Source organism: Pseudomonas auratipiscis, from assembly GCF_036324085.1.
Taxonomy (GTDB): domain Bacteria; phylum Pseudomonadota; class Gammaproteobacteria; order Pseudomonadales; family Pseudomonadaceae; genus Aquipseudomonas; species Aquipseudomonas auratipiscis.
In genome coordinates this window covers 402,977-572,036 of sequence record NZ_JAZDCU010000001.1, presented here as the reverse complement: position 1 = coordinate 572,036, position 169,060 = coordinate 402,977, and the positions used below count along the sequence as shown (strand labels likewise).

151 protein-coding genes and 3 pseudogenes (1 of these 154 only partly in view) are annotated in these 169,060 nt (G+C 59.2%); 89 read left to right on the top strand and 65 right to left on the bottom strand.

Annotated elements, in window-relative coordinates:
- The 3 genes from V0R60_RS02450 to V0R60_RS02440 all read left to right on the top strand — a co-directional run.
- Nucleotides 1–1,155 (top strand): autotransporter outer membrane beta-barrel domain-containing protein (locus V0R60_RS02450; RefSeq protein ID WP_330078450.1); only part of this gene is annotated, 1,155 nt, incomplete at its 5' end.
- 60 nt (nt 1,156–1,215) lie between these two features.
- Complete coding sequence (locus V0R60_RS02445; protein WP_330078451.1) at nt 1,216–2,784, top strand: EAL domain-containing protein; 1,569 nt, start codon at nt 1,216–1,218, stop codon at nt 2,782–2,784.
- 44 nt (nt 2,785–2,828) lie between these two features.
- On the top strand, nt 2,829–3,122 hold the full coding sequence (locus V0R60_RS02440) for a hypothetical protein (RefSeq protein WP_136475999.1): 294 nt from the start codon (nt 2,829–2,831) through the stop codon (nt 3,120–3,122).
- 139 nt (nt 3,123–3,261) lie between these two features.
- On the opposite strand, the gene V0R60_RS02435 is transcribed toward V0R60_RS02440, so the two are convergent.
- From V0R60_RS02435 to V0R60_RS02405, 7 genes are all read right to left on the bottom strand, one after another.
- Nucleotides 3,262–5,568, bottom strand: a complete 2,307-nt coding sequence (locus V0R60_RS02435) for a lipase family protein (RefSeq protein WP_330078452.1) — start codon at nt 5,566–5,568, stop codon at nt 3,262–3,264.
- On the bottom strand, nt 5,565–6,413 hold the full coding sequence (locus tag V0R60_RS02430) for a hypothetical protein (RefSeq protein ID WP_330078453.1): 849 nt from the start codon (nt 6,411–6,413) through the stop codon (nt 5,565–5,567). The genes V0R60_RS02435 and V0R60_RS02430 overlap by 4 nt, the downstream gene beginning before the upstream one ends.
- Nucleotides 6,410–7,252, bottom strand: a complete 843-nt coding sequence (locus V0R60_RS02425; RefSeq protein WP_330078454.1) for a hypothetical protein — start codon at nt 7,250–7,252, stop codon at nt 6,410–6,412. Before V0R60_RS02425 ends, V0R60_RS02430 begins: the two co-directional genes overlap by 4 nt.
- Nucleotides 7,249–8,067: a hypothetical protein gene (locus tag V0R60_RS02420; protein ID WP_330078455.1), complete on the bottom strand. Its 819-nt coding sequence runs from the start codon at nt 8,065–8,067 to the stop codon at nt 7,249–7,251. Before V0R60_RS02420 ends, V0R60_RS02425 begins: the two co-directional genes overlap by 4 nt.
- Entirely contained in the window at nt 8,043–8,891 is an 849-nt protein-coding gene (locus tag V0R60_RS02415) for a DUF4123 domain-containing protein (RefSeq protein WP_330078456.1), read from the bottom strand. Before V0R60_RS02415 ends, V0R60_RS02420 begins: the two co-directional genes overlap by 25 nt.
- Entirely contained in the window at nt 8,888–10,906 is a 2,019-nt protein-coding gene (locus tag V0R60_RS02410) for a type VI secretion system Vgr family protein (protein WP_330078457.1), read from the bottom strand. The genes V0R60_RS02415 and V0R60_RS02410 overlap by 4 nt, the downstream gene beginning before the upstream one ends.
- 193 nt (nt 10,907–11,099) lie before the next feature.
- Nucleotides 11,100–11,540, bottom strand: a complete 441-nt coding sequence (locus V0R60_RS02405; protein ID WP_203541225.1) for an Rrf2 family transcriptional regulator — start codon at nt 11,538–11,540, stop codon at nt 11,100–11,102.
- A 208-nt stretch (nt 11,541–11,748) separates the two neighbouring features.
- On the opposite strand from V0R60_RS02405, the gene V0R60_RS02400 reads away from it, so the two are divergent.
- The 9 genes from V0R60_RS02400 to V0R60_RS02360 all read left to right on the top strand — a co-directional run bounded on the left by V0R60_RS02400 (nt 11,749) and on the right by V0R60_RS02360 (nt 23,521).
- The gene (locus tag V0R60_RS02400) at nt 11,749–13,350 is read left to right on the top strand and encodes an ABC transporter substrate-binding protein (RefSeq protein WP_136476005.1); all 1,602 of its coding nucleotides are present in this window, start codon (nt 11,749–11,751) and stop codon (nt 13,348–13,350) included.
- Nucleotides 13,351–13,401: 51 nt separating this feature from the next.
- A complete protein-coding gene (locus V0R60_RS02395) occupies nt 13,402–14,361 on the top strand; it encodes an ABC transporter permease (protein ID WP_330078458.1) in 960 nt (319 codons plus the stop codon).
- Nucleotides 14,362–14,364: 3 nt separating this feature from the next.
- Entirely contained in the window at nt 14,365–15,192 is an 828-nt protein-coding gene (locus V0R60_RS02390) for an ABC transporter permease (RefSeq protein ID WP_136476007.1), read from the top strand.
- A 2-nt stretch (nt 15,193–15,194) separates the two neighbouring features.
- Nucleotides 15,195–16,841, top strand: a complete 1,647-nt coding sequence (locus tag V0R60_RS02385; protein WP_136476008.1) for an ABC transporter ATP-binding protein — start codon at nt 15,195–15,197, stop codon at nt 16,839–16,841.
- Between the two features lie 12 nt (nt 16,842–16,853).
- Entirely contained in the window at nt 16,854–17,555 is a 702-nt protein-coding gene (locus V0R60_RS02380) for an NAD(P)H-dependent oxidoreductase (protein ID WP_330078459.1), read from the top strand.
- Nucleotides 17,556–17,864: 309 nt separating this feature from the next.
- The gene (locus V0R60_RS02375; protein WP_330078460.1) at nt 17,865–18,836 is read left to right on the top strand and encodes a WD40/YVTN/BNR-like repeat-containing protein; all 972 of its coding nucleotides are present in this window, start codon (nt 17,865–17,867) and stop codon (nt 18,834–18,836) included.
- Between the two features lie 9 nt (nt 18,837–18,845).
- The gene (locus tag V0R60_RS02370; RefSeq protein WP_330078461.1) at nt 18,846–21,266 is read left to right on the top strand and encodes an efflux RND transporter permease subunit; all 2,421 of its coding nucleotides are present in this window, start codon (nt 18,846–18,848) and stop codon (nt 21,264–21,266) included.
- A 145-nt stretch (nt 21,267–21,411) separates the two neighbouring features.
- On the top strand, nt 21,412–22,647 hold the full coding sequence (locus V0R60_RS02365; protein ID WP_330078462.1) for a helix-turn-helix transcriptional regulator: 1,236 nt from the start codon (nt 21,412–21,414) through the stop codon (nt 22,645–22,647).
- Nucleotides 22,648–22,687: 40 nt separating this feature from the next.
- On the top strand, nt 22,688–23,521 hold the full coding sequence (locus V0R60_RS02360) for an SDR family NAD(P)-dependent oxidoreductase (protein ID WP_330078463.1): 834 nt from the start codon (nt 22,688–22,690) through the stop codon (nt 23,519–23,521).
- Nucleotides 23,522–23,594: 73 nt separating this feature from the next.
- Here the strand turns inward: V0R60_RS02360 and dmpG are convergent, their stop codons facing one another.
- The 4 genes from dmpG to V0R60_RS02340 form a co-directional block, all read right to left on the bottom strand.
- Nucleotides 23,595–24,617 carry a 4-hydroxy-2-oxovalerate aldolase gene (dmpG, locus tag V0R60_RS02355; RefSeq protein ID WP_136476014.1) on the bottom strand — a complete coding sequence of 341 codons (1,023 nt, stop codon included), beginning with the start codon at nt 24,615–24,617 and terminating at the stop codon, nt 23,595–23,597.
- A gap of 11 nt (nt 24,618–24,628) precedes the next feature.
- On the bottom strand, nt 24,629–25,555 hold the full coding sequence (locus V0R60_RS02350; protein WP_330078464.1) for an acetaldehyde dehydrogenase (acetylating): 927 nt from the start codon (nt 25,553–25,555) through the stop codon (nt 24,629–24,631).
- Nucleotides 25,556–25,594: 39 nt separating this feature from the next.
- Complete coding sequence (locus tag V0R60_RS02345) at nt 25,595–26,386, bottom strand: fumarylacetoacetate hydrolase family protein (RefSeq protein WP_330078465.1); 792 nt, start codon at nt 26,384–26,386, stop codon at nt 25,595–25,597.
- A 72-nt stretch (nt 26,387–26,458) separates the two neighbouring features.
- Entirely contained in the window at nt 26,459–27,232 is a 774-nt protein-coding gene (locus V0R60_RS02340; RefSeq protein ID WP_203541237.1) for a glucose 1-dehydrogenase, read from the bottom strand.
- A 186-nt stretch (nt 27,233–27,418) separates the two neighbouring features.
- Here V0R60_RS02340 and V0R60_RS02335 point away from each other — a divergent pair, with 186 nt between their 5' ends.
- The 5 genes from V0R60_RS02335 to V0R60_RS02315 all read left to right on the top strand — a co-directional run bounded on the left by V0R60_RS02335 (nt 27,419) and on the right by V0R60_RS02315 (nt 32,585).
- Nucleotides 27,419–29,050 (top strand): DUF1302 domain-containing protein, encoded by a 1,632-nt coding sequence (locus tag V0R60_RS02335; RefSeq protein ID WP_330078466.1) that lies wholly within the window; start codon nt 27,419–27,421, stop codon nt 29,048–29,050.
- A gap of 14 nt (nt 29,051–29,064) precedes the next feature.
- On the top strand, nt 29,065–30,276 hold the full coding sequence (locus V0R60_RS02330; protein ID WP_330078467.1) for an NADH:flavin oxidoreductase: 1,212 nt from the start codon (nt 29,065–29,067) through the stop codon (nt 30,274–30,276).
- A gap of 146 nt (nt 30,277–30,422) precedes the next feature.
- Nucleotides 30,423–31,166, top strand: a complete 744-nt coding sequence (locus V0R60_RS02325; RefSeq protein ID WP_330078468.1) for an SDR family NAD(P)-dependent oxidoreductase — start codon at nt 30,423–30,425, stop codon at nt 31,164–31,166.
- A gap of 10 nt (nt 31,167–31,176) precedes the next feature.
- Complete coding sequence (locus V0R60_RS02320; RefSeq protein ID WP_330078469.1) at nt 31,177–31,950, top strand: SDR family NAD(P)-dependent oxidoreductase; 774 nt, start codon at nt 31,177–31,179, stop codon at nt 31,948–31,950.
- The gene (locus V0R60_RS02315) at nt 31,950–32,585 is read left to right on the top strand and encodes a nuclear transport factor 2 family protein (RefSeq protein ID WP_371922286.1); all 636 of its coding nucleotides are present in this window, start codon (nt 31,950–31,952) and stop codon (nt 32,583–32,585) included. The genes V0R60_RS02320 and V0R60_RS02315 overlap by 1 nt, the downstream gene beginning before the upstream one ends.
- A gap of 498 nt (nt 32,586–33,083) precedes the next feature.
- Here V0R60_RS02315 and V0R60_RS02310 read toward each other — a convergent pair whose 3' ends face one another.
- Complete coding sequence (locus tag V0R60_RS02310) at nt 33,084–34,271, bottom strand: acyl-CoA dehydrogenase family protein (protein ID WP_330078470.1); 1,188 nt, start codon at nt 34,269–34,271, stop codon at nt 33,084–33,086.
- Entirely contained in the window at nt 34,268–35,437 is a 1,170-nt protein-coding gene (locus V0R60_RS02305; protein WP_330078471.1) for an acyl-CoA dehydrogenase family protein, read from the bottom strand. The genes V0R60_RS02310 and V0R60_RS02305 overlap by 4 nt, the downstream gene beginning before the upstream one ends.
- A 184-nt stretch (nt 35,438–35,621) precedes the next feature.
- On the opposite strand from V0R60_RS02305, the gene V0R60_RS02300 reads away from it, so the two are divergent.
- The 7 genes from V0R60_RS02300 to V0R60_RS02270 all read left to right on the top strand — a co-directional run bounded on the left by V0R60_RS02300 (nt 35,622) and on the right by V0R60_RS02270 (nt 44,198).
- Nucleotides 35,622–36,512: a VOC family protein gene (locus V0R60_RS02300; RefSeq protein WP_136476025.1), complete on the top strand. Its 891-nt coding sequence runs from the start codon at nt 35,622–35,624 to the stop codon at nt 36,510–36,512.
- A gap of 161 nt (nt 36,513–36,673) precedes the next feature.
- Entirely contained in the window at nt 36,674–37,648 is a 975-nt protein-coding gene (locus V0R60_RS02295; RefSeq protein ID WP_330078472.1) for a WD40/YVTN/BNR-like repeat-containing protein, read from the top strand.
- 7 nt (nt 37,649–37,655) lie between these two features.
- Nucleotides 37,656–40,019 carry an efflux RND transporter permease subunit gene (locus tag V0R60_RS02290; RefSeq protein WP_178084184.1) on the top strand — a complete coding sequence of 788 codons (2,364 nt, stop codon included), beginning with the start codon at nt 37,656–37,658 and terminating at the stop codon, nt 40,017–40,019.
- Nucleotides 40,020–40,100: 81 nt separating this feature from the next.
- On the top strand, nt 40,101–41,285 hold the full coding sequence (locus V0R60_RS02285; RefSeq protein ID WP_330078473.1) for a helix-turn-helix transcriptional regulator: 1,185 nt from the start codon (nt 40,101–40,103) through the stop codon (nt 41,283–41,285).
- Nucleotides 41,286–41,372: 87 nt separating this feature from the next.
- On the top strand, nt 41,373–42,773 hold the full coding sequence (locus tag V0R60_RS02280) for a DUF1329 domain-containing protein (RefSeq protein WP_330078474.1): 1,401 nt from the start codon (nt 41,373–41,375) through the stop codon (nt 42,771–42,773).
- 137 nt (nt 42,774–42,910) lie between these two features.
- Nucleotides 42,911–43,951, top strand: coding sequence for a Rieske 2Fe-2S domain-containing protein (locus V0R60_RS02275; protein WP_330078475.1), 1,041 nt, complete (start codon nt 42,911–42,913; stop codon nt 43,949–43,951).
- A 73-nt stretch (nt 43,952–44,024) separates the two neighbouring features.
- Nucleotides 44,025–44,198 (top strand): hypothetical protein, encoded by a 174-nt coding sequence (locus V0R60_RS02270; protein ID WP_330078476.1) that lies wholly within the window; start codon nt 44,025–44,027, stop codon nt 44,196–44,198.
- Between the two features lie 28 nt (nt 44,199–44,226).
- Here V0R60_RS02270 and V0R60_RS02265 read toward each other — a convergent pair whose 3' ends face one another.
- Nucleotides 44,227–47,040 carry an HD domain-containing phosphohydrolase gene (locus V0R60_RS02265; protein ID WP_330078742.1) on the bottom strand — a complete coding sequence of 938 codons (2,814 nt, stop codon included), beginning with the start codon at nt 47,038–47,040 and terminating at the stop codon, nt 44,227–44,229.
- Between the two features lie 316 nt (nt 47,041–47,356).
- On the opposite strand from V0R60_RS02265, the gene V0R60_RS02260 reads away from it, so the two are divergent.
- Entirely contained in the window at nt 47,357–48,337 is a 981-nt protein-coding gene (locus V0R60_RS02260) for a DNA-binding protein (protein ID WP_330078477.1), read from the top strand.
- Here V0R60_RS02260 and V0R60_RS02255 read toward each other — a convergent pair.
- A complete protein-coding gene (locus tag V0R60_RS02255; RefSeq protein ID WP_330078478.1) occupies nt 48,312–48,593 on the bottom strand; it encodes a hypothetical protein in 282 nt (93 codons plus the stop codon). The genes V0R60_RS02260 and V0R60_RS02255 overlap by 26 nt on opposite strands.
- 217 nt (nt 48,594–48,810) lie before the next feature.
- On the opposite strand from V0R60_RS02255, the gene V0R60_RS02250 reads away from it, so the two are divergent.
- The 8 genes from V0R60_RS02250 (at nt 48,811) to V0R60_RS02215 (ending at nt 57,873) form a co-directional block, all read left to right on the top strand.
- Nucleotides 48,811–50,130 (top strand): flavin-containing monooxygenase, encoded by a 1,320-nt coding sequence (locus V0R60_RS02250; protein WP_330078479.1) that lies wholly within the window; start codon nt 48,811–48,813, stop codon nt 50,128–50,130.
- The gene (locus V0R60_RS02245) at nt 50,130–50,540 is read left to right on the top strand and encodes a RidA family protein (protein WP_003201555.1); all 411 of its coding nucleotides are present in this window, start codon (nt 50,130–50,132) and stop codon (nt 50,538–50,540) included. The genes V0R60_RS02250 and V0R60_RS02245 overlap by 1 nt, the downstream gene beginning before the upstream one ends.
- 12 nt (nt 50,541–50,552) lie before the next feature.
- Nucleotides 50,553–51,227, top strand: a complete 675-nt coding sequence (locus V0R60_RS02240; protein ID WP_330078480.1) for a DUF1028 domain-containing protein — start codon at nt 50,553–50,555, stop codon at nt 51,225–51,227.
- Nucleotides 51,220–52,383 carry an acetylornithine deacetylase gene (argE, locus tag V0R60_RS02235; RefSeq protein WP_136476034.1) on the top strand — a complete coding sequence of 388 codons (1,164 nt, stop codon included), beginning with the start codon at nt 51,220–51,222 and terminating at the stop codon, nt 52,381–52,383. Before V0R60_RS02240 ends, argE begins: the two co-directional genes overlap by 8 nt.
- Before the next feature lie 16 nt (nt 52,384–52,399).
- Nucleotides 52,400–53,893, top strand: coding sequence for an aldehyde dehydrogenase (locus V0R60_RS02230; protein ID WP_330078481.1), 1,494 nt, complete (start codon nt 52,400–52,402; stop codon nt 53,891–53,893).
- A 64-nt stretch (nt 53,894–53,957) separates the two neighbouring features.
- Nucleotides 53,958–55,382 carry an APC family permease gene (locus tag V0R60_RS02225; RefSeq protein WP_330078482.1) on the top strand — a complete coding sequence of 475 codons (1,425 nt, stop codon included), beginning with the start codon at nt 53,958–53,960 and terminating at the stop codon, nt 55,380–55,382.
- 11 nt (nt 55,383–55,393) lie between these two features.
- Nucleotides 55,394–56,776 (top strand): aspartate aminotransferase family protein, encoded by a 1,383-nt coding sequence (locus V0R60_RS02220; RefSeq protein WP_330078483.1) that lies wholly within the window; start codon nt 55,394–55,396, stop codon nt 56,774–56,776.
- Nucleotides 56,777–56,832: 56 nt separating this feature from the next.
- Entirely contained in the window at nt 56,833–57,873 is a 1,041-nt protein-coding gene (locus V0R60_RS02215) for an ABC transporter substrate-binding protein (protein WP_136476038.1), read from the top strand.
- A 2-nt stretch (nt 57,874–57,875) separates the two neighbouring features.
- Here the strand turns inward: V0R60_RS02215 and V0R60_RS02210 are convergent, their stop codons facing one another.
- Complete coding sequence (locus tag V0R60_RS02210; protein ID WP_136476039.1) at nt 57,876–58,787, bottom strand: LysR family transcriptional regulator; 912 nt, start codon at nt 58,785–58,787, stop codon at nt 57,876–57,878.
- 192 nt (nt 58,788–58,979) lie between these two features.
- Here V0R60_RS02210 and V0R60_RS02205 point away from each other — a divergent pair, with 192 nt between their 5' ends.
- Nucleotides 58,980–59,195, top strand: a complete 216-nt coding sequence (locus V0R60_RS02205) for a hypothetical protein (RefSeq protein ID WP_330078484.1) — start codon at nt 58,980–58,982, stop codon at nt 59,193–59,195.
- Here the strand turns inward: V0R60_RS02205 and V0R60_RS02200 are convergent.
- Nucleotides 59,192–59,899, bottom strand: a complete 708-nt coding sequence (locus tag V0R60_RS02200; protein WP_330078485.1) for an MgtC/SapB family protein — start codon at nt 59,897–59,899, stop codon at nt 59,192–59,194. The genes V0R60_RS02205 and V0R60_RS02200 overlap by 4 nt on opposite strands.
- 465 nt (nt 59,900–60,364) lie before the next feature.
- Here V0R60_RS02200 and V0R60_RS02195 point away from each other — a divergent pair, with 465 nt between their 5' ends.
- The 5 genes from V0R60_RS02195 to V0R60_RS02175 all read left to right on the top strand — a co-directional run bounded on the left by V0R60_RS02195 (nt 60,365) and on the right by V0R60_RS02175 (nt 65,169).
- Nucleotides 60,365–62,512, top strand: coding sequence for an FUSC family protein (locus V0R60_RS02195; RefSeq protein ID WP_330078486.1), 2,148 nt, complete (start codon nt 60,365–60,367; stop codon nt 62,510–62,512).
- The gene (locus V0R60_RS02190; RefSeq protein WP_136476043.1) at nt 62,502–62,702 is read left to right on the top strand and encodes a DUF1656 domain-containing protein; all 201 of its coding nucleotides are present in this window, start codon (nt 62,502–62,504) and stop codon (nt 62,700–62,702) included. Before V0R60_RS02195 ends, V0R60_RS02190 begins: the two co-directional genes overlap by 11 nt.
- Before the next feature lie 4 nt (nt 62,703–62,706).
- Nucleotides 62,707–63,648, top strand: a complete 942-nt coding sequence (locus V0R60_RS02185) for an HlyD family efflux transporter periplasmic adaptor subunit (protein WP_136476044.1) — start codon at nt 62,707–62,709, stop codon at nt 63,646–63,648.
- 80 nt (nt 63,649–63,728) lie between these two features.
- Nucleotides 63,729–64,220 (top strand): sterol desaturase family protein, encoded by a 492-nt coding sequence (locus V0R60_RS02180; protein ID WP_330078487.1) that lies wholly within the window; start codon nt 63,729–63,731, stop codon nt 64,218–64,220.
- Nucleotides 64,221–64,251: 31 nt separating this feature from the next.
- Nucleotides 64,252–65,169, top strand: coding sequence for a pyridoxal-phosphate dependent enzyme (locus V0R60_RS02175; protein WP_136476046.1), 918 nt, complete (start codon nt 64,252–64,254; stop codon nt 65,167–65,169).
- Nucleotides 65,170–65,209: 40 nt separating this feature from the next.
- Here V0R60_RS02175 and V0R60_RS02170 read toward each other — a convergent pair whose 3' ends face one another.
- Entirely contained in the window at nt 65,210–66,103 is an 894-nt protein-coding gene (locus V0R60_RS02170) for a bile acid:sodium symporter family protein (protein WP_136476047.1), read from the bottom strand.
- A 148-nt stretch (nt 66,104–66,251) separates the two neighbouring features.
- Between V0R60_RS02170 and V0R60_RS02165 the strand changes: the two genes are divergently transcribed.
- Nucleotides 66,252–67,130: a Dyp-type peroxidase gene (locus V0R60_RS02165; RefSeq protein WP_330078488.1), complete on the top strand. Its 879-nt coding sequence runs from the start codon at nt 66,252–66,254 to the stop codon at nt 67,128–67,130.
- Nucleotides 67,131–67,250: 120 nt separating this feature from the next.
- Nucleotides 67,251–69,152, top strand: coding sequence for a potassium transporter Kup (locus V0R60_RS02160; protein WP_136476049.1), 1,902 nt, complete (start codon nt 67,251–67,253; stop codon nt 69,150–69,152).
- A 56-nt stretch (nt 69,153–69,208) separates the two neighbouring features.
- Here the strand turns inward: V0R60_RS02160 and V0R60_RS02155 are convergent, their stop codons facing one another.
- The 3 genes from V0R60_RS02155 to pdxR all read right to left on the bottom strand — a co-directional run bounded on the left by V0R60_RS02155 (nt 69,209) and on the right by pdxR (nt 73,183).
- A complete protein-coding gene (locus tag V0R60_RS02155) occupies nt 69,209–70,477 on the bottom strand; it encodes an MFS transporter (protein WP_136476050.1) in 1,269 nt (422 codons plus the stop codon).
- A 32-nt stretch (nt 70,478–70,509) separates the two neighbouring features.
- Complete coding sequence (locus V0R60_RS02150; RefSeq protein ID WP_330078489.1) at nt 70,510–71,571, bottom strand: sugar phosphate isomerase/epimerase family protein; 1,062 nt, start codon at nt 71,569–71,571, stop codon at nt 70,510–70,512.
- Nucleotides 71,572–71,683: 112 nt separating this feature from the next.
- Nucleotides 71,684–73,183 carry a MocR-like pyridoxine biosynthesis transcription factor PdxR gene (pdxR, locus tag V0R60_RS02145; protein WP_330078490.1) on the bottom strand — a complete coding sequence of 500 codons (1,500 nt, stop codon included), beginning with the start codon at nt 73,181–73,183 and terminating at the stop codon, nt 71,684–71,686.
- Between the two features lie 214 nt (nt 73,184–73,397).
- Here pdxR and V0R60_RS02140 point away from each other — a divergent pair, with 214 nt between their 5' ends.
- From V0R60_RS02140 to V0R60_RS02110, 7 genes are all read left to right on the top strand, one after another.
- Nucleotides 73,398–74,378 carry a quinone oxidoreductase family protein gene (locus V0R60_RS02140; RefSeq protein WP_330078491.1) on the top strand — a complete coding sequence of 327 codons (981 nt, stop codon included), beginning with the start codon at nt 73,398–73,400 and terminating at the stop codon, nt 74,376–74,378.
- A gap of 13 nt (nt 74,379–74,391) precedes the next feature.
- Nucleotides 74,392–75,240 carry a TauD/TfdA dioxygenase family protein gene (locus V0R60_RS02135; RefSeq protein WP_330078492.1) on the top strand — a complete coding sequence of 283 codons (849 nt, stop codon included), beginning with the start codon at nt 74,392–74,394 and terminating at the stop codon, nt 75,238–75,240.
- Nucleotides 75,241–75,298: 58 nt separating this feature from the next.
- Nucleotides 75,299–76,351 (top strand): BKACE family enzyme, encoded by a 1,053-nt coding sequence (locus V0R60_RS02130; RefSeq protein WP_136476055.1) that lies wholly within the window; start codon nt 75,299–75,301, stop codon nt 76,349–76,351.
- A gap of 108 nt (nt 76,352–76,459) precedes the next feature.
- A complete protein-coding gene (locus V0R60_RS02125) occupies nt 76,460–77,782 on the top strand; it encodes an MFS transporter (protein WP_330078493.1) in 1,323 nt (440 codons plus the stop codon).
- Complete coding sequence (locus V0R60_RS02120) at nt 77,779–78,438, top strand: DsbA family oxidoreductase (RefSeq protein ID WP_330078494.1); 660 nt, start codon at nt 77,779–77,781, stop codon at nt 78,436–78,438. Before V0R60_RS02125 ends, V0R60_RS02120 begins: the two co-directional genes overlap by 4 nt.
- Entirely contained in the window at nt 78,435–78,761 is a 327-nt protein-coding gene (locus tag V0R60_RS02115; protein ID WP_136476058.1) for a Rieske (2Fe-2S) protein, read from the top strand. Before V0R60_RS02120 ends, V0R60_RS02115 begins: the two co-directional genes overlap by 4 nt.
- On the top strand, nt 78,758–79,768 hold the full coding sequence (locus tag V0R60_RS02110) for a YeiH family protein (protein WP_330078495.1): 1,011 nt from the start codon (nt 78,758–78,760) through the stop codon (nt 79,766–79,768). The genes V0R60_RS02115 and V0R60_RS02110 overlap by 4 nt, the downstream gene beginning before the upstream one ends.
- 26 nt (nt 79,769–79,794) lie before the next feature.
- On the opposite strand, the gene V0R60_RS02105 is transcribed toward V0R60_RS02110, so the two are convergent.
- Nucleotides 79,795–80,802 carry an AraC family transcriptional regulator gene (locus V0R60_RS02105; RefSeq protein ID WP_330078496.1) on the bottom strand — a complete coding sequence of 336 codons (1,008 nt, stop codon included), beginning with the start codon at nt 80,800–80,802 and terminating at the stop codon, nt 79,795–79,797.
- A gap of 277 nt (nt 80,803–81,079) precedes the next feature.
- On the opposite strand from V0R60_RS02105, the gene V0R60_RS02100 reads away from it, so the two are divergent.
- From V0R60_RS02100 to V0R60_RS02060, 9 genes are all read left to right on the top strand, one after another.
- Nucleotides 81,080–81,646, top strand: a complete 567-nt coding sequence (locus V0R60_RS02100; RefSeq protein ID WP_330078497.1) for an RBBP9/YdeN family alpha/beta hydrolase — start codon at nt 81,080–81,082, stop codon at nt 81,644–81,646.
- Between the two features lie 83 nt (nt 81,647–81,729).
- Entirely contained in the window at nt 81,730–83,685 is a 1,956-nt protein-coding gene (locus V0R60_RS02095) for a DUF1302 domain-containing protein (RefSeq protein WP_136476061.1), read from the top strand.
- A 40-nt stretch (nt 83,686–83,725) separates the two neighbouring features.
- Nucleotides 83,726–85,084 (top strand): DUF1329 domain-containing protein, encoded by a 1,359-nt coding sequence (locus V0R60_RS02090; protein WP_136476062.1) that lies wholly within the window; start codon nt 83,726–83,728, stop codon nt 85,082–85,084.
- A gap of 69 nt (nt 85,085–85,153) precedes the next feature.
- Nucleotides 85,154–86,236 carry a WD40/YVTN/BNR-like repeat-containing protein gene (locus tag V0R60_RS02085; RefSeq protein ID WP_330078498.1) on the top strand — a complete coding sequence of 361 codons (1,083 nt, stop codon included), beginning with the start codon at nt 85,154–85,156 and terminating at the stop codon, nt 86,234–86,236.
- A gap of 15 nt (nt 86,237–86,251) precedes the next feature.
- Entirely contained in the window at nt 86,252–88,726 is a 2,475-nt protein-coding gene (locus V0R60_RS02080) for an efflux RND transporter permease subunit (RefSeq protein ID WP_330078499.1), read from the top strand.
- The gene (locus tag V0R60_RS02075) at nt 88,719–90,497 is read left to right on the top strand and encodes an acyl-CoA dehydrogenase C-terminal domain-containing protein (protein ID WP_330078500.1); all 1,779 of its coding nucleotides are present in this window, start codon (nt 88,719–88,721) and stop codon (nt 90,495–90,497) included. Before V0R60_RS02080 ends, V0R60_RS02075 begins: the two co-directional genes overlap by 8 nt.
- Before the next feature lie 11 nt (nt 90,498–90,508).
- Nucleotides 90,509–92,158, top strand: coding sequence for a fatty acid--CoA ligase (locus V0R60_RS02070; protein WP_330078501.1), 1,650 nt, complete (start codon nt 90,509–90,511; stop codon nt 92,156–92,158).
- A gap of 102 nt (nt 92,159–92,260) precedes the next feature.
- Complete coding sequence (locus V0R60_RS02065) at nt 92,261–92,695, top strand: YeeE/YedE family protein (protein ID WP_136476067.1); 435 nt, start codon at nt 92,261–92,263, stop codon at nt 92,693–92,695.
- Nucleotides 92,696–92,697: 2 nt separating this feature from the next.
- Nucleotides 92,698–93,117 (top strand): DUF6691 family protein, encoded by a 420-nt coding sequence (locus V0R60_RS02060; protein ID WP_330078502.1) that lies wholly within the window; start codon nt 92,698–92,700, stop codon nt 93,115–93,117.
- Nucleotides 93,118–93,119: 2 nt separating this feature from the next.
- Here V0R60_RS02060 and V0R60_RS02055 read toward each other — a convergent pair whose 3' ends face one another.
- Nucleotides 93,120–93,680 (bottom strand): type 1 glutamine amidotransferase domain-containing protein, encoded by a 561-nt coding sequence (locus V0R60_RS02055; protein ID WP_330078503.1) that lies wholly within the window; start codon nt 93,678–93,680, stop codon nt 93,120–93,122.
- A 176-nt stretch (nt 93,681–93,856) separates the two neighbouring features.
- Between V0R60_RS02055 and xth the strand changes: the two genes are divergently transcribed.
- The 4 genes from xth (at nt 93,857) to V0R60_RS02035 (ending at nt 98,256) form a co-directional block, all read left to right on the top strand.
- Nucleotides 93,857–94,651: an exodeoxyribonuclease III gene (xth, locus tag V0R60_RS02050; RefSeq protein WP_330078504.1), complete on the top strand. Its 795-nt coding sequence runs from the start codon at nt 93,857–93,859 to the stop codon at nt 94,649–94,651.
- Between the two features lie 114 nt (nt 94,652–94,765).
- Nucleotides 94,766–96,133: an iron-containing redox enzyme family protein gene (locus V0R60_RS02045; protein ID WP_330078505.1), complete on the top strand. Its 1,368-nt coding sequence runs from the start codon at nt 94,766–94,768 to the stop codon at nt 96,131–96,133.
- Between the two features lie 18 nt (nt 96,134–96,151).
- Nucleotides 96,152–97,132 (top strand): class I SAM-dependent methyltransferase, encoded by a 981-nt coding sequence (locus V0R60_RS02040; protein WP_330078506.1) that lies wholly within the window; start codon nt 96,152–96,154, stop codon nt 97,130–97,132.
- Complete coding sequence (locus V0R60_RS02035; protein ID WP_330078507.1) at nt 97,132–98,256, top strand: carboxylate-amine ligase; 1,125 nt, start codon at nt 97,132–97,134, stop codon at nt 98,254–98,256. Before V0R60_RS02040 ends, V0R60_RS02035 begins: the two co-directional genes overlap by 1 nt.
- 65 nt (nt 98,257–98,321) lie before the next feature.
- Here the strand turns inward: V0R60_RS02035 and V0R60_RS02030 are convergent, their stop codons facing one another.
- From V0R60_RS02030 to V0R60_RS02020, 3 genes are all read right to left on the bottom strand, one after another.
- A complete protein-coding gene (locus tag V0R60_RS02030) occupies nt 98,322–99,197 on the bottom strand; it encodes a universal stress protein (RefSeq protein ID WP_330078508.1) in 876 nt (291 codons plus the stop codon).
- 250 nt (nt 99,198–99,447) lie between these two features.
- The gene (locus V0R60_RS02025; RefSeq protein WP_330078509.1) at nt 99,448–100,968 is read right to left on the bottom strand and encodes an MFS transporter; all 1,521 of its coding nucleotides are present in this window, start codon (nt 100,966–100,968) and stop codon (nt 99,448–99,450) included.
- A gap of 4 nt (nt 100,969–100,972) precedes the next feature.
- Nucleotides 100,973–102,130 carry an HlyD family secretion protein gene (locus V0R60_RS02020; RefSeq protein ID WP_136476076.1) on the bottom strand — a complete coding sequence of 386 codons (1,158 nt, stop codon included), beginning with the start codon at nt 102,128–102,130 and terminating at the stop codon, nt 100,973–100,975.
- 315 nt (nt 102,131–102,445) lie between these two features.
- Between V0R60_RS02020 and V0R60_RS02015 the strand changes: the two genes are divergently transcribed.
- Nucleotides 102,446–103,231 carry an NAD(P)H-dependent flavin oxidoreductase gene (locus V0R60_RS02015; RefSeq protein ID WP_136476077.1) on the top strand — a complete coding sequence of 262 codons (786 nt, stop codon included), beginning with the start codon at nt 102,446–102,448 and terminating at the stop codon, nt 103,229–103,231.
- Nucleotides 103,232–103,344: 113 nt separating this feature from the next.
- Here V0R60_RS02015 and V0R60_RS02010 read toward each other — a convergent pair whose 3' ends face one another.
- Entirely contained in the window at nt 103,345–104,256 is a 912-nt protein-coding gene (locus V0R60_RS02010; protein WP_330078510.1) for a LysR substrate-binding domain-containing protein, read from the bottom strand.
- A gap of 11 nt (nt 104,257–104,267) precedes the next feature.
- On the opposite strand from V0R60_RS02010, the gene V0R60_RS02005 reads away from it, so the two are divergent.
- On the top strand, nt 104,268–105,731 hold the full coding sequence (locus V0R60_RS02005; protein ID WP_330078511.1) for a serine hydrolase domain-containing protein: 1,464 nt from the start codon (nt 104,268–104,270) through the stop codon (nt 105,729–105,731).
- A gap of 247 nt (nt 105,732–105,978) precedes the next feature.
- Here V0R60_RS02005 and V0R60_RS02000 read toward each other — a convergent pair whose 3' ends face one another.
- The 3 genes from V0R60_RS02000 to V0R60_RS01990 all read right to left on the bottom strand — a co-directional run bounded on the left by V0R60_RS02000 (nt 105,979) and on the right by V0R60_RS01990 (nt 108,931).
- Nucleotides 105,979–107,274, bottom strand: a complete 1,296-nt coding sequence (locus tag V0R60_RS02000; protein WP_330078512.1) for an NAD(P)/FAD-dependent oxidoreductase — start codon at nt 107,272–107,274, stop codon at nt 105,979–105,981.
- A gap of 62 nt (nt 107,275–107,336) precedes the next feature.
- On the bottom strand, nt 107,337–107,759 hold the full coding sequence (locus tag V0R60_RS01995; RefSeq protein ID WP_136476080.1) for a RidA family protein: 423 nt from the start codon (nt 107,757–107,759) through the stop codon (nt 107,337–107,339).
- Between the two features lie 32 nt (nt 107,760–107,791).
- Nucleotides 107,792–108,931: a tyramine oxidase subunit B gene (locus tag V0R60_RS01990; protein WP_330078513.1), complete on the bottom strand. Its 1,140-nt coding sequence runs from the start codon at nt 108,929–108,931 to the stop codon at nt 107,792–107,794.
- 216 nt (nt 108,932–109,147) lie between these two features.
- Here V0R60_RS01990 and V0R60_RS01985 point away from each other — a divergent pair, with 216 nt between their 5' ends.
- Entirely contained in the window at nt 109,148–110,026 is an 879-nt protein-coding gene (locus V0R60_RS01985) for an AraC family transcriptional regulator (RefSeq protein ID WP_330078514.1), read from the top strand.
- A gap of 34 nt (nt 110,027–110,060) precedes the next feature.
- Here the strand turns inward: V0R60_RS01985 and V0R60_RS01980 are convergent, their stop codons facing one another.
- The 6 genes from V0R60_RS01980 to V0R60_RS01955 form a co-directional block, all read right to left on the bottom strand.
- Entirely contained in the window at nt 110,061–110,996 is a 936-nt protein-coding gene (locus V0R60_RS01980) for a helix-turn-helix domain-containing protein (RefSeq protein WP_330078515.1), read from the bottom strand.
- 85 nt (nt 110,997–111,081) lie between these two features.
- Nucleotides 111,082–112,398 carry an alginate export family protein gene (locus V0R60_RS01975; protein WP_330078516.1) on the bottom strand — a complete coding sequence of 439 codons (1,317 nt, stop codon included), beginning with the start codon at nt 112,396–112,398 and terminating at the stop codon, nt 111,082–111,084.
- A gap of 132 nt (nt 112,399–112,530) precedes the next feature.
- Nucleotides 112,531–113,979, bottom strand: coding sequence for an APC family permease (locus tag V0R60_RS01970; RefSeq protein WP_136476084.1), 1,449 nt, complete (start codon nt 113,977–113,979; stop codon nt 112,531–112,533).
- A gap of 279 nt (nt 113,980–114,258) precedes the next feature.
- Nucleotides 114,259–115,746 (bottom strand): aldehyde dehydrogenase family protein, encoded by a 1,488-nt coding sequence (locus V0R60_RS01965; RefSeq protein WP_330078517.1) that lies wholly within the window; start codon nt 115,744–115,746, stop codon nt 114,259–114,261.
- Nucleotides 115,747–115,760: 14 nt separating this feature from the next.
- Nucleotides 115,761–116,285, bottom strand: a complete 525-nt coding sequence (locus V0R60_RS01960; protein ID WP_330078518.1) for a nuclear transport factor 2 family protein — start codon at nt 116,283–116,285, stop codon at nt 115,761–115,763.
- The gene (locus V0R60_RS01955) at nt 116,282–117,406 is read right to left on the bottom strand and encodes an amidase (protein WP_330078519.1); all 1,125 of its coding nucleotides are present in this window, start codon (nt 117,404–117,406) and stop codon (nt 116,282–116,284) included. The genes V0R60_RS01960 and V0R60_RS01955 overlap by 4 nt, the downstream gene beginning before the upstream one ends.
- A 232-nt stretch (nt 117,407–117,638) precedes the next feature.
- Between V0R60_RS01955 and V0R60_RS01950 the strand changes: the two genes are divergently transcribed.
- The gene (locus tag V0R60_RS01950) at nt 117,639–118,115 is read left to right on the top strand and encodes a MarR family winged helix-turn-helix transcriptional regulator (RefSeq protein ID WP_330078520.1); all 477 of its coding nucleotides are present in this window, start codon (nt 117,639–117,641) and stop codon (nt 118,113–118,115) included.
- Nucleotides 118,116–118,210: 95 nt separating this feature from the next.
- On the opposite strand, the gene V0R60_RS01945 is transcribed toward V0R60_RS01950, so the two are convergent.
- The 7 genes from V0R60_RS01945 to iacA form a co-directional block, all read right to left on the bottom strand.
- Nucleotides 118,211–118,708, bottom strand: a complete 498-nt coding sequence (locus V0R60_RS01945; RefSeq protein ID WP_136476089.1) for a flavin reductase — start codon at nt 118,706–118,708, stop codon at nt 118,211–118,213.
- Between the two features lie 11 nt (nt 118,709–118,719).
- Nucleotides 118,720–119,679, bottom strand: coding sequence for a PDR/VanB family oxidoreductase (locus V0R60_RS01940; RefSeq protein ID WP_136476090.1), 960 nt, complete (start codon nt 119,677–119,679; stop codon nt 118,720–118,722).
- A 51-nt stretch (nt 119,680–119,730) separates the two neighbouring features.
- A complete protein-coding gene (locus V0R60_RS01935; RefSeq protein ID WP_330078521.1) occupies nt 119,731–120,471 on the bottom strand; it encodes an SDR family NAD(P)-dependent oxidoreductase in 741 nt (246 codons plus the stop codon).
- A gap of 12 nt (nt 120,472–120,483) precedes the next feature.
- Nucleotides 120,484–120,960: an aromatic-ring-hydroxylating dioxygenase subunit beta gene (locus tag V0R60_RS01930; RefSeq protein ID WP_330078522.1), complete on the bottom strand. Its 477-nt coding sequence runs from the start codon at nt 120,958–120,960 to the stop codon at nt 120,484–120,486.
- A 14-nt stretch (nt 120,961–120,974) separates the two neighbouring features.
- Nucleotides 120,975–122,249, bottom strand: a complete 1,275-nt coding sequence (locus V0R60_RS01925; protein WP_136476093.1) for an aromatic ring-hydroxylating oxygenase subunit alpha — start codon at nt 122,247–122,249, stop codon at nt 120,975–120,977.
- 121 nt (nt 122,250–122,370) lie between these two features.
- Entirely contained in the window at nt 122,371–122,733 is a 363-nt protein-coding gene (locus V0R60_RS01920) for an IacB protein (protein ID WP_136476094.1), read from the bottom strand.
- Between the two features lie 16 nt (nt 122,734–122,749).
- The gene (gene iacA, locus V0R60_RS01915; RefSeq protein ID WP_136476095.1) at nt 122,750–123,922 is read right to left on the bottom strand and encodes an indole-3-acetate monooxygenase; all 1,173 of its coding nucleotides are present in this window, start codon (nt 123,920–123,922) and stop codon (nt 122,750–122,752) included.
- 411 nt (nt 123,923–124,333) lie between these two features.
- Here iacA and V0R60_RS01910 point away from each other — a divergent pair, with 411 nt between their 5' ends.
- The 5 genes and pseudogenes from V0R60_RS01910 (at nt 124,334) to V0R60_RS01895 (ending at nt 129,246) form a co-directional block, all read left to right on the top strand.
- Complete coding sequence (locus V0R60_RS01910; RefSeq protein ID WP_136476096.1) at nt 124,334–125,266, top strand: LysR family transcriptional regulator; 933 nt, start codon at nt 124,334–124,336, stop codon at nt 125,264–125,266.
- 206 nt (nt 125,267–125,472) lie between these two features.
- Nucleotides 125,473–126,102 carry an NIPSNAP family protein gene (locus V0R60_RS01905; RefSeq protein WP_330078523.1) on the top strand — a complete coding sequence of 210 codons (630 nt, stop codon included), beginning with the start codon at nt 125,473–125,475 and terminating at the stop codon, nt 126,100–126,102.
- 9 nt (nt 126,103–126,111) lie between these two features.
- Nucleotides 126,112–127,392 (top strand): annotated as a pseudogene (locus V0R60_RS26910) (HAMP domain-containing protein); the annotation flags it as partial.
- A gap of 102 nt (nt 127,393–127,494) precedes the next feature.
- Nucleotides 127,495–128,250, top strand: coding sequence for a methyl-accepting chemotaxis protein (locus tag V0R60_RS26905; RefSeq protein WP_408005538.1), 756 nt, complete (start codon nt 127,495–127,497; stop codon nt 128,248–128,250).
- Between the two features lie 141 nt (nt 128,251–128,391).
- Entirely contained in the window at nt 128,392–129,246 is an 855-nt protein-coding gene (locus V0R60_RS01895) for an SDR family NAD(P)-dependent oxidoreductase (RefSeq protein ID WP_136476099.1), read from the top strand.
- A 141-nt stretch (nt 129,247–129,387) separates the two neighbouring features.
- Here V0R60_RS01895 and catA read toward each other — a convergent pair whose 3' ends face one another.
- Genes catA through V0R60_RS01880 form a run of 3 tightly spaced genes read right to left on the bottom strand, consistent with a single transcriptional unit; the run spans nt 129,388 to nt 131,786 of the window.
- Nucleotides 129,388–130,323 carry a catechol 1,2-dioxygenase gene (gene catA / locus V0R60_RS01890; RefSeq protein ID WP_330078525.1) on the bottom strand — a complete coding sequence of 312 codons (936 nt, stop codon included), beginning with the start codon at nt 130,321–130,323 and terminating at the stop codon, nt 129,388–129,390.
- Nucleotides 130,324–130,358: 35 nt separating this feature from the next.
- The gene (gene catC / locus V0R60_RS01885; protein ID WP_136476101.1) at nt 130,359–130,649 is read right to left on the bottom strand and encodes a muconolactone Delta-isomerase; all 291 of its coding nucleotides are present in this window, start codon (nt 130,647–130,649) and stop codon (nt 130,359–130,361) included.
- A 15-nt stretch (nt 130,650–130,664) separates the two neighbouring features.
- The gene (locus V0R60_RS01880) at nt 130,665–131,786 is read right to left on the bottom strand and encodes a muconate cycloisomerase family protein (RefSeq protein WP_330078526.1); all 1,122 of its coding nucleotides are present in this window, start codon (nt 131,784–131,786) and stop codon (nt 130,665–130,667) included.
- A 136-nt stretch (nt 131,787–131,922) separates the two neighbouring features.
- On the opposite strand from V0R60_RS01880, the gene V0R60_RS01875 reads away from it, so the two are divergent.
- A complete protein-coding gene (locus V0R60_RS01875; protein ID WP_136476103.1) occupies nt 131,923–132,801 on the top strand; it encodes a LysR family transcriptional regulator in 879 nt (292 codons plus the stop codon).
- Between the two features lie 46 nt (nt 132,802–132,847).
- Here the strand turns inward: V0R60_RS01875 and V0R60_RS01870 are convergent, their stop codons facing one another.
- The gene (locus V0R60_RS01870) at nt 132,848–133,882 is read right to left on the bottom strand and encodes an ABC transporter substrate-binding protein (protein ID WP_330078527.1); all 1,035 of its coding nucleotides are present in this window, start codon (nt 133,880–133,882) and stop codon (nt 132,848–132,850) included.
- Nucleotides 133,883–133,959: 77 nt separating this feature from the next.
- Nucleotides 133,960–134,733 carry a class II aldolase/adducin family protein gene (locus V0R60_RS01865; protein WP_136476105.1) on the bottom strand — a complete coding sequence of 258 codons (774 nt, stop codon included), beginning with the start codon at nt 134,731–134,733 and terminating at the stop codon, nt 133,960–133,962.
- Nucleotides 134,734–134,905: 172 nt separating this feature from the next.
- On the opposite strand from V0R60_RS01865, the gene V0R60_RS01860 reads away from it, so the two are divergent.
- Both V0R60_RS01860 and V0R60_RS01855 read left to right on the top strand, forming a co-directional pair.
- Nucleotides 134,906–136,306: an aminotransferase-like domain-containing protein gene (locus V0R60_RS01860; protein ID WP_330078528.1), complete on the top strand. Its 1,401-nt coding sequence runs from the start codon at nt 134,906–134,908 to the stop codon at nt 136,304–136,306.
- 187 nt (nt 136,307–136,493) lie between these two features.
- A pseudogene (locus tag V0R60_RS01855) lies at nt 136,494–136,607 on the top strand (NUDIX domain-containing protein); the annotation flags it as partial.
- Between the two features lie 44 nt (nt 136,608–136,651).
- On the opposite strand, the gene V0R60_RS01850 reads toward V0R60_RS01855, so the two are convergent.
- Complete coding sequence (locus tag V0R60_RS01850; protein WP_330078529.1) at nt 136,652–136,789, bottom strand: hypothetical protein; 138 nt, start codon at nt 136,787–136,789, stop codon at nt 136,652–136,654.
- A gap of 263 nt (nt 136,790–137,052) precedes the next feature.
- On the opposite strand from V0R60_RS01850, the gene V0R60_RS01845 reads away from it, so the two are divergent.
- From V0R60_RS01845 to V0R60_RS01835, 3 genes are read left to right on the top strand one after another with little or no spacing between them, the layout of a single operon-like run.
- Nucleotides 137,053–137,580, top strand: a complete 528-nt coding sequence (locus V0R60_RS01845; RefSeq protein ID WP_330078530.1) for a CinA family protein — start codon at nt 137,053–137,055, stop codon at nt 137,578–137,580.
- Complete coding sequence (locus V0R60_RS01840; protein ID WP_330078531.1) at nt 137,567–138,073, top strand: hypothetical protein; 507 nt, start codon at nt 137,567–137,569, stop codon at nt 138,071–138,073. The genes V0R60_RS01845 and V0R60_RS01840 overlap by 14 nt, the downstream gene beginning before the upstream one ends.
- A gap of 9 nt (nt 138,074–138,082) precedes the next feature.
- The gene (locus V0R60_RS01835; RefSeq protein WP_330078532.1) at nt 138,083–138,526 is read left to right on the top strand and encodes a DUF421 domain-containing protein; all 444 of its coding nucleotides are present in this window, start codon (nt 138,083–138,085) and stop codon (nt 138,524–138,526) included.
- Between the two features lie 108 nt (nt 138,527–138,634).
- On the opposite strand, the gene V0R60_RS01830 is transcribed toward V0R60_RS01835, so the two are convergent.
- The 4 genes from V0R60_RS01830 to V0R60_RS01815 all read right to left on the bottom strand — a co-directional run bounded on the left by V0R60_RS01830 (nt 138,635) and on the right by V0R60_RS01815 (nt 143,163).
- Nucleotides 138,635–139,597, bottom strand: coding sequence for a bifunctional GNAT family N-acetyltransferase/nucleoside diphosphate kinase regulator (locus tag V0R60_RS01830; protein ID WP_330078533.1), 963 nt, complete (start codon nt 139,595–139,597; stop codon nt 138,635–138,637).
- Between the two features lie 93 nt (nt 139,598–139,690).
- Entirely contained in the window at nt 139,691–141,010 is a 1,320-nt protein-coding gene (locus tag V0R60_RS01825) for an aspartate aminotransferase family protein (RefSeq protein ID WP_136476111.1), read from the bottom strand.
- Nucleotides 141,007–142,074 (bottom strand): phosphotransferase, encoded by a 1,068-nt coding sequence (locus tag V0R60_RS01820; protein WP_330078534.1) that lies wholly within the window; start codon nt 142,072–142,074, stop codon nt 141,007–141,009. The genes V0R60_RS01825 and V0R60_RS01820 overlap by 4 nt, the downstream gene beginning before the upstream one ends.
- Before the next feature lie 57 nt (nt 142,075–142,131).
- Nucleotides 142,132–143,163, bottom strand: a complete 1,032-nt coding sequence (locus tag V0R60_RS01815; RefSeq protein ID WP_136476113.1) for a polyamine ABC transporter substrate-binding protein — start codon at nt 143,161–143,163, stop codon at nt 142,132–142,134.
- Nucleotides 143,164–143,347: 184 nt separating this feature from the next.
- Between V0R60_RS01815 and V0R60_RS01810 the strand changes: the two genes are divergently transcribed.
- Both V0R60_RS01810 and V0R60_RS01805 read left to right on the top strand, forming a co-directional pair.
- Nucleotides 143,348–144,082 carry an SDR family NAD(P)-dependent oxidoreductase gene (locus V0R60_RS01810; protein ID WP_136476114.1) on the top strand — a complete coding sequence of 245 codons (735 nt, stop codon included), beginning with the start codon at nt 143,348–143,350 and terminating at the stop codon, nt 144,080–144,082.
- A gap of 67 nt (nt 144,083–144,149) precedes the next feature.
- Nucleotides 144,150–144,818, top strand: a complete 669-nt coding sequence (locus tag V0R60_RS01805) for a GntR family transcriptional regulator (RefSeq protein ID WP_136476115.1) — start codon at nt 144,150–144,152, stop codon at nt 144,816–144,818.
- A 119-nt stretch (nt 144,819–144,937) separates the two neighbouring features.
- On the opposite strand, the pseudogene V0R60_RS01800 reads toward V0R60_RS01805, so the two are convergent.
- From V0R60_RS01800 to V0R60_RS01780, 5 genes and pseudogenes are all read right to left on the bottom strand, one after another.
- Nucleotides 144,938–145,186 (bottom strand): annotated as a pseudogene (locus V0R60_RS01800) (DUF1993 family protein); the annotation flags it as partial.
- A 22-nt stretch (nt 145,187–145,208) separates the two neighbouring features.
- Nucleotides 145,209–146,465: an OprD family porin gene (locus tag V0R60_RS01795; protein WP_136476116.1), complete on the bottom strand. Its 1,257-nt coding sequence runs from the start codon at nt 146,463–146,465 to the stop codon at nt 145,209–145,211.
- 47 nt (nt 146,466–146,512) lie between these two features.
- Entirely contained in the window at nt 146,513–147,226 is a 714-nt protein-coding gene (locus V0R60_RS01790) for a sulfite exporter TauE/SafE family protein (protein WP_136476117.1), read from the bottom strand.
- Nucleotides 147,227–147,246: 20 nt separating this feature from the next.
- Complete coding sequence (locus V0R60_RS01785; RefSeq protein ID WP_330078535.1) at nt 147,247–148,644, bottom strand: amidohydrolase family protein; 1,398 nt, start codon at nt 148,642–148,644, stop codon at nt 147,247–147,249.
- Nucleotides 148,645–148,665: 21 nt separating this feature from the next.
- Nucleotides 148,666–150,015, bottom strand: coding sequence for a uracil-xanthine permease family protein (locus V0R60_RS01780; RefSeq protein ID WP_330078536.1), 1,350 nt, complete (start codon nt 150,013–150,015; stop codon nt 148,666–148,668).
- A 253-nt stretch (nt 150,016–150,268) separates the two neighbouring features.
- On the opposite strand from V0R60_RS01780, the gene V0R60_RS01775 reads away from it, so the two are divergent.
- Entirely contained in the window at nt 150,269–151,291 is a 1,023-nt protein-coding gene (locus tag V0R60_RS01775) for a substrate-binding domain-containing protein (RefSeq protein WP_330078537.1), read from the top strand.
- Nucleotides 151,292–151,366: 75 nt separating this feature from the next.
- Here the strand turns inward: V0R60_RS01775 and V0R60_RS01770 are convergent, their stop codons facing one another.
- On the bottom strand, nt 151,367–152,290 hold the full coding sequence (locus V0R60_RS01770; protein WP_136476120.1) for a LysR substrate-binding domain-containing protein: 924 nt from the start codon (nt 152,288–152,290) through the stop codon (nt 151,367–151,369).
- 209 nt (nt 152,291–152,499) lie between these two features.
- Here V0R60_RS01770 and V0R60_RS01765 point away from each other — a divergent pair, with 209 nt between their 5' ends.
- Genes V0R60_RS01765 through V0R60_RS01740 form a run of 6 tightly spaced genes read left to right on the top strand, consistent with a single transcriptional unit; the run spans nt 152,500 to nt 158,660 of the window.
- Nucleotides 152,500–153,663: an acyl-CoA dehydrogenase family protein gene (locus V0R60_RS01765; RefSeq protein WP_330078538.1), complete on the top strand. Its 1,164-nt coding sequence runs from the start codon at nt 152,500–152,502 to the stop codon at nt 153,661–153,663.
- A 39-nt stretch (nt 153,664–153,702) separates the two neighbouring features.
- On the top strand, nt 153,703–154,905 hold the full coding sequence (locus V0R60_RS01760) for a CaiB/BaiF CoA transferase family protein (protein ID WP_330078539.1): 1,203 nt from the start codon (nt 153,703–153,705) through the stop codon (nt 154,903–154,905).
- Nucleotides 154,906–154,921: 16 nt separating this feature from the next.
- Complete coding sequence (locus tag V0R60_RS01755; protein ID WP_330078540.1) at nt 154,922–155,764, top strand: FAS1-like dehydratase domain-containing protein; 843 nt, start codon at nt 154,922–154,924, stop codon at nt 155,762–155,764.
- The gene (locus V0R60_RS01750; RefSeq protein ID WP_330078541.1) at nt 155,761–156,585 is read left to right on the top strand and encodes an HpcH/HpaI aldolase/citrate lyase family protein; all 825 of its coding nucleotides are present in this window, start codon (nt 155,761–155,763) and stop codon (nt 156,583–156,585) included. The genes V0R60_RS01755 and V0R60_RS01750 overlap by 4 nt, the downstream gene beginning before the upstream one ends.
- 22 nt (nt 156,586–156,607) lie before the next feature.
- On the top strand, nt 156,608–157,240 hold the full coding sequence (locus V0R60_RS01745; RefSeq protein WP_330078542.1) for a TetR/AcrR family transcriptional regulator: 633 nt from the start codon (nt 156,608–156,610) through the stop codon (nt 157,238–157,240).
- 19 nt (nt 157,241–157,259) lie between these two features.
- Nucleotides 157,260–158,660, top strand: a complete 1,401-nt coding sequence (locus V0R60_RS01740) for an MmgE/PrpD family protein (protein ID WP_330078543.1) — start codon at nt 157,260–157,262, stop codon at nt 158,658–158,660.
- A 75-nt stretch (nt 158,661–158,735) separates the two neighbouring features.
- Here V0R60_RS01740 and V0R60_RS01735 read toward each other — a convergent pair whose 3' ends face one another.
- Nucleotides 158,736–159,260, bottom strand: a complete 525-nt coding sequence (locus V0R60_RS01735; protein ID WP_136476127.1) for a hypothetical protein — start codon at nt 159,258–159,260, stop codon at nt 158,736–158,738.
- A gap of 297 nt (nt 159,261–159,557) precedes the next feature.
- On the opposite strand from V0R60_RS01735, the gene V0R60_RS01730 reads away from it, so the two are divergent.
- The 3 genes from V0R60_RS01730 to V0R60_RS01720 all read left to right on the top strand — a co-directional run bounded on the left by V0R60_RS01730 (nt 159,558) and on the right by V0R60_RS01720 (nt 162,006).
- Nucleotides 159,558–159,737, top strand: a complete 180-nt coding sequence (locus V0R60_RS01730; protein ID WP_136476128.1) for a hypothetical protein — start codon at nt 159,558–159,560, stop codon at nt 159,735–159,737.
- Between the two features lie 226 nt (nt 159,738–159,963).
- The gene (locus V0R60_RS01725; RefSeq protein ID WP_330078544.1) at nt 159,964–161,031 is read left to right on the top strand and encodes an aromatic ring-hydroxylating dioxygenase subunit alpha; all 1,068 of its coding nucleotides are present in this window, start codon (nt 159,964–159,966) and stop codon (nt 161,029–161,031) included.
- 24 nt (nt 161,032–161,055) lie between these two features.
- The gene (locus tag V0R60_RS01720) at nt 161,056–162,006 is read left to right on the top strand and encodes a PDR/VanB family oxidoreductase (protein WP_330078545.1); all 951 of its coding nucleotides are present in this window, start codon (nt 161,056–161,058) and stop codon (nt 162,004–162,006) included.
- 6 nt (nt 162,007–162,012) lie between these two features.
- Here the strand turns inward: V0R60_RS01720 and V0R60_RS01715 are convergent, their stop codons facing one another.
- The 5 genes from V0R60_RS01715 to mdlC form a co-directional block, all read right to left on the bottom strand.
- Entirely contained in the window at nt 162,013–162,726 is a 714-nt protein-coding gene (locus V0R60_RS01715; protein WP_136476131.1) for a GntR family transcriptional regulator, read from the bottom strand.
- A 114-nt stretch (nt 162,727–162,840) separates the two neighbouring features.
- Nucleotides 162,841–164,094, bottom strand: coding sequence for an OprD family porin (locus V0R60_RS01710; protein ID WP_330078546.1), 1,254 nt, complete (start codon nt 164,092–164,094; stop codon nt 162,841–162,843).
- A 120-nt stretch (nt 164,095–164,214) separates the two neighbouring features.
- On the bottom strand, nt 164,215–165,690 hold the full coding sequence (locus V0R60_RS01705) for an aldehyde dehydrogenase family protein (protein WP_330078547.1): 1,476 nt from the start codon (nt 165,688–165,690) through the stop codon (nt 164,215–164,217).
- Between the two features lie 26 nt (nt 165,691–165,716).
- A complete protein-coding gene (locus tag V0R60_RS01700; RefSeq protein WP_330078548.1) occupies nt 165,717–167,057 on the bottom strand; it encodes an MFS transporter in 1,341 nt (446 codons plus the stop codon).
- Nucleotides 167,058–167,121: 64 nt separating this feature from the next.
- On the bottom strand, nt 167,122–168,708 hold the full coding sequence (gene mdlC, locus V0R60_RS01695; RefSeq protein ID WP_330078549.1) for a benzoylformate decarboxylase: 1,587 nt from the start codon (nt 168,706–168,708) through the stop codon (nt 167,122–167,124).
- Between the two features lie 126 nt (nt 168,709–168,834).
- On the opposite strand from mdlC, the gene V0R60_RS01690 reads away from it, so the two are divergent.
- Nucleotides 168,835–169,060: the start of a LysR family transcriptional regulator gene (locus tag V0R60_RS01690; RefSeq protein ID WP_330078550.1), read on the top strand. The gene runs 671 nt beyond the window's last position; 226 of the gene's 897 nt are visible here — the first part of the coding sequence; its start codon is at nt 168,835–168,837; its stop codon lies beyond the right edge, outside the window.

Here is a 169,060-nt window from a genome sequence, read left to right as displayed (position 1 = left end):
ATACCGCAGCCCATTACCAGCAATGTTGCGATGACCCCGCTTAACCCTGCGATGAAACCGCAGGCGATACCGCAGCCTATTACCAGCAACGTTGCGATGAGCCCGCTTAACCCTGCAATGAAACCGCAGGCGATACCGCAGCCTATTACCAGCAATGTTGCGATGACCCCGCTGACGCCAGCGCAACCTCCTCAGCCGCGCGTTTCCCGAGCCTTGCCGGCCCGATTGCCGCAAGCCCAGCGTCTGTCCAAGGGCGCCAATGCCGCCCTGGGCATGCAGACTGCCGCCGCCAACCTGTGGCAGAACGAGATGGGCACCTTGAGCCGACGCTTGGGTGAGTTGCGTTTGGGCAAGGACCAAGGAGGGCTCTGGACCCGGGCCATGGACGCAAGGCTGAACGTCGACAGCGGTGACAGCCGTGCGTTCGACCAACGGCTTAGCGGTATCGAAGTGGGCGCTGACCGCGCCATTGAATTCAATGATGCAACGCTCTACCTCGGCGGCATGTTGGGCATCGGCCACGCCGACCAGGACTTTGCCGAGCACAGCAGTGGTGATATCGATAGCCGTTCAGTGGGGCTATACGCCACGTACCTGCAAGACAACGGCGTCTATCTGGACACCGTGCTGAAATACGATCACCTCAAAGGCGATGTGAAGGTGTCGCAAAACCTGGGCGATCAAGTGAGTGGCCACTATGACGCAAACGTTTACGGGGCCAGTGTTGAACTTGGCCGCCAGATTGTTCTGGCTGATGGTTGGTTCATAGAGCCCCAGGCGCAACTGTCCGCTGCCCATCTGCAAGGGCCTCGCTACACCAGCAGCGACTCGCTGGAAGTAAAAGCACAGGACCAGGACTCGGTCCAGGCCCGGGTAGGGGCGCGCGCGGGCCGCAACTTCATGCTGGCTTCAGGCACCCAGGTACAGGGATACCTCAGCGTGTCGCAAATTGAAGAGCTGGCGGGTGACAGCCACGTATCGGTAGATGGGCATGCCCTGGACAATTCACTGCCAGGCACGCGCACCGATTATGGAGCAGGCACCGCTTTGCAACTCAGCGCCCGGCAAAAGCTGATGGTCGAGACCCACTACGTGCACGGCAGTGAAATCGAACAACCTCTGCAAGTTACCGTCGGCTATCGAATCCTCTGGTGACAGCAGGCTGCAAGCAGCTACCCAGCGATAAAACAAAGAATCAATGCTGTTGGAGGTTTCATGAAACGCTCACGGATACGTGTATTCGGAGTCTTGGCCGGTGCTTTGTGTGTAATGGTGTGCTTAACCAGCAGCGCGTACCTCGGCTGGTTGCTGGTGCTGCACGACACCGAGGCGCAGTTGGACGATCTGGCCGAACTGGCGGTACGCAGGGCGGATAGCACCGTGGCTCAGGCAGGCGAGGCACTCAGGCAACTGGCAGACTCAGGGTTGCCGGCCTGTTCGCCGTCGGGCATTGAACAGATGCGCCTGATTGCATTGAACACCTTGTTCGTAAAATCGGTCGGCTATACCGAAGAAGATGTCTACGCCTGTAGCTCCAGCGGAGCATGGGCGCCGGAGGGGCCAACCTTCGCGGAAGATTTCCAGACATCCGAAGGGGTCTACGTATCGTTGAACGGGCATACAGACGTTAATGCCGTTAATGGCAAGCTTACCCTGCAGTACGCCGCGTTTCGGCTACTGGTAGACCCCGAGCCGCTTCAGGACACCTCGTTGAAACCGGGTTTTCGCCTGGCGTTGGGTGCCGGTGCCGGTCGTTGGATGGAGCAGCGCCACGCCGACGGTTTCACCCAGTTGCTGACGCTGGTCCATGAAGGCCGCCGGCCGATGTTGGTCGGCGACTACATCTACAAGTGGGTGACGCACGGCAATTGGCAGGCAGTGGTAGCCCTGTCCAGGGAGGCGCTACTTGCCAATCTATGGCGCAAGCAACTTATCGCGCTGCCGATCGGAGCGGCAGTGGCACTCTACGGATTGCGGGAAATAGCACGCTATACCAACGCTCGTCTGTCACCGATGGCCGAACTGCGAGGCGCCATTGGACAAGGCAATATTCATGCGTTTTATCAACCCATCATTGACCTGCATAGCGGTCGTTGCGTGGGGGCTGAAGCGCTGGTGCGATTGAAACAAAGCGATGGCACCTGGGCGACGCCCGAACGCTTCCTGACGCTGGCAGAAGAGAGTGACCTGATCGAGGACATCACCGAGAAAGTCCTCCTCGCTGTGTGTGACGACTTAGGCGAGTACCTGCGTTCGGACCCTTGCAAGCATGTCTCGATAAACCTTGCGGCCAGGGATATCTGCAGCGGTCGATACCTTGACGTGCTGAGTAATGCGATTGCCCGCGCAGGCATCAATGCGCATCAAGTCTGGCTAGAAGTTACCGAGAGCAGCCTGTTGGACTTTGAACCTGCGTGTGAGCACCTGACAGTCAGCCGCCAGCGCGGCCACCCGATAGCCCTGGATGACTTCGGCACCGGTTATTCCAGCTTGCAGTACGTGCAGCATCTGCCCATCGACCTGCTGAAAATCGACCGCACCTTCGTGGCGCGAATTGACGACGACAAAGCGTGCCCAGTGCTGGAACTGACTATCGCCCTGGCTCAGGAAATGGGGCTGGTCATGGTAGCCGAGGGCATAGAGACACAGCAGCAAGTGGCCTTTTTGCGCACCCGCGGCATTGAATTTGGCCAGGGCTGGCTATTTGGCAAACCCATGCCGGTCGGTGAGTTCATCGCCTACAGCGAACACAGGGCGGCTACTCGGCAACTAATCAACGTTTAAACCCACCGAAAATGCTCGTCGATCAGACGAGTCAGGAGAGCAGTATGAAAACGGCACTACTACCACTGGTTCTGCTTGCAGCATCCGGCATTGCCAACGCGGGCATCCCGCAATTGAACGCCACCTGCCCAGGCAATCTGGACATCCATGCCGATCAAGGTGGACCTGTCTACATAAATGGCAAGGAAGGAAAGCTGAAAAAAATCAATGACGAGAACTTTGAAATCAAAGGTGCTGGCGTAACCATCAGCCTGGGCATCAACCCGGACGGTACGCCGTGGATGTCCTATACGGGCAAACACAGGGCCAATGGTATTTGCACGATAAAGAACAGCTGAGTTCAGGGCATCTGGATGCTTGGGCCGTGTCGGTCACGACTCGCAAGAAGGCGAGGCTGCATGGCCCGAAGCAGGTGAGGTTGGGGCTTGGGAGAGCGATAGCTCATTGCACCATGCTGGGGGCGTGCTTTGAGGTTCACTACAGCGACTCAATATCAAAATTATAGGGCTGACCCGGTACGTATCCGCCAACGATAGAGGCAATTGCCGCATCATCGTCGGCAGCAGACTGGGGAATCATTGCCAAGGGGGCCGGTGCGAGGTTTTCAAGGTGTTCACGCCAGCGCAGAAGAACCTGCGCGAGTAGCTCAGGCTGGGAGGCAAACTGGCCATAAACATCGGCCTGCGTTATGGTCTTTTCGAGTAACGTGCGCAGTCGGGTTTGGGTCATGTACAGCTTACGGATCTCCCGATCCAGTTTACTTATCTGTGTATTCTTTACTTGAACATCGCCTCGCAGGCGCGGGCCAGATTCTGCCTTCAAGGTGTTCAACTGCCTGATCACGCTGTTTAAAGCGCCGCTGACGCGGTCAAACTCGCTGTCTGTAATGCGCTTGAGGTTGTCTTCACGTGCCTTTTGCCAGCGTCGAAGGGTTGCCCAGCAATTGGGGATATAGCTACCGGTCATTGAGTGGTTGGCGTTGTCGAGCAACTGCTGCCAAAAAGACCCTCGTACAGGTAACCCATCAATTTCCTGTAGCACGCGTGCACAGCCACGATCAGTGATCGTACGACATCCCGGTTCCCAGAGAATGGATGACTGCCCCACCAGTCCTAAATCCACCGCCATGAAGTGACGCAGCTTGCCGTGGTGTGTGTAAGATTCCCCGGTCAAGTTGGTGTTGCCCGTGATCAAGAACAGCGTTCCGATTGCCGTACTGAGTGGAAGGACCTCAAAACCCTTCGCAATTCTTGCCATTGAAAAATACATCCACGGGGCCGGCAAGCTTGGCACCGGATCGTTGTGGTTAACGATGCGGTGATGGACCAATGCGCTTGCACCTTCAACAAATGTAGCGTCGCCTGCTCGTGGGGCACCGTAGGTGTAGAGCAGAATATTGAGCTCAAAACGGTCGTCACGTCGTAGTATTTCCGCCAGTATCAGTGCTATTGCACCGCCTAGACTATGCCCGGTAATGACTAGTTTTTGTCCGCTATGGAATCTTTTCAGGTATTCAAACACAAACTTAGCGACGACCCGAGCTGCCTCATAGAAGCCGTTATGTACGTTGCCCACCCCTTCATCGAAAAGTACTTGGCGTGCGTCAGCATCACGTAAGCCGTCTGGTAGTACTTCGCTCGTTCCGCGTACGGAGATTAAAATCAACTCGTCGTGATGGGTAATGAAGGCCTGAGTATCCGTACCTTGGGATTCCAGTCGATCATCCAGCCAATGCAACTTTGCCGGATGCTCCTGTTCCTGCCCTAGTTTTGGGTCGTTTAGTTCGGGGTAGAGCTGCGGATCGAAGGGCACCACTTCCAGGCGCTTGGAATAGGGTACTTCTTCATACAGGGGGTAATACGCCTTACCCTCGTGCTGGGCAGCATCTACTTGCCACAGCTCGTCAAACTGCGCCAAGGCATGGCCGAACCAGTTTCCGCTGCTGGGTTGTGTCGGAAAACTCACGGTTCCGGTTTCAACCGGGTGGGTGGCGGGGTTCTGACTGAAGTCGGTGTAGCTCAGGGTCGCCATCAGCGCCAGTTGATACATGTTTAGCGCACAGAACTCGTCGGCTGTCGACAACATTGGCCGCAGTGCCCGCAAAGGCCGAACCTCGAGCACGTAGTGTCGGTTGGGTAGCAGGGCAATTCCTCTCGCGGTAGGCGGTGAAGGAGCCGCCCCCCGCTGAGTTGCAGGGGTATCCCCATTGAGGATGTGCGCAGATACGTGATTGACCTGTTCATGGCTGCCCACAGCCGTTTCAGCGGGCTGACGGAACAGCGCATGTACATACTTGTCAGGTGGGAAGGTTCGGCTGACGAGGGGTGGCAGGTGCGCGATGTGCTCCACCAGTTCACTGACTTCAACCTGGTAGAAGACACTTGCGCTCTCTTGGGCGGGGTTTGAGCTTGTTCTTGCGCCGGTTGTGTTGAAAAAGCGAGTTTGTTCTGCACGTACTTGTAGTTCGGTAATAGGGAGGGGGTAATGATCTCTATCTTTTAAGTATTCGTAATATTTGTTTTCTCCAGTGTAGGATTGGTTCAGTTTAAGAGTAATCGGGCCGCAAAAGTGATGATTTATTTTGCCTTGCCCTGACTCGTCCAATCTTTCGGTATAAATCGTACCTTCGTAATCGATGACTTCATAAAGCAAGTTGGCATAGGCTCGGCCATCGCCAAATTCATCAACTAAGTGAAAGCTGGTCGCATGTTCGCGGTAAGGGCAAATATGAATTGCGCCAGTGAAAGGTTTAACACCCGTATCTAATATTGGAGTGAAATTCATGGGGTCGAGTCCTTGCTCTCGGTGCAACCGGGGTAGATTGTGCAGATGCGTCCGTCAATCATTCTGAATGTGCTGAAGTCTTTATTGTTGCCGCGGCAGAAAGCATATTGATCTTCAAAGCTTTCTCCCATGCAGCGCTTCCATCCCTCGGGTACTTTTACCCACGTGCCTTTCAAGTAGGGACGCTCTACGTCGGCTAATTTGATCTTCAGCCTCACAGCCTTTCCCGGAAGTTGATCCAATGTATAACCCGAGAAAGGCTTGCCGATGTCAATTTTTCCCAGTTCATTCGTTTTCCGACAGGAAAGAATTCTTACTATGTTTCGCTTACGGCTAACGGTTCGAAATAGCCATTGGCACTGCCCATAAAACTCACTCAAGCCAGTATCATTGAAGGTGCCTATTACACGTTTTGGCAGATCATCACCTACCGCCAGCTTGGCGTAATCAGAAGAGGTGTATGCGCGCTTTTGACTCACGCTGCTAATTCCGATTATGTCGATTTCTAAATCGTACAACATCAATGAGCAACCGCTCACCGTTCTGAATAGCAGCACCTCAGAGATCGGTTTGTATTCTTTACCCAGACGATTGAAAGCTACTTTTGTATTTCTTCCGCCCGGCACACTACAGGTTTCTCCGGTAGCAGGCACGTACGTAGCGATTAAGCTGTAGGTAAAGTCGGGTGGTAGGTCTGCAGTAAAAGTAAAACTTTTCGAGGGTGTTAGTAGCCAGTAGATTAAAACTGAAATTAGGAATATGCCAACGATCATAAATATTAAAATAGCCTTCCTGCGATTACCAGATTTTTCTTTGCAAGCTACAGGTGGAGAGGTGGCCGTCATGGCGTTACCTCCTTGCTTTCAGTACAACCTGGATAGATGGTGCAGACGCGACCATCTACCATGCGAAACGTGCTGAAGTTTTCATGGTTGCCATAACAAAATGCGTGTTGATCTGCAAAGCTTTTACCCATGCAACGCTTCCAGCCACCTCGAACCTTAACCCACGTATCTTTCATATAGGGTTCTTCTACATCAGCTAGTTTAATTTTCAGCTTTACGGTTGTGCCCGGAAGTTGATCCAATGTATAACCCGAGAAAGGCTTGCCGTTGGCAATTTCTCCCAATTCATCTGTTTTCCGGCAGTAGAGGGTTCTTAATAGGTTCCGCTGGCGACTAACGGTGCGAAATAGCCATTGGCACTGCCCATAAAACTCACTCAAGCCAGTATCATTGAAGGTGCCTATTACACGTTTTGGCAGATCATCACCTACCGCCAGCTTGGCGTAATCAGAAGAGGTGTATGCGCGCTTTTGACTCACGCTGCTAATTCCGATTATGTCGATTTCTAAATCATACAACATCAACGAGCAACCGCTCACCGTTCTGAATAGCAACACCTCAGAGATCGGTTTGTATTCTTTACCCAGACGATTGAAAGCCACTTTTGTATTTCTTCCGCCCGGCACACTACAGGTTTCTCCGGTGGCAGGTACGTACGTAGCGATTAAGCTGTAGGTAAAGTCGGGTGGTAGGTCTGCGGTAAAAGTAAAGCTTTTCGAGGGTGTTAGTAGCCAGTAAGATAAGATTAGGGATATGCCCAAGGCCATAAATATAAAAGCAGCCTTCCTGTAACTACCATATTTTTCTTTGCAAGCTACAGGTGGAGAGGTTGCCATCATGGCGTTACTTCCTTGCTTTCAGTACAACCTGGATAGATGGTGCATACGCGACCATCTACCATGCGAAACGTGCTGAAGTTTTCATGGTTGCCATTACAAAATGCGTGTTGATCTGCAAAGCTTTTACCCATGCAGCGCTTCCAACCACCGGGAACTTTAATCCAGGTATCTTTCATGTAGGGTAACTCCACATCGGCCATCTGTATGTTCAGTTTTATCGTATTCCCTCTAAGTTGTTCCAGGTTGTACGCCGAAAATGGTCGGCCGTTCGCTATGTTTCCATGCGCATCTGTTTTTCGGCAGAACAGGATTTTTGTAATGTAACGCTCAGGACCGATGGTGCGAAAAAACCATTGGCACTGCCCGTAAAACTCATTTAGTGAAGAATTATTGAATTTGTGTTCAAGGTGTTTTGGTAGTTTCGCCGTGACCGAAAATTGGGCGCGGTCAAAGCTGGAGTAGGCACGTTTTGCGTTTCTGCTATGTATGCCAAAAATCTTTACCTCCGCATGATTCAACATGAGCGCGCATCCGCTCACGGTTCTGAACAGTTGAACCTCGGAGATGGGGTTGTATTCTTTGCCTAGACGATTGAAAACCACCTTTGTATTTCTCCCGCCCGGCACGCTGCAGGTTTCGCCGGTGGCAGGCACGTACGCAGCGGTTAACCTGTAGGTAAAGTCGGGGGGTAGGTCTGCGGTAAAAGTAAAGCTTTTTGCTGGTTCTGATAGCGCCCAAACCAGGGCTGAGGTTATGCAGGCGCCCAAGCCCAAGGCTTTAGTAAATGGCCTCACAGCGGCAATTTCCCTTGCCAATACAGGACTTCCGTTCGCATACGTTCAAAGTGAGCTTGTGGCACTTCGTTGGGCTGAGGCTTCCAGGCCGGTGGTAGGGTGAAGTTTTGCGCTTGTAAGCTCTGGATTAACAAGAAATGGATATGTTCAGGGGCGTGCAAGCCCCAGGTGTGCGCCAAGGCCAGTACTTCGCGCAGCCAGGAGTCGAGATCGCGTTGCTTGGCCAGCTTGACCAGGGTGTCGGTATGTTCGCGCATCAGGTAGCGGCGGCAGTTGTCGAACAATATTTGCGCGTAGGTGGTCTCGGGCGTGGGTGTCGCCAACCACGCAGGGGTCACAGGAAGTGGGTGCTCAGCGGGATCGAGGTTATCGGTAACCTTCCAGCCATCGGTCTGCCAATAGCATACGCTCGCCATGGGGCCGAGGTATTCGGGGAGCTGTTCCGGTTGCAGGTGAGCCAAGGCGCGACCCAACACACGGTTATCGTGCATGCGGTAGATCGCCTGGTTTGGACGCTCTCCGGTTACCAGACGATTGCGCCAATGGCGGGTCAGTACGTCAATCGGAATATCACCAGCGCTGGCCAGCCAGCCCCAGTGCCGCTGGGGTGTAGCGAGGAGTGCATGCAACGCGGGATGTTCTGCCGACTCCAGGTGAAAGAGGTAGGGCGCGACGTTGACCAGCGATTGCGCCGCTGTGGCTACGTAAAAGTTGCGGTACCGGTTGGGCCCGAGCGAATTGATCAGTGCGTTGCGCTCATCAAGGTGACCCACGGAGTCCAGCACCAGGTACAGGTTCCGTTCGAGGGATGCTTGGGTATCGAGCCATTTTTCAGGCGTGGTCATACGCGATCTCCGATGCTGCACAGGCCATCGCGACAGGCTTCGCAAAGCGGGCAGTAGTCCGCTGCGTTTTGCTTGGCACTGGTAACGATGGACAGGGGGCTGGCAAGGCTGGCGACTGCGTCCTGGGCGGTCTGTGACGGCGAAAGTGCGACGACTGGAGCCCCACCGAGCTCGATTGCAGTGCTGCTGAAAATTCCTCCGGGCGTTATGACGATATGCTGGCCTGCAGCTTTCAAGCTGATGCTGACCCCAGCCTCAAGGATCAGTTGGGCGCCTGCCTTGAGATGAGCTTGTTGTCCTGCTTCAATTGCGAGCGTTTGACCGATGCGGGTGTGGCTACTGTTTGCCACGTGCAGATTGTCGTTGGCCTTGAGCTCGACTTTGCGATCAGCCGTGACGGTCTGCTGATCTTCCGCCTCCAGCACCGCAATACTGTTGCCCTTGATGGTTTCCAGGCGCTGGTTGCCGACCTCCAGGCAACTGTCGTTCTCGATCTTTTGCTCCAGGTCGCGCTGGGCGCGCAGGTAGATCAGCTCTGCGCCACTGCGGTCTTCGATCGACAATTCGTTGTAGCCACCACCGTGCGGTGAGCTTTGGCTGCGCAGCACGGTCCTGGTTTTGTTGGCAGGTAAGGGGTAGGGCACGGCCGTCACCTTGTTGGCCACACAGCCGGTGATCAGTGGGTGATCGGGGTTGCCCTCCAGGTAGGTGATCACCACTTCCATGCCGACGCGTGGAAGAACCACAGCACCAAAGCCCGTGCCAGCCCACGCGGAGGATACGCGCAACCAGCAACTGCTCTGGTCGCTGTTCAGCTCGGTGCGGTCCCAATGGAACTCGACGTGGACCCGGCCGTATTCATCGCAATGGATTTCTTCTCCAGGCGGTCCTGTAACCCGAGCAGTCTGGCTAACCAGAACCGATGGGCGCTCGACAAGCGCAGGTCGATAGAACACGTCCCAGGGAATCGCCCTGAAGCGGTTGCGGTAGCCCTGGTTGAATCCGTCCTGGGCTTGGCTGTCGTGGCTAGCCGACTCTTCCAGCACCTGCGGCTGTTTGCCCTGATGGGTCACGCTGAGCAGCAGCCACAACGCGTTGCAGCGCGCGCGCGGGTGTTCGCTCAAGGTGAAGAAGTGACCACTGCGCAGTGCTGGCTGATCACTTTCGCCTTCGCTCAGTTGGGCGTCGTGGCGATGCTGTTCCAGGGCTTGACGGGCAAGTTGTTGGCCGCGTGCTTCGGTGTCACGCTGCTGCGGGTAGCGATAGTCTTCAAGGGTGGGGCTCGACCCGCTGCGCCAGCGGCTTTCCAGCAAGCGGCTTGGCCGTTGCAGGTCGTAATCGCGGCGGCTGACGCTGCCGGTTCGGGTGCTCAAACGCTGGGAAAACTGGTGAACCACCGGATGCTCGGCGACCATGCCGCTGCCTTGCAGATAGGGCGTGGTTCCCAGGCGCGGGAAATAGGTCTGATCGGCGCTGAACACCAGCTTGTGGCCATCGACGCTGTGCTGGTAATGCCAGGCAATGCCTTCTTCGCTGCATAGCCGTTGGATAAAACCAAAGTCGCTCTCGAAATACTGTGTGCAGTATTCGCGCTTGGGACAGGTGCTGACATGCATGCTGAACGCGTCGGCAAGAATGCCATGGCCCTTGAGCACTTCGGTAACAATCTCCGGCACGCTCAGACCCTGGAAAATCCGCTGGTTGTGGCTGAACTGCAGATAGTGCAGGGCGGGCACCAGGGTCAGTTGGTAATGGGTCAGGCGCTTGCCGACTTCGCCGACCTGGAACTCTTCGATCAGTCCATGCAGCCCTTCGCCGTTGAGGTCAAAGCGCAAAAAGGCCGGCTGCCCGAGCAGGCGCTCGAGATCGAAATTGGCATGCTCGCTGACCAGTTCGATGCGAATCGCGTACAAGCTGCTGATGGCTTCGGTACCCTCGAATGCCCGCACCTTGAAGTCGTTGCGAACAGAGGGAATGAGCAGTTCAAACTGCGCGGTGTTGGCCGAGGCGAACATAGGCTAGTCCTTAAGCGGGGCGTGCAGGTCATCGACGCCCACCTGGGAAGCGCCATACCCGCAGCACCCTAATAAGGACTGCAATAAAATGATGTAGGACCGCTCCTAAAGCCAGATCAGAAGTTTCAATTTCTCCATGAACTGGCTGAAAACCAGCACCGAAAACCGATGTAAACGCGCCCCAGAGACAACTTCAAGCCTGCTCGGCTTTTTCCAATGGCGGGTCGAAGGCGACGAACAGTTGGTCGGCGCTGATTGCACCGAGGTCCAGGCGCATGTTGGCTTCGAGCATGGCAAACAGGCGGGTGAACACCTCGAACACCTTGCAGTGGTCTTCCATGCCGGAGAATGGGTTGTCGATTTTCTCGGCGATCAACGAGCTTTCCTGCACGGCGTCATACACCTCGCGCAGGGTGATTTCGCTCGCCGGACGCGCCAGGGTCAAGCCGCCGTGCGCGCCGCGCCAGGATCTGAGGATGTTGGCCTTGACCATCAGCGAGACCAGGCTGCGCACGCGGGTAGGGTGAGTCTTGACCCATTTGGCAATGGTCTCGGTACGCAGTTTCTGCGGGGCGTTGGCGGCCACGAACGACAGAATGTACGAGGCGGTTATCAAGCGGGTCGACTGGCTCATGGCTTGCTCAATCCTGTGAAAGTGTTCACTCAAACTCAGTAGCAACGGGGTGTAGCTGGCCGCATTAGGCCCCTGCAAAAAGGTGCTTGGCAACCGTGTGCTGATGAGTCTAATGTAATTGTCACGATGACAAATACAAATATTTGCAGCATCGATGCGTGCGAGGTCGGCAAAATCCTTTTCTCTGCGGTTCAACAGGGGCAATGCCATGAGCGATAACAACAACAAAATTACTCAAGCGATGCACGACAGCGGCTTGCCGCGTCGCGATTTTCTGAAATACAGCGCCGCTGCGGCGGCCGTGGCCGGGGCGTTTTCCCTGGGGTTGCCGATGCAAGGCTGGGCCGAGGAGGCCACACCCAAGGCCGGTGGTGTACTGCGCATGGGCTTGGCCGGTGGCAGCACCACCGATTCGCGCGATCCCGGCACCTGGAGCGATACCTTCACCTTTGTCGGTTTTTCTGCGGTGTACAACACCCTCAGTGAAATCGACGTGGACGGTAGCGTCATTCCTGAGCTGGCCGAGCGCTGGGCGTTGAGTCCCGACGCGCGGATCTGGACGTTCACCCTGCGCAAGGGCGTTACCTTTCACAACGGCAAAACCCTCGATGCCGATGACGTGGTGGCTTCTATCCAGCATCACTTGGGCGACACATCTACCTCGGCGGCCAAGACCGTGCTGGGTGACGTCGCCCAGGTGCGTGCCGAAGGTACCGATACTGTGGTGTTCGAATTGCATTCGGGCAACGTCGACTTTGCCTATGTGGTTGCCGACTATCACTTGGCGATCATGCCGGCCAAGGACGGTGTGGTTGACTGGCAGTCTGGCGTTGGAACCGGCGGCTATCGTCTCAAGGGCTTCGAGCCCGGTGTGCGCATGGACCTGGAGCGCAGCCCGGATTACTGGAAAGCAGGCAGGGCGCATTTCGCCAGTGCCGAACTGCTGGCCATTGCCGACGGCGCTGCGCGGGTCAACGCGCTGGTTACCGGCCAGGTCGACGTGATCAACAAGGTCGACCTGAAGACCGTGGCCCTGCTCAAGCGCAACCCGAACCTGGCCATCGAGGAAACCAAAGGCGCCCAGCACTACACCTTTCCGATGCTCACCGACAGTGCGCAGTTTCAGGACAACAACGTTCGCCTTGCGCTCAAGCATGCGATCAACCGTGAAACCTTGCTGGCCTCGGTGCTCTATGGTTATGGCCAGATCGGCAACGATCACCCGATCCAGCCCGGCAGTCGTTTTATCAATACTGCCCTGGAACAGCGCAGCTATGACCCGGACAAGGCGCGTTTCTACCTGCGTCAGGCGGGGCTCGACTCGCTCAAGGTACGCCTGCAGGCCTCCGATGCCGCTTATACCGGCGCAGTAGACGCTTCAGTGTTGTTCAAGGAACAGGCACGCCAGGCCGGTATCGACATCGATGTCGTGCGCGAACCGGCTGACGGTTTTTTCACCAACGTCTGGATGAAGCAACCGTTCACTACCTCATTCTTCTACAGCAGCCTGACCGCCGACCGCATGTTCAGCATCGGCTACGCCAAAGGCGCGGCGTGGAACGAGACACACTGGGACAACCCGCGTTTCAACCAACTGCTCAATGCCGCCCGTGGCGAGATGAACGCGCCACTGCGCCAGGAAATGTACAACGAAATGCAGGCACTGTGCCGCGATGACGGCGGCGCCATCGTGCCGCTGTTCGCAAGCTCAGTGGCGGCACGCTCCAAGCGTGTGGCCCATGGCGGGCTTACTGCGCCCTATGGCGAGCTCGATGGCCTGCGCTTGATCGAGCGTTGGTGGCAGGCCTGAGTTCGGGCCCGAGCCATCACCTTTCGTTGTGCCTGTTGGAGGAGCTGTTCGGTGAATAGTCTTTATAAACTGCTTGTGCAGCGCCTGGCCCTGGGGTTGTTGTCGCTGTTTGCGGTATCGGTAATCATCTTTCTCGCTGTGGGGATGCTGCCCGGCGATGTCGCCCAGGCCATGCTTGGCCAGGCCGCGACGCCAGAAACCGTGGCAGCGCTGCGCGCACAACTGGGCATGGATGTACCGGCGTTGACCCGCTTCGGCCATTGGGCCTGGCAATTGCTGCAGGGCGATCTGGGCGTGTCGCTTGCCAACCAGCGGCCGATTGCCGATCTGATCGGTGCGCGCCTGGCCAATACCTTCAGCCTCGCCGCGCTTGCCGCTTTGATTTCGGTGCCGCTGGCGTTGCTGCTGGGGATGCTTGCCGCGTTGTATCGCAACAGCTGGTTTGATCGGCTGCTCAATACCAGTGCCTTGAGTGCGGTGTCGTTTCCGGAATTCTTCGTTGCCTACATCCTGATCCTGGTCTTTGCAGTCAAGCTCAACTGGTTGCCGAGCATCTCCAATTTGAGTCCAGGGGCGAGCTTCGCCGAGGTCCTGGAACGCTCGCTACTGCCGGTGCTGACCCTGAGCCTGGTGGTGGTCGCGCAGATGATGCGCATGACCCGTGCGGCACTCATCAACCTGTTGGCCAGCCCGTACATCGAGATGGCCCGGCTCAAGGGCATCAGCCCGGCACGCATCATCTTCTACCACGCCTTGCCCAACGCCCTGGCACCGATCATCAACGTCGTCGCCCTGAACCTTGCTTACCTGGTGGTTGGCGTGGTGGTGGTCGAAGTGGTGTTCGTTTACCCAGGCCTGGGCCAGTTGCTGGTCGATTCGGTGGCCAAGCGCGATATTCCGGTGGTGCAGGCCTGCAGCCTGATCTTTGCCGCCACCTACATCGTGCTCAATACCACGGCCGATGTGCTGTCGATTGCCAGCAATCCACGCCTGATGCATCCGAAGGGGTAACGCATGAGCATGATCAAACAACTGTCGCGTGCGCCCTTGAGCGCCAAGTTCGGCCTGCTGGTGATTGTCGTGTATGTGCTGGTGGCCGTGTTTGCCCCGGTACTGGCGCCCTATGGCGAAACCCAAGTGGTGGGCGAGGGCTTTGCGCCTTGGGGCGGTGAATTCCTGCTGGGCACCGATAACCTCGGGCGAGATATGTTCAGCCGCCTGGTCTACGGCGCACGCAATACCTTGGGCATCGCCTTTCTGACCACGGTGCTGGCTTTTGCTCTCGGTGGCTTTTGCGGCCTGGTGGCCGCGATCAAAGGCGGCTGGATCGATCAGGGCCTGTCGCGGGTGGTGGATATTCTGATGGCCATCCCGCAACTGATTTTTGCCTTGCTGATTCTCAGTGTGGTGGGCACCACGGCCACCTCGCTGGTTCTGGTGATTGCGCTGCTCGATGCCACCCGCGTGTTTCGCCTTTCGCGGGCGGTGGCCATGAACGTGGTGGTACAGGACTTTGTCGAGGCCGCACGCCTGCGGGGTGAAGGGCTGTGGTGGCTGGTGAGCCGCGAGGTGCTGCCCAATGCTGCAGCGCCGCTGATTGCCGAGTTCGGCCTGCGTTTTTGCTTTGTGTTTTTGTTCATCAGTGCGCTGTCGTTCCTGGGCCTGGGCATTCAGCCGCCAACGGCCGACTGGGGCAGCATGGTGCGTGACAACGCGGTGTTGATCACCTTTGGGGACATTAGCCCGCTGTTGCCAGCGCTGGCGGTGGCGTTGATCACAGTCAGCGTCAACTTTGTCGTGGATTGGGTCCTGCACGCATCCAGCGGCCTCAAGGAGTGCTGAAAATGACTGGCATTACGAACCAAGCGCCGTTGCTGGAAATCCGCGATCTGCGTATCGAGGGTCACTACGAAGATGCCTGGCATCCGTTGATCAAGGGCATCGACCTGACCCTGCAACGGGGTGAGGTATTGGGCCTGATCGGCGAGTCGGGGGCGGGCAAGTCGACCCTGGGCCTGGCCGCGATGGGGTATGTGCGTGACGGCTGCCGGATCACGGGCGGCTCGGTACGTTTCGATGGTATGGAGTTAGTCGGCGCCCGTGCCGAAACCTTGCGTGGGCTGCGCGGTCTGCGCATCGCCTACGTCGCGCAAAGCGCTGCTGCCTCATTCAACCCGGCCCATCGCCTGATTGACCAGCATGTCGAGAGCGCAGTGAAAAATGGCGGAATAAGCCGCACCCAGGCCGAGGCCGAAGCGGTGCAGCTGTACCGGGTGTTGGGGCTGCCTAACCCCGAGCAGATCGGCCAGCGCTACCCGCATCAGGTGTCTGGCGGTCAGTTACAGCGGGTGATGACCGCCATGGCCATGGCCTGCCACCCCGATCTGATTGTATTTGATGAGCCCACCACGGCACTCGACGTCACCACCCAGATTGAAGTGCTGGCGGCGATTCGAGATGCGGTCAAGACCTACGGCAGTGCTGCGCTGTACATCAGTCATGATCTGGCCGTTGTCGCGCAGATGGCCGACCGCATCATGGTGCTGCGCCACGGCAAACTGGTCGAAGAAGCCGACACCCGCAGCATGCTCGACGCACCCACGCAGGAATACACCAAGTCGTTGTGGGCGGTACGCAGCTTCCACACCGAGCCAAAACCAAGCCCCGCGCAGGGCGAGCCCTTGCTTGAGGTTCGCCAGGCCTGTGCCAGTTACGGCCAGCAGCCGGTGCTGCATGATGTGTCATTGAAACTGCACCGGGGCCAGACGTTGGCGGTGATCGGCGAGTCGGGCAGCGGCAAAAGCTCAACGGCCCGCTTGATCACTGGCCTGTTGCCGCCCAGCGCTGGACAGGTGTTGTACGCAGGCCAGGCATTGCCGGCTGACTTTCGTCAACGGAGCAAGGAGCAATTGCGCCGCGTGCAGATGATCTATCAGATTCCCGACACCGCGCTCAATCCGCGCCAGCGCATCGTCGACATCATCGGCCGGCCATTGACGTTCTACCTGGGACTCAAGGGCCAGGCCATGCGCAAGCGGGTCGCCGAGTTGCTGGAGATGATCGAACTTGACCCGGCGCTGTACATGGAGCGGCAGCCGCGAGAGCTGTCTGGCGGACAAAAGCAGCGAATTTGCATTGCCCGGGCGCTGGCTGCCGAGCCTGAGCTGATCATTTGCGATGAAGTGACCTCGGCCCTGGATCAGTTGGTCGCCGAGGGCGTGTTGAAGTTGCTCAACCGTATCCAGCAGCAGTTGGGCGTTGCGTATCTGTTCATAACCCACGATGTTGCCACGGTGCGTGCCATCGCCGATGAAGTGCTGGTCATGCAACGGGGAAGGGTGGTCGATCATGGCAGCCGCGAACACATCTTTACTCCACCTCATCAGGACTACACCGGCCTGCTGTTCTCTTCCGAGCCAGAAATGGATCCGGACTGGTTGGACCGACTGTTGGCTTCACGTGCAGCACCTTCTACCGTGCAACCTGCTTAAAGGAATGTTTTCATGAAAGTATTGATCGTCCATGCCCATCCAGAACCGCAATCGTTCACTGCTGCCTTGCGCGATCAGGCGGTGCAGACGTTCGAGGCCCAAGGGCATCAGGTTCAGGTCAGTGATCTGTATGCGATGAACTGGAACCCGGTGGCCAGTGCCGAAGACTTCAGCGCTCGAGAAAACCCCGAGTACCTGGTCTATGCCCTGGAACAGCGCCTTGGGGTTAAAAGTGGATCGATTGCCGCTGATATCCAGCAGGAACTGGACAAGTTGCTCTGGGCCGATCTTGTCGTGTTCAACTTTCCGATCTTCTGGTTTTCGACGCCGGCGATCCTCAAGGGCTGGTTCGATCGGGTACTGGTGTCCGGGGTTTGCTATGGCGGCAAGCGTTTCTATGACCAGGGTGGCCTGGTGGGCAAAAAAGCCCTGGTGACCGTCACCCTTGGCGGGCGCGAGCACATGTTTGGCGAAGGTGCGATTCACGGTCCGCTGGAAGACCTGTTGCGCCCGCTGTTGCGCGGCACCCTGGCGTATGTCGGCTTTGAGGTACTCGAGCCGTTCGTGGCCTGGCATGTACCGTACATCAGTGAAGATGCCCGCAAGGCGTTCTTGCACAGCTACCAGCAGCGTCTGGAGCATTTGTCGGATGACCTGCCGCTGACGTTCCCGCGCCTGTCGCAATTCGATGAGGCGCTGTACCCCTTGGCCTGACGCGTTTTCAGGCACTTTCGCGGGGCAGCGTCCGCTCGCCCCCAGCACTCTTACCCCTATCTACTGCCGCAACTGCGTTACGCGTTGCGGCACGCTCATGATCAGAGTTGGCAAACAATCGCCACAGGACAAAAGCGACTTTTTGTAAGCCATATGGACGATGCTGCCAGGCTATCCAGGCGTGATTATTCAGTGCAGGCAATGCCCCCTTTACGTTTCGCGCAACCCGCGTGAAGCGCAGCAGAACAAGAGGATTGGCCGCATGAATGTCCTTGTGTACCTGAGTCATGCCACAACGGAGCGACCACTATGCGCTCGTTGATCGGATATCTGGTTTGCCTGGTGGTGGCGGCAACCATCGTCTTCGCTTTCGCCCCAAGGCCGGCGCCTGAACCCGGGGACGACCCCTTGCGCACTGATCGCATGCAAATCAACGCGCTGCTCAAGCTGAACGATCGGGTGCTGGCGGTAGGCGAGCGTGGCAGCATTTTGTTCAGCGATGACCAGGGCATCAGTTGGCACGCCGCTGAGCTTACGCCACAACGCAATGTCGCCCTCACCGGGTTGGTCGACCTGGGCCAGCAACGGCTGTTGGCGGTGGGGCATGACGGCTGGATTCTGCGCTCTACCGACGGCGGTAGCCATTGGCAGGAAGTACGCCATGACCAAAACCTTGGCGAGCCGCTGCTGGGCGCCTGGGCTGCAGGTGCTGAGCGGGTGTTGGCCTATGGCAGCTTTGGCAAGTTCTACCAGTCCGACGACGCCGGCCTGAGTTGGCGCACCTTGGAACTGGAAGTCGACAACGCGCATTTGAACAGCATGGATGGCGGCGCAGACGGGCGGCGCATGCTGGTTGGCGAGCAGGGCCTGGTGTTGCGCAGCAGCGATGCCGGCCAGCATTGGCAGGCGCTGCCGGCGTTCTACAACGGCTCGCTGTTTGGCGTGGTGCGGTTGAGTGCCGATCGCTGGGTCAGCTACGGCATGCGCGGCCACGTGTTTGTCAGTCAAGACTTTGGCAGCAGTTGGACGCAGCTCAAAGTGGGCAACACCTTGCCGCTGTATGGCCATGTGCGCCTGCCCGAACAGGGTGGCTTGCTGATCGTCGGCGCCGGGGGTTCGTTGGTGCGCCTTGATGAGCGCGGCCAGTTGGTGGGTGTCGGTCGCCTGGCCGGGCTTGGCACCTTGACCTCTGCGGTAACGCTCGGCTCGCGCTTGTTGGTCGGCGGCGAGCGTGGCGTATTCCAGGATTCCGGTGGCAGCGTTGCCGCCCTTGGCAAGTGAGAGGCGGCAATGAATCAAGCTAAAAGCTGGGTAGCGCGCGGAGTCGAACGTATTGCCGACTACCTGATGACATGGCGCAAGGGCCTTCTGCTGCTGTTCGTGCTGTTGACCCTGGCCCTGGGTTACAGCGCCACGCACACCCATCTGGATCCAGGCTTCAGCAAGCAGATTCCGGTGCGCCATGAGTACATGGTCAACTTTCTGCGCTTCAGCCAGTATTTTACCGGCGCCAACCGCTTTCTGGTCAGTGTGCGCTGGAAGGGTGAAGGCGACATTTATAACGCGCAGTTCCTCGATACCTTGCGCAAAGTCAGCGACGAGGTGTTCTTCATTTCTGGAGTCAACCGCGCCAGCGTGACGTCGCTGTTTACCGCTAACGTGCGCTACATCGAAATCACTGAAGAAGGGTTCTTTGGTGATGTGGTGGTACCGCCACGCTTCGACGGTTCACCCCAGGACCTGGCCCAGGTGCGCAGCAATGCCGCAACTTCCGGGCAGATCGGACGGCTGGTGGCCAATGACCTGAAGTCGGCGATGGTTCGTGCCGACCTGCAGGATCTGGATCCGCAGACCGGTAAACCAGTGGATTACGCCAAGGTCGCGCAGCACCTGGAGGAGATTCGCGCCAAATACGGCAACGAGCAGATTGAAATCAACATCGTCGGCTTTGCCAAGCTGGTCGGTGATGTCGTGGAAGGGCTGAACACGGTTATCGGCTTCTTTGTCATTGCCTTTCTGATCACCGGCGCCTTGCTGTGGCTGTACTCCCGCTCCTGGCGCCTGACCGTGGTAGCGCTGGTGGTGGCACTGCTGCCGGTGGTCTGGTTACTGGGCCTGCTGCCGTTGCTGGGCCTGGGCATCGACCCAATGTCGATTCTGGTGCCGTTCCTGATTTTCTCCATTGGTGTATCCCATGCGGTGCAAATGACCAACGCGTGGAAGCAGGAGGTGCTGGCCGGCCGCAGTTCAGTGCAGGCCGCTCACGGCGCCTTCTGCAAAATTTTCATTCCCGGCTCCCTGGCGTTGTTGATGAACGCCCTGGGTTTTGCCGTGATCATGCTCATCGATATTCCCATCGTGCACGAGCTGGGGGTAACAGCCTGTATCGGCGTGATGCTGATGATCATCACCAACAAATTGATGTTGCCGGTGATCATCGCCGATCTGCGCCTGGAGCCGTCGGTATTGCGCCGCGCCAAGGCCGACAGTGGCAGCCGCCATCGATTGTGGTGGAAGTTGTCGGCGCTGGCCGAGCCCAAGCCTGCGTTGAGCGTGTTTGCCTTGAGCCTGTTGCTGCTGGCAGCGGGGGCCTACAAGGCACGCGACCTGGCGGTGGGTGATATCGGCGCCGGTGCGCCGGAACTGCGCGCCGATTCACGCTACAACCTCGATAACGAGAAGATCGTCGGCAGCTACTCCATCGGCCTGGATGTGCTCTCGGTGTTCGTCGAGGTCAAGGGTATTGAGGAAGGCTGTCTGTCGCCTGAGGTGATGCGCGCGGTTGAAGCCTTCGACTTTCGCATGCGCGCGGTCAAAGGCGTGCAGTCGGTACAGAGCGTGGCAGGCATGGGCAAGGTGATCATTGCCGGCAACAACGAAGGCAACCCGCGCTGGGCAGCCATTCCGGGTTCGGCCCGAGGCTTGAGCCAGGGCGCCCGCGCCTACATGCCGGACGACGGATTGGTCACGGACGGCTGTCAGCAGATGCAGATTCTGGTGTTTCTCGCCGATCACGAGGGTGCCACGGTCAGCCATGTGCTTGCCGAGGCGCGGCGTATTATCGACCAGGTCGGCACGCCTGAGTTGACGTTCTACCTGGCCGGCGGCAACGTCGGGGTTATGGCAGCCTCCAACGAGGCGGTCAAACATGCCGAGATTTTCATGCTCGCGGCATTGTTTGGCTCGGTCGCGCTATTCTGCTGGCTGACGTTCCGCTCCATTCGCGCGGTGTTGTGCATCCTCGTGCCGCTGGCAATTGTCGCCATCCTCTGCAATGCGCTGATGGCGCTGCTGGGCATCGGTCTGAAAGTGGCCACTTTGCCGGTGATGGCGTTGGGGGTTGGGGTTGGGGTCGACTACGGCATCTACTTGTACGAACGTATCCAGCATGAAATGGCTGCCGGTGCGAGTCTGCGTGAAGCCTTTTACCAAGCGATGTGCCAGCGTGGTACGGCGGCGGTGTTCACGGCCCTGACCATGTCCATCGGGGTCATCACCTGGGCCTTCGCACCGTTGAAATTCCAGGCCGACATGGGCGTGCTGCTGTCGTTCATGTTCCTGGTCAACGTACTTGGGGCAATTTTTCTTTTGCCGGCGCTGGCCGCCTGGTTCAACCGTGGCCGCCGACTGGTGGCCAGCAAGCCCGCAGCACCTGCGCCACAAGGGGAATACCCGTTGAAATCGAGCCCGGCTGCACGTGATTCACAGTGACCTGAAAATAAACTTGCGCGGCATATTGTCGCGGCAAGCGCCAACGTGCAATTTGTACACGCGTTACCGCGGGCTTGCCCCGCTGCCAAAACAATAAAAATAACAAGGGGAGGCCAGTGGGCCTTACCCGAGCAAGGAGACGACAGTGGAAAATTCTGTGTTGACTCACGATGCACTGGCCCAATTGGGCCTGGACCTTGCTGGCTACGACCGTCTGGTTGGCGACATCTACGATGGCGCACTCGATCCCAAGCCGATGGCCCGTACCCTGGAAAACCTGCGTATAGCATTCAAGGCCAACTACGTCACTTTGATTCTGCGGGTTCCCGATCAGCCCGACATGGGTGTGATGATCATCGCCGGAGATATCGAAGGCGAGGGCGAAGTCATCTACATGGCCTACCCGCAAACCCATACACCCTTTACCAACCAGGCGCCGGACCAGGTGTTCACCGTCGATGACATCATGTCCTCGGCGCAGTGGGAGCAAAACGCCTACTTCAAGATGTATTGCAGCCAGCAGAACGTCTATCACGTGATGGGCGCTGACATTTCCACGCCAGATGGCGGCAAGTTGCGCTTTCGTATCACCCGGCCCAAGTCCTCGCCCAACTTCTGCGCCAAGGAGCGTGCCCTGTGCAGCATGTTCGTGCCGCACCTGCGCCGAGCCCTGAACATTCACAACCTGCTCGATCGCAGCGAGTCGCTCAGCGAACTGTACGCCCAGGCTATCAGTCGTCTGTCGGTGGCTACACTGGTGCTGGATGAATGCGGCAGTGTGCTGCGGGTCAACCCGGTGGCGCAGAGCATTCTTGCCAGTGGCGATGGCCTGAAACTGGTAGGCGGGCGCCTGGAGGCGACGTACCCAAGCGATAATCGCGAGCTGCAGCGTCTGATTCGTGCCGCCTTTGCCGAGGGCACCGCAAAAAGTGCCGATGCGATGTCGGTGAGCCGCCCATCCGGGCAAGTCAATCTGGGGTTGGTGGTCGAGCCGATACCCTCACTGGATTGGGCTGACGAGAAGGGCAAGCCGGCTGCTCTGGTGTACATCCGCGATGCGGCGAGCAAATCCCTGGCCAGCGATGTGGTGACCAAGCAACTGTTCAACCTGACCAAGGCCGAGACGGCCCTGGCGATGGAACTGGCCAACGGTTTGTCGCTGGAAGAGGCTGCCGAGTCGTTGAATATCCGGCGCAACACGGCACGGGCGCACCTGCGTTCGATCTTCTCCAAGACGGGCGTACGCCGCCAAACCGAGCTGGTGCGCATTCTGCTCAACAGTGTGGTGGCCCTGGGTAAGCCGCAGGCGACCCTCAAGGTCGCGGCTAAAGCCACGCTTCAAGTACCCCCCTTGACCTTGGCAACGCGCCGACAGGCCTAGGTGGCACCTACGATTCGCAACGTTTCTAGAAGGAAGCCCCATGAACAAAGTGGCATTCATCACCGGCGCCAGCCGTGGCATCGGCCGTGAGGCGGCGCTGGCATTTGCCCGCGCCGGTTTCGATGTGGCGATCAGCGCTCGTACTGTCGATGAAGGCGAGCAGCACGAGCATGCCTTGCGTGATGCATCGGGCGCGCCGCTGACCGGCAGTTTGAACAGCACCGCCGCCGAAATCCGGGCCCTGGGTCGCAAAGTGCTGGTGGTGCCGATGGACCTGCTTGACAGTGCTTCTGCACTGGATGCTTGTGCGCGCGTGATCGCCGAATTTGGCCGCATCGATGTGCTGGTCAACAACGCAATCTATCAGGGCCGCGACCTCAACAGCGGCTTTCTGACGTTGCAAGCCGAGACGCTTGAGCGCGTTTTCCACGGCTACCTGCTCACGCCCTTCCTGCTGACCCGGGCGGTGGCGGAGCAAATGTTGCAGCAAGGTGGCGGAGTGGTTATCAACGTGACCTCCGGCGCCGGCGAGAGCGACCCTCCGGTGGCGGCAGACAAAGGTGGTTGGGGCTATGCCTATGGCGCTGGCAAGGCTGCGGTGTCGCGGTTGGCAGGCGTACTGGCGACGGAGTTGGGCGATCGCGGTATTTGCGCCTATACCCTCAACCCCGGTGTGGTGAGTACCGAGGCGCTCAAGGCGACTATCGGTGACCAGGGCGTGATTGCCTTGCGCGCGGGCATTGCCCCGCCAGAAGTACCGGCCCAAGTCATGCTGTGGCTGGCCACTGCACCCGAGGCACCCAACTATCAACGCCGCACCATCGCCGCGCAGTCACTGGCGCTGGAGCAGGGGATTGTTGCGGATTGGCGCTGATCGGCCAGCGCACATTACAGTTGAAGTAACAGCGCCGGCTGTCAACAGCCGGCGTTTTTGACGACCCAGCAGGTCAAGCCCGCAGCCGCGCCAATGTCATCGCGGTATCCTCGATCATGTCCTCTTGCCCACCGACCATTCCGCGGCGTCCCATCTCCACCAGAATCTCCCGCGCCGGCACGCCGTATTTCTGCTCGGCACGCTTGGCAAACAGCAGGAACGATCCATAAACCCCGGCGTAGCCCATGGTCAATGCATCGCGGTCGCTGCGGATCGGGAAGTCCATGATCGGCACCACCAGATCTTCGGCCACGTCCTGAATGCCAAACACGCTGACGCCGGTCTCAATGCCCATGCGGTCACACACCGCCACCAGCACTTCCATCGGTGTATTGCCCGCACCGGCACCCAGCCCGGCACAGGCGGCGTCGATTCGCCGAGCGCCTGCTGCAATCGCTGCGATGGAGTTGGCGACGCCCATGGACAGGTTATGGTGACCATGAAAACCGATCTCGGTCTGCGGTTTGAGCGCTGCGCGCATGGCGGCTACCCGTGAGCTGACATCATCGGGCAGCAGGTAGCCGGCCGAGTCGGTGAGGTAGATGCAGTTGGCGCCGTAGCTTTCCATCAGCAAGCCTTGCTTGACCAGGCCCTCGGGGCTGTTCATGTGCGCCATCATGAGAAAGCCGACGGTATCCATGCCCAGCTTGCGGGCATGGGAAATGTGCTGCTCGCTGACATCCGCCTCGGTACAGTGGGTGGCCACACGGATGGTGTTGACGCCCAGTTCGTAGGCCATTTTCAAGTGATCGACGGTGCCGATACCGGGCAGAAGCAGCGCCGACACCTTGGCGTTCTTCATCAACGGAATCACCGCCGACAGGTATTCCTCATCGCTGTGCGCCGGAAACCCGTAGTTCACCGAGCTGCCACCCAGGCCGTCGCCATGGGTCACTTCAATCAGGGGCACACCGGCCTGGTCCAGGCCGCAGGCGATGTCTTTCATCTGCTGCAAACTGATGCGGTGACGTTTGGGGTGCATGCCGTCACGCAGGCACATGTCATGAACGGTGATTTGCTTGCCGCTAAGTTCCATGAGCGTTTTCCTTAAGCAGTGGCGGGTTCGGCGCTGGCGCGCAGCACCAGTTCACCCTTGATGATTTCTTCTGCAAACATCTCGGCCGTGCGTGCTGCTGCGGCAGTCATGATGTCGAGGTTGCCGGCGTACTTGGGCAGGTAGTCGCCCAAGCCCTCGACTTCCATGAAGATCGATACCCGGTTGCCATCGAACACTGGGCCATTGACCAGCTTGTAGCCAGGCACATAGCCCTGAACCTGTTCGATCATTGCCGCGATGGCGGCGCGAATGGCTGCCTCGTCCGGGGTGTCGGCGGTCAGGCAATGCACGGTATCGCGCATGATCAGTGGCGGCTCGGCCGGGTTGACGATGATGATTGCCTTGCCCTGTTTCGCGCCGCCAACCTGCTCGACCGCACGCGCGGTAGTGCGGGTGAACTCATCGATGTTCTTGCGCGTGCCAGGGCCGACCGACTTGGAGGCGGCGGTGGCGATGATTTCGGCATAGTCCACCGGCTGCACACTCGACACCGCCGCGACCAGCGGAATGGTCGCCTGGCCACCACAGGTGACCATGTTGACGTTCATCTCGCCACGGGCGAGGTTGGCCTTGAGGTTGACCGGCGGTACGCAGTAGGGGCCGATGGCGCACGGGGTCAGGTCGATCATCAACACACCGAGGGCGTTGAGCTTGCGCGAGTTTTCGGCATGGACGTAGGCGGAGGTGGCATCGAAGGCAATCTGCACCTGGTCTTCCAGCACATGGGGCAACAGCCCGTCGACGCCATCGGCGGTGGTTTTCAGGCCCAGCTCACGAGCGCGCTGCAGGCCTTCCGATCCGGCTTCGATACCCACCATCCAGATCGGCTCCAGCACCTCGCTGCGCATCAGTTTGTAGAGCAGGTCGGTGCCGATATTGCCCGGCCCGATCAGCGCACATTTGATCTTTTTGCTCATGGTTTATCGCTCCTGGAATGAGGAAAGGAGGGTTGCCTGTCAGGCGACAAAGCGCAGGCTGGCGTTACCCAGGCCGCTCATCGACAGGTTGATGCGATCACCGGGGATCAACGGCACCAGGGGTGCCAAAGCGCCGGAGAGAATGATTTCGCCTTTGCGAAATGGAATGCCCAGCTCGCCAAGGGTATTGGCGAGCCACGCCACGGCCTCGCATGGGTGCCCCTGGACTGCCGAACCGAGGCCGCTACCGGCAGGTTGACCGTTCTTGAGCATGTGCATCTCGACCCGGGACAAGTCCAGGCCACGCGGATCGATGCGCTGCTCACCCAGTGCGAACACGCCGCACGAGGCGTTATCGGCCACGGTGTCCTGGATGCGGATCTGCCAGTTGTCGATGCGTGAATCAACAATCTCGAAGCACGGCGCCACCGACTGGCTTGCGGCCAACACGTCCGCGGCGCGAATGCCGGGGCCTTTGAGGTCTTCGCCGAGAATGAACGCTATCTCACCTTCGGCCCTTGGCTGGATCAGCTGATAGCGGGTAAAACTGATTTCGCTGCCATCGTCCACTTGCATGGCATCGGTAAGAAAGCCGAAATCGGGTTGGTGCACATCAAGCATCTGTTGCACGGCGCGGCTGGTAACGCCGATTTTTTTGCCGATAACCCGTTCACCCAGGGCTTCACGCCGCTGCAGAAAACGCAGCGAAATGCGATAGGCCTGGTCCAGGCTGATGGCCGGGTGGCGCTGAGTAAGCGGCGCGAGGGTGGTGCGCCCACGCAAGGCATTGAACAGTTCATCGCCCAGGGCGGTGATCAGGGAGGCATCCATGGCGGCTTCGCTCTGTGGAAGGAATAAAAAAGCCGGTCCCAAGGGGCCAGGGCACCGGCGCAAAAAGGGTTCTCAGGCAGGCCAGACGCTACTGTCGGCGCCGCCATCGACATCAATGATTTTGCCGGTGACCCAGGCCGAAGCCGGGCTGGCCAGGTAGAGGGCAGCGGCAGCGATGTCTTGCGGGCTGCCCAGGCATTTGAGCGGGGTGTTGGTTTCCATCGCCTCACGCATGGCTGCCGGCATGACCTTGTTCAAGGCTTCAGTCATGGTTGGCCCCGGGGCAACGGCGTTGACGCGCACCTGGGGGGCGAAATCCTGGGCCAGCAGGCGGGTCAGGTGGCTCAAAGCTGCTTTGGCAGTGCCATAGGCGCTGAACTGGCGTTGGGCATAGCGCGCCGCCACCGAGCTTACGTTGATGATGTTGCCGCCCCCGGCTTCACGCATCAGCGGCACACACAGTTGGCACAAGGCATAGGTACTGGTGACGTTGAAGCGCAGGATCTGCTCGAACTGCTCCGGGCTCATCTGCAGGGCATCGTTGGGGCCACCGCCGCCGGCATTGTTCACCAGGTGGGTGATGCGCCCGAACTGTTCCTGGCTCTGACGCACCAAGGCCAGGCGTTGCTCGCTGTCGTTGACGTCGCAAGCAATGGCCAGGGCGCGGCGTCCAAGGCTGCGCACCTCGTCGGCAACCCGCTCGATGTCCTCGGCGCTTCGCGCACTGCAGATCACATCGGCGCCGGCTTCGGCATACGCCAGGGCAATGGCGCGACCGATACCGCGACCACTGCCGGTGACAATGGCAACACTGCCGGGCAGTTGAAAGCGTTGCAGGATACTCATGGACTGTTCTCCCCTTGGACGATGACGGGAGTATTCCCCGCGCCTCGGGCAGGCGGCATCGTCTCAACGGACTAACGCCAGGCGGGTCGAAGGGTCAGTTGGCCTAGGCCAAATGGATGATGCTCACCCCGATACGGCGTTTCACTCTGCGCAGGTCACCCTAAAACAACAAAAAAGGATTGTTGCATGTCTAGGTACAACGCAACGCATGGTGGGCTGCTGCTGACATTGACCGTAGCCTGTTGCCAGGCCAATGCCGGGCCACGCCTGGAGCTGGGTGAAAACACCACCCTGGACTCATCGCTGACGGTCAACTACACGGCGTCAATGCGTACCGCCAAGCCCGCCCACGAATATCTCAACGACCTCAACAATGATGACGGTACACGTAACTTCGACCGTGGTGCGCTGATCACCAACCGCGTCAGCCTGTTCGGTGAGCTGCTGCTCAAGCACGACAACCTCGGTGCGGTGCTGCGCGGTAGTCACTTCTATGATGACGTTTATCACAACCGCAACGACAACGACTCGCCCGACACCGTGAACAAGATCGGTCGACATGACGGCTTTGTCGAAGACACCCGGCGCCTTAGCGGCAGCAAGGCTCGCCTGCTCGATGCTTATGTGTACGGCAACTTCGATGTGACCCAGAACCAGTACCTGTCGATCAAGGCCGGGCGTCATCTGGTGGCCTGGGGCGAGAGCCTGTTCTGGGCCAACATCAGCCAGGGCCAGGCACCGGTTGATGCGACCAAGTTCAACGTACCCGGCACCGAGGCCAAGGACGCGTACCTGCCCGTCGGGCAAATCTCGGCGTCCTGGTCGCTCAACGAAGACCTCGCGCTGGTGGGCTTCTACCAGTACGAATGGGAAAAAACCCAACTCAACCCGGTTGGCGATTATTTCGGCAGCGATACGTTCGGGCCAGGCGCCGAGTTCTACCGGCTTGGCGCCGGGGTGATCAACAGTTTGCCAGACACCAGCTTCACGGCAGTCAATTACGCTGGCGATGTCGAACCGCGCGACAGCGGCCAATGGGGCCTGGGTGTGCGGTATCGGTTAACCGAGAACACCGAGGTCGGGCTGTTTCACTACCGTTATCACGAGCGCGTCGGGGCGCTGTTCTTCGACTTCAGCGGCCAGACGCAATATTCCTCGCTCAGCGGTGTAGGCAAGTATGCCCGTGCCGGCAGCGGCCCGGCCTATCGCATCGGCTACTTCGACGACGTCGAACTGACCGGCGTGAGCTTCAGCTCCAAGGTCGGTGACTCGGTGCAGTTTGCCGGCGACCTGAGCTACCGCGATGGCGCTGCGGTGTACCTGGATAACGGCGCGCCGGCCCGTGGCCAGTTGTGGCAGGGCAACCTCAATGGCAGCTACATCCTTGGCCCCAGCCTTCTTGCGCAGCAGACCACGGTCATGGCCGAGGTGGTGCACCAGCGTATCGATGGCGTCGACACCCTGCACATCAGCGGTGGCGGAGCGGGTGTCGATGGCAGTTTCGACAACTTCGAGTCGAAAACCCAAACCCGCGGCCAGACCCTGCTCGGTATAGGTACTTATATGGATTACCTGGGCATTGCCGATGGCCTGGACCTGACCACGCGCCTGGTGTGGACGCAAAACATCGATGGCAGTGCCTATCAGGGCCTGGGTCGAGATGAAAAGCGCCTCACCGTCGGTGGCGACTTCAAGTACCTGGGCAACTTCCAGGTTGGCCTGACCTACGTCGCCTACCTCAGCTCACCCGACATCGCCCAAGGCCGAATGCTGGCTGACCGCGACTACCTGTCGTTCAACGCTAAATACACTTTCTGAGGAAACGGCCCGCCATGCACACTTCACCCTTCAGCCCGATCGATATCGGGCCGCTGACGTTGAAAAACCGCTTCATCAAGGCGGCGACCAACGAAGGCATGAGTACCCAGGGCCTGCCTTCCAAGCTGCTGGTCAAGCTACATGCTGGGCTTGCTCGCGGCGCGGTGGCAATGACGACTGTGGCCTATTGTGCGGTCAGCAAGGATGGGCGCACCTTGCCCAATCAGCTGACGTTGACGCGTGAAAGCCTTCCTCACTTCAAGGCGCTGACCGATGCCGTGCACCAGCAGGGTGGCCTGGTCAGTGCGCAGATCACCCACGGTGGCTGCTTCACCTTCCTGCGCGAGCGCAGCAGCCGTTACCCGCTGTCAGCCAGCGGTGGCTTCAACAAGATCGGCATGATGAGCGGCATGTTCTTCAAGCAGGCCATGACCGAGACCGACATGCGCGAGGTGATAGAAGACTTTGCCAACGGAGCGCGCCTGGCCCGGGAAGCCGGTTTTGACGCCGTGGAAATCCATATGGGCCATGGCTACCTGCTCAGCCAGTTCATCTCGCCGATGTACAACAAACGCCGGGACCATTACGGCGGCTGCCTGGAAAACCGCCTGCGCTTTCCGTGTCGAGTGCTGCGGGCGGTACTCGACGCAGTCGGACGTGACCTTGCGGTTATCTGCAAATACAGCGTTACCGAAGGCGTACGGGCCGGCAACAGCGCCGAGGACGGGGCGCAGATAGCGCGGATGCTGGAGCGCGAGGGCGCCCACCTGTTGGTACTCAGTGCCGGAATGAACGCCGAGTCGATCACCACCATGTTTGGTTCTTCGTTCCCCAAGGAGAATCGAGTGCAGCAGAAGAACCCGCTGATCGCCCTGGCCATGAAGATTCAGCGCCTGCGCGACCCCACGGTGGAGTTTCGCGAACTGTACCTGCTTGAACATGCACGCAAGGTGCGCGCGGCGGTGAGGATGCCCTTGGCCTACCTGGGTGGCGCCAAGAGCCTTGCCAGTATCGAGCAAGTCATGGCCGAAGGTTTTGATCTGGTGGCCATGGGGCGGGTGCTGCTGGCTGAGCCGGACTATGTCGAGAAACTCGCCACCGGCGCCAGCAAAAACTCGATCTGTACCGCCTGCAACCGCTGCGTGGCGATGATGTATACACCGGGAGGCACGTCCTGTGTGTTGGGCCAACCTGGCGATGCCGAACTCAACCGCCAGCCGGCTTGAGCAGTAGGTGCGGTGTTGGGTGTTGGTTGTGTGCGGGCGCTAGTCCTATCGGACGATGTTTGCAGCGAGTCGGCACTCAATCATGCAGGTGACCGGCCTGCTGGGTGTTCAGCGGGCTTCTAAGCACGGTACTGCAGGAGATCGCTATGAAGTTGCTGAACAAAGTCGCCTTTGTCACAGGCGCGGGACAAGGAATGGGCCAGGCCATGGTTCGCCGTTTTATCGCTGAAGGCGCCAAGGTGGTTGCGGTAGACCTTAATCAGGCGGCATTGCTCGACAGCCTGGCGGACTTGACCGACCTCGATGACCGCGTCCTGGCCCTGGCATGCAACGTGGCTGACGCAGCCTCGGTGGCAGATGCCATGGGCCAGGTCGAGGCGCGTTTCGGGGGGCTCGATATTCTCGTCAACAATGCCGGTGTCGGTGCCTTCGACAGCTTTCTTGAAACCCCGGACGAGAGCTGGGCTCGCGTGATCGGGGTGAACCTCGGCGGGACATTCCTGTGCTGCCGCGAGGGCGCGAAGTTGATGGTCAAGGGCGCGCGCAAAGGGGTGATCATCAACCTTTCCAGCACCGCCGCACTTACCGGTGAGGGACCCAGCCACTACTGCGCTTCCAAGGCCGGCGTCATGGGCCTGACCCGTTCGATCGCGCGCGAACTGGCGCCCAGTGGTATCCGCGTCAACAGCCTGGTGCCGGGTCCAACCAACACACCGATGATGGCCGGTGTCGCTGAAGAACACATGCAGGCGATGCTGAAAAACGTGCCATTGGGGCGTTTGTGCGAAACCGAAGAGATCGCCGGGGTTGCGGTATTCCTGGCGGGTGACGATGCCAGCTTCATTACCGGCCAGAACATTGCGGTCAACGGTGGCATGGCCTTTATCTGAGGGGATATCAATGAACAAACGACTAGCAGGCAAAATCGCGTTCATCACCGGTGCCGGTTCCGGTATCGGTCAGGCCACGGCGTTGCGCTTTGCCGAAGAAGGCGCCACGGTTGTGCTGTGCGGGCGCCGTCAGCAACCATTGCAAGATGTGCTGGAACAGATCCAGGCTGCGGGCGGGCAGGGCGATATCGCCGTGGCTGATGTCAGTGACGAACACGCCTATGTCGGCGCCCTGGAAGCTGCAGCCCGGCGCCACGGGCGCCTGGATATCCTCGTTAACAACGCCATGGCCTACACTTGGGGCGGCGTTGATACGCTGTCGACCGCCGACTGGCATGCCAATTTCAGCACCACGGTTGATGGCACCTTCTGGGGTACCCGCACGGCCATGCGCCTGATGAAGGACCAGGGTGGCGGCGCTATCGTCAATATCGCCTCGATCTGCGGTCTGTTCGGCACCGCCTGGATGGCAGGCTACTCGGCCGCCAAGGCGGCGGTGATCAACTTCAGTCGCGCAGTGGCCAGCGAAGGTGCAGCGCACAACATTCGTTGCAACGTGGTTATCCCCGGGGTTGTCGATACCCCGGCCACCGCCGGCATGCTGACGGATGAAAAAACGCGCCGCAATACCGAGAAAGTCATTCCGATGAAGCGCGTCGGGCTGCCGCTGGAGCTGGCCAATGCGATCCTGTTCCTGGCCAGTGATGAGGCGTCCTACGTTACCGGTGCCAGCCTTGCGGTGGATGGCGGGCGCAGTTCGGACCTGTACACGGTGCTGGATTGATGACTATGGACACGACCTCGCTGCACGAGCGCATTGACCGCCTGGAGTCGCTGGATGCGATCCGCCAACTGGCCGGCAAGTATGCCCTGGCCCTGGACATGCGCGACATGGACGCCATGGCTAACTGTTTTGTCCCGGACGTCAAGGTTGGTCGCGACAAGCAGGGCCGTGGGCACTTCAAGGCCTGGCTGGACGAAACCATGCGCCGCCAGTTTCACGGCACTTCGCATCATTTGGGCCAGCACATTATCGAGTTCAGCGATGCCGACCATGCCACGGGTGTGGTCTATTCCAAGAATGAGCATGAGACCGGGGCTGAGTGGGTGATCATGCAGATGTTGTACTGGGATGATTACGAGCGGGTAGACGGGCGTTGGTGTTTTCGTCGTCGCTTGCCGTGCTACTGGTACGCTACCGATCTCAACAAGCCGCCGATTGGGGGGATGAAAATGCGTTGGCCAGGGCGGGAGCCCTATGCCGGTAGTTTTCATGAGTTGTTTCCGTCCTGGGATGCGTTCTGGGCTCAGCGGCCGGACAAGGATGCGTTGCCGCAAGTTGCCGAACCTGCTCCGTTGGAGGCGTTTCTGCTGACGATGCGGCGTGACGCTTCGGAGCCGAAGATTCGGGTGAGGTAGTTGGGGTCGCCTGCGGTTTTGATTTTTTTCGCTCTGGCTTTTTAGCAGGGCGAATTTAATTTGGGGAGGCGGGTTTGTTTCGCGATGTGGCTCTTCAATTGGGGGCTGATCCATTTGCGTTGGCGGCGCTGAGTCACCTTTGCGCCCTTACGGCGCCTTACTTTGGCAGTCGCCCCAAAGTAAGCAAAGGGCTTGCCCCACCAGGGGCCCTACGCTGCGCTTCGGGTCCCCTCGCTACGGTGTCGCTACAGGGCATTGCGATCTACGCGTTGCAAGCAACACTACGATTCGCAACTTCGGCCAAGGCCGAAGGCGCTGCGCGCTAGCCCTTTCGCAACACCTTCACTCGGCCCTTCTGGTTAACGGGGCGGGTAGATCAAGATCAAAAGCAAATCAAAAGCAAATCAAAAGCAGGTCAAAAGCAGATCAGTGCAGATCAGGCGCATATCTGGAGTGGGTTGAGGTGTCCCTCTCTGGTGGGAGAGGGCTGCGCGGGGTTCAGGCTCGGGGTTCGCGGGGCATGTTCAGGGCGCGTTCGGCGATGATGTTGCGCTGGATTTCATTGCTGCCGCCATACACGGTGTCGGCCCGGCTGAACAGAAACAGGGCCTGCAATCGGCTCAGTTGATACGGTGCCCCTTCAAGCACTTCGGCTTCTTCGCCCAGTACATCCATTGCCAGTTTGCCCAGCGCTGCATGCCAGTTGGACCAAGCCAGTTTGTAGATCATCGCTTCGCGCCGCAGGCTGCCGTCCTGGGCACCGGAAAGCATGCGCAACGAGTTGTAGCGCAGTACTTTCAATCCGGCCCAGGCCTGGGCGATACGCTGGCGCATCAGCGGGTCTTGCGCTGCGCCATTGCGTTTGGCCACGGCGATGATTTCTTCCAGTTCGTTGTGAAACTGCATTTGCTGGCCCAGCGTCGAAGCGCCACGCTCGAAACCCAGCAGGGCCATGGCTATCTTCCAGCCTTCGCCCGGCAGGCCAATCATGTTGTCGCTGGCGGTGCGCGCCTGGTCGAAGAACACTTCGTTGAACTCACTGGTACCGGTCAGTTGCTGGATTGGCTGTACGCGAATCTGCGCCTGATCCATCGGTACCAGCAAGAACGACAACCCGTGATGACCCTGGCTACCCGCTTGGGTACGGGCCAATACGAAGCACCAATCAGCTTCGTGAGCGAGTGAGGTCCAGACTTTTTGCCCGCTGATCAACCAATGCTCGCCACTGTCATCCAGCCGTGCACGGGTTTGAACGTTGGCCAGGTCCGAGCCCGCACCCGGTTCCGAATAGCCCTGGCACCAGAACTGCGTACCACTGAGGATGCCTGGCAGAAAACGCTGCTTTTGCGCCGCGCTGCCGAACGCAGCCAAGGTTGGGCCAACCAGGCCTTCACCGATGTGGCCCATGCGCCCTGGTCCACCAGCTCGGGCGTACTCTTCGTGGAAGATTACCTGACGGCTCAGGCTTAACCCGCGACCACCGTCGGCCTCGGTCCAACCCACGCCGATCCAGCCACCGGCTGCCAACGCACGCTCCCAGGCTTTGCGTTGTTCGGGAAAACTGTGCTCATCCCCCGGTCCGCCGCGAAAGCGCAGGGCGGCAAATTCGCCTTGCAGGTGTTCGGCCAGCCACTGGGCGACCTCTGTGCGGAACGCTTCATCAGCGGCGCTGAATGCGATCTTCATTGCAATTCTCCCAATAACTGCGCCGCCAGGCGTTCACGGTGCAAGGCAGGGCTGCCCAGCAGTTGCTCGCTGGCGCGGGCGCGTTTGAAATACAGGTGCGGGTCATATTCCCAGGTAAAGCCGACACCGCCGTGTAGCTGGATCGACTCGGCCGCGCAGTTGAAGAAGGTTTCACTGGCGTGTATCTGTGCGGTGGCCGCGGCCTCCAGAAGTTCACTGGCAACGCTGCTATCGCCATTGCGGTCAAGACGTTCCTGGGCGACGCAGGCGCCATACCACGCCGCAGATCGGGCGCATTCAAGCTGCAGCATGAGATCGGCGCAACGGTGCTTGATGGCCTGAAAACTGGCGATGGTCCGACCGAACTGGCGCCGCTCGCCGATGTAGTCCAGGGTCAGTTCCAGCACCTGCTGTGCGCCACCGCTTTGCTCGGCGGCCAGACCGATTGCGCCGATCTGCAGTACGTCACGCAACAGCGGCCAGCCTTGGCCTGCATCGCTGAGCAACTGCGCAGGACTGACGCTGACGTCGTGCAGCTCGATGCGCGCCAGGCGGCGGGTCTGGTCGAGGGTTGGAAGCGCGTGACGTTGAACGCCAGTGCTGTCGGCGGGCAGGGCAAATAAGCTGATGCCAGCTTCGCCCGCGCTGCCGGGGGTACGCGCCGCAACGATCAGTAGCTGAGCCTGGTTGCCGTCGATGACCTGCAGGTAACTGCCGTTCAAACGGTACCCCTGCACATCGGCAACGGCTTGCACCTGCACGCTGTCGGCACCGATGCCAGGCGTACTGGCGAACGCCAGGGTGGCACTGGCGCCGGCGGCAATCGCGCCCAGCCAGCGATCTTGCAACGCCGGGTTGCTGGCCAGCAGCAGCGCTGGCGTCGCCAGGCAGGTAGTCGCCAGCAAGGGTGCACACAGCAGGTGACGACCGCTCTGTTCCAGCAGGATCGCCAGCTCGGCAAAGCCCAGCCCTAAACCACCGAAGCGCTCGGGAATGATCAACGCAGGCCAGTAGAGCTCTTCGCCAATGCGCTGCCATAACGCGGGGTCATAACCTTCAGGCCGGGACATGGCGGCGCGCACCGCATGGGAGTCGCTGACCTGGGCGAGAAAGCGCGCAGCGCTGTCCTGAATCATCAGTTGTTCTTGGTTGAATGCGAACTCCATGGGTGTCGACTCGGTGCGGCGGATAGAAGCTTGAGTCTAGGAGCGGTGCTTTTAGTGGCGAATCATTGAAACGGACTAGTCTGCGCTACTACACGGCAAGTAGTCTCAACGGACGATGAGGGCCCACTGCCGCGCTTCGCAGAATGACCGCCACTACCGAATTTGCCCTTTAAGGAGCAGCGGCATGATCGAGATTCGCGGTTTGAGCTATTTCGTCGCCATGAGCAACAACCTCAGTCAGTGGCAACGCTATGCCGAGGACGTCCTCGGCATGCAGGTCAGCGAGGCGCCAGCAGGTGGCCTGTACGTGAAAATGGACGAGCGTCCGTTTCGTATGCTGGTGGTCGAGGGCAGCGAAGCACGCTACGTGGCTTCAGGTTGGGAGCTGGCCTCGGAATCGGCTTATATGGCTGCCTTGGCGCATCTCGATGCGCAGGGTATCGAGTGGCAACCCGGTAGCGCCGAGCAGATCGAGCAACGGGGTGTCCAGGCGCTGGTCAGCCTTAGCGACCCTTCGGGCAATTACCATGAATTGAGTTGGGGACACCGCTCCGACTGTCAGCCCTTTGTCTCACCTCAAGGCGTGCCGCGTTTTGTTACTGGCAACATGGGCCTGGGCCATACCGTGCTTCCGGCGCCGAATTTTGACGCAACCCTGGCCTTTGCCAAGCAGGTACTGGGCTTTGAACTGTCGGATATTTTCAACTTCCGCCCAGACCCTTCGGCGCCGCCGATCCGCATTCACTTTCTGCACTGTCGCAATGCCCGTCACCACAGCCTGGCATTGGCCGAGTACCCAGTGCCGTCTGGCTGCGTGCATGTGATGGTCGAAGTCGACTCGATGACCGAGGTCGGGCGTGCCCACGACCGCTTGCTGGCCCACGCCGTACCGCTGTCGGCGACGCTCGGCCAGCACCTGAACGACCACATGACCAGCTTCTATATGAAAACGCCGTCGGGCTTTGACCTGGAGTATGGCTGTGGGGGCCTGCAGGTTGACTGGGCGGAGCATGCGGCGTTCGAGTTCACCCGCGTGAGCATCTGGGGGCATGACTTCTCGGTCGGACAACAGTAATAGCGCGCACAACATCCTTCAATCACCGCCGCCAGGCCCTGGCCGGCTAAGCCGTTTGGACGATGTAGGGCTGGCGGGGCGAGCTGATGATCCTGGTAACAATAACAACAGGATCGACGCCCCATGTGCCTACTTCCACGACGTTCCCGGAGGACTGCGCAATGCGCCAGCTGATTGGATACGCCGTCAGCGGCGTGGTGTTGGCAGCAGTGGCTTTCGCCTTCGCTCCGCGCAACCCGGCACCGCTACTGGCCACGCAGTTGCAGGTGGACCGCGTGCAGGTCAACACCTTGCTGGTCAATGGCCAGCAGCTATTGGCCGCAGGTGAGCGCGGCACCTTGCTGACCAGCCTCGACAGTGGACGCTCCTGGCATTCGACGCGAGTCTCCCTTGAGCGTGAGTCGACACTCACCGGCCTGATTGCCTTGAACCCGCAGACGTTGATTGCCGTCGGCCACGACGGCTTGATTGCGCGCTCGCAAGACCGTGGCGTCACCTGGCAGGAAGCCCATTATGACGCCGACCTCGGCGAGCCCTTGCTCGGTGTGTGGAGCGGGGATGGTCAGCAGGTGGCGGCTTACGGCAGCTACGGCAAGTACCTGGAGTCCAGCGACGCCGGCGAGCATTGGCACGCACGGGAGTTGCCCGGTGATGGTGCGCATTTCAACGGCATGGATGGTGATCGCCAGGGCCGGCGCATGCTGGTTGGCGAGCAAGGCCTGGTGCTGCGCTCGGATGACGCGGGCCGCAACTGGCAACAGCTTGCGCCGTTCTATAACGGCTCGTTGTTCGGTGTGGTCAGCCTCTCGGCCTCGCACTGGCTGGCCTACGGCATGCGCGGACAGGTATTTCGCAGCGTGGACTTCGGCGACAGCTGGCAGCGTGTTGCCCTCGACAGCAGTCAGCCCATTTATGGGCATGCGCGGTTGCCGGGCGAAGCAGGCGTTGTATTGGTGGGCGCGGGCAGTCAGCTGATTCATCTCGATGGACACGGGCAGCTTGTTGAACGTAGCCGGCGCAGTGGCCTGGGCACGCTGACCTCAGCGGTGGCCCTCAATGCCAGGCATTTGCTCGTGGCCGGTGAGCGCGGTGTTTCCCAGGGACCGGACAGCGGCTTGGCCGCCCATGCACAGTGAGTTTCTCATGACCTCGAACCTTACTTGGCTGCAACGCTGCGTACGCGGCTGCGCCGACCTTTTGCTCGATAACCGCCGCCGCTGGCTGGCGTTGTTTCTGTTGCTGAGCCTGGGCCTTGGTTACAACGCTACCCAGGTGCGCCTGGACCCTGGTTTCAATAAGCAGATTCCGGTGCGGCATGAGTACATGCTCAATTTCCTCGATTTCAGCCGCGTGTTCACCGGGGCCAATCGGTTGTTGGTGAACGTGCACTGGAAAGGTGAGGGCGACATTTACAACCCGCAGTTTCTCGAGGTGCTGCAGAAGGTCACTGACGATGTTTTTTTCATCTCCGGGGTCAGCCGCCCGAGCGTGACGTCGCTGTTCACCCCCAACGTGCGCTACGTGGAGATCACCGAGGAGGGCTATGTCGGTGATCTGGTGGTGCCGCCACAATATGCCGGTACTGCAGAAGATCTGGCCAAGGTCCGCAGCAATGCGGCCCGCGCCGGGCAGATCGGTCGACTGCTGGCCAATGATCAACGCTCGGCTCTGGTACGTGCCGACCTGCAGGACACCGACCCGAAGACCGGCAAGCCGGTGTCGTATGTCGACATTGCCCAGCGTCTGGAAGACATTCGCAGCCGGTACAGCAATGACGATATCGAAATCAACGTCGTGGGTTTTGCCAAGCTGGTCGGCGATGTAGTCGAGGGGTTGAACACGGTGCTGATGTTCTTTGCCGTGGCGTTCGCGATCACCGCCTTGCTGCTGTGGCTGTACACCCGCTCGCTGGTGTTGACGCTGGTGGCGTTGCTGGTGGCCTTGTTGCCGGTAGTCTGGCTACTGGGGTTGTTGCCGCTGCTGGGGCTGGGTATCGATCCGATGTCGGTGCTGGTGCCGTTTTTGATTTTCTCCATTGGCGTGTCGCACGCGGTGCAGATGAGCAACGCCTGGCGCCAGGAAGTGCTGGCTGGCGCGGATGCACGTCAGGCTGCGCACTCAGCCTTCTGTGCGATCTTCATTCCCGGGGCCTTGGCGTTGCTGATGAATGCCCTGGGTTTCGCCGTGATCATGCTCATCGACATCCCCATCGTTCATGAGCTGGGCGTAACGGCCTGTATTGGGGTGATGCTGATGATCATCACCAATAAAATGTTGCTGCCGCTGATTCTGGCCGGTTTGGCGCTTCCCAGGCGGGCTGCGCTGCCGGAAGCGCGAGCCACACGGCATCGATTGTGGTGGCGCCTATCCGCCCTGGCTGAGCCGGGCCCGGCACTGGCAGTGTTTGCCATCAGCCTGGCGCTGCTGGGCGCCGGCGTGCTCAAGGCGCGGCAGTTGCAGGTCGGTGATATCGGCGTCGGTGCGCCAGAGTTGCGTGCCGACTCGCGCTACAACCAGGACAACCAGCGCATCACCGACAGCTATTCCATCGGCCTGGACGTGCTCGCGGTGTTCCTGCAAACCCGGGCGGGAGACGAAGCCTGCCTGAGCCCCAAGGTTATGCGTGCGGTCGAGTCATTCGACTTTCAGATGCGCGCAGTGGCGGGCGTGCAATCGGTGCAAAGCGTGGCGGGCATGGGCAAGGAGATGATTGCCGGGAACAACGAAGGCAACCCGCGCTGGGCGGCCATTCCGGGTTCTTCCCGGGGGTTGCAACAGGGCTCGCTGGCGTACTCGGCAGACTCAGGCCTGGTGACCGAAGGCTGCAAGCGCATGCAGATCCTGGTGTTTCTCAACGATCACGAAGGCGCGACAGTCTTTCATGTGGTCAACGAGGCCAAGCGCATCATCGACTCCATTCACGCCTCTGAAGTGGAATTCAAACTGGCGGGCGGCAACGTCGGCGTCATGGCCGCCTCGAACGAGGCTGTGAAGCATGCCGAAGTGATCATGCTCGCAGCGTTGTTCTGTTCGGTGGCGTTGTTTTGCCTGCTGACGTTCCGCTCACTGCGCGCGGTGCTGTGCATTCTGGTGCCGTTGGGCGTGGTGGCGATTCTGTGCAACGCATTGATGGCGATGCTCGGTATTGGCCTGAAGGTTGCCACGCTGCCGGTGATGGCGCTGGGGGTCGGGGTGGGGGTCGACTACGGCATTTATCTGTACGAGCGCATCCAGCACGAGATGGCCGCGGGTGTAGATCTGCGCGAAGCGTTTTACCGCGCCATGTGCCAACGCGGCACGGCTGCTGTGTTTACCGCACTGACCATGGCCATCGGGGTTGGGACCTGGGCTTTTGCTCCGCTCAAATTGCAGGCCGACATGGGCATCCTGCTGGCGTTCATGTTCCTGGTTAACGTGCTCGGTGCGATTTTCTTGCTGCCGGCTCTGGCGGCGTGGTTCAACCAGGGTCGGCCACTTATAGCGCAGGCAAAGCTAGCGACGGCCTGAAGCCAGGGGTGGGCCTGGCCCGGCCTGTGATGTGGGTGGCAAACCCCATCGATGCCACTGAGAATATCACCGGGGGTTTTTATGCAGCATTCACAGGTTCTGGCGCAGATGGGGCTGGAGGTCGAAGACTATGAACAGCTTATCGGCAACCTCTACGACGGCGCATTGGACACCCGTCGCGTGGCCGAATCATTGCGTCAGCTGCAAGGGGTTTTCCAGGCCAACATCGTTACTTTGATCCTGCGAGCAGTGGAGGAGCCCTACTTGTCGCCGATGCTTGCCGTGGGCGATGTCAACGGCGCTGGCGAGATCCAGCACTATGCCTATTACAGTAAATCCACGCCGTTCAACAGCCTGCCGCTGGATCAGGTGTTCACCATTGAAGACCTGATGAGCGAAAGCGAGTGGCTGGGTTCATCGTTCTACCTGTTGTACTGCCAGCCATATGGCTGCCACCAGATGCTCGGTGCCGATATCAGCATGCCGGATGGCGGCAAATTGCGTATTCGCATCAACCGCCGTCGCGACCAGCCGATGTTCAACGAAACTGAGCGTGCGCTGTGCGCCATGCTCGTGCCGCATTTGCGTCGCGCCCTGCACCTGCACGCATTGCTCGATCGCAGTGAGTCGTTGGGCAGCCTGTATTTCCAGGCCATCAGTCGGCTGTCGGTCGCCACCATCGTGCTCGATGAAAGTGCCAACGTGCTGCAGTTGAACCCGGTGGCCCGCGAAATCCTCGACAGCAACGACGGCCTGAAGCTGGTGGGTGGCCGGTTGGAGGCCACTTATCCCAGCGATAACCGCGAGTTGTCGCGGCTGCTGCGCGATGCGTTCCAGCGCGCGCGGCAGGGCAGCAATGGCCCAGGCCATGCGGCTGCTTTGTCGGTTTCACGACCCTCTGGGCAGGTCAATCTAGGGGTCGTGGTGGAACTGATCCCGTTCCAGGACCGGGTCGAGGGCAAAGGTCAGCCGACCGTGGTGGTGTATGTACGCGATGCAGTGGGCAAATCGCTGGTCAGCAACCTCGCTACTGCGCAGTTGTACAACCTGACCCCGGCTGAAAGTGCGCTGGCGTTGGAGTTGGCCAACGGCTTGTCGCTTGAGGAAGCCTCGGAGGCCCTGAACATTCGCCGCAACACGGCCCGGGCGCATTTGCGTGCGATCTTTTCCAAGACCGGGGTGCGGCGCCAGACCGAGCTGGTGCGCATTCTGCTCAACAGCGTGGTTGCCCTTGGGCCGCCGACGATGACGCGGGTAACGGTGTAAAAATGCGCTAGTCCGAGCAGACGATGCTCGGGCTTTGTCGCGCTGTCGATACTGGGCCACCGCCATCGGAAACCAAGGAGAACAACAATGACCGAGCGTAATTCCTTCGCCCCCAAGGCACTGGCCGAGCGCCGCGCCTGGCTGCTACTCCTGCTGCTGGGGTGCGCCGCTGCGAGCCCTGTGTACGCCGCTCCCGAGGATGCCGCGCGGCTGGGCACCGAGCTGACCTGTGTGGGCGCAGACAAGAGCGGCAACGCCGACGGCAGTATTCCGCCCTTCAGTGGGCAGTGGCTGGGGGTGCCGCCGCATGTCCAGTTCAAGGGCACCGGCAACCATCCGGTCGACCCCTATGCTGATGAGAAGCCGCTGTTCGTGATAACGGCAGAAAACCTTGGTCAGTACAACGACTACCTGTCTGACGGGCAGAAAGCCTTGTTCAAGTTGTATCCGACCAGCTACAAGATCCCGGTCTATCCCACCCACCGCGACTTTCGCTTCGCCGACTCGGTTTGCGCGGCCACGCGCGAAAACGCCAACGTGGCGCGCCTGGTGGACGATGGCGAAGGGGTCGTGGGCAAGACCGGTGGCACACCGTTTCCGGTGCCGCGCAGTGGCTTGGAGCTGCTGAAAAATGCCTCGACCTTTACCTTGCGCGCCTGGACCGAGGAATACGTGTCCGACAACGCCTATGTGCTCAAGGACGGCAATATCAACTGGGGCCGGGTGCACTCTCGCAACCTCGCGCCCGCGCTGCAGCCGGGCAAAATCGGCGAAACCGTGGGCAACTCATCGTTCTACCTCAACGAAACCCTGCTGCCACAGCGTGACAAGGGTGAAATCAATACCGGTACCGAGTTCTGGAACGACAAGACCGAGCCGCGTCAAAGCTGGCGCTACGATCCTGGTACCCGCCGGGTGCGTCAGTCGCCAGGCTACGGTTTCGACATGGCCTTCCCGGGCTCCGGCGGCTCGATCACGGTGGATGAAGTGCGGCTTTTCAACGGCTCCGGGCAGCGCTATGACTGGAAGATCGTCGGCAAACGCGAAATGTTCATCCCCTACAACACCTACCGTTTGCACGCAGCCAACCTCAAGTACGCCGACCTGCTGACACCAGGACACATCAATCCTGATGCCATGCGCTACGAGCGCCATCGTGTCTGGGAGCTCGAGGGCACGCTGAAACCGGGTTATCGCCATCTGTACGGCAAGCGCAAGCTGTACATCGATGAAGACACCTGGTTCCCGATGCTGGCCGATAACTACGACAACCGTGGCGAGCTGTGGCGCACCTCGATGGTCAACTATTTCTATGCCTATGAATCTCAAGTGCCGCAGGCCGGGGTTGGCCTTTATCACGACCTCAACGCTGGCAGCTACCTGGCGTTCAACCTGATCAATGAACAGCGTAATGGTTACGTGCTCAACAAAGGCGGCTTCAGCCCGCGTGATTTCGGCCCGGAAGCGGCGCGCAGGGCAGGGCAGTAACGCCCGCTTATCGATCTAGTCCGTTTGAACGATGAGCAGCCTGCGAAGGCTGCTCAATGATGTCGGGTAGGGGGCGAACCGGCTGAACGCCTGGGCCATGCTCGACCCGGAGTTTCCACCAGAGGAAGAATAAGAACATGACGAAACTCGCTGAACTCAGCATCGAAAACAGCCAGCGCACCCACCGTTATGCGCGTGGCTGGCACTGCCTGGGCGATGCCGCCGACTACCGTGACGGCAAACTGCACACGCTGAACATCTTCGGCACCCGTCTGGTGGCGTTCGCCAACAGCCAGGGCGCAATCAGCATTCTCGATGCCCATTGCCCGCACATGGGCGCCGATCTGTCCCAGGGCACCATTGAAAACGACACCGTGGTTTGCCCGTTCCACCACTGGAAGTACGACAGCAGCGGCAAATGCGTGGACATTCCCTACTGCAAGCGGATTCCCCCCAAGGCCAAGACGCGCAGCTGGTTGACCTGCGAAGAAAACAACCTGCTGTTCATCTGGAACAACCCGGAAGGCCGGCCGCCGAAAGAGGGCGTGGTGATACCGCACCTGGAGGAAATGGACGACAGCGAGTGGATTCATGAGTGGAATATCGACACCATGCTCATCGAAACCAACCCGCGCGAACTGGTCGACAACCTGGTCGATGCTCAGCACTTCGGCCCTGTCCATGGCACCCCGACCAAATACTTCGCCAACGTCTTCGAAGGCCATATCGGCCGGCAGATTTTCCATGGCGACTCCGAGCGCCTCGGGGGCGACTTGATTGCGCCGTCAGCCTACTACGGCCCGGCTACGCACTTTACTCACCTGAGTTCGATGTTCGGAGAGGCGCGGGTACACGCCATTCTACTCAACAGCCACGTACCGGTATCGCCCGACAGTTTCCAACTGCGCTTTGGTTGCATGGTCAAGCGTGTGCCAGGCTGGAGCGAGGAGCAGAACCGCGAAGTGGCACAAGCCTATGTCATGGGTAACCGCGCCTCGTTTTATCAGGACGTGGATATCTGGAAACACAAGATCCGCATCGACAAACCGGTACTGGCTGAAAACGACGGTCCGGTTTACCAGTTGCGCGAGTGGTACCAACAGTTTTTCACCGACGAAGATCTGGTGCCGGCAAGCATGGCCGAGCGCCGCGAGATTGTAACTGTCGACGAGCGTTGAACAGGTAACGACCACCGGTACCGGCAACGCCGGGGCCGGTGCGTCGTGATTCATTGGTTGAGGAGAGCAGACAATGAAAATAAAAAGCCTTCGAGCCTATGCAATACCGGTATTGACGTTGGCTGTCCTGGCCTATGCCGGCCTGGCTCCAGTACCACCCAAACCGGCTACTGTCGCGGCCTGCATTCAGTTCCCGGGATGTGTAGTGCAGGTCGCCAGCTTTCAGAAGTTGCCAAGTTTGCGCTGAGCCTGGGCATCGATCACTGTTGCTTTTGCTAAATGTCGTCTGTGGCGGCCAAGTACGGCTGGATATCCACCTCGTCGAGTTGGTCGCGGTGGAGGAATTTTTCGCCGTACGTGCGGTACACGCCACTGGTGAGGAACAAGCGAAACAGCTGTGCGTCGATATGCTGGTCGCGGGCCATGAAACCAAGAATCTTTATTGACTCGGACAATGTCTTGGCGGGTTTGTAAGGACGATCGGCGGCGCTCAGCGCCTCGAAAATGTCGGCAATCGCCATCACCCGTTCAGCGATACTCATGTCCTCCCGGTTCAAGCGACGTGGGTAGCCGGTGCCGTCCATCTTTTCGTGGTGATTGCCAGCAATGGTTGGCACGCGCTTGAGATGACGCGGCAAGGGCAAGGTGTTGAGCATGATGATCGTCTGCACGATGTGCTCGTTGATTTTGAAACGCTCTTCCTCGGTCAGGGTGCCACGGCGAATGCTCAGGTTGTACAGCTCGCCATAGTTGTAGGCGTGCGCCGGCAGGCGCATGTCGAAACCCCAGATGTTGTGCGGATCGTGTTTGTCCACCGGTGGCTTGCGCTCACCCCAGGGCACAATGTGCTCGGGACGGTCGTCCAGCAGCTGTTCCGGCGCCGGCAAAGTAGGCGATGGGGCTGATTTCAGGCGCTCGGCTTCATCGCGAGAGACACCCAGGCGATTATCGAAATACCGTAGCCACTGGCGACTGCCGATTTGCTCGAGGCGTTGAATGTCTTCATCGCTCATGAACTCGCCACCGATGTTGGCGTTGGCAACGAAGGCAAACTCCTGCTGCAGATCGGCCCTGCGGTTGTCAAGCGAGAGTTGCAGGCTTTGTTTATCACCGCCAGCGGCCAGGGCTTGCCAATAATCCAGCTCGGCGTCGCGCCAGAGTACTTCAAAGCGTGTGCGAATCTCGTGGATACGGTTGTACAAGGTTTCCAGCTTGGTGGCTTTATCGACCACGTACTCGGGGCTGGTGACCTTGCCGCAGTCATGGAGCCAGGCCGCGATCTTGAACTCGTAGCGCTCCAGTTCATTCATGTGAAACTGCGCATAAGGGCCGCTGCGGGCGGCGATAACCTCGTTCATGAGCATTTCTGCCAGTTGCGGCACACGTTCGCAGTGACCGCCGGTGTAGGGGCTCTTGGCATCGGTCGCGTCGGCCAGAAGCTTGATGATGGCGTCGAGCAGGCGTTGCTGGTTTTCGATCAACTGGCGCGTCTCGATGGCCACCGCAGCGGCGCCTGAGGACTCCTCGACGAATCGACGGAACGCCTGGGGTGCGCCACCCGGTTGTTGCTGCGCAGCGGCGAGTTGCAGCACCAGAATACCCAGCAAACGCTCGCTGCGATCGTTCAGTACCACAGTGAGGTACTCAGCCTGGCTGCGCAGCGCCAGCGCCACGGCGGCGCTCAGGTCTTCCTGGCCATGCACACGCAAGCTCAGTTCAGGCGGATACTGATCGCCGCGGCAATGCGCTGCTAGGCGTAAATTGTCGGAGTCATCGTCAAGCAGATAGATCGCCCCTCCCTCGACAGCGGTGGCTTGCACCAATTGCCTGAGTACACCGTTGAGCATGTTATCCAGGTCGGTTTCGCGGCTGAGGGTCAGGTTGATGGCCTGGAAGTTGTTGATGGTGCGCGACATGTTGCCCAGCACATGGCTGAGCTCACTGACTTCGCTGATCTTCGACTGGACCCCTATGGCCTGATTGAAATCGAAACTGTCCAGTGCACGCACTTGCCGGGTCAATGCGCGCAAAGGCTTGCCGATACGTCGCGCCAGCGCCCAGCCCACCAGCATCAACAGGGCAATCAACGCAGTGGCCCATACAGCTTGCTTGATCAGCAGGTGGCGGGCCTCGCCGAGCAGTTCGGATGCAGGGATAGCGATGAGCAAGCGCAGATCGTGTTGGGTAAACGACGACAGCGGCACTTGAAAGCCGTACCAACGCTTGCCACCGGCCTGGAAACGGCGTGCATCGACACCTTTGTAGTCGCTGGCGAACAACCAGTTAAGGCTTTCCTCCCCCAATTCGTGAAGGCGTGACAAGCGCAGTTGGTTACCGTCCTTGACGACCACGCGTTGCGGGTCTTGATAAATGATCACGCTACCCGAACTGTCTACCACGGCCATTTCGGTGCCGGGGGTCATGCGCAAATCCTCGACCTCACCACCGAGGTCATTCACCGATGCATCCATGCCCAGCACGGTTGAACCGTCGATACTGCGCTGGGCCACGGTCAGGCCTATTTCGCGGGTGGTAAAGAACACATAGGGCTTGGTCAGCACCGAGCTTGACGTACCCATGCCTGCGATAAACCAGGAGCGTGTGCGTGGATCGAAGTGGTACTCAGGTTTAACTGCAGTATCGAGCAGGGCCAGTTGCCGATCATAGAATCGCCACTCGCCGACGAGCTGACCCGCGTCGTCCAGGCTGATGCTCTGCACCAGATAGGCGGCACCTGGGGGCGCTTGCAGGTCTTGCTGGACTTGCTCGTTGCGCAGTTCCCGCACCAACAGGAACTCACCGTTTGGATAGCCCACATACACCGCGCTGAGCATCTTGTTGGTTTCCAGACTTGCTACCAGCAAAGGCAAACGCTCAAGGCGCTCTGGCAGCGTGCTGGCTTGTGAGATCGGGTCGTACGCCAGCAAGTGAATCGAACTGATCACCGGATCGATCAAGCGCTGGGCGCGCTCATTGATGGTCAGGCCAAGCTGGTGGGTGGCATTGGCCGAGGCCACCAGCGACGCCTGCTCTATACCCCGGTAACCCTGGTAGGCGAGCACACTCCCCAATACCAGGGTACTCAACATGATTGCCAGGCCGATGAGCACCTGCAGGGGGAACCCGCGACTGTGGGGGCTGTTCAAGGCTTTGATCCTTCATCGGCACGCGTTGGGGTATCTGCTGTTTATAGCTTGCCCGCCAAGGGGGCGGCTTGCGTACGTGAATGCTAGACCAGCTCCAGTGCACACGCCAAAAGGCCTTTTCTGGCTGAAAATACTCATTCAAATGCGATAAGCCGTGATTATTTCATTAAAGAATCAAGATTTTCGAGCGAGGTTTTATCGAGTCAGATACCATGTAAACACGTAGTACATACCACAATACGAAATAGTAGGAGTACCCATGGCTCGGGGCGGTATAAACAAGGCGGTTGTGCAGAAGGCCCGCCAGGCACTCCTGACCCGTGGTGTACACCCTAGTATCGATGCAGTACGTATCGAGCTCGGTAACACTGGCTCGAAAACCACGATTCATCGTTATTTGAAGGAGCTGGATACCCAGTACCCGGCGTCACCGGCCAGTACACCTAACCTCAGTGACGCACTGGCAAACCTGGTCGAACAATTGGCCGAGCAGCTACGCGAGGAAGGGGAGGCGCGCATTGCACTGGCGCAGGCTGCGTTCGAGCGTGAGCGACAAACATTGTTGGCCCAGGTGCAGATCAGCCAGCAGGCACTGGCAGCGCTGCAACAGCAGCATGAAATCCAGGCCGCCGCCCTGGCCGGAGCGTCTGCCGAGCTGGCCACGGCGCGCAGTACCTTGCAAACCGAACAGACCCGTAATGCCACGCTCAACCAGTCAGTGGGTGAATTGCAACTGCGTCTGGCCGACAAGGACGAACAGATCGTCTCCCTTGAAGATAAGCACCAGCACGCCCGCGACGCGCTCGAGCACTACCGCACTGCCAGCCGTGAACAACGCGAGCAGGAGCAGCGTCGGCATGAAGGGCAGGTGCAGCAGCTTCAAGTCGAGTTGCGCCAGTTGCAGCAGACGCTGATCGTCAAGCAGGACGAGTTGACACGTTTGAACCGCGACAACGAAGGCCTGCTGGTACAGATCCGTACCCTCAAAGAGGGTCAGCGTACACTCAAGACCCAGGCTGACCGGCGCCAGGCGCAGATCCAGGGGCTGGAGATAAATCTGGCACAGCTCAATGGCTCGCGGGATGAACTTGAAAAACAGAATCAGAACCTGGCCCTGAGCCTGGCGGAGCGGGTCACTGAACTGCGTCAGCAATTGCAATTGATCGGCAAGCTGGAGGCGCAGTTGCGTCAGGCCGAAAAGCTTGCCCATCCAGTCAGCGCTGAAGATTCAAGCGCTTAGCGCAGCGGTCGTTGAGGCCATGGCGCTGCTCGGCAGCCAACCGTTGTTGCAGAAAGACGCCCAGGCTGTGCTCGTCAACCACTACGCAGGCATGGCCATTACCAATAAAGGTCTGATGCTGCGAGGCATTGAGCTCGTCGCCACTGGCGAGCCACTGCAAACCTTCGTAGGCGGTAAAAGCCTGAGCAGCAGAGCGTTCTAGCACCGCAAACAGGTGCGCATCCTGGTCATGGGCCACACGGATGGTTGGAGGCATAGAGACAGCGTCCAATAGAAAATCGCAGCTATTCAAGGTCATGGAGCACTACGCGTCAAGGCTTCGCACCGCCACCCAGCGGCAATCAAGACCCGCAAAGCTTTTTGCTCTCTAGCAACTACAAAAATCATAATTTCGCCTTTTCAAGCCTTTGCACAGAATGCGCCCTACACCCACCCACGGCCATCCGCGTGGGAAACCTCAGTAGGGCGCAGAGATGACAAATAATAAGACAGCAGTAGACACGCTTGTGGTTGGCGCCGGCCAAGCCGGTATTGCCATGAGCGAACATTTGAGCCGCCTGGGCGTGTCGCACCTGGTCCTTGAACGTAATCGCATTGCCGAAGCCTGGCGTACTGGACGCTGGGACTCGTTGGTTGCCAACGGTCCTGCCTGGCACGATCGCTTCCCTGGCCTTGAGTTCGAGGGGCTGGATCCTGATGCCTTCGCCCCCAAGGATCAGGTCGCCGATTACTTCGAAGCCTATGCCCGCAAATTCAATGCGCCGGTGCGTACCGGCGTAGACGTGACCAAGGTCGAGCGCAACGTAGGGCGTCCTGGCTTTACGGTTGAGACCACCGACGGTGTGATCGAAGCCAACAATGTAGTGGTCGCCACCGGGCCATTTCAGCGTCCGGTGATTCCCGCTATCGCGCCAGTCGACAGCAAGGTCGCGCAGATCCATTCCGCCGAATACCGCAACCCGCAGCAATTGGCCGACGGCGCCGTATTGGTGGTAGGTGCCGGTTCTTCTGGGGTGCAGATCGCCGATGAACTGCAGCGTGCCGGCAAGCAGGTCTACCTTTCGGTGGGTGCCCATGATCGTCCACCACGCGCTTACCGCAACCGCGACTTCTGCTGGTGGCTGGGGGTGCTCGGCTTGTGGGATGCCGAAGGTGTACAGCCGGGCAAAGAGCACGTCACCATTGCTGTGAGCGGTGCGCGCGGCGGCCATACCGTGGATTTTCGTCGCCTGGCCCAGCAAGGCATGATCCTGGTCGGCCTGACCAAGGCCTTCGACAACGGTGTGGTGAGCTTCGAGGCGAACCTGGCCGAGAATATTGCCCGCGGTGACGAAAACTACCTGGCCTTGCTTGATGCCGCCGACGCCTACATCGACGCCAATGGCCTGGATCTGCCGCAGGAGCCGGAAGCGCGAATCATGCTGCCTGATCCAGCCTGCCTGACTCAGCCGATTCTGGAGCTAGACCTGGCCAAGACTGGGGTGACCACCGTTATCTGGGCCACGGGTTATTCGGTCGACTACGACTGGCTGAAGGTCGATGCCTTCAAGGCGGATGGCAAGCCGCAGCACCAGCGCGGCGTCTCCAGCGAACCGGGCATCTACTTCGTCGGCTTGCCGTGGCTGGCCCGTCGTGGCTCGGCCTTTATCTGGGGTGTGTGGCACGACGCCCGGCACATCGGCGAGCACATCATCAAGCAGCGCGCCTATTTCGACTATCGAGATGCCTCACAACGCCAGGCAGCGAGCCCTGAGCCCACCCTTCAATCCGCCAGCCTTATGGAGGTCCGTTGATGCCTACTCATACCCGCATTCGCATGTTCAACACCAAAGACACTTACCCGAACCAGACCCTGGACAACGACCTGTGCCAGGCAGTGCGTGCCGGCAACACTGTGTACGTGCGCGGCCAGGTTGGCACCGATTTCAACGGGCAACTGGTAGGCCTGGGTGATCCTCGGGCGCAGGCCGAGCAAGCCATGCGCAACGTCAAGCAACTGCTCGAAGAAGCGGGCAGCGACCTCAGCCACATCGTCAAGACCACCACTTACCTGATCGATCCACGCTACCGCGAGCCGGTGTACCAGGAGGTTGGCAAGTGGCTCAAGGGTGTCTTCCCGATCTCCACCGGTCTGGTGGTCAGTGCCCTCGGCCAGCCGCAGTGGTTGATGGAAATCGATGTGATTGCAGTCATTCCCGAATAAGGAGCGTGCACCATGACCTTTTCCATCGTCGGCCGCTGTGCTGAAACAGGCCAGCTCGGCATCGCGATCAGTTCATCGAGCATTGCCGTGGGCGCGCGTTGTCCCTGGATGCGCTCGGGGGTAGGCGCGGTCTCGAGCCAGAACATCACCCTGCCTGCCCTTGGGCCCCAAGTATTGGACGCTCTGGGCGAAGGCTTGACGCCTCAGCAGGCGCTCGATCATGCGCTGACTCGCAACGGCTATAGCCAGTATCGTCAGGTTGCGGTTATCGATGCCCAGGGGCGCACTGCGGTATTCAGCGGCAACCACACCCTGGGCACCCACAATGCCTTGGCCGGTGAGCAATGTGTTGCAGCCGGCAACTTGCTGGCCAATCGTGGCGTGATCGAGAGTATGGTCGCGGTGTTCGAAAGCAGTGAAGGCTGTTTGGCGGCGCGCTTGCTCGCCGCGTTGCAAGCGGGTCAAGACGCCGGTGGTGAAGCCGGTGCGGTGCATTCGGCGGCCATGTCGGTGGTGGACGAGCTGGTGTGGCCCATCGTCGATCTGCGCGTGGACTGGGCTGAGGAAAATCCCATTGGCGAACTGCATACACTCTGGGCTGCCTATCAACCGCAATTGCAGGACTACCTGACCCGCGCCCTCAATCCAACCCTGGCACCGAGTTACGGAGTACCGGGCGATGAGTGAGCTGCGCAGCCGCGCCTTGCTGGCCAAGCTCATCGGTTTTGCCACGGTGAGCCGCGACTCGAACCTTGCGTTGATCGAGTTCGTGCGTGACTACCTGCAAGGCCTGGGAGTCAGCTGCGAGCTGATCTACAACGCCGAACGCAGTAAAGCCAACCTACTGGCCAGCATCGGCCCGGCCGTGGAAGGTGGTGTGGTGCTGTCAGGGCACACCGATGTGGTGCCGGTGGAGGGGCAGGCCTGGACGGTCGAGCCGTTCGCCATGACTGAACAACACGGCAACCTCTACGGCCGTGGTGCGGCAGACATGAAAGGCTATCTCGCCTCGGTGCTGGCTGCCGTACCGGTGTTTCTGGCCAGCCCTCTGCGCCGACCGGTGCACCTGGCGTTCTCTTATGACGAAGAAGTGGGTTGCCTGGGCGTGCGTAGCCTGCTGGAGGTGTTGCCACAGCGAATCCCGCAACCGGCGCTGTGCCTGATCGGCGAACCCACCGAGTTGAAGCCGGTACTGGGGCACAAGGGCAAGCTGGCAATGCGTTGCCACGTGCATGGCGCACCGTGCCATTCGGCATACGCGCCGTACGGCGTCAATGCCATCGAGCAGGCTGCGCGGCTGATCGGGCGCCTGGGCGAAATCGGTCAGCGCCTGGCTGCGCCAGAACACCACGATGACCGTTTCGACCCGGCGTACTCCACGGTCCAGGTCGGAGTGATCCAGGGCGGTACAGCCTTGAACATCGTTCCGGCTGATTGCCGCTTCGACTTCGAAGTACGCGCCTTGCCCGCCTTCGAGCCGCAAGGGGTGCTGGATGAGCTGCAAACCTATGCCGAGCAGACGCTATTGCCTGCCATGCAGGCTGTCAATGTCGACACCTCCATCCGTTTTGAAGCCATCTCGGCCTATCCGGGCCTGGCGACCGCGCCGAAAAGTGCCGCAGCCCAGCTCATTGCCCACCTGTGCGGCAGCGATGCCTTCAGCACCGTGGCCTTTGGTACGGAGGGCGGCTTGTTCGATCAGGCCGGTATTCCTGCCGTGGTGTGCGGTCCCGGCAGCATGGAGCAAGGACACAAGCCCGACGAATTTGTCAGTGTCGAGCAAATGGCAGCCTGCGACCGGCTGATGGACCGATTGGCAGCCTACCTCTGCAACACCCGATAACGATAAGGAGTTTGCGGTGAACGATTTCAATCAATGGACAACGCTGGCGGGACAACAACGTTTGATCGACACAGCGTTGATCGACGGCCAGCCTTGTCAGGCGCAAAGCGGCGAGCGCTTCGAGGTCATCAACCCGGCTACCAACGCGGTGCTGGCGCACGTGGTTGCCTGTGGGCAGGCGGAAGTGGACCTGGCGGTTTCATGTGCTCGTCGAGCGTTCGAGCAGGGACCCTGGGCAAGAATGGCTCCCGGAGAGCGCAAGGCGATATTGCTCAAGCTGTCGCAACTGATGCTCGAACACCGTGACGAACTGGCCTTGCTCGACTCATTGAGCATGGGCAAGCCGGTAATGGATGCCTGGAACATCGACGTACCCGGTGCCGCCCATGTATTCGCCTGGTACGGCGAAAGCCTCGACAAGCTGTACGACCAGGTCGCACCGACTGCGAGCAATGCCCTGGCGACCATCACTCGCGTACCGCTGGGCGTGATCGGTGCGGTGGTGCCGTGGAACTTCCCGCTGGACATGGCCGCCTGGAAGCTAGCCCCAGCCTTGGCTGCTGGCAACAGTGTGGTGCTCAAGCCGGCAGAACAATCGCCGTTCTCGGCCTTGCGCCTGGCCGAACTGGCGCTTGAGGCGGGTATACCGGCGGGTGTACTCAACGTCATACCCGGTTTGGGCGAGGAGGCCGGTCGCGCCCTTGGCTTGCACATGGATGTCGATGCGCTGGTGTTTACCGGATCGACCGAAGTCGGCAAGTACTTCATGCAGTATGCCGCGCAGTCGAACCTCAAGCAGGTCTGGCTCGAGTGCGGTGGCAAAAGTGCAAACCTGGTGTTTGCCGATTGCCAGGACCTGGATCTGGCGGCTGAGAAGGCGGCATTCGGGATATTTTTCAACCAGGGTGAAGTGTGTTCGGCCAACTCGCGCTTGCTGGTGCAACGCTCGATTGCCGATGAGTTCATCCAGCGCTTGATCGACAAAGCTGGCAAGTGGCAACCCGGCAACCCATTGAACCCGGCCAGCAGCGCGGGGGCGATTGTCGATGTTAAGCAGGCGCAACGCATCATGCAGTACATCGAGCAGGCTCAAGGAGAGGGCGCGCAACTGGTCTGCGGCGGCCGCCAACTGAGCTTCGACGGCTCGAACAACTTCATCGAGCCAACGATTTTCACTGGCGTGACGGCCGACATGACCCTGGCCCGTGAAGAAGTGTTTGGTCCGGTCCTGGCGGTCAGCGTGTTCGATGACGAAGACCAGGCCGTAGGGTTGGCCAACGACCACATTTATGGCCTGGCAGCCTCAGTCTGGAGTGATGACCTTAACCGCGCACTTCGCGTAGCGCGGCGCTTGAATGTCGGTACGGTCTCGGTCAATACCGTCGATGCCCTGGATGTGACCGTGCCCTTTGGTGGCGGCAAACAGTCGGGCTTTGGCCGCGACCTGTCACTGCATTCATTCGACAAATACACCCAATTGAAAACCACCTGGATTCAACTGCGCGGCTGAGGACCTGTGTGGGCTGCCTTGCCCTGCGAAATATCTCCAAATAAAACTAAGAACGGAGCAATCGATGAATACCAATGCAAGCGTGTCCGCGGGCGCCCTGGCGCCGCCTGCGAGCAGAAAGAAACTGGGCCTGACCGCTTTGTTGGCCGTCGCCATCGGCCTGGTCGTTTCGCAAGGGGTGATGGTGCTGATGCTGCAGGGCGTCGGCATCGCCGGGGCGGGCTTCATCATCCCCCTGGCGCTGGCCTGGCTGTTGGCCTTGAGCTACGCCTGCTCGTTCTCGGAGCTGGCCTTGATGATTCCCCGCGCAGGCAGCCTGAGTAGCTACACGGAAGTCGCCATCGGCCAGTTTCCGGCAATCCTCGCGACGTTTTCGGGGTACGTGGTGGTGGCAATGTTCGCGCTGTCGGCAGAGCTGCTGCTGATGGAGTTCATCATCGACAAGGTGTATCCGCACTCGATGCCACCGCTGACCGTAGCCCTTGGCGTGCTGGCGCTGTTCACCGTGCTCAACCTGTTCAACATCGATATCTTCGCCCGACTGCAAACGGTGTTGGCGGTGGTCATGGTCGTGGTGTTGCTGGTCATGGGCCTGAGCGCGATGAACAGCGATATCGTCCCACCCAACCCAAGCCTGTTCGAAATCGCCGGCTGGAACCCGATGGGCCTGGGCGTGATCGCCTTGACGGCAATGGCTGTGTGGGGGTTTGTCGGCGCCGAGTTCGTCTGCCCGCTGGTGGAAGAAACACGTCGCCCGGAACGCAATATTCCCGGGTCGATGATGCTTGGCCTGACCGTTATCTTCGTGATCATTGCCTTGTATGCGTTGGGCGCGTTGCTCACGGTGCCGCAGGCAGAACTCGCCAGCAACGGCCTGCCTCATTATCTGTTCGCCACCACGGTGTTTGGTGAAACCGGCAAGGTATTTCTGGTCACCGCAGCCATCACGGCAACCTGCAGTACGTTGAACAGCTCACTGGCAGCCATTCCGCGGATGCTGTTCGGCATGGCGTGCAACGGCCAGGCCTTCGGCATTCTCAAGCGCCAGGGCAAACGTACCGGTGCGCCTTGGGTCGCGGTGCTGTTCGTCGCAGCTATCACCGGTTTGCCACTGTTGCTGATGCACGACCATCCAGACGCGATCAACCAGTTGCTGCTGGCCGCTGCCCTGGCGTGGTTGTTGGCCTACATCGTTACCCACATCAACGTCATCGCCTTGCGTCGCCGCTATCCGCAGGTGCACCGGCCGTTCCGTACACCGTTCTACCCATTGCCACAATTGTTCGGTATCGCCGGCATGCTCTTTGCGATCTGGAACGTTTCGCCTAGCCCGGAAATGACCTTCTCGATCTTCGCCTACGCCGGCCTGGTGCTGCTGATCGTTTCGATCATCGCGGTGCTGTGGATCAAATGTGTGATGGGCAAACCCCTGTTCAAGCCAGAACCGCTGCAAAGCGCGCTTGTGGCTGGCAACGACAACAATCAATAAGGAGACACGCAATGACCACTCAAGTCAAAACCGACCGTAGCACCAGCGACTACCAGGCCCTGGATGCGGCGCACCACATTCATGCGTTTCTCGACCAGAAAGCCCTGAACGAAGAAGGTCCGCGCGTAATCGTTCGCGGCGAAGGCCTGGCGCTTTGGGACAACGACGGTAAGCGTTACCTGGACGGCATGTCGGGCCTGTGGTGCACCAACCTCGGCTATGGCCGCAAGGACCTGGCTGCCGCGGCCAGCCAGCAGCTTGAACAACTGCCGTACTACAACATGTTCTTCCACACCACACACCCGGCGGTGGTCGAACTGTCGGAGCTGTTGTTCAGCCTGTTGCCGGACCACTACAGCCATGCGATCTACACCAACTCCGGCTCTGAGGCCAACGAGGTATTGATCCGTACCGTACGCCGCTACTGGCAGATTCTCGGCAAGCCGCAGAAGAAAATCATGATTGGCCGCTGGAACGGCTACCACGGCTCGACCCTGGGCGCCACGGCACTGGGTGGGATGAAATTCATGCACGACATGGGCGGGGTAATCCCGGATGTCGCGCACATCGACGAGCCGTATTGGTTCGCCCATGAAGGCAACCTGACCCCAGCCGAATTCGGCCTGCGTGCAGCGCGCCAGCTGGAAGAGAAGATTCTTGAACTGGGTGCCGAAAACGTGGCCGCCTTTGTCGCGGAACCCTTCCAGGGTGCAGGCGGGATGATCTTTCCGCCAGAAAGCTACTGGCCGGAAATCCAACGCATCTGCCGTCAGTACGACGTGCTGCTGTGCGCCGACGAAGTGATCGGTGGTTTTGGCCGCACCGGTGAGTGGTTCGCCCATGAATACTTCGGATTCGAGCCCGACACCCTGTCGATCGCCAAAGGCTTGACCAGCGGCTACATCCCAATGGGTGGCCTGATCCTGTCCAAGCGCATGGCCCAGGTACTGGTAGAGCAGGGCGGGGTATTCGCCCACGGCCTGACCTATTCCGGGCACCCGGTGGCTGCGGCGGTAGCGATCGCCAACCTCAAGGCCCTGCGCGACGAGGGCATTGTTACCCGGGTCAAGCAGGAAACTGGTCCGTACCTGCAGAGCTGCCTGCGCGAAGTGTTCGGTAATCACCCGATGATTGGCGAAGTTCAGGGCGCCGGCCTGGTGGCGGCGCTGCAGTTCGCCGAAGACAAAGCCAGCCGCAAGCGCTTTGCCAACGAGAACGACATGGCCTGGCGCTGCCGCACCATCGGCTTCGAAGAGGGCCTGATCATTCGCTCGACCCTGGGGCGCATGATCATGGCCCCGGCGCTGGTCGCTGGCAAAGCCGAGATCGATGAGCTGGTCGATAAAACCCGAATAGCCGTAGACCGCACCGCACGCGAATACGGTTTGCTGTAAAGCCCCGTACACCGGCTCGTACGGGCGAGCCGGCATCTAATAAGAGGAACAGATCCATGTCCAGATCCTTGCGTTGCAGTGTTCCCTTTGCCTTGGTCCTGCTGTGCGGTGCTGTCCAAGCCGCGCCACAGAACCTGACGGTGATTTCTTTTGGCGGTGCTACCAAACAGGCCCAGGACAAAGCCTATTTCCAACCCTTCAACGCCAGCGGTGCAGGACGCGTCGTAGCGGGTGAATACAACGGTGAGCTGTCGAAAATCAAAGCCATGGTCGATGTTGGCCATATCAGTTGGGACGTGGTCGAGGTGGAGAGTCCGGAGTTGCTACGCGGCTGCGACGAAGGACTGTTCGAGCGCTTGGACCCGGCACGCTTTGGCGATGCCGCGCAGTTCGTACCGGGTACCCTGAGCGAGTGTGGAGTGGCCACCTACGTGTGGTCGATGGTGATGGCCTACGATCATGACAAACTGGCAAAGGCACCGACATCCTGGGCGGATTTCTGGAATATCAGTGAATTTCCCGGCAAGCGCGGTTTGCGCAAGGGCGCCAAATACACGCTGGAAATCGCCTTGCTTGCTGATGGGGTCAAGCGCGAGCAGCTATATGAAGTGCTGGCAACGCCTGAAGGGGTAAGCCGCGCTTTTGCCAAACTCGACCAGATCAAAGGCAACATTCAGTGGTGGGAGGCGGGCGCGCAACCTGCGCAGTGGTTGATCGCCGGCGACGTCATCATGAGTGCGGCCTACAACGGGCGTATCGCCTCTGCGCAGAAGGAAGGCATGAAACTCGGCATCGTCTGGCCGCAAAGCCTTTACGATCCAGAATATTGGGCAGTGGTAAAGGGCACACCGAACAAGGCGTTGGCCGAAGACTTCATCGCCTTCGCCAGTCAGCCGCAGGCACAGAAGGTGTTCTCGCAAGAGATACCGTATGGGCCGGTACATCGCGATGCACTGAAACTGTTGCCGGAGGCTGTCCAGCAACAGCTACCTACGGCCCAGGCCAACCTGGCCCAGGCGCAGGCGGTAGATGCAGCGTTTTGGGTCGACCATGGCGAGGAACTGGAACAGCGTTTCAATGCCTGGGCGGCGCGCTGATTTCAGCTCAGCCAGGCAGCGAACTGTTCCTTGCAGTAATCGACAAACAACTGCGCAGGCTTGGTCAGCTGCGCACGTTTCAACCAGCCGGCTACCAGTCCGGAGCCGGTGACCTCCTCAACCAGTTCCACACATACCAGCGCTTGCCCGTCGTAAGTGCTGGTCGTGTGCGGGCGGGTTACCAACACTGCAAAGCCGAAGCCCTGGCCGACCATGCCCCGGACCATTTCGATCGAGGGTGAGCTGAAGACGATGTTCGGACTCAGGCCCAACTCTTCGAAGATGCTGACGAAATAGGTGCGGCTGGGCTGCACATCCAAAAGAATCATCGGTTCCAGTGCCAAGTCGCGTAGTGACACCTGCGTCTGTTCGGCGAAGCGGTGGCCGACCGGCAGCAGCGCGTAGGGGCGTTGCGGCGCCATCAATGCCTCGGTTTCGATGGTGCTGTCCAGGTCATGGTCATAGAAGATCGCCAGGTCGAAGCGCCCCCCGGTCAGACCTTGTACCAATTCCTGTTGCTCGCCGTCCTGCAAACGGATCTCGACGCCGGGGAAGCGTTCGCGAAAGCCTTTGATCAAGCGCGGCAGGTAGAGCGGGGCGACTGTCTCGAAACAGCCAATGTCGATTTGGCCGCAGACCACATCGTTGTCGGCCAGGGCGTTTTGCTCGAACTCCCGGGCCATGCGCAGCAGTTCCTGGGCCTTGCGGTAGAAGCGCGCGCCACCGGGTGTAAGCGAAACACCCTGGGCATGATGGCGGATGAACAACTGCACACCAAAGCTGTCTTCCAGGCCTTTGACTGCCGTTGAAATCGACGGTTGCGCGATGTAAAGCTTGCGCGATGCTTCAGCAACGCTGCCGCACTCCACGGTAGTGACGAAATACTTCAACTGACGCAAGGTATAGGACGCCACAGTGCACCTCTGGCTGATTATTTTGCTACAGGGTAGCGCGTTGGGCCCGGGCCTCTGCAGCGGATTTTACTGGGCATTGAGGATATTTTCGCTGGGCAACCGTTGATCGCCTCGAAGGCACGCGGTGAAGCGAGCACCCTCCAACGCTTACGGTTCGGCTTTTTTCCGGGCCGTATTCATGAGGTATCTGCCATGAGCCAGCAACGCCCTGAAGATGATCCACTGTGGAAAGACCCGCTGAACAATCCACAACGTGAACACGACCCGGTTACAGACCCCAACGTCGAGGGTGACCGGCAGCGCCAGGAGCATCCACAAGACATCGAGCGCCTGCCCGATGCTTCGGATGGTGAAACCAATCTGCCGGACCCTGACCAGCCCACTCCGTTGTCGGATGAACGTCGCTAGTCGACAGTCAGCTCTTGCACCTGCCAGCGCACAGAGCTGACACCTTTTTCCAGGCTGACCCGGCTGACCAGACGTTCCAGCTGGGTCGGTGCATCAGGGCTGCCCAGCAGTTCGGCGCGAACCTCCAGCTTGGCGGGGTTGGCCAAGTCTTCACTGTGCAACGACTGCAACCGCAGACCATCACTGCCGAAGCTGTGCAGCATCAGGCTGCGCACCTGGATTTCGTCTTCGGCGCGGCAGGTAATGCGCACTTCAAATCGCTGCTCAGCTTCATTGGCCGGCAGCACTTCCTGATGGTTCAGACGTTGGGAGATGTCACGCAGCAAGATGTTGGCACACAGCACCACGCAACTGCCAAGCGCTGCCTCCAGTAGCAGGCCCATACTGCAGAGCACGCCAATGGCCGCCGTGCACCACAGGGTTGCGGCGGTATTGAGGCCGCGTACGTTCAGGCCATCACGCATGATCACCCCACCCCCCAGAAAGCCGATACCCGACACCACGTAGGCAGCAATGCGCGAGGCATCGGTTGCGGCCATGCCCGGCACGGCCTGGGTCATCAATACGAATAGACAGGCACCGGTACTGACCAGGGCGTTGGTGCGCAGGCCGGTGAGGCGCTGGCGCAGTTGCCGTTCAGCGCCGATCAAGGCGCCCAGTACGAGCGCGACGGATACGCGCAGAAGAAATACTTTCCAATCCATAAAAAACCTCGAATCCACGGCACAACGCCGCAAAGCATCGAATTCTTTCGACGCAGGTGTGAACGAATGGATTGCGAAGGGTCACTAACCACTGCCACGCTTTAGCGGGCGAGTAAGCAGGGAGGGAGAATGAAGCGTCGCATCCACATAGGAAGCGAGGCACCACTGACCACCATGTACGGCAGGGCAGTGGCAGAAAGAGTCTGCTGAACTAGCGCGCCGTATGAACCTGTCGCAATCGACCAGGGCAACTGTCCAATGCAGGACTCCTGTATAGGCATGCAAAAATGCGGGCGAGAAACTAACGTTCAAAAGGGGTGGGGTCAAGGCTGTTTTCATGACAATTGTTTTAGAGCGCCCGGCGTGTCGCTGTTCCAGATTTGCAACTCTGCAACGTGCCATTGTGTCTTTTCCCGGCCCGCGGCAGTGGCTAAGGTATCCAGCACGGCAAGGCGAGGGCGCGGTATGCAGCCACTGATCAACTATTTCAAGATGGTGCTGCACCCAAGCGCGGAGACCTTCCGCTTTGCGTTGCGAACCATCGTAGCCTGCCTGCTGACGCTATACCTGGCCTTCATTTTCGACCTCGACCAACCCAAATGGTCGATCATGGCGGTGTTCATCGTCAGCCAGCCGCTGGGTGGCATGACCTTGCAACGCAGTTTTGCCCAGGTGGTGGGCACCACCGTAGGAGCGGTCGTCGCGGTGTTGATCATGGCGCTGTTCCCCCAGGCGCCGCTGCCATTCATAGTGACCCTGGCGCTGTGGCTGGCACTGTGTACGGCTGGCGGTACATTGCTGCGCTATACAAGCTCCCATGCCTTTGTACTCAGCGGTTTCACTGCCGTGGTGGTAGCCATGTTGGCTATCCCCGAGCAGGACAACACCTTGATGCTGGCAATTACCAGGGTCACCGAAACCTTGCTGGCGGTGGCTTGCGTGTGTGTGGTCAGCCTGCTCAGTGCCCGCCCCCAAGCGGTCACCACCGGCTATTTCGCCAAGGTCGACAATTTGATCAAGTTAATGGCCGCACATGCCGCAGCAGCCATTCGTGGCGAAGAAGGCGCTGAAGCGTTCAGCCGACGACAAATGCAGATCCTCGGTGAAATCAGCGCCCTGGAAGGGCTGCGTCGGCACCTCTATTTCGATGCGCCGCACCTGCGTGGTGCCAATGGCTTGGTGCAGTTACTCGGCAACCAACTGGTACTGCTCAGTTCGCGCTTGACGGTGTTGCGCAACCAGAAACTGATGATCGCCGAACGCTGGCAGGGCGCCTATCCCGAGTTCATCAACCAGTTGCTCAATGACGAACTGGCCTTTCTCGATCAGTTGGCACATCAGGGCAGGGCCATGCCGGCCAGCCTCCGTCAGCACTTCAGCGCGCTGCAACGGCGTTTTGACCATGCCGCCCTGCAAGCCGAGCAGTTGCAGCATGACCTGCCGGCGACGTTGCGTTCCCTGGCCTGGGCGCTGCGCTGGGAGCAGGCGCGTCTGCTCGAGCAGTTGGGCGAAATGCTTGAGCTAAGTGACGCGATCCAGGAAGGGCGTACGGGCGATTGCCTGTACCGCCAGCCGCGGACCAATCCTTTGCACCTGGACTTTCGCCTGGCGGCAATGAACGCCAGCCGCGCCTTTTGCGCGCTGGTCGTCGCCGGATTGATCTGGATCGAAACGGCATGGGACGGGGCGCGCGCCGGAATGATTCTGGTCGGAATTCTTTGCTCGTTGATGGCGACGTTCCCACGGCCGTTGATGGCTGCGCAAAACTACATGCGTGGCCTGGGCCTGGCGCTGCTGGTGTCGGCGTTGTACCAGTTCTGGCTGATACCACAGGTGGTCGATTTCGAGATGCTTGCGCTGTTGCTGTTGCCGTTGCTGTACGTGGTTGCGGTGGGCCTATCGACGCCAATGACGGCGGGTATCGGCATGGGCCTGGGCTTGTCGAGTTTTCTTCTGTTCGGCCCGCAGAATATCGGGGTCTGGCAGAACACCGCCATTCAGTGGTTCGAGTTTGCCGGTGCCTATATCTGTGGTGGCGTGCTGTCGTTGCTGGTCTATGCCTGGTTGTTCCCGTTCAATCCTTCTTTGCGTATCGAACGGCTGTCTCGCGAAACCCGCGAGCAGGTTTACGGCCTGCTCAAGGGACCTAACTCCGACGAGCGCCAATTTGCCTTTGAAAGCCGCATGGTCGACCGCCTGACGCTTATTCTTGGCTTATTGCCAGCAACGCAGGATGCCCGTTCCAAGGCGTTGTTCGAGGTCAACCTGGCCTGCATGGCCCTGGGGGTTGCCCTGCGTCAGTTGCAGGAGCAGGGCCAGGCTAACCAGTTGCTAGCGGACGACACCCGCGAGCGTCTGGCGCAGGTGTTGCGCAATACCGGTCGCTACGTTGCCGGACGAACCCAGGGGCAACTGTCGGTGCTGCTCGATACCCTGCAGACGCTGGGAGAAGAACTGGATGCCCTGCACAACGAGCAGTTTCACGCAGCGCCCGAGCAGATGCGCTCACTGTTTCGCATTCGGGTCGCACTGTTGGTGATCGGCGGATTCCTGCGCCACTACAGCACCTATCTGGATCCGGCTGCCGAAGGAGAGCCTGCTCTTGCCCATTGACTTCGAAGTGGGTGGCGTCTATCTGCCACCGATCGCTCAGGCTCTGATTCTGGCCATGCCGTTGTTGTTCGCTTTGCTGTGGCTATTGCAGCGTCTTGGCGTAATGCAGCGTGTGTGGCATCCGGCGTTATTCGAGGGTGCGTTGTACAGCTGTATTTGTGCCTTGATCATTCTGTTCATGGGGAGCTGAACCAGTGAAAAAACGTGTGGCCCAGGCGTCGACCCTGGCAATCGTGGTGCTGGCGCTGGTATTGGGCTGGTTCGCCTGGGAGCACTATACCCGCGCACCCTGGACCCGCGATGCACGGGTGCGGGCCGATGTTGTGACGCTCTCGGCCGATGTTTCCGGGCGCATCGTCGCGCTGCGGGTGGCAGATAACCAGCATGTGGAACAAGGCCAGTTGCTACTGGAGATCGATCCAGAGCGTTATGCCTTGGCTGTGGAACATGCTCGCCGCGCCATCGAGGTGAATCGGGCCAGCGAGGGCTTGGCCCAGGCAGCGATCATCGCCAACCAGGCCTTGCTCAAGCAGCGCCAGAGCGAGGAACTGCGTCGACGCACCTTGAAACAGACCGCGGCCATCTCTGGCGAAGAGTGGGAGAAGGCCAGTACCGACGTTGCCGTCGCCCAGGCTGAACTGATGCGCGGCCAGGCCAACTTGAGTCTGGCCAGCGCCAACGTGCAGCTGGCTACGGCGGCATTGACCCAGGCCGAGCTGGACTTGCAGCGCACCCGAATCTATGCGCCAGTCAGTGGCTACGTCACCAACCTGTTGACCCGCCAGGGTGACTACGCCAGTGCCGGGAGCCCCTTGCTGGCACTGGTGGACAGCGGTTCGTTCTACGTCAGCGGTTATTTCGAGGAAACCAAGCTGCCGCGTATCCAGATTGGCAGTGCGGTGCAGATTGCCCTGATGAGTGGCGAACAGTTCGACGGCAAGGTGCAGAGCATTGCCTATGCCATCACAGATCGAGAGAATGCCCCCGGTAGCCGCTTGCTGGCCAACGTCAACCCGAGCTACACCTGGGTCAAATTGGCACAGCGGATTCCGGTGCGAATCGAGATCGACCCCGGCTATGTCGGCAAGGGCAACCTGCGGGCCGGTACCACGGCCACCGTGACCGTTCGCCAATAGCATCACGAAAAGCCTGCTGTCGGGTTGGGCAAAATGGTAGGCTGCTCGCCGTTTGTGCCAACCCGCCGATAGATATACCCATGATCCTCAACCTCGCTGTTTTTCTCTGCACCCTGACGGCCATGGAAGCTATCGGTTACCTGGCGCATCGCTACATCATGCATGGCTGGGGTTGGTTCCTGCATCGTTCGCACCACGAGCCCCATCTTGGTGCGCTGGAAACCAACGACATCTACTTGCTGGCATTGGCGCTGATCGCCTTCGCCCTGGTGGCCGTGGGCCGGGCCGGGCATGCACCGTTGCAGTGGGTAGGGGCTGGGGTGGCGGCGTTCGGGGTGATCTATGTGATCGTTCATGACGGCATCGTGCATCGGCACTGGCCATTCAAGCCATTGCCGCGCAACCGTTACCTCAAGCGCCTGTACAAGGCGCACTTGCTGCACCATGCGCTCAAGGGACGGGACAACAGCGTCTCGTTCGGCTTCCTCTATGCACCGCCCATGCACAGACTCAAGCGTCAGTTGCGCAAGCGCCGCAACGCTGTACAAGACTACCCTGCGCCTTCAGCGTAGGCTGGAACTGTTCCCTACATGGAGTAAGTGCATGAGCCTGCATATCGAAACCCCGCTGTTGGCATCGCGGCCACTGAGCCTGGCCAGCGGGCTGGACATCTGGCTGAAATTGGATGCCTTGCAGCCCAGCGGCTCGTTCAAGTTGCGCGGCATTGGCCTGGCCTGCGAGACCTATGCCAGTCAAGGCAAGCGCCGTTTCGTTTCCTCATCGGGCGGCAACGCCGGTATCGCCGTAGCTTACGCCGGCCGCAGCCTGGGCCTTGCTGTTACCGTGGTTGTCCCGGAAACCACCACCGAGCGGGCCAAACAGCTGATTCGCCAGGAGCAGGCTGAGGTCATCGTCCATGGCAAGGCCTGGCATGAGGCCAACGCGTTGGCGTTGTCGCTGCTGGGTGACGACGATGCCTACATCCATCCTTTCGATGATCCGCTGCTGTGGCAAGGTCATGCGAGCATGATCGATGAAGTCGCCATCAGCGGCTTCAAGCCCGATGCCGTAGTGGTTGCGGTCGGCGGTGGAGGTCTACTCTCCGGGGTGTGCGAAGGCCTGGCCCGCAATGGTTGGAATCAAGTGCCGGTATTTGCGGTGGAAACCGCAGGGGCCGCATCGCTGGCCGCGGCAATGGCGCAGAAAGCCTGGGTAGCGTTGGACAGTGTGCAGACCGTCGCCACTTCGCTTGCGGCCAAGCAGGTGTGTAAGCGCGCATTCGAATGGAGCCAGGAGCGCGTGGTGTATAGCCATGTGGTCAGTGACCAGGATGCGCTTGATGCGTGCGAACGTTTCCTTTCAGACCAGCGCATTCTGGTCGAGCCCGCCTGTGGCGCGGCACTGGCACTGGCCTATGCGCCGAGCGAAACACTCAAGCGCTATAGCCGGGTGTTGGTGGTGGTGTGCGGGGGCGTGACCGCGACAATCGACCAGATCCGCCAGTGGCGGACGACCGCGTAGTTTCGCGGTACGGCGAACCGACGCTGGAAAGTAGCGGGTTTCAGTCCCGGGACATATCCGCCACTACCGTCGGTTCCGGACTGCGGCTGACCCACCAGCCAAACACTGCTGCCGTGAAGAACATGATCAAGCTGTAGATCGCCGCCGGGATAGCCATGGTTGAGTTGTTGAGCAGGGAAGGAGCCAGCGCCAGGGCGATGGCCAAGGTCCCGTTGTGAATGCCGATCTCCATGCCGATGGCTATCGCCTGGCGCTTGGGGATTTTCAGCACACGCGGCAGCCAGTAACCGATGCCCAGGCTCAAGACGTTGAACAGCAAGGCTGCGCCACCCACTACGGGGGCGTAGTCGAGGACTGTTTGCCAGTCCTTGACCAGCGCCAGAATCACGGTGAACAGCAGGAACAAGGCGGCAATGATCTTCATGGGACGTTCCATGCGTGCCGCAAACCCGGGTGCCAGGCGACGAATCAGCATACCCAGGGCTACCGGCACCAGCACGATGGCAAACACCTGCAGCACCTTGGCAAATTGCAGGGGGATGGCCTGGTCTGCCGTCATGAAGTGCGCCAGTGCCAGGTTGACCAACAGTGGCATAGTCAGAATCGCAATCAGTGAGTTGACCGCGGTCAGGGTCACATTCAAGGCGACATCACCATGGGCCAGATGGCTGAACAGGTTGGCGGTGGTGCCGCCGGGTGAGGCGGCCAACAGCATCAGGCCCACTGCCAGGGCCGGGGCCAAGCCAAAACCTTTGGCAATCAAAAAACAGATAAAAGGCAACAGCAAGATCTGGCAGGCCAGGCCGATCACCACGGGTTTAGGGAATTTAACCACCCGAGCGAAGTCGGCCAGGGTCAAGGTCAGGCCCAAACCCAGCATGATGAAGCCCAGGGCAAGCGGTAGAAATGCACTGAGCAATGGCGATGCAGTCATCTCGAAGACTCGAAAAAAGGGGATGAACGGCAGTGTAGGCGAGGAATCTGGCCTGTGTTGTTTACCCTGTCCTGCGTCAAGCCGCCGCGCTTGTGGACCCCGCGCCCAAGCAGTAGCATTCGCGCTTTACTCAAGGATCATATCTGCGATGCAGTTTCAGCCAGGCATTCTTGCCGCCCCCGTTCCCGCTCAAGCCCGTCATCTGTTTTTCACACTGCACACACCGGCCGCATTGGCGGGCGCCCTCGATGCGCTGCAGCAACATGTGGATGGCAGCCGTGTGGTGGCGGGTTTTGGTGCGCCGCTGGTGCAAGCGCTGGGCCGCTCCATCGATGGCCTGCGTCCATTTCCGCAATTGGCCGCAGCAGTAGACAACCCGTGCACCCAGCATGACCTGTGGCTGTGGGTGCGTGGCGAAGATCGCGGTGAACTGTGGTTGCTCAGCCAGGCACTGGAAAAGCTGCTGGCAGCGGCCTTCACGCTGGTCGAGGCTACAGATGCCTTCCGCCACAAGACCGGCTTTGACTTGACCGGTTATGAGGACGGTACCGAAAACCCGGTAGAAGACGCTGCGGTCGATGCGGCCATCCTGGCGACGGATATTCCCGGTATGAGCGGATCGAGCTTTGCTGCCTTTCAGCTGTGGCGCCATGACTTGGATTGCTTCAAGGCGCTGCCACAAACTGAGCAGGACGACATTATTGGCCGCCGCAAGGCCGACAACGAAGAATTGGAAGAAGCGCCGGAATCGGCACACGTCAAACGTACAGCCCAGGAAAGCTTTGATCCCGAGGCGTTTATCGTACGTCGTTCGATGCCATGGGCAGATGAGCGTGGAGCGGGCCTGGCGTTTCTTGCCTTTGGTTATTCCTTCGACGCTTTTGAAGTTCAATTGCGGCGTATGAGCGGCTTGGAAGATGGCGTGGTCGATGCCTTGTACCGCTTCAGTCGTCCACTCACTGGCGGCTACTACTGGTGCCCGCCACTGGCTGCGCACGGGCTCGACCTCAGCGCCTTGCTCAGCTAATCCGCCACTGCGGTCGCGGAGGCCAGCAGTCAGTTTGTAAGAAAATTTTACGGACTTTTTACGAAGCGCCTGCGCCGGTGTAGCGATACTGGCCGGGTACTTCGTTCGAGACGTCCTGCCGTGAGCCAAGCCGTATCTTCCGCAACAGCCCATTCCTCCGTAAAAACCTCGTCACTTAGTCTACTGGTCGCCGCTGTCGGTGTGGTCTATGGCGATATCGGCACTAGCCCGTTGTACACCCTCAAAGAGGTGTTCGCCGGTCATTACGGTGTGCAGGCCAACCATGACGGTGTGCTGGGCGTTCTGTCACTGGTGTTCTGGTCGCTGATCTGGGTGGTGACCATCAAGTATGTGTTGTTCGTGTTGCGCGCCGACAATCAGGGTGAGGGTGGCATCATGGCGCTGACCGCGCTGGCCCGGCGCGCGGCGGCACCTTACCCGCGTTTGAGTCGGGTGTTGGTGCTGCTCGGTTTGTTCGGTGCTGCGTTATTTTACGGCGACAGCATGATCACCCCCGCGATCTCGGTGCTCTCGGCAGTCGAAGGTTTGCAACTGGCCTTCGAGGGTATCGAGCATTGGGTGGTGCCCATTGCTCTAGTGGTACTGGTCGGCCTGTTTCTGATCCAGAAGCACGGGACCGCGCGCTTGGGCATATTGTTCGGGCCGATTATGGTGCTGTGGTTCAGTGTGCTGGGCGCATTGGGTATCTATGGCATTGTCCAGCGCCCGGAAGTGCTGTTGGCCCTCAATCCCGCCTGGGCGGTGCATTTTTTCGTGGTGCATCCGGGTATCGGCGTGGCCATACTTGGGGCCGTGGTTCTGGCCTTGACCGGGGCCGAGGCGCTTTACGCCGACATGGGCCACTTTGGCCGCAAGCCTATTGCCCGTGCCTGGATACTGCTGGTGTTGCCCGGGCTGGTGCTCAACTACTTCGGTCAGGGCGCACTCATTCTTGGCAATCCAGACGCGGTGCGTAACCCGTTTTATCTACTGGCGCCGAGCTGGGCCTTGCTACCCATGGTCGGTCTCGCCACTCTGGCGACCATCATTGCCTCCCAGGCGGTTATCTCCGGGGCATTCTCGCTGACCCGCCAGGCCATCCAGCTCGGCTACGTGCCGCGCATGTTCATCCAGCACACTTCAAGCCAGGAGCAAGGGCAGATCTACATCGGCACGGTTAACTGGGCGTTGATGGTCGGTGTGGTGCTGTTGGTCATCGGTTTCGAGTCTTCCGGTGCTCTGGCCGCGGCTTATGGAGTCGCAGTGACCGGAACCATGCTGATCACCACGTTGCTCTCGGCCTCGGTGGTGCTGTTGTTGTGGAAAGCGCCGCGCTGGCTGGCGGTGCCGCTGCTGTTGAGTTTCCTTGTGGTCGACAGCCTGTACTTCGCCGCCAACGCACCGAAAATCTTCCAGGGTGGTGCGTTCCCGGTCATCGCCGGTATTGCCTTGTTCATCCTCATGACCACCTGGAAACGTGGACGCAAGATCATCGTCGAGCGCCTGGACGAGTCTGCCTTGCCGCTGCCGCTGTTTATCAGCAGCATCCGCTCGCAGCCGCCGTACCGGGTGCAGGGTACTGCTGTGTTCCTCACTGCCCGTGCCGATGCGGTGCCGCATGCCTTACTGCACAACTTGCTGCATAACCAGGTGCTGCATGAACGGGTGGTGCTGTTGACGGTGGTGTCGCAGGATCGTCCGCGCGTGCCGGTCTCGGAGCGTTTCGAGGTGCAGGACTTTGGTGATGGATTCTACCGGGTCAACCTCAACTTCGGTTTTATCGAGGAGCCCGATGTACCGGCCGCACTACAACTGTGCCATGTGCCTGAGCTGGATTTCAGCCCGATGGGGACCACCTATTTCCTCAGCCGCGAAACGGTGATACCGACCAAACGCATGGGCATGGCGCGTTGGCGTGAGGGGCTGTTCGCGTTCTTGTTGAAAAATGCCAACAGCAATCTGAAGTACTTCAACCTGCCACTCAACCGCGTGATTGAGTTGGGGACGCAGGTGGAGATGTGATTTACCGCGGGGCAAGCCGCGCCTGCAACGGTAGAAGCGGCATGCCCCGCGATCGCTTACACCACAGCTTGTGCCTGCACGCCGACACGTTGTGCATTGCTGCGCACCAATCGGTGCATCAAACCGGCAACCACGAAGCCCACTGCCGCCAGGCCCATCATGGTCATGAACACGTAGTTGTAACCCTGCTGCCCGGGAAAATGATCAAGAATGGCGCCGTAACCCACGTAGGCAAACATGCCGGGGGCGTAGCCGATCAGGCAGCCAATACCGAAGGCCGATCCGGTAATGTGCGAAGGGATCCCCACCTCGCCCATGGGGGCCCAGAACACGCCACGCATCGAAAAAACGATAAAGGCAAAGGACAGCGTCGCGGCCATGCCTGCGTAGATGTAGCCGGGGCTCTTGGGCACTATGAGAATGATCGCCATCATTGGCAGCAGCGCCAGGAAGGCCCATTTCAGATAGCGGCTAGGGCTTCTGAACTGTTTGTCGGCAAGAAAACCACCCGCTGGCCCGCCAAGAATCTTCAGCATGTACTGGTTGATGATGCCGTAGGCACCGACTAGCGCTACCGGCAACCCGTAGACTTCCTTGAGGTAGGGAATGAAGTAGGTCAGGCCGCAATAAACGATGTAGACCATGAACACGTTGCAACTGACCAACCAGATCGCCGGCACCTTGATGGCTTCAAGCAGATTGGACAGCGGGTTTTTCTTTGCAACGACCGGGGTTGTGCTCTGCGTGCCTTTGAGCAAGAACCAGGTGAGCGCGCCAGCACCGATGTCGATCAGCGAATAGAAGACAATGGCCGCTTTCAGGCCCGCTTCAGCCGCGCCCATGGCAATGAACACACCCAGCGCCGAAAACGCTACGAGGGTATCTACCACGCCGCGCCCGCCTTCAAGAAGACCGAACAGTCGCCCCTGTTCCTTGTCATTGCCCAGGCCACGAATGGCCTTAAGCAACGCCGGCCAATAGATGCAGTCGGCGCACACCGCCAGCAGGCAAAACACAATCATCAAACTGCTGAACGGCGGGAACGTCGCCAGGTACAGGCCCAGCGCGCCGGTACCGAGCAGGCCTACCGGGATCAGTTTACGGGTGTCGAAACGGTCGGCCAGTAGGCCACCTACCACAAACAGGCCAGTGGCGATGACAGCGTTGGCACTGAGCAGCAAGCCAATTTCTGTATGGGACAAACCCATGAAGGTTTGCATCGGAACGTAGAACGCGTCCTTAAGGTTGGCGAGCTTGTAAATGGTGCCGCCACCGAGGATCAGGATGAGGAATTTGAACCATTTGGCCTTGTCTTGCGCAGTCATTGTTATTCTCCAGGCGTAGTGGGGGCGCGGTGTCAGGCACGCGTGTCCAGGCTCAGTTCGGCCAGGGTGCGCAGTTCAGCGAGCAGGCCCTTGACGTAACTGACCTGGTTGTTGGCCCAGCGCTGTTCGCCGGCCAGCATCTGCTCGAGGGTGAAGCCGACGGGCAGGGGCGTATCGCTCATTTCGCGGTAGGCAATGAAGGGGTCGGTAGGTTCGTTGGCGTGGCGGAACGCCGGAGCGATGTAGTGGTTTTCCTGCTCGAGAATGAAGGCGATCACCTGGGGGTGCTGTGCACCGAGCATCAACAGTTCGAACACCATGCGCGGGCTGGGCAGGTCGTCTTCGGCGCTGCCCTGGAGCACCCCGTAGTGGCCAAAGCCGTTCACTTCAGGGACCACACGCACGCCTTTGAGGTGCACTTGGCGAATGTACGGGGCCAGGTTTGCCAGGGCCTGCAGCGGTTGTTCGCACGCATTGATCATGTTGCCGAAGTCGAACAATGCATGCAGGCGCGGGTGGTTGGCCTGCTTGAGCAAGCGGGCGATCTCATCGCTCTTGAGTTCTTCATGTTGTTCGAAGTCGAAATACAGGTCGTGGGCATCAGCCTGTTGGCCAAGGTAGTGCAGGTCCCCGGCGATGGTGTCCATGACCTGCGACAGCGCGCCCTCGTAGCGTGAGTACACGCGAATGTTGCGGGTGCCGATAGCGTTGGCGACGGCGATCACCGCATCGACCTCCGCTTTCAAAGTGCTGCTGATTTCCACATGGACCTCAAGGTCGAGCTGGCGAGCCTTGTCGGCGAAAGCGCGCAGTTGCTCGGTGTTCATCTGCGAGAGGCTGTTGTGCTCGCCATCGAGCATGTGCAGGCTCAAGCCCTTGAGTTCATGGCGGTAGGCAAAATCGAGCAGGTCAAAGGGCGTCAGGCGCCCGTGGGTGAGGTTGGTAAGCAAGGGGTAGGCATGGGCGAACAGACGAACCTGATCGATTCGCTCGATCAGTCGCAGGCAAAGGTTACGGGTTAACAGCACCGGCGCTGCAGCGCCATTAGTCTTGTTATCGAGCAACCGGGTGAAGCGTTCTTGGATAGCATTCATTCGAGTCGTTCCTGGTGCGGGCACCGGTTCTACCGGCGCGTTCTTTATCGCGCCGGTGGGGAACACTCGATAGATCCATTAAAAAGTAATTGTTAAGACCACTGGCCGTGGATCACAGCGGCTGGCCCACGGCTTTGAGCGCGTTTACCAGCGCATTGACCTTGGCTTGTGCCTGGTCTTGCGCGGTACCGGCAAAACCGATCAAAAGGGCAGGGGGAAGGTAGCGCTGCACGCAGTAGTCGCTCAGGGCGTAGGTATGCACCCCTTGCTGGGCCAGTTGACGGGCGATTTCCTGGTCATCCAGATGCTCCGGCAACCAGGCAATCAAATGCATGCCGGCGTCCACCGGCGCGATCTTGAAGAATTGTCCGAGCCTGCGCTCAAGCTCGGCAATCAGGCATTGCTGACGCGCGTGATAGAGGGCACGCATGCGCCGGATATGACCGATGAAGTGGCCTTCGCTCATGAAGTCGGCCGTCACGGCCTGCAGCAAGGTGGGTGGGCTGCGATCCATCACCGCGCGAATGGTGCAGAACGGCTCGACCAGCGCCTGGGGGAGAATCACGTAACCCAGGCGCAACGACGGAAACAGCACTTTACTGAACGTGCCGACGTAGATCACCCGATCGCTGTGGTCCATGGCGAACAGCGCCGGTAACTGCCGACCGCTGTAGCGCAGCTCGCTGTCACAATCGTCTTCGATGACCCAGCGCTGGTTGCGCGCGGCCCAATCGATCAGCTCTACCCGCCGATTGTGGCTGAGGTTCACCCCCAACGGATGTTGGCGCGAGGGCGTGGTGAACACAAGGCGCGCATCGGGGCCATCAGCGATGCCCTGTTGCACATCGATTCCCTGCTCATCGATACGTACCGGCACCACCTGGCACCCTTGGGCCTGGAAGGCGATGCGCGCAGCGATATGCCCCGGGTCCTCCATCCACACCGGGTCATTGGGGTTGAGCAAGAGCATCGCCAACAGATTGAAGGCTTGCTGCGCGCCGGAGACGATGACCACCTGTTGCGCGCTGCAGTCGATACCGCGGGCATCGAACACATACTCGGCAATGGCTTGGCGCAACCCCTCAAGGCCCAGCAGCTCACCGTAGCCGAGCAAGGCCTTGCTCGGTTTTTGCAAATGACGGTTGATCAGGCGCTTCCAAATATGCTGCGGGAAGGCTTCGAATGCACCGTGACTGGGCAGGAACGAAGTGGGTGTATCTGAGCTGTAGTGGGCATACGAAACGCCGCGAAAATGGTGGCTGCGTAACGACAGCATTGACTGGCTGAGGTCGGACAGCTGCGGCGCCGACGGTGGTTGTGGCGTGTCGGCCTGCCCCGAGCGATCCCATTCATTGCCGACATAGGTTCCGGCACCGGTGCGCGAAACCAGGAAACCCTCTGCGATCAGTTGATCGAAGGCATTGAGCAGGGTAATGCGCGAAAGACCCAGTTCCTGGCTCAGGGTACGCGTCGACGGTAAGCGAATGCCCCCCTGCAGGCGTCCGGTGAGAATCTGTTTGCGTATCTGCAGGTAGAGCTGGCGGTAAAGCGGGGTGGTGCTTTCCCGATCCAGTTCAATACCCGACAGCAGTAAACCGGCAGGGGACTTCATTCGACGCTCACAGGCAAGGTGACAGGGGGCAGGGTGACAGGCACACTCCTGGCCATCCTACGAGAAAGCCCCGTAAGCGGCCAGCGGTGCAGGCCGTGTCATGAAATGAAAAACCCTTGTCGCCGGATGAGAAGCACCCTGCACACGTTGCGCATAGAGTCCAATCAACAAGAATTGACGCACTGCGTCCAGATCGATGATTGGAGTGACAAGAATGTCCAAAGTCGTACGCTTCTATGAGCCCGGCGGTCCCGAAGTATTGCGCTACGAGGATGCCGAGGTTGGCGAACCTGGTCCGGGCGAAGTCCGCCTGCGTCAGGTCGCTGTTGGCCTCAACTACGCAGACACCTATTTTCGCAATGGCACTTACCCGATCCCGATGCCTAACGGCATGGGTGTGGAGGCAGCCGGCGTGGTGCAAGCAGTCGGTGAGGGTGTCAGCAACGTAGCGGTGGGCGACCGTGTGACTTACACCGGTTTTCTCAATACCCTCGGCGCCTATTGCACCGAACGCCTGATCGGCGCCGCGTCACTGATTAAACTGCCAGAAACCATCGCCTTCGAAACCGCAGCGGCCATGACCATGCGGGGCCTGACGTCGGCCTATCTGATGCGTCGCATGTATGACTTCAAGCCAGGTGACACGATTTTGCTGCACGCTGCCGCCGGTGGCGTCGGCTTGATCGTTTCGCAGTGGGCACGCCTGCTCGGCATCAACGTGATCGGTACGGTGTCTACTGATGCCAAAGCCGAAGTGGCCAAGGCCCACGGTTGCACCCACACCATCAACTACAGCCATGAAGACGTCGCCAAGCGCGTGCGTGAGCTGACCGACGGGGTTGGCGCCAACGTGGTGTTCGATAGCGTCGGCAAAACCACCTTCGAAGCTTCCCTGGACTCGCTCAAGCGTCGCGGCCTGATGGTGTGCGTGGGGACGGCGTCTGGCCCGATTCCACCGTTCAACCCGCAGATTCTGGCGATGAAGGGCTCGTTGCACCTGACCCGTCCGGCATTGGCCGACTACATCGCCGACCCGGCGGAAAAAGCCGACCTTGCCGGTGAGCTGTTCGATCATGTCAGCAGCGGCCGGATCAAGATCGAGATCAACCAGCACTATGCATTGCAGGATGCCGTCCAGGCCCACCGTGACCTGGAAGCGCGCAAGACCACCGGTTCGTCGATCTTCGTCATCTGAAGAGGGCAGCAGCATGCACATCGAACAACTGACCTGCGCCATCGGCGCAGAAGTATCCGGGGTCAACCTGGCTGATGCGGTGCACGATGACGACCTCTTCGAGCAACTGCGTGCGCAGTTGCTCAAGCACCGGGTGCTATTCCTGCGTGATCAGAACATCAGCCGTGCCGAGCATGTGGCCTTCGCCCGGCGCTTCGGCGACCTGGAAGACCATCCGGTGGCCGGCAGCGACCCGAAGCACCCGGGCCTGGTGCAGATCTACAAGCGTCCGGACCAGCCTGCCGACCGCTACGAGAACGCCTGGCACACCGATGCCACTTGGCGCGAAGCGCCGCCCATGGGCTGTGTATTGCGCTGTGTTGAGTGCCCACCCGTAGGCGGCGACACCATGTGGGCAAACATGGTTCTGGCTTACCAGAATCTGCCCGAGGACGTGAAGCAGAAGATCGAAGGCCTGCGCGCACGCCACAGCATTGAATCGAGTTTCGGCGCGGCAATGCCACTGGAAAAGCGCCTGGCGCTCAAGGCGCAATTCCCTGACGCCGAACACCCGGTGGTGCGGACCCACCCGGAAACCGGCGAGCAGGTGTTGTTCGTCAACGCGTTCACCACGCACTTCAGTAACTACCACACCCCGCAGCGGGTGCGCTTTGGTCAGGACGCCAACCCTGGTGCCTCCGATCTGCTGCGTTACCTGATCAGCCAGGCGTATCTGCCCGAGTATCAGGTGCGCTGGCGCTGGAAGCCCAACAGCGTGGCGATCTGGGACAACCGCAGCACCCAGCACTACGCGGTCATGGACTACCCCGCTTGCCACCGCAAGATGGAACGCGCCGGGATCAAGGGCGACCGCACTTTCTAAGCACTACAGATCCGCTGCACAGCGGGCACAAGACAATAACAAGACCGAGGACTACAGCATGCAATTCTTCGACGATTCGTTGCACCCGGAAAACATGGAAAAGGTGGTTATCACCGTCGCCCCCTATGGCCCGGAATGGATGCCAGAGGACTTTCCCGAAGACATTCCGCTGACCATGGACGAACAAGTCCAAAAGGCCGTCGACTGCTATGAAGCCGGTGCCACCGTGCTCCATCTGCATGTGCGCGAACTCGATGGCAAAGGCTCCAAGCGCCTGTCGAAATTCAACGAACTGATTGCCGGTGTACGTGAAGCCGTGCCGGATATGATCATCCAGGTGGGCGGCTCGATTTCCTTCGCACCGGAAAGCGATGGCGAAGCGGCCAAATGGTTGTCCGACGATACCCGCCACATGCTCGCCGACCTGACGCCCAAGCCCGACCAGGTCACCGTGGCGATCAACACCACGCAAATGAACATCATGGAGCTGCTGTATCCGGAATACCTGGAAGGCACCTCCCTGGCGCACCCTGCGATTCAGGCCGCGTACAGCGAAATGACTGTGCCCGCCGGACCTGCCTGGGTTCGTGAACACCTGCGCCGCCTGCAGGCAAGCAATATTCAGCCGCACTTCCAGTTGACCGGCATGCATGCCCTGGAAACCCTCGAGCGCATCGTGCGTCGTGGTGATTACATGGGCCCGATGAACCTGACCTGGATCGGCATCGGCGGCGGTTTCGACGGCCCTAATCCGTTCAACTTCTTCAACTTCATTCACCGCGCGCCCGATGGTTGCACCTTGACTGCCGAATCGCTGCTCAAAAACGTGCTGCCATTCAACACCATGGCCTTGGCTATGGGGCTGCACCCGCGTTGCGGCAACGAAGACACCATCATCGATCACCAGGGCAAGCGCTTCACATCAGTGCAGCAGATCCAGCAAACCGTGCGCGTTGCCCATGAGCTGGGCCGCGAAATCGCGACCGGTAAAGAAGCCCGTGCCATTTATCGCATCGGCCAGCAGTACAGCAGCATCGAAGAAACACTCAAAGCTAACGGAATGGCGCCAAACCGCCTGCCGGGTCACAAGGGTGTGCCACAGCGCGGCTGACCGGAGAGGGTCGGCCCGCCACCCCGGCGCCGACCCGCCACAGTCCACAGCGCTGTTAGTCAGGCTTCCATAACAACAAGACTTAGCCCAGACAACAGAGGAGCCAGCATGGCCGCCTATATCGCCAGCACCACAGATGATGGTGCCGACACTTCACGTGGCATTCCACGGCGCTATGCCTGGATTGTCTTTGCCTTGACCTTTGGCCTGCTGATTTCCGACTACATGTCGCGCCAAGTGCTCAACGCCGTATTTCCGCTGCTCAAGGGCGAATGGGCCCTGAGCGATAGCCAGCTCGGATTGCTCAGTGGCATCGTCGCCCTGATGGTCGGGCTGCTGACTTTCCCGTTGTCATTGATGGCCGACCGCTTCGGGCGGGTGAAAAGCCTGGTGTTGATGGCCGTGCTCTGGAGCCTGGCGACCCTGGGTTGCGCCCTGGCAGAAAACTACCAGCAAATGTTCATCGCTCGTTTTCTGGTCGGTGTCGGTGAAGCCGCCTATGGCAGCGTCGGTATCGCTGTTGTCGTCGCGGTATTTCCCCGTGATATGCGCGCAACTCTGGCCGGCGCCTTCATGGCCGGCGGCATGTTCGGCTCGGTGCTGGGTATGGCGCTGGGTGGGGTGATGGCCCAGCATTTCGGCTGGCGGTGGGCGTTCGCCGGCATGGCGCTATTTGGCCTGTTGCTGGCGTTGCTGTATCCGTTGATCGTCAAAGAAGCAAAAATTGCCCCGAAACGCGCCAATGCCACGCCATGCAAGATCGCTCGGCCATTGCACACTCTCTACGGTAGTCGTTCGGTGATTGCAGCCTACGTTGCCAGCGGCCTGCAACTGTTCGTCGGTGGCACGGTCATCGTGTGGATGCCCAGCTATCTGAACCGCTATTACGAAATGGGCACGGATAAAGCCGGTGTAGTGGCTGCCATCATCGTCCTGTGCAGCGGTATCGGCATGATCCTCTGCGCCATGCTGTGTGACCGCCTGGGCCGGCAGCGTCCGGATCGCAAGATCAGCCTGGCAATCGGCTACTGCCTGGGCAGTTGCCTGTTGTTGTCGCTGGCGTTTGCCTTGCCTTCGGGCACCGCGCAACTGGTGCTGATCTGCCTGGGCATGATGATTGCGGCAGGCACCAACGGGCCATCCAGTGCCATGGTTGCCAACCTTACGCATTACTCGGTTCACGGTACGGCCTTTGCCACCTTGACCCTGGCCAACAACCTGCTGGGGCTGGCCACCGGGCCTCTGATTACCGGGCGGGTTTCCGACGTGATCGGCTTGCACGCTGCCTTCCAGCTCGTGCCTCTGATCAGCATCGGTGCTGCTGTGGTGTTCTTTATTGCCAAGCGTCACTATCACAGCGACATGGCCCGTCTGGAGGGGCTGCAACAGACAGCGCCTGACGCGGCGCAGATTCAGGAGGTAAAACCGTGAAGCAAGCGTTGTCCATTGAAGTATTTATCGACTTTATTTGTCCCTGGTGCCTGATTGGTCAACGTAACCTGCAGGTTGCGCTTGAACAATTGCGCCTGGAACAGCCAGACGTTGAAGTCACCTTGCATTGGCAAGGCGTGCAACTGCTGCCTGACATGGCCAGGACCGGTCAACCGTTCGAGGCGTTTTACCGCAAGCGCCTGGGAAGCGATGAGGCTGTGCGTCAGCGTCAGGCGCAGGTGCGTGCGGCGGCCGAGGCCGTCGGCGTCAATATTGATTTTTCCCGTATTTGCCGCATGCCCAACACGGGTGATGCACACCGCTTGTTGCAGCGCGCCGTAGCGCTGGGGCAACCGCAACGTGCCGAGCAACTTCTGGCGCAGCTGTTCGCAGCCTATTTCCAGCATGGCAAGGACCTGGGTGATCCCATTACTTTGCTCAAGATTGCACGCAGCTGTGACCTGGAACCGGGTCAGGTTGCTGACTGCTTGCGCGGGGACGCCAGTCCGTTCATGAGTAGCAACCACCGTGCCAGTGCTGGTGTTCCATTTTTTCGTTTCAACCAGCTGTTGGAAGTGAGTGGTGCGCAACCTGCCGAAGTCTTGTTTGACGTCATGCTTGAAGCACTGGCAGTGGATCAGGTGGCGCTGGCATGAGCTACCGATATCCTGTGCCATCGGCCAAGGTACCCGCGCGGGGTGGCCGAGCGTTGCTGACGTTCGAAGACAAAAGCCTGGCGCTGTTCAACGTCGCTGACCATTTTTATGCCATCGATGACAGCTGCCCACACCAAGGCGCTTCGCTCTGTGGGGGACGCCTGGACGGACGGGTCATTCAGTGTTGCGCCCATGGCCTGCGCTTCGATCTGGCCAGCGGCTACCTGCTCAACTCCACGCAACTCAAGGTCGCTAGTTACCCGGTGGAGTGTGAAGGCGAACAGCTGTTCATCGTTGTCGACACCGAGGAGGCCGGCCAATGACCGCTGTCGCAATTGCCGCCGTTAACCATCGCGTGCGCGAGCTGGCACCGGGTTTCATCGTCAGCCTGATCGCCGCTGCCGCTGCCAGTTTTCTCAGCGAACACTATGGCGCGCCAGTCATGTTGTTTGCCCTGTTGCTGGGCATGGCGTTGAATTTTCTGTCTACCGATGGACGTTGCAAGGCGGGTATTGAATTTACCGCACGCACCGTGTTGCGCGTCGGGGTGGCGTTGCTGGGCATGCGCATTACCCTTGAGCAGATTGCCAGCCTTGGCTGGAAGCCGGTGGCATTGGTGGTGATCATTGTGGGGGTGACTATCGGTGTGTCGATGCTGGTGGCCAAGGCAATGGGCTTCAATCGCTTGTTCGGCATGCTTACCGGTGGGGCTACGGCGATTTGTGGTGCGTCGGCCGCACTGGCTCTGGCTGCTGCCTTGCCTGCGCACAAACAGAAAGAACACGCGACGCTGTTCACCGTGATCGGTGTGTCGGCACTGTCGACCCTGGCGATGATTGTCTACCCGATGATTGCTGGCTGGCTGCAGCTGTCGCCGTCTCAGGCCGGGGTGTTTCTCGGCGCCACGATCCATGACGTGGCGCAGGTGGTCGGCGCGGGCTATAGCATGTCCACCGAAACCGGCGACATTGCCACAGTGGTCAAGCTGATGCGGGTTGCGATGCTGTTGCCGGTCATTGTCGTGGCGGCAATGATTACCCGCCGCGCAGGTGACGCCGATACCGGCAAGCGGCCGCCACTGTTGCCATGGTTTGCCGTAGGTTTTGTCTTGTTGGCCTGCGTGAACAGTACCGGCTGGATTTCTACCTCAGTGCAGGGTGGGGTCAACGAGTTATCGCGCTGGTGTCTGGTGATTGCTATCAGCGCCTTGGGCATGAAGACCCAGCTCAAGGAGCTTGCCTCTGTGGGCATCAAGCCCATCGCATTGATGGTGGGTGAAACGGTATTTCTCGTGCTACTGGTACTCGCGCTGATGCACTGGGGCCTGTGACGCCCACTGCGCCTACCGCTGAACCTTCAGCGCTGCTGCACGCCATGTTGCGAACGCCACGTGGCCGGCGGCATGCCGAACTGGGCAATGAACCAGCGGGTAAATGAGCTGGGCATTGAATAGCCAAGCATGTCGGCGATCCGCCCCAATGAATAATTGGGGTTTTCCAGGTACCGGATCACCAGGTCGCGGCGCACGCCGTTGATCAAGTCGCTGAAGGTCACGCCACATTCCTCAAGGCGCCTTTGCAGGGTGCGCACATTCATACCCTGGGTCTGGGCAACCTGCTCGATGGTTGCCCGTCCCATTGGCAGCAGCAAGTAGATGGTCTTGCGCATCTCCAGCTCCAACGACAGCTTGCCGCCAGCCAACGTATCCAGGTAACGCTGGGCCAGGCGGGCCATCGCTTCGTTGGCCAACGGATTGGCAGTGTCCAGGTCGGCAGCCGGGCAAACGATGCCGTTGAACTCGCTGCCAAACAGCAGCTTGCAACCAAAAATCCTGCGGTGAATGGCCAGGTCGGCGGGCGCTGCGTGGGTGAAGTTGGCGCTGATCGGGCGCCAGTGCGCACCGAGCAGCGCCGCACATAGGCGCAGCATTACACCAATGGCAAGCTCCGTGGCCTGACGACCGCGATGGGGCAAATCACTGACCACTTCCTCACGGATGATCACGGTTTTTCCCGCTTCTTCGATGTGGATGGCCAAAGCGTCATTGAGCAGATGTCGATACTGCACAATCACCTGCAAGGCATCGCGCAGGGTGCGTTGGTGACTGAGCAACAGGCTGATCTCGCCAAAGTCCGACAGTTGCCGAAGTTCGGCCATACGCAGACCAAAGGTTTCACAGCCGCTGACCCGGGCAGACTCTTCTAGCAAGGTGATCACGCTGGTGACTGCCAAGCGCTGGTTGGGGTCATCGAGCAAGGCGGCACTCAAGCCAACCTGGGCCAACAGCGCATGGGGGTTAAGCCCCAAGTGACGTGAAACTTCAAGGTAATTGGTAAGGCTTGCGGCACGGACAAGGGCTGTCATTTTATTGTTTTCCACGCATTGTCATCAGACGACCCGCTTCTGCGGCGGATTACCTTTTATAGCCTGTGTGTCGCCAATTGAGAAGTCGTTTACCACCAAGACCAAAGCCTTGAAACCCCGGCAGGCCGGCGCTTCGGTCGCCTGGGCAATGCCCTGTCATCAAATGAAAAGTCACTGACGCTCAATGTAAAGCGCCTGGGAGGAGGGGTGATTACTGTGGCACTCGAACCGTTCGGGGATATCTGCGAGCGGACTGTCATGAACATAGGGTGTCGACGTGGAAAAACTGCATACCGCCGCTACTGTCCTGATCGTTCCCGGCTTGCGTGATCATGTTGCCGAACATTGGCAGACGTTGCTGCAAAACCGCCTGGCCAACGTTCGCTCGGTACCACCGTTGCAGATAAATGGCCTTGACTGCCAGGCGCGGGTCGAGGCGATCCAGCGCGAACTCGAACAGATCGATGGCGACGTTGTGCTGGTAGCCCACAGCGCCGGTGTGCTCATGGTGGCGCACTGGGCCGCATGCTATCAGCGGCCGATCAAAGGCGCGCTATTGGCTGCACCACCCGACCTTGAGGCGCAGTGGCCTGCAGCTTACCCAAGCCCGGACAGCCTGCGCGCCAATGGCTGGGCGCCGCTGCCGATCACCCCGTTGCCGTTCCCGAGCATCGTTGCTGCCAGCAGCAACGACCACCTGGCCAGCCTCGGCGCGGTAAGGGCAATGGCCCATGGTTGGGGCAGCGAACTGGTCGAACTGGGCGCCGTCGGTCATCTCAACCCCGCGGCAGGATTCGGCCACTGGCCGCAGGCCGAAACTTTCATTCAGACGCTGGACCGCTGAGCCCGCTGTACCGCAGGGACGCTTGACCAACGCTCGCAAACGACGAGCGGTAAAAAACAATAACAATAACCGGAGTCATCGTAATGCCGAACCATCGCACTCACTGTGCTGTGTACCCACAGCGCTGCCTGCTGGCCTGCGCCATCAGTCTGCTCGCTTTGCCTGGCGCCCAGGCCTTTGAACTCGACACCGGCAGCGAAGACTGGGCCGTGCGTCTGGATAACACCGTCAAGTACAACTACGGCGTACGCACAGAAAGTGCCGATAAACGTATGTTGGCAACCCCCAACAACAACGACGGCGACTACAACTTCCGCAAGGCCGGCACCAACATCACCAACCGTGTTGACCTGCTCACCGAGCTCGACGTGATCTACCAGGGCAACATGGGCTTTCGGGTCAGCGCCGCCAGTTGGTATGACAAGGCTTACGACAACACCGGCTCCAACTCCAACCCGTTTGTCAACGGCAATGGCGACACCTCCGGCATCAACCCAAGCCTCAATGGCCTGCCCGGCACCGGCACGCCCTTGGGCAGCCCGCATCTGAGCAACTACGCCCAGCGCTACTACAGTGGCCCGTCGGGTGAAGTGCTGGATGCTTTCGTGTTCATGCGCACCGAAATCGGCGAAAGCTCGGAGCTGAGCGGCAAACTGGGCCAGCACAACCTGTTCTGGGGTGAAACCCTGCTCAACCCGGTGCACTCGCTGAGCTACGGCCAGTCGGGCCTGGACCTGGCGAAACTGGCCGCGTCGCCCGGAACCGAAGCCAAAGAACTGTTCGTGCCACGTAACCAGCTCTCGGGCTCCTTCCTGGTAAACCCGGAACTGACTATCGGCGCCCAGTATTTCCTCGATTGGGATGCTGCCAGGCTGCCGGAAGCCGGCACCTATTACGGCGGCTCGGACCTGGTGGGTGAGGGCGCCCAGAGCTTCCTGCTCGGCCACACCGGCACTCCAGGCCTGATTCCTGTCCAAGGAGCGTTGACCAGCATTCGACGTGGTCACGACCTGACCCCGGACAAGCGCGGTGATTGGGGTGTCATGGCCAAGTGGTCTCCGGAGTGGTTGGGCGGCACCCTGGGCTTCTACTACCGCAAGACCTCGGAAATTCTGCCACAGGCCTGGTTGGACGCCCGTGGCCTGACCGTGTCCCGTGGCCCATTCGGTACGCCACCGGCAAGCCTGCAGGGCGCCGTCGGCAACCTCTACAACTCGCTGCAAACCCCGACCTACCAGTTCGCCTACGCCGACAACATCGACGTCTATGGTCTGAGCTTGTCCAAGGACGTAGGTGGCATCAGTGTCGGTAGCGACCTGAACATCCGCCACAACATGCCGCTGGCCAGCATTCCGGCAATCGTCAGCGCACCCGGACAGGGTGGCCTGGGGGGCGGTTTCGGTTTGTTGCCACCACGTTCGCCAAGCAGCGGTGTGGTCTATGACGTGCCCAGCGACGGCGATGGCTTGAGCGCCACTGGCCAGACGCTGCACTGGACCCTCAACGGTCTGATGAGCATCGGTGACACACCATTTTTCGACAGCGCCAGCCTGTTGGGCGAACTGTTCTACAGCAACCTGCTCAAGCTCGATGGCCACAACGAAGCCTTGTACAAGGGCAAGAGCAGCTACCGCGGTATCGACAAACCCACCCGCGACAACTGGGGCATTGCTGTCAACTTCACCCCGACCTGGTACCAGGTCATGCCGGGTGTCGACATGAGCATGCCGTTGTCGATCAACGTCGGTATAGACGGCGTATCGCCGGTACAAGGTGGCGGCGCCGAGGACACCGGCAACTACGCAGTCGGCGTGGGTGCTGCGATCTACAACCAGTATTTCGTCGACCTCAAGTACGTCGACAGCTTCGGCAAGTCCCAGTCGTGCAAAAACGGCCAGACCGATGGCACGACACCCAATGCCCTGGACGGTGAGCAGGATTACACCTGCTACGGCGGTGGTTACGCCTCTTTCTCTGGCGGCGGTGCAACCACCGAGGACCGTGGTGCGCTTTACCTCACCGTCAAAACCACCTTTTAAGTTACGTCTTCCTCCAGACATCACGCAGGAAAACATCATCATGAACTACGTGCATACGCTTTTAGCCACGTGCCTGTCACTGGCCGCCATCAACTCGGCCCAGGCAGCTGTCTCCACCGAACAAGCCGCGCAACTGGGTACCAGCCTGACCCACATCGGCGCGCAAACCGCCGCCAATGCCGACGGTTCGATCCCCGCTTACAAGGGCGGCCTGGTCACGCCACCGGCCAGCTACAAGAGCGGCGACAGCATGCGTCCGGACCCGTTCGCCGGTGAAAAGCCGCTGCTGGTCATCGACGGCAAGAACGCCGATCAATTCAAAGGCCAGTTGACCGCGACCACCCAGGAACTGCTCAAGCGCTTCCCGACCTTCCGTGTCGATGTGTATCCGACCCACCGTACCGTGGCGCTGCCGCAGCCGGTGCTGGACAACACCGTCAAGAACGCCGTGGGCGCACAAAGCAAGGAGGGTGGCACCGCGGTCGAGAACGTGCTGCCAGGCATTCCATTCCCGATCCCGCAGAGCGGCGCCGAGGCCATGTGGAACTTCCTCCTGCGCTATCAGGGCGTGAGCATGGCGGCCAAGTATGATTCATGGAACGTGGACTCCGCTGGTGTGCCAACCCTGTCGACCACAGGCCAGGCGAACATCAGCTACCCGATCTACGAGGACATGAACAAGCCAATCGGCTCCAAAGACACCTACTATCAGATGAAGCTGATGTACACCGCACCTGCTCGCCGTGCCGGTGAAGCGATGATGCTGCGTGACGCCGCCAACCCGCTGGTGCAGCCACGCAGCGCCTGGGTGTACCTGCCAGGTCAACGACGGGTCAAGCTGGCGCCGAACCTTGCCTATGACACGCCGAACCCAGGCACCTCGGGTTCTGGCACCTATGACGATGTATTCGTCTTCAACGGCGCCCTGGACCGCTACGACTGGACCCTGGTCGGCAAGCAGGAAATGTATGTGCCGTACAACACCTACCAACTGACCTACAACACCGATATCAAGAGCCTGACCACGCCTAACCACCTCGCACCGCAGTTCGTGCGCTGGGAAAAACACCGCGTGTGGGTGGTCGAGGGCAAGCTCAAGGATGGCGCTCGCCACATCTATCACAAACGCCGTTTCTACCTGGACGAGGACAGCTGGATCGCTCTGGCCTCCGACCAGTATGACGCCCGTGGTCAGCTATACCGTGGCTCGTTTGCCTTCCTCAGCCAGAGTTACGACAAACAGACCCCGGATGCAACGCCGTTCATGATCTATGACCTGATTGGCGGCACCTACAACCTCAACGGTGTGGTGGGTGCCTATGGCGGCATTCGCTACATCGAGCCGCTGACCCGTACCCAGTGGTCGCCCGAGTCCCTGGCCGGTGCCGGTATTCGTTAAGCCGGCATGAATGACCGGGCGCCATAGATCGGCGCCCGGTCCCTGGTTGAGCTATCCGGAGGATCGGGTATGTATTGTTTCAAGCGATGGACGACGCTGACCCTGGCGCTGCTCGCCCTGCAAGGCACTGCACAGGCAGCCCCCTACGTCGATGTGCTGGACTTGCCGGCCATGCCTAGCGCATTGGCGATGAAAAGCGCGTTGCGTGACGTCACCTCGGCGGGCGAGCGGCAGATTGCCGTGGGCCCACGCGGGCACATCCTCTATTCCGATGACCGCGGTACGCACTGGCAACAGGCACAGGTGCCGGTCAGTGCCGATCTCAATGCGGTGAGTTTTCCAACGCCGGAGCTTGGCTGGGCGGTGGGCAATGACGGCGTGATCCTGCACAGTCGTGATGGCGGCAAAAGCTGGGAGAAGCAGCTCGACGGCCGCATGCTTGGCGAACAAGTGCTGACCTGGTACCGCAGTCAGGCACAGGCCGCGCCAGATGATCAGCGCTGGGCCGCGCTGGTGGCAGAGGGCGAGCGCCTGCAAGCCGAAGGCGCCGACAAGCCGTTTCTGGATGTGCTGTTCACCGATGCCAGCCACGGCTATGCCGTAGGTGTCTTCAACCTGCTGCTGTACACCGCCGATGGCGGCCAGCATTGGACACCGTGGCTTGAGCGCAGCGACAACCCCCAGGCCCTGCACCTGACCAGCCTGGCACGGGTCGACAACACCTTGTACATCACCGGTGAACAAGGCCTGTTGCTCAAGCTCAGTGCCGACGGTCAGCAGTTCACTCGGGTAAACACGCCCTATAGCGGCACCTTTTTCGGCGCAATCGGTAAACCGGGTGCGCTGCTGGTGTATGGGCTGCGCGGGCATGTGTACCGCAGTGTCGATGGTGGCCAGCAATGGCAACAAGTCAGCACCGCCTTGACCACCAGTATTACTGCCGCAAGTCAGGACAACCGTGGCCAGCTATGGCTGTTGAGCCAGGCCGGAGACCTGCTAATGAGCAAGGACGACGGCGCCAGTTTTGTCGCGGTCAAGCAAACCTCGCGCACGCCGGTCAGTGCGGCGACATTCGACGCCGGTACCGACCTGGTGCTGGTAGGGGACCGTGGTGTGCGTACGCAGTCCTTCGACCAACCGCTGCAGCCATAATAAGAGAACAACCTGATGGCCAATATCCAACAAGACACCTTGCCGGTGGTCCGTAACCTTGGCGACTTCGATGCCCGCTCCGGCAATATGCTCGAACGTCTGGTGTTCAATCATCGTCTGCCGTTTATGGTGTGCATGCTGCTGGCTACCCTGGTGCTGGGGTACATGGCCGTGACGCGCCTGGAATTGCGCCCAAGCTTCGAAAAGATGATTCCCCAGAGTCATCCGTACATTCAGAACTACCTGGAAAATCGCCAGTCACTGCGCGGTCTGGGCAACTCGCTGCGCGTGGTGGTGGAAAACACCCAGGGCGACATCTTTGACCCGGCGTATCTGCAGACCCTGCGCCATATCAACGATGAACTGTTCCTCAGCCAGGGCGTGGACCGCGCCTGGATGAAGTCACTGTGGAGCCCGGCGGTGCGCTGGACCGAAGTGACTGAAGAGGGCTTCCAGGGCGGCCCGGTGATGCCCGACGGCTACCAGGGCTCACAAGCCGATATCCAACAGCTGCGACAGAACATCGAACGCGCAAACATCGTCGGCAGCCTGGTCGCTCGCGACTTCAAGTCGAGCATGTTGATCGTGCCGCTGCTCGACCAGGACTCGGCCACCGGCCGTGGCGTCGACTACCATGCGTTCTCGCAGAAACTTGAGCAATTGCGCAGCCAGTACGAGGCGCAAGGCACCTACAAGATCCATGTGATCGGCTTCGCCAAGCTTATGGGCGACCTCATCGACGGTTTGATCCAGGTGATGTTGTTCTTTGCCCTGGCGGTGGTGACCACCCTGGTGATCATCTACCTCTATACCCGCTGTGTGCGCAGTACCTTGCTGGTGGTGCTGTGCTCGTTGACCGCGGTGGTCTGGCAATTGGGCATTGTTGCCTGGCTGGGGTATGCCATCGACCCTTACTCGATTCTGGTGCCGTTCCTGATCTTCGCCATTGGCGTATCGCACGCCGCGCAGAAAATGAACGGCATCATGCAGGACATCGGCCGCGGCACCCACCGCCAGATTGCCGCACGCTATACCTTCCGCCGCCTGTTTGTTGCCGGTGTTACCGCACTGCTGGCCGATGCGGTGGGTTTTGCCGTGCTGATGCTGATTGACATTCCGGTCATTCAAGACCTGGCGATCACTGCCAGTATCGGTGTGGCGGTATTGATCTTTACCTCGCTGCTGCTGATGCCGGTGGCACTGTCGTACATCGGGGTGGGGCGCAAGGCCGCCGAGCGCGCCCTGCGTATCGATTCGCGGGCTGCAGAGCATCGTGGTTTCGGCAAGCTCTGGGACCTGCTAGATCGCTTTACCACCCGCAAATGGGCGACGGCCGCCTTGTTGGTCGCCGGCGTATTGGGAGCAGGGGGCTTTGCCTTGAGCCTGCAGCTGAAAATAGGCGACCTCGACAGTGGCGCACCCGAGTTGCACGCCGACTCACGCTATAACCGTGATAACGCCTACATCACGGATCACTACGCGCTTTCCAGCGATACGTTCGCGGTGATGATCAAGACCGCCCCGGAAGGCTGCCTGCGGTACCAGACGCTGGTACTCGCCGATCGACTGGCTTGGGAGCTGCAACAGCATGCCGGGGTGCAGACCACCTTGTCGTTGACCAACGCGGTACGCCAGATAACGGCCGGCACCTATGAAGGCAACCCCAAGCTCAACAGCATTCAGCGCAACCAGGACGTGCTCAATTACGCCGCCCAACAGGCCTCGGTCAATGCCCCCGAACTGTTCAACAACGACTGCTCGCTGATGCCGGTGATTGCCTACCTGACGGATCACAAAGCCGACACCCTGGATGAAGTGGTGGCCGTTGCCGAGCGCTTTGCCCAGGCCAACAGCAGTGAAGATCGCCAATTCCTCCTGGCTGCCGGCAGTGCCGGGATCGAAGCGGCAACCAACATTGTCGTGCGCGATGCCAACCGCACCATGCTGCTGCTGGTGTACCTGGCGGTCACCCTGTTCTGCCTGATCACTTTCCGCAGTTGGCGGGCCACGTTGGTCGCCGTGCTGCCGCTGATTCTCACCTCGGTGCTGTGTGAGGCCCTGATGGTGATGATGGGGATTGGCGTGAAAGTCGCGACCTTGCCGGTAATTGCCCTGGGCGTGGGCATTGGCGTGGACTACGCGCTGTACCTGCTCAGCGTGCAACTGCACTACCAGCGCAAGGGCCTGCCGTTGTCCGAGGCGTATCAAAATGCCGTGGCCTTCACCGGTCGAGTGGTCGGTCTGGTCGGTATCACCCTGGCTGCCGGCGTGGTCGCCTGGGCCTGGTCGCCGATCAAGTTCCAGGCCGACATGGGCATCCTGCTGACCTTCATGTTCCTCTGGAACATGCTCGGCGCGCTAATCCTGATTCCGGCGCTGTCGTATTTCCTTCTGCCTGGCAACAAGGCCCAGGCACCCGCTTCCAGCACCGTCGCTGCCGACGGGCTGCAACAAACAACCAAAGAAGTCGAGTGCTCGCATCATGTCTGATTACCTTCCACCGCTGCGCGACATGGATTTTCTGTTCAACGAGGTGTTCGACCTCCCGGCCGTATGGTCACGGATACCAGCGCTGGCCGAGCATATTGATGCCGATACCGCCAAGGCCATCCTTGAACAGGCGGGCAAGGTCATCGCCCAAGTCATCGCGCCGCTCAATCGCAGTGGCGATGAACAGGGTTGCCGCTGGGAAGACGGTCAAGTCATCACCCCGGACGGTTTCGCCGAGGCTTATCGCGCCTACGCCGAAGATGGCTGGGTCGGCGTTGCAGGTGCGACGCAATACGGCGGCATGGGCATGCCCAAGGTAATAGGCGCCCAGGTCGAGGAAATGCTCAACGCTGCCAACCTGTCGTTCGGCTTGTACCCGATGCTCACCGCTGGCGCCTGCCTGTCGCTGCTCAATCACGCCAGCGACGCACTCAAGGCCCAGTATCTACCCGCCATGTACGAAGGACGCTGGACCGGTTCGATGTGCCTGACCGAACCGCATGCCGGTACCGACCTTGGTTTGATTCGTACCCGCGCCGAACCTCAGGCCGACGGCAGCTACCGGATCAGCGGCACCAAGATCTTCATTACGGGGGGGGAGCAGGACCTCAGCGAGAACATCATTCACCTGGTACTGGCGAAGCTGCCGGATGCACCTGCAGGGGCCAGGGGCATTTCGCTGTTCCTGGTGCCCAAGGTGATGGTCAACGACGACGGTTCGCTGGGGGATGCCAACGCCCTGGGGTGTGGCTCGATCGAGCACAAGATGGGCATCAAGGCATCAGCCACCTGCGTAATGAACTTCGACGGTGCCACTGGCTATCTGGTGGGCGACCTGAACAAAGGCTTGAATGCCATGTTCACCATGATGAACTACGAACGTCTGGGCGTAGGCATTCAAGGCCTGGCCCTGGGTGAGCGCTCTTATCAGAACGCCATCGAGTATGCCCGCGAGCGGTTGCAGAGCCGCGCTCCGACCGGGCCTGTGGCCAGCGAACAAGCTGCCGACCCGATCATCGTCCACCCTGACGTACGCCGCATGCTGTTGACCATGAAGGCCTTGAACGAAGGCGGGCGGGCATTTTCCACCTATGTGGCCCTGCAACTGGACCTGGCCAAGTACAGCGAAGACGAGCAAGAACGCAATCGCGCGCAGGCCCAGGTGGCGCTGCTGACTCCGGTGGCCAAAGCCTTCCTCACCGACATGGGGCTGGAAACCACGGTACATGGTCAGCAAGTGTTCGGCGGCCATGGCTACATTCGCGAATGGGGCCAGGAGCAATTGATCCGCGACTGCCGGATCACCCAGATCTACGAAGGCACCAACGGTATCCAGGCTATGGACCTGGTAGGGCGCAAGCTGGTTGCCGACGGTGGTAAGGCCTACAGCCAGTTGTCTGCGCAAATGAAAGCATTCGCCGAACGTCTCGCCCCCTCGAGTGGCGAGTTCAGTGAGCCGCTGTTGGCCGCCATCGACAATCTGGATGAATTGACCGCGTGGCTGCTCGACCGTGCCCAGGGCAACCCCCGCGAAATCGGCGCGGCGGCAGTGGAGTATCTGCATGTGTTCGGCTACACGCTGTATGCCTACATGTGGGCGCAAATGGCCGATGTGGCTCAGGCACGCGATGAGCAGGGTACGTTCTACACCAGTAAATTGGGAACGGCGCGCTTCTACTTCGCACGCCTGCTGCCGCGCATCCAGTCGCTCAGCGCCACCGTCAAGGCCGGCAGCGCCAGCCTGTACCTGCTCGACGCCGAACAACTGTGAAGGATCCCGCAATGATCGAAACTCGCGTGATTGCCCCGGCGCCCGGGGCCTATAGCTATCCGCTGCTGATCAAGCGCCTGCTGCTGTCCGGTGTGCGCTACCAGCCTGGCCAGGAAATCGTCTACGCCGATAAGCTGCGTTACAACTACATCACCTTGCAGGAGCGCATCCAGCGGCTGGCCAACATGCTGGTCGCGGCAGGGGTGAAAGCGGGTGATACTGTGGCCTTGCTCGATTGGGACAGTCATCGTGCGCTCGAATGCTTCTTCGCCGTGCCAATGCTGGGCGCAGTACTGCACACGGTGAACGTGCGCCTGTCGGCTGAACAGATCCGCTACACCATGAACCACGCCGACGATAAGCTGGTGCTGGTCCACGATGACTTCCTGCCATTGATGGAGCAACTGCAGGACGAACTGGAGACAGTCGAAGGTTTCATTCGCTTGGGCGAGGTACAACCCTGCGCCACCGCACTTCCGGTACTGGGCGAGTACGAAGCGTTGCTGGCTGCGGCGGCTCCGGCGTATGAATTCCCGGACTTTGACGAGAATTCGCTGGCAACCCTGTTCTACACCACCGGCACCACGGGCAACCCCAAGGGCGTCTACTTCACCCACCGCCAGTTGGTGCTGCACACCCTTAATGAACTGGGGACGTTGGCGGCCTGTGGCGGCGAGCCATTGCTGCGTTCTGGTGATGTGTACATGCCCATCACACCGATGTTCCATGTACACGCCTGGGGCGTGCCTTACGTGGCTACCGCCCTGGGTATCAAGCAGGTGTACCCTGGGCGCTACGAACCCAACCAGCTTGTGCGCCTGTTCCGCGAAGAGCAGGTGACCTTTTCGCACTGCGTCCCGACCCTGCTGCAGATGATGCTCGACAGCGAGGAGGGCCGTAATACCGACCTTACCGGCTGGAAAATGCTACTGGGCGGCAGCGCCTTGACCCAAGGCCTGGCAACACGGGCGAGCAACCGCGGCATTCATGTGCACTGTGGCTACGGCATGTCCGAAACTTGCCCGCTGCTGAGTCTGACCAGCCTCACTCCAGAAGACCTGGCGTTGCCCATGGAACAGCAGATACCACTGCGCATCAATGCTGGCGTGCCCATTCCTCTGGTGGACTTGCGTATCGTCGATGAGCAAGGCAATCAGGTCGCACATGACGGTGAAAGCCTCGGCGAGATCGTGGTTCGCGCGCCCTGGCTGACCCAGGGCTACCTGAAAGAACCTGAGCAAGGCGCAGCGTTGTGGGCCGATGGTTGGATGCACACCGGTGACATGGCCTGCATCAATGCACGCGGCGTGGTACAGATTCGCGACCGGATCAAGGACGTGATCAAAACCGGCGGTGAGTGGATAAGCTCGGTAGCGCTGGAAAGCCTGATCAGCCAACACCCTGGCGTCGATTCAGTCGCGGTGGTTGGCATTGCCGATTCGCAATGGGGGGAACAACCCCTGGCTCTGGTGGTTTGTGTGGCGGGTATGCAGCTGGATCAGCAATCGCTGGCGCAGCACCTACAACAGTTTGTCGACAGCGGCAGCCTGAACAAATGGGCCGTGCCACGGCAGGTGCGATTTGTCGATGAAATTCCGAAAACCAGTGTCGGCAAGATCAACAAGAAGCTGATTCGCGAGCTGCATGCCTGCCAGGCGTAGGTTTGGGTCGCGAGGCAAGCCAGCACCTACCGGAAGGTAGGCGCTGGCGCAATCTGGTAAAGTCTGCGCCGAACCCTACAGCAGACCTTGCCAGGAGCGCACATGACAATCGATTGGGCCCATTTCACACCGTGGTCGGCGTTGCTCGGCGGCGCCCTGATTGGTCTGGGCGTGAGTATGTTCGCCCTGCTGAACGGCCGTGTCGCAGGCATCAGTGGCCTGCTGGGTAGCCTGTTGCAAAAGCATGATGAGGGCAGACGCGAGAAGGGGTTGTTCGTTCTCGGGATTTTAGTAGCGCCCTTGCTCTGGTGGGTGTTTGCCGGGCGACCGCTTGCCGAGTTCGAGGCCGGACCATTGACCTTGATTGTTGCAGGTTTGCTGGTAGGCCTGGGCGCCCGCTATGGCTCGGGATGCACCAGCGGCCATGGCGTGTGTGGCCTGGCCCGGCTATCGCCGCGTTCGCTGGTGGCCACCCTGTCGTTCATGGCCAGCGGCATCGGCGTGGTCTTCATTGCCCGTCACCTGATGGGGGGCTGAGCATGAGGGCAATAGTCGCTTTGCTGGCAGGTCTGGTATTCGGTCTTGGCCTTTTGCTGGCCGGCATGGCCAATCCGGCCAAAGTCCTTGGTTTTCTCGATCTGGCCGGGCTTTGGGACCCATCACTGGCGCTGGTCATGGTCGCTGCAATCGCGGTTGCGTTCGTACCGCTGCAATGGAGTCGCAAACAGTCGCGCTCACTGCTGGGTTCCCCCATGCGTATGCCCGCAGCCCGCGATGTGGACTCCAGGCTGATTCTCGGCAGCCTGGTATTTGGTGCGGGCTGGGGCTTAGCCGGTATCTGCCCTGGCCCTGGCCTGGTGCTGTTATTGACCGGCTACGGGCAAAGTATTCTCTTCGTTGCCGCCATGTTGCTGGGCATGGCCTTGTTCAGCGCTATCGAGCGCTGGCGTGGCCGCTGAGATCACGCCGCCTGTAAAGCCTGGGCAATTGCCTTGTTGAACGCCGGCAGATCGTCTGGATTGCGCGATGTGATCAAGCGCCAGCCTTTGGCGGTGCACTCCTTGACTTCGGCGTCCACCCATTCGGCCTTGGCGTTGACCAGGTCGGTACGAACGCTGGGGTAAGAGGTCAGGGTTTTGCCGGCGATCACCTCGGCATCGATCAGCGCCCAAGGGCCATGGCAAATTGCGGCTATAGTTTTACCGCAGAGGCTGAATGCCTGGATCAGCCTCGCCGCATCGGCATCCTGGCGCAGGGTGTCGGCGTTGACCGTGCCGCCCGGGATGATCAGGGCATCGAAGTCGTCGCCGTTGAGGTCGGCAAGCCTGGCGTTGGATTCGACCGTACGGTCCTTGTCGGTGTCATGCAAGAAGGTCTGCACGGTGCCGCCTTTGATCGACCCATGGGTAATGCTCGCGCCTTGCTCGCGCAGGGCTTGCAGGGGACTGAGTAGTTCATCACGTTCGATGCCCGTGTTGGCGGTGATGATCAGGACGCGTTTGCCGTTAAGTGGTGTGCTCATGGTTTCTCCGCAATCAGTGGCCCATCATCCGATGGCCGGACGTGAGGGTGATTTTTCAAGAAGGTGCCTTGTTGGCGCGACACCGACTCCGCCCACTGTTGAGCCTGGCGCCAAGCAAAAGGTTTAGATTTTTTTCCAGGCTCCGGGCTTTGCAACTGCTGCAGGACCGCCATCCGATGAAAACCTTGAAGATCGCTACCTTCAACGTCAATGGCATTCGCGCCCGGCTGCCGAACCTGCTGGCCTGGCTCGAACGTGAACGCCCTGACATCGCTTGTTTGCAGGAACTCAAGGCAGTAGACCGGTACTTCCCCAAGGCCGACCTCGAGGCAATCGGTTATGCCAGCCTGTTCATGGGCCAGGCTTCCTGGAATGGCGTGGCCATCCTCGTTCGCGATGCCGAGCCGCTGGAAGTACGGCGCGGCTTACCCGGCACCGAAGGCGATCCGCAAAGCCGCTATCTGGAGGCAGCAGCGCACGGGGTACTGGTCGGCTGCTTGTATCTACCCAACGGCAATCCGCAACCGGGCCCGAAATTCGATTACAAACTGGCCTGGTTCGAACGATTGATCGAGCACGCTGCTACCTTGCAAGGCAGCGATCATCCTGTGGTGCTGGCCGGCGATTACAACGTGGTGCCGACCGACTTCGACATCTACAACACCCGTTCATGGCTCAAGGATGCCTTGCTGCAACCGCAGAGCCGCGAGTGCTACCAGCGCCTCTTGCAGCAGGGCTGGACCGATGCGCTGCGCCATCTTTACCCCAACGACAGGATCTACACTTTCTGGGACTACTTCCGCCAGCATTGGCAGAAGAACGCTGGCTTGCGCATTGATCACTTGCTGCTCAATCCAACGCTAAAACCTTGCCTGAAAAACGCCGGCGTAGATGCCTGGGTACGTAATGAGGCACATGCCAGCGACCATGCGCCGACCTGGATAGAACTGAACACGCGCAAACTCAAATAGATCGCCTATACGCTGCAGACTACCGTTCGTCCGCTGCCCGGCACCTTGGCCTGCTTATAGCTTTCCACATGGCTATGGGGCGTGGTGATGCGCCTTTTGCCTGCGGAGAACTCCATGACCTTGCTGAAACCCATGAGCGGCGATCTTGCCGAATTACACCGCCATGGTTCACTGCGTGAGCTGTATCAGCACCTGCTGTCCAGCGAGAAAGAGGAGGCCGCGCAAGCGGCGGCCACGTTTTTGCAGCAACAACTGGCCGCAGTCGAAGACGTGGCCACCGGGCTACCGCCAGATGCGCAACAACTGGCGCATTGGGTCGAGCAAAACTGCGTAGCGGTGGCGGCCGAATACGCCGACTACCTGGAGCAGCGCAAGCAAGGGGCCGTGCGCAGATATTTTCATAACAAGGCGCACGCGTTGCACACATTGCGCAGCGTGGCGCCAACCAAACTGGTCGATGGTGCCTGGCTGTACGGTGTGCTGGAGCACTGGCGCGACTACCGCTATAACGGCTTGATAACCACGTACCTTGAAGAGCTCGGTGATGGACAGGGTGCCCAGAACCATGTCGCCATCTACCGACGCCTGTTGGCCGAACATGATTGCGAGAGCGACCAGGGGCTTGCCGACGAACACTTTCACCAAGGCGCGATCCAGTTGGCACTAGGCTGTTGCGCCAGTGACTTCATGCCCGAAGTCCTCGGCTATAACCTTGGCTACGAGCAATTGCCACTGCATTTGTTGGTCTGCGCCTACGAACTCATTGAGTTGGGCATCGACCCTTATTATTTCAGCCTTCATGTCACCATCGACAACGCCAGCACCGGGCATGCCCGTCGGGCTGTAATGGCCGTAAGCGAATTGATGCCGGTGGGGATGGACCCACAGCTGTACTGGAAGCGGGTCGCCCGGGGTTACGCGCTCAATGATCTAGGCACGAGCACCACTGCGGTCATAGGCGCCTTCGATTTGGAGCAGGAGTTGTTGGCAATGCTCGAACGCAAGCGTCCTTTTGGTCAGCACATGCACTCCGACTACGCCAGTTTCGAGGGCAAGACTGTCAACCAATGGCTGAGCGAACCTGGGCAAATGCCCAACTTTCTGCGCGCCCTTCAAGGCAAGGGCTGGATCCAGCGTCATCAGGACCCGGCAAACAGCCGTTTCTGGCAGTTGATCGACGGGGCTGGAGCGGCGATGTTTGGCGTGTTCAGCGGCTTCGAAAAGCAGCTGATACACGATTGGATTGCTGGCGACTGGCAGGATGGTCGTCGTCGTTGTGCGCGACGACGTATTTCCAACGTGGCCGCTCAGGAGTTACCCGAGGATGCGGAAACCGAAGCGCTCAGTGCATCGCTCAAAGGCCAGCCCGCCGATGCGCAGATTGCGCTGTTGATGCCTTGGCTCGGCCCACAGCGTCACAGCCGTCCTGCCGGCTTGTTCGCTACGCGCCGCTTTATCGAGCTACGTACCCGTTTGCGCTGACCCGCCAAGGATGCCGCCATGGTTGATTTCGTCAAATGTCCAGAACGCCCGCTATACCCACATCAGCCTTTGGCCGACCGTGCTCTGCTTGGACTGGGTCGACGCTTGCAGGCTGATGGCTACCGCTTCATCACCCCAACACCCTTGACCCACCAACGCGTCAACAATCGCCCCAACAACCCTCGCAACGAAGACCTACGCGGTGTTTTTGGCTGGTCGAGGCCATTCGAAGCCAACCTGTTTTCGGCAACCGACCTGGCCGTACTAGAGGAGGCCGGTATTGTTGAGAAATACGCCGGCTTGTATCGCAGCACTGTCCGTTGGTCCAGCCTTGGACCCTTGTTGCTGGCGCATTCGGCGTTTCCCACGACTGAGGCCGACGCGGTATTTTTCGGGCCTGACAGCTATCGCTTCGCCAGTTTGATCGAAGCACACCTGCTACAGCATTTCACACCCGTTCACCGGGCGGTGGACATTGGCTGCGGTGCCGGCGCTGGCGCCCTGGTGCTGGCGCGGGCGCGCCAGGACGCTGAGGTACTGGCGTTGGATATCAATCCGCGGGCCCTGCGCCTTTGCGCAGTCAATGCCGAACTGGCCGGGGCCACTAACGTCAGCATCTACCACAGCGATGTGCTCAACAGTGTCGAAGGATGCTTCGATCTGATTCTGGCTAACCCGCCTTACATGAACGACGTGCAACAACGGGCTTACCGGCATGGCGGCGGTGCCCTGGGTGAACACTTGTCGTTACGCATCCTCGAGGAGTCACTACCGCGACTGCAAGTTCATGGCACGTTGCTGTTGTACACCGGCGTGGCGATGGTGGCAGGCAGCGACCCGTTCCTGGCTGCTGCACAGCGCCTGCTGACCGACGCCAATTTCGCCTGGACTTACCGCGAACTCGACCCCGATGTCTTCGGAGAAGAGTTGGAAAAGCCCGGCTACGAGCAGGTCGAGCGGATTGCGGTAGTAGCCCTGACCGTGTCGCGGTTGCGCTGATGAGCGCCAAGGGTGTTGTTCAACGCTTTGGAATCGAGGAGGAATACTTCATCACCGACCTCAAGACCCGACGCATGCTGGCAGCACCGGATGAACCTGTGCTTGCAGCTTGCCGGGAAGCTTTGGACGGCGGTTTTGCCTACGAAATGTTCCAGGGCCAAGTCGAGCTGGCTTCGCCGGTGTTCACCCAAACCGATCAAGCCGCCGAATACATGAGCAAGGCGCGCGCGAGGCTCGATCAAGCATTGGCCGAGCACGGCCTGGGGTTCATCTGCGCCGGCGCCCATCCGCTTGCCGACTGGCGTGAACAACAGCAAACACCGCAGAGCCACTTTCGTGAACTGTTCGCCGAGTTTGCCCTGGTTGCACGGCGCAGCGTGTTGTCTGGCCTGCATGTTCACGCCGAAATCCCCGCAGGGGTCGACCGTATCGCGGTAATGAACGAAGTACTGCCCTGGACGCCGCTGTTGCTGGCCCTGAGCACGTCTTCACCGTTCTGGGACGGCGTGAACAGCGGCTACATGAGCTATCGCCAGGCGCTCTGCGATGAATGGCCACGCATGGGCATCCCAGAACATCTGGCCAATGAAACGGCATTCGCTCAGTACCTCGACACACTCCGGCAAGCGGGCGCCATCGCCGCCAAGGCCAATGTGTGGTGGGCGATCAGACCTTCTTTGAGCTTTCCCACCCTGGAACTGCGCATGACCGATGCTTGTCCACGGTTGGCTGACGCGCTACTGCTGGCAGGGCTGTTTCGGGTAATGGTCCACCACGCCTGTTGTCAGGCGCAACCGGGTAGTGGCTACACCGCGCCGATAGGTTGGTTACTCAAAGAAAATCGTGCCCAGGCTCGCCGCTGGGGACGCCATGGTCGCTATGTGCTCGCACCTGCCGGCGATACGCTGACACTCGAGCAGTGGCTGGATCAGGCCAGCGATACCTTCGATTCGAGCGCTCAAGCGTTGGGCGAGGAGGGGTTGTTCGACCAAGCCCGACGGCTGTTGCGCGCAGGGACCAGCGCCGAGCGGCAACTGCGTTGCTTTGATGTTGCTGCCCACACCCCGTCGCCGTTAATGGCAGTGGCCGAGCAATTACTTGAGGAAAGTCGCCAAGCCCTTTGATGCCAGCGATCGCCCTGGCCTCCGGGGCAGAGGAGGGTGGGGCGATCGCCTGACGCTTTTGAGCGTTACAACGATACCAGCACGTCGCCTTGGGATTCACTGAGTACGTGCTTGGTGATGCTGCCTACCAACAGCTCTTCCAGTGCACTTTCACCTTGCTTGCCTATCACGATCAGGTCGCAGTCCAACTCCTGTTCCTGCTCGACGATTCGCCAGGCAGCGTCACCATGCACCACCACCTGCCGCGCATCGGGCACCCCAGCCGCTTCGCTCAAAGCAGCAAGCTGCTGTATCGCGTCCTTCTTGATCACGTTGCGGTAGTGGGTGAGGGTGTCATGGTCTACATGGGCGAAACGCATACTGCCCTCGAAGGGTGCTTCGAACACGTGCAGCAGAATGATTTCGGCCTGCGGTGCAACGGCTTTGGCCAGCTTGATCGCGCGTAGGGACGACGGCGAGAAATCAACCGGCACCAGCAAGGTTCGGTACTCGCGACGTGGCGCCTGTTTGACTACCAGTAGCGGGCAAAGCATGCGGTTGAGCATGCGCTGGACAGTCGAGCCCAGCAACAAGTGACGAACCACGCTCTGGCCCTTGGCGCCACAGACCAGCAGGTTGATGCGTTTGTCCTGCACCACACGGGTAATTTCGGTGATGACCGAACCTGGCACAACATGGCTGCCCGCGCTGACGTCGTAGCGCTGGAACAGGCTGTCAGCCTGCTCGTGGGCTTTTTCTTTGGCACTGGAAAGGGCCTTGGCCAGCAGGTCGTCATCAGGCGCAACAATCTGCTTGAGACGCTCGAATGGGGCAGGATTGGCAACATAGAGCAAATCCAGCGAAGCCGCCAACTCCTTGCTCAATAATGCCGCGCGCTCTGCCGCGTGACGGGCCGAGGCGGACAGGTCGGTGGCAACCAGTATATGGCTCAACTGGGACATTTCGGTCTCCTTATGCAGTACTGCGTTCCTGAATCCACGAAGTCGCCTTCGCTGACGCGTTGGCTGGAGTTCGCTGCGATTCGTGCTTGCAGCCATCCTCGCGCGATTGGCGCTCGACGTCGTGACCTGCGTCAACGATAGGACAGCGACGTCGCAGACAAGTAAAGCCGATATCCACAATTGCGCCTGAGCAGGGGAACTCGAAGCACCGCTTACGGTGCCTAACGCGTGGCTGACTGTACAAGGGCCTTCAACGGAATATGTTTTGCCAGGCAATCAACACCGTACAGACCACCGCCAGCGCCGCAATGGCAGTGAAGTATTCGATCCCCACCAGATAACTGATTTGCTGGTTAACTTGTTGGCCGACATAAATCAGAGCCATTTTCCCGGCCTGTGCACTCTCGTGGTTTTGGCCAAAATGCCGGGCCAGGGTATCGACATAGCTGCCAAAGGCCGCATCGGCATGGGTCAGGCGCAGGTTGAGCAGGTTATATTGCTCAGTGCTTCGCCATTGGGAAAACAACGTGGCCAGGCAGGTGCCCAGGGCCGTGAAGATTTCGCGCAGCATGTTCTTGACCTGCTGCGCATGGGCAAACAACTTGTCGTCGTGGGCCACGTCGGCGAAGGCCTGGATTGCTGTAGTGGGAATCACCAACATAATGAAACAGCCGTTAAGCGCCAGTGCCGGCAGAATGTGCCCGACGAGATCGGTGTCGGGCGCGACATGCGACAATAGCCACGCGAAGCTGCCCAGGGCGATGAAACCGGCAATGTGAAATTTCTTCGACCCGGGATGGGTATTGATGATGCGTAGCATCACTGCCCACGTTACTACCGTCATCGCCAGGCCCAACGACTGCTGCTTGCCGATAGTTTCCCAGGCATAGCCCATGCCGGTTTGCAGGAAGGCCGGCAGTATGAAGTTGTTCGCACCTTGCACGACGTAGGCGAAGCTGAACACCGCCACACCGAACACAAACCGAGGCTTCTGCCACAGCTCCCGCACCATAAGCAGTGGCTTTTCATTGCGGTGTTCGGCATGAAAATAGCTGTAAACGGCAAAACCTGCTAACGCGCAAAAGATCCCGAATATCGCGCGGTCGTCATAAAAGTTGTAATACGAACGCTGGAGTAGATACAGCAGAAAGAACGACGCCACCGCCAACAACAAGATGCGCCCTAGATTGGAAGGGCTGCGTGCGTCGTCGGCATGGGCATCTGCTGGCAAACACCGGCAAGCCAATATTGCCACCGTAACGGTGACCGCAATGAGCAGCCAGAACATTATTTGCCAATGGTCCTCGGTGACCGCCAGTGACGCCAGCAACGGCGCCAATCCAGTGCCTACGGCGAGCCCTGCGAAGAACGCCTTGACCCCACCAAAGCGCACCGATCCAGCGGGCAACTGGTGAACCAGCACTCTAGCAGTAGTCATGAATGCTGCGCCGCCCAGGGCCATGATCACCCGCCCCGCGGTGAACATCCCAAGGTCATGACTTGCCGCACACATCAGGCAGCCCGCGATGTGCACCACAATCGAAGCGTGAACATAATGGCGCAGCCCCATGCGTTCGATGAACCAGTGCTTCTTGGCAATCATGACCACGGCAACGCACGCATACAGCGCAGCAATGAAGCTGTACTCCTCGGGACTGGCATCGATTTCGCCACGAATCGGCGCAGCAGCGAATGACACCATACCGATCTGCAGAAACTCGACAAGGTTGAGCAAAAAGATGATCGCTAACAAGGCGTACCGATGGCTCATAACATTACCGGCCCGCCAAAGCGGCCTGAGTGGTGGTGTTGGCATGAATGACCTGCGCGACGCGGCGATCGGCCTCACGCATTTCTTGGTCAAAGACATGGGTCTGATAAGAGTCGTCCAAGGCAATTGCGCTGCTCACTTGCGTACCCCGGTGATCGCGGGTATCGACCTTGGCGTGCATGGTCATGCCAATGCGTAGCGGCTGCCGCAGCAGTTCGGCGCCTTGCAGGGTAATGCGCACCGGTACGCGCTGGGTGACCTTGATCCAATTCCCTGTCGCATTCTGTGCAGGCAGCAGCGAGAAAGCACTGCCGGTACCAGCATCGAGGCCGGCAACGCTGCCGTGATATTCAACATTGGTGCCGTAGACTTCTGACGTCAGTATTACCGGCTGGCCAATGCGCAGGTGTTCAAGCTGCGACTCCTTGAAGTTGGCGTTGACCCACAATGAATCCAGTGGAACCACCGACATCAAGGCCAAACCCGGGCTGATGTGCTGGCCTGCCTGCACCCCGCGCTGGGTTACTGTGCCCGCGACCGGCGCGGCTATGGTCGTGCGCAACAGGGCGATATAGGCGTCGCGCAAGTCGGCAGCTGCCGCGAGCACTTCGGGGTGGCTTTCCAAGTGGGTACCATCGACCAGAGCACGGCGCTGGGCCAGTACCTGCTGAGAAACAACCAGGGCAGACCGAGCGTTCTGGGCGATGACCTCGGCATGACGGATCTCTTCCTTTGAAACGGCGCCAATGGCTACCAGCTGTTGACGCCGGGCGAGGTCAGCGCGGGCCTTGGCCAGGTCATTGCGGCGCTGATCAAGCTCCGCATCGAGTTGCTGCACCTGCAGGTACTGAGTTCGGGCCTGGCGGGTGGCACGCGCCAATGCAGCTTCAGCACGCTTGTAGCGGATCTGGGCATCCACGGGATTAAGGCGTACCAACACCCGGCCAGATTCGACATGGTCGGTGGTATCAGCTTCGATACCGATCACCGTACCGCCTACCTGACTGGTTACCTGTACCACGTTACCCTGCACATAGGCATCCTCGGTACTTACAACGTCGGAGTCCAATACGATCCACGATAACGCAGCGATCAGCAGCACAAGGGCGGCAACGAAAATGGATAGGTCGTGTCTGTTGAGCGACAGGGAAAGCTTGGGCATAAATGCACTCGGCAATTAGCAAGGAAAGAAGAGGGCGGGGCAACTTCGCAGCGGGGATTTCAACCACGGGGAGGCGAGTCCAAATCACGACACAGGAACGCATGTAGTGCGGTAAGCGACTGAATCTCCGGCCATTTTGCGACCAGCTGCAGCACCTTCACCAATTCAAATTAATGCGCATTGCCTGCACTTTTTTTGATATCAGTGTGACTTCACTCATATTGATAAGAGAGTTCAATAATTTGCATTTAATCTATTTCCGGCATCGGCCTACCATGCCCTCTGCATCGCATTGACTGCGAAAAGGAGTTGGTCATGTCTTACCCCTCGCTGCAAACCCCGCTGGCAAAATCCCTCGGTTGCCGCTACCCGCTCATTTGCCTGGCAGGGCCGCAGGTCGACCAAGCCGAGTTTGCAGCTGCCATCGGCAATGCCGGTGGTTTGGGCTGCATACAGACGGCGAGGGTAACGAGCGCTCAGCTACAGCAGCAGGTTCTTGCCTACCAAGCCCTCAGCCAACGTCCATTTGCGGCGATCCTCGACTGCACGTGTACCGCACGATCGCTACATAACGAACAGATCCAGGCGTGCCTAACGTTGCAGGTACCCATCGTGATACTCGCGCCAACTGTGCAGAGCAGTGTGATCGAGCAGTTCAAACGCGCAGGCGTGCAGGTACTGCAGCAGGTCAAGCAATCCAGACAAGCCATACATGCGATGGAGGCGGGTGCCGATGCGCTTATTGCCCAAGCAGATCGAAGCAGTCCCAACCTCGCTTATGAACTGGCCCTGTTGAATAACGCTCCGGTCATCGCCGCAGGCGGAATACGGACCGGCAACGCAGTGGTCGCAGCATTGGGCCGTGGCGCGCAAGGGGTGCTGTGCCAGTTGACCGGATACGCCATCGACAACTTCCAGGCGCGAGAGCATTACGCGGGGCGGCTGGCGCAACTGGTGGATGAAGCGAAGGTGTGCATGGCGCTGGAGGGCGGAGAGTGTGATGGCCGCTTCAATCGATCGATGGAAATGGCGATGGCGTACCGTGCGCGCAAGGGGTCGGTGGCGGCGCAGGTGGGGCTGGGAGAGGGTGGAATTGTGTAAACGTGCGAGTACCTGCATTTGTTTGCGAATTAAACATAACTCAACTAAATAGTCATTTAGTTGAGTTATGTTCCACGCCTAGAACGGAGCAGGGCAGTAGCGTACGTTCAGCCTCAGTTATGTTCAATGGCAGCGTGTGGAAATTCCTCACGCAAGGCCTCATTCAACCACTCAATAAACCATTCAGCATCTTCCGAAAGCGGCTGTGGTGGCGTGAGCACTTGATAGGTTTCGAGTGCGATTGCTGCCTCGGTAATACGTACCAAGGCGCCGTCTGCCAACTCATCCTTGACCAATACTTCGGTTGCCAAGGCAATTCCATGACCGCGCGAGGCTAAATTCAATGCAATATCGTTGCTCATGTGTGAGGCATTTGAACTGACCTTTAGCGGTAACTGCTGCGCCGCAAACCAGCTGTTCCACCAAGTACCATCGTCGACGTGAATCAGGTTACAGCTCGGCAAGTCCTGTACGTGCGGTGATTTGCCCGACAACGTTGCCAGGTACGCCGGCGAACAGACCGGGAAAACCTGCGGCTTGATCATGGTCAGAAACACTCCGACGTGCTCTCCCGGCAAGCCATAGCCGATGCCCAAGTCTGCCTGGCGAGCGTCTACCGAAGTGAATGATGCATTGGGCTCGATGGCAAGCTTCAGGCCGGGACGTAAGCGGCGCAATGCATCGATATGCGGAGTCAGCCATCGCGAAGCAAACGCTGGCACACACAGAATACGTAGCCAGCGCTCTTGCTGCCGGCGTGCGACTCGCGAGCCAGCATCGGCGAGAAGTTTCAACGCTTGGGACGCAGCCTGATGGAACTCAAGCCCGGCTGCAGTGAGAGTGACGCCGCGTGGCGTGCGCTCGAGCAGTTGCACTCCCAGCCAGTCCTCAAGGTTTTTCACATGCCGGCCAATGGCTGGCTGAGTGACGTGCAGGGCTCGAGACGCGGAGACATAACTGCCCAGCCGGGCGGCTGCCTCGAAGGCACGAATCGCATTGAGTGGGGGAAGCCGGTCGCTGGGCATGACGATCACTGTTGTTAGTTTTTTTAATATCTAGCCGGACTTTATTGTTCTTTTCCCGTTCCGGCAAGTTGATAAGCTCGAACGTGAATGGCGGAATAACATTGATAGTCGAGGAAGTACTGATGTTACCAAGAACAATAAAAAGGCAATCCACCCACGCTGTATCGGTATTGGCACTGAGCATCGCTGCATTGGGATTAACACACAGTGGTCTCAGCCTGGCTGACGGACAAACCGCACATTGCGGCGTTCCGGGACTGAAAGTTTGCCCACAACCTTTCGACAAAACGCTACCCGACCCGCACAACATGCTGACCTGGGATCAACCCACACGGGTAGTGGGTTTTCGCAACACTTACCGCTTGTACGAAGGCGATGTATTCAGCAATCAAGGCGCCAAACCTTCGCTTTTATCAGCGTCCAACACCCCATTACCAGCCATTAGCTACGCAATGGATGGCACTACCTACAACATCGATAACTACATCACTAACCAGAACGTCACCGGGCTATTGATTCTCAAGGATGGAAAGGTCGCCTACGAGTATTACGGTAAGGGCAATACCGAAAACACCCTGTGGACCTCGCGTTCAGTTGCTAAATCGGTGGTCAGCGTGTTGGTGGGTGTGGCGATAAAGGAAGGCAAAATCAAGTCGGTAAACGACAAAATCACCCTTTATATCCCTGAACTTAAAGGAACAGCTTGGCAAGATGTGACGTTGCACCAACTGCTACAGCACACCTCAGGCGTGGTCTGGGATGAAAACTACGCGTCACCTGACTCCGATTTCTCCCATATGACTCAGTGTGAAGCCAAGCCTGCACCATACGATTGCGTATTCAACCTGGTCAAATCAGTGAAACGCAAATCAGGGGTACAGCCGGGCGAAATCTGGTCCTACAACACCGGCGGCGCCTGGCTGGTGGGCCGTGTACTGGAAAACGCTACAGGCATGACTATCGCCAAATACCTTGAAAGCCGCGTATGGAGCCGTTATGGCATGCAGCAAGATGGCGTCTGGCATGCGTTGGTCAAGGACAAAGTCGACATGGGTGGCCACGGTTTCAACGCAGCGCTGCGTGACTGGGGCCGCTTTGGCCAGTTCGTGCTCAGCGGCGGCCAGTTACCGTCAGGTGAGAAGATTTTGCCTGCAGACTGGATTGCACGTTCGACGCACTGGACGACTGCCAAGGGTTCGGTAACACCATCAGCGCCCAAGGGTCAGTACGGATACCAATGGTGGTACTCCGCACCGGCACCTGATGCCAATGCCGAGCCAAAGAAAACCGCCACCAGCGAACAAACGTTTTGGGCATTGGGGATTTATGGCCAGACCATCGCGATCAATCCAGCGGAGAAATTGGTCATGGTGCAATGGTCGACGTGGAAGCATGCAGAAACACCGAGTTCGCTATACGACGAGCAGGCGCTGTTTGTGAATGCTGTGAGTGAAGCGTTGGACTCAAAGCAGTGATGAGGTAGGAAGCGGAAAATGGGTGGCGCCAGGATTGAAATCTGTCCTGTCACTGCCCGCGTGCTGCTATGGGTTGCTACGCATAATGTATATTATGTTAAACGAGGTGCTATGTTAGAAATGTTCATGAAGCTCATAAGGCGCTGATTCGACAAATCCGTGTCTGGTATCCGCTCTCTCAACGCACCATGTACTCCGTGTTCATGGCGCGTTATTGAATCAGACGTTTTTGCTCGGCCTGGGCCGATCATACGAAGCGTTCAAACCGATACGGCGCCGGATCGATGATTGGCTGATTGCCTGAGACGATATCCGCCGCCAGTTGCCCCGCTGCTGGCGAGGTGCCGAAGCCGTGGCCCGAAAAACCGGTGGCTAATGTCAGCCCTGGGATCTTGGCGACCGGCCCGATCACGGGGATCGAGTCCGGGGTAACGTCGATAGTGCCCGCCCAGGCTTGCTCGATCTGCGCGTGTTCAAAGATCGGCCAAGCGGCTTTGAGGTTGTTCATCGCATCATTGTTCAGCGACATATTGGCTCTAGGGTCCTGCACCCTGACGCGCTCGAACGGTGAAACGTTCGCCGCCTTCCAGCGCCGTGCCAGGGCAAGGTCCTTGAAGAATGGCTTTCCGCACGAGATCTCCAGATAATCGCGCTGGGCACGAAACGCCGGCAAGTAACGTGTGCCCAGCAACAAGTGATCCAGGGTCAGGAAAGCATCGAGCTTGCCGCGCTGGGTAATGATGAAGCCACCGTCTTTGTGCTTGCGGAACGAGAAGTCTGGCGCACCGACGGCGATATCGGTTGGCCCCTCCATCGGCTTGGTGCGCAGCACCGAGCACACCAACGGCAAGGTCGGTAGCTCAACCCCGTGGTTACCTAAAAAGCGGCGCGACCAGGCACCGCCTGCGAGCAACACTTGGTCACAGCTGATCTCGCCTTTCTCGGTTACCACACCGCTGACCTTGCCAGCGGCAGTCACCAGCGTGCGCACGGCACACTGTTCAAAAATCAGGGCCCCTTTAGCCATTGCCGCTTTGGCAATTGCACTGGAGGCCAATGTTGGCTCGGCACGGCCGTCGGAAGGCGTGTAAATGCCGCCCGCCCAGTTGCCTTTGCCGCCTGGTACCAGGGTTTCGATTTCGCGCTTGCTGAGCAAGTGCGAGTCAAGCTCCAGCGCACTAACCGACTTCAACCAGCCTTCATGCATGGCCATTTGAGTTTCGTTGCGGCCAACGAACATGATGCCCGCCTGGCGGTAACCAACATCGGCACCGACCCGCTCCGGCATTTGCGCCCACAAACGATCCGAGGCCTGCGCCAAAGGAATATCTTCGGCGTGGCGGCTGGTTTTACGCACCCAGCCTAAGTTGCGCGAAGATTGCTCTCCCGCCAGACGGCCTTTTTCCAGGACAACCACTGGAATGTTGCGCTCAGCCAGTGCTAATGCAGCGGTCAAACCAATGATGCCACCGCCGATAATCACAACTGACGTGGACGAAGGAAACTCGCTTGAAGTGTGCACTGAGGCAATAGTAGGTGCCATGACAAAGACTCGACTAACGCTGTTTAAGACCAGGTATGCGGGAGAGCACTCGTATCCATCTGCTATTTCGCTAGATTGATTTCCACTACATTGGCACGTGATGCATTGCGGTAGGCAGTAACTTCCAACTCGACTTTGTAAACCGTGGAACCCAACGGTGGGCACGTCACGGTGCTGGCCGGGTTGATTCCCTTGAACTTTTCGCCTATCAGGGTCATGACCGTCGCCACGTCTGCAGGATCTTGAATAAACACACGCGAGCAGATCACGTCGGCGAGGCTGGAATCCACAGCCTTGAGCGCCGCTTCGATGTTGTTGAACACCTGACGAGTCTGTTCAACCACGTCTTCGGAGATCAGCTTGGTTTCGGGGTGTCGACCTGCGGTGTTAGACACGTAGATCCAGTTATCGACTGCGACCAGGCGCGAATAACTGCCCATTTCTTCGTACTTGGAGCCGGTTTTAACCTTGATGATTTCGGTCATGCGTCATACCTCTTCAATTCACTAAAACTGTATTAGCTAAGTACTGGGGTTTCCCACAAATTCAACTTGACGCCAATACCTTTTGCGATGGCATTGCGGTACACAACTGTGCCCCAGGCAACGTCTTCAACCGGCATACCGCCTACCGACATAATGATAATCTCTTCATCATTTTTACGGCCTGGCGCTTCGCCGACAATAATCTTACCGATGTCTTCAAGTTCGTCAGCGGTCAACTTTCCTTCCGCCAACATATCCATGAAGCGCACGCCAATAACAGGCACACAGTTATGCGCAGGTTTTGGCAATTCTTCGAACCAGGCGTGATAAAGACCGGTGTTATCGAGCACTTTGCGGATATCCGGTAGTTCCATTCCTTCATCCAGACGGCAACTTGCAGGCATGGCCATGAAGGCACCTGGCTTGACCCATTCGCGTTTGACTTCTGGATAAGCCAACGGGTCGCCCGTTGCACCAGAACTGCAGTAAGTGACCAGATCAGAGTCCCGCACTACTTCTTCCAGGGTTTGCACAACATGGATGTTAACGATTTGTGGGTACGTTTCTTCAACCCACGAAATAAAGTCGTTAAGGCTTTTTTCTCCACGTCCTTTAATCTTGATGGTATCAATCAGTGGGCACACGGCAATAAAGGCTGCCAGGGTGGTTTTACCCATGACGCCTGGGCCCAACAGGCCGACTACCTTGGAGTCTTTACGGGCCAAATGGCGAGCGCCAACCCCCGGAATTGCCCCGGTACGGTAGGCCGAAAGCAAGTTTGCCGACATATGCGCAAGCGGCGCACCGGTGTCCGGATCATTAAGAGTGAACATCAGAATCGAGCGGGGCAGGCCTTTTTCGCGGTTAGCGATGTTTGAGCCGTACCACTTGACGCCTGCGGTGCAAAAATTACCGCCTAAATAGGCAGGCATGGCCATCAAACGACGATCAGCGGTCGGTTTTGGCATCTTCGGAAATGGCGAGCTTTCAGGGAAAGTGACCATTGCGCCGTGCGAGTCATTATTAGGTCCGGCCATACGATAGTCGCCTTCGTATAGCAAACCAAACATCTCTTCCATTGTATCGACACAGCCGGCCATATCGGTTACACCGGCGCGGATCATGTCTTGCTCAGAAAGGTAGATAAAATCAATATTTGTATTATTAGACATAATTTTTCTCAGACTGAAATGATACAATTCCGAGAAAGCGCACGGACACGCCCTCCCCTCAGGTTTTCCAACCTGGTTGCTCCTTCAACATAGGGGTTAAGTATACGGAGCCCATTATCTGGGTATTGTATATTTCGGACATGAGCGAACGGCCTGTCATATTTTTATGGTACGGCCATTGCATAACAATAAGATCGTTTGTGGTAGGTCCACTGTATGAAAAAAGCGCATAGCCAAACAGTTGCTTTAAATACCTTTGAGCAGCCGTGGTTCGTATTGAATTCCTCTCACTATTCGGCAATAGCGTCCGTTCATCCGGCTATTTCTCATTTCTATTCATTGGATATTGCGCAGTCGAGCAATCTAATGTTTGCCGTGCCCGATGGCTGCGTGGATATAGTCGTCGATTGCGACAGTACCCGCCCCACTGCCCGCGTGTGTGGCACGCCGTTGGAAGCCAGGCAGGTGGAACTGCTGGAAAACCATCATTATTTCGGCGTGCGTTTTACCCCAGGGGTCATCCCTGGGTTTATCAATGCGCTGGCGCAAGAACTGACAGAACAGGAGTTGAACCTGCTGGACGTGACCCCGCGGGCGCAGGGCTTTTTCGACGAAGTGATAAACACTGCGTTGCTCAGCGAACAAATCGACGCCTTCAACCGGTTTTTGGTACCCGATGCGTTGTGCAAGACATCCGTATTGACCGCCTCGGTCATTCGCACGGTGTTGCAACACAAGGGTGATATCCGTATTCAGCAACTGGAAGAATTGAGCGGCTACACCACCCGCACCATTCATCGCCAATTCAGCCAGGACACCGGGATGACGCCCAAAGCGTTCTGCCGAATCATTCGCTGCCAAGCGGCGCTGAACGCCATCAACAGTGAAGAAGACCTTTCATTTTCGGAACTGGCGATGGAGCTTGGATTTACCGATCAATCGCATTTTTTGCGTGATTTCAAAAAGCTGGTCAGTACTACGCCCCATGTCTATCAACAGCGCATCACGCAAGGGGCGTATAACCAACGGATCATGCAGTCCCGTCATTCGTCGCCGGCAAGATCAGCTCCCACTGGGTTCGATTGCAGCCACTAGAATTCCCCGCAGCGTTTAACATCAGTGGCGAAAATCAATGACGGGGTGTGTCAGATGGGTGCTCGCCAAACAGCATTTTGTAATACCCGGAAAAATGCCCCAAATGGGTGAAGCCGAAATCACTGGCAATCCTTGCTACGGTCACCTCATTGGCGCAGGTCATGCGCAGTCGCCGACGCGCCGCGTTGAGCCTTACCGAGCGCAAGTACTCAACCGGACGCAAGCCGGTCACACTTTGAAAACTGCGTTGTAGCGTGCGCCGACTGACGTTCAGTCGTTCGCACAACTCCAACACTGAAATAGGCTCATCGTTATAGGCCAAGGCCATTTCCTGACTTTGCTTGACCAGATAGGCGCTAACCACATGATTGCCCGCACGCCCTTCTTCGCATTCAACCCGGTGGTCGAGCAAATCGAGCATGCACTCCAGGGTTAGATCTTCCAGCAAGTTTTCCGGCAGCGCATCGTTTTGCAGTGCAGCGGTGACCACATCCTCAAGTCGCTTACGCACGGTTTGCAGCACTTGCTTGCGCAATTCCAAACGCGAAACCCGCGCCAGACGGCGCATTTCACTGTCTGAAAATTCTCTGGCAGCCAGGTTTTCCAGACGAGAGGCTTCCACGGTGATCGCCAACAGGTCCATCCCATCGGCCGCCTGCACGAAAAACTCCTGACCACTGTGAAGAAGCGTGACACTTTCGGTTCCCAGGCTTTTGCCCTGAAACACGGCCGGCTCCCCGGAACACATGGGCATCGCCAGGCACAGTCGGCCCGGCGGCGCCAAGCCGCGCTGGACTACACGCTTATTCAACGACTCCTGAAATATCTGAAAGCGCTCTCCGGTCACGTGCTTGAGCACCGTTTGCACCGGTCCCGTGCTCAATTGATCGTAGGTTTGTTGCCAACCCACGATCGCACCAGCGTGCAAATGGACATCGTCAAAGCTTTTCATTTGGGCAAACATCGCCATCGGTAACACCTGTTATTGACCTGTAACAGAATGTAAGCAAGCTGCAGGCCAACACAGATGACCCAGCGCTGCCGCCCATCTATATTTAGAACGGCACCGCGACGGTCAGTTGGCTGTAGACGTTGGTACCGTTGCCGTTGGACTGGTTGCCGCCGGTGCCCAGCGCACGATCTGGCTGATACAGACCCACCAGAGGGGTGATGATCAGGTTTGGCGAAACCACCCATTCGGCGTACAGATCGAGTTCGTCAGCATCCTGGTTCAGCTGGTCGCGACCACCAATGGTGTTGAAGTTGAAATACAGCACACCCAGGGTCAGGGTTTCGATCGGGTTGACCTTGAGAGCCAGGTGCTTGATTTCGGTATTGCTGTTGAACGGGCCGGCATAGTTGGCCGCCACTTCACCCTGGAACCAGGTGCCGTAGCCGGTGCTGTAGCCGGTGAACAGTGGGTCCCAGTTCTGCGAGTAACGGGTGTAGCGCGCAGTCAGGCTTGGGGTCCAGAACACATCGGCAAAGCGGTAGCCTGCTTCGGCGTACCAGCCGGTTTCTTTGTCGCCCTTGGCGTCTTCAACTGCGTATTCGAAGGCGAAGTTGGCGTTTTCAATCCCGGCGTTGCCATCGCCACGGATGCTGTAGACATCCATGCCGTCGCGGCGCTGCTGGAACTCACTGGCCCACTGATCGACCACGTCCAGGCCGTGGATGTAGGTCAGGCCAAGCGTGCCGATGTCCTGGGTGTATTCCAGGGTACCGACTGCAAGCTCGGTTTCGGCTTGTGCACGGTTGTCCGATTTGAGCCAGGCGGCGCTGCCGTGCAGGCCTTCGCTGCCGCCCAAACGAACCACTGCGGTGCGATCAAAGGAGTGACGCGCACCCAAGTAGTACGCACCACCCCGGTTTAATTGGCCGTCTGCTAGGCCCTTGCCCAGGTTCGGGCCATCATCGTTGATCAAGAAGCCTTGGCCGGCCTTGAAGATCTGGCGCCCGAAAGACAGATCGACGCCATCTTTGCCCAGCGCCGAGAACACATCTCCCGAACGCCAGCCGAGCGATGCATCTTCGATCTTGGTGGTGCGCTCGCTGCCATCGGTGAAACCTCCGGCGTCGCCATCGCCCCAGGTGCCGGAAGACACCAGACCAAAGGCGCCATAGGCGGTGCCCGCAGTGCCCAGTGCGGTATCTGCCTTGACGCCGTATTTGATGAAGCCTTCTTGCCAGTGCGAACCGCCCTCGGTTCCATCATAGTTTTTACGGCTATTGAACAGGCCGTAGGCTGCCAGACCTTCGAAGCTGACGTGGGTGTCCGGGGTGTCGATCAGCGGGATGGCCTGAGCATTTTGACAAACAGCGGACACAGCAATACTTGCGGCGATGCCGCACAAAGCGAAGCGCGAAGACATGGTCGAATTCCTTAACTACAGATTTTTGCTTTTGTTGGTTGGCAGTCAAGCGAGGCGCCCTGCGCAATCTGCGTTGCGCGAGGGCTTTTTGAGCGCATCGGCCACGGTGATGGGCCGATGCGTGTGGCCAGGTCAGGCGGCGTTGTTGCCCAGGCCGCTGAACCTCAAGGGCGCCGTGCTGCGCAAGCGTGCAGCCAAGAGGATGCCCGCCAGTGCGGCAATCGGCACCACGGTGCACAGTGCCAGCGACATGGTGGTGCTCGCCCCGGTCAGCACATCGAAGTGGATGATCGCGGTGATCAGCACCGCCAGCAGCGCCACACCCGAGAGCGCTGGCAAAATGAAGCACTTGAGCCTGCTGTCGGCCAGCTGCGGGTTGGCCTTGAAGAAGCCGATGACCGCAAGCGAGGTCAGCACCATCAACAGGATCAGGCACAGGGTGGCGACGTTGGAGAACCAGGAGAACAGTTGCAGCACCGGGTCTGCACCTGCCAGGGCAAACACCGCCAGGATGCTGGCCGCGATCAGCGACTGCAGGCCGGACCCCAGGTGCGGGCTTTGGTGTTTTCTGTGGGTAGTACCGAGTTTCTCCGGCAGCAAACCATCGCGGCCAATGGCGAAGAAATAGCGTGCAGCGGCGTTGTGGAAGGCCAACAGCCCGGCAAACATACTGGCCACGAAGAGGATGCGGATGGTGCCCGTCAAGGCAGGGCCTACATAGTGATCAGACAGCGAGTACAGGAACGTGGTCGGATCTTGCAGGGACTGCAGCGCTGACACGATGTCATTAGCGCCTGCGCCCACCACCATGGCCCACAGCGACAGGGTGTAGAAACCGCCAATCAACAGGACCGATAGGTAGGTAGCAAGCGGGATAGTGCGCTTGGCATTCTTGGCTTCTTCACTATACAGCGTTGTCGCCTCAAAGCCGATGAAGGCTGCGAAGCAGAACAACAGGCCAATGGACGGGTTGCCGCTGGTGACATGGGTCGGGGTGAAGGAGTCGAGGTTAACGCCATGGGCGCCGCCGCTGCTCAGAATCGCCACATCGAGAATGATCATTGCAATGTATTCGGCGATCACGGTGATCGACAGCACGCGAGCCGACAGGTCAATGTTGCGGTAGCCAAGGCAGGCAATCAGGCCCAGCGCTGTGGCCGAACACAACCACCATGGCACCTGGATGCCGAACACTTCTGCCAGGCTCCCGGCGACGATGGCGCCGAACAAGCCGTACATGCCCGCTTGCAGAATGTTGTAGGCAACCATGGCCAACACCCCTGCCGCGCCGCCCGCCATGCCACCCAAGCCACGGGAGATCAACGCGTAGAAGCCTCCAGCGTGGGTGATGTGGCTGGCCATACGGGTGTAGCCCGCCGCGAAGCACAACAACACAAGCAGAGTAAGGATCAGTAAAGCAGGCGTACCCGCGCCATTGCCAAGCATGATGCCGATGGGGAAACCGCCGGCCAATACGCTGAGCGGGCTTGCCGCTGACAACACAAAGAAGATGATCATGGCAACACCTAGGCTGCCACGCCGCAGTTCCTTCGAGGAACTATCGCGCAGGGATTCGCTCATGTTTTTATACCTTATTTTATGAGGCAGTCTTTGCGGGGGTTGAAAGCCGCGTCGCTCTTGCACACAGAGCGGGCGGCGAATAATTGTTTTGGGCCTTCAGGTTAAGGTCGATGCTAGGCTGCGCGCCGCGTGGCGGCTATCCCAAATTGGCCGCATTTAGCCTTACAACAGGGGTTCGAACAACAATCGACGGAAGGTAATCGACCAAGCGGTGCGCACTGTGTCGGTGTTGAGAACCACTGTGATCTGGCGCCCTACCCGCTTGTCTTTCAATCTCAATCAGTACCGGATCATCACCGACTTCAATTCGGTAAACGCATCGATGAATGCGCTGCCAAATTCACGCCCCACACCCGACGATTTACTGCCGCCGAACGGTACCGCCGGGTCGAGGAAGGTATGCATATTGACCCACACCATGCCCGACTCGATGCGCGGGATCATGCGCAGGGCCTTGGACAAATCGTTGGTCCAGATACTGGCGCCCAGACCATAGGGCGTGTCGTTGAGCAACTCGATTAGCTCTTCGTCGCTGTCGAACGGCAACAGGCAGACGATGGGGCCGAAGGTTTCTTCGGTGAGGAACAGGTCTTTCGGGTTACAGGCGCGCAACAAGGTCGGCTCGACAAAGTAGCCCGTGCCGCCCACGGTTCGCCCGCCGGTGATAATTTCCTGGCCGTCGCCCAGGCGCTCGAAGTAGCTGACGATTTTGTCGTAGTGGGCTTTGTTGGCCAGCGGGCCGAACTGCACGCTTTCATCCAGTGGCGAGCCGATTTTCAACGACGCCAGGGCCGCGCCCAGTTTTGCCGACAGCTCGTCAATGCGCGAGCGATGCACGTAGATGCGCTCGGGCGAGGCACAAATCTGGCCCTGGTGGGTAAAGGCGGTCATCAACAGCCCCGGCACGACTTCATCAAGGTTGACGTCGGCCAACAGCGCCGCCGGGTTTTTGCCGCCCAGCTCCAGGGTAACGCGGGTCAGCTTGGCCGTCATCGCTGCAGCGCCCACGGCGATGCCGGTCGGCACGGAGCCGGTGAATGACACCTTGCGCACGTCGCCATGCTCGGTCAGCTGTTGGCCAATCCGGCCAGCACCGGTTACCACGTTGACGGCGCCATCGGGGATGCCGACATCTTTGGTCAATTCGACAAGGCGCAAAAGGCTCAGTGGTGAGAATTCGCTGGGCTTTAGGACAATGGTGCAACCGGTAGCCAACGCCGAGCCGAGTTTCCACACGGCGATCATCAGCGGGAAATTCCACGGCACGATACCGGCGACTACGCCCAACGGCTCGCGACGGGTGAACGCGGTGTACTGCTCACCGTTCATCGAAGGCAATGACGGGATGATGCTTTCACCGGTGATTTTGGTGGTCCAGCCAGCGAAGTAACGCAGAAACACCGCCGATTGCGCCACTTCCAAGCCTCGGGCGACGTTGATCGACTTGCCCGAGTTCAAGGCTTCAAGCTGCGCCAGTTCTTCTCCATGCAGCTCAATCGCATCCGCCAGCTTGTTCAGCAACACGCCACGTTGATAAGGCGAGGTCTGCGCCCAACTGCCCTTGAACGCCCGCGATGCTGCCGCAACGGCCGCATCGACTTGCGCTGGGGTCGCATCAGAAACCCGAGCAATCGACTGCTCGGTGGTCGGGTTGATAACTTCGGTGACAGCGGCCTGCTCGTCCACGGTGGTCACACCGTCGATGAAGCTGCCCAGGGGCTTGGCCAAAAACGTCACCACGCTATCAAGAAGCGCTACTTCGCTCATCAGAATTCACCTTGTTATTGTTGGGTATTAGCCGCTGGCACCGGCAAAGGCGCCTCGCTGTTCCACGCACTTACAGGACGGCCGAACAAGTTTTCGGTTTGAAAATGCGCCATGCGCCATTGGCCGTCTTCGCGTGCGAAGCGCACACTCAGCCGGGCCGCATTGAGGTGCGAGGTTTGGCTTGTGAAAGTGCTGGTTTGCAACATCACCCAGCTGCCATTGGCCTGGTCACCGTCAACGTCAATCAGTTCACTGGTAAGAAAATGCACATTCAGAGCGAAGTGCGCCGGCGGTTTCATGTAGGTGGCGAACATGTCGCGGATTGCCTGGCGCCCACGGTAGCCGCCAAAGCTTTTTGCATACTTGACGCCCTTGCCTTCCCAGATCGCCGCGCGGGTAAACAGCCCCGCCAGTTCGTCGAGCGGTGTGTTGGCGTCCAGGGCGTCACACAGCACCATGTAACGATTCATGCAGGCACGCACGGCCTGTTGCGACTCGAAAACGTGCAGACGTTGTTCCAATGCCAGGACATCGCTCATCGCTGTGCCCCGGCGCAGATGCGCTGCAGCAACAGCGTAGCGGCCGCCAACAAGGCCTCGTCATCCCCTTTTGCCCCGATCAGTTGCAGACCGACCGGCAAACCTTCGGGGCTGGCCAGTGGCAAGGTAACGGCTGGGTGGCCGGACAAATTGAACGGGCGCACCAGCGAGGTCATGCCCAACACCGCGCGAGTGTCGGCGGCATCTTCAACTCGCAGCGGGAAGTCCGGCATGGTTGGCAACACCAGTACATCGAATTGCTGTAGTGCCGCATCGACTTGCGCGGTAAAGCGGTCGCGCACCTGCTCGGCATCGGCAATGGCTGCATCGGTCATGGTACCGGCAGCTTGCAGACGACCGGCGATGTCTGCACCGACTTTGCCAGCGGCAAGCAGATGGCCGCAGGCGACGTGGGTTTCACGGTTGATAATGACCATGCCGGCGCTGTAGGCCGCTTCAAAGTCTGCGCATTCAACCGTCTCAGTATGTTGGCCACTGGCGCTCAAGGCGGCCTGAACCACTGCGCTCACCGCTTTGCTCGCCGGTACTTGCAACACGCCGATGTTCAGGCTGGCAGGTGCAGTGGCAGGGCTGAAGCTGGGGTCAATGATTGCCATCGCCGTGATCAGCATCGGCAACGAGGCGGCGAAAGGACCAACACAATCGAGTGTTGTCGCAGCCGGTATGACGCCCTGGCGACTGACCCGGCCAAAGCTTGGCTTGAAGCCGAACACACCGCAGCAACAGGCCGGAACGCGCACCGAACCTCCGGTATCGGTGCCCAAGCTGAAATCCGCCAGCCCCGCTGCCACTGCCGCCGCCGAACCACTGGACGAGCCACCAGGGATCAGCTCTGGGAAACGCGGATTGATCGCGGTGCCAGTGTAATGGTTGATCCCTGTAGTACCAAAGGCCAACTCGTGCAGGTTGGTTTTGCCGGTAATGCGGCAACCGGCGTCCAGCAGACGCTGCACCACATCGGCATGCTTCACAGCGGGTGTGGCCTGTTCCAGCGCGCGGCTCGACGCGCGGGTGGGCGAGCCTGCAATGTCGATGGTGTCCTTCACCATCACGCTGGGGCCAGCGCCACCCATGTTCAAAGACTCAACCACGATTGTCATTGCAAAGACCTCGTCTGCGGGAGGACGCACGCGCGTCAGTAGCGGCTAAAATTGCTTATTTATACGTGAATAGTCAACTGAATATTCACGTATAAAATTCAGTTTATTTTGCTTGAAAATCACGCAAGCCCTCAGCGCAGCGGCATGCGCGCTTAGGTCGCAGGCAACAACAGGGTGTGCTTATTACGGGAAAAGTCTATTATTAGCCCTCACTCATCGAAGCCAGTCATTTATGAGCCCGACGAAAAAGCGCCACAGCCGCTACGACCCCTCCAGCGAAGGTTTTCGCAAAGAGGATTTCCCGTTTTATTGGCTAGCGCGCGTACACGGTCAGTACACCCAAAACATGGAACGTCTGCTCAAGAAGGTCGACCTCGACGTCGCCAGATGGCGCGTGTTGTGGATCCTCAATCAGAACGGCCAATCGAGCATTTCCGAGATATCGACCCACGCCATTGCCAAGCTGTCGACCATCACCAAGATCGTCTACCGCATGAAGGACGACGGCCTGGTCGATACCGCGCAAAGCCCTGAAGACGGCCGCGTCACCCAGGTGTGCATTACCCCGCAAGGCCTGGCGATGATCGAGCGCATGCAAGGCGCTACCAGCGAGCTGTTCAAACGCAGCTTTGCCGGCCTGAGCGAAAGCCAGGTCGAACGCCTGAACAAGACCCTTGAGACCGTGTTCCACAACCTGGAAAGCTTCTGAGCCCAAGGTTCTTCATCCATCGGGGCGCCTACAGACTGCAGTGAAGAAGAAAAATGCCCAGGGAGCAGCTGGGCAAAGAGGTAACCTAGTCTCTGTCAGCAGGCCTTTGAGGCTTCACCGAGGCGGTGGTAGGCGCGGTTGAAGTACACCAGTCCCTCGTCTGAACCGCCGTGGCGAATCGCTTCAACCTCGCAATAGAAGATGCTGTGCGAGCCTACTTCATGCACTTGGGCAATCCGGCAGTCAAAGTTCACCAGTGCGTCGAGCATCACCGGTGCACCGCTTTCAAGGGTTGTCCAGCTGGTCGTGGCAAAGCGCTCATCCATGGACATTGCTTTATTGGCGAACGCCCCGGACTGCGCTTGATGCGCCCCCGACAGCACGTTCACACAGACCACGGCGTTGGCCTGGAACTGCGCATTTGACTGTGAGGCGCGGTTCATACACACCAGCAAGGTGGGCGGCGAGTCGGTGACGCTGCACACGGCGGATGCGGTGAAGCCAAAACGTCCGGCATGACCGTCGGTGGTAATTACCGAGACAGCGCCACCGAGCAGTGCCATTGCATTGCGAAAGCTGGTTAGATCAACCATGAGTGTTCTCCTCAAATGTCCAACACGAGTTTTTTTGACTTGGCACGTGAGCAACACACCAGAATCTGGTCATTGCCGGCCTTTTCTTCGTCGGTCAGGTACACGTCACGGTGATCCGGTTCACCTTCCAGCACGTCGCACAGACAGGTACCGCACACGCCTTGCTCGCACGAGATCTCGATCTTGATGCCGACCTGGGCCAATGCATCAAGAATCGATTGTCCCTCTGCCACTTCAACGGTTTTACCGCTGCGGGCGGCAACCACTTCGAAGCGGGCGCCGCTGGTGTCTACTTCGACCTGGAAGTATTCCTTGTGGATGTGGTCTTCGGTGTAGCCCTGTTGGCGGGCACCGCTCATCACCCAGTCCATGAAACCCGATGGTCCGCAGGTGTACATGTGCACCCCGGCTGCGCCCTGGCCTAGCACACTTACCAGGTCGAGCTTTTGCTCAGCGCCTTCATCGTCGAAGTGAGTAAACACACGCTCGGCGAACGGCGCGTTTTGCAGCTCATGCAAGAACGCACTGCTGCTACGGGCACGGCCACAGTAGTGCAGCTCGAAATGCTCACCACGCTGATGCAGGGCGTAGGCCATGGCGATCATCGGCGTGATGCCGATACCGCCACCGAGTAGAAGGGTGCGCTGGGCATCTTCGACCAGTGGGAACAAGTTGCGCGGCGTACTGATCTGCACTTCGCGTCCTTCCAGCAGGGTCTCATGTACACCCTGCGAACCGCCGCGTGAGGCGGGATCTTTCAAAACGCCCAAACGGTAGCTGCTGACGTCTTGCGGGTTGCTGCAAAGCGAGTACTGGCGAACCAGGCCAGGGGCGACATGGATGTCGACATGGGCGCCGGCTTCGAAGGCAGGCAACAGCGCGCCGTCGGCACGGGTCAGGTCGAGGACCACCACGCCGTCCCCTTGCAGCTCGCGCTTGCTCACCACTACATCCAAAAGTGCTTCATTCATGGCTAATGCTCCATGTATTCGAAAGGGCCACCGAGGTGGCCCGGTATTGGCTCAGCGCATGAACAGGCCGCCGTTCACATCCCAGGTCGCCCCGGTTGTAAAGTAGGCTTCAGGGCGCGCCAACTGAACGATCAAGTCACCGAGAAAATCCGCATCGCCAAGGCGCCGCACCGGAATATTGGCCAACAAGCCGTCAAGCTTCTCGGCGGGTACCGCCGCGCGCACTGCCGGGGACTCAATCGGTCCCGGGGCAATGGCGTTGACGGTGACGCCACGGCTGGCGAACTCTTTGGCAAAGATTTTGGTCAGGGTCACGATTGCCCCCTTGCTTGCCGCATAGTGCGCCCCGGTGGCGGTGCCGCCGTTCTGCCCGGCGAGCGAGGCCATGTTGATAATTCGCCCGTAGCCAACCTCGGCCAGGTACGCACCGAGCACCTGGCAGGCAAGGAAGATGCTGCGCAGGTTCAAGCCCACCACGGCATCGAACTCCTCGGGGCTGATCTGCATCAGCGGCGTGGTCTTGGTCACGGCGGCGTTGTTGATCACAGCGTGCAGGGCGCCAAAGCGCGCCAGCACCTGACTCAACGCATGCTCAAAATCAGCCTTGATGCCGACATCCAACCGCACCGCCAGCGTGCGTTCACCGCTCGGGTCGAGCAGTTTGGCGCTGGCGTGCGCGGCCTCAAGGCTGCGGTCAGTGACCACCACCTGATAACCCGCTTGCAGCAGCCTTGCGCAGAACGTTTGACCCAGGCCCTGCCCTGCGCCGGTCACCAATGCAACGTGGCTCATGGGGTGTCTCCTTTAGAGGATGTAGCCGATACCGGCGAGGTAATCGTCACTGTTGATCAGGCTGATCAACTTGCGCTGGATCTTGAAGACACCCTCGGCGCGTACCAGCTCGTACGTCAGGTCGGCGGTGTAGTGCTTGAGGCTTTCCTTACGAAACTCGCGCACGTTCTGTGCACAGCGCACGGTTAGGTTCATGCCGTCGTCGACCAACACGCGAAAGCGCGACAAGCTGCGCACAGTGCGCGGTTGCGGGCTGGTGGAGATCGACTCGCCGCCAATCAAGCGTTGCACACGCAGCTTGCGCATGTGGTGATCGTCATAGGCGTAGTTCAGGGTGTTCTCGTAGTCAGTTTCTTTCGGGTTGATCGGGATGATGTACGTCCCTTTTTCCGTCCACAGGTTCAGCCAGGTGTCGTACTCGCCGTGGTCGAGCATGTCGCCTTCCTGCCAGATGAAAGCGGTCACTTCTTGCAATAGTTGCAGGTTCATAAGGTTCTCCACACTCAAGCCGACATCATCTTTTTCCACTGCTGGTAGGCCGCACGCATGCCGGTTTCGGCACTCACGTCGGACACCAGGCCGTCTTCGCTAGGCTTCTCGCCCGGCAACCCGCGGTTGAGCATGATCCACAGGTCTTCACCGGCGTTGGCACCCTTCTGTACGCGCTCCCACGCTTCGGAGTCGTCCGGTGTGCCAAAGCCCATCGGGCCCTGGAAGTGCTCATGTAGGCGCAGGCGATAGCGGTTAGCGACGGCCGGGCCGCCGTCCATGGTGATTACCGAGTGGTGAATTTCGGTTTCGTTGACCGAAATCGGTTGCAGCACGCGGAAAAACGCCATCGAGCAGGCGACGTTGGGGAACAGGTTGAGGTTGAAGCCCGAACCGCCGACCGCACGCACGATGCGCCGCACTTGTTGTTCTTCGATGCCTTCGTCACGCAGCTCGGCGGCCAGCGACTCAAAGCGCTCAGGAATGGGTTTGTCCAAGTCGGCCTCTAGGTCGACCAGGTCAGGGATCATGACCATGACGCTGTGACCGTTGCCCAAATCTTCGACGTAGCCCGGGCCTTTGACGAAGTCGAACAGCTCCAGGGTTTGTTCATCGACCGAGGACAGGAAGCTCTTGTGCACCAACGGGAAGTGGTATGCATCGGTGGTGTTTTCCAGCTGGATCTTCCAGTTGCCCGGGAAGCGGAAACGGTGTTCACCCGGTACTTTGATGCCGTAACCGGCACCCTGCTTCATGAACAGGTCGATCCACTTTTTCGCTGCACCGAGGAAGTCACTGAGCGGCTCGATGTCATCTTTGAAGGTGGCGAAAATCATCCCGTTGTAGGTTTCGACGCGCAGGCTCACCAGCGGCAGTTCGGCCTTGTCGATGCAGTCGCCGTAGCTTTCCGGGTGCGGAATGCCGCGCAGCGAACCGTCCAGGGCGTAGCCCCAGCCGTGGTACGGGCAGACGAAGCTAGCGGTTTTACCCTTCTTGTGTTCGCATACGGTGGCACCACGGTGGCGGCACCGGTTGAGCAGCACGTTGATGTTCTTCTTGCGGTCACGCACCACGATCACCGGCTGTTTGCCGACGTAGGTGGTTTTGTAGTTGCCGGCTTCCGGCACTTCACTTTCGTGAGCGACCCACACCCAGGTGCTGTAGAAGATTTTGTCCAGTTCGGCATCAAACAGTGCCGGGTCGGTGTACAGCGAAGTGTGGACACGGTCAGCCTGCACCAGATCGGCAGGGTCGACCGCCAGGTTTACAGCGGGGATCAAATTGCTCACGGTATCTCCTTGCCGGATCAAATTCCGGCAACACGGCGCCTGCGGCTGCAATAAGAATCGCAACTGTGGCGTTAATTTTTTAAATGCAGTGTTACTCAGTGCGCGGCGAAGTTGCCGTCAATCAAGCGCGTTGAATAATCAACTCGCGCCCGACGCGGGCTTCAACTTTTGCATAGCGCCACAACTTGTATGTGCCCTCGCCCACCGCGGTTACGCGGAACAGATTGCAGGCGGCATGAACCGTCTCGATGTTCGGTACATCGGCCAGCAGGTAGGTGGTCCAAGGAAAGCCATCGGAGGGGCCAACCATGCCTTTGTCGTCATCCATGTTGCCCAGCACGTTCACGCCTGGCAGGTCATGAATGCCGTTCCACATTTCGCTGAAGGCGGCCCACACTTGCAGTTGTTCTTCGCGCGGGGCATCAAAGAAGTTTTGGTTGATACCCATGCAAAACAACACACGCAATGCTTTGTAGTCACTCATGATAAGTTCTCGTTAATTAGATATAGCCAGGAAGCGGTTGTTTGCCGAAGAAGATTGCGCCGGCGTTCTGATAAGTAACGTCGCCCATGAACGCATGCTGGGTAACTACTTGCGCATCATTGACGCAGCGGGCCAGCGGGCTTTCGTTGTACACCCCGGTCATCCCCGAGAGCATTTGCGCGGTACGGGCAACATCGGCAGCAACGCGGGTGGCGTGGGTCGAAGATAATCGCAGCAAGTTGGTGGCGGCCGCTGGCACCGGGTCGCCGGCGAGCACATGGCTCCAGGCCTGATCAATCGACTCGTAGAAGAACGCCCGTGCCGAACGCAATGCCGCTTCTGCCTTGGCGATGTCTACCTGGGCCAAGGGGCGATCGGCCAATGCCGGGGCGCCGGTCACCGAGATGCGACCACTGGCCATGCCGGCCAACTCGTCCAGTGCGGCGCGGGCAACACCCAAGCCCACCACCGACAGCACTTGAGTGGCAAACGACAACGACGGGTAACGGAAGAACGGCTCATCAAGATTGGACGGGCCGCCGCGCACGAAGGTCCATTGCTCAGGCACCACTACGTCATCGATCACCAGATCGTGACTGCCGGTGCCCAACAAGCCCACGGTGTCCCAGGTCTGGTCAATGCGCACTTGCGATTGCGGCATGACGGCAATACGAGGCAGGTCGAACTTGTCACCGTTTTTCGGCGCGATACCGACGCCAACAATATCAGCACCCATGGAGCCGCTGGAGTACTTCCAGCGACCCTTGACCTGGAAGCCGCCAGGCACCACTTCAGCCGGTTGCGGTGGGAAGATGCCGCCGGCAAATACCACGTCCGGGCCGTTGGCGTACACCTGAGCAATGGTTTCCAGGGGCAGCGCCGCCAGGTACACCGGGCTCATGCCGAAGCTTGCCACCCAGCCTGCCGAGCCGTCGGCGTGGGAAATGCGTTCAATCATTTCGCAGAACTGCGCTGGCGAGCATTGGTTGCCGCCAAAGCGTTTTGGCACCAGAGCGCGGTATACGCCATGGACCTTGAAAGCATCGATGACGTCACGCGAGATGTGCCGCTGGCGATCAAACTCACTCAGCCGGGCACGCTCCCGAACACCGTCAAGCAAGGCTTCAAAGGCAGCACCACTGGCAAGCGCAGACGCAGGTGCAGCGTGCGAAACGCTAAGCGGATTCATAGAGAAACTCCGTCTTCAGTAACGGTTGTAAGGACGATGAGCAATGGGCAGTAGAGCGAGAATGCTCTTGGGGTAGCGCAGCAAGGCTGGCTAGGACAAGCAGGATGGGTCGGCATGATCGAGTACCTTTCTTGTTTTGGTGCCGTGGAGCGAATTTGCCTCCAATTACGTGAATAGTCAATGGAATATTCACTCTTACCAGCGGCGATAACCCACGCATAAAACGGCCAATCGATTCATATAAAATCAATATAAATATATGATTAATAACGTTTTTATGTTCATGCTCGAGCTGCAGCCACATGAGTTACCTGAAGAATATTGGAAAAATATTTTTGTAATTTTTACGGCCCGCTGACCAGCGGTGCTACCGTGTCCCCACAGCCGAGCACCTGCTGCGAGACGTTAGCCATGCCTGCAAATGCCCTATCGGAACTGACCTTTCAGGACAGCCGTTTAAAGTACCTCTACATCAGCCACCAGAGAGGCTCGATGCGCGCCGCAGCGGATGAATTCGGCGTAGCGGCCTCATCCATCAGCCGCCATATCGCCAAGCTTGAGCAGGAGCTGAACATCGAGTTGGTCAAGCAAGGTGCGCACCGCGTTGAGCTGACCGACGCAGGCAAGGTCGTGGTCGAGTACTACCAGACCCGCCTGGCGCACCAGCAGGACTTGTTCAGCAAGATGGACGATTTACGTGGCCAGCAGCAGAACTTAGCGGTCATAGCCGTGGGTGAAGGCTTACTGGACGCTCACGCGATCAGCAGCCTCAATCACTTTTTGCGCGAGCACAGAACGCTGCGCACCGAGATCATCAGTGCGCCCTCCTATGAAGTGCAGCGGATGGTTGCGCAAGACCAAGCGCACCTGGCGGTGATCTTCTCGCCGTGCCCGGCCGCTCAGTTTTCAAAGCTGTTCTCACTGGCGCAACCGTTGTGCCTGATCGTCGATCGCAATCACCCGCTGGCCGGACGTACACGCGTGAGCCTTGAAGACTTGAGCAAAACGTCGCTGATTCTGCCGGGCCCCAAGTTTCGCGTACGAGAACTGCTCGATCTGGCCTGTGCCAACATTGACTTGAAGATCGAGCCGGCCATTATCACCAACTCGCTGTCGGTGATTCTCGATTTTGTGCGCACTGGCGCCGGTGCGACCTTGCTACCCGAAAGGCCGGTGCGGGAGGAACTGAAATCCGGTGCACTCAGAGCTATCCCCATCGACTGTCCGCTTATGGAGCACACCGAGATACAGATCGTTACCCGCCGCTCACGACGCTTGCCCGAGGTCACTCAGGCGTTGGCACTGGCACTTGCCAAAGCCCTGCGTACTTCGCCGGTACGCTGAGCACTGCTGCGCAGCACATCGCCGGCAAGGCGCTATGTAAGGGAACTGTTGCACAAAGCGCAACGACATCGTCGCCCTCTGTCATTGAGCCCTCCCCCCCGCCCCCGTAGCTTCTGCGCATCCAGCGACGTTGCTCGCAGGCCACTGTGTGGCGTTCGCGTAGCACAGCATACAAAAACAGCAGCCAACGACCTTGAGGCGTATCCATGAGCCATCAACTGTATGAGTTGATCCGTTTGACCCTGCGCGTTCGTACCCCGTCGCACGCCTTGCCCAAGCTGCAAGCCGCCCTTGGCCATGCCCTTGAAGGCGTTGAATTGGTGGGCTGCTGGGTGTCCGAAATTGGCCCGCAGAACACCATTGCAGTTATGCGCAGCTTTGCCTCAAGCGAAATCAAGGACGCCGAACGCATGCGCCTGTTGCTCGCAGCCGATGGCCTGGGCATCGGCGAGTACCTGTTGCACCAGCACATTGACGACTATTGCCTGTTCCCATTTCTGCAGCCGCTGCCAGCGGGAGAGCACGGCCCTTTCTACGAACTGCGCGAGTACAACCTGGTGCCTTCTGGCCTTGAACCCACCTTGCAAGGTTGGGAAAAAGCCGTTGGTCCACGCACCGGCGATGACTACTCCCAGGTGTACGCCGCCTTCTATGCCACCAGTGGCCGCGTACCGCGCTACCTGCATATCTGGCCTTACTCAAGCCTGGAGCAGCGCCTAGACGTGCGTACGCGCGCGGTCAAAAACGGCGTTTGGCCACCCGAAAACTCGGCACCGCAACTGCAAGAAATGAACTCAGTGGTGTACCTGCCCGCCGCGTTTTCTCCTCTTTGTTAAGGCACCGCGATGAAAAACAGCTTGAGCATCCAGAGCAAAATCATTTGGCTCGCCAGTTTGTGCCTGATTACCGTGGTCGGCCTGCTGGTCAGCTTGTCCTTACAGCAAACCCGCACCAGCACCGAAAGCGCCAAGGACTTTGCCAGCCAGATACTGGCGCAAGCCGCTCAGCGTACCCTGCAAGACAAAGCCCAGATACAAGCCCTGCAAGTACAGAACGGATTCAACAGTGCCTATCAATTGGCTGCTGGGCTCGGACGCCAGGTGCTGTTTCTACGTGAGCGCGCACAATCAGGTGAGCAAGCCGTCGCCACGCGTCAATCGCTGAGCACCGAGCTGCGCAAGGCCGCTGAAGATCACCCGGAGGTCCTCGGACTGTTTTTGATCTTCCAACCCAACGCACTGGACGGCATCGACGCCGCGTTCAAAGGCAACACCGACCTTGGCAGCAACGATGCCGGACGCTTTGCCGTCTACTGGTTGCAACCCAACCCCGGCGTATTACAAGCGGTACCGGGCGACGAAAAGCTGCTGACAGACACCTCGAAAGGCCCCAGCGGCGCGGCTTTCAACACTTTCTTTACCTGCCCTGTCGAGAGCGCCAAATCCTGCCTTCTCGAACCGTACTTTGATGAATCCACCGGCACCAAGCGGTTGGTCACAAGCATTGCCCTGCCGCTGATCGTCGAGGGCAAGGTCATTGCCGTCATCGGCCTGGACATCAACCTGCAAGTCCTGCAGAAGGATGCCCAGGCGCAAGCGCAAAGACTCTATGACGGACGAGCCGGTATCTCCATCATCAGCCCCTCCGGCGTGCTTGCCGCGCACACCGAGTCGCCTGCCCAATTGGGCAGCGCCCTGCAGCAGGTTATGCCGACACAAGCCGCGCAGATCCTCGCATTGCAGAAACAAAACCGTATTCAGGCGTTGGACAGTGCCGATCAAATGCAACTGCTGGCACCGATCCAACCCATCGCTGGAGCCGAGCCTTGGGGGGTGTTGGTCAATGTACCGCGCAGCATCCTGGTCGCCCCTGCCGAGTCGATGAAAAGCTGGATGGACGGCCAACGCTGGAAGTCGTCCGGAATTGAACTGTCGCTCGGTTTGACGGCAGCGTTGCTGGGCATTGTGATGATGTGGTTTGCCGCCAAAAGCATCACCCGCCCACTGCTGCGCGTCAGCGAAATGCTCGATGACATCGCCGAGGGTGAAGGTGACCTGACCAAACGCCTGTCCTATGCCAAGAGTGACGAACTCGGTCGCTTGGCCCGCGCCTTCAATCGCTTCCTCGACAAACTGCAACCGGTGATTGTCCAGGTGCAACAATCGCTGGGAGGGGCGCGCACCACTGCCAATCAATCGGCGCTGATCGCTGAACAAACCAGCATCGGCATGCAGCAGCAGTTCCGCGAGATCGATCTGGTGGCCACCGCACTGCACGAAATGACCGTTGCCGCGCAATCGTCGGCACAAAGTGCAGCCTATGCCGCCGACGCCGCCCGCCGCGCCGATGAAGCGACCCAGGAGGGCTTGGCAGTGGTCTCCCTGACATCCGGCGCGATCCAAACCCAAGCCCACGCGATGACTAGCGGCATGGCGCAGTTGCAGTCACTCGGAGACAGCAGCCAGCGAATCGGCTCGGTACTGGAAGTAATCCTGTCCATCGCCGGGCAAACCAACCTGCTGGCCCTCAATGCGGCCATCGAGGCGGCCCGCGCTGGCGAGGCAGGCCGCGGCTTTGCTGTGGTAGCTGATGAGGTACGTGGGTTGGCGCAACGCACCCAACACTCGGTGGAAGAAATCCGCCAGGTGATCCATGACCTGCAGGACGGCACCCGCGATGTCACCGAATCGATGCACGCCAACCATGAACTGGCCCAGCAGAACGTCGCGCAAGTGCAGCAAGCGGTACGCACCCTGGAGCAGATCGGCCAGGCGGTGAACGAAATCACCGATATGAACCTGCAGATCGCCAGTGCCGCTGAAGAGCAAAGCAGCGTTGCCGAAGAGATCAATCGTAACGTTCAGGCCATCCGCAATGTGACCGAATCGCTGTCTGGGCAGGCGGAGCAGTCGGCGCTGATCAGCCAGCGGTTGACTGCGCAGGCGGATCATCAGCAAGTGCTGATTCAGCTGTTTAAGGCGTAAATGATTGGGTAGTTTTGAGCGTCATTTGCGTATCCAGTTGCGGCCGGCGAATTTGCAGACATAGGCCAAATGAACGATTCGCCAGTGCGCCCTTTACGCTGCACTGACTGCTGTTGATGTCGCCACCATCAGGAGAGCAGCATGCCGCAGATTCTAGCGAACAAGATCGCCATCATCACCGGTGCCAGCCGAGGCATCGGTGCCGCGATCGCCAAGCGCTTTGCCGCCGAAGGCGCTCGGGTTGTGATTACTGCCCGTACCGGCGAGCCAGGCGGCAGGCTACCCGGCTCATTGCAGGAAACCGCCGATTACATCTGCAGCCGGGGTGGAAAATGCTTGAGCATCACCGGCGATCTATCCAAGGAAGAAGACCGCGAACGCATCATGGCGCAAACGCTCGAGCACTGGGGTGGTGTCGACATTCTGGTCAATAACGCAGCCTTTGCACGCTTCGCCCCAACCCAGGAGCAGCGGGCCAGGCATGTGCAGCTGTCGCTGGGAATCAACTTCATTGCACCGCTGCACCTGAGCCAACTGGCTGTACCAGTGATGGTTGAACGCGGTGGCGGCTGGATCCTCAATCTGTCCAGTGCAACTTCACAGCGACCTGGTTGTGGCCCTTACTACAGCGATGACCGCGCCTACCGTTTCCATAACACCGCCTCGCCCAGCCTGTACGGCGCCACCAAGGCGGCGTTGGAACGTTTGACAGCAGGCTGGGCCATGGAACTGGCCAGCCAGTCGATTGCCATCAATAGCCTCGCACCGGTCGAAGCGGTGGCCAGTGAAGGTGCGCTCGACACTGGCAGCATCGATGATCAGGCGATATTCGAGCCGATCGAAGCGATGGCCGAAGCCGCCCTGGCGCTCTGCTCAGGCCCCCGCCAGTCGCTGACCGGGCGTAATGCCTGCAGCCTGCCATTGCTGGAGGAACTGGGACTAAGCGTGCGCGCCCTGGATGGCCGGAGCGAACTCGCCCCACAGGCTAATCAATGACGTAGGAGCTAGCTTGCTGGCGATCGAGTGCACAGCGCTCGCAAAACCACGTTCCACGGCCAACCTGGCGCTGGCATTGCTGCCGCTGCGCGCCAGATAACGAACCAAAGCCCGCTCCCACAAGGTCATATGTGCGCTTGATCAGGCTTTTTGCAAGGCGCGTGGACGCTGGCTGCGTTCACCTGCGGTTTTATCCACTGCGGCCTGAAGCTGGAAGCTGAATTGCAGATCGGCAAAGTACGTTGCTTCCAGGCCGCGGTTTTTAGCCGCTTGTGCGTCGTCGATGAAGTTCAGTTGGCCAATCAGCCCGTCACGTGTGGCGTAGGCAAAGTCGTCCCAGAGGTATTGGTCACCCTCAAAGTTGATTTGCGTGGTCAGGTGACGATAACCAGGCGCCGAGATGAAGAAGTGAATATGCGCCGGGCGCTGGCCATGACGGCCCAGGTGGTTGAGCACTTCTTGCGTGGTGCCTGTCGGTGGGCAGCCGTAGCCGCACGGTACGATGCTGCGTACGCGGTAGCTACCTTGGGCATCGGTGAGGATGCGCCGGCGCAGGTTGTATTCGGACTGACTTGGGTCGAAGTACGAATAAGTACCCTTGGTGCTGGCATGCCACACGTCTACCGTAGCGCCCGGAACCGGCTGCCCTTCGGCGTCTACCACACGACCGTGCAGGTACATCGCGATGCCAGGGTCGGTACCGTCATCCATGCGCGCCTCGCCCTCGGTCAACGGGGCCCCAGCTACGTACAGCGGGCCTTCGATAGTGCGCGGGGTACCGCCACTGAGCCCGGCCTGGGCATCCTTGGCATCTTGCAGCAAGTCCAGAAAGTGCTCTATTCCCAGGCCTGCGACCAGCAATCCGGCTTCCTGGTTACTGCCCATGCGGTTGAGGTAGTCCACCGCTTTCCAGAACTCGTCGTCGGTGATTTCAAGGTCTTCGATCAGTTTGGCGCTGTCTTGCAATACACGCAGGATGATTTGCTTGAAGCGTTTGCTGCCCTGGTCGTTATCAATACCGGATACTTCTTTGAAGAAGTTTTGAACATCAGCGGTGTGTGAGATTTTCACTGTCATTGTTATCACCTGTTATTTATTGTTTTAGCAACGGTTCAGCGATCGTCAGCGTGAATGGAAGACGGATGACGGCACAGGCCGTCAATCTCGATGTTCATGTACGGGAACAATGGCAACTGCGTTAACGTGTCATGCAATGCTTCAACACTGGGCAGATCAAATACGCTGTAGTTGGCGTAGTGCCCGGCAATACGCCACAGGTGGCGCCAGGTGCCTTCTTGTTGCAGGCGCAGGGCCAATTCCTTTTCATCGGCCTTGAGTTTGGCAGCGGTGTCCGGGGCCATATCGGTGGGCAGTTTTACGGTCATCTTTACGTGAAAAAGCATCGGTGGTTCCCTCTATCAGCGGCGAACGAAGCGCGCCACGCGCTCTTCATCCAAAGTCAGGCCCAAGCCCGGGGTGCGCGGTACATGCAGGTGGAAATCGCGATACAGCGGCGCTTCAGTGACGATTTCTTCGGTGAGCAACAACGGGCCAAAGAGCTCGGTGCCCCAGGTCAGTTGGTTCAACGTGATAAAGGCATGGGCCGAGGCCAGCGTGCCAACGCTGCCTTCGAGCATGGTGCCGCCGTACAGGGCGATGCCTGCGGCTTCGGCGATATGCGCGGTGCGCAACACGGCACGTGGCCCGCCGTTTTTGGCGATTTTCAAGGCGAAGATGCTTGCCGCGCCGTCGATGGCCAGGCTCAGCGCGTCCTCAACGCATTCGATGGATTCATCGGCCATGATCGGTGCCGGGCTGACGCGACTAAGGTGCACCTGCCCTGCTCTGTTGTTGCGTGAGATCGGTTGTTCGATCAAATCGATGCCGTTCTCGCCGAGCACCCGGCAAGCACGTACTGCCTGAGATATGTTCCAGTACTGGTTGACGTCGACCCGCACGCTGGCGCGCTCGCCCAAGGCCTTTTTGATCGCAATGACATGGGCCAGATCGATGTCGACCGGGTTGGCGCCAATCTTCAGCTTGAAGATGCGATGACGACGCAGGTCGAGCATCTGCTCGGCTTCGGCAATGTCGCGGGCGGTGTCGCCAGAGGCCAACGTCCAAGCCACTTCGAGACTGTCACGCACACGGCCGCCGAGCAGTTCGCTGACCGGCAACCCAAGCCGCTTGCCTTGAGCGTCGAGCAACGCGCTTTCGATACCCGACTTGGCGAAGGTATTGCCCTTGGCGAGTTTGTCCAGTTTGAGCATGGCCGCATTGATGTTGTCTGCCGGCATGCCGACCAATGCCGGAGCTAGGTGTGCATCGATGTTGGTCTTGATGCTTTCCGGGCTTTCGTAGCCGTACGCCAGTCCGCCAATGGTGGTGGATTCACCAATGCCTTCGACCCCATCACTGCAGCGCAAACGCAGGATTACCAGGGTTTGCTGCTGCATGGTATGCATCGCCAACTTGTGCGGGCGGATGGTCGGCAGGTCGACGATCAAAGCGTCAAGGCTTTCGATTATGGCGTTTGTCATTGTTCGAGTGTCCCGTCAATTGAGGCGCAGCTGGCTAGCTTAATACAATATATTTCACTTGATTATTCAAGCATTGCACGAGAACCTGACCGGCGTCCAATATCAAAAAAATCTGCCACCATACCCAGGAGGTCTGATGGAGCTTCGCCACCTTCGCTACTTCACGGTTTTGGCCGAAACCCTTAATTTCACCCGCGCCGCCGAACTTCTTCACATGGCTCAGCCGCCTCTGAGTCGACAGATCAGTCAACTGGAGGAACAAGTGGGGACGTTGTTGGTAGAGCGCGAACGGCCGCTACGTCTGACCGAAGCCGGGCGCTATTTGTACGAGCACACCTGCACCCTGCTTGGGCAACTGCAAACCATCAGCGATAACACCCGGCGCATTGGCGAACGCAAGCGCCAATGGCTGGGGATAGGCTTTGCGCCGTCCACGTTATATGCCGATTTGCCTGAGCTGATTCGTGCGCTGCGCAGCGACGAGGGCCTGGAATTGGGGCTGAGCGAGATGACCACCGTGCAACAGGTAGAGGCGCTGAAAAGCGGTCGGATCGACATCGCTTTTGGCCGTATTCGCATTGACGACCCAGCGATCTATCAGCAGGTACTGCGTGAAGATCCCCTAGTGGCGGTGCTTCCAAGTGGCCATGCGTTGGCAGGCAAGGCTCTAGCGCTGGAACAACTGGCTAAAGAGCCCTTCGTCCTTTACCCGGCCAACCCGCGGCCTAGCTACGCCGACCACGTACTGGCCTTGTTTGCGCAACATGGCATGAGCATCAAGGTCAGTCAGTGGGCCAATGAGTTGCAGACGGCGATCGGGCTGGTAGCGGCAGGCCTGGGGGTTACCTTGGTACCCTCCTCGGTTCAGCAGCACCGCACCGGGGTCGAATACGCCGCCCTGCTCGACCCCAGTGCTGTCAGCCCGATTATCCTCAGTCGCCGCACCGGTGATGTCAGCCCGATTGTTCAGCGCTGCTTGGCACTGGTGGAGCGAGAATCCAGCGCCTCCAGTTGACGACCAAGGCATTGTGATGCGTTTCGAACCCTCGCCCACCTTCGCATCAGTTAGTTTTAGCCACCCAGGCATTGAACCGCTGCTCAAGCTCTTCTCCATGATCAACCCAGAACTCATTGTTCATGGGGATTGCCTGCGCCAGGTTAGCGGGGGCTGAGTTCAGACGTGTTGCCATGGCTGGATCGAGAAGTGATGCGGTGTGCAGGTTGGTCGAGCCATAGCCAAGCTTTACGGTATGGATTTTCTGGTTTTCCGGGCGTAGGGAAAACTCGATGAACTGTTCGGCGACCGCCTTGTTCTTGCTGCCCTTTGGAATCGCCCAGGAGTCAATGGCATAGATGCTCCCCTTCCAGACGATCTGCACCGGCGCTCCTGATTCTTGGGCAGAGAACACCCGACCATTGAACGCAGTGCTCATCACCACATCGCCACTGGCGAGGAATTGCATTGGCTGCGCGCCAGCCTCCCACCATTGAATGCTGGATTTGATCTGATCGAGTTTATTGAATGCGCGATCGACCCCTTCTTTGGTGCCCAACACCGTATAGATATCGGAATAGTCCACGCCATCGGCCATCAAGGCAATTTCCAGGGTGTATTTGGCGCCCTTGCGCAGACTGCGTTTACCGGGAAACTTCTGGGTATCCCAGAAATCATTCCAACCGGTCGGTGCAGCACTCAACTTCTCGCTGTTGTAAGCCATCGCCATCGACCAGATCAACAAGCCAGCGCCACAGTCCGATAGTGTGCCTGGCACGAAGTCTTCCTCTTTACCCAGATGCGCCATGTCCAGTTGCTCGAACATCCCTTCTTCGCAGCCGCGTATCAGTTCCGGCGCTTCGACCTGCACTATGTCCCAATTGACGCTGTTGGTATCGACCATGACCTTGATCCGGCCCATTTCGCCGTTGTACTCGCCAGCGATCACCTTGTTGCCGGTGGCCTTCTCAAACGGTTTATAGAAAGCCTCCGATTGCACATCTTTACTTACGCCGCCGAACGAAATCACTGTTATCTCGTCGGCCATGGAACTCGACGCCATGGCGGCGAGCAACAAGGTTCCAATAGCTTTGTTTTTCATTTCTAGCCCTTAGGATTGTTAGTTTTGGCAGATATGCACGGCAAGGTAATAACTTCGTGGTGATCGGTTGTCGCCTGTCAGCTGCGGTAATCTACGGGATCATTGGCGATCAGGCGCAGTGCTGAGTTCCAAGCAAGTTGATGCAGTTGTTGGTCGATCTCGTCATCGGACTGTTGGGCAGTCAATTCACAGACCGCCTCTGTCGGGAAGCGCAACGCTTGTCCGCCAGCGAGTGCCTGCACCTGAGCCTGGCAAGCGCGCTCAAGGAAGTAGATCTGATTGAAGGCTTCGGCGATGCTGCCGCCAGTTGCAAGCAACCCATGATTGCGCAGGATCATCGCCATGTGCGGGCCCAAGTCGGCAACCAAGCGGGCGCGCTCGTCGGGGTTTAACGAGATACCTTCATAGGTGTGGTAACCCAGGCGCCGGTAAAACTTCAGGGCATGCTGACTGATCGGCAATAGCCCTTGCTCTTGTGCAGATACGGCGATACCCGCTGAGGTATGGGTGTGCACCACGCAATCGATATCCGGACGCGCCGCATGAATCGCCGAGTGGATATTGAAACCGGCGCGGTTGACACTGTCGGGACCGCGCCAAGGGTCTACTACATTGCCCTCATGGTCAATTTTGATCAAATCCGAAGCACGCATTTCGTGGAACAGTACCCCATAGCAATTGATCAGGAAGTGTCCTTCCTCGCCTGGCACCCTGGCGGAAATGTGCGTGTCGATCAGGTCGGTCATGCGAAAGTGCGCGAGCAACCGATACAGTGCCGCCAGGTCACAGCGGGTTTTCCACTCTTCAGGGGAGATCTTGCTACGGTCTATTTTCAGGAGGGTATCGTGCATGGCGGATCCAGGTTCGTGATATGTTCTGCTGATAAATCGATCGGCTATGGCCCGATCTTGCCGCAGCACCCTACTGGCGGCCATACACAGGAAATGCCGTTGGCTGGCATCACTGTTATGGTCTTTTTACCGGTACACGTGCCTGCCCATGCCCTGCTTGAGCGAAAGTTTTATGATGTTCCTGAACCCCAGTTCCCAGGCGCCGCTGGTTAGCCAGATCGTTGCAGGCATAAGCTTGGCGATCAAACAACAACAGCTGCGTCCTGGCAGCAAGTTGCCCTCGATCCGCAGGCTCTCGCAATCGCACAATGTCAGCCACTTCACCGTGGTCGAGGCCTATGATCGACTGGTTGCGCTGGGCTTATTGAAAGCCGTACCCAATGCGGGTTTCTACGTACGGGAGCCGGCGGAAAGCGTTATCGACGAGGCGCCATGCGAGACAGTTGCCCCTGACTACGCGTTTGATTTCGACGCACATCTGCTGTTGCAGCGAGTCTTCCAACCAATGGGTATGGAAGTCCGTCCTGGTGTTGGGCTGCTTCCTGAACAGTGGACCGACGACGATGGCCTGCAACGTAGCCTGCGGATCCTGGCTCGCAGCGCACCCAGCAGTTTCTCCGGATACGGCATTGCCAAAGGCAGCGCAAAGCTGCGCAGCAAGCTGGCCGAGAAACTGGCGGATAGCCAGATTGCCGCCCACCCCGAACAAATCATGCTGACCAGCGGCGCCAGCCAAGCCCTGGACCTGGTAGTGCGCTATCTAGTGCACTGCGGCGACAGCGTGCTGGTCGACGAGCCGGGCTATCACAATCTTTTTCTAAACCTGCATCTACAAGGTGCCAAGCTCCTGGGCGTGCCGCGCACTCGTGATGGCATTGATCTGCTACAGCTTGAGCGATTGATCGTTCAGCATCGGCCAAAGGTGTTCTTCACCAACACCCGCCTGCAATGCCCGACCGGCACCAGCTTGTCGCTTGCGGTCGCCCATCGCCTGCTACAACTGGCAGAGAAGTATGATTTCCTGATCGTCGAGAACGATATCTATGCTGATCTTGACCCAAGCGGCCAGCAGGCGCTGGCCGGGATGGATCAGCTGTCGAGGGTGATTTACATTGCCAGCTTTTCCAAATCCATAGCCCCGGCATTGCGAGTGGGCTTCATCGCTGCCCATCAGGAACTGATCGAAGAGTTACTGCCGTTAAAATTGGTCAGTGGCCTCACAAGCTCGGAAATAACAGAAGAGCTGGCCCTTGAAGTGTTGCTGCAAGGGCGCCATCGCAAACACGTCAAACAGCTGCAAAGCTATCTGGCCGAGGCCCATGACAGCGTCGCTCGACGCCTGCGCAGTGTGGGCATGGAGCTATTTGTCGAACCACGGGCAGGCCTGTTCTTGTGGGCGCGACACCCACAGGTCGTTGACTCCACGGCACTGGCCATGAAGGCCAAGGAAGAAAAAATCCTCCTCGCTCCTGGGCAATTGTTCATGCCGGATACCCGCGTACTGCCATGGATTCGCTTCAATGTGGCCCATTCGATGGATGAACGAATCTATCGCTTTCTTGGCAGCATCTGACCAGTTTGGATCGATAAAGAGACCTCGATCACTCCGCTCAAACGGTTTGCGGCCCGACCCGCGCAAAATTCCAACCGGCACATGCAGTGCCGGGGAATCCCTTTGAGTCCCCAGCGACTTTTAGTCCTCGAAGCATTGAGCTTTTAGTCTCTTGCACAGGCCATCTGTTCATGTAGGAGAAACCGTCATGAACCCATCAAAAGAGTTACATGCGACCATTATCTGCTTGCAAGAAGGAAGGATTCTGTTCGTGCGCAAGGAGGCTCCCGAATGGTCTCTACCGGGTGGCAAAATTGAGCCACTAGCGGGCCTGCTTTACCCCGAATAGTTCTACCGCAGATGAGCTCAGCGCTGAGCGGCAAGAACTAGCAAAAGGGTGCGGTGAGTGGCTTCAGGATTTGCGCTGCCCGTCTTTTCTAGCCGTTTTCTGCGCAGTCGAATCATGCACAGTTCCAGACGAACCATCCGGTCGATGAGCATCATTGTCACGCTCTTGTTCGCCATTCGTTGGGGGTGGTGCTCCTGTTTTCGCCTGACCTTCATTGTGCTTTTTCATTGTCTGCCCTACCCCTCTTCAGTGTTCCGCTGACAACGGAGGGAACCCATCCGCTTGTACTTACACAGATGTCCAGACGAGCAACAAAGTTCATATCAGCGACGTTCATATCGGCGACCAAGCTGAATGGGTTGAACCATTTGCCAACAAATTACGTCCACCGCAAAAGCTCCCTCGAGTCGATAACGAAATGGCATGCGATCCCGTAATGGCAGTGCTCGACTATCTCAAAGACCACCACCTGGTGCTCACCACTGCGGAGTCCTGTACAGCGGGGTGCATGGTTGCATTGCTGGCCGCCTGCCCGGGTACAGGAGAGGTATTGGAAAGCGGCTATGTCGTCTATTCCCCTTCTGCCAAGAAGCGTCTGCTAGGGGTAAATCCTGAGACAATCGAGCGTTATGGACTGACCAGCGAGGCGGTAGCCGGGGAAATGTCTGTAGGGGCGTTGATGGACAGCGATGCCAACGTCGCTGTTGCAACTACCGGGGTGGCCGGGCCTGCCCCTGAATCTGGAGTTTTGCCCGGCACCCTGTGTTTTGCCTGGGCGTTTGCCGGCGAGCCCATCGCAGTGTTTACGCATACTCAGCGTTTTTTCGGGGAACGCTCGGAGGTTATGCAGGCAGGTGCTCTCTATGGGCTGACCCAGCTGACTCACTATCACGAGCGCTGGCTCCGCGAGCGCACACCTGAGGGGAATGGCAATGGCGGACGATGAGCACGTCTCCAGGTACCATCCCGTTCAGGAAGACATGAATCTGCAGCGACGCGTCTGGCGCTTCGAACGAGTAGGTTGGTATGTGCTCGTGATCATTTTACTGCTGGGTTTGGCCGGTCTGTTTGGCAACGGCCCCCTCAGCGATGCTCAGGTCACGAGCGAGGATGGCCGGCTGCTGGTGGAATATCAACGGCTCAGTCGCAGCGGAACCACTGACAGCTTGCGTATCACGGTACGTGGTAGGGCCCAAGAACCAATCATGCTGCAACTCGGTGGCTCCTTACTGCGTGAAGCCAGCATTGAGACCATTCAACCAGCGCCGCAAGTGTCGCGCTCTCAGGGCAAGGCCATCTTGCTCCAGCTGGGTTCCAGCGAGGATGGTAGTGCCACGCTCTACCTGACGTTACGCAGCGAATACGTGGGCACGCTTGAAGGCGTGGTCATGGCAGGCCCATCCAGCGTTGTCCGCTTCTCCACCTTTCTGTTCCCTTAGGAGCACGCAATGGATTCGATCCTCCGTGCAGCAGGAATGTACCTGGCATTGATGCTGCTGTTTCGCGTGGCTGGCAGGCGCTCACTTGCCGACCTTACCACCTTCGATTTCGTGCTGTTGCTGATCATCGGCGAGGCGACTCAGCAGGCGTTACTGGGCGACGACTTCTCGTTTATCAACGCGATGCTGGTGATCTCGACACTGATTGTCCTGGATGTCGGCTTGTCGCTTGCAAAACTGAATTCCAAGCGTTTGGCGCGACTGCTGGACGGCCATGCGACCTTGGTCGTCGAGCATGGACGTTTTTTGCACCACCGTATGCGTCGAGCACGCCTGACGGAGGATGACATCCTTGAATCGGCACGTGACAGCCAAGGGATAGAAAAATTGGAGCAAATCAAATTTGCCATCATCGAGCGCAACGGCAAGATATCAGTGATAGCCGAAGAATAATCCCCGAATACCAATCATCGTCGCAGTCGAGCCCTGTCGCTAAAGCGTTCACTCAATGCGCCATGTACTTCACGCTCATGGCGCGTCATTCAGTGGGTCAAAGGCGTATTACAAATGGAAGTCGCCTGCGGCCTCCGGCTGGTAAAGCACTTTCCTGATTTCAATCCGGCGGGTTCGATCAGAAATTCGCCAGTCAATGGCGTCTCCTTCCTGATAGCCCAGGATGGCGGCGCCGATGTCGGAACACACGGAATGCTTGCCGGCGCTGCTGTCTGCGTCTTCTGGGTAGACCAAGGCCACTTCCATCTCTTCGTCATCCAGTTGCAGCAAGGCCCTGGAATTCATCGTGACCACATTGCGCGCCACTTGCTGCGGTTTGACGACAATGGCGCGCTCAAGCTCATGTTCGAGTTCAACAACGGTCGGGCCTTGCTCCAGCACAATCAGACTCTCGAGCCTGGCCTTGTCGATTTCAGTGATGTAGATCCCCGTGGCGTCGCCAATGGCACCTTCGCGCAGGAACTGCAGGTAGCGTCCTGCGGTCATGGAAAATGACTTCAATGTCGGCGTTTCGCTTTCAAGCAGAAAGCCGCTGCGCACGAAGGCTTTCAGCGAGCGCGCGTTGTCCGGGTGGATCTTGGCGATGAGCTTCTCGGAGCGCATGTCGAGGAAGGCCAGTTTCATGCCTTCGCGGATCGTGCGGGCACCAAGGTTTCGGCCCCATTTGTCGCTGTCGCCAATGACCAGGACGATCTCGCAGTTCGCGCCGGTCTTGATGAGACGGACAAAGCCCACCGGGGCATCATGCCTATCATAGGCCATGAAGAAGCGGCCACCCCGGTTGAATAAATGGGTCAGGATCGGTAGTTGAGTCCGATCGATGACGTGCTCAATGGAGCGGGAAACATCACGCGAATCGCTCAGGTAACAGGTGACGCGTTCATCTTCCAACCAATCTTTCAACGTCAGCGCGTGTGCCCGAGTAATTTCAGGGCACAGCGAAATGAAAGGCTTGTTCATCTTCACCACACTTATTTGTAAAGGATGAAAGCCCTTCATGGCTGTGGCCATGACGGTTCTTTCGGCAACCGGCTATCTTAAGCCATAACGCCAGTAATGCCGAATATCAGGTGGAAAGGATTGAGACTCGGACTGTGTCAGCAGTCAATCGAGCCCTTGCACGGCGACATCGACGGCATCGATAAGAATTTGCGCGTGCTCCTGCGTAAACGCCAATAGCGGTCGTATCTTGAGTACGTTTTCGAGCGGGCCAGCGGCACTTATCAATACCCCTTGTTCACGCATCGAGTTGACGACCTTGCGGGCCTGTTCAGCTGCGGGTTTCTTCGTCGCACGGTCGGTGACCAGTTCAACACCGAGAAACATGCCAGCCCCCCTGACGTCACCGATCACTTCATGGCGCTGCGTAAGCTTGGTCAGGCCGTCCAGCAGGTAGATACCAATGTCATGTGATCGCTGCTGGAGCTGTTCGTCGCGAATGACGTCCAGGACAGCCTGGCCTGCCGCACACGAGACTGGGTTGCCTCCAAAGGTATTGAAATAACGCATGTTCTTTCCGAAGTGGTCGATTACCTCAGCGCGTCCAACGATACCGGCAATGGGTTGACCATTACCCATGGGCTTCCCGAGCGTGACAATGTCCGGACGCACGTTGTGCCTCGAATAACCCCACATGTTCAGACCGGTACGCGCAAAGCCTGGCTGCACCTCATCGGCGATATACATCATTCCTTCTGCTTGGGCCAACGCCACACCTTCTGCAAGGAAGCCCGCCGGCCCTGGCAATACGCCGTCGCTGGCGAAGATGCCATCCAGCAAAATGGCTGCGGGACGGATACCGTGCGCTTTCAAGTCATCGATCGCCGCACGTACATCCGCGGCGAAAGTCGCCGCCACGTTTTCAGCGCCCAAACGGTAAGCGTCCGGCGCGCGAACGGTCCGGACATGCGCCGGTAGCACCATGGCACTACCCAGCGACGGCGAAAGCTCGGCGATATCTCCAGTGACACCGTGGTAGGCAAATCGGGTAATGATGACGCCGGTACCGCCCGTGAACTGCTTGGCGATCCGAAGTGCGAGGTCATTCGCTTCACTGCCGGTACAGGTGAACATGACGCGGTCCAGATCGCCAGAGAATGTGCCCAGCAACTGCTCGGCATAATCGAGAATACCCTCCTGCAAGTAGCGGGTATGTGTATTCAACTGCAGCGACTGCTTGTACATAGCCTCGACCACCCGTGGATGGCAGTGACCAATGGACGCGACGTTGTTATAGGCATCCAGATAACGACGGCCCTGCTTGTCGTAGAGCCAAACGCCCTCCCCTCGAACGGTATGCAGCGGTCGCTCGTAGAAAAGACGGTACGCTGGGCCGAGCAGACGCTCGCGGCGTTCGATCAGGCGTCGTTCAGTGTCGCAAAGCCGGGTTGCGTCCTCTTTAGTAAAACCGTTGACCATGCTCATGCTTGGACCTCACGTAGACACGCTGAACAGATTCGATCTTCGATTTCAGATCGAGACAGCGACGCCATTGCATTCAAATTTGCCCACGCACGTAGGGCGTTTCGAAGGATGTATTCACGATTTTCCGGATGCAGTTCGGCGCGCCATGAATTGATGCACAGGGCCAATGCCAAGCGCGTGGCCAACAGTTCCGGCAGTAGTGCCATTTCTTCTTGAGCAAGCGGATTGTGTTGGTGGTAAGCGCCAATGACATCCAGCGCCGGCTCGAGAACATCGCCGACCGGTCCAAGGTGGTATGACGCGGCAACCGCTACTTCATTGACCAAGGGCGCGTACACCATGTCCCCGAAATCAAGGATGCTGCGCAGGACATCAGGCTGCTCGGGATCAACGATGATATTGTGCGGGTTCATGTCATTGTGAATGACTTGCTTGCGCAGTCCGGGGACCTGCGGCAATACGACGAACGCGTACCGATCAAGACTCTGCTCGACCAAACTTCGCCCCTGACCCGGCTCGATGTGAGCCAGCAGCGGTCGAAGGTGCGCGGCATGCTGCATGTCCCAGAGCAGAGCATGCCCGGCGGCTGGATGAGTGAAACCTTCGAGCGCTACGTCTAGCCGGGCAATGGACTGCCCAATCACTCGGCGAAACGCCGTCGTGGTGCGATTCACGCGGTGAAGTGGCAGTCCCTCTTCAAAAGACATGAGTCGGGCCAGCATGTGCTGCCCATCAACCTCAACCAAGGTCGCATACTGGCCTCGAAGCGACGGATACACGCGTTGAACCGGAAGTTTCGGATCTCGAAGCGCGATTCTTCGCATTGCCTGGTTGTGAAAGTCGACCACGTCGGGGTTCTCAAGCGGATGAGAAAGCTTGAACAAACGAGAGGATCCGTCCTCGAGGAGCAGGCGAAAATTGAGGTCGCGCTCTCCTCCCAGTTTTTCCAGCTTGCCGCATAAGCTAAAGTGCTGCTCGAGCACTGCGCACGCCTGTGCGTCTGTGACCTGCGCTGGGGCAGCTTCTAGCAGGCTGTCATCGACAGCCAAATTTTCAAGTAGCATGACTCGCGTCCTCATCCGGCTTGCTAATGGCGCCCCGAGCTTGCGGGGCGCCATCTATCACTTATTGACCCACGCGTTGAATCGCTCCTCCAGATCTTCACCATGATCGATCCAGAACTCGGCGTCAGTAGCCCGGGCGTTTTTCAGGTTTTCGGGTGCAGTCGGAAGCTTTTCGCCCACTTGCTTATCTACCAGGCTCATCGCGTTTGTATTGCTGGGCCCATAGGGAATCGCTTCGACGAAATTCTTCTGTTGAACAGGCTCACTGGCAAATGCGATGAAGCGCTCTGCCAATTCCTTTTTATTTGAACCTTTCACGATCGCCCAGTGGTCGAGGTCGTAAAGGCTGCCATTCCATTGCATTGCAAATGACTGGCCTTCTTCTTGAGCAGAGGTAACACGACCGTTGTAGGCGGAGGTCATGACCACGTCACCGGCGACCAGCCATTGCAGGGGTTGCGCGCCGGAGTCCCACCATTGGATGTGGGGTTTGATTTCGTCGAGTTTTTTGAAAGCGCGTTGTACACCCGCTTCAGTGCCGAGAAGTTCATAGACATCCTGGTTGCTTACCCCGTCAGCGAGCAGCGCGAACTCCAAGGTGAATTTCGCTCCGCGGCGAAGACCGCGTTTTCCGGGATACTTCTTCATGTCCCAAAAGTCTGCCCAACCTTGCGGGCTGCTGGCGAGCTTTTTGGGATCATAGGTAAGTACCGTCGACCAAATGAATATGCCGACACCACAGTCGCTGACTGCGGCAGGAAGGAAATCCTCCTTGTTGCCTATCCGGCTCCAGTCCAATGGCTCGAACAAGCCTTCACTGCAACCGCGGATCAGCTCGGGAGATTCAACCTCGACAACATCCCAACTGGTTTTGCCGGTGTCGGCCATCACCTTGATCTTGGCCATTTCGCCATTGTAGTCATCCGCCGTGATGGTCGTGGCGCTCTTGGCCGCGAAGGGCTTGTAGAACGCTTTTTCCTGAGCCTGGCGATTATTCCCGCCAAAAGAAACCACGGTCAGCTTTTCAGCGGCATTCAGTGGTCCTGCAATTACGCCAAGCAAAAGTACAGCTGCGATTTTCTTATTCATGCGTCTCTCCAGGTCAGCTACGGGTCGTGGGCAGCTTTAAAGGGATGGCAGTTTTCTTGTAGTGGCAGCAATCGAATGAATGTACGGCTCCCCTGTTGGGGACAGAATCCATTAAAACACATAATAAATATGATGCATCATATTTTGATCTACACTCATTCCCACCAACGAAAGGGATCTCCTCATGACCGACCAACGTACTTTGCTTCTCACCGGTGCCAGCCGGGGCATTGGCCACGCAACCGTGAAATATTTCAGTGCCGCGGGTTGGCGAGTGTTTACCGCCTCGCGGCAAGATCTGGGCGAAGGCTGCCCGTGGGCTGAAGGCCTGGCCAACCATATTCACCTTGATCTGGGCAACGTCGAGGAGGTCCAGAACAGACTCGCAGAAATCAGGGAGAAGCTCGGTGGCCGACTGGATGCGTTGGTTAACAATGCCGGCATGTCACCCAAAGGAACAGAGGGCGAACGACTAGGGGTTTTGGAATCGGACTATGCGACCTGGCTGAACGTTTTCAATGTGAACATCTTCTCGACAGCACTGCTGGCCCGCGGGCTTTTCGAGGAGCTCAAGACAGCCAGAGGCTCGGTTATCAACGTAACCTCGATTGCGGGTTCGCGCGTTCATCCATTTGCAGGTGTCGCTTACGCCTGCTCGAAAGCCGCGCTATCGGCCCTCACCCGGGAGATGGCACATGATTTCGGACCGCACGGTGTTCGTGTCAACGCGATCGCGCCCGGGGAAATCGATACCTCTATCTTGTCCGCCGGCACCGAACTGATCGTTGAGCGATCGATCCCAATGAAACGCATGGGCAAGCCCGAGGAAGTCGCCGCGCTGGTGCATTTTCTCTGCACCAACGGCGCTTCGTACATCAATGGTGCAGAAATCCACGTAAACGGTGGGCAACATGTTTGAGTTACTCGATAATCGCTGCCGGTAGCCTCCCCTATCCAGTCGGGCATGTGCCGCATACGAGTACGCGATGAATTACCCCATTGAGCACCTGAAACACTCATACCTTGGCAGCGGCATCTATGGCTTGCTTCGGGAAGCCTTGATCACCGGCCGCTTCCAGCCCAATGACCGGCTTCGCATACGTGACCTTGCTGAGCAATTGGGGACGAGTGTCACACCTGTACGGGACGCCATTCTTCAACTGGCGAAGGAGCAGGCGCTGGTTCTCAAGACACCGAGGGACATTCGCGTCCCGGTACTGACGTCCAAGCAGTACCTGGAGATCCGAAGCATCCGGCTTTCGCTCGAAGGATTGGCAGCCGAGACCGCCGCATCGTTAGCGACCCCGCAGCAATTGGTGCAGTTGGAAACCTGCATTCAAAACAATCTCGTAGCGATCAAAGACAATGACATGAAGGCAGCATTGACCTTCAATCACCAGTTTCACTTCAGCTTGACGGAAATCGCTGACATGCCGGTACTGACCAGCTTGCTGGACGGCTTATGGATGCGTACGGGGCCGCTCATTGCTCGCGCCTATGGGAGCTTCAATGAACGCATGGCAATTGATCATCACTGGGACGTACTCGATGCACTGAAAAAACGCGATGGCGCCGGCGCTCGCCAAGCGATCTGCAGCGACATTCTTGATGGAAGCCAGAAAATGCTGGAATACGTGCAACTGGAGCACGATTGAATTTCAAGCAGCAAGACCCATGTGCGCCCACCATCCGTATGTCGAAGGCGACGCACACCACGGGTCTCGCAGCAGACGTATAAAACGTCAGCCTCGCTCAATCCCGGGCGAGCCCTGGGTCAGAATGCGCCCATGAAATCGCGCTTGCCGATTTCCACGCCGTTATGGCGCAGAATCGCGTAGGTGGTGGCGTGGAAGAAGAATTGCGGCAGGCCATAGGTCAGCAGGTAGCTCTGGCCGGTAAAGCGTTTTTCTTTCGGCGTGCCTGGACGGGTGATGATTTCACGGCCTTCCTGGCCATCGATCCGGGCCGGTTCAATACTGGCGATGAACGCCTGGACCTTACTTAGCAGCAGTTTCAGGTCGGCAAGTGCGTCTGCGACCAAACCGCTAAAAAAGCTCAACCGGCAAACTCAGAATCAATCGATTCTCGGTAAAGTCATTCAGGCCAAAATCTCGCCCCACTTCGGCGTTGATCCAACGCAGGCTAAGCCCCTTGAGTTGACGGAACTGAAAGGTGTACGTCAGCCCCACATCACGCTCCCACTCGCGGCCATTGGTTGTCTCGGCGCTGTTGATATGGTCGCCGTGGGTGTAGCGCATCAATAGCGTCAAGCCCGGTATGCCCAACGCGGCAAAGTTATAGTCATAACGCAGTTGCCAGGAGCGTTCGTTGGCGTAAACAAAGGTGTTGGCGAACATGTCGTTAGCCAGGGTGCTGCCCAGCGAGCGGTCAATGGTGATCCAGCCGTCCTCGCCGTACATGCGCTGCAGTCCAAGGTAAAAACGGTGCCCACCATGGGCGGCAGACAACAATAGTGAGGCGGCCTGGTTGTCCAGCTTTCCGGCCAGCGAGCGACCTGTGTCGCGAGTATCGAATGCGCCCAGCACGCCGCCCACTGTCCAGGCGCCAAGCGGCTGGTAGTGAGCGAGGCTGTAATAGTTCTGACGGTAGACGTTCTCAAGCTCCGCCGTCCACAGTCCCAGCGCCGAATCCTTGCCAAGGCTGTATTCACCCCCTGCGTAGGTGAATCGGTCAGAGGTCGCGCTGGCAACGCTGCGGCCGCTGACCGACGGGTACAGGTCTTCGCTGTCTGCGGCACTGCGCGGGCTGAAGCTGTGGATGTGGCCAGCATGCAGGGTCAGGTGAGCAAACTCTTTGGAGCTCAACATAACGCCTTGAAAGGTCTGCGGCAGCAAACGGCCGTCGTTGAAACGCAGGATGGGTACCTCGGGTAATAGCTCCCCCAGACGCAGTTCGGTATGCGACAGGCGCAGCTTGGCGGTCAGGCCCAACCTTCCATAACTACCCGGCGCGCGGCCATCGTCATGGTCGTAGGGCAGCAGTTCGGTTGCGGTGCGGTCTGGACTGCTGTCCAGCTTCATGCCCACAAGACCCAGCACGTCCAGGCCCAGGCCCACAGGGCCCGGGGTGTAGCCGGAGGTGCCTTTGACGATAAAGCCCTGGGCCCATTCCCGGCGCTGGCTTTGCACCGCACCACTGTCACTGTAGTCGCGGTCGAAGTAATAGTTGCGCAGCAATACCGTGGCCTTGCTGTCATCAATCAAGCCAGCATCAACCACAGCGGACCAGGCAGACGTGCACAGCAGTGCCGCCCGGGTAATCGGGTTGTTCAAAGCAAACATGGCGAATTCCTTTTTTGTACTTGTTGTGGAATGCGATGGGGTGTTGCTTATTGCACCAGCAGAAGCGCCCCGGAGACGAAGGCGAAAATGAGCACGAAGCGGCGCAGCCTCGTCTCGTTGATCAGATGGCGAGCCCAGTGGCTGGCAACCACACCCAGCGCCAGAGGCACACACAAGGCCAACACGGGTGAGACCTGCTCGGTGTTCAAATGCCCGCCCATGGCCAATACCACCAGTGAGATCACCTCGCCCACTAAAAAACACAGGGCCACAGAACCTCGCAGCGTGGCGACTGGCGAGTGCTGGTACACCAGAGCGAGCGGCGGGCCGCCTACCCCGGTAGCTGTTTCAGTGATGCCGGTGATCACCCCGGTCGAGATCAACGCCCGGCGCCCGGGGATGAAAGACGGCGCCATCCAGGTGGCCAGGCAGGCGGCGATTGTCGACAGCCCGATAAGCAGGTTGAGCTGTGAAATCGGCAGTATCAACAGAATCCAGACACCGCCAAAAGTGCCGGCGAAACGCCCCAGGGTGATCCACGAGCTGCCTCTGAAATCGATAGCGCTACGCTCGCGCCAGGCAACCGCGGCGTTGAGCGGCAGCATCAAGATCAACAAGCTGACGGGCAAGGACTCCGGCGCCAGCAATCCCATTACCGGCGCCACGATCAGTGCGAAGCCCATGCCCGTCGTACCCTGGATAAGCGCACCGCAGGCCACGGCTACGGCAATGATATACAGCGGGTCGAATGGTAGATTCATCGTTATCGGGTTCCAGATCGTCATGCCACAATCGGCAAAGGGTGCACTTTATGGATGGGAGCCTGGTCGACGACGCTACGCGCCAAGGCATCGACCCGGCGCATCAGGTCACGTGCATCCCAGTCGGTGGGCCAGCCTTGCCAAAGGCGGACCTTACCCTGCACCACCACAGCCTGGATCTGATCGCGGTTGGCGAGCCTGACCAAGTCCCAGGGCAGGTTCCACGATGGCAGCAACTCGGGTACCGCCAGGTCCACCAGGAGAAAATCTGCGGCTTTTCCCACCGCGACGCGCCCGGTCACCTTGCTCAGCCCCACCACGTCAGCGGCGTTCTGGGTGCCCATGTCCAGCCATAGCTGGCCACCGCCGCATACCGAATCACCTACCGGCAAACCATGGGCAAAGCGTTGCGCGGTTTCGGCATAATCGAGCAGGCGAAAGCCGTCGCCGCGTGTGCCGTCGGTGCCCAGTCCAAGCGCAATTCCCAGGCAGTGCATCAAGTGCGCCTGGGCAACGGCATTGCCTTTCCAGGCGCTCGCTACCGGGTTGTAACTTACGGCCGCGCCGCTATCACGCAGCAGACAGAGTTCGTTCGAGGTCAGCAGGGTTGCGTGGGCCAGCAGCGCTCCGGGCCCCAGCGCGCCCGCCCGGTGCAGTTGCTCAAGTGGTCTTACCCCATATCGTTCAAGGGAACGCTCGACCGCGACCAGGTGTTCGTTGACATGGCTCTGGAACACCCTGCCCGCCTCATGGCACAAGCGGTATGCAGCGCCCAGGGTGCGGTCGGTAGCAATCTCGGGAATCGGGATCGCCAGCGACGGGGTGATCAACGGGTCGTTGTCCCACGCTGCCAGGTGCTGCTCAGCCATCGACAACACCTGGCGAGCGTCGAGGACGCGCTCGCCTTCCAGGTCGTTGCAGGTCTTGGCCAGCACGCAGCGTATGCCCACCTCGTGAACCGCCTGGGCAATGGCCTCCACGCCTTCCTTGGAGCGGGTGCCGGCATCGCACACGGTGGTGAAACCGCCACGCAGCGATTCGAAGGCGGCCAGTTTACTGGTCAGGTAAAGCAGGTTGGTGTCCAACGAACCTTCAAGGGGAATCCATACACGACGGAAAATCTCAGACGGTTCGCCGAACACCAGACCTTTGCCAAAACTCTGGCTCAGGTGGTGATGGGTGTCGATGAAGCCTGGCATCAACAGCTGATGTTCGAGCCGCAGCACGCCATGGTCGGGATAGCGCCCTTGCAGTAACGCCAGCGGTCCGACATCGACAAAATGGCCATCGACAATGCGTACTGCATGATCACGACGTGGTCCTTCCGGCAACAGTAGCCAGTCGGGGGCCAGCAGTTGAGCGGGCGCAGTAAGGTGTTCCGGCGAAACCGCCAGGTGATTGCTAACAGTGCAGTTCATAGAAAAAGCCTTAGTATGCGGTCAGGAATTGATCAGCTTGGTCTTGCCATCAACGGCGCTGTGCTGCTGGCCAAGACAATGGAAAAGAAAGTTCATGACGGCCGCGGTCAGCGCGCCCATGGCCACGCCATTGCCGAGCAACCCGGCGACGCCGCTGGGAAACTGGCTGTAGACGCCAGGCACGAGAATCGGCAGCAACCCGACGGCCATGGCGATGGACACCACATACATGTTGCCGTGGTTGCGCAGGTCTACTTTGCGCAGCATGTCGATGCCCATGGTGCCGACGATGGCAAACACAATCAGGCTGGTACCGCCGACCACGGCTTCAGGTACGCCTTCGATCAACCGAGCCAGCGGTGCAAGCAACGCGAAGACCAGCAGCAATACGCCGGAAACAGCCGTCACATAGCGTGAGCGCACATGGGTGGCGCGGATCACGCCGATGTTTTCGCCGCTGGTGATGATCAGTGACGTACCCATGAAACCACCGAGTATCGAGGTCACGGCGTCGCCGCGAATGGTCCGTACCACGTCTTTATGCACGTCGAGGGGTTTATCGACCGCTTCGCTGATGGCCACGGTCTGGCCGGTGGCCTCTACCATCGACACCAGACAAAACAGCATCAGTGGAATCGAGGCGAATACATCGAAGTGCGGCACGCCAAAGGGCATGAAGGTCGGCAGGCTCAGCAACGGATAGACGCTCAGGCCGGTGCTGTCGAATGCGCCGATGGCGACCGCAAGCAAACTGCCACCGAGCAAGCCCAGCAGAATCGACAACTGGCCCAGCGTGCCGCGCATCAGCCGCGCACAGAGGACGGTAATGGCGATGGTGGCAAAGGCCAACAGCAGTTGCTGGGGTGCAGCAAAGTGTACGCTGCCAGGCGCACCGACAATCAACTGGCCCGACAGCTTGACCAGGTTGACGGCGACCAGCAGCAACATGGTGCCCACCACCACCGAAGGAAAAAACCGCAGCAGGCGACGGAACACTGGCAGCACCAGAAAATAGAAAACCCCGGTGAGGATCACCGCGCCCGATGCCGTAGCTACCCCGTTTTGCTGGGCGATCAGAATGAACAGCATGATCGGTGCGCCACCGGGCAGCATGATGAATGGCAAGCGCGCGCCACAGCCGCGCAACCCCAGTGACTGCAACAGCGTACCCAACCCGCAGACCAGAAAGGTGGCGCTGAGCAGTTGCAACGTCAGCTCACTGGAAAAGCCCAGCGCCGTGGCCATCAGGAACACCGACGCAATCGGCGATGCCGCCATCACCAGCACATGCTGGGCTCCAAACATCAGTAACTGGCGCCACGGCAGGCGCTCATCAACAGGGCAAACAAGCTTCTTTTCGATATCCGGCATATCCCACCTCGACCTGGACCGTCGGCGACAGCCCATTGAATTATTGTTATTTGGATCTGGACGAGCCTCGGTTGGAAAAATGCTGCCATCTTCCCTACCAAATCGATTTGATATCTTACCCAAATCGATTTGGGTGGAATGTATTCCTGTTCCAATCGAGTGTCAACGCATCAATTGCCGCCAATGTGTCTGAGTAGCTGATAGCCTTCAGTCAGCGTATAACTGCCGCCATTGTTTAAAGAGCCAACCGTCTATGCCCAACAGCACTTCTCGCCGCCTGACCATTGCCGATGTCGCCAACGCCGCCGGGGTCTCGCGCACCACCGTGTCCCACGCGCTCAATGATCGCGGGCAAGTCGATCCGGTCACTCGGGCACTGGTGAAGGAAGTTGCTGAGCGCCTGGGCTACAGCCCCAACCTGCGCGCCCAGCGCCTGCGCACGGGGCGCGCCAACGCTATTGCCCTGCTCTCCTCCATGCCGTTTGCCGTGGCCGGTGGTTCGTCGCGCCTGGGCTTTCTGATGGAAATTGCCGCCACCGCAACCGAAGCCGCGCTACGCCGGGGCGTGGCCCTGGTGCTGGTGCCGCCCATGGATGAGGCCAGGGAGCTGCTGGATACGTTGGATATCGACGGCGCGGTGATCATCGAGCCAGTCGCCAACGATCCCAATGTTGCGCGCCTGCGCAAACGCGGCGTGAAGCTGGTGTCTATCGGTCGCCAACCCGAGGCCCAGGCCTTGCCGTACATCGACATGCATGGCGAGGCCATCGGCAACCTGCTACTCGAGCACCTGCAGCAACAAGGCGCGCAGCGTATCGGGCTGGTGATTGGCGTGCAGTCGCGGCATTCCTACCTGGACATGGAGCAGGCTTACCGGGCCTATTGCGCGGCCAACAATCAGCAGCCCGCGATTGTTCGGGCCGATGAAGGAGGTGGCGAAGCTGCCGGAGCGGCTGCGTGTATGGAGTTGTTGCAGGCGCACCCAGGTATCGACGGCCTGTGTGTGCCGGTCGACGCCTTTGCCACCGGCGCCGTGCGCGCGTTGCGGGACAAAGGGCTGAAAATTCCCCAGGACCTGAAAGTGGTGACGCGCTACGACGGCTTGCGTGCACGCGAATGCAACCCACCGCTGACCGCGCTGAACATGCACCTGGAAGACGTTGCATCCCTGGCTATCGAACTGCTCTTCGAGCAAATCAATGATACCGGCACGCGCCAGCGCATCGACGCGCCGCTGGCGACCCTGATCCCACGCGAATCGACCCGAACGACGTAACCGCTAGCAGCGGGCGCACAGAGGAAAAAATTCCTGATGAAGAATGCTATTCACAAACTCGCAAAAAAACACCGCTCATAGCATGTGCCCCGCCCAGATCTTGCGTTCAACCAGATCGGAGGCGGTGGCAATAAAGGCTTCGCCTACGTACTTGGCCGCTGGACTCACCCGTCGATCTGCCGGAAACACTAGCACCAGCTTGCGCGTCGGCACCGGATCGACCAGCGGCGCGGCGCACAGGCTGCCGTTTTGCAGTTGCGCCCAGATTGAGGCCAGCGGCAATACAGTCAGGCCAAAACCGCTGCGTACCAGATCGATCATGGCCCCGAAAGAATCAGCCTCCACTTGTGTCCTCAAGCTGATGCCAACCTCTTGCGCGCAATTGTTGAGGATCAGCCTCAGGCCGTGTCGGGCACTGGGCAACACCAGTTCCTGCTCGCCCAGGCTGCTGAAGGCCACAGGGGTATCCAGTTGCAAACCCGCACTCGGCGGCCCGACCAAGAGCAAGCGCTCCATCATCACCGGCACAATGCGCAAGGTGTGCAGCGGTGGCGGGTCATAGGAGATCGCCAGTTCCAGCTCGCCTCGCTGCAGCCAGTCAAGCAGGTAGCCACTGAACGCCGAGGAAAACCGAATCGATAGTTCCGGGTGTGCCTCACGGATCTTGCGCACCAGCGGCACCGTGACGATTTCTGCAATGGTCGGTGTGGTACCGATGATCACCGAGCCACGAAACGCTGCGCGACCACCGCCAACAGAACTTCGGATCGACTCCATCTCTTCCATGATCCGCGTGGCGTGCGCCAATACCTCGCGGCCGGCGTCGGTGATGTCCATTCCACGCCCATGGCGCTCGAACAGGTAGATGCCCAGCTCTTTCTCCAACTGACGAATCTGTCGACTGAGCGCAGGCTGGGCAATGTGCAAGCGGTCGGAGGCCTTGCTGAGACTGCCGAGCTCGGCGACATGAATCAGGGTCTTGAGTTGAACAACGTCCATTCTTTTTCCCGTCGGATTGCTTGGGGCGGCGCGCACAGCCTATCGCCAATGCTCGAACGTTATCCAGGCTTTCCTTAAAGCTGGGCGGAGAAGCTATGCCGAATGGGCATATCTCAAAGAAAAAAATGGTAATCGTCGCGCTCCTTGCAGCCATCCAGAATGGGCAGACACACCCGCTCCATTCTGTGGGTTCTTCAAGGACAACAATAATGACAACACGCGATAACGAAGCACTCAATGTCATCCGTGAAGGCGTGCGCGCCTTGTGCGAGCAGTTCGATGCCACTTACTGGCGCAAAATCGACGAAGAGAAAGGCTTTCCCGAAGCCTTTGTCAGTGCCATGACCGCTGCAGGCTGGCTGTCGGCAATGATCCCGGAGCAGTACGGAGGCTCCGGCCTGGGCCTTGCCGAGGCCTCGGTGATTCTTGAAGAGGTCAACCGCTGCGGTGGTAATTCCGGCACTATCCACGGGCAGATGTACAACATGTTCACCTTGCTGCGTAACGGCAGCGAAGCGCAGAAAAGTTACTATTTGCCGAAACTTGCCAGCGGCGAGCTGCGCCTGCAATCGATGGGAGTCACCGAGCCCACCACCGGGACCGACACCACCAAGATCAAGACCACCGCCGTGCGCAAGGGCGACCGGTATGTGATCAATGGTCAGAAGGTCTGGATCTCCCGCGTTCAGCACTCCGACCTGATGATTCTCCTGGCCCGCACTACTGCGCTGGCTGAGGTAAAGAAAAAATCCGAGGGCATGTCGATATTTCTCGTCGACCTGCGCGAAGCCATCGGCAACGGCCTGACCGTGCAGCCAATTGCCAACATGGTCAATCATGAAACCAACGAGCTGTTCTTCGACAACCTGGAAATTCCTGCCGACAGCTTGATCGGTGAAGAAGGCAAAGGCTTTCGCTACATCCTCGACGGCCTCAATGCCGAACGCACCCTGATTGCCGCCGAGTGCATCGGCGATGGCCGTTGGTTCATTGAAAAGTCCTCGCAGTATGCCCGCGATCGCGTGGTGTTCGGCCGACCTATCGGCCAGAACCAGGGCGTGCAGTTCCCGATTGCCGAAGCCCACATCGAAATCGAAGCCGCTGACTTGATGCGCTGGCAGGCTTGCGAAGCGTACGACAGCGGCAAGAACGCAGGCGCCAGCGCCAATATGGCCAAGTATCTGGCGGCCAAGGCGTCATGGGAAGCCGCTAATGCCTGCCTGCAGACTCACGGTGGCTTTGGCTTTGCCACGGAGTACGACGTGGAGCGCAAGTTCCGCGAAACGCGTCTGTATCAGGTCGCCCCTATCTCCACCAACCTGATTCTGTCCTACGTCGCCGAGCATCTGCTGGAGCTGCCACGTTCGTTCTGATGCCCGTATGCCTGCCTTGATGACAACAGAGAGAACAACATGAGCCAGCCTTCAGGTGTACGTCCACTGGACGGGATTACCATCGTAAGCCTCGAACATGCAATCGCTGCCCCCTTCTGTACTCGCCAACTTGCCGACCTTGGCGCACGTGTGATCAAGGTTGAACGTCCCGGCGTCGGCGACTTTGCCCGCGGTTACGACCAGCGCGTCAACGGTCTGGCCTCGCATTTCGTCTGGACCAACCGCTCAAAGCAAAGTTTGTCCCTGGACCTCAAGCACGACGCCGCCAGCGCGATACTCGACGACCTGCTAAGCAGCGCCGACGTGCTGGTGCAGAACCTTGCGCCTGGCGCCGCCGCACGCATGGGCCTGTCGTACGAAGCTTTGCACCCACGTTTTCCGCGGCTGATCGTTTGCGATATCTCCGGCTACGGCGTCGGTGGCCCCTATGAGAAAAAGAAAGCCTATGACTTGTTGATCCAGAGCGAAGGCGGCTTTCTTTCGGTTACCGGTGGCCCGGGCGATGAACAAATGGCCAAGGCCGGTTGCTCAATTGCCGATATCGCCGCAGGTATGTATGCCTACACCGGTATCCTCAGCGCACTGTTGCTGCGTGAGCGCACCGGTGAAGGCAGCCACCTTGATGTGTCGATGCTCGAAAGCCTGGTGGAGTGGATGAACTACCCCCTGTACTACGCCTATGAAGGCGCCCCGCCGCCACCCCGCGCTGGCGCTGCTCACGCAACCATCTACCCGTACGGGCCGTTTGCGATCGGCGATGGCAGCACGGTGATGCTCGGCTTACAGAATGAGCGCGAATGGCAGGCGTTCTGCGACAAAGTTCTGCAGCAACCTGAACTGAGCGCAGATGAGCGCTTCAGCGCCAACTTCAAGCGTGTCGAAAACAGAGCGGCGCTGCGCCAATTGATCATCGATATCTTTGCAACCCTTACCTTCGATCAAGTGATCGAGCGCCTTGATCTGGCGCAGATTGCCAACGCCCGAGTCAACGACATGCAGGGCGTGTGGGACCACCCGCAGCTCAAGGCGCGCAATCGTTGGCATACGGTTTCGACGGCTGCTGGCAGCGTGCCTAGCCTGCTACCTCCGGCCAACAGCAACGCCTATACCCCGCGTATGGCAGCGGTGCCCGCCCTGGGCGAGCACACCGGTGAAATTCTTTCGGGCCTGGGCATGTCTGCTGAAGGCATCGCCCAATTGCGTGCCGACGGCGTCATCTGAAAAAGGACACGACACCATGACCTCTTCTGATTATTCCAGCTGGGTGGGCCGCGTCGAAGAATGCCGCGACCAGATAAGTTACAACATGGTCAAGCGCATCGCCGCGACCCTGGGCGAAGTCGCGCCTCTGCCCGGCGAACCCCTGCCACCCCTCTGGCATTGGGCTTTTTTTGTCGATCCGGTAACTGAAGACGGCCTCGGTCAGGACGGCCACCCCGCACGGGGAGGTTTCCTGCCGCCGGCGAACAATCGCAATCGCATGTGGGCTGGCAGCCGCCTGACCTTCAATCGGCCGCTGCGAGTCGATGCACACATCGAACGTCTTTCCACCCTGCGCAAGGTTGAAGAAAAGCAGGGGCGTACCGGCTCGTTGTTGTTTGTCACGGTGCGTCACGAGTACTACCACGAAGGCGAATGCGCCCTGATCGATGAGCAAGACATCGTCTACCGCGAACCGACTCCGCCCAAGCAGGGCGGTACCGATCCCCTGCCCCAGGGCCAGTGGCGAGAACCGGTCGAGCCCAGCCCAACACTGTTGTTCCGCTACTCGGCGGTGACCTTCAATGGTCATCGCATTCACTACGACTGGCCGTATGTGACCACCACCGAGGGCTATTCAGGCTTGGTGGTGCACGGGCCGTTGATCGCAACCCTGGCCTTGCGTGCTTTCCTGCGAGCCCACCCAGGGGTGACACTCAAGCGCTTCAGTTTTCGCGGTGTGCGACCACTGATCTCGCCAAAAGCCTTCGAGGTTGGCGGCACAGTGACCTCGCCCGGCAAGGCTCAGGTCTGGGCGGGTAACGAAGAAGGCAGCGCCCAGTTGGGTGACGTCGAGTTCACTGAAGGAGCCAGCGCATGAGTAAGTCAGTTGTTCGTAGCGCCCTGTTTGTACCGGCTACCCGCCCCGAGCGCATCCTCAAAGCACTGGCGAGCGGTGCCGACCGGGTGATTGTCGACCTGGAGGATGCCGTTGAAGAAAGCCTCAAGGAGCAAGCCCGTGACAACCTCGAGCAGTTTCTCTGTGCTCAGCCGGATGTGACGGTGCTGGTGCGCATCAACGCCCCCGAGCATTGGGCGCATGCAGCGGATCTGGCCCTGTGTAGACGTTTCGCCGGTGTCATCGGCATCGTGTTGCCAAAAGCGGAAAGTCACGATCAGGTACAGGCGGTACATGTTACCGGCAAACCGGTATGGCCAATCATCGAAAGCGCCCGAGGCCTGGCGGAGCTTGCGCGCATTGCCCAGGCGCCGGGCGTCGAACGCCTGTGCTTCGGCAGCCTGGATCTGGGGCTTGACCTTAACCTGCGTCAAAGCAGCCCCGCAGCCGAACAAATACTGACTCAGGCCCGCTATGCAGTATTGCTGCACACCCGCGTCGCCGATCTGTCACCAGCGCTGGATGGCGTGCACCCGGATATCAGCGACAGCAACGGCCTGCGCGACAGCGTCGGCTTTGCTCACGACATGGGTTTTGGCGGCGCCTTGTGCATTCATCCGAGCCAGGTTGCGGTCATACATGCAGCGCTGCACCCCAGCCGTGAAGAGCTGGAGTGGGCAAGACGGGTAATCGACGCGACGGCAACCGGGGGTGGGGTTTTCGTGCTTGACGGCCAGATGATCGATGCCCCCGTGATCGGTCGCGCGCGGTCGATCCTGCTACGGGCCGAGAAGCCTTCGTGAATCGTGCGTTGGGGAGAGCGTAATGCCTAGAGTTGCCCAGCTTGCGAGCACGCCACAGTGCGCAGACTTCATTCTTGAAGCGGCCCGGCATTTACTGGCCGAGGTCGGTTACGGCGCAATGTCCATGCGCCAATTGGCTACTCGGGCCGGCCTGTTGCCGGGTAGCCTTTACCACCATGTTGCAGGCAAGCAAGAGGTCTTGCTGCATGTGCTGACAGACATGCTCGAAACGCGCGATGCCGCGTGGCGCAAGCATTCGCGGCGCGCCGGCACACTCGGCGAATTGCGCAGTTTTATCGGCTTTTTGCTGAAATGGCAGGCTTCGCATCCCGATGAAATGAAAGTGCTCGCACATGAATATCGCCATCTCGACCTGCACTCGCAGCGTTGGCTGGAACAGCGGACCCACAGTTTGCCGGCGCATCTGCAGGGCCTGTTGCAGCGCGGTCGCCTGGAGGGGCTTTTCGCCGATATCGACGCTGCGTTTGCGACAAGCGCGATTCTGGCCTTGATTGGCAGTGCCACGGGGTTGCATGACAGCCCCGAACCCTGGTCGCACGCCCGCCTGGAAACACACTACTACCAAATGATCTCGCGCCTTCTCGATGTCAGGCCTGACTGCAGGCCGTCGAGCAAGAAGCGCGTCACTGAATAACAATATGCGAGGACTGACAATGACTTCCAGCAACCCTGTACTGAGCGCTGTCTGTGACGACTCGAACGTCAACCACACCCGTGAACTGGCCGCGTTTTTGGCGCGCCTGTCTTATGCCGACCTTCCCGACGCGGTGTTGGCGCGCACCGAGGACTTGTTCCTGGATTGGTTAGGCTCGGCGTTGGCCAGCCAGGGCGCGCACCCGATTCCGTTGTTTGAGCGCTACGCGGCGAAAATGGGGCCGACCTCCGGGCCTGCAACTATTCTAGTAAGCGGCCAACGCAGCTCCGCCTACTTTGCCGCTCTGGTCAATGCTGCCTCCTCGCACCTGGTCGAGCAGGATGACCTGCACAACAGCTCCGTTCTCCACCCGGCTACCGTGGTATTCCCCGCCGTGCTTGCTGCGGCCCAGGACCTGGGCAAGAGCGGCCAGGCGTTACTTCTTGCAGCTGTCGCCGGCTATGAGGCAGGCATCAGAATCGGTGAGTTTCTGGGGCGCTCGCACTATCGCATCTTCCATACCACGGCAACGGTCGGTACCCTCGCCGCTGCGGTGGCCGTCGGCAAACTGATGGAGTTCGACCAAGAGGCCTTTATCAACCTGCTGGGCAGCGCGGGCACCCAGGCCGCCGGGCTCTGGGCATTCCTGCGCGACGCAGCCGATTCCAAGCAGTTGCACACGGCCAAGGCAGCTGCCGACGGGCTGCTTGCGGCCTACCTCACCGCAGATGGCCTGACCGGTGCTCGCGATATCCTTGAAGGTGAGCAAGGCATGGCGGCCGGGATGTCCAGCGATGCGCGCCCAGCCTGTTTGTCTGACCGACTCGGCAGCCGTTGGGCGCTGCTGGAAACCTCTTTCAAGTTCCATGCCTCTTGCCGCCATACCCACCCGGCTGCAGACGCACTGCTGCTGTTGATGCAGCGCGAAGGCCTCACCCACCAGCACATTGCCCGGGTGGTGACGCGCGTGCACCAAGGTGCTATCGATGTTCTGGGCCGAGTCAGCGTGCCGCAAACCGTGCACCAGGCCAAATTTTCCATGGGCACCGTGCTGGGCCTGCTCGCCGTGCATGGCAAAGCGGGACTGACCGAGTTTGATGAACTGGCGCTGACCGACTCAGCAGTCGCTGCGTTACGCGACAAAGTCAGTATGGAGCTGGACGCCGAAGTCGACAGTGCATACCCGCAGCGCTGGCTGGGCCGGGTTGAGGTACAGACTACCGACGGACGTGTGCTGCGTGCGGCGATCGACTCACCCAAAGGTGACCCCGACAATACACTGAGCCGCGAGGCGCTGGAAGACAAGTTCCGCCGCTTGCTGGCCTACGCCGGTGCGCTGAATGCCGATCAGGCTAACGTACTGATCCAGCGGGTATGGGGGTTGCGTCAGGCGCCAAGCCTAAACAACTTGATGGACTGACTCGCGGCCTTGCAAGACACACGTGATCGCCAACAGGGGGTGAGCGTCAAGCTGCGCCCCCTCGCACAATGGCACTTATGCCAGCTGGATATAGACCGAGTAACTGCCCAAAAGCACCCAGAAGCCAAGAAAGATCCACGGCGTACGCAGTGAAAAAAGCAGTGATTTGCGATGGCCCGCACGGGAGGTTTCCGCCTCACAGAACAAGGGTGACTCGTCATACACCAAGCCCATCATTGGCTCGCTGCGCAAAAGGTGGCTCTGCTTCAACTGCCAGTGATCAATGATGCGGTAGGCGTCGCGAATGCCCGGCCAGGCATTCAGCGAACTCAGTACACCCAGCAATGCGAGAAACGCCGGTACGACCAGGGTGAACATCTCACCCCACCCCTGGTTCAGGTTGCCCATCGACGACACAAACGCAATGACCAGAAAAGACTGAGCAGCCAGGTACGCATCTGTGCGGTTGGCCAGAATACTGGTCTCGTACTGAATTTCCTTGCGGTAGAAATCCAGGCGCTCCTTCGGCGAGCCGAACATCCGCGCATTGTGCTCACTGATCTCTTCCTCAGGGGTTGTCGGCGTGATGATTCGTGGCACTCGCATGCTCCTGGAAGTGTTCAAGGCCTTACGTGGATGACTGCTATAGAACCACTGGCTCAAAGAAAATTTCATCGGATCGTTGCGAACACATGCGGCTCGGGTTCGAACACAAAGATGAATGTAAAAAAGATGGCAGTGCTGCGCTGTGGTCAGCGCCTATCGAACGAGAGGAGCAGCACCTGCCGAGCTGCCGTTCAACGCTACAGGGGGCTTTGCCGAGCACTCACACATCAGTTGAACCTGGCGCCATTAGATACAGCTCCGTACACTCGGCCCCTTCGCTAGGGGAATGAAATGAACAAGCTGATTTTACCGATCGCCATCTTTACCAGCGTGATACTCGTAGGAAAGGTTTGCGAGCATTACGAAATGAACTCGACATTGAAGATTGGCTTGCTCTGCCTGGTAGCGGCAGGCGTTCAGATTGGTATCAGTCGATACCAGCGTTCACGCCAGGCCAAAACGAACCGTTGATCAACGCCGAGCGCTACCGCTTCCGCCAACAGCGTCCTTGCCGGCCCTGCCTTCGGCATAATGCATAAATCCATAGCCCTTCCAGCTATGGATCCATTAAGACGGCTCCGTCGTTCGATTATCGCCCAGAAAGGCAGGATGGCTCATCGCAATCTGTTGACGCCCTCTCCACAAAGCACATTTAATGGATCCATTAAATAACAACAATGCTGACCGGAGAGCCTCCATGTACCCCAAAAACACCTGGTATGTCGCCTGCACCCCTGACGAAATTGCTGAAAAACCACTGGGCCGGCAAATTTGCGGTGAGCGCATCGTTTTCTATCGAGGCCAGGCGAGCCGCGTCGCTGCGGTAGAAGATTTTTGTCCGCATCGCGGTGCGCCGTTGTCGCTGGGTTATGTCGAGAACGGCAATCTGGTGTGCGGCTACCACGGCCTGGTGATGGGTTGCGACGGCAAAACAGTCGAGATGCCCGGGCAAAGGGTGCGTGGCTTTCCGTGCAACAAGTCCTTTGCCGTGGTCGAACGCTATGGCTTTGTCTGGGTCTGGCCCGGTGATCAGGCGCTGGCAGATGAGGGCCTGATCCCGCATTTAGAGTGGGCCGTGAGTGATGAGTGGGCCTACGGTGGCGGGCTGTTCCACATCGGCTGCGATTATCGACTGATGATCGACAACCTGATGGATTTGACCCACGAAACCTATGTTCACGCCTCCAGCATCGGCCAGAAGGAAATCGACGAAGCCCCTCCGGTGACGACGGTCAACGGTAACGAGGTGGTTACAGCCCGACACATGGAGAACATCATGGCCCCGCCGTTCTGGCGTATGGCCCTGCGCGGCAATGGCCTGGCCGACGATGTGCCAGTGGATCGCTGGCAGATCTGCCGCTTCACCCCACCCAGCCATGTGCTGATCGAAGTGGGCGTCGCCCATGCGGGCAAAGGTGGCTACCACGCCGATGTGCAGCACAAGGCGTCGAGTATCGTCGTCGACTTCATTACCCCCGAAACCGATACCTCTATCTGGTACTTCTGGGGCATGGCGCGCAATTTCGCCGCACAGGACACCGCGCTGACCGCGAGCATCCGCGAGGGCCAAGGCAAGATTTTCAGCGAAGACCTGGAGATGCTCGAGCGTCAGCAACGCAACCTGCTCGACAACCCGCAGCGTAACCTGCTCAAGCTCAATATCGATGCCGGCGGCGTGCAGTCGCGCAAGATCCTCGATCAGTTGATCGCCCAGGAGCGCGCACCCGAGGCGCAATTGATTGCCACCAGCGCCACACCGGCCTGAGCCACTTACTCCCAAGGAGCGAACATGATCGATGTCGTGGTGGTATCCCGTAACAACGAAGCGCAAGACATCTGCAGCTATGAATTGGCTGCTGTCGATGGCAGCCCGTTGCCGCCGTTCAGCGCCGGCGCGCACATTGATGTGCATTTGCCCGACGGCCTGATCCGTCAGTATTCCCTGTGCAACCACCCCGAGGAACGCCATCGCTACCTGATTGGCGTACTCAAGGACCCCGCCTCACGAGGCGGATCGCGCAGCCTGCATGAACACATCCACTGTGGTGCACAACTGCGTATCAGCGAGCCACGTAACCTGTTTGCGCTGGCCCACGGCGCCCGGCGCAGCCTGCTGTTTGCCGGCGGCATCGGCATCACCCCGATTCTGTGCATGGCTGAGCGTCTGGCTCACATCGGCGCGGACTTTGAATTGCACTACTGCGCCCGCTCCAGCGAGCGCGCAGCCTTTGTCGAACGGATCCGTACCGCAGCGTTTGCCGACCGCCTGTTCCTGCACCTCGACGAACAACCCGAAACCGCCATGGACACCAGTAAGGTCCTGGCCAACCCCCAGGACGACCTCCATCTGTACGTATGCGGACCCGGTGGTTTCATGCAGCATGTGCTCGACAGCGCCAAGGCGCAGGGTTGGCAGGACAGTTGTCTGCACCGCGAATATTTTGCCGCCGCGCCGGTGGATACCGACAACGACGGCAGCTTTTCAGTGCAGGTAGGCAGCACCGGCCAGGTCTTCGAGGTTCCCGCCGACCAGACGGTGGTGCAGGTGTTGGAGCGACACGGCATCGCGATCGCCATGTCTTGCGAGCAAGGTATTTGTGGCACCTGCCTGACTCGGGTGCTCGATGGCGTACCGGAGCATCGCGACCTGTTCCTGACCGAAGAAGAACAGGCGCTGAACGATCAGTTCACGCCCTGCTGCTCGCGCGCTAAAACTCCTTTGCTGGTGCTCGATATCTGAACGACGTCACGACGAGGGCAGGATCACTTTCATGCGCTCGTCGGTCGTTGCCGCGCCGAAGGTTTCGGCATAGCGCAAGGTGGCATTGGCATGCTCGCGCATGATTGCCTCGGCACGCGCGCCCTGGCCGTTGACCAATGCGTCGAACACCGAATGATGTTGCATGTGCGCGTAGTTGAAGCGCCGGTACTCGCGCGCCAGGTCATGGCGGTCGACGGCTAGCGCGGTGACCGAGGCGAACGGCAGGTGGTCGTTGCGGGCCAGCGCATCGGCAATTGCCGGGTTGTGGCTGCCTTCGACGATGACCTGGTGAAAGCGCATGTTGAGGTCATGATAGGCCTCGAGGTCTTCCTCGGTGACAAAGCCCTTTGCAAACAATTGATCGCCTTCGTGCAGGCAGCGCTGCAGGGTTTCTCGTGCCGCCTGCGACAAACCGCGCTCAGCGGTCTGGCGTGCAGCCAGGCCTTCGAGCACACCGCGCACCTCGACGGCCCCGGCAATATCGTCGGCACTGACCGAGCGTACCTGAAACCCCCGCCCGCCGAAGCGCACTAGCAGCCCTTCCTGCTCCAGGGTGCGAAACGCCATGCGCACCGGCATGCGTGAAACCCCGAACAATTCGGCGGTAGGAATTTCCATCAAACGTGCACCGGCCGCCAACTCGCCCGAAGCAATCATTTTGCGCAACGCAATCAGTACCAATTGACCGGGCTTACTCATCCAGGCGACTTCCACAACACATGGACCGTCATACTACCTTAAGGTGAGCAGCGTGGCAGCGGCCTCGTTACCGTCAAGACCGCTGCTCGGTGCACTGGGTGTTCCAGCCCTTGCCTAGAACGACAACGGGTAACTGACGATCAAGCGGGTCTGGTCAAAATCGCTGTTGAAGCTGCGCCGGTTGGTGGCGTTGTTCACGCGGATGCTCAGGCGCTGAAAGGTCCCACTCTGGATGGTGTAGCCCACCTCGGTGTCGCGCTCCCATTCCTTGCCGTTGCTGCCCGCCGCCGTGGTCGCGTTTTCGCCATGTCCATAACGCACCATGGCCAGTAATCCGGGAATGCCCATGGCGGCGAAGTTGTAGTCGTAGCGCACCTGCCAGGAGCGCTCGTCGGCATTGCTGAAATTGCCGTTGAACATGTCGTTGCCCAGGGTCCGTCCACTGCTGCCGTACACCGACATCCACTGACTATCGCCGCTGACTTTCTGCAACCCCAAATACAGCGTGTGGCCGCCGGTAGCGGCCGACAGCAAGGCATAACCGGTACGGCTCTGGATGTCGCCGATACGTGCCTGGCCATTGTCCTTGTCGATAAAGTAGCCCAGGTTGGCTCCCAGTACCCAGTCGCCCACCGGCTGCTTGTGCAGCAGGTTGAAGTAGCTCTGCTGATAAATGTCTTCGAGCTGCGAGTGCCACACGCCGACCAGCGTACGCTGCTCGTTGAAGCGATACTCGGCACCGGCGTAGTTGAAGCCGTCGGAGGTCACCCCGGGCGCGGCCCAGGCGGACAGGTCCTGCATGTCCGATGAGTTGCGCAAGCTCACTTCGCGGTACTGGCCTGCCTGCAGGCTGAGGCCTTCGATTTCCCGCGAATCGAGCATCGCGCCGCGAAAGGTCTGTGGCAGCAAGCGGCCATCGTCGTAGCGCAATAGCGGGATGTCCGGCAACAATTCACCGACCTTGAGTTCGGTGGCCGAGATACGCATTTTTGCTGCCACACCGGCACGACCGTAGTCGTCTGCCGCTCGGCCATCGTCATGCACCGGCAGCAGTTCCGAACCGCTGACATCTCGGCTGCTGTCGAGCTTCATGCCAAACATGGCGATGCCATCGAGGCCAAAGCCGACAACCCCCGGGGTGTAGCCTGAGGCGAACTTGAGGATAAAACCCTGGGCCCACTCGTCGACCTTGCTTTTAGCCGCCCCCGGATCACGAAAGTCACGGTTGAAGTAATAGTTGCGCAGCAGCAGATCGGTCTTGGCATCTTCGAAAAAGCCGCCGTCCTCGGCCCAGGCCGGCAGGCTCGCGCCCAGAATCAAGGAGGCGGCGGCAACCGCGCGCGACAAGGTGCAAGGAGTGTGGATCATTATTATTGTTCTCCGCTTTTCATGGGCACAGCCGCTCCCCGACAGGCCGTTCAGGGCCCGTCCATCAGTGGCTGCGTTAAAGCCCGGCAAATGCCGGGCAGTACTCAGTGACTCAAGGCTTCAGAAGGGATACTGGCGCGGCGAATGCTGGACGCTGACCCAGTGATCACGGGTGAACTCGTCAATCGCCCAATCGCCATTGAAGCGCCCAAGCCCCGAGTTTTTCTCACCGCCAAAGGGCGCATTGGCCTCATCATTCACCGGGATATCGTTAATGTGCGTCATGCCCGCCCGTACCTGCCGGGCAAAGCGCACTGCACGCTCCAGGTTGGCACTGAACACCGCGCTGGAGAGCCCGAATTCGCTGGCGTTGGCCAACTCCAGGGCATGCGCTTGATCGCGCGCGCGGATAAGCCCTACCAGCGGTCCGAAGATTTCATTACAGGCCAGGTCCATGTCGATCGTGACTTCGCCGTACACGTGCGGCGCCAGCAGATTGCCGTCCACCCCGCCTTCGTACAGCGGTTCGGCACCTTCGTGACGCGCCAAGGCGATCTTTTCCTGCAATCCCTGCAGTTGGCGGGAATTGATCACCGGGCCGATCACCGTGTCTTGCGCGTTGGGGTCGCCGACCGCAAGGCCTTTGACCCGCTCGACGAAACGTTCGGCAAAGGCGTCGTACAGGCTGTTGTCGACGATAATGCGGTTGACCGCCATGCAGATCTGCCCCTGGTGCAGAAACTTGCCGAACACCGCAGCGTTCACTGCCTGTTCAAGGTCAGCGTCATCGAGCACCACGAATGGGCTGTTGCCGCCCAACTCCAGCGCAACGTGCTTGAGGTGCTCACCGCCGCTGGCGATTCGGCCGATGCCGCGCCCCACGGGGGTGGAGCCGGTGAAGGTGATCAATGAGGGCAGCTCATGCTCGACGAAGGCATCGCCAATCTCGCTGCCCGCTCCTACCACCACGCTGAGCACGCCCGCAGGCAATCCCGCTTCTTCAAAGATCCGCGCCAGCAGCAAGCCGCCGCACACCGGGGTGTCACTGGCGGGCTTGACCACCACAGCGTTACCGAGTGCCAAAGCCGGTGCAATCGAGCGTTGGGTCAGGTGCAGCGGGAAGTTCCACGGGCTGATCACCCCTACCACGCCAAGCGCGCTGCGGTACACCCGGCTCTCTTTGCCTGGGACATTGGACTCGACAATACGCCCGTGCACCCGCGCCGGGAACGACGCCGACTCCAGCGCAATGGCCCGCGCCGCCCCCCATTCCAGCTGGGCCTTGAGGCGAGTGCTGCCCGACTCGCGGATGATCCAGTCGATGATTTCGTCTCGGCGCCGGTCAAACACCGCCACCACTTCATGCAGCACCGCGGCGCGCGCCGCCGGGCCCAGCGCGGCCCAGTGCGGCTGCACCCGCCCGGCTTCGCGGTAGGCAGCATCGAGGTCATCGCGGTTGGCCTGCGGGATCTCCAGTAGCAGCGCATCATTATACGGATTGGTGACTCGCAGGCTTTTACCCGCAGCGCCAGTGCGCCACTGGCCCGCGATCGGTTGCAGGTGCAGGTCGCTGTAATGAGGGCACGTTTCGGTCATGAGAGGCTCCTTGGACAAGATAAGGGTCATGCAGTCGGCTTGCTGGCCGCTTCAGGCTCGCAAGCCTGCCGCGGCGCACGCACCTGGATAAAGACAATGGCCAGCGCGCCGATTACGCCCGGCAGGGCAAACGCGAGAAAGTTCTGTTGGAACGGCAGGTCCAGCGACAACAGGCTGCCGCCGAGCATGGGACCTGCGATGGCGCCCAGGCGGCCGATACCGGCAGCCCAACCGACCCCGGTGGAGCGGATATGCGCAGGGTAGGCAATCGAGGCGTAGGCATGGATAACCGCCAGGGTGCCAATGGTCGTGGCGCCGGCAATCAACAGCAGCAGGTTCAGTACCAGCGGGCCGGGCTTGAAGCCCAGTGCCGCCAACGATAATGCCGCGAGCACAAAGAACATCGCCAGGGTGCGTTGCACGCCCAGCTTGTCGGCGAGCCAGCCTCCAAACAATGCGCCGACGGTGGCGCCGATGTTCAGGGTCACCAGGAATGCCAGGCTCGAACCCAGTGGGTAGCCCCCGTGTGCCATCAGCTTGGGCAACCAGGTGTTGAGCCCGTAGCTCATCAGCATGCACATGGCGAACGCTACCCATAGCAGCAACGTCGCCAGGGCCTGGCCCTTACTGAACAACTGCGGCAGACGTGCGCCCCGTACGTGCTTGTCGTTGTCTGGCAGGCGCAACTCGGTGCCAGGGCGAAAGCCTGGGTCAACCTTGACCAGCAACTGATCGAGCTCGGCGCGGCGTCCCTTGAGTTCGAGAAACGCGGCTGACTCCGGCAAGTAACGCAGCATGAACGGCACCGCGAGTACCGGCAGCACCGCCACGTAAAATACCGTCTGCCAACCCCACTGCGGGATCACCGCAATCGCCAGCAGGGCCGAGAGCACAGCGCCCACCGAGTAGAAGCTCGACATCACGGTAATCATGGTACTGCGCCGACCTTGCGGAGCGAACTCACTGATCAGGTTCACCGCGCTGGGCACCAGCGCCCCTAGTGCCAGGCCGGTGATCAGGCGACAGGCCCCCAGCTCGATCGGTGTCTGCGCATGGCCGGTCATGAACGCCGCAAGGCTGGCCAGCAACGTGGTGACGATAATCAGTTTGCGACGGCCAAAGCGGTCAGCCAGTGGCGCCAACAAGGTACCGCCAAAGAGCATGCCGAACAGCGCACAGCTACCCAGGGTGCCGGCCTCTATGGCGGAAAGCTGCCACTCCTGCATCAGGCGCGGCACCACCGAGCCGTAGATCACCATGTCGTAGCCATCGAATAGCATGATGAAACAGCCCCACATCAGAATCAGCAGATGGGTGCGATTGAAGGGTGCAGCGTCGATCACTTCACTGACGGAAGTCGTTTTCATAGCCACCTCTTGTTTTTATTGTGGACATGGGCGCGCCCGCAAAGCCGCGGTTACACAAGCCTTGTCAGGGTTCGATGGTTTGCGTGGGTACCTCGATCAACACCGGTCGGCTGCCCGCCAGCGCTTCGCTGAAAGCACTGGCAAAGGCCTCGGCGCTGGCTGCCTGTACCGCGTGCACCCCGTAACCCTGGGCAATGGCGCAAAAATCCAGGCCAGGTACATCCAGTCCCGGTGCATCGCTGACATTGAGCACATCGGCGAACCAGCGCAGCGCACCGTAGGTGCCGTTTTTCAGAATGATGAACACCACCGGAACGTTGTACTGGGCTGCAGTCCACAGTGCCGTGATGCCGTAGTTCGCCGATCCGTCGCCGATGATGCCGATCACGCGTCGATCTGTTTGCGCCAGTTGCACGCCGACCGCTGCAGGCAGGCCAAAGCCAAGTCCGCCGGCGGCCGGAAAGAAATAGCTGCCCGGCTCGCGCATCTCCACACGCTGCCAGAATGCACCGACAGTGGAAGTGGACTCCTTCACGTAGATAGCGTCCTTTGGCGCTAAGGCATTGATCAGGTCAAACACTGTTTCCGGGCGCAGCAAACCACCGTCCTCGACCACCGGCTGTGCGCGGGACAAAGCTGTGGGCATGGGTCGATCCACCTGTGGCACGCTGTCGACCAGCGCCGCCAGGGTCAGGGCAATATCGCCGACCAGCGCGTCACCCATCGGCGCGCGGGCAGCCTCCCCGGCATCGCAAGTGATGTGCAGCAGCTCGCAATTGGCAGGCAAGTAGTCGCCCGGTGCGTACTGGTGGTAACGGAACACCGGTGCACCGACTACCAAGATCAGGTCGTGGTCCGCCAGACAGCGGCTGATACCGGCAATTGCCGCTGGCAGTACGCCCCGGAAACACGCGTGGCGGGTCGGGAACGGGCAGCGCGAGGCCGACGGTGCTACCCAGGCCGGCATGCGCAATTTTTCGGCAAGCTGTACTGCGTGGTGGTTGGCACCGCTGCCGTCGACATCAGGCCCCAGTACCAGCACCGGATTGCGCGCCGCGGCCAAACGTTCGCACAGTTTCTCAAGCTGCGCCGGCGAAGGCAGGCCGGCGCTCGTCACCTTGCGTCGGGCCAGGTGCTCGACACCGGCAGGCGCTGCACAGGCCCAGTCGTCATAGGGAATCGACACGTACACCGGACCGCGAGGCGGCAGGCTGGCCATGTGAATAGCCTGGCTCAAGGTGCGCGGCACATCCTGCGCCGAGGCCGGCTCGTGGCTCCACTTGACCAGCGGCTTGGGCAATTGCGCGGCGTCGACGTTGGCCAACATCGCCTCCACGCCGATCATCGACCGCACCTGTTGCCCAGCAGTGATCACCAGCGGGCTGTGAGAGTACCAGGCGTTAGTCAATGCACCCATGCCATTGCCGGTTCCGGCGGCGGCATGCAGGTTGACGAAGGTTGGCTGGCCGGTTGCCAGCGCGTAGCCATCGGCCATGCTCACCACCGCGCCTTCGTGGAGGCCGAGGATGTAGCGAAAATCTTCAGGAAAGCCCTGCAGAAACGGCAGCTCGTTGGAACCGGGATTACCAAATATGGTGGTCAGGCCATGCTGGCGAAGAATGTCGTAGGAGGCGCGGTGAACCGTTTTCATAAAGACCCTTGAAGCTCGTTTTTAGAATGTGGGTTACTTTTGCAGCCACCAGCAGATTGATCAAATTGATACTATCTCTATCAAAAATAAAACTGATCTATATTCCAGCGCGTGCATCGAGACCCCATGAGCAACTTCGACCTGAACCTGATCCGCACCTTTGTCGTCCTTTTCGAGGCCCGAAGCGTGACCCTCGCCGCCGAGCGCCTGTTCGTCACCCAACCCTCGGTCAGCTATGGCCTGGCACGCTTGCGCGAACTGTTTGACGACCCGCTGTTCAGCCGTACCCGCGACGGCATCCAGCCGACCTTTGTCGCCGAACAGCTGTACACCACATTGCGCGACTCGCTGA

Coding starts and splice junctions, on each gene's coding strand:
- V0R60_RS01990 (WP_330078513.1), bottom strand. CDS start 108,931: ATGTCTAATAATACAAATATTGATTTTATCTACCTTTCTGAGCAAGAC.
- V0R60_RS02415 (WP_330078456.1), bottom strand. CDS start 8,891: ATGACCACGCCTGAAAAATGGCTCGATACCCAAGCATCCCTCGAACGG.
- V0R60_RS02375 (WP_330078460.1), top strand. CDS start 17,865: ATGCGCTCGTTGATCGGATATCTGGTTTGCCTGGTGGTGGCGGCAACC.
- V0R60_RS01825 (WP_136476111.1), bottom strand. CDS start 141,010: ATGAGCATGGTCAACGGTTTTACTAAAGAGGACGCAACCCGGCTTTGC.
- V0R60_RS01705 (WP_330078547.1), bottom strand. CDS start 165,690: ATGACCGAAACGTGCCCTCATTACAGCGACCTGCACCTGCAACCGATC.
- V0R60_RS01960 (WP_330078518.1), bottom strand. CDS start 116,285: ATGAGCGATGTCCTGGCATTGGAACAACGTCTGCACGTTTTCGAGTCG.
- V0R60_RS01995 (WP_136476080.1), bottom strand. CDS start 107,759: ATGACCGAAATCATCAAGGTTAAAACCGGCTCCAAGTACGAAGAAATG.
- V0R60_RS02045 (WP_330078505.1), top strand. CDS start 94,766: ATGACCTTGCTGAAACCCATGAGCGGCGATCTTGCCGAATTACACCGC.
- V0R60_RS01710 (WP_330078546.1), bottom strand. CDS start 164,094: ATGATCCACACTCCTTGCACCTTGTCGCGCGCGGTTGCCGCCGCCTCC.
- V0R60_RS02030 (WP_330078508.1), bottom strand. CDS start 99,197: ATGTCCCAGTTGAGCCATATACTGGTTGCCACCGACCTGTCCGCCTCG.
- V0R60_RS01950 (WP_330078520.1), top strand. CDS start 117,639: ATGAGCCCGACGAAAAAGCGCCACAGCCGCTACGACCCCTCCAGCGAA.
- V0R60_RS01745 (WP_330078542.1), top strand. CDS start 156,608: ATGCCTAGAGTTGCCCAGCTTGCGAGCACGCCACAGTGCGCAGACTTC.
- V0R60_RS02130 (WP_136476055.1), top strand. CDS start 75,299: ATGCAATTCTTCGACGATTCGTTGCACCCGGAAAACATGGAAAAGGTG.
- V0R60_RS02255 (WP_330078478.1), bottom strand. CDS start 48,593: ATGCCTCCAACCATCCGTGTGGCCCATGACCAGGATGCGCACCTGTTT.
- V0R60_RS01765 (WP_330078538.1), top strand. CDS start 152,500: ATGACAACACGCGATAACGAAGCACTCAATGTCATCCGTGAAGGCGTG.
- V0R60_RS02205 (WP_330078484.1), top strand. CDS start 58,980: ATGAGCCAGCAACGCCCTGAAGATGATCCACTGTGGAAAGACCCGCTG.
- V0R60_RS02040 (WP_330078506.1), top strand. CDS start 96,152: ATGGTTGATTTCGTCAAATGTCCAGAACGCCCGCTATACCCACATCAG.
- V0R60_RS02090 (WP_136476062.1), top strand. CDS start 83,726: ATGAACTACGTGCATACGCTTTTAGCCACGTGCCTGTCACTGGCCGCC.
- V0R60_RS02035 (WP_330078507.1), top strand. CDS start 97,132: ATGAGCGCCAAGGGTGTTGTTCAACGCTTTGGAATCGAGGAGGAATAC.
- catA (WP_330078525.1), bottom strand. CDS start 130,323: ATGACAGTGAAAATCTCACACACCGCTGATGTTCAAAACTTCTTCAAA.
- V0R60_RS01755 (WP_330078540.1), top strand. CDS start 154,922: ATGACCTCTTCTGATTATTCCAGCTGGGTGGGCCGCGTCGAAGAATGC.
- V0R60_RS01985 (WP_330078514.1), top strand. CDS start 109,148: ATGAAAAAAGCGCATAGCCAAACAGTTGCTTTAAATACCTTTGAGCAG.
- V0R60_RS02115 (WP_136476058.1), top strand. CDS start 78,435: ATGAGCTACCGATATCCTGTGCCATCGGCCAAGGTACCCGCGCGGGGT.
- V0R60_RS01860 (WP_330078528.1), top strand. CDS start 134,906: ATGATGTTCCTGAACCCCAGTTCCCAGGCGCCGCTGGTTAGCCAGATC.
- xth (WP_330078504.1), top strand. CDS start 93,857: ATGAAAACCTTGAAGATCGCTACCTTCAACGTCAATGGCATTCGCGCC.
- V0R60_RS02330 (WP_330078467.1), top strand. CDS start 29,065: ATGCACACTTCACCCTTCAGCCCGATCGATATCGGGCCGCTGACGTTG.
- V0R60_RS01965 (WP_330078517.1), bottom strand. CDS start 115,746: ATGAGCGAAGTAGCGCTTCTTGATAGCGTGGTGACGTTTTTGGCCAAG.
- V0R60_RS02410 (WP_330078457.1), bottom strand. CDS start 10,906: ATGTTCGCCTCGGCCAACACCGCGCAGTTTGAACTGCTCATTCCCTCT.
- V0R60_RS02245 (WP_003201555.1), top strand. CDS start 50,130: ATGCCTACTCATACCCGCATTCGCATGTTCAACACCAAAGACACTTAC.
- V0R60_RS02430 (WP_330078453.1), bottom strand. CDS start 6,413: ATGACGGCCACCTCTCCACCTGTAGCTTGCAAAGAAAAATCTGGTAAT.
- V0R60_RS02135 (WP_330078492.1), top strand. CDS start 74,392: ATGCACATCGAACAACTGACCTGCGCCATCGGCGCAGAAGTATCCGGG.
- V0R60_RS01785 (WP_330078535.1), bottom strand. CDS start 148,644: ATGAACTGCACTGTTAGCAATCACCTGGCGGTTTCGCCGGAACACCTT.
- V0R60_RS02385 (WP_136476008.1), top strand. CDS start 15,195: ATGACTGGCATTACGAACCAAGCGCCGTTGCTGGAAATCCGCGATCTG.
- V0R60_RS02200 (WP_330078485.1), bottom strand. CDS start 59,899: ATGGATTGGAAAGTATTTCTTCTGCGCGTATCCGTCGCGCTCGTACTG.
- V0R60_RS02020 (WP_136476076.1), bottom strand. CDS start 102,130: ATGCCCAAGCTTTCCCTGTCGCTCAACAGACACGACCTATCCATTTTC.
- V0R60_RS02220 (WP_330078483.1), top strand. CDS start 55,394: ATGACCACTCAAGTCAAAACCGACCGTAGCACCAGCGACTACCAGGCC.
- V0R60_RS02170 (WP_136476047.1), bottom strand. CDS start 66,103: ATGACTGCATCGCCATTGCTCAGTGCATTTCTACCGCTTGCCCTGGGC.
- V0R60_RS01720 (WP_330078545.1), top strand. CDS start 161,056: ATGATCGATGTCGTGGTGGTATCCCGTAACAACGAAGCGCAAGACATC.
- V0R60_RS02315 (WP_371922286.1), top strand. CDS start 31,950: ATGACTATGGACACGACCTCGCTGCACGAGCGCATTGACCGCCTGGAG.
- V0R60_RS01870 (WP_330078527.1), bottom strand. CDS start 133,882: ATGAAAAACAAAGCTATTGGAACCTTGTTGCTCGCCGCCATGGCGTCG.
- V0R60_RS02010 (WP_330078510.1), bottom strand. CDS start 104,256: ATGCCCAGCGACCGGCTTCCCCCACTCAATGCGATTCGTGCCTTCGAG.
- V0R60_RS01805 (WP_136476115.1), top strand. CDS start 144,150: ATGAATTACCCCATTGAGCACCTGAAACACTCATACCTTGGCAGCGGC.
- iacA (WP_136476095.1), bottom strand. CDS start 123,922: ATGAATCCGCTTAGCGTTTCGCACGCTGCACCTGCGTCTGCGCTTGCC.
- V0R60_RS02075 (WP_330078500.1), top strand. CDS start 88,719: ATGTCTGATTACCTTCCACCGCTGCGCGACATGGATTTTCTGTTCAAC.
- V0R60_RS02165 (WP_330078488.1), top strand. CDS start 66,252: ATGCAGTTTCAGCCAGGCATTCTTGCCGCCCCCGTTCCCGCTCAAGCC.
- pdxR (WP_330078490.1), bottom strand. CDS start 73,183: ATGAAGTCCCCTGCCGGTTTACTGCTGTCGGGTATTGAACTGGATCGG.
- V0R60_RS02110 (WP_330078495.1), top strand. CDS start 78,758: ATGACCGCTGTCGCAATTGCCGCCGTTAACCATCGCGTGCGCGAGCTG.
- V0R60_RS01815 (WP_136476113.1), bottom strand. CDS start 143,163: ATGAATAAGAAAATCGCAGCTGTACTTTTGCTTGGCGTAATTGCAGGA.
- V0R60_RS01795 (WP_136476116.1), bottom strand. CDS start 146,465: ATGTTTGCTTTGAACAACCCGATTACCCGGGCGGCACTGCTGTGCACG.
- V0R60_RS01780 (WP_330078536.1), bottom strand. CDS start 150,015: ATGCCGGATATCGAAAAGAAGCTTGTTTGCCCTGTTGATGAGCGCCTG.
- V0R60_RS01775 (WP_330078537.1), top strand. CDS start 150,269: ATGCCCAACAGCACTTCTCGCCGCCTGACCATTGCCGATGTCGCCAAC.
- V0R60_RS02435 (WP_330078452.1), bottom strand. CDS start 5,568: ATGAATTTCACTCCAATATTAGATACGGGTGTTAAACCTTTCACTGGC.
- V0R60_RS02405 (WP_203541225.1), bottom strand. CDS start 11,540: ATGAGCCAGTCGACCCGCTTGATAACCGCCTCGTACATTCTGTCGTTC.
- V0R60_RS02445 (WP_330078451.1), top strand. CDS start 1,216: ATGAAACGCTCACGGATACGTGTATTCGGAGTCTTGGCCGGTGCTTTG.
- V0R60_RS02025 (WP_330078509.1), bottom strand. CDS start 100,968: ATGAGCCATCGGTACGCCTTGTTAGCGATCATCTTTTTGCTCAACCTT.
- V0R60_RS01970 (WP_136476084.1), bottom strand. CDS start 113,979: ATGAGCGAATCCCTGCGCGATAGTTCCTCGAAGGAACTGCGGCGTGGC.
- V0R60_RS02280 (WP_330078474.1), top strand. CDS start 41,373: ATGACCGAGCGTAATTCCTTCGCCCCCAAGGCACTGGCCGAGCGCCGC.
- V0R60_RS01945 (WP_136476089.1), bottom strand. CDS start 118,708: ATGGTTGATCTAACCAGCTTTCGCAATGCAATGGCACTGCTCGGTGGC.
- V0R60_RS01955 (WP_330078519.1), bottom strand. CDS start 117,406: ATGACAATCGTGGTTGAGTCTTTGAACATGGGTGGCGCTGGCCCCAGC.
- V0R60_RS26905 (WP_408005538.1), top strand. CDS start 127,495: ATGCAGCAGCAGTTCCGCGAGATCGATCTGGTGGCCACCGCACTGCAC.
- V0R60_RS02325 (WP_330078468.1), top strand. CDS start 30,423: ATGAAGTTGCTGAACAAAGTCGCCTTTGTCACAGGCGCGGGACAAGGA.
- V0R60_RS02370 (WP_330078461.1), top strand. CDS start 18,846: ATGAATCAAGCTAAAAGCTGGGTAGCGCGCGGAGTCGAACGTATTGCC.
- V0R60_RS02215 (WP_136476038.1), top strand. CDS start 56,833: ATGTCCAGATCCTTGCGTTGCAGTGTTCCCTTTGCCTTGGTCCTGCTG.
- V0R60_RS01835 (WP_330078532.1), top strand. CDS start 138,083: ATGGATTCGATCCTCCGTGCAGCAGGAATGTACCTGGCATTGATGCTG.
- V0R60_RS01850 (WP_330078529.1), bottom strand. CDS start 136,789: ATGATGCTCATCGACCGGATGGTTCGTCTGGAACTGTGCATGATTCGA.
- V0R60_RS02380 (WP_330078459.1), top strand. CDS start 16,854: ATGAAAGTATTGATCGTCCATGCCCATCCAGAACCGCAATCGTTCACT.
- V0R60_RS02345 (WP_330078465.1), bottom strand. CDS start 26,386: ATGGATGCCTCCCTGATCACCGCCCTGGGCGATGAACTGTTCAATGCC.
- argE (WP_136476034.1), top strand. CDS start 51,220: ATGAGTGAGCTGCGCAGCCGCGCCTTGCTGGCCAAGCTCATCGGTTTT.
- V0R60_RS01750 (WP_330078541.1), top strand. CDS start 155,761: ATGAGTAAGTCAGTTGTTCGTAGCGCCCTGTTTGTACCGGCTACCCGC.
- V0R60_RS01865 (WP_136476105.1), bottom strand. CDS start 134,733: ATGCACGATACCCTCCTGAAAATAGACCGTAGCAAGATCTCCCCTGAA.
- V0R60_RS01700 (WP_330078548.1), bottom strand. CDS start 167,057: ATGAAAACGACTTCCGTCAGTGAAGTGATCGACGCTGCACCCTTCAAT.
- V0R60_RS01895 (WP_136476099.1), top strand. CDS start 128,392: ATGCCGCAGATTCTAGCGAACAAGATCGCCATCATCACCGGTGCCAGC.
- V0R60_RS01880 (WP_330078526.1), bottom strand. CDS start 131,786: ATGACAAACGCCATAATCGAAAGCCTTGACGCTTTGATCGTCGACCTG.
- V0R60_RS02320 (WP_330078469.1), top strand. CDS start 31,177: ATGAACAAACGACTAGCAGGCAAAATCGCGTTCATCACCGGTGCCGGT.
- V0R60_RS02105 (WP_330078496.1), bottom strand. CDS start 80,802: ATGACAGCCCTTGTCCGTGCCGCAAGCCTTACCAATTACCTTGAAGTT.
- V0R60_RS02175 (WP_136476046.1), top strand. CDS start 64,252: ATGAGCCTGCATATCGAAACCCCGCTGTTGGCATCGCGGCCACTGAGC.
- V0R60_RS02340 (WP_203541237.1), bottom strand. CDS start 27,232: ATGAGTATCCTGCAACGCTTTCAACTGCCCGGCAGTGTTGCCATTGTC.
- V0R60_RS01790 (WP_136476117.1), bottom strand. CDS start 147,226: ATGAATCTACCATTCGACCCGCTGTATATCATTGCCGTAGCCGTGGCC.
- V0R60_RS02225 (WP_330078482.1), top strand. CDS start 53,958: ATGAATACCAATGCAAGCGTGTCCGCGGGCGCCCTGGCGCCGCCTGCG.
- V0R60_RS02095 (WP_136476061.1), top strand. CDS start 81,730: ATGCCGAACCATCGCACTCACTGTGCTGTGTACCCACAGCGCTGCCTG.
- V0R60_RS01975 (WP_330078516.1), bottom strand. CDS start 112,398: ATGTCTTCGCGCTTCGCTTTGTGCGGCATCGCCGCAAGTATTGCTGTG.
- V0R60_RS01980 (WP_330078515.1), bottom strand. CDS start 110,996: ATGGCGATGTTTGCCCAAATGAAAAGCTTTGACGATGTCCATTTGCAC.
- V0R60_RS02300 (WP_136476025.1), top strand. CDS start 35,622: ATGATCGAGATTCGCGGTTTGAGCTATTTCGTCGCCATGAGCAACAAC.
- V0R60_RS01760 (WP_330078539.1), top strand. CDS start 153,703: ATGAGCCAGCCTTCAGGTGTACGTCCACTGGACGGGATTACCATCGTA.
- V0R60_RS02250 (WP_330078479.1), top strand. CDS start 48,811: ATGACAAATAATAAGACAGCAGTAGACACGCTTGTGGTTGGCGCCGGC.
- V0R60_RS01930 (WP_330078522.1), bottom strand. CDS start 120,960: ATGAACCTGCAACTATTGCAAGAAGTGACCGCTTTCATCTGGCAGGAA.
- V0R60_RS02055 (WP_330078503.1), bottom strand. CDS start 93,680: ATGAGCACACCACTTAACGGCAAACGCGTCCTGATCATCACCGCCAAC.
- V0R60_RS01935 (WP_330078521.1), bottom strand. CDS start 120,471: ATGAGCCACGTTGCATTGGTGACCGGCGCAGGGCAGGGCCTGGGTCAA.
- V0R60_RS02440 (WP_136475999.1), top strand. CDS start 2,829: ATGAAAACGGCACTACTACCACTGGTTCTGCTTGCAGCATCCGGCATT.
- V0R60_RS02000 (WP_330078512.1), bottom strand. CDS start 107,274: ATGGCACCTACTATTGCCTCAGTGCACACTTCAAGCGAGTTTCCTTCG.
- V0R60_RS02180 (WP_330078487.1), top strand. CDS start 63,729: ATGATCCTCAACCTCGCTGTTTTTCTCTGCACCCTGACGGCCATGGAA.
- V0R60_RS02060 (WP_330078502.1), top strand. CDS start 92,698: ATGAGGGCAATAGTCGCTTTGCTGGCAGGTCTGGTATTCGGTCTTGGC.
- catC (WP_136476101.1), bottom strand. CDS start 130,649: ATGCTTTTTCACGTAAAGATGACCGTAAAACTGCCCACCGATATGGCC.
- V0R60_RS02275 (WP_330078475.1), top strand. CDS start 42,911: ATGACGAAACTCGCTGAACTCAGCATCGAAAACAGCCAGCGCACCCAC.
- V0R60_RS02305 (WP_330078471.1), bottom strand. CDS start 35,437: ATGGAGTTCGCATTCAACCAAGAACAACTGATGATTCAGGACAGCGCT.
- V0R60_RS02400 (WP_136476005.1), top strand. CDS start 11,749: ATGAGCGATAACAACAACAAAATTACTCAAGCGATGCACGACAGCGGC.
- V0R60_RS02080 (WP_330078499.1), top strand. CDS start 86,252: ATGGCCAATATCCAACAAGACACCTTGCCGGTGGTCCGTAACCTTGGC.
- V0R60_RS01920 (WP_136476094.1), bottom strand. CDS start 122,733: ATGAGTGACTACAAAGCATTGCGTGTGTTGTTTTGCATGGGTATCAAC.
- V0R60_RS02140 (WP_330078491.1), top strand. CDS start 73,398: ATGTCCAAAGTCGTACGCTTCTATGAGCCCGGCGGTCCCGAAGTATTG.
- V0R60_RS02260 (WP_330078477.1), top strand. CDS start 47,357: ATGGCTCGGGGCGGTATAAACAAGGCGGTTGTGCAGAAGGCCCGCCAG.
- V0R60_RS01840 (WP_330078531.1), top strand. CDS start 137,567: ATGGCGGACGATGAGCACGTCTCCAGGTACCATCCCGTTCAGGAAGAC.
- V0R60_RS01845 (WP_330078530.1), top strand. CDS start 137,053: ATGGCATGCGATCCCGTAATGGCAGTGCTCGACTATCTCAAAGACCAC.
- V0R60_RS02425 (WP_330078454.1), bottom strand. CDS start 7,252: ATGATGGCAACCTCTCCACCTGTAGCTTGCAAAGAAAAATATGGTAGT.
- dmpG (WP_136476014.1), bottom strand. CDS start 24,617: ATGGAACTTAGCGGCAAGCAAATCACCGTTCATGACATGTGCCTGCGT.
- V0R60_RS02155 (WP_136476050.1), bottom strand. CDS start 70,477: ATGACTGCGCAAGACAAGGCCAAATGGTTCAAATTCCTCATCCTGATC.
- V0R60_RS01740 (WP_330078543.1), top strand. CDS start 157,260: ATGACTTCCAGCAACCCTGTACTGAGCGCTGTCTGTGACGACTCGAAC.
- V0R60_RS02070 (WP_330078501.1), top strand. CDS start 90,509: ATGATCGAAACTCGCGTGATTGCCCCGGCGCCCGGGGCCTATAGCTAT.
- V0R60_RS02240 (WP_330078480.1), top strand. CDS start 50,553: ATGACCTTTTCCATCGTCGGCCGCTGTGCTGAAACAGGCCAGCTCGGC.
- V0R60_RS02085 (WP_330078498.1), top strand. CDS start 85,154: ATGTATTGTTTCAAGCGATGGACGACGCTGACCCTGGCGCTGCTCGCC.
- V0R60_RS02335 (WP_330078466.1), top strand. CDS start 27,419: ATGTCTAGGTACAACGCAACGCATGGTGGGCTGCTGCTGACATTGACC.
- V0R60_RS02270 (WP_330078476.1), top strand. CDS start 44,025: ATGAAAATAAAAAGCCTTCGAGCCTATGCAATACCGGTATTGACGTTG.
- V0R60_RS01940 (WP_136476090.1), bottom strand. CDS start 119,679: ATGAATGAAGCACTTTTGGATGTAGTGGTGAGCAAGCGCGAGCTGCAA.
- mdlC (WP_330078549.1), bottom strand. CDS start 168,708: ATGAAAACGGTTCACCGCGCCTCCTACGACATTCTTCGCCAGCATGGC.
- V0R60_RS02295 (WP_330078472.1), top strand. CDS start 36,674: ATGCGCCAGCTGATTGGATACGCCGTCAGCGGCGTGGTGTTGGCAGCA.
- V0R60_RS02285 (WP_330078473.1), top strand. CDS start 40,101: ATGCAGCATTCACAGGTTCTGGCGCAGATGGGGCTGGAGGTCGAAGAC.
- V0R60_RS01725 (WP_330078544.1), top strand. CDS start 159,964: ATGTACCCCAAAAACACCTGGTATGTCGCCTGCACCCCTGACGAAATT.
- V0R60_RS02310 (WP_330078470.1), bottom strand. CDS start 34,271: ATGAAGATCGCATTCAGCGCCGCTGATGAAGCGTTCCGCACAGAGGTC.
- V0R60_RS01715 (WP_136476131.1), bottom strand. CDS start 162,726: ATGAGTAAGCCCGGTCAATTGGTACTGATTGCGTTGCGCAAAATGATT.
- V0R60_RS02015 (WP_136476077.1), top strand. CDS start 102,446: ATGTCTTACCCCTCGCTGCAAACCCCGCTGGCAAAATCCCTCGGTTGC.
- V0R60_RS02150 (WP_330078489.1), bottom strand. CDS start 71,571: ATGAATGCTATCCAAGAACGCTTCACCCGGTTGCTCGATAACAAGACT.
- V0R60_RS02125 (WP_330078493.1), top strand. CDS start 76,460: ATGGCCGCCTATATCGCCAGCACCACAGATGATGGTGCCGACACTTCA.
- V0R60_RS01905 (WP_330078523.1), top strand. CDS start 125,473: ATGAGCCATCAACTGTATGAGTTGATCCGTTTGACCCTGCGCGTTCGT.
- V0R60_RS01820 (WP_330078534.1), bottom strand. CDS start 142,074: ATGCTACTTGAAAATTTGGCTGTCGATGACAGCCTGCTAGAAGCTGCC.
- V0R60_RS01770 (WP_136476120.1), bottom strand. CDS start 152,290: ATGGACGTTGTTCAACTCAAGACCCTGATTCATGTCGCCGAGCTCGGC.
- V0R60_RS02195 (WP_330078486.1), top strand. CDS start 60,365: ATGCAGCCACTGATCAACTATTTCAAGATGGTGCTGCACCCAAGCGCG.
- V0R60_RS02065 (WP_136476067.1), top strand. CDS start 92,261: ATGACAATCGATTGGGCCCATTTCACACCGTGGTCGGCGTTGCTCGGC.
- V0R60_RS01910 (WP_136476096.1), top strand. CDS start 124,334: ATGCCTGCAAATGCCCTATCGGAACTGACCTTTCAGGACAGCCGTTTA.
- V0R60_RS01875 (WP_136476103.1), top strand. CDS start 131,923: ATGGAGCTTCGCCACCTTCGCTACTTCACGGTTTTGGCCGAAACCCTT.
- V0R60_RS02265 (WP_330078742.1), bottom strand. CDS start 47,040: ATGTTGAGTACCCTGGTATTGGGGAGTGTGCTCGCCTACCAGGGTTAC.
- V0R60_RS02360 (WP_330078463.1), top strand. CDS start 22,688: ATGAACAAAGTGGCATTCATCACCGGCGCCAGCCGTGGCATCGGCCGT.
- V0R60_RS01730 (WP_136476128.1), top strand. CDS start 159,558: ATGAACAAGCTGATTTTACCGATCGCCATCTTTACCAGCGTGATACTC.
- V0R60_RS02350 (WP_330078464.1), bottom strand. CDS start 25,555: ATGAGCAAAAAGATCAAATGTGCGCTGATCGGGCCGGGCAATATCGGC.
- V0R60_RS02290 (WP_178084184.1), top strand. CDS start 37,656: ATGACCTCGAACCTTACTTGGCTGCAACGCTGCGTACGCGGCTGCGCC.
- V0R60_RS02390 (WP_136476007.1), top strand. CDS start 14,365: ATGAGCATGATCAAACAACTGTCGCGTGCGCCCTTGAGCGCCAAGTTC.
- V0R60_RS01810 (WP_136476114.1), top strand. CDS start 143,348: ATGACCGACCAACGTACTTTGCTTCTCACCGGTGCCAGCCGGGGCATT.
- V0R60_RS01830 (WP_330078533.1), bottom strand. CDS start 139,597: ATGGCCACAGCCATGAAGGGCTTTCATCCTTTACAAATAAGTGTGGTG.